Source organism: Sporolactobacillus sp. BBK16-2 (assembly GCF_059878335.1).
Genome location: NZ_CM187611.1, coordinates 1,667,885 through 1,898,570, shown reverse-complemented (window position 1 = coordinate 1,898,570; position 230,686 = coordinate 1,667,885). Strand labels below are relative to the sequence as shown.

General features: G+C 41.6%; 228 protein-coding genes, 1 other RNA gene, 2 pseudogenes and 3 riboswitches (2 of these 234 cut by a window edge). Of the genes and pseudogenes, 143 read left to right on the top strand and 88 right to left on the bottom strand.

The annotated features are described in order from the left end of the window. On the bottom strand, positions 1–968 hold the 5' portion of the coding sequence (locus AC6F33_RS09505) for an MFS transporter (protein WP_480947314.1). Its footprint begins 295 nt before the window's first position; 968 of the gene's 1,263 nt are visible here — the first part of the coding sequence; its start codon is at positions 966–968; the stop codon falls past the left edge of the window. A 248-nt stretch (positions 969–1,216) separates the two neighbouring features. Here AC6F33_RS09505 and AC6F33_RS09500 point away from each other — a divergent pair, with 248 nt between their 5' ends. The 6 genes from AC6F33_RS09500 (at position 1,217) to AC6F33_RS09475 (ending at position 5,361) form a co-directional block, all read left to right on the top strand. Continuing rightward, complete coding sequence (locus AC6F33_RS09500) at positions 1,217–1,753, top strand: NUDIX hydrolase (protein ID WP_480948238.1); 537 nt, start codon at positions 1,217–1,219, stop codon at positions 1,751–1,753. 110 nt (positions 1,754–1,863) lie between these two features. Next, on the top strand, positions 1,864–2,496 hold the full coding sequence (gene spoIIM, locus AC6F33_RS09495; protein ID WP_255748020.1) for a stage II sporulation protein M: 633 nt from the start codon (positions 1,864–1,866) through the stop codon (positions 2,494–2,496). Between the two features lie 221 nt (positions 2,497–2,717). Beyond that, on the top strand, positions 2,718–3,218 hold the full coding sequence (fur, locus tag AC6F33_RS09490; protein WP_255748022.1) for a ferric iron uptake transcriptional regulator: 501 nt from the start codon (positions 2,718–2,720) through the stop codon (positions 3,216–3,218). Between the two features lie 149 nt (positions 3,219–3,367). Then, complete coding sequence (locus tag AC6F33_RS09485) at positions 3,368–3,610, top strand: DUF4227 family protein (protein WP_255748023.1); 243 nt, start codon at positions 3,368–3,370, stop codon at positions 3,608–3,610. Positions 3,611–3,614: 4 nt separating this feature from the next. Then, the gene (locus tag AC6F33_RS09480) at positions 3,615–4,517 is read left to right on the top strand and encodes a tyrosine-type recombinase/integrase (RefSeq protein ID WP_255748024.1); all 903 of its coding nucleotides are present in this window, start codon (positions 3,615–3,617) and stop codon (positions 4,515–4,517) included. 34 nt (positions 4,518–4,551) lie between these two features. Then, positions 4,552–5,361: a purine-nucleoside phosphorylase gene (locus AC6F33_RS09475; protein ID WP_255748025.1), complete on the top strand. Its 810-nt coding sequence runs from the start codon at positions 4,552–4,554 to the stop codon at positions 5,359–5,361. Between the two features lie 101 nt (positions 5,362–5,462). On the opposite strand, the gene AC6F33_RS09470 is transcribed toward AC6F33_RS09475, so the two are convergent. From AC6F33_RS09470 to AC6F33_RS09460, 3 genes are read right to left on the bottom strand one after another with little or no spacing between them, the layout of a single operon-like run. Then, positions 5,463–6,167, bottom strand: coding sequence for an ABC transporter permease (locus AC6F33_RS09470; protein ID WP_500778153.1), 705 nt, complete (start codon positions 6,165–6,167; stop codon positions 5,463–5,465). Then, complete coding sequence (locus tag AC6F33_RS09465; protein WP_500777026.1) at positions 6,136–6,555, bottom strand: hypothetical protein; 420 nt, start codon at positions 6,553–6,555, stop codon at positions 6,136–6,138. The genes AC6F33_RS09470 and AC6F33_RS09465 overlap by 32 nt, the downstream gene beginning before the upstream one ends. After that, a complete protein-coding gene (locus AC6F33_RS09460) occupies positions 6,533–6,928 on the bottom strand; it encodes a DUF5937 family protein (protein ID WP_500778152.1) in 396 nt (131 codons plus the stop codon). Before AC6F33_RS09460 ends, AC6F33_RS09465 begins: the two co-directional genes overlap by 23 nt. Positions 6,929–7,170: 242 nt before the next feature. Between AC6F33_RS09460 and AC6F33_RS09455 the strand changes: the two genes are divergently transcribed. The 19 genes from AC6F33_RS09455 to AC6F33_RS09365 all read left to right on the top strand — a co-directional run bounded on the left by AC6F33_RS09455 (position 7,171) and on the right by AC6F33_RS09365 (position 23,721). Further along, positions 7,171–8,343, top strand: coding sequence for a D-alanyl-D-alanine carboxypeptidase family protein (locus tag AC6F33_RS09455; protein WP_500777025.1), 1,173 nt, complete (start codon positions 7,171–7,173; stop codon positions 8,341–8,343). Positions 8,344–8,541: 198 nt separating this feature from the next. Beyond that, positions 8,542–8,892, top strand: a complete 351-nt coding sequence (gene spoIIAA / locus AC6F33_RS09450; protein ID WP_253062812.1) for an anti-sigma F factor antagonist — start codon at positions 8,542–8,544, stop codon at positions 8,890–8,892. Then, positions 8,893–9,333 carry an anti-sigma F factor gene (gene spoIIAB / locus AC6F33_RS09445; RefSeq protein ID WP_255748032.1) on the top strand — a complete coding sequence of 147 codons (441 nt, stop codon included), beginning with the start codon at positions 8,893–8,895 and terminating at the stop codon, positions 9,331–9,333. Between the two features lie 12 nt (positions 9,334–9,345). Next, positions 9,346–10,104 (top strand): RNA polymerase sporulation sigma factor SigF, encoded by a 759-nt coding sequence (gene sigF / locus AC6F33_RS09440; protein ID WP_255748033.1) that lies wholly within the window; start codon positions 9,346–9,348, stop codon positions 10,102–10,104. Between the two features lie 262 nt (positions 10,105–10,366). Beyond that, positions 10,367–10,816: a stage V sporulation protein AC gene (spoVAC, locus tag AC6F33_RS09435; RefSeq protein WP_255748034.1), complete on the top strand. Its 450-nt coding sequence runs from the start codon at positions 10,367–10,369 to the stop codon at positions 10,814–10,816. Between the two features lie 14 nt (positions 10,817–10,830). After that, a complete protein-coding gene (gene spoVAD, locus AC6F33_RS09430) occupies positions 10,831–11,850 on the top strand; it encodes a stage V sporulation protein AD (protein ID WP_255748036.1) in 1,020 nt (339 codons plus the stop codon). Further along, the gene (spoVAE, locus tag AC6F33_RS09425; protein ID WP_255748038.1) at positions 11,847–12,197 is read left to right on the top strand and encodes a stage V sporulation protein AE; all 351 of its coding nucleotides are present in this window, start codon (positions 11,847–11,849) and stop codon (positions 12,195–12,197) included. Before spoVAD ends, spoVAE begins: the two co-directional genes overlap by 4 nt. A 29-nt stretch (positions 12,198–12,226) precedes the next feature. After that, positions 12,227–13,717: a spore germination protein gene (locus AC6F33_RS09420; RefSeq protein WP_500777024.1), complete on the top strand. Its 1,491-nt coding sequence runs from the start codon at positions 12,227–12,229 to the stop codon at positions 13,715–13,717. Positions 13,718–13,909: 192 nt separating this feature from the next. Next, positions 13,910–15,232 (top strand): diaminopimelate decarboxylase, encoded by a 1,323-nt coding sequence (gene lysA, locus AC6F33_RS09415; RefSeq protein ID WP_255748040.1) that lies wholly within the window; start codon positions 13,910–13,912, stop codon positions 15,230–15,232. Between the two features lie 165 nt (positions 15,233–15,397). After that, positions 15,398–15,775 carry a GNAT family N-acetyltransferase gene (locus tag AC6F33_RS09410; protein ID WP_255748042.1) on the top strand — a complete coding sequence of 126 codons (378 nt, stop codon included), beginning with the start codon at positions 15,398–15,400 and terminating at the stop codon, positions 15,773–15,775. A 173-nt stretch (positions 15,776–15,948) separates the two neighbouring features. Then, positions 15,949–16,737: a segregation/condensation protein A gene (locus AC6F33_RS09405; protein ID WP_255748044.1), complete on the top strand. Its 789-nt coding sequence runs from the start codon at positions 15,949–15,951 to the stop codon at positions 16,735–16,737. Further along, a complete protein-coding gene (gene scpB, locus AC6F33_RS09400; protein ID WP_255748046.1) occupies positions 16,700–17,302 on the top strand; it encodes an SMC-Scp complex subunit ScpB in 603 nt (200 codons plus the stop codon). Before AC6F33_RS09405 ends, scpB begins: the two co-directional genes overlap by 38 nt. Positions 17,303–17,362: 60 nt before the next feature. After that, positions 17,363–17,689 (top strand): hypothetical protein, encoded by a 327-nt coding sequence (locus AC6F33_RS09395; RefSeq protein WP_500777023.1) that lies wholly within the window; start codon positions 17,363–17,365, stop codon positions 17,687–17,689. 192 nt (positions 17,690–17,881) lie between these two features. Next, positions 17,882–19,012 carry a D-alanyl-D-alanine carboxypeptidase family protein gene (locus AC6F33_RS09390; protein WP_255748182.1) on the top strand — a complete coding sequence of 377 codons (1,131 nt, stop codon included), beginning with the start codon at positions 17,882–17,884 and terminating at the stop codon, positions 19,010–19,012. 4 nt (positions 19,013–19,016) lie between these two features. After that, the gene (locus AC6F33_RS09385; RefSeq protein ID WP_255748050.1) at positions 19,017–19,610 is read left to right on the top strand and encodes a nucleoside recognition domain-containing protein; all 594 of its coding nucleotides are present in this window, start codon (positions 19,017–19,019) and stop codon (positions 19,608–19,610) included. Further along, positions 19,610–20,140, top strand: coding sequence for a spore maturation protein (locus AC6F33_RS09380; protein ID WP_255748051.1), 531 nt, complete (start codon positions 19,610–19,612; stop codon positions 20,138–20,140). Before AC6F33_RS09385 ends, AC6F33_RS09380 begins: the two co-directional genes overlap by 1 nt. Positions 20,141–20,271: 131 nt before the next feature. Then, a complete protein-coding gene (locus AC6F33_RS09375; protein WP_255748052.1) occupies positions 20,272–20,994 on the top strand; it encodes a pseudouridine synthase in 723 nt (240 codons plus the stop codon). A 220-nt stretch (positions 20,995–21,214) separates the two neighbouring features. After that, positions 21,215–21,937: a response regulator transcription factor gene (locus AC6F33_RS09370; protein WP_255748053.1), complete on the top strand. Its 723-nt coding sequence runs from the start codon at positions 21,215–21,217 to the stop codon at positions 21,935–21,937. Further along, positions 21,934–23,721 (top strand): ATP-binding protein, encoded by a 1,788-nt coding sequence (locus tag AC6F33_RS09365; protein WP_255748054.1) that lies wholly within the window; start codon positions 21,934–21,936, stop codon positions 23,719–23,721. The genes AC6F33_RS09370 and AC6F33_RS09365 overlap by 4 nt, the downstream gene beginning before the upstream one ends. Before the next feature lie 113 nt (positions 23,722–23,834). Here the strand turns inward: AC6F33_RS09365 and AC6F33_RS09360 are convergent, their stop codons facing one another. After that, positions 23,835–24,092, bottom strand: coding sequence for a ferredoxin (locus AC6F33_RS09360; protein ID WP_255748055.1), 258 nt, complete (start codon positions 24,090–24,092; stop codon positions 23,835–23,837). 154 nt (positions 24,093–24,246) lie between these two features. Between AC6F33_RS09360 and AC6F33_RS09355 the strand changes: the two genes are divergently transcribed. The 4 genes from AC6F33_RS09355 (at position 24,247) to AC6F33_RS09340 (ending at position 28,001) form a co-directional block, all read left to right on the top strand. Next, positions 24,247–25,332, top strand: a complete 1,086-nt coding sequence (locus AC6F33_RS09355; protein ID WP_255748056.1) for a YpbB family protein — start codon at positions 24,247–24,249, stop codon at positions 25,330–25,332. A gap of 14 nt (positions 25,333–25,346) precedes the next feature. After that, positions 25,347–26,897 carry a RecQ family ATP-dependent DNA helicase gene (locus AC6F33_RS09350; protein ID WP_255748057.1) on the top strand — a complete coding sequence of 517 codons (1,551 nt, stop codon included), beginning with the start codon at positions 25,347–25,349 and terminating at the stop codon, positions 26,895–26,897. Then, positions 26,894–27,457, top strand: coding sequence for a CPBP family intramembrane glutamic endopeptidase (locus AC6F33_RS09345; RefSeq protein ID WP_255748058.1), 564 nt, complete (start codon positions 26,894–26,896; stop codon positions 27,455–27,457). Before AC6F33_RS09350 ends, AC6F33_RS09345 begins: the two co-directional genes overlap by 4 nt. A gap of 85 nt (positions 27,458–27,542) precedes the next feature. Beyond that, positions 27,543–28,001: a DUF2663 family protein gene (locus AC6F33_RS09340; RefSeq protein ID WP_255748059.1), complete on the top strand. Its 459-nt coding sequence runs from the start codon at positions 27,543–27,545 to the stop codon at positions 27,999–28,001. 63 nt (positions 28,002–28,064) lie between these two features. Here the strand turns inward: AC6F33_RS09340 and AC6F33_RS09335 are convergent, their stop codons facing one another. Genes AC6F33_RS09335 through AC6F33_RS09325 form a run of 3 tightly spaced genes read right to left on the bottom strand, consistent with a single transcriptional unit; the run spans position 28,065 to position 29,155 of the window. Next, the gene (locus tag AC6F33_RS09335; protein WP_255748061.1) at positions 28,065–28,631 is read right to left on the bottom strand and encodes a manganese catalase family protein; all 567 of its coding nucleotides are present in this window, start codon (positions 28,629–28,631) and stop codon (positions 28,065–28,067) included. A gap of 25 nt (positions 28,632–28,656) precedes the next feature. Next, on the bottom strand, positions 28,657–28,926 hold the full coding sequence (locus AC6F33_RS09330; protein ID WP_255748062.1) for a spore coat protein CotJB: 270 nt from the start codon (positions 28,924–28,926) through the stop codon (positions 28,657–28,659). Continuing rightward, complete coding sequence (locus AC6F33_RS09325) at positions 28,919–29,155, bottom strand: spore coat associated protein CotJA (protein ID WP_255748064.1); 237 nt, start codon at positions 29,153–29,155, stop codon at positions 28,919–28,921. The genes AC6F33_RS09330 and AC6F33_RS09325 overlap by 8 nt, the downstream gene beginning before the upstream one ends. 181 nt (positions 29,156–29,336) lie before the next feature. Between AC6F33_RS09325 and AC6F33_RS09320 the strand changes: the two genes are divergently transcribed. From AC6F33_RS09320 to AC6F33_RS09165, 32 genes are all read left to right on the top strand, one after another. Further along, positions 29,337–30,104 (top strand): metallophosphoesterase, encoded by a 768-nt coding sequence (locus tag AC6F33_RS09320; protein ID WP_255748065.1) that lies wholly within the window; start codon positions 29,337–29,339, stop codon positions 30,102–30,104. 221 nt (positions 30,105–30,325) lie between these two features. Beyond that, positions 30,326–30,946 (top strand): genetic competence negative regulator, encoded by a 621-nt coding sequence (locus AC6F33_RS09315; protein WP_255748067.1) that lies wholly within the window; start codon positions 30,326–30,328, stop codon positions 30,944–30,946. Between the two features lie 230 nt (positions 30,947–31,176). Further along, positions 31,177–32,382 (top strand): Glu/Leu/Phe/Val family dehydrogenase, encoded by a 1,206-nt coding sequence (locus AC6F33_RS09310; RefSeq protein ID WP_255748184.1) that lies wholly within the window; start codon positions 31,177–31,179, stop codon positions 32,380–32,382. 188 nt (positions 32,383–32,570) lie between these two features. Continuing rightward, positions 32,571–33,425, top strand: coding sequence for a spore cortex-lytic enzyme (sleB, locus tag AC6F33_RS09305; protein ID WP_500777022.1), 855 nt, complete (start codon positions 32,571–32,573; stop codon positions 33,423–33,425). 11 nt (positions 33,426–33,436) lie between these two features. Further along, on the top strand, positions 33,437–34,765 hold the full coding sequence (ypeB, locus tag AC6F33_RS09300; protein WP_255748071.1) for a germination protein YpeB: 1,329 nt from the start codon (positions 33,437–33,439) through the stop codon (positions 34,763–34,765). A gap of 144 nt (positions 34,766–34,909) precedes the next feature. Then, positions 34,910–35,596: a flagellar brake protein gene (locus tag AC6F33_RS09295; RefSeq protein ID WP_255748072.1), complete on the top strand. Its 687-nt coding sequence runs from the start codon at positions 34,910–34,912 to the stop codon at positions 35,594–35,596. A gap of 65 nt (positions 35,597–35,661) precedes the next feature. Next, on the top strand, positions 35,662–36,339 hold the full coding sequence (gene cmk, locus AC6F33_RS09290; protein ID WP_255748073.1) for a (d)CMP kinase: 678 nt from the start codon (positions 35,662–35,664) through the stop codon (positions 36,337–36,339). Next, on the top strand, positions 36,336–36,932 hold the full coding sequence (locus AC6F33_RS09285; protein ID WP_255748075.1) for a lysophospholipid acyltransferase family protein: 597 nt from the start codon (positions 36,336–36,338) through the stop codon (positions 36,930–36,932). Before cmk ends, AC6F33_RS09285 begins: the two co-directional genes overlap by 4 nt. Positions 36,933–37,005: 73 nt before the next feature. Next, positions 37,006–38,160, top strand: a complete 1,155-nt coding sequence (gene rpsA, locus AC6F33_RS09280) for a 30S ribosomal protein S1 (RefSeq protein WP_255748076.1) — start codon at positions 37,006–37,008, stop codon at positions 38,158–38,160. Between the two features lie 382 nt (positions 38,161–38,542). Next, a complete protein-coding gene (gene der, locus AC6F33_RS09275; protein WP_255748078.1) occupies positions 38,543–39,859 on the top strand; it encodes a ribosome biogenesis GTPase Der in 1,317 nt (438 codons plus the stop codon). Positions 39,860–39,876: 17 nt separating this feature from the next. Further along, positions 39,877–40,479 (top strand): glycerol-3-phosphate 1-O-acyltransferase PlsY, encoded by a 603-nt coding sequence (plsY, locus tag AC6F33_RS09270; protein WP_255748080.1) that lies wholly within the window; start codon positions 39,877–39,879, stop codon positions 40,477–40,479. A gap of 47 nt (positions 40,480–40,526) precedes the next feature. Continuing rightward, a complete protein-coding gene (locus tag AC6F33_RS09265; protein WP_255748082.1) occupies positions 40,527–41,573 on the top strand; it encodes an NAD(P)H-dependent glycerol-3-phosphate dehydrogenase in 1,047 nt (348 codons plus the stop codon). A gap of 61 nt (positions 41,574–41,634) precedes the next feature. Further along, positions 41,635–41,898, top strand: coding sequence for a stage VI sporulation protein F (locus tag AC6F33_RS09260; RefSeq protein ID WP_255748084.1), 264 nt, complete (start codon positions 41,635–41,637; stop codon positions 41,896–41,898). A 341-nt stretch (positions 41,899–42,239) separates the two neighbouring features. Next, positions 42,240–43,727, top strand: a complete 1,488-nt coding sequence (gene spoIVA / locus AC6F33_RS09255; protein WP_255748086.1) for a stage IV sporulation protein A — start codon at positions 42,240–42,242, stop codon at positions 43,725–43,727. Positions 43,728–44,017: 290 nt separating this feature from the next. Further along, on the top strand, positions 44,018–44,290 hold the full coding sequence (hbs, locus tag AC6F33_RS09250; protein ID WP_023510384.1) for a non-specific DNA-binding protein Hbs: 273 nt from the start codon (positions 44,018–44,020) through the stop codon (positions 44,288–44,290). A gap of 471 nt (positions 44,291–44,761) precedes the next feature. Beyond that, complete coding sequence (gene folE / locus AC6F33_RS09245; RefSeq protein ID WP_255748087.1) at positions 44,762–45,325, top strand: GTP cyclohydrolase I FolE; 564 nt, start codon at positions 44,762–44,764, stop codon at positions 45,323–45,325. A gap of 28 nt (positions 45,326–45,353) precedes the next feature. Further along, positions 45,354–45,584 carry a trp RNA-binding attenuation protein MtrB gene (gene mtrB, locus AC6F33_RS09240; protein ID WP_255748089.1) on the top strand — a complete coding sequence of 77 codons (231 nt, stop codon included), beginning with the start codon at positions 45,354–45,356 and terminating at the stop codon, positions 45,582–45,584. A gap of 54 nt (positions 45,585–45,638) precedes the next feature. Further along, positions 45,639–46,433: a heptaprenyl diphosphate synthase component 1 gene (locus AC6F33_RS09235; protein ID WP_255748090.1), complete on the top strand. Its 795-nt coding sequence runs from the start codon at positions 45,639–45,641 to the stop codon at positions 46,431–46,433. 5 nt (positions 46,434–46,438) lie between these two features. Continuing rightward, a complete protein-coding gene (locus AC6F33_RS09230; RefSeq protein WP_255748186.1) occupies positions 46,439–47,158 on the top strand; it encodes a demethylmenaquinone methyltransferase in 720 nt (239 codons plus the stop codon). Positions 47,159–47,215: 57 nt separating this feature from the next. Continuing rightward, positions 47,216–48,184, top strand: a complete 969-nt coding sequence (locus tag AC6F33_RS09225; protein ID WP_255748188.1) for a polyprenyl synthetase family protein — start codon at positions 47,216–47,218, stop codon at positions 48,182–48,184. A gap of 98 nt (positions 48,185–48,282) precedes the next feature. Then, positions 48,283–48,705, top strand: a complete 423-nt coding sequence (ndk, locus tag AC6F33_RS09220; protein ID WP_255748092.1) for a nucleoside-diphosphate kinase — start codon at positions 48,283–48,285, stop codon at positions 48,703–48,705. Positions 48,706–48,745: 40 nt separating this feature from the next. Beyond that, positions 48,746–49,537, top strand: a complete 792-nt coding sequence (locus AC6F33_RS09215; RefSeq protein WP_255748094.1) for a CheR family methyltransferase — start codon at positions 48,746–48,748, stop codon at positions 49,535–49,537. Between the two features lie 301 nt (positions 49,538–49,838). Further along, on the top strand, positions 49,839–50,864 hold the full coding sequence (trpD, locus tag AC6F33_RS09210; RefSeq protein WP_255748096.1) for an anthranilate phosphoribosyltransferase: 1,026 nt from the start codon (positions 49,839–49,841) through the stop codon (positions 50,862–50,864). 4 nt (positions 50,865–50,868) lie between these two features. Next, positions 50,869–51,654: an indole-3-glycerol phosphate synthase TrpC gene (trpC, locus tag AC6F33_RS09205; RefSeq protein WP_500778151.1), complete on the top strand. Its 786-nt coding sequence runs from the start codon at positions 50,869–50,871 to the stop codon at positions 51,652–51,654. Next, on the top strand, positions 51,635–52,285 hold the full coding sequence (locus tag AC6F33_RS09200) for a phosphoribosylanthranilate isomerase (protein WP_500777021.1): 651 nt from the start codon (positions 51,635–51,637) through the stop codon (positions 52,283–52,285). Before trpC ends, AC6F33_RS09200 begins: the two co-directional genes overlap by 20 nt. A 52-nt stretch (positions 52,286–52,337) precedes the next feature. Next, on the top strand, positions 52,338–53,507 hold the full coding sequence (gene trpB, locus AC6F33_RS09195; RefSeq protein WP_500778150.1) for a tryptophan synthase subunit beta: 1,170 nt from the start codon (positions 52,338–52,340) through the stop codon (positions 53,505–53,507). Next, positions 53,504–54,322, top strand: coding sequence for a tryptophan synthase subunit alpha (gene trpA / locus AC6F33_RS09190; protein WP_255748100.1), 819 nt, complete (start codon positions 53,504–53,506; stop codon positions 54,320–54,322). The genes trpB and trpA overlap by 4 nt, the downstream gene beginning before the upstream one ends. 190 nt (positions 54,323–54,512) lie before the next feature. After that, positions 54,513–55,769 carry a tetratricopeptide repeat protein gene (locus tag AC6F33_RS09185; RefSeq protein ID WP_500777020.1) on the top strand — a complete coding sequence of 419 codons (1,257 nt, stop codon included), beginning with the start codon at positions 54,513–54,515 and terminating at the stop codon, positions 55,767–55,769. A gap of 63 nt (positions 55,770–55,832) precedes the next feature. Beyond that, positions 55,833–56,378, top strand: a complete 546-nt coding sequence (locus AC6F33_RS09180) for a YpiB family protein (protein ID WP_255748103.1) — start codon at positions 55,833–55,835, stop codon at positions 56,376–56,378. Between the two features lie 102 nt (positions 56,379–56,480). Further along, positions 56,481–57,269, top strand: a complete 789-nt coding sequence (locus AC6F33_RS09175; RefSeq protein ID WP_480947322.1) for a sporulation protein YpjB — start codon at positions 56,481–56,483, stop codon at positions 57,267–57,269. A gap of 174 nt (positions 57,270–57,443) precedes the next feature. Next, positions 57,444–58,124 (top strand): zinc metallopeptidase, encoded by a 681-nt coding sequence (locus AC6F33_RS09170; RefSeq protein ID WP_255748106.1) that lies wholly within the window; start codon positions 57,444–57,446, stop codon positions 58,122–58,124. A gap of 135 nt (positions 58,125–58,259) precedes the next feature. Further along, a riboswitch (PreQ1 riboswitch) is annotated at positions 58,260–58,308 on the top strand. A 23-nt stretch (positions 58,309–58,331) separates the two neighbouring features. Continuing rightward, positions 58,332–58,805, top strand: coding sequence for a QueT transporter family protein (locus tag AC6F33_RS09165; RefSeq protein ID WP_255748194.1), 474 nt, complete (start codon positions 58,332–58,334; stop codon positions 58,803–58,805). Positions 58,806–58,978: 173 nt separating this feature from the next. Here the strand turns inward: AC6F33_RS09165 and AC6F33_RS09160 are convergent, their stop codons facing one another. Then, positions 58,979–59,836, bottom strand: a complete 858-nt coding sequence (locus tag AC6F33_RS09160; protein ID WP_255748107.1) for an alpha/beta fold hydrolase — start codon at positions 59,834–59,836, stop codon at positions 58,979–58,981. Between the two features lie 182 nt (positions 59,837–60,018). On the opposite strand from AC6F33_RS09160, the gene AC6F33_RS09155 reads away from it, so the two are divergent. From AC6F33_RS09155 to AC6F33_RS09120, 8 genes are all read left to right on the top strand, one after another. Continuing rightward, positions 60,019–60,903: a 5'-3' exonuclease gene (locus tag AC6F33_RS09155; protein WP_370646016.1), complete on the top strand. Its 885-nt coding sequence runs from the start codon at positions 60,019–60,021 to the stop codon at positions 60,901–60,903. Between the two features lie 352 nt (positions 60,904–61,255). Then, on the top strand, positions 61,256–63,202 hold the full coding sequence (glgB, locus tag AC6F33_RS09150) for a 1,4-alpha-glucan branching protein GlgB (RefSeq protein WP_255748110.1): 1,947 nt from the start codon (positions 61,256–61,258) through the stop codon (positions 63,200–63,202). A gap of 41 nt (positions 63,203–63,243) precedes the next feature. After that, positions 63,244–64,671, top strand: a complete 1,428-nt coding sequence (gene glgA / locus AC6F33_RS09145) for a glycogen synthase GlgA (RefSeq protein ID WP_255748112.1) — start codon at positions 63,244–63,246, stop codon at positions 64,669–64,671. Positions 64,672–65,019: 348 nt separating this feature from the next. After that, positions 65,020–66,168 (top strand): glucose-1-phosphate adenylyltransferase, encoded by a 1,149-nt coding sequence (locus tag AC6F33_RS09140; RefSeq protein ID WP_370646017.1) that lies wholly within the window; start codon positions 65,020–65,022, stop codon positions 66,166–66,168. Continuing rightward, on the top strand, positions 66,152–67,390 hold the full coding sequence (glgD, locus tag AC6F33_RS09135) for a glucose-1-phosphate adenylyltransferase subunit GlgD (RefSeq protein WP_500777019.1): 1,239 nt from the start codon (positions 66,152–66,154) through the stop codon (positions 67,388–67,390). Before AC6F33_RS09140 ends, glgD begins: the two co-directional genes overlap by 17 nt. Positions 67,391–67,705: 315 nt before the next feature. Beyond that, positions 67,706–70,117, top strand: coding sequence for a glycogen/starch/alpha-glucan phosphorylase (locus AC6F33_RS09130; RefSeq protein WP_500777018.1), 2,412 nt, complete (start codon positions 67,706–67,708; stop codon positions 70,115–70,117). 33 nt (positions 70,118–70,150) lie between these two features. Beyond that, positions 70,151–72,007 carry a glycoside hydrolase family 13 protein gene (locus AC6F33_RS09125; protein ID WP_480947330.1) on the top strand — a complete coding sequence of 619 codons (1,857 nt, stop codon included), beginning with the start codon at positions 70,151–70,153 and terminating at the stop codon, positions 72,005–72,007. Positions 72,008–72,254: 247 nt separating this feature from the next. Then, a complete protein-coding gene (locus AC6F33_RS09120) occupies positions 72,255–73,166 on the top strand; it encodes a branched-chain amino acid transaminase (RefSeq protein WP_480948241.1) in 912 nt (303 codons plus the stop codon). A gap of 97 nt (positions 73,167–73,263) precedes the next feature. On the opposite strand, the gene AC6F33_RS09115 is transcribed toward AC6F33_RS09120, so the two are convergent. Next, positions 73,264–73,689 carry a DUF2871 domain-containing protein gene (locus tag AC6F33_RS09115; protein ID WP_500777017.1) on the bottom strand — a complete coding sequence of 142 codons (426 nt, stop codon included), beginning with the start codon at positions 73,687–73,689 and terminating at the stop codon, positions 73,264–73,266. 154 nt (positions 73,690–73,843) lie between these two features. Here AC6F33_RS09115 and AC6F33_RS09110 point away from each other — a divergent pair, with 154 nt between their 5' ends. From AC6F33_RS09110 to plsX, 6 genes are all read left to right on the top strand, one after another. Beyond that, on the top strand, positions 73,844–74,743 hold the full coding sequence (locus AC6F33_RS09110; RefSeq protein ID WP_480947332.1) for an ABC transporter ATP-binding protein: 900 nt from the start codon (positions 73,844–73,846) through the stop codon (positions 74,741–74,743). Then, a complete protein-coding gene (locus tag AC6F33_RS09105) occupies positions 74,736–75,980 on the top strand; it encodes an ABC transporter permease (RefSeq protein ID WP_480947333.1) in 1,245 nt (414 codons plus the stop codon). Before AC6F33_RS09110 ends, AC6F33_RS09105 begins: the two co-directional genes overlap by 8 nt. Positions 75,981–76,220: 240 nt before the next feature. Further along, a complete protein-coding gene (locus tag AC6F33_RS09100; protein ID WP_255748127.1) occupies positions 76,221–76,520 on the top strand; it encodes a PadR family transcriptional regulator in 300 nt (99 codons plus the stop codon). After that, positions 76,520–76,942, top strand: a complete 423-nt coding sequence (locus AC6F33_RS09095; protein ID WP_500777016.1) for a permease prefix domain 1-containing protein — start codon at positions 76,520–76,522, stop codon at positions 76,940–76,942. The genes AC6F33_RS09100 and AC6F33_RS09095 overlap by 1 nt, the downstream gene beginning before the upstream one ends. Further along, complete coding sequence (locus AC6F33_RS09090) at positions 76,939–77,721, top strand: hypothetical protein (protein WP_500777015.1); 783 nt, start codon at positions 76,939–76,941, stop codon at positions 77,719–77,721. Before AC6F33_RS09095 ends, AC6F33_RS09090 begins: the two co-directional genes overlap by 4 nt. A 144-nt stretch (positions 77,722–77,865) precedes the next feature. Continuing rightward, positions 77,866–78,879: a phosphate acyltransferase PlsX gene (gene plsX / locus AC6F33_RS09085; protein WP_255748198.1), complete on the top strand. Its 1,014-nt coding sequence runs from the start codon at positions 77,866–77,868 to the stop codon at positions 78,877–78,879. A 197-nt stretch (positions 78,880–79,076) separates the two neighbouring features. Here the strand turns inward: plsX and metA are convergent, their stop codons facing one another. Beyond that, positions 79,077–79,985, bottom strand: coding sequence for a homoserine O-acetyltransferase MetA (metA, locus tag AC6F33_RS09080; protein WP_255748132.1), 909 nt, complete (start codon positions 79,983–79,985; stop codon positions 79,077–79,079). Positions 79,986–80,253: 268 nt separating this feature from the next. On the opposite strand from metA, the gene AC6F33_RS09075 reads away from it, so the two are divergent. The 7 genes from AC6F33_RS09075 (at position 80,254) to AC6F33_RS09045 (ending at position 89,598) form a co-directional block, all read left to right on the top strand. Continuing rightward, entirely contained in the window at positions 80,254–82,431 is a 2,178-nt protein-coding gene (locus AC6F33_RS09075) for a methyl-accepting chemotaxis protein (protein WP_500777014.1), read from the top strand. A 352-nt stretch (positions 82,432–82,783) separates the two neighbouring features. Further along, a complete protein-coding gene (locus AC6F33_RS09070; RefSeq protein WP_255748135.1) occupies positions 82,784–83,965 on the top strand; it encodes a branched-chain amino acid ABC transporter substrate-binding protein in 1,182 nt (393 codons plus the stop codon). Positions 83,966–84,158: 193 nt separating this feature from the next. Next, the gene (locus tag AC6F33_RS09065) at positions 84,159–85,151 is read left to right on the top strand and encodes a branched-chain amino acid ABC transporter permease (protein WP_255748137.1); all 993 of its coding nucleotides are present in this window, start codon (positions 84,159–84,161) and stop codon (positions 85,149–85,151) included. Further along, positions 85,152–86,447 (top strand): branched-chain amino acid ABC transporter permease, encoded by a 1,296-nt coding sequence (locus AC6F33_RS09060; protein ID WP_255748139.1) that lies wholly within the window; start codon positions 85,152–85,154, stop codon positions 86,445–86,447. Then, a complete protein-coding gene (locus AC6F33_RS09055; protein ID WP_255748141.1) occupies positions 86,444–87,220 on the top strand; it encodes an ABC transporter ATP-binding protein in 777 nt (258 codons plus the stop codon). Before AC6F33_RS09060 ends, AC6F33_RS09055 begins: the two co-directional genes overlap by 4 nt. After that, positions 87,213–87,938, top strand: coding sequence for an ABC transporter ATP-binding protein (locus tag AC6F33_RS09050; RefSeq protein ID WP_255748143.1), 726 nt, complete (start codon positions 87,213–87,215; stop codon positions 87,936–87,938). The genes AC6F33_RS09055 and AC6F33_RS09050 overlap by 8 nt, the downstream gene beginning before the upstream one ends. A gap of 379 nt (positions 87,939–88,317) precedes the next feature. Further along, positions 88,318–89,598, top strand: a complete 1,281-nt coding sequence (locus AC6F33_RS09045) for a condensation domain-containing protein (RefSeq protein ID WP_255748145.1) — start codon at positions 88,318–88,320, stop codon at positions 89,596–89,598. A gap of 41 nt (positions 89,599–89,639) precedes the next feature. Here the strand turns inward: AC6F33_RS09045 and AC6F33_RS09040 are convergent, their stop codons facing one another. The 3 genes from AC6F33_RS09040 to gpmA form a co-directional block, all read right to left on the bottom strand. Beyond that, positions 89,640–89,930 (bottom strand): hypothetical protein, encoded by a 291-nt coding sequence (locus tag AC6F33_RS09040; protein ID WP_255748147.1) that lies wholly within the window; start codon positions 89,928–89,930, stop codon positions 89,640–89,642. Positions 89,931–90,043: 113 nt separating this feature from the next. Continuing rightward, a complete protein-coding gene (locus AC6F33_RS09035) occupies positions 90,044–91,393 on the bottom strand; it encodes an MATE family efflux transporter (RefSeq protein WP_480947336.1) in 1,350 nt (449 codons plus the stop codon). 17 nt (positions 91,394–91,410) lie between these two features. Then, positions 91,411–92,136 (bottom strand): 2,3-diphosphoglycerate-dependent phosphoglycerate mutase, encoded by a 726-nt coding sequence (gpmA, locus tag AC6F33_RS09030; protein WP_480947337.1) that lies wholly within the window; start codon positions 92,134–92,136, stop codon positions 91,411–91,413. A 221-nt stretch (positions 92,137–92,357) separates the two neighbouring features. Here gpmA and AC6F33_RS09025 point away from each other — a divergent pair, with 221 nt between their 5' ends. From AC6F33_RS09025 to AC6F33_RS09015, 3 genes are read left to right on the top strand one after another with little or no spacing between them, the layout of a single operon-like run. Further along, positions 92,358–92,858, top strand: coding sequence for an Lrp/AsnC family transcriptional regulator (locus AC6F33_RS09025; protein ID WP_255748199.1), 501 nt, complete (start codon positions 92,358–92,360; stop codon positions 92,856–92,858). Then, positions 92,858–94,024: an aminotransferase gene (locus tag AC6F33_RS09020; protein WP_255748152.1), complete on the top strand. Its 1,167-nt coding sequence runs from the start codon at positions 92,858–92,860 to the stop codon at positions 94,022–94,024. The genes AC6F33_RS09025 and AC6F33_RS09020 overlap by 1 nt, the downstream gene beginning before the upstream one ends. A 54-nt stretch (positions 94,025–94,078) precedes the next feature. Further along, the gene (locus AC6F33_RS09015) at positions 94,079–94,612 is read left to right on the top strand and encodes a GNAT family N-acetyltransferase (RefSeq protein ID WP_255748154.1); all 534 of its coding nucleotides are present in this window, start codon (positions 94,079–94,081) and stop codon (positions 94,610–94,612) included. Positions 94,613–94,747: 135 nt separating this feature from the next. On the opposite strand, the gene AC6F33_RS09010 is transcribed toward AC6F33_RS09015, so the two are convergent. Beyond that, the gene (locus tag AC6F33_RS09010) at positions 94,748–95,398 is read right to left on the bottom strand and encodes a histidine phosphatase family protein (RefSeq protein ID WP_255748156.1); all 651 of its coding nucleotides are present in this window, start codon (positions 95,396–95,398) and stop codon (positions 94,748–94,750) included. A gap of 277 nt (positions 95,399–95,675) precedes the next feature. Here AC6F33_RS09010 and htpG point away from each other — a divergent pair, with 277 nt between their 5' ends. Next, positions 95,676–97,559 (top strand): molecular chaperone HtpG, encoded by a 1,884-nt coding sequence (htpG, locus tag AC6F33_RS09005; RefSeq protein WP_480947338.1) that lies wholly within the window; start codon positions 95,676–95,678, stop codon positions 97,557–97,559. 117 nt (positions 97,560–97,676) lie between these two features. On the opposite strand, the gene AC6F33_RS09000 is transcribed toward htpG, so the two are convergent. Together AC6F33_RS09000 and AC6F33_RS08995 are read right to left on the bottom strand one after the other, a co-directional pair. Continuing rightward, positions 97,677–98,150 carry a glutathione peroxidase gene (locus tag AC6F33_RS09000; protein ID WP_255748160.1) on the bottom strand — a complete coding sequence of 158 codons (474 nt, stop codon included), beginning with the start codon at positions 98,148–98,150 and terminating at the stop codon, positions 97,677–97,679. Positions 98,151–98,314: 164 nt separating this feature from the next. Further along, complete coding sequence (locus AC6F33_RS08995) at positions 98,315–99,217, bottom strand: methyl-accepting chemotaxis protein (protein ID WP_480947339.1); 903 nt, start codon at positions 99,215–99,217, stop codon at positions 98,315–98,317. Between the two features lie 259 nt (positions 99,218–99,476). Between AC6F33_RS08995 and AC6F33_RS08990 the strand changes: the two genes are divergently transcribed. The 6 genes from AC6F33_RS08990 to AC6F33_RS08965 all read left to right on the top strand — a co-directional run bounded on the left by AC6F33_RS08990 (position 99,477) and on the right by AC6F33_RS08965 (position 103,761). After that, on the top strand, positions 99,477–100,064 hold the full coding sequence (locus AC6F33_RS08990) for a TetR/AcrR family transcriptional regulator (protein ID WP_255748163.1): 588 nt from the start codon (positions 99,477–99,479) through the stop codon (positions 100,062–100,064). A 109-nt stretch (positions 100,065–100,173) separates the two neighbouring features. Then, a complete protein-coding gene (locus tag AC6F33_RS08985; protein ID WP_500777013.1) occupies positions 100,174–101,247 on the top strand; it encodes an ABC transporter permease in 1,074 nt (357 codons plus the stop codon). A 4-nt stretch (positions 101,248–101,251) separates the two neighbouring features. Next, positions 101,252–101,944, top strand: coding sequence for an ABC transporter ATP-binding protein (locus AC6F33_RS08980; protein WP_500777012.1), 693 nt, complete (start codon positions 101,252–101,254; stop codon positions 101,942–101,944). 295 nt (positions 101,945–102,239) lie between these two features. After that, entirely contained in the window at positions 102,240–102,578 is a 339-nt protein-coding gene (locus tag AC6F33_RS08975) for a DUF5412 family protein (protein ID WP_483315990.1), read from the top strand. 100 nt (positions 102,579–102,678) lie between these two features. After that, positions 102,679–103,482, top strand: a complete 804-nt coding sequence (locus tag AC6F33_RS08970; RefSeq protein WP_500777011.1) for an alpha/beta hydrolase — start codon at positions 102,679–102,681, stop codon at positions 103,480–103,482. 87 nt (positions 103,483–103,569) lie between these two features. After that, positions 103,570–103,761, top strand: coding sequence for a YwbE family protein (locus AC6F33_RS08965; RefSeq protein WP_255748169.1), 192 nt, complete (start codon positions 103,570–103,572; stop codon positions 103,759–103,761). Between the two features lie 230 nt (positions 103,762–103,991). On the opposite strand, the gene AC6F33_RS08960 is transcribed toward AC6F33_RS08965, so the two are convergent. Next, entirely contained in the window at positions 103,992–104,429 is a 438-nt protein-coding gene (locus AC6F33_RS08960; RefSeq protein ID WP_255748170.1) for a YrvL family regulatory protein, read from the bottom strand. A gap of 200 nt (positions 104,430–104,629) precedes the next feature. Then, positions 104,630–105,781 (bottom strand): glycosyltransferase family 4 protein, encoded by a 1,152-nt coding sequence (locus AC6F33_RS08955; protein ID WP_500777010.1) that lies wholly within the window; start codon positions 105,779–105,781, stop codon positions 104,630–104,632. A 256-nt stretch (positions 105,782–106,037) separates the two neighbouring features. Here AC6F33_RS08955 and AC6F33_RS08950 point away from each other — a divergent pair, with 256 nt between their 5' ends. Then, a complete protein-coding gene (locus AC6F33_RS08950) occupies positions 106,038–106,628 on the top strand; it encodes a GNAT family N-acetyltransferase (protein ID WP_500777009.1) in 591 nt (196 codons plus the stop codon). Positions 106,629–106,680: 52 nt separating this feature from the next. Here AC6F33_RS08950 and AC6F33_RS08945 read toward each other — a convergent pair whose 3' ends face one another. After that, positions 106,681–107,571 (bottom strand): SDR family oxidoreductase, encoded by an 891-nt coding sequence (locus AC6F33_RS08945; protein ID WP_500777008.1) that lies wholly within the window; start codon positions 107,569–107,571, stop codon positions 106,681–106,683. A 604-nt stretch (positions 107,572–108,175) separates the two neighbouring features. Between AC6F33_RS08945 and AC6F33_RS08940 the strand changes: the two genes are divergently transcribed. From AC6F33_RS08940 to AC6F33_RS08930, 3 genes are all read left to right on the top strand, one after another. Continuing rightward, on the top strand, positions 108,176–108,469 hold the full coding sequence (locus AC6F33_RS08940; protein WP_255746617.1) for a hypothetical protein: 294 nt from the start codon (positions 108,176–108,178) through the stop codon (positions 108,467–108,469). Positions 108,470–108,771: 302 nt separating this feature from the next. Then, positions 108,772–109,755, top strand: a complete 984-nt coding sequence (locus AC6F33_RS08935; RefSeq protein ID WP_255746615.1) for a YeiH family protein — start codon at positions 108,772–108,774, stop codon at positions 109,753–109,755. A gap of 117 nt (positions 109,756–109,872) precedes the next feature. After that, entirely contained in the window at positions 109,873–110,388 is a 516-nt protein-coding gene (locus tag AC6F33_RS08930; RefSeq protein ID WP_255746614.1) for a hypothetical protein, read from the top strand. An 82-nt stretch (positions 110,389–110,470) separates the two neighbouring features. Here AC6F33_RS08930 and AC6F33_RS08925 read toward each other — a convergent pair whose 3' ends face one another. Then, positions 110,471–110,734 (bottom strand): GNAT family N-acetyltransferase, encoded by a 264-nt coding sequence (locus AC6F33_RS08925; protein WP_500777007.1) that lies wholly within the window; start codon positions 110,732–110,734, stop codon positions 110,471–110,473. Here AC6F33_RS08925 and AC6F33_RS08920 point away from each other — a divergent pair. Genes AC6F33_RS08920 through AC6F33_RS08905 form a run of 4 tightly spaced genes read left to right on the top strand, consistent with a single transcriptional unit; the run spans position 110,727 to position 113,807 of the window. Then, the gene (locus AC6F33_RS08920) at positions 110,727–111,392 is read left to right on the top strand and encodes a DUF6431 domain-containing protein (protein WP_304654789.1); all 666 of its coding nucleotides are present in this window, start codon (positions 110,727–110,729) and stop codon (positions 111,390–111,392) included. The genes AC6F33_RS08925 and AC6F33_RS08920 overlap by 8 nt on opposite strands. Positions 111,393–111,440: 48 nt before the next feature. Continuing rightward, on the top strand, positions 111,441–112,796 hold the full coding sequence (locus AC6F33_RS08915) for a DDE-type integrase/transposase/recombinase (RefSeq protein ID WP_255747206.1): 1,356 nt from the start codon (positions 111,441–111,443) through the stop codon (positions 112,794–112,796). Beyond that, positions 112,789–113,589, top strand: coding sequence for an ExeA family protein (locus AC6F33_RS08910; RefSeq protein WP_480947566.1), 801 nt, complete (start codon positions 112,789–112,791; stop codon positions 113,587–113,589). Before AC6F33_RS08915 ends, AC6F33_RS08910 begins: the two co-directional genes overlap by 8 nt. Then, positions 113,586–113,807: a DUF5348 domain-containing protein gene (locus AC6F33_RS08905; protein WP_480947565.1), complete on the top strand. Its 222-nt coding sequence runs from the start codon at positions 113,586–113,588 to the stop codon at positions 113,805–113,807. The genes AC6F33_RS08910 and AC6F33_RS08905 overlap by 4 nt, the downstream gene beginning before the upstream one ends. A 25-nt stretch (positions 113,808–113,832) precedes the next feature. Here the strand turns inward: AC6F33_RS08905 and AC6F33_RS08900 are convergent, their stop codons facing one another. Beyond that, positions 113,833–114,024: a hypothetical protein gene (locus AC6F33_RS08900; protein ID WP_500777006.1), complete on the bottom strand. Its 192-nt coding sequence runs from the start codon at positions 114,022–114,024 to the stop codon at positions 113,833–113,835. 263 nt (positions 114,025–114,287) lie between these two features. On the opposite strand from AC6F33_RS08900, the gene AC6F33_RS08895 reads away from it, so the two are divergent. The 3 genes from AC6F33_RS08895 (at position 114,288) to AC6F33_RS08885 (ending at position 116,947) form a co-directional block, all read left to right on the top strand. Then, positions 114,288–114,641: a hypothetical protein gene (locus tag AC6F33_RS08895; protein WP_255746610.1), complete on the top strand. Its 354-nt coding sequence runs from the start codon at positions 114,288–114,290 to the stop codon at positions 114,639–114,641. A gap of 227 nt (positions 114,642–114,868) precedes the next feature. After that, positions 114,869–116,416 carry an amidase family protein gene (locus tag AC6F33_RS08890; RefSeq protein WP_500777005.1) on the top strand — a complete coding sequence of 516 codons (1,548 nt, stop codon included), beginning with the start codon at positions 114,869–114,871 and terminating at the stop codon, positions 116,414–116,416. Positions 116,417–116,527: 111 nt separating this feature from the next. Beyond that, positions 116,528–116,947, top strand: coding sequence for a ferritin-like domain-containing protein (locus AC6F33_RS08885; RefSeq protein ID WP_255746607.1), 420 nt, complete (start codon positions 116,528–116,530; stop codon positions 116,945–116,947). 83 nt (positions 116,948–117,030) lie between these two features. On the opposite strand, the gene rarD is transcribed toward AC6F33_RS08885, so the two are convergent. Both rarD and AC6F33_RS08875 read right to left on the bottom strand, forming a co-directional pair. Beyond that, positions 117,031–117,960: an EamA family transporter RarD gene (rarD, locus tag AC6F33_RS08880; RefSeq protein WP_255746605.1), complete on the bottom strand. Its 930-nt coding sequence runs from the start codon at positions 117,958–117,960 to the stop codon at positions 117,031–117,033. A gap of 168 nt (positions 117,961–118,128) precedes the next feature. Next, entirely contained in the window at positions 118,129–119,037 is a 909-nt protein-coding gene (locus AC6F33_RS08875; RefSeq protein WP_500778149.1) for a YitT family protein, read from the bottom strand. A 217-nt stretch (positions 119,038–119,254) separates the two neighbouring features. Between AC6F33_RS08875 and AC6F33_RS08870 the strand changes: the two genes are divergently transcribed. From AC6F33_RS08870 to AC6F33_RS08810, 13 genes are all read left to right on the top strand, one after another. Next, positions 119,255–119,605: a nucleotide pyrophosphohydrolase gene (locus AC6F33_RS08870; protein ID WP_500777004.1), complete on the top strand. Its 351-nt coding sequence runs from the start codon at positions 119,255–119,257 to the stop codon at positions 119,603–119,605. Next, positions 119,602–120,411: a 4-hydroxy-tetrahydrodipicolinate reductase gene (gene dapB, locus AC6F33_RS08865; RefSeq protein ID WP_500777003.1), complete on the top strand. Its 810-nt coding sequence runs from the start codon at positions 119,602–119,604 to the stop codon at positions 120,409–120,411. Before AC6F33_RS08870 ends, dapB begins: the two co-directional genes overlap by 4 nt. A gap of 35 nt (positions 120,412–120,446) precedes the next feature. Next, a complete protein-coding gene (gene mgsA, locus AC6F33_RS08860) occupies positions 120,447–120,860 on the top strand; it encodes a methylglyoxal synthase (protein WP_255746599.1) in 414 nt (137 codons plus the stop codon). 41 nt (positions 120,861–120,901) lie between these two features. After that, on the top strand, positions 120,902–122,116 hold the full coding sequence (locus tag AC6F33_RS08855) for a CCA tRNA nucleotidyltransferase (protein WP_500777002.1): 1,215 nt from the start codon (positions 120,902–120,904) through the stop codon (positions 122,114–122,116). After that, a complete protein-coding gene (locus AC6F33_RS08850; protein ID WP_500777001.1) occupies positions 122,074–123,069 on the top strand; it encodes a biotin--[acetyl-CoA-carboxylase] ligase in 996 nt (331 codons plus the stop codon). Before AC6F33_RS08855 ends, AC6F33_RS08850 begins: the two co-directional genes overlap by 43 nt. Before the next feature lie 251 nt (positions 123,070–123,320). After that, positions 123,321–124,193 carry a pantoate--beta-alanine ligase gene (gene panC, locus AC6F33_RS08845; RefSeq protein WP_500778148.1) on the top strand — a complete coding sequence of 291 codons (873 nt, stop codon included), beginning with the start codon at positions 123,321–123,323 and terminating at the stop codon, positions 124,191–124,193. Positions 124,194–124,197: 4 nt separating this feature from the next. Further along, positions 124,198–124,581, top strand: a complete 384-nt coding sequence (gene panD / locus AC6F33_RS08840; protein ID WP_500777000.1) for an aspartate 1-decarboxylase — start codon at positions 124,198–124,200, stop codon at positions 124,579–124,581. A 249-nt stretch (positions 124,582–124,830) separates the two neighbouring features. Continuing rightward, positions 124,831–125,322: a cell wall elongation regulator TseB-like domain-containing protein gene (locus tag AC6F33_RS08835; RefSeq protein ID WP_255746595.1), complete on the top strand. Its 492-nt coding sequence runs from the start codon at positions 124,831–124,833 to the stop codon at positions 125,320–125,322. Between the two features lie 46 nt (positions 125,323–125,368). Further along, entirely contained in the window at positions 125,369–126,553 is a 1,185-nt protein-coding gene (locus AC6F33_RS08830) for a pyridoxal phosphate-dependent aminotransferase (protein WP_255746594.1), read from the top strand. Positions 126,554–126,586: 33 nt separating this feature from the next. Further along, a complete protein-coding gene (gene asnS / locus AC6F33_RS08825; protein ID WP_500776999.1) occupies positions 126,587–127,879 on the top strand; it encodes an asparagine--tRNA ligase in 1,293 nt (430 codons plus the stop codon). Positions 127,880–128,039: 160 nt separating this feature from the next. Beyond that, entirely contained in the window at positions 128,040–128,738 is a 699-nt protein-coding gene (locus tag AC6F33_RS08820; protein WP_500776998.1) for a DnaD domain-containing protein, read from the top strand. Positions 128,739–128,748: 10 nt separating this feature from the next. Next, positions 128,749–129,429, top strand: a complete 681-nt coding sequence (nth, locus tag AC6F33_RS08815; RefSeq protein WP_500776997.1) for an endonuclease III — start codon at positions 128,749–128,751, stop codon at positions 129,427–129,429. After that, a complete protein-coding gene (locus AC6F33_RS08810; RefSeq protein ID WP_480947350.1) occupies positions 129,404–129,937 on the top strand; it encodes a YpoC family protein in 534 nt (177 codons plus the stop codon). Before nth ends, AC6F33_RS08810 begins: the two co-directional genes overlap by 26 nt. Before the next feature lie 77 nt (positions 129,938–130,014). On the opposite strand, the gene AC6F33_RS08805 is transcribed toward AC6F33_RS08810, so the two are convergent. Further along, on the bottom strand, positions 130,015–132,354 hold the full coding sequence (locus AC6F33_RS08805) for a transglycosylase domain-containing protein (protein WP_500776996.1): 2,340 nt from the start codon (positions 132,352–132,354) through the stop codon (positions 130,015–130,017). A gap of 82 nt (positions 132,355–132,436) precedes the next feature. Further along, positions 132,437–133,039 carry a Holliday junction resolvase RecU gene (recU, locus tag AC6F33_RS08800; protein ID WP_255746585.1) on the bottom strand — a complete coding sequence of 201 codons (603 nt, stop codon included), beginning with the start codon at positions 133,037–133,039 and terminating at the stop codon, positions 132,437–132,439. Between the two features lie 246 nt (positions 133,040–133,285). Here recU and AC6F33_RS08795 point away from each other — a divergent pair, with 246 nt between their 5' ends. Both AC6F33_RS08795 and AC6F33_RS08790 read left to right on the top strand, forming a co-directional pair. After that, the gene (locus tag AC6F33_RS08795; RefSeq protein WP_500776995.1) at positions 133,286–133,615 is read left to right on the top strand and encodes a hypothetical protein; all 330 of its coding nucleotides are present in this window, start codon (positions 133,286–133,288) and stop codon (positions 133,613–133,615) included. Positions 133,616–133,715: 100 nt separating this feature from the next. Then, positions 133,716–134,102, top strand: coding sequence for a YppE family protein (locus AC6F33_RS08790; protein ID WP_480947353.1), 387 nt, complete (start codon positions 133,716–133,718; stop codon positions 134,100–134,102). Here AC6F33_RS08790 and AC6F33_RS08785 read toward each other — a convergent pair. Together AC6F33_RS08785 and AC6F33_RS08780 are read right to left on the bottom strand one after the other, a co-directional pair. Further along, positions 134,099–134,302, bottom strand: a complete 204-nt coding sequence (locus AC6F33_RS08785) for a hypothetical protein (RefSeq protein WP_480947354.1) — start codon at positions 134,300–134,302, stop codon at positions 134,099–134,101. The genes AC6F33_RS08790 and AC6F33_RS08785 overlap by 4 nt on opposite strands. 94 nt (positions 134,303–134,396) lie before the next feature. After that, a complete protein-coding gene (locus AC6F33_RS08780; protein ID WP_255746576.1) occupies positions 134,397–134,948 on the bottom strand; it encodes a hypothetical protein in 552 nt (183 codons plus the stop codon). A 168-nt stretch (positions 134,949–135,116) separates the two neighbouring features. After that, a riboswitch (TPP riboswitch) is annotated at positions 135,117–135,212 on the top strand. A gap of 107 nt (positions 135,213–135,319) precedes the next feature. Between AC6F33_RS08780 and AC6F33_RS08775 the strand changes: the two genes are divergently transcribed. From AC6F33_RS08775 to AC6F33_RS08760, 4 genes are read left to right on the top strand one after another with little or no spacing between them, the layout of a single operon-like run. Further along, positions 135,320–135,916, top strand: coding sequence for an ECF transporter S component (locus tag AC6F33_RS08775; protein WP_255746574.1), 597 nt, complete (start codon positions 135,320–135,322; stop codon positions 135,914–135,916). Next, positions 135,903–137,378 (top strand): ABC transporter ATP-binding protein, encoded by a 1,476-nt coding sequence (locus AC6F33_RS08770; RefSeq protein ID WP_480947356.1) that lies wholly within the window; start codon positions 135,903–135,905, stop codon positions 137,376–137,378. Before AC6F33_RS08775 ends, AC6F33_RS08770 begins: the two co-directional genes overlap by 14 nt. Further along, a complete protein-coding gene (locus tag AC6F33_RS08765; protein WP_500776994.1) occupies positions 137,338–138,138 on the top strand; it encodes an energy-coupling factor transporter transmembrane component T family protein in 801 nt (266 codons plus the stop codon). Before AC6F33_RS08770 ends, AC6F33_RS08765 begins: the two co-directional genes overlap by 41 nt. A gap of 44 nt (positions 138,139–138,182) precedes the next feature. Continuing rightward, positions 138,183–138,953, top strand: a complete 771-nt coding sequence (locus tag AC6F33_RS08760; protein ID WP_500776993.1) for an SDR family NAD(P)-dependent oxidoreductase — start codon at positions 138,183–138,185, stop codon at positions 138,951–138,953. Between the two features lie 59 nt (positions 138,954–139,012). Here AC6F33_RS08760 and mbcS read toward each other — a convergent pair whose 3' ends face one another. Next, on the bottom strand, positions 139,013–140,605 hold the full coding sequence (mbcS, locus tag AC6F33_RS08755) for an acyl-CoA synthetase MbcS (protein WP_500778121.1): 1,593 nt from the start codon (positions 140,603–140,605) through the stop codon (positions 139,013–139,015). Positions 140,606–140,704: 99 nt separating this feature from the next. After that, positions 140,705–141,793 (bottom strand): stage II sporulation protein P, encoded by a 1,089-nt coding sequence (gene spoIIP / locus AC6F33_RS08750; protein WP_255746565.1) that lies wholly within the window; start codon positions 141,791–141,793, stop codon positions 140,705–140,707. Positions 141,794–142,016: 223 nt separating this feature from the next. On the opposite strand from spoIIP, the gene AC6F33_RS08745 reads away from it, so the two are divergent. Beyond that, a complete protein-coding gene (locus AC6F33_RS08745) occupies positions 142,017–143,753 on the top strand; it encodes a methyl-accepting chemotaxis protein (RefSeq protein ID WP_255746563.1) in 1,737 nt (578 codons plus the stop codon). 82 nt (positions 143,754–143,835) lie between these two features. Here AC6F33_RS08745 and pepF read toward each other — a convergent pair whose 3' ends face one another. Next, positions 143,836–145,638, bottom strand: coding sequence for an oligoendopeptidase F (gene pepF, locus AC6F33_RS08740; protein WP_500778120.1), 1,803 nt, complete (start codon positions 145,636–145,638; stop codon positions 143,836–143,838). Between the two features lie 226 nt (positions 145,639–145,864). Between pepF and AC6F33_RS08735 the strand changes: the two genes are divergently transcribed. Then, the gene (locus tag AC6F33_RS08735) at positions 145,865–146,713 is read left to right on the top strand and encodes a VOC family protein (RefSeq protein WP_255746560.1); all 849 of its coding nucleotides are present in this window, start codon (positions 145,865–145,867) and stop codon (positions 146,711–146,713) included. A 39-nt stretch (positions 146,714–146,752) separates the two neighbouring features. On the opposite strand, the gene AC6F33_RS08730 is transcribed toward AC6F33_RS08735, so the two are convergent. Next, the gene (locus AC6F33_RS08730) at positions 146,753–147,508 is read right to left on the bottom strand and encodes a DUF975 family protein (RefSeq protein WP_255746559.1); all 756 of its coding nucleotides are present in this window, start codon (positions 147,506–147,508) and stop codon (positions 146,753–146,755) included. Between the two features lie 215 nt (positions 147,509–147,723). Between AC6F33_RS08730 and AC6F33_RS08725 the strand changes: the two genes are divergently transcribed. Then, positions 147,724–148,191: a MarR family transcriptional regulator gene (locus AC6F33_RS08725; protein ID WP_255746558.1), complete on the top strand. Its 468-nt coding sequence runs from the start codon at positions 147,724–147,726 to the stop codon at positions 148,189–148,191. Positions 148,192–148,331: 140 nt separating this feature from the next. Continuing rightward, a pseudogene (locus tag AC6F33_RS08720) lies at positions 148,332–149,772 on the top strand (MDR family MFS transporter). 496 nt (positions 149,773–150,268) lie between these two features. Here the strand turns inward: AC6F33_RS08720 and AC6F33_RS08715 are convergent. Next, positions 150,269–150,898: a cyclodeaminase/cyclohydrolase family protein gene (locus AC6F33_RS08715; RefSeq protein WP_500778119.1), complete on the bottom strand. Its 630-nt coding sequence runs from the start codon at positions 150,896–150,898 to the stop codon at positions 150,269–150,271. Further along, entirely contained in the window at positions 150,885–151,763 is an 879-nt protein-coding gene (locus tag AC6F33_RS08710) for a bifunctional 5,10-methylenetetrahydrofolate dehydrogenase/5,10-methenyltetrahydrofolate cyclohydrolase (RefSeq protein ID WP_255746555.1), read from the bottom strand. Before AC6F33_RS08710 ends, AC6F33_RS08715 begins: the two co-directional genes overlap by 14 nt. Positions 151,764–151,825: 62 nt before the next feature. Further along, positions 151,826–151,910: riboswitch (ZMP/ZTP riboswitch) on the bottom strand. Between the two features lie 230 nt (positions 151,911–152,140). Here AC6F33_RS08710 and xerS point away from each other — a divergent pair. Beyond that, positions 152,141–153,238: a tyrosine recombinase XerS gene (gene xerS / locus AC6F33_RS08705; RefSeq protein ID WP_255746553.1), complete on the top strand. Its 1,098-nt coding sequence runs from the start codon at positions 152,141–152,143 to the stop codon at positions 153,236–153,238. 98 nt (positions 153,239–153,336) lie between these two features. On the opposite strand, the gene AC6F33_RS08700 is transcribed toward xerS, so the two are convergent. The 5 genes from AC6F33_RS08700 to AC6F33_RS08680 all read right to left on the bottom strand — a co-directional run bounded on the left by AC6F33_RS08700 (position 153,337) and on the right by AC6F33_RS08680 (position 157,882). Then, entirely contained in the window at positions 153,337–154,023 is a 687-nt protein-coding gene (locus AC6F33_RS08700; protein ID WP_480947376.1) for a YjjG family noncanonical pyrimidine nucleotidase, read from the bottom strand. Positions 154,024–154,043: 20 nt separating this feature from the next. After that, positions 154,044–154,619, bottom strand: coding sequence for a xanthine phosphoribosyltransferase (locus AC6F33_RS08695; protein WP_255746550.1), 576 nt, complete (start codon positions 154,617–154,619; stop codon positions 154,044–154,046). Between the two features lie 208 nt (positions 154,620–154,827). Continuing rightward, complete coding sequence (gene corA, locus AC6F33_RS08690; protein ID WP_255746549.1) at positions 154,828–155,784, bottom strand: magnesium/cobalt transporter CorA; 957 nt, start codon at positions 155,782–155,784, stop codon at positions 154,828–154,830. A 38-nt stretch (positions 155,785–155,822) separates the two neighbouring features. Beyond that, positions 155,823–156,365, bottom strand: coding sequence for an EXLDI protein (locus AC6F33_RS08685; protein WP_255746548.1), 543 nt, complete (start codon positions 156,363–156,365; stop codon positions 155,823–155,825). Positions 156,366–157,417: 1,052 nt separating this feature from the next. Continuing rightward, entirely contained in the window at positions 157,418–157,882 is a 465-nt protein-coding gene (locus AC6F33_RS08680) for a MarR family winged helix-turn-helix transcriptional regulator (RefSeq protein ID WP_255746547.1), read from the bottom strand. A gap of 337 nt (positions 157,883–158,219) precedes the next feature. Between AC6F33_RS08680 and AC6F33_RS08675 the strand changes: the two are divergent. Then, positions 158,220–159,593 (top strand): annotated as a pseudogene (locus AC6F33_RS08675) (sugar porter family MFS transporter); the annotation flags it as partial. Positions 159,594–159,694: 101 nt separating this feature from the next. Here AC6F33_RS08675 and ltrA read toward each other — a convergent pair. The 4 genes from ltrA to AC6F33_RS08655 form a co-directional block, all read right to left on the bottom strand. After that, a complete protein-coding gene (gene ltrA / locus AC6F33_RS08670) occupies positions 159,695–161,071 on the bottom strand; it encodes a group II intron reverse transcriptase/maturase (protein WP_480947509.1) in 1,377 nt (458 codons plus the stop codon). A 518-nt stretch (positions 161,072–161,589) separates the two neighbouring features. Beyond that, on the bottom strand, positions 161,590–162,804 hold the full coding sequence (locus AC6F33_RS08665) for a class I SAM-dependent methyltransferase (protein ID WP_255746546.1): 1,215 nt from the start codon (positions 162,802–162,804) through the stop codon (positions 161,590–161,592). Position 162,805: 1 nt separating this feature from the next. Further along, complete coding sequence (locus AC6F33_RS08660) at positions 162,806–163,681, bottom strand: GNAT family N-acetyltransferase (RefSeq protein WP_255746545.1); 876 nt, start codon at positions 163,679–163,681, stop codon at positions 162,806–162,808. Positions 163,682–163,795: 114 nt separating this feature from the next. Next, the gene (locus tag AC6F33_RS08655; protein ID WP_304654749.1) at positions 163,796–164,806 is read right to left on the bottom strand and encodes an NAD(P)/FAD-dependent oxidoreductase; all 1,011 of its coding nucleotides are present in this window, start codon (positions 164,804–164,806) and stop codon (positions 163,796–163,798) included. 234 nt (positions 164,807–165,040) lie between these two features. Between AC6F33_RS08655 and AC6F33_RS08650 the strand changes: the two genes are divergently transcribed. Together AC6F33_RS08650 and AC6F33_RS08645 are read left to right on the top strand one after the other, a co-directional pair. Then, positions 165,041–165,514 (top strand): hypothetical protein, encoded by a 474-nt coding sequence (locus AC6F33_RS08650; protein WP_500778118.1) that lies wholly within the window; start codon positions 165,041–165,043, stop codon positions 165,512–165,514. Between the two features lie 18 nt (positions 165,515–165,532). After that, entirely contained in the window at positions 165,533–166,051 is a 519-nt protein-coding gene (locus AC6F33_RS08645) for a hypothetical protein (protein WP_500778117.1), read from the top strand. A 70-nt stretch (positions 166,052–166,121) separates the two neighbouring features. On the opposite strand, the gene parC is transcribed toward AC6F33_RS08645, so the two are convergent. The 9 genes from parC to AC6F33_RS08600 all read right to left on the bottom strand — a co-directional run bounded on the left by parC (position 166,122) and on the right by AC6F33_RS08600 (position 178,751). Next, a complete protein-coding gene (parC, locus tag AC6F33_RS08640) occupies positions 166,122–168,569 on the bottom strand; it encodes a DNA topoisomerase IV subunit A (protein WP_255746534.1) in 2,448 nt (815 codons plus the stop codon). 2 nt (positions 168,570–168,571) lie between these two features. Continuing rightward, positions 168,572–170,551 carry a DNA topoisomerase IV subunit B gene (gene parE, locus AC6F33_RS08635; protein WP_370645914.1) on the bottom strand — a complete coding sequence of 660 codons (1,980 nt, stop codon included), beginning with the start codon at positions 170,549–170,551 and terminating at the stop codon, positions 168,572–168,574. A 75-nt stretch (positions 170,552–170,626) separates the two neighbouring features. Continuing rightward, a complete protein-coding gene (locus AC6F33_RS08630; RefSeq protein ID WP_500778116.1) occupies positions 170,627–172,138 on the bottom strand; it encodes a carboxypeptidase M32 in 1,512 nt (503 codons plus the stop codon). 143 nt (positions 172,139–172,281) lie between these two features. Then, complete coding sequence (locus AC6F33_RS08625; RefSeq protein WP_500778115.1) at positions 172,282–173,418, bottom strand: THUMP domain-containing class I SAM-dependent RNA methyltransferase; 1,137 nt, start codon at positions 173,416–173,418, stop codon at positions 172,282–172,284. A gap of 133 nt (positions 173,419–173,551) precedes the next feature. Continuing rightward, positions 173,552–173,940: RNase P RNA component class B (gene rnpB, locus AC6F33_RS08620), an RNA gene on the bottom strand. Positions 173,941–174,002: 62 nt separating this feature from the next. Then, positions 174,003–174,314 (bottom strand): cell division regulator GpsB, encoded by a 312-nt coding sequence (gene gpsB, locus AC6F33_RS08615; RefSeq protein ID WP_255746524.1) that lies wholly within the window; start codon positions 174,312–174,314, stop codon positions 174,003–174,005. A gap of 160 nt (positions 174,315–174,474) precedes the next feature. Continuing rightward, positions 174,475–175,104, bottom strand: coding sequence for an SLOG family protein (locus tag AC6F33_RS08610; protein ID WP_255746523.1), 630 nt, complete (start codon positions 175,102–175,104; stop codon positions 174,475–174,477). 108 nt (positions 175,105–175,212) lie between these two features. Continuing rightward, positions 175,213–176,490, bottom strand: a complete 1,278-nt coding sequence (locus AC6F33_RS08605; protein WP_255746521.1) for a ribonuclease H-like domain-containing protein — start codon at positions 176,488–176,490, stop codon at positions 175,213–175,215. Between the two features lie 2 nt (positions 176,491–176,492). Beyond that, on the bottom strand, positions 176,493–178,751 hold the full coding sequence (locus AC6F33_RS08600) for a DEAD/DEAH box helicase (RefSeq protein ID WP_500778114.1): 2,259 nt from the start codon (positions 178,749–178,751) through the stop codon (positions 176,493–176,495). 116 nt (positions 178,752–178,867) lie between these two features. On the opposite strand from AC6F33_RS08600, the gene AC6F33_RS08595 reads away from it, so the two are divergent. Then, positions 178,868–179,602 (top strand): SIR2 family NAD-dependent protein deacylase, encoded by a 735-nt coding sequence (locus AC6F33_RS08595; protein WP_255746520.1) that lies wholly within the window; start codon positions 178,868–178,870, stop codon positions 179,600–179,602. Here the strand turns inward: AC6F33_RS08595 and AC6F33_RS08590 are convergent. From AC6F33_RS08590 to AC6F33_RS08570, 5 genes are all read right to left on the bottom strand, one after another. Continuing rightward, a complete protein-coding gene (locus AC6F33_RS08590) occupies positions 179,599–180,249 on the bottom strand; it encodes an HAD family hydrolase (protein WP_255746519.1) in 651 nt (216 codons plus the stop codon). The two genes, AC6F33_RS08595 and AC6F33_RS08590, sit on opposite strands and share 4 nt — an antisense overlap. 107 nt (positions 180,250–180,356) lie before the next feature. Next, on the bottom strand, positions 180,357–181,475 hold the full coding sequence (gene menC / locus AC6F33_RS08585; protein ID WP_255746518.1) for an o-succinylbenzoate synthase: 1,119 nt from the start codon (positions 181,473–181,475) through the stop codon (positions 180,357–180,359). Beyond that, positions 181,472–182,311 carry a 2-succinyl-6-hydroxy-2,4-cyclohexadiene-1-carboxylate synthase gene (gene menH, locus AC6F33_RS08580; protein WP_500778113.1) on the bottom strand — a complete coding sequence of 280 codons (840 nt, stop codon included), beginning with the start codon at positions 182,309–182,311 and terminating at the stop codon, positions 181,472–181,474. The genes menC and menH overlap by 4 nt, the downstream gene beginning before the upstream one ends. Continuing rightward, positions 182,301–184,046, bottom strand: a complete 1,746-nt coding sequence (gene menD, locus AC6F33_RS08575; protein ID WP_500778112.1) for a 2-succinyl-5-enolpyruvyl-6-hydroxy-3-cyclohexene-1-carboxylic-acid synthase — start codon at positions 184,044–184,046, stop codon at positions 182,301–182,303. The genes menH and menD overlap by 11 nt, the downstream gene beginning before the upstream one ends. Continuing rightward, positions 184,043–185,401 (bottom strand): isochorismate synthase, encoded by a 1,359-nt coding sequence (locus tag AC6F33_RS08570; RefSeq protein WP_500778147.1) that lies wholly within the window; start codon positions 185,399–185,401, stop codon positions 184,043–184,045. The genes menD and AC6F33_RS08570 overlap by 4 nt, the downstream gene beginning before the upstream one ends. 241 nt (positions 185,402–185,642) lie before the next feature. Between AC6F33_RS08570 and AC6F33_RS08565 the strand changes: the two genes are divergently transcribed. After that, complete coding sequence (locus AC6F33_RS08565; RefSeq protein ID WP_500778111.1) at positions 185,643–186,350, top strand: DUF1361 domain-containing protein; 708 nt, start codon at positions 185,643–185,645, stop codon at positions 186,348–186,350. Positions 186,351–186,502: 152 nt separating this feature from the next. Here AC6F33_RS08565 and AC6F33_RS08560 read toward each other — a convergent pair whose 3' ends face one another. The 3 genes from AC6F33_RS08560 to AC6F33_RS08550 form a co-directional block, all read right to left on the bottom strand. Further along, a complete protein-coding gene (locus tag AC6F33_RS08560; RefSeq protein ID WP_480947386.1) occupies positions 186,503–188,350 on the bottom strand; it encodes an ABC transporter ATP-binding protein in 1,848 nt (615 codons plus the stop codon). Next, positions 188,343–190,082, bottom strand: a complete 1,740-nt coding sequence (locus AC6F33_RS08555) for an ABC transporter ATP-binding protein (protein ID WP_500778110.1) — start codon at positions 190,080–190,082, stop codon at positions 188,343–188,345. The genes AC6F33_RS08560 and AC6F33_RS08555 overlap by 8 nt, the downstream gene beginning before the upstream one ends. Before the next feature lie 101 nt (positions 190,083–190,183). Further along, positions 190,184–191,839 carry a PucR family transcriptional regulator gene (locus tag AC6F33_RS08550; protein WP_255746509.1) on the bottom strand — a complete coding sequence of 552 codons (1,656 nt, stop codon included), beginning with the start codon at positions 191,837–191,839 and terminating at the stop codon, positions 190,184–190,186. Positions 191,840–192,105: 266 nt separating this feature from the next. On the opposite strand from AC6F33_RS08550, the gene ald reads away from it, so the two are divergent. Then, a complete protein-coding gene (gene ald, locus AC6F33_RS08545) occupies positions 192,106–193,245 on the top strand; it encodes an alanine dehydrogenase (RefSeq protein WP_255746508.1) in 1,140 nt (379 codons plus the stop codon). Positions 193,246–193,306: 61 nt separating this feature from the next. Here the strand turns inward: ald and AC6F33_RS08540 are convergent, their stop codons facing one another. From AC6F33_RS08540 to AC6F33_RS08500, 9 genes are all read right to left on the bottom strand, one after another. Then, positions 193,307–193,792 carry an ASCH domain-containing protein gene (locus tag AC6F33_RS08540; RefSeq protein ID WP_480947388.1) on the bottom strand — a complete coding sequence of 162 codons (486 nt, stop codon included), beginning with the start codon at positions 193,790–193,792 and terminating at the stop codon, positions 193,307–193,309. A 15-nt stretch (positions 193,793–193,807) separates the two neighbouring features. Continuing rightward, a complete protein-coding gene (locus AC6F33_RS08535) occupies positions 193,808–194,800 on the bottom strand; it encodes a S66 family peptidase (protein ID WP_255746506.1) in 993 nt (330 codons plus the stop codon). A gap of 97 nt (positions 194,801–194,897) precedes the next feature. Beyond that, a complete protein-coding gene (locus tag AC6F33_RS08530; RefSeq protein WP_255746505.1) occupies positions 194,898–196,619 on the bottom strand; it encodes an ABC transporter ATP-binding protein in 1,722 nt (573 codons plus the stop codon). 24 nt (positions 196,620–196,643) lie between these two features. After that, positions 196,644–198,557: an NAD(+) synthase gene (locus tag AC6F33_RS08525; protein WP_255746631.1), complete on the bottom strand. Its 1,914-nt coding sequence runs from the start codon at positions 198,555–198,557 to the stop codon at positions 196,644–196,646. A gap of 229 nt (positions 198,558–198,786) precedes the next feature. Next, on the bottom strand, positions 198,787–199,590 hold the full coding sequence (locus AC6F33_RS08520) for a serine hydrolase (protein ID WP_255746504.1): 804 nt from the start codon (positions 199,588–199,590) through the stop codon (positions 198,787–198,789). A 50-nt stretch (positions 199,591–199,640) separates the two neighbouring features. Then, a complete protein-coding gene (locus AC6F33_RS08515; RefSeq protein ID WP_500778109.1) occupies positions 199,641–200,537 on the bottom strand; it encodes a C40 family peptidase in 897 nt (298 codons plus the stop codon). Between the two features lie 14 nt (positions 200,538–200,551). Then, the gene (locus tag AC6F33_RS08510) at positions 200,552–201,634 is read right to left on the bottom strand and encodes a mandelate racemase/muconate lactonizing enzyme family protein (RefSeq protein WP_255746502.1); all 1,083 of its coding nucleotides are present in this window, start codon (positions 201,632–201,634) and stop codon (positions 200,552–200,554) included. Between the two features lie 40 nt (positions 201,635–201,674). Continuing rightward, complete coding sequence (locus tag AC6F33_RS08505; protein ID WP_255746501.1) at positions 201,675–202,595, bottom strand: S66 peptidase family protein; 921 nt, start codon at positions 202,593–202,595, stop codon at positions 201,675–201,677. Next, positions 202,570–202,998 (bottom strand): DUF3870 domain-containing protein, encoded by a 429-nt coding sequence (locus tag AC6F33_RS08500; RefSeq protein WP_255746499.1) that lies wholly within the window; start codon positions 202,996–202,998, stop codon positions 202,570–202,572. Before AC6F33_RS08500 ends, AC6F33_RS08505 begins: the two co-directional genes overlap by 26 nt. Before the next feature lie 337 nt (positions 202,999–203,335). On the opposite strand from AC6F33_RS08500, the gene AC6F33_RS08495 reads away from it, so the two are divergent. Next, positions 203,336–204,091 (top strand): hypothetical protein, encoded by a 756-nt coding sequence (locus AC6F33_RS08495; protein ID WP_500778108.1) that lies wholly within the window; start codon positions 203,336–203,338, stop codon positions 204,089–204,091. A gap of 18 nt (positions 204,092–204,109) precedes the next feature. Continuing rightward, the gene (locus AC6F33_RS08490; protein ID WP_255746496.1) at positions 204,110–204,556 is read left to right on the top strand and encodes a hypothetical protein; all 447 of its coding nucleotides are present in this window, start codon (positions 204,110–204,112) and stop codon (positions 204,554–204,556) included. Here the strand turns inward: AC6F33_RS08490 and AC6F33_RS08485 are convergent. The 5 genes from AC6F33_RS08485 to AC6F33_RS08465 all read right to left on the bottom strand — a co-directional run bounded on the left by AC6F33_RS08485 (position 204,523) and on the right by AC6F33_RS08465 (position 208,216). Further along, positions 204,523–204,990, bottom strand: a complete 468-nt coding sequence (locus tag AC6F33_RS08485) for a Fur family transcriptional regulator (RefSeq protein WP_255746495.1) — start codon at positions 204,988–204,990, stop codon at positions 204,523–204,525. The genes AC6F33_RS08490 and AC6F33_RS08485 overlap by 34 nt on opposite strands. Positions 204,991–205,125: 135 nt before the next feature. After that, positions 205,126–205,380, bottom strand: coding sequence for a hypothetical protein (locus AC6F33_RS08480; RefSeq protein WP_255746494.1), 255 nt, complete (start codon positions 205,378–205,380; stop codon positions 205,126–205,128). A gap of 92 nt (positions 205,381–205,472) precedes the next feature. Beyond that, complete coding sequence (locus AC6F33_RS08475; protein WP_500778107.1) at positions 205,473–205,796, bottom strand: ArsR/SmtB family transcription factor; 324 nt, start codon at positions 205,794–205,796, stop codon at positions 205,473–205,475. A gap of 89 nt (positions 205,797–205,885) precedes the next feature. After that, positions 205,886–207,436: an ABC-F family ATP-binding cassette domain-containing protein gene (locus AC6F33_RS08470; RefSeq protein ID WP_255746492.1), complete on the bottom strand. Its 1,551-nt coding sequence runs from the start codon at positions 207,434–207,436 to the stop codon at positions 205,886–205,888. A gap of 306 nt (positions 207,437–207,742) precedes the next feature. Next, positions 207,743–208,216, bottom strand: coding sequence for a GNAT family N-acetyltransferase (locus AC6F33_RS08465; RefSeq protein WP_480952847.1), 474 nt, complete (start codon positions 208,214–208,216; stop codon positions 207,743–207,745). A gap of 180 nt (positions 208,217–208,396) precedes the next feature. Here AC6F33_RS08465 and AC6F33_RS08460 point away from each other — a divergent pair, with 180 nt between their 5' ends. Continuing rightward, a complete protein-coding gene (locus AC6F33_RS08460; RefSeq protein ID WP_255746490.1) occupies positions 208,397–208,777 on the top strand; it encodes a hypothetical protein in 381 nt (126 codons plus the stop codon). Between the two features lie 108 nt (positions 208,778–208,885). Here AC6F33_RS08460 and AC6F33_RS08455 read toward each other — a convergent pair whose 3' ends face one another. From AC6F33_RS08455 to AC6F33_RS08440, 4 genes are all read right to left on the bottom strand, one after another. Next, positions 208,886–210,337 (bottom strand): NADP-dependent glyceraldehyde-3-phosphate dehydrogenase, encoded by a 1,452-nt coding sequence (locus tag AC6F33_RS08455; RefSeq protein WP_255746489.1) that lies wholly within the window; start codon positions 210,335–210,337, stop codon positions 208,886–208,888. Between the two features lie 599 nt (positions 210,338–210,936). After that, positions 210,937–211,155, bottom strand: a complete 219-nt coding sequence (locus tag AC6F33_RS08450; RefSeq protein WP_255746488.1) for a hypothetical protein — start codon at positions 211,153–211,155, stop codon at positions 210,937–210,939. 83 nt (positions 211,156–211,238) lie between these two features. Beyond that, entirely contained in the window at positions 211,239–211,724 is a 486-nt protein-coding gene (locus tag AC6F33_RS08445; protein WP_255746487.1) for a dihydrofolate reductase, read from the bottom strand. Next, a complete protein-coding gene (locus AC6F33_RS08440; RefSeq protein WP_255746486.1) occupies positions 211,721–212,515 on the bottom strand; it encodes a thymidylate synthase in 795 nt (264 codons plus the stop codon). Before AC6F33_RS08440 ends, AC6F33_RS08445 begins: the two co-directional genes overlap by 4 nt. A 199-nt stretch (positions 212,516–212,714) precedes the next feature. Between AC6F33_RS08440 and AC6F33_RS08435 the strand changes: the two genes are divergently transcribed. Together AC6F33_RS08435 and tgl are read left to right on the top strand one after the other, a co-directional pair. Then, positions 212,715–213,698, top strand: a complete 984-nt coding sequence (locus tag AC6F33_RS08435; RefSeq protein ID WP_255746485.1) for a hypothetical protein — start codon at positions 212,715–212,717, stop codon at positions 213,696–213,698. Continuing rightward, positions 213,695–214,495, top strand: a complete 801-nt coding sequence (gene tgl, locus AC6F33_RS08430; RefSeq protein WP_255746484.1) for a spore coat transglutaminase TGL — start codon at positions 213,695–213,697, stop codon at positions 214,493–214,495. The genes AC6F33_RS08435 and tgl overlap by 4 nt, the downstream gene beginning before the upstream one ends. Here tgl and AC6F33_RS08425 read toward each other — a convergent pair. The 3 genes from AC6F33_RS08425 to trhO form a co-directional block, all read right to left on the bottom strand. Then, positions 214,483–215,964 carry an MDR family MFS transporter gene (locus AC6F33_RS08425; protein WP_500778106.1) on the bottom strand — a complete coding sequence of 494 codons (1,482 nt, stop codon included), beginning with the start codon at positions 215,962–215,964 and terminating at the stop codon, positions 214,483–214,485. The genes tgl and AC6F33_RS08425 overlap by 13 nt on opposite strands. A 153-nt stretch (positions 215,965–216,117) precedes the next feature. Then, positions 216,118–216,792, bottom strand: coding sequence for a type II toxin-antitoxin system HicB family antitoxin (locus tag AC6F33_RS08420; protein ID WP_255746482.1), 675 nt, complete (start codon positions 216,790–216,792; stop codon positions 216,118–216,120). 170 nt (positions 216,793–216,962) lie between these two features. Next, positions 216,963–217,901: an oxygen-dependent tRNA uridine(34) hydroxylase TrhO gene (trhO, locus tag AC6F33_RS08415; protein ID WP_255746481.1), complete on the bottom strand. Its 939-nt coding sequence runs from the start codon at positions 217,899–217,901 to the stop codon at positions 216,963–216,965. A gap of 257 nt (positions 217,902–218,158) precedes the next feature. On the opposite strand from trhO, the gene AC6F33_RS08410 reads away from it, so the two are divergent. Beyond that, complete coding sequence (locus tag AC6F33_RS08410; protein WP_255746480.1) at positions 218,159–219,424, top strand: BaiN/RdsA family NAD(P)/FAD-dependent oxidoreductase; 1,266 nt, start codon at positions 218,159–218,161, stop codon at positions 219,422–219,424. A 92-nt stretch (positions 219,425–219,516) separates the two neighbouring features. Here AC6F33_RS08410 and AC6F33_RS08405 read toward each other — a convergent pair whose 3' ends face one another. Continuing rightward, a complete protein-coding gene (locus tag AC6F33_RS08405) occupies positions 219,517–221,208 on the bottom strand; it encodes a formate--tetrahydrofolate ligase (RefSeq protein WP_255746478.1) in 1,692 nt (563 codons plus the stop codon). Between the two features lie 143 nt (positions 221,209–221,351). On the opposite strand from AC6F33_RS08405, the gene AC6F33_RS08400 reads away from it, so the two are divergent. Together AC6F33_RS08400 and AC6F33_RS08395 are read left to right on the top strand one after the other, a co-directional pair. Continuing rightward, complete coding sequence (locus AC6F33_RS08400; protein WP_255746628.1) at positions 221,352–221,777, top strand: reverse transcriptase-like protein; 426 nt, start codon at positions 221,352–221,354, stop codon at positions 221,775–221,777. Then, a complete protein-coding gene (locus AC6F33_RS08395; protein WP_255746476.1) occupies positions 221,774–222,691 on the top strand; it encodes a DMT family transporter in 918 nt (305 codons plus the stop codon). Before AC6F33_RS08400 ends, AC6F33_RS08395 begins: the two co-directional genes overlap by 4 nt. Before the next feature lie 175 nt (positions 222,692–222,866). Here the strand turns inward: AC6F33_RS08395 and AC6F33_RS08390 are convergent, their stop codons facing one another. Continuing rightward, on the bottom strand, positions 222,867–223,094 hold the full coding sequence (locus AC6F33_RS08390; protein ID WP_255746474.1) for an IDEAL domain-containing protein: 228 nt from the start codon (positions 223,092–223,094) through the stop codon (positions 222,867–222,869). A 190-nt stretch (positions 223,095–223,284) separates the two neighbouring features. Continuing rightward, complete coding sequence (cshA, locus tag AC6F33_RS08385; protein ID WP_255746473.1) at positions 223,285–224,730, bottom strand: degradosome RNA helicase CshA; 1,446 nt, start codon at positions 224,728–224,730, stop codon at positions 223,285–223,287. A gap of 351 nt (positions 224,731–225,081) precedes the next feature. Between cshA and zwf the strand changes: the two genes are divergently transcribed. Further along, entirely contained in the window at positions 225,082–226,554 is a 1,473-nt protein-coding gene (gene zwf, locus AC6F33_RS08380) for a glucose-6-phosphate dehydrogenase (RefSeq protein ID WP_255746472.1), read from the top strand. An 88-nt stretch (positions 226,555–226,642) separates the two neighbouring features. Here zwf and dat read toward each other — a convergent pair whose 3' ends face one another. The 4 genes from dat to AC6F33_RS08360 all read right to left on the bottom strand — a co-directional run bounded on the left by dat (position 226,643) and on the right by AC6F33_RS08360 (position 229,173). Continuing rightward, positions 226,643–227,500, bottom strand: a complete 858-nt coding sequence (gene dat / locus AC6F33_RS08375; protein ID WP_255746471.1) for a D-amino-acid transaminase — start codon at positions 227,498–227,500, stop codon at positions 226,643–226,645. A 97-nt stretch (positions 227,501–227,597) separates the two neighbouring features. Then, the gene (locus tag AC6F33_RS08370) at positions 227,598–228,374 is read right to left on the bottom strand and encodes an SGNH/GDSL hydrolase family protein (RefSeq protein ID WP_480947403.1); all 777 of its coding nucleotides are present in this window, start codon (positions 228,372–228,374) and stop codon (positions 227,598–227,600) included. Positions 228,375–228,389: 15 nt separating this feature from the next. After that, positions 228,390–228,917 carry a GrpB family protein gene (locus tag AC6F33_RS08365; RefSeq protein WP_480947404.1) on the bottom strand — a complete coding sequence of 176 codons (528 nt, stop codon included), beginning with the start codon at positions 228,915–228,917 and terminating at the stop codon, positions 228,390–228,392. A 136-nt stretch (positions 228,918–229,053) separates the two neighbouring features. Continuing rightward, positions 229,054–229,173, bottom strand: coding sequence for an FbpB family small basic protein (locus tag AC6F33_RS08360; protein WP_255746466.1), 120 nt, complete (start codon positions 229,171–229,173; stop codon positions 229,054–229,056). 199 nt (positions 229,174–229,372) lie between these two features. Here AC6F33_RS08360 and AC6F33_RS08355 point away from each other — a divergent pair, with 199 nt between their 5' ends. Continuing rightward, on the top strand, positions 229,373–230,686 hold the 5' portion of the coding sequence (locus AC6F33_RS08355) for a dipeptidase (RefSeq protein ID WP_480947406.1). Its footprint extends 60 nt past the window's final position; the window shows 1,314 of its 1,374 coding nt (coding positions 1–1,314); the start codon lies at positions 229,373–229,375; the stop codon falls past the right edge of the window.

The following is a 230,686-nucleotide window of genomic DNA, read 5'->3' as shown; positions in this document are numbered from 1 at the left end:
AATGGCATGGCAATGAACGCGAGTCCGCCGAGAGCAATCCCAAGATAGGCAATGATACCGCGATGATGCCATGTTTTGCGCATGCCGAAAATAAAGGCAGCCAATGCAGCTCCAATTGCCTGCCCTGACATAACAAGGCCGTAAACGTAGGAAGGAAAGTGATGATGCACATTCATCAGCCAAGGAATGATGATGACGGTAATCCCTGTTGTGCAGATATTGATAAAGCAAAAAGCCATGATGGTTACCCACAGCCATGTATTTTGCTTAATGATCTCGATGCCGCCGAAACAGTCGTGTATAAAGGAAGTTTTTTTCGCTTCTAAAGCTGCTTTTCTTATTTTTCCTTCTTTGGTCAAATAGAGCAGACAGGTAAAAGAGACAAGAAAAGTAACCCCATCAATACCAAATCCGATGGGTGCAGACCACACGGTGACGATTAATCCGCCTAATGCCGGTCCGAGCAATCGCATGCCTTGAATGCTTAATTGATTCAGGGCATTTGCAGAGGTGCGGATTTCAGGTGTGAAGACGGTAGCTCTCATTGCTGAAAAGGCGGGTTGAAAAAGTCCATCCATAATTCCAAGTATAATTGCAAACATTGACAATAGGTGAATGGTTAACGATCCGTTTAATCCCATACCCATGATTGTGAATGCCATCGAGCAGCGAACGATGTCAGTCAAACGCATCAGTTTTGCTCGATTCACTTTATCTACAATAATTCCGGCAAAGGGCAAGATAATGACATTGGGAAGCATATAGGCAGTCATAACAAATCCCATCGCAAGCGTTGACTGTGTCAGTGAATAAACGAGTATGGGAATAATAATGCCTGTAATCGATGAACCAAACACAGAGAGCGTATTTCCGATCCACAATGCTCTAAATGCCCGTGATTGATAAATTGGCAGAAAAAAATGCGGGACATTATGTTTGGTAGGCGTTGCAGTATGTTCAGGACTCATTGTTTTCACCTCAAAAAACAGCGCTTTTTAACAACCTTAATCACTATAAAGCAAAATTACTTATAAGTCATCAGCGAATGAGTCTTATTGTTAGGGATTAACCTGAAAAGAATGAAGCGGCGGTGAAAAAATGAACAACAGATCATTCAAGCAGAATGATCTGCTATGTTAAAATGAGATCGGAACAAGAATACTGCAACAATACCACTCTGCTGAGAAAGTATAAAATGATGAAGGATGTGTGTTTCATGGATGGTCTTACCGAAATAAAGAAAGACTCAAAAGAAATCTTCAAAGGAAGAATTGTTCATTTGTTTGTTGATCAAGTGGAACTGCCTAACGGGGAAACCTCAACGCGAGAGGTTGTAAAGCATCCCGGTGCAGTCGCTGTAATTGCTGTTAATAAAGAAGGAAAACTATTGCTCGTGCGACAATATCGTTATCCGTTGAACGGGATCATCTATGAAATTCCAGCGGGAAAACTAGAACCTGACGAGAACCCTGATGATTCGGCATTAAGGGAACTTGAAGAGGAAACCGGTTATCGTTGTAAAAAAATGGAGAAAATTGCTTCATTTTATTCATCGCCAGGATTCTCTGATGAGTTGCTTCATGTCTATTTTACTGATTCGCTTATCGAAGGAAAACAGCATCTTGATCAGGATGAATTTCTGGAAGTGTGTGCAGTAAATCTTGATGAGGCGGTTCAAATGGTTAAAGATCACCGTATTTATGATGCAAAATCAGTTTATGCCGTTCAATATATGCAGCTACATTTAAAATAAAATAATAGCCTAGAGTCGTAAAATCTCTCAATTCGATCATAGTTATCCGTTGTAATCATAGAATGAAATTATAGATTTCATATGATCGAAATGCCGGGAGGTTGACAAAAATGATTGCAGAACGTCTAAAAAAGGTGCTTCATCAGCATATTAGCGATTACTTATCACTTTATACCTTTGTTACAGGGCTGCTGCTCATGGGGATCATATTTGGGGCCATTGTGGTAAACTGCCTGCCCTATGAATCCAAAAACGATCTGCTCCACTATTTGCAGCAATTTTTCGGTGAACTAGCAAAGAATCAGGTTGCTGATCCGAGGGCACTTTTTAAAGACAGCCTATTTCACGATTTACAGTATCTTATTTTAATTTGGGTGCTTGGTCTTTCCGTGATCGGACTTCCGCTCATCTTTTTGCTCATTTTTGTCAAAGGAATTTTTCTCGGCTTTACTGTCGGCTTTTTAGTCAGTCAAATGGGAATGAAAGGACTGATGGCTATTCTTGTCAGCATTTTTCCGCAAAATTTGCTGATCATACCTAACTACTTGTTTATTGCCGTTCTGTCCGTTGCCTTTTCATTGAAAATGATTCGTCAACTCTTGATGAAAACGAGAAATCAGCCAATGCTGCCGCAATTTATCAATTATGGTCTTGTTTTAGCAAGTACAGTATTAATAGCAGCAATTGCCTCTGGATATGAAGCGTATGTGTCACCTGCTTTAATACGCCTTTTTATAGCGTGATCGATTGCTAGCAAAAGGTAATTATAAATAAAATAATTATAATTTAAAAGTTATTATATTTAATTGACACCATTCTCAATAAGGATTATAATTTTCCTGTAAAAACCAGTAGTTATTTGCGGGTCATTCCGCATTGGTGCGGGTAGCGGATCGGATCGACCGTCATTTCATAATGGCCGCTAATCTGTTTTATGCATCGTTCTTGCAAAGGGGGGGCTTGTATGGAAGGCAGAATTAATCGAATTAAGAAGCAGCTTCATGGGCAGAAGTATAAGCTGACGCCTCAGCGAGAAGCGACTGTAAGGGTCTTGTTGGAGAATGAACAAGATCACCTCAGCGCTGAAGATGTGTATCTCCTTGTGAAAGAGAAAGCACCAGAAATCGGACTTGCTACAGTATATCGAACTCTTGAATTGTTAGCAGAACTGAAAATCGTCGACAAAATTAATTTTGGTGATGGCGTTTCACGTTATGATTTGCGTAGAGAAGGTGCAAGCCATTTTCATCATCATCTTGTTTGTATCGAATGCGGATCTGTGGATGAAATACAAGAAGATTTGCTTGGGGAAGTTGAAAAAGTGGTTGAGCGAAAATGGCATTTCAAAGTTAAAGATCACCGCTTGACTTTCCATGGGATCTGCCATCGTTGCTTGGAAAAACGTGAAGAAGAAAATCGTTTAAATAAAGAAAAAGAATCAGAACAGGAACCGGAAAAGGTGTGACTGTTCTCAATTCGGCAGCCTGAAACTTTCAGACTGTTTTTTCATTTATTCGGAATTTATCTATTTTAAGTTTCTACTTTTGATATGATTTATCCGCCTGTTTCATAATAATAAGAGAGCAACTTTATATGGACAGGCGGGATGAACAAATGAGAGATATTTTCCATGTCGGAGTAAATTTTATAAAAATATGCTGTCTGTTTGTTTTATTAACCGCTGTTTTTTATTTCGGTATGATGTGGATGGACCATTTTTTGGGTCAAGTTCATCGGTATGATGAACCAGGGTCGGGTGCAGTAGCAGTGATTCGCCATGAGCAATCAGGGAATGTCAAAGTGACACATACTCTTGATTTTTCACGGTTTTTTGAGTTTTTGAGAGATGGTGAATAAACAATTGAGGAAACTGGTAGACCATTTTTTGGATTTACTTAATAAGGAACGCGGTTTGTCTTCAAATACAATCGAAGCCTATCGAGGCGATCTGACACAATATACTGATTATTTAATCTCTAAGAAGCAATGCAGCGTATGGCAGGATGTCACTGAGGTAATCGTGCTTAATTATATGTATTTCCTTAAAGATTCAGGCTGCGCGCCGTCGACAATTGCACGAAAAGCTGCAGCCATCCGCGGTCTGCATCGCTATCTGCTCATAAGTAAGCAAACGACTGCTGACCCCGCCTATTCTTTGGAATTGCCTAAGATTCAGCGAAATCCGCTGCCACCATTATTGACAACTAATCAAGTGAAACAACTTTTGGATGCACCGGACCTGCGAACGAAGATCGGAAAACGCGACCGGGCCTTACTTGAGGTTCTTTATGCTACAGGAATGCGTGTTTCCGAATGCATTCGTCTTGATGCCGCACACGTGAATCTTGATTTGGAATTTATTCGCTGTTTGGGTAAGAAAGGAAACGAACGGATATTGCCGCTTGATTCCCTGGCCATTTCTGCACTCCGTATGTACATAGAATCACTTATTCAAGATGGAGAAAAAATAGATTTAAACCAACCGCTTTTCATGAACCGCATGAATAAACGCTTAACACGGCAGGGAATCTGGAAGATTCTCAAACATTATGCTGATCAGGCAGACATCTCTGTGTCTATTTCACCGGAAACGTTGAGAAAGTCGCTTACAGCGCATCTGTTGCAAAATGGTGCACCACTCGAATTCATCGATGAATTGATGGGGCGTCAGCATACTTCTGCTACGATGCAATATCCGCGTCCAAATCGATTACCTTTAAAAAAAGTTTACGCAATGTATCATCCGCGTGTAAAATTAAAATAAGAAAACTCGTACATAACGACTGGAGCGATAAAATATGAAACCGATTGAAGAAGTAATGGAAAAACTCAGGAAGCAGACTGCACGAAGGCCGGAGATCGGATTAATTCTTGGATCCGGACTCGGTGATCTAGCCGACGAACTAACAAATGCAGTACAGATTCCTTATCGATCCCTCCCTCATTTTCCCGAGTCTACGGTTAAAGGGCATAAAGGCCAATTTGTCATCGGCGAGCTTGAGGGAAAGACGGTTGTTGCGATGCAAGGAAGGTATCATCATTATGAGGGCTATTCGCTTGTACAAGTCGCTTTTCCTGTTTATGTCATGCAGGCGATGGGTATTGAAAAGTTAATTGTGACCAATGCTTGCGGGGGAATCAATACGGATTTTGCTCCAGGGGATTTGATGTTGATCACCGATCATATCAACATGCTCGGCGATAGTCCGCTTATTGGACCAAATGATGACGAAATAGGACCACGTTTTCCCGACATGTCACACGCGTACAGCCCGGATCTCATTCAAAAGGCTGAGAGAGCAGCTGAAACACTCAGCATTCAAGTTCAAAAAGGCGTTTATTTGGCTACTCATGGGCCTCAATATGAAACACCTGCTGAGATACGAATGATGCGCGTAATGGGGGCGGACGCGGTAGGTATGTCAACGGTTCCTGAAGTGATTGCTGCCAGCCACCTACGGCTGGATGTGCTCGGCATTTCATGCATAACCAATATGGCGTGCGGTATACTGGATCAGCCGCTTTCTCATAAAGAAGTGATTGAGACGGCTGATCGAGTTAAATCAGATTTTACAGCTCTGATTAAGTCAATTATTCGTTCAATCTGAAATCAATTTCAATAAACAGAAAAAGAACCGGAAAAAATTCGGTTCTTTTTTTTATTTATTCGAACTTTAAGTTAGTCAATTGCCATATGAACACCATGCATTTAAAACATTGTCAGATTGCCGGTGTCCTTTGCGTGTTTTTCCGCGTAACGAACGAGAATAAATGAGGCAGCTGTCAGCACAATCAAGATGCTGGCTAATTCGATTAAGGGGTTACATATGCTGCCCAATGTCTTCCCTTCCATCACAATGGCACGAAGAATATTCAAGACAAAGGTTAATGGGAAAAGAAAGGAGATTACTTTTGCCCAAATTGGAAATGCCATGAGTGGCATGCGCACACCGGAGAAAAATTCCATTGGCGCCTCAAAAATAGTATCGAGAAAGCCAGCGTCGCGTGAAAAGAGAAAAATTGTATTTAAAAATCCACCCCAAACAATAGCCGATAGGAGAAGCACCATGACAGCGAACGGAAGGAGCCACCAATGTGCGACATGGAGTCCGCCCATAAACAGAATGGTAAGTATGGCAAAAATTGAAAACATCCATACAGCTTCTACTAAATTTGCGGCGGCACGGCTGAACATCACCAATGTTCGAGAGGCAGGGGTGAGCAGGATCAGTTCCAAAGTTCCTTGCTGACGTTCATAGCCCATCATCCATGCTGATTGTACGAGACTCCAGAAGAAGATATAGGCGAGGCAGCCGGTTATTAAAAAGAGTCCGAGCTTTTCAACTGGAACAAACCGAGAAAGCGGGCTGTTTTGTCCAAGATTAAACGGTTTGAATGCGAAGTAAGCATTGATGAACTGAATGACCGGCCATAGGAAGCTTTTCAGTCAAGTCTGTTGGGACGCCGTCCTCTATACCCGAAGAGGGAACAAGCAGCTGCTTTGCTATAAAAAGATCAGGCGTGTCAACGTCAATTAATAGATGCGGTGCGATAAATGTCGATGGAATAATTGTTATTGATTTCAAATCCTCATAATAGCGCGTGTATGTCCTCGCTTTGAGAAATTGGACCGATTGATCGCCGACAATAAATCGTGGATGAACCGAGTGTAATGCTCCGACCGGATCTTTTTGCACCTCTTCGTTAAACTGGTTCACCGAGCGAATCATCCAAGGTTCAATATGATAGAGCTCGCGCGCGAAAACCATCGTGTGATAGTCATGAAGAAAGTGATAGAACATTTTCTGATATTTTTTTCGGACGGCGAAGAATTTCGCGCTCTTCAGGGTTTAAATGAGCGTGATCAAGTTTGTGACGCGTACCTAAAATAAATGAAGTAAACGCCTCGCAATCAATATGGTTCCATTGTTCAATCGAATCTTCCACATAGCGATTTTCGAATCCAGACGCCTGTTCACAATCCATAATAAACATCCATTCATCCGTCACGTTTCCAAAAAATGATAGAGTATTAAGCATCTCGGCTGAAAGTGATTGCCGGGTGCGATTTGCCCATTCAAGGCGATCAAGATGGTGCTGCGGTTTGTTCAAGACATGCAGGCTGGTCAGTAATTCACGGTAGGGTGAATAAACAGCCTGAACATGTTTTCTGATCCATTATTCAAGGTGCGCGAACATGGCCATGCTCCCACTATGTTTGATTCGCTATTCGGCGAATCAAATAGTTAATTTTGCAAAATTATTAAGTATTATAGAGATCGCCTAGTAACCTGTCAATAAAAAATCAATGATTCATGTAGTAATCGCTCTCAAAATGCTTGGAATTTCTCTATTGATCCGTATAAAAGAATTGCTCGTGGACAGAATGATAAGGATCATAGTGAGGAGGTTTTTTCATGAAGGCATTTTCTATGTGGATGGCTTGTGCCACACTCCTTTTTGCGACTTTCGTTCCGTCGGCATCGGCATTTGCCAAAACGAAGGGAAACGCAGATACGGAGACTGGCAAACTTAAATCAGCAATCGTTATCGAGCAGGATACGGGGAAGATTCTATTTAAACAAAACGAAAATAAAGAGCTTCCGCCCGCGAGTATGACGAAGGTAATGACGCTTCTCCTAATTTTCAAGGCGCTGAAAAACCATCAAATTTCATTGAAAGATAAGGTGAATGTGAGTGAGCACGCGGCGTCTATGGGGGGATCTCAAGTTTTTCTTGAACCTGGTGAATCTATGACGGTGGACGAAATGCTGAGAGCAATTTGTATTGCCTCCGCAAATGATGCATCAGTTGCGATGGCAGAGCATATCTCAGGTTCTGAGAAAGCATTTGTGGCCCAAATGAACAAGGAAGCAAAGAAGCTTGGGATGACACACACACATTTTGTTAACCCTACCGGTCTTCCAACCGACAATCATTACACAACCGCTCATGATATGGCGGTGATGGCGCGGGCGCTTTTAATGTATCCTCAAGTGCTTCACTACACATCAAAATATGAAGATTACTTGAGAGAGAATACAGATAAGAAATTCTGGCTTGTAAATACGAATAAATTGATTAAAACGTATCCTGGTGCAGATGGCTTAAAAACCGGCTTCACGAATCAAGCAAAATATTGTCTGACGGCAACAGCAAAGCGGAACGGTATGCGTGTTGTAGCAGTGGTTATGGGCGCACCATCACCTAAGGAGCGAAATAAAGAAATTGCAGGTTTAATGGATCATGCCTTTGCTGCTTACGTAACGAAACCATTGTTAGATCAAAATAAAACGGTAGCGATGGCGAAAGTGAATAAAGGCGACCATGCACAAGTTCCGATCGTAACGCAGCATCCGGCTGTTCTGCTTTTGAAAAAAGGAGAAAGTACCAAAGGGCTGAAGAAATCAGTGAAAATAGATAAATCACTTCAGGCACCATTAAAATCAGGCACTGTTGTCGGACATTTTATTGTGAAAAAGAAGGGCAAAGTGATTTCCCAAACACCTCTAATGGTCAAGGACAATGTGAAGCGTGCATCGTGGTGGCAGTTATTTAAGAGAAGCGCCGGCACTATTATGACACATTGACGAAATGTAGCTTGATTCGTGACAATGATGATCTTGTTTTGTTGAATTTGCACTAGTTCTGTCGGCAGGCAGGAGTCAAAGAGAAAAAGAGAGAAAGTAGTATCATAAGTCATCAAGATTCGATGATGAGTCGATCGTAAAGGATCGGAATGAACTTGGAAAAGATACAATTTCCGTTCAGGGAGGGAGGAAGCAGCATTGAGTTTAAAAATGGATTTGGAAGTAAAGTACGGCGTGCTGTGTATCCGGCTTGAGGGTGAACTTGATCATCATACCGCAGATGAGTTGAGAGAAAAGGTAAACCATGTCATGGACGATGAACCGGTTCATCATATTTTGTTGAACCTTGGCAGACTCAGTTTTATGGATAGTTCAGGTCTTGGCGTGATTCTTGGCCGCTACAAGAGAATTTCCGGACTCGGGGGAGAAATGGTCGTTTGTTCCATTTCTCCAGCTGTACGACGCTTATTTGAGTTAAGTGGCATGTTTAAAATTATCCGTCTGGAAACGGATGAAGACTATGCGCTTCACACTCTGGGGGTGGCCTGAATGAGAAACGAGATGACATTAACGTTCTCAGCAGTCAGTGAAAATGAATCATTTGCTCGAGTGACGGTGGCTGCATTCGTTGCTCAATTGGATCCGACACTTGATGAATTGACAGAAATAAAAACGGTTGTCTCCGAAGCGGTAACGAATTGTATTATTCATGGCTATGAAAATAGTGGCGTGGGCAAGGTGATGATCAATGCTTCACTTGAAGATGGAGTTGTGACCGTAAACATTCATGATGACGGTGTGGGCATAAAAAATGTTGAACAGGCAAAGCAACCGCTTTTCACGACTAAACCTGAGCTTGAACGATCAGGGATGGGTTTCACAATCATGGAAAACTTTATGGATCACGTCACGATTGAAACGGAGGAAGGAAAGGGAACGACGATCATCATGACCAAGGAAATCGCCCGAAACCGAGCGGTATGCAAGTAGGGAGACATGCACATGGAGCTTGATCGCAAAACAGCGTCGAAAGAACCGTTGCTGGATGATGATGAAGTAAAGCGATTGATAAAGCAGAGTCAAGCAGGTGATCATGAAGCACGCGACCGCCTTGTTCAGAAGAACATGCGTCTTGTTTGGTCGGTAGTTCAGCGCTTTATTAATCGAGGATACGAACCAGATGACCTCTTCCAGATTGGCTGTATCGGATTGCTTAAATCTGTTGATAAATTCGACCTTTCCTATGATGTTCGGTTCTCTACCTATGCCGTGCCGATGATCATCGGCGAGATTCAGCGCTTTATACGCGATGACGGTGCGGTTAAAGTCAGCCGCTCATTGAAGGAAACAGGTATTAAAGTTCGGAAAAAAAAGGACATGTTATCAAAACAATTAGGCAGAAATCCGACAATTGGAGAACTCGCCGAAGCGATGGAGCTGTCGCCTGAAGACATTGTTCTGTCTCAAGAAGCGATTCGCGCACCGTCGTCAATTCATGAAACTGTTTTTGAAAACGATGGCGATCCAATCACTATTCTGGATCAAATTTCGGACAATGACAGTGGGAAGTGGTTTGACAAACTGGTTGTTCGAGAGGCAGTGGAACAGCTGAATGATCGTGAAAAACTGATTGTGTATCTGCGTTATTTTAAGGATCAAACGCAAACAGAGGTTGCGCAACGGCTTGGTATTTCACAGGTACAAGTGTCGCGACTTGAAAAGAAAATTCTTGAAGAGATCAAAAGCCAGATGGCCGAGTAAACGGTCATCTGGCTTTTTTGTACAATGATAAGCGGAATTCACCATAAACGGTCAGGCAAACGCGGCAGTTCCTTCATTTGCAACAAGACATGGAGAAAACAAATTTTCTTACATTGCTTGTCATTAATTAATTTTTAAGGCTTCGTTAAAGGATAGTGTTTTTCATCTCCATCACCAATTCAATTAAGCCTGCATTTAAGCATAATTTCCCGAACTTGGCAAATACTAACCTTCAGCACAAATTTGGAGGGAGTATCTTCTTATGTTGAATGATCCCAAGAACTATAAAGAAAACGTCAAGGCCTATCAGCCTAAAATACCGTATTTTATGAATTGTTTAAAGGCCTTTTTGGTTGGCGGAATTATTTGCATAATCGGTCAAGGAATACAAACCTTTTATATGTATTTTTTCCACTTCTCAAAACAGACAGCAGGAAACCCGACAGTGGCGACACTCATACTAATAGCGGCGCTTATGACCGGATTCGGGGTTTACGACAAGATTGCAAGGTTCGCAGGTGCGGGAACGATTGTACCTGTTACCGGTTTTGCCAATTCAATTACAAGTAGTGCATTGGAGCATAAAAGTGAAGGCGTGGTACTTGGAATTGCAACGAATCTGTTTCAACTTGCAGGAGAAGTTATTGTATTCGGTGTTGTGTCAGCAGCGGTGCTTGGCATCATTCGGTTGTTCATTGAACATGCGTTCTAAGGAGGAGTGGTGAAGTGAGTAAGGTAAAAAAACAGACATGGAGATTTAATCATCCGATTTATTTAGCAGCTACAGGAACAGCTGTAGGTCCCTTAGAGGCAAGGGGACCATTATCAGGGAACTTTGATAAGGAGTACGAACATTTGGATTGCGGTGAAAAAACATGGGCAAAGTCGGAACGAGCGCTCATGCGACGAGCAATTTCTTTTTGCTTGGCGAAGGCCGGAAAAGCAGAAGGTGATATCGATTTGTTTTTAGCAGGTGATCTAATGGATCAAAGTGTGACGTCAAATTTTATAGCCCGCGAGAACCGAATTCCCTTTCTCGGTATGTTTGGAGCTTGCTCCACGTCAATGGAAACGTTAGCGACAAGCGCACAACTTGTCGATAGTGGCTTCGCAGATCATGTTTTGTGCGCGGTCAGCAGCCATAATGCAACTGCGGAGCGGCAATTTCGTTATCCCACAGAATATGGCGGCCCGACAAAATTGACACAAACCTTTACTGTAACTGGCGCAGGTGCAGCGATTGTTACCAAAGAACCTGGAAAAGTAAGGGTCCGAGAAGCGACAATAGGAAGAGTAATTGACTGGGGCATTGACGACGCGAGCAATCTTGGTACTGCAATGGCACCGGCTGCTGCAGATACTATTTGGAATCATTTTCAGGACACAGGTCGCAGCCCTGAGGATTATGACATGATCGTTACCGGTGATCTTTCCAGTGTCGGGTCTCCGATTCTTGATGAGATTCTTCTTGAAAAGGGTTTGGATATCACGAATGTTCATCAAGATTGCGGAACGATGGTTTATACATCGGATCAACCGGTAAATGCCGGGGGAAGTGGTTGTGCTTGCTCTGCCGTGGTTACCTATGGTTATTTGTGCAATCGGCTTGCTGAGGGATCACTGAGGCGCGTTCTTGTTGTTGCAACAGGTGCACTGCTCAATAGTTCGACCCCGAAAGAGAAAGAAACGATTCCATGCATTGCACATGCAGTCTTGCTTGAATCAGCAAAGGAGGAACAACTGTGATTTTTGTGTATGCATTTCTAGTCGGCGGTGCTATTTGTGTCGTCGGACAAATCTTAATGGATGTCTTCAAATTGACACCGGCTCACGTTGTCGCAACTTTTGTCGTTTTAGGCGCATTGCTCGATGTATTCGGTATTTATGACCATTTAATTGAATTTGCTGGTGCAGGAGCTACAGTACCCATTACCAGTTTCGGTCATTCACTGCTGCACGGCGCCATGTCGGAGGGTCATGAACATGGCTATCTCGGTATTGCAATGGGGATTTTCAAGCTGACTTCGGCTGGTATAACATCGGCGATTTTATTTGGTTTTTTGATCGCTTTGTTTTTTAAACCAAAGGGTTGATCAGCAAGCATTATGGAGGAGTCATAATTATGGAAAATCAAAAAGAACAGTTGCCAATTGATGAGAAAATTTCTGAAAATGCGGATACCATGCAGAAAACTCTTGATTTCGGACCACATAATTTTGATATTGGTTTAAGAGAAATCAGGTTGCTTGGTCGTGAATGCCGAATATATTATACAAACAGCTTAGTGGATTCCAGCATTCTCGTTGTGATGATGCGCGAATTTATGCGTTTCTCCAATGAAAACACAAAAAATGTTGATGTGTTTAAGGAAATCAAGCAGCATCTTGTCCACCAGCAGGTCGAAGAAATCAATACAATTAATGATGCTGTAGACAAAATGCTGACCGGACGAATAGTTGTGTTTATTGATGGTGAAACAAAAGCATTATGTATTGATTTGCGTCACTACCCCGGAAGGCAGCCGCAAGAGCCTGACGTGGAAAAGGTTGTACGCGGTTCTAAGGATGGATTCACAGAAAATATTATTGAAAATTCCGGCTTGATCAGAAGACGTATCAGGGATCCTCGTTTTCGTTGTGAACTAACACAAATCGGTGTGCGCTCAAAAACTGATGTGTGCCTTTGCTATTTGAAAGACGTGGCGAATCCAGGATTGATTAAAACGATTAGAAAAGAGTTAAAAGCTATAAACGTAGATGGTATACCGATGGCAGATAACGCGCTTGAAGAATTTATTTTAAAACAAGGATGGAATCCGTTTCCTCTTGTTCGTTATACCGGTCGCCCAGATGTGGCTGCTGTACATTTGCTTGAAGGTCATGTGGTGATCATTACCGATACATCACCAAGTGTTATGATTTTGCCGACGACGCTCTTTCACCATGTGCAGCATGCGGAAGAATATCGCCAAGTCACCGCTTCAGGCGCATTGCTTCGCTGGTTCCGTTTTATGGCGATTTTGGCGTCTGTTTTTCTTGTTCCATTATGGCTTCTGCTTGTTGAGGACCATTTGCTGCCTGATTTTCTCAATTTTATTGGTCCAAATAATAAGGACTTCAATGTCCCGTTACTGCTTCAAATCTTAATTGCTGAAGTGGGTATTGAAACATTGCGTCTAGCTGCCATTCATACACCAACCTCGTTATCCACAGCGCTTGGACTCATTGCAGCTGTGCTGGTTGGGCAAATTGCAATCGAAGCCGGAATTTTTGTCAATGAGGTCATTCTCTACACATGTGTGGCCGCAATAGGCGGATTTGCAACACCTAGTTATGAACTTCAATTAGCAAATAAAATGGTTCGAATCTTCTTAATCTTGTCTGTAGGACTATTTCACATACCAGGGTTTATGATCGCTACGACGCTGATCATCATTTATTTGTCGCATGTCATAAATTTGAATACGCCGTATCTTTGGCCGTTTATTCCATTCAATCCAACGGGGCTATATAATATTATGATTCGCCGTGCACTCCCAACATCGGTTGTGCGTCCGAGCATTGTGCGTCCTCTTGATAAATATCGCCAACCAGCTAAAGGCAAGACGAAGTAATCTTGTCTTCTCAAGTAAATCATGATACACTAGCACTAAAATTTTGAACGTATTCTTTTTTTGAAACAGCGCTGATGAGTTGAATGTGGCACGTTGCAGCGCAGTCATAAACTTATTGTTATAGTTAAAACTGATAGATGGGGAATCTTCAGGCTGATCGAGGATTTGTCTTTCGATGGGGGAGGTAATTCAGTGTTCGGAACACAGGCGATTAATGGCCGGGGACATTTATGCATAGGCGGTATCGATACGACCGTGCTTGCCAAAGAATACGGTACACCGCTCTATGTCTATGATACGGCATTGATTAAAAATAAGATAAATGAATTTAAGCAAGCATTTGCACGGCATGCCGGCTTAAGTTGGCAGATTGCCTATGCCAGCAAGGCATTTTCATCGATCGCTATGATTCAACTGATTGATGAACAGGGTCTTTCTTTGGATGTCGTATCTGGCGGAGAACTGTTTACTGCATTGAAGGCAGGCATGAATCCGAAGAGGATTCACTTTCATGGAAACAACAAATCGTATGCGGAACTAACTATGGCTTTAGACGCAAAAATCGGTGCCGTTATTGTAGATAATTTTTTTGAATTAGATCTTCTTGAAAAAATGTGCGCAGATCGCAATCAAGAGATGGATATCTTGCTCCGCGTTACGCCGGGCGTAGAGGCACATACACATGAATTCATCATGACGGGTCAGGACGACTCAAAATTTGGATTTAATTTGGATAATGGAATGGCAGAGCGAGCGGTGAAACAAGCACTTCAATCGCCGCATCTTAATCTGATAGGCATCCATTCTCATATAGGTTCTCAGATTTTTGAAACGGACGGATTTGCTGGTGCGATCAAAATAATGATGCAGCATGTTAGTGAATGGACGAAAAATTTTGCCTTCCAGCTTCAGGTACTCAATGTCGGCGGCGGGTTTGGTATCCATTATACGGATGGCGATCGTCCTCTGCCCATTGAGCGCTATATCGATACCATTGTGACTACCGCGGAGAAAGAATGCGCTGAACATAATTTATCAATGCCGTCGCTATGGGTTGAGCCCGGACGTTCGATTGTCGGTGAAGCAGGTACCACGCTGTATACAGTGGGTTCATCGAAAGACATTCCCGGTATACGCAAGTATTTGGCTGTTGACGGAGGCATGTCGGACAATATTAGGCCATCACTCTATCAAGCACAGTATCATGCAATCTGTGCAAATAAAGCCTCTGAAGCTGCTCAAAGCCAGGTTGCCCTCGCAGGGAAATGCTGCGAGTCCGGTGACGTTCTGATTAAGGAGGCATTTTTGCCGGAGTCATGTACAAGCGGCGATCTCATTGCCGTGTTTTCAACAGGGGCATATGGTTATTCCATGGCCAGTCATTATAATCGTATTTCAAATCCTGCAGTTGTATTCGTCGAAGACGGGGAAGCTTCGCTGGTTGTACGCCGAGAAACGTATGAGGACTTAATTCGTCAGGATATTGCACTCAAAGATTTATCGCGAAACAAGTGACTGCGAATAAAAGAATGGAATCAGTGGCGTATTACACGCCTTTTTCTTGCTTGTTCCATCGAATTGATGCACAGGTCTATTCTTTTGGTTATAATATAAAAAGTGAACAAAGTTCCTAAAGATTTTGTGAAGATTTCGTTATCTCATAGTTATGAGGGGTTCAAAATGCTGATTCGCTATAAGAAGAGTTATGAAAAGATAGCCATGGGTCTGCTGTCTTTTGTCCCGTCTGAGAAAGAGATAAAGCTGCTGCTGCAAACCATTAAACGTTATGAAGATGAAGAGAGCTGGCAGTTGTTCTTATGGAAAGATGATGAAGACATACTGGGCGTGATTGGAATTCAGATGATTTCCGACCAAGAAGCAGTTGTTGAGCATATTAGTGTCAATCCATCTTACCGTGCAGAAGGCGTTGGCAAGAAAATGATCCTGGCGCTGGGTAAAATGATTGGTGAACACGTTCAATTGACCCCTTCTCAGGCCATCAAGTCATATTTTGACAAATGCTTTGAAGAAGGTAATGAAAAGGAAACCAATTCATAAACTGGTTTCTTTTTTTTGCCTGCAGCACTAATGTTATAAGCTTGGCTTTTCACGAATGAATGATTATCTAGTGACAGACAACACAATCGTTTAACAAAGCCAAAGAAGAATTCACGGAATACATGTTCTGTGCTATGATTATGGCATTAAGTTTGGGATCAGGGGGATAAGGCTTGGAATACAAGGTGAAAATCGATGCTTTCGAAGGCCCTCTTGATTTGCTTCTGCATCTGATTAAAAAACTCGAAATTGATATCTATGATATACCAGTCGCTGAGATCACGGATCAGTATTTGGATTTTATTCATCATATGCAAAAACTTGAATTGAATATTGCCAGTGAGTACTTGCTGATGGCAGCAACATTAATTGCAATGAAGAGCAGGATGCTGCTGCCAAAGCCCGAGCTGTCAAATGATGAAGATGGTGATTCCTATGAGGATCCGGAAATGACACGTGAAACACTTATGCAGCAGCTTCTCGATTATCGTCGCTTTAAGGAAGCTGCGGAAACTTTAAAAGATAGTGAGAAGGAACGTCTGCAGCTGTTTGCTAAACCGCCGTCTGACCTTACTCGCTATGAGAATAATGATTTAACGACAATACCGCTGACGGGAAGAGCAACGGTGCATGATATGCTTCGTGCGTTTCGACGTTTAATGCTGAAGAAAAAGCTGGAGCAGCCGCTGAACACAAAAATTGACCGTCAGGTATTGCCGATTGGTCAGCAGATGAATTTGGTTTTGCAGAAATTAAAAGCATCGGATCACGGTTTATCCTTCCAATCCATTTTCTCTTATCCAGATCGGACGCACCTTATCGTTACTTTTCTTGCTCTGCTTGAACTGATGAAGATGAACGCCGTTACGTGCATGCAGAGTGAGAATTTCGATGATATATTGATTAATCTCGGAGAAGGAGCAGATGACTTTGAAGCCAGCGAAAATCCGTTCGATTATTGAGGGACTTCTTTATCTGACAGGAGAAGAAGGGTGTTTGATCGAACAAATAAATAAGGTACTTCCAGAATGCACCATTCAAGAAATAATGAATCACGTAGAACAAATGAAAAAAGATTATGAAGCAAATGAAGCAAGCGGATTGATGATCATAGATCAGCCGAATGGCTATCGTCTGACGACAAAACCATTTATGGCGAACTATACGGAATTATTTGCAGCCATACCGAAAACTGCACCGCTTTCTCAGGCAGCACTTGAAACGGTCGCAATTGTTGCATACAAACAACCGGTATCGCGCATAGATATCGAAGAAATACGCGGTGTTAAATCCGAACGGGCACTGCAGACGTTGGTAGTCAAAGGACTTATCAAAGAAGTTGGAAGGGCAGAGGGCAGTGGCCGTGCGATTCTTTATGGTATTACTCCAGTTTTTCTCGATTATTTCGGCCTGCATGATTTAAGTGAACTTCCGCCTCTTTCTGAAATGATGAAGCACCAGAATGAGCAGATTGACGCCTATGATTTATTCTATGATCATTATAAAGAAACGATTAAAGAATTGTAAAAAAGCCCGGATTTTTAACACCCATGTTCTCAACAGTCGGCTTATTTAGGGAGGTCGTCAATGATGTATGGACGCTTAAAAAACTATTGGCATCCATTTGTTGAAGAAAATCGCGGACAGATTATCGTTTTCGCCTTGTTTGCACCGGTACTTGTTGCTGTTCCTGCATTGACAGCAGTGACTATGATCCACGGAAGTTTTTTATCACTTCTTTTTCATTCTCTGCTTGAAGTTTTATTTCTTTCACTTTTTGCAGTTCTTCCATTGTTCCTGCTTTTGATTTCCACTGCTTGGCCACGGAGGACCACAGTCTTTTGGTGTGTCTTTTCAGGTGCATGTCTCATCCTATGGTTTATCATTTTCCAGGTTGTGAAGTTTTATAGTTGAACGAATAAAAATTCATATTCTGCTTGTCCCGGCATAACTTGTTACCAAGGGTGTCCAAAAAAATCCGGGAACAAGTGATTAATACAACAATCAATCTGGCCAGGCTCTCTTTGCCTGATCTTCCCGGTTCGTTTTGCCCCTTTAATATGAGTCCGATTTGGATCAGGACAGGGGATGAAAATTGTGGGGATCATGTTAAAGAGAGTTTTATTTTATCTTTTTTGTTTCATTTTTATTTTTGCCTTCTTCCCGCATCAATCAAAGGCTGCGGAACCCAAAGTATCCGCACAATCTGCTGTGCTTATGGACCAAACGTCTGGACGCGTTTTATTTAAGTACAACAGCAATGAGAAATTACCCATTGCCAGCATTACCAAGGTAATGACGGCAATTCTAGCCATTGAATCCGGCAAAATGAATAAGACCTTTACAGTGAGTCAAGAGGCGCTTCGTACAGAAGGATCGTCGATTTATTTGAAAGCCGGAGAGAAAATGAAGCTTAAAGATATGGTGTACGGGCTCATGCTTCGTTCAGGAAACGATGCATCACGTGCGATTGCTGAAGCAGTAGGCGGAAGCGAATCTGGTTTTGTTCTAATGATGAACGAAAAGGCACATGTTTTGGGCATGACTAATTCCCATTTTACCAATCCTAACGGCCTTGAAAATCCGGATCATTATTCAACCGCATATGACATGGCACTGCTCATGCGCTATGCAATGGACAATGCTCAATTTCGCAAGGTCGTCGGAACAAGAATTCATCGGGTTCCAGCTACAAATAAGGAAGTTGCTCGCGCATGGAAAAATAAAAATAAAATGCTTCGCTTGTATAAATATTCGACCGGGGGAAAAACAGGATTCACCAAAAAAGCGAGAAGAACACTGATTTCAACAGCGTCAAAGAATCATCTTAATTTAATTGCGGTCACCTTAAATGATGGTGATGATTGGCAGGATCATCAAGGTATGTTCGAGTGGGCCTTTGCACGCTACAAAGCAATTCAAGTCATAAAAAAAGGAAAACTGAACGCACATGTCCACACTTTTTATCAAAATAAACTCTATGTTCAGCGCTCTGTAACAGTACCTTTGACGAACAATGAAAAAAAACAATTAAAAAAGAATTTATTACTTATAAAGCCAAAGAAAGATAAACATTGGAAGCCTGCATCGCCTGCAGGACGATTGAATCTGTATGTGGAACAGAAGAAATTGGCTTCGCTGCCTGTCTATTATCATTCAAATTATAAGGAGAAGAAGGGATTTTGGTCGCGTTTTAGTGGCTTTCTTCATGCAATTGTCACTGGGGATGGGCGATGAGCCTATGATCAATATAATTTGGGTTGCCCTGTTTCTCATCGGTATGGGTTATGCTGCCGTTAATGGAACAATGGATGATGTTAATAAAGCATTGTTCACTTCAGCAAGCGATGCTGTGCAGATTTGTTTCGGCCTGATCAGTGTTTTGATTTTTTGGCTTGGATTAATGAAAATAGCAGAGAAATCAGGATTATTGGATAAGCTGAGTCATTTATTCAAGCCGGTGATGAAAAAGATTTTTCCTGAGGTACCCCCGGACCATCCTGCGATGGGCTACATCCTGTCAAATACCATTGCAAATATGTTTGGACTCGGAAATGCGGCGACACCAATGGGGATTAAAGCAATGGAGGAGCTCAAGCAGCTTAATAGAGGGAAGAAGACGCCAAGCCGATCCATGATCACGCTCCTTGCATTAAACACATCGGGATTGACATTAATTCCGACGACGGTGATTGCGATCCGTATGAAGTATGGGGCAGAAGTACCGACTGATATTGTTGGTCCGACTTTAATTGCTACGTGTTGCACAACTGCAGCCGCTCTCTGTATTGACCGCTATTTCTATCATCGGAGGAAGCGAAAGGGGAGAAAATGATGGGGCTAATCACAACGTTTTCAACCTGGCTTGTTCCTTGTCTGATCGCGATTGTTTTGCTCTATGGGACGTTTAAGAAAGTTCCCTCATATGATGCTTTTGTTGAAGGAGGGAAAGAAGGCTTCTCCCTAGCCATATCGGTGATGCCATTTTTGGTTGGAATGCTGGTGGCCATCAGTGTGTTTCGTGCTTCTGGTGCTATGGAAGCGTTGATCCATCTTATTGCGCCACTGCTTTCGGCTGTCGGAATGCCGCCGCAAGTCCTTCCGCTTGCCTTGATGCGCCCTCTATCAGGAACAGGTGCTCTAGGACTAATGGCTGATCTTATTCATACTTATGGTGCTGATTCCTTTATCGGACGTCTGGCTTCTGTGATGCAAGGGAGTACGGATACGACTTTTTATGTCGTTACGGTTTATTTTGGCGCAGTGGGTATTCATCAAATAGGAGATGCACTTAAAGTCGGGCTGCTGGCGGATCTTGTCGGTGTCATTTGTGCTGTATGGATCGTAACTTTAATGTTTGGCTGAGATTATGAATGAGTGAGTGCGTTGAACTCCGACGGCTCTTTTCTTTTGTCTTGAATGTGAATGGAAAGTGAATAAATGATGAAACTTGAGAAAACATTTTCTTCGCGTTATGATGTTTCTGAGGTGGAAGGATGGAACGATTACAAAAAGTTATTGCCCAAGCAGGTGTCGCATCGCGGCGCAAAGCGGAACAACTGATAGTAGAAGGTAAAGTGCAAGTCAATGGAGATACCATTACGGAACTTGGCACAAAGGTATCGGTAAACGATAAGGTGACCGTTAATGGTGTACCGCTTGACAAGGAACGACTTGTCTATTTTTTATTTTACAAACCGACCGGTGTGATCACGACCGTAAAGGATGACCGCAATCGGACCACGGTTGTTGATTTTTTTAAACAGGTGCCTGAACGTATTTTTCCAGTAGGCAGATTGGATTATGATACATCAGGGGCTCTTTTAATGACGAATGACGGTGAGCTCGCAAACAAATTAATGCACCCAAGTTTTGAATTTGATAAGACGTACATAGCTCATGTCAATCCAATCCCGACTAATGATCAATTACGTCAACTCGCTTCAGGAATTCGCCTGGAGGACGGCATGACCGCGAAGGCTCGCGTTCAGTTGCTTGCTTCCGATAAAGAGAACGGGACAGCCTCGGTTCAGCTCACGATACATGAGGGGAGAAACCGTCAAATTCGCCGCATGTTCTCTGCACTGCATCTTCATGTTCGCAAATTGAAGCGTGAACGTTACGGATTTCTTGGATTGACTGGATTGCATCCGGGTGAAAGCCGCGCATTAAAACCGCATGAAGTGAAAACATTAATGCATATAACGCGACATTCATAAATAATACTGTATTTTTTAAAGAAATTGTTTAAAATAAGACATAGGATTGACACAAATACAACATAGTTAGCTTTTGTATTTTAAAAAAATTTTTTGAAATATTTATCGGACAACGTATTGTGTTGTTTATCTAGAGGGGTTGCCTCATAAATACCATTTCTGAGGTTAGCGAGCGATAAAGAAAAGAGATAAGGATTTGGGTGGAAAAGGGAGGATCTGAATGGAAGAGAAGGAAGCGGCGATTCTGCTTGTTGATGATGAAGAGAGAATCCGTAAGCTTTTAAAAATGTATCTTGAACGTGAGAACTATGTAATTGATGAAGCGGGAGACGGAGAAACAGCGCTTCAAAAAGCATTGGACAAAGACTATGATCTAATTCTTCTTGATCTCATGCTGCCAGGAATGGATGGCGAAGAGGTGTGCGAGAAACTGCGCGAATATAAAGCCACACCGGTGATTATGCTGACCGCAAAAGGCGAAGAAGCAAATCGAGTTCAAGGGTTTGAAGTCGGTACAGATGATTACATTGTCAAACCGTTTAGTCCGCGAGAGGTTGTACTTCGAGTAAAGGCCTTATTGCGTCGCTCCTCAAAAACGAAATTTTTGGAGACGGAAACGACAGCGACAAACGTGATTGTATTTCCTCACCTAATGATTGATCATGACGCGCATCGTGTAAAGGTTGATCAACATGAAGTGAATTTGACACCTAAGGAATACGAGCTTCTCTATTACCTTGCACAAAATCCAGATAAAGTTTTTTCAAGAGAACAGTTGCTTAAGGACGTTTGGAATTACGAGTTCTTCGGTGATCTTAGAACTGTGGATACGCATGTGAAGCGATTGCGAGAAAAACTGAATAAGGTTTCTGAAAAAGCAGCAGAAATGATTATAACTGTATGGGGTGTCGGCTATAAAATTGAGGTCGATTCTGCAACATGATTTGGCGTAGTATTATCGGCAAACTTTGGGCAACCATCATAGCGATTGTTACAATCGTACTTCTGTTCTTGACTTTGTTTTTATTACAATTCTTTGAAAACAGTAATATTCAGCAAGCGGAACAGCAAATGGAAAAAATCGGTGTAAAGTCAGCGCATTTACTCGCAAGTCCATCGGGCCTCTCTGTTAATGAGACACTCAAATCAATAGATGATATTGCGGATGTATATAATGCGGGCTATGTACTGATTATGAATGATCAGGTGCGCAGCGGTCCTAAGGGGAGCTCCAACCCTGATTTGACGCGCAGTTTTTTTGAAAAGGATGCAGTATTGAAGGCTGCCCTCAATGGAAAGAAAACAGTGAGCAAAGTTGGTTCTTTTCAGGTACAAAAGGGGAATAAAAAGGTAAGCCGACGTTTGCTGATTGTCGGTGTCCCGATACAAAAAGATGCGAGCGTTCATGGAGCTGTATATATTATTCAGCCTGTTCAGATTGCGCAAAGCGCACTGGATCAATCAAGAAAGCTGATTTTTATTTGTGCCGGATTTTCTATCCTGCTGACTACATTTTTTGCCTTTTTTCTCTCAACACGAATCGGCTCTCCGTTGCGAAAGATGAGGAAAGCGGCACTGCAAGTTGCGCTCGGAAATTTTGATATCAATGTTCCCGTGATCACGCGTGATGAAGTCGGCGATCTGGCTGTTGCTTTTAATAATATGAGAAAAAAACTGAAAATGAATTTGAATGCACTGAATCAGGAAAAAGAGCAGCTTTCCGGAATTTTGCAGAACATGGCAGATGGTGTTCTCTTAATGAACATGAATGCCCAAATAGCTGCCAGTAACCCGCCAGCAGATCATTTTATTTATTCTTGGAACTATGAACACAACATAGATCCAAATGAAAGGAATACCCCGGATCTTTTAAAGGTACTATTTCTCGATGTAGCTGAAGACGGTGCACAAAAAGTACGAGAACTAGGCGTCCAGGGACGTGTTTGGGTAGTGATTATGAAGCCCCTCTATGATAAAGAAAAAATACGAGGTGCTGTGGCTGTACTGCGCGATATGACCGAGGAAAGACATAATGATCAAATGATTAAAAGTTTTGTAGCCAATGTGAGTCATGAATTGAGAACACCGATCGCGATGATGCAGGGTTACAGTGAAGCGATCATTGATGATATTGCTGAAAGTGCTCAAGAAAAAAAAGATATGGCACAAATCATACTGGATGAATCGAAGCGAATGGGCCGTTTGGTTAATGAGTTGCTCGATTTAGCTAAGCTTGAGACTGGGCACTTTCAACTTGTTCGCCGTGAAATCTCGCTTGATGAATTTTTTCAACATATTATTGTGAAATTCAACAAAATAGCAAAAGACACAGGGATTCAAATGAAATCCGAATTATCAGAAGTCAACGGTCAATCATTTTTATTGGATCCTGATCGTGTGGAGCAGGTTATGACGAATCTCATTGACAATGCGGTGCGGCACACAAGAAAAGGCGGCACGGTATGTGTTGCAGCGCGTATCGAGAATGATTTACTTTATGTCTTTGTTCGTGATTCCGGAGTAGGTATTGCCAAAGAAGATATCCCATTCGTTTTTGAGCGCTTTTATAAAGCAGATAAAGCGAGAACAAGAGGAAAGGCCGGCACTGGACTGGGTCTGGCCATCGCAAAGCATATTGTTGAGGCGCATGGCGGAGAAATAAGCGTTAACAGCATAAAGGGAGAAGGAACCACATTTCAATTTACGCTGAGACGTGATCATGTTTAATTAGTTGATCTTAAGCAATGGCATGCTCTAATAACAATCAATGATAAAAAGAGGGTTGAAGCAGTTTGTTTGCTTCAACCCTCTTTTTATATGCATGAACATTGATCAGATGGTTAAATGCCGACAGCATGATCGGGCTTTCCGTTAAATGGAGCATCTGATATGCGGATAGACTCCGTCGGGCAACCTTCATAAGCATCGACCAGATCTTCAAGTAATTCTTCAGGAACAGCTGTGTTCCCCTTGTTGTCATCAAGAAGTGCAAAGGCAATTCCTTCATCATCGTAATCATACAGATCAGGCGCAGTTGCCGCACATGCGCCGCAAGCAATACATGTTTCTTTATCTACAATTGTATATTTTTCAGCCATCATCATTTTCCTTTCCATAACAATTTCAACGATTTACTATATCACTTTCATTTTAATGAAGCAGCTGAATCTTTTCAATAGAATTCATCGATTGAATTAATGAACATTTGTCGAAACATGTCTTGGAAAAGGGTAAAATAAAAGGAAACAAAACATGACAGAAAAAGTACGAATTGGGGATGATGCCCTCATGTTCAGCGAAACACTTCTTCTATTCCTGATCAAGCAGTTTAACGGGGAAAGGACCCTATCAGGAATATACCATTTATTAAAAGGCAAAAAATCGTCTCAAAGCATACAGGACAGTTTTCTGTTTCGGGTGGAGCCGTTTTATCATCTATGTGATGATCTGGAACGTCAATCGTTTCAAAAATTAATCGAGCATCTGGGCGATCATGAGTGGATAAAATATGTGAACTCAGAACAGACGCGCGTCATCCTCACTGAAAAGGGAATGGATAAGCTAAGCATGTTCAAAATTGAACGTATGATTCCGGATGGGTTGAGGATAACAAATTACGTCACGACTGAAAAGCAATTCTGGCTAAGACTGCAATTGCTCATTCAAACGCTATCGGCACTTCGTTATCAACAGACCGCTTTCTTGCCAATTACGAAGTTTCCGGCAGTGACAGAGGCAGTTCGCCGCATAATAATGGAAAGTTCACTAAGCCGCAATCAATTAGTTCATCAATTTTATCAAGAAATTCGCCGATTATTGACGAGTATCCCCATCCTCGAAGCGAATATATTTGCATCTCAGTTTTCCGGATATCATATGACAGGACTTACTTTGAGACAAATTTCCGATGAATCCGGGAAGGATCTGTTTGAATGCCGAACCTTTTTTAAGGCGGCGCTCAGAAGAATCATGCAGGAACTATCAAAAAATAAATCACGCTACCCTTTTACTGCTTTATTAATGAGCCCTGGAGTGAGCGGACTTTCAACTACTGCCGGAGTGTCACTTCGTTTCTTGAAATCTGGATTGTCAGCACAGGAAGCGGCTCATCGTAGAAATTTGTCCATCGGAACAATTGAAGATCACTTAGTAGAAATTGCATTGAAAGATCCAACATTTGACTTGTCCGAATATCTTACCGATGAGCTGGAGCATCGCATAATGGATCATGCAAACCGTTTAAACACACGTCAACTTAAAACGATTAAAAAAGCTCTTCAAGAAGGTGTTTCCTATTTCCAAATCCGCCTGGCTCTTGCAAAAAATACGGTTCGATAAAGGAGAGGAACATAATGGGTAGCCTGAATAATTTACGTGAAGAAGACTTGCTGCGCGAAGCTAAGATAATTTTAAAAGAAAAATTCGGCTATCATCAGTTTCGCTCCGGGCAGCAAAAAATCATACAAGATGTTTTAAATGGCAGGGATGTATTTGCGATGATGCCGACGGGAAGCGGTAAATCGCTGTGTTATCAAATTCCCGGTTACTTACTTAATGGCACCGTATTGATTGTTTCACCGCTTTTGTCGTTAATGGAAGATCAGATTAACGCATTGCGCGCCGCAGGTGAAAGGCATGCCCGAGCATTGAACGGAATGATGCACGCACAAGAACGCATCCGCGTGCTTCGTCATTTGGAAGAGCTGCGTTTTCTCTATATTTCCCCGGAGATGCTTTGCCGTTCTGACATACGTGAAGCTTTGGCAAAAATAACTATTTCGCTTTTTGTCGTTGATGAAGCACATTGTGTATCTCAATGGGGACATGAATTCAGACCGGACTATCTGCAGCTTGCCCGTATCAGAGAACAGCTTGGACATCCAGCCTGCCTCGCCGTGACTGCAACAGCGGATGAACGTGTGCGAGAAGATATCATTCGATCTTTGGAGTTGCATGAGGTTGCTCAGACGATCATGAGCGTTGACAGGACGAATATTGCACTTGTTGTTCGGAACGTTTCCAATGACGATGAAAAAATGGAACAATTGTGCAAGCTGCTCCGTACCACACGTCTTCCGGGAATTGTTTATTGTGCAAGCCGCGACTGGACTGAGAGACTGGCTGAACTGGTACGACGACAACTCGGACTTCGTGCAGCTTTTTATCATGGTGGAATGGAGTCAATAGATCGGAGAAAAATACAAAACCAATTTTTGGATAATCAATTAGATCTGCTTTGCTGTACCAATGCATTTGGTATGGGAATTAACAAACCAGACATTCGACTGGTCGTCCATTTTCATTTTCCGGCAACAATGAATGCATACCTTCAGGAAATCGGCCGTGCTTCGCGTGACGGACAGCAAGGTCTTGCCGTTCTTTATTATTCACCGCAAGATAATCAATATCCGGAAGGCTTTATAGACAGCAATTTTCCCGAGGATGCCTTTTTGCTCCATACGTTACATGAGTTAGATGAAGGAGTCCTCACAATAAAAAACAAAGATCAATTTTTGAACGATTTACAGGAGCGAGGATCAAGCGAAACCGCAGCTCGGTTCATTTATGAACGGATACGGGAAAAGCCTGCCTATCAATCCTTTCACTCGATTTTTAAACGAAGCAAGTCGATGATCGAGCAGCGCCGACGGGTATTATTGAACGATCTCTCTATCATGAAAAATTATTTAACGGCTACAGAATGCAGAAGAGCCTATTATTTAAAGGTTTATCATGAAGATTCACATGAGAAGCCCGTTTATTGCTGCGATCAATGCGGGATCAATCTTGCCGATTTTGATTCGGTGAACTTTGAAGATACAGTGATTAATCGAAAGCAGTTGATGAGTTGGGAAGAAAGGCTGTCCTATATTTTTAAAGAAAGCGAAAGGTCGAAACAATGAGCCGAACTGATCTTCATTTATCCGATTCTGAGATGCGTCGAGCTCTTTATTTCTCTCAAGGCCTGCTTTTGCTGCTTTCAATGACACTTATTAAACTGTTCAACTTGTCATTTCCTCTCGCGACTTGGTACAAAGTCAACGGGTTAGAACTTATGATCGGTTTTAGTTTCGGAGTGGGTATGGTTTCCATCCAAGCTATTGCCGAGCATGTCTTGCCAAATGCATGGTTTGATGACAAAGGAATAAATGAGCATCTGTTACGCGCATTTCCTCTGTCAGCGCTTGTACTCATTATGGCTGCTGTTTCGTTAATTGAAGAGACTCTATTCAGAGGTATTCTTCAGCACTTACTAGGATATGTTGCTGCCAGTCTTATTTTTGTCTTTTTACATATTCGTTATGTGACGAAGCCGGCGCTTTTAGGAATAACCCTTGTTCTAAGTTTTGGTCTCGGTTTTCTATTCGTTCAAACGGGTAGTTTGCTGACACCAATCACAGCACATTTCACAATTAATACGTTGCCTATTGCGCTTAATTATTTGAAAAAGGGTCGTCTATGATGTGCTTGATTAACGATTTGTAACCTGTGATTGTCCTAATTTCATGGTCACACTCATAGTTATGAATGTGAGAGAGGTGAAGGACATGTCGCTTCAAGAGTATCACGATAACGGTCGGATTTCTGGAATTACGTTAACTATTTTAACAGAGCTCATTAAAAGAAAAAAAGAAAAAGACAAATGGAAGCATAGAGAAGCAATCTTTGGTCTTTGTCTTACCTTATTTGCAGGTATTGGAATCGGCTATACTTTTTTCATTCATCCCGGTATGCTCGAATCAATGCGCGATTTACGTATGTTGATCAGCCGTCCGGCGAGCTGGATTTTCTTGATGATTTGCGCTGTGTTTCTGTTATTCTTTACTTATTGTCATGGTGAGCGCGAAGATGCTGAGGATGATTATGACGATTTACGGGAAGAGATCATTGATCGCACGGAAGAACTATGGATGAATGATCAGCCGGATCAGCTTGGAAATACGGCCCGTTACGGAATTCTTCGACATTTGAAGAAGGAATTTGATATCAATTTATTTTATAAATAATTACAAAAACGACCGCTTCTATTAGGCATGAGAAGCAGCCGTTAAATTGCCTGTTTTTATTCGTTAAAATACTCTTTTTTTTGATTGTTCCTCTTTTAGTAATTCAACTGCTTCACGAAATCTCTGTGAGTGAACGATTTCACGTTCGCGTAAAAAGCCTAAAGAATCATTAATTTGGGGGTCATCGGAGACATTAATGATCCATTGATAACTGGAACGCGCCTTTTCCTCTGCTGCAATGTCTTCATAAAGATCAGCGATTGGATCTCCTTTTGATTGGATGCCCATGTTAAAGTTTTGCCCGGCAGCATTATGATAATAGATTGATTTACCATGATCAACATAATGTTCACCTAAACCGGCTTCCTTTAACTGTTCAGGTGTCGCATCTTTAGTTAGTTTATACACCATAGTGGCGATCATTTCCAAATGGGCAAATTCCTCGGTTCCGATGTCATTGAGTAAGCCCATAACGCGGCTAGGTATTGTGTATCTCTGATTTAAATAGCGAAGGGCAGCGGCCAGTTCGCCGTCAGCGCCGCCGTATTGTTCAATCAGAAATTTTGCCATTCTTGGATTACAGATGCCGACACGCACCGGATACTGCAATTTTTTTTCGTAATACCACACAAATATCGGCCTCCTCGGTCATCGTTTATACTTGCCATGGCCAGGGTGTATCCTTCCATTGCCATGGATAAGCGGATAGACTGTGCCCAAATTGTCTTAATGGGCCGTACCGTGCTTCAAATCCGTCACGAAGTTCGGCACTTTTCTTAGCGGTTGAATTGAACTGCTTAAGTGCTTCAAGGTCATTAGGATGAGTGTCTAAATAAAGAGTCAGTTCAACAAGAGTAAAATCAACAGCTTGGAGTGCCTTCAGATCCGAGTAATAGCTGTCCGGTACTTGTATCGGTTCATCCATCTGTGTTCAGCTCCTCTCTTTTTGAGAGATATGGATTGGTATATGGTGTAAATAATCCCGGCCATAATGTGCCGTGTGTCAATGCTTCAAATGGTGAAAACTGCTCCATGCCCCGCGGCTGAAAACCTAGATAGAGCTGCACGGGTGTCTCATAAGAAATGGGTCCGAGCGGTGGACATGGATCATTTGGACTGACGTATGGAGTGTACCATTTTCTGGATGTAGACAAATCAGCGCCTCCCTTCTTGAAATCATTTTTCTATTCATCATTTCTTTATATGCTATCCCAGCTCGTACATAGACCCAATGATTTCATCGATTTTTTTAAACGAGAACGTATAAGCACACGTTCGTTCGAATCTTTTAACATTGGCACTATTCATATGCCTTATGATACGGAGTGATTTCCAATGACTGTTGATTTATTGGCTGTGGCAATAATCCTTTTTGTGATTTTAATTACTTACATGTTTTGTGAGGCGCATATGAATCGATTAATCTCCATCAATCTTGAGATTGATGATTTGCCCGAACCTTTTATTGGTGAGAAGTTATTTTTTATCTCGGATATTCATCGGCGCACGATTTCAAAAAAGTGGCTGGAGTCGTTTAAGGATTCCCCAGACTACATTCTTATTGGAGGAGACCTGACGGAAAAAGGAGTGCCTCTTTCGAGAGTGCGCACAAATATTCAATTGCTGTTGAATCTCGGCCCTGTTTTTTTCATTTGGGGAAATCATGATTGGGATTCCGGATATGATCGTTTAAAAAAACTGCTTGATGAAAGCGGCGTTTCGATTTTAAATAACACGACATATACTGTAACTAAAAGTGGTGCAGCACTCAATTTTTCGGGATTAAATGATTTGCTGCATCACCACGCAAATTTAAATAAAACACTTGCAGCGAGAAAAAGCGGAGTGCCGACGATTCTTTTCAGTCATAATCCAGATATTAAGAAAGCGCTGACACCACAGATGGGCATTGCTTACTGCATTTCAGGACATACGCACAGCGGACAAATTAACTTATTCGGATTTACTTTAAAAGAGAAGGCAGGGGTAAAAGAACTGCCGTTTGGAACACTAATAATCAGTAGCGGTTACGGGACCACTAAACTGCCTTTGCGTTTAGGTGCAAAGCCTGATGCATTAATGCTTACTTTCAAGCAGAGATGAATTGGAAATGTGTAAAAGCATGTACAATTATGTCTTTGCGTTGTATACTACACTCAAGTCTCTCGTTCGACTATTGGTCGGCGAATTTGTTCTTGTCTCTCGTCGTTTGGATGCATGTCCAGGCAAGAGACACCGAAATTCGTCAAGATCATATAACTATAGTATAAGTTTGCGACACTACACTAAAGAGATTAGGCTGGACGGCAAGGAGGACATTTGCGATGCGACTGGAACGTTTAAATGGCGACAGGATTAAAATATTCCTGACTTTTGACGATCTCAAAGAACGAGGCATTACAAAAGAAGATATGTGGCACGACTTGCCGAGAGTCGAGAAATTATTTCGGGATATGATGCTTGAGGCGGATGACGAATTGGGTTTCGAAGCATCCGGTCCCATCGACGTTGAAGTATTCTCCCTCCCGGCGCAAGGAATGGTTGTCATTGTGTCAAGAGGAAGAAAAGATCGTGATGATGAATCCGACGATGACTTTGAAGATGACGAAGATTTCATTCAAATGCAGGTGACATTGGATGAAAGTCAGGACGTACTTTACCAGTTTGAGCAATTTGATGATGTGATTTCACTATCGAAAACACTTCATGATTTAGGAATTCGAACAGGAAGCCTATTTCTATTTGAAAACAAATATTATATACATTTTAATGAACAGCATTTATCGGACGCATTCGATATCGAAACGCTTGTCGCTATCCTTGCGGAGTATGGAAATACATCAACCATTACCATTTACAGACTTGAGGAATATGGTAAATGTCTGATAAAAGATATTGCTGTATCCGAGTTATATCGCTATTTTATTAAAGCTCCGCATTCTTGATCACGCGGAGTTTTTCATTGCTTTTACTTTGTCATCGTTATGGAGAAGACGGGATGACTGGTTTATTAAACTTTATGCACCCGCACGCCGCTTGATGAATCAATTGTTGCGTCAAAGGAAAGAAGACAGAGACAATGGTGTGCAGAAAATAAGAAAGGAAGATTTTGGTGTCGGTTGATCAACGGGATCTTTTAACGAAGCACAAACGCGTCTTAGCATCGGCTCAAGCGATGATTAAAGAATCGCTTGCTGAACTTGGCTATTCGCAGGATGTATTTGAACTATTGAAAGAGCCGCAGCAAATCCTTGCTGTCCGGATACCTGTTAAAATGGATAACGGACAAGTTCGCGTTTTTTCAGGTTACAGGGTTCAACACAGCTTTTCAATTGGCCCCACCAAAGGCGGTGTCTTATTTCATCCTGAGGTTTCGGAGCCTTTAATGAAAGGCCTATCTTTGATGAACAGCCTTAAAAACGGTTTACTCAACATTCCTTTTGGCGGTGCAAAAGGCGGTGTCATCTGCGAACCGAGGGAACTGTCTTTTCATGAGCTTGAACTTCTAAGTAGAGGATACATACAAGCAATTCGTTCAGTTATCGGCCCTTATCAAGATATACCTGCGCCAGATATTTTTACCAATTCCCAAGTGATGGCCTGGATGATGGATGAGTACAGTAAATTATGCCCGGATCAGTCTGCCGGATTTATAACCGGTAAACCAATTGTTCTGGGAGGCTTGAAGAGCCGTGAACATTCGGCTGGTCGCGGTATCGTTTTATTCATTTCTGAAGCAGCGAAAAAGAAAGGCATTGATTTGCAGCATTCGACCGCGATTGTGCAAGGATTCGGGTCACTCGGAAGCTATGTTGCTAAATCGCTGGCCGACTCGGGAGTCACTATTACCGGACTTTCAGATGCCTATGGAGCGGTTTATCGTTCATCGGGATTAGACATGAATACATTGATTGAATGTCGGGACAGTTTCGGAACCATTACAAAACTTTATAAGCACACCTTGACAAGTCAGCAACTTGTTGAGAAGCCTTGTGATATTATGGTGCTTGCTGCGGTTGCAAATCAAATTACAGATAATAATGTTCTTAAAATCAAGAGTAAACTTGTGGTTGAGGCAGCGGATGGAGCAGTGACCGATGAGGCAGCCAATTGGATGACACAGAATGGAATCCTTTTTATCCCTGAAATTTTGACAAGCTCAGGTGATATGACCTCTTCTTATATTGAATGGGCTCAGAACAGACAAGGATTGATCTGGAGCAAAGAAGAGGGAGAACGTCGGGTTCGGCAAATTTTAGCTGATGCTTTTACTCGCGTACATAATATAGCTGAGGAACGCGGTATTTCATTGAAGGCAGCGTCTTGTTTTGCTGGGGTTTACACACTTGCAGAGTCTGCACGTGTGCGCGGTTGGATTTAAATGAATGGATGAGAAAGAAATAATGATAGCTTTAAACGGTTATGGTGTATCCATAATCGTTTTTTTTGTGCTGTTCCTCAATGCATAAAACCATCTTTTCTTGGAAACATAAAGCTGATTTCAGAGTTTCAAGGAAATCATATGAACTATTGAGTGGCTCTATGTACACTCCGGGGAGGATTAAGTCATTGAGAAAACGACTGATTCGAGGCATATGTGCTGCTATTCTTGCATCGCTCCTGTTGTCTCATACTTTTGAAGCCGATGCATTCTCAAATCGAGTCATTATGCGCGGTGATACGGGAGAAGATGTCGTCGAACTTCAGGCGCGTCTTCAGTACATTAGCTTCTATAAGGGAAAAATTGACGGTTCATTTGGCTATGGAACCTATTGGGCATTGCGTAATTTTCAGTCCCAATTTGGTTTGACCGTTGACGGTATGGTGGGAAGCACGACCAAGCAAAAATTAATAAAAGCTTCTCAATATGACCAAGCCTTTGTCAATCGCAACATAAGAGAAGGAAATGAATTCACTTATTATGGAGGAGTCCCGCTTAATCAGCAAGTGAAGAAGAGAAATACTCAGTCATCGGGTGGCAATTCAGGCAATGCGAACAATCAGTCCGGAGGTGGGAATACACCGCAGCAAGGCGGCAACTACACAATGGATAACTTGCCTCAAGGTTACTCTAAATCAGATGTGAATCTGATGGCAAATGCGGTTTATGGAGAATCACGTGGTGAGCCATATATAGGCCAAGTTGCTGTTTCTGCGGTGATTATCAACCGAGTGGCAGACCCACGCTTTCCCAATAATATATCCGATGTCATTTTTCAGCCGGGTGCATTTACAGCGGTCTCCGACGGACAAATATGGCTGACACCGAATGAGTCGGCTAAGAAAGCAGTAATGGATGCAATTAACGGGTGGGATCCTTCGAATGGGGCTCTCTACTATTTTAATCCGGACACAGCAACATCTGCGTGGATCTGGACTAGACCTCAGATTGGGAAAATTGGCAAACACATTTTTTGTAAATAGGGGGGACGCATATGAAACGCCGTTATTGGATTGCCGGTTTGTCTGTCATCGCGGTCGCTCTGCTGATCGGTCTTGGCGTTTGGGGCTATCAGGAGCACCAAATGAAGAAGACAGTGATGATAAACGCGGAAAATCACTACCAGCAAGCTTTTCATGAACTGACTTATTATGTTGATTCTTTAGAAGAATCTCTTGGGACGGCGCTTGCCATGCAGTCACGAGAATCAATGCGTCCGCAACTCGTGGAAACTTGGCGATTAAGTGCACTTGCTCATGCGGCAGCCAATGAACTTCCGCTTACCTTTTTGCCGTTCAACAGAACCAATGAATTTCTCGCGCATGTCGGTGAATTCACCTATAATACGGGTGTTAAAACGATTAATGATCGCCCATTAAGTAATAAAGAATCCAAAAATCTTGCAAAACTTTATACAGAATCCATGACAATACGAGACGAATTAAGAGATGTTCAATCGAAGGTAATGTCGCAGCACCTGCGTTGGATGGATGTTGAACAAGCTCTTAAAAGTAAAAAACAAAATCAGGATAATCAAGTCATTGATGGAATGAAGCGGGTGGACGGGCAAGCGACCGATTATACGCAAAGCTTCAGCCCTGAAAACCCGCGTAATGTTGTTCTTGAAAAAAAGAAGATTAATCCGATGAAAGGAGCACAGATAAAAAGCAGTCAAGCGGTTGATAATTTAAAGAAGTGGGTCAATAAACCGCACGCACAAACACGCAAAGTTACTCAGACTGGCAAAGGGTCAAATGTTCCTGCCTACGAAATTGCTATGAAGGATAAAGGAAGATCGTTGAACGCATCGGTAACAAAAAAAGGTGGCCATATTGCTTGGTTTCTTTTTGAACGTCCGGTTGAAAAAGAGACCATAAATCTATATGATGCCTCAAAAAGGTCAGAAACTTTTCTGAAACAGCGTCAAGTAAAGGATATGATTTTAACAAAACGTAACAAATATAATCATGTTGCCGTACTAACTTATGTGCTTCAGAAAAACGGTGTTCGTGTCTATCCCGCATCGATGAGAATAAAAGTTGCGCTTGATAATGGTGAAATACTTGCATTTGATCAAACAGACTATTTATTTAATAAGTATGACGATGTTCCGCTTCAGCCTAAACTCTCAGAGAGTGAAGCTCGGAAACAACTGAATCCCAATCTAAAGGTACAGGAATCGGATCTCGCTGTTTTTCAGAACGCGATGTTGAAAAATGTGCTTTGCTATGAATTTTTTGCGACGCGAGCAAATGATACCTATCGTGTCATGCTGAATGCTGAGAATGGAGATCAGGAAAAAATAGAACTTTTGAAGGAATAGCAGATGGATGCTGGTTAGATCTGTTTCCAAGGGGCTTGGCTGAACCGAGGATTCTACTGTATAATGAACACAAGGTGCAAGACTTTTGGAGTAATTTGGCAAAAGATGAATTCATGGTTGATTGAAAATGCGGAGGAGACGATCATGAAACTGAAGGTTGGCGGAACACTGGTCTTAGAACAAATGAACAATCATGCACAAAGTGTGCGCTATCGATGCAAGCTTGCCGAAGTTAAAGACAATGCATTGCTGATTGATTATCCGATTGAAGAAAAAACAGGAAAAACACCAGTGCTTCTGAATGGAACTGTATTTACGGCTATATATATTAATGACAGTCAAGTCTTTCGTTTTCCGACAACGTTTATTCAACGAATTTCTGGTCAGGTTCCTTTGATGCTCATGAGTTTTGACGGTGAGGACAGCATGGAAGAGATTCAGCGTCGAAACTATGTCCGTGTGGAAGCGAACTTGGATATTGCGATCCATTCAAGTGAGGGGGCATTTCGCCCATTTACAACGATGACCAGTGATATTGGCGGCGGTGGATCATTAATCAACTTGCCCGATGATTTTCCAATTGAAGAAGAAGATTCGATTGTATCCTGGATTGTTCTTCCAATGACTTCAGGTGCTGATCAATATATCAAGGTGCAATCGAGAGTCATTAGAATTTTTACTGATAAACACACAAATGGGAAAAGGGCGACCATTAAATTTTTGTTGCAGTCAGAGAGAGAACGCCAGCCGATTATACGCTTTTGCTTTGAAAAGCAGCTGGAAGCAAGGAAAAAACTGCTCGAAATGGAATCGCGCAGACATAAAGGCTGATAGACAGCAAAATGTTTTTAAATAGTCAAACAATCAGTCAAGACAGATGGGAGTAAGCAGGTATTATGGAGAATTTATTTCAAGTAGCAATTGACGGACCGGCAGCTGCAGGAAAAAGTACAGTTGCCAAAATTGCTGCAAAAACATTGGGGTTTGTTTATATTGATACAGGAGCGATGTATCGATCGCTCACGTATAAAGCACTTAAAGAGAAAGTCAATTTAAATAATGGGCAAGCGTTGAAAGAATTGTTGGATTCAACAGAAATTAAACTGGTACAAGGTGTCAGGGGACAGAAGGTGTACGTGGACGGAGACGATGTGACTGACCTTATTCGCTATCCTGAGGTCTCCGAACATGTCTCACTGGTTTCTTCTTACGAGGCTGTGCGAGCTGAGATGGTGGACCGTCAGCGCAAATTAGCACAATCGTGCAGTGTTGTCATGGACGGACGAGATATTGGAACACATGTTCTTCCGAATGCGCAGGTTAAAATATTTTTAATTGCTTCAGTTGAAGAACGAGCAGTTCGCAGATATCGGGAAGAACTGCAAAAAGGCAGACATCCGTCCATGGAAACACTGAAGGAATCCATTGCACTCAGAGACAAAAAGGATATGGAAAGAGATGTTTCCCCACTTGTTAAAGCAGCAGATGCAGTGGCACTTGACACCACTTCGCTTAGCATTGAGGAAGTGGTTGAGAAAATTCTGCATTTTGTAAAGGAGAAACAGCCATCTTGAATCTCTATTCTTTTGGAAAAACATTAGTTAAAGTGTTTTATAAACTAACTTTTAGAATCCAGGTTATAGGGCGGGAAAACGTTCCTGAGCAGGGCGGTACACTGATCTGCAGCAACCACCTTTCTAATTTTGATCCACCGATGATCGGTATCAGTCTTGCGAGACCATTAAGTTTTGTTGCTAAATCTGAGCTCTTCAATATCCCGGGCTTTGGTCGGCTGCTCAGCCACTTAAATGCTTTTCCAATAAAGCGCGGCACCGGAGATCGTGGCGCACTCAGAGTAGCAGTGAAGCTTATCCGAGAAGGACATGCATTGCTTATTTTTCCTGAAGGACACAGGAATCTGGAACATACGCCATTGAAGAAAGGCCTTTCAGGAGCAGGATTCTTTGCACTGCAGACGGATGCGGTTGTCGTTCCTTGTGCAATAATTGGCAACTATAAATTCAGAAGCAAGATGAAAATCATTTTTGGCAAACCGATTAACACGAAAGAAATGAAAGAATTAAAGATGAAATCTTCAGAGGCAAGCGCAATCATCATGAAACATATTCAGGCATTGCTTGATGAATACACAGAGCCAACTGCTTGACAAAAGCGTCTATTTGTAAGAAGTTATGAGTAGGATATTTTCTCGGTTGGTTAATTAAAGGAGGTCCCGGAGAATGGTTGAAGAAGTAAATCATGAAATGGCATCTTTTGATGCGATTGGTGTAGGCGATGTAGTTAATGGAAAAGTAACAAAAGTTGAAGAAAAACATGCGTTAGTTGATGTTGGATATAAAGTGGACGGCATTCTGCCAATCAGCGAGCTTTCAAGCCTTCACGTTGAAAAAGTCTCGGATATGCTTCATGAAGGTGACGAGATCAGTGTAAAGGTAACAAAGCTGGAAGATGATGAACTCGTCCTGTCGAAACGTGAAGTTGACGCAGACAGAGCATGGGGTGATCTCGAGGCTAAATTCAACGAAAAAACTACATTTTCCGTTGAAATTGCTGATGTTGTTAAAGGCGGTTTGGTTGTTGACTTAGGTGTTCGCGGGTTTATTCCAGCTTCTCTTGTTGAACGTCATTTTGTTGAAGATTTCAGTGACTATAAAGGCAAACCACTTGATGTTAAAATCGTCGAATTAGATCGTGAAAAGAGGAAAGTTATCCTTTCCCATCGTGCGGTTTTGGACGAAGAAGCGGATCAGAAAAAAATTGAGACGCTTCAAGGGATTAAAGAAGGTTCCGTCCTTGAAGGGACCGTTCAACGGCTGACTGATTTCGGCGCATTTGTAGATATTGGCGGAGTTGATGGACTTGTTCACATTTCTCAACTTGCTCATTATCATGTGGAAACTCCTTCAGAAGTCGTCTCCGAAGGGGATAAAGTCAAGGTCAAAGTTTTATCGGTAGATCCTGCTAATGAACGGATCTCACTGTCAATTAAAGCAACTCAGCCTGGACCTTGGGAAACGGCAAAATCGAAGATCAACGCCGGTGATGTTCTTGAAGGAACAGTGAAAAGACTAGTTCCATTCGGTGCATTTGTTGAATTGCTCCCAGGTGTTGAAGGCTTAGTTCATATCTCCGAAATTTCACATGATCATATTGGAACTCCTGAAGAAGTGCTTTCAGAGAACCAGCAAATCAAGGTGAAAGTTCTGGATGTGAATTTTGATGAACAACGTGTATCGTTGAGCATCAAAGCACTTGAAGAACCAAAAGCAGAAAATCATGCAGAACAGCCTGCTGAAACACCTGAGATTGAAGAAGCAACAACAGGTTTTTCCCTTGGTGACATGATTGGCGATCAGTTAAAAAAATATAAATAATTTAATGCGTGAACATGAAAGAGGCGGAAAATGTTTGGAAGCTTACCTGCTCCCTGCTTTTTCCGCTTTTTCAAGGCTGTGATGGAATCTTAATACTGATTTGCATAGGTTATTGCTGCATGGGCAATAAATGAGATATACAATTCGAGAACGTTTAATTTTTGGACCTCTCCTGTTAAAGGAAAGGTTTCTTTTATGATTAGCTTTGTTCATTAATATTTGATGAAGTGATCAGTGAAAGATGAAGAACCCTTGCTAGATCATCACTGATACGTAAGCATTATGATGAGTAACAAATTGATGATGATAGAACAGAGGAACCAGGGGGAAATTTGCCCCTAAGTAAACCTCGATCATGATCAGTTTTTGAAGGAGGAACATTATGTCTAAACCTACGATTGCTATAGTCGGCCGTCCTAATGTCGGAAAATCTACCCTGTTCAACCGTATTGTCGGTGGCCGCATGGCCATTGTTGAGGATAAACCGGGCGTTACAAGAGACAGGCTGTATGGAAACGGATCTTGGCTGACCAATGAATTCCATGTCATCGACACCGGTGGTATTGATCTTGGCGATGAGCCGCTGCTCGCGCAAATGCGAGCCCAAGCTGAAATTGCCGTTGATGAATCTGATGTGATCTTGTTTCTGGTCGATGGACGAACAGGATTAACGGATGCCGACGAAGCAGTTGCCCAATTATTAAGAAGATCCAAGAAGCCTGTTGTTCTTGGTGTAAATAAGTTAGATAATTTTAAGCAGAAAGAATTGATGTACGAGTTCTACTCTGTAGGACTTGGGGATCCTTATGCGATTTCATGCGCACATGGACAAGGCATAGGCGATTTGCTCGATGCAGTGATTGATAAATTTCCGAAATCTGAGCCTAACCCGGAAGAGGACGGCGCTATTCGCTTTGCTTTGATCGGCCGTCCTAATGTGGGCAAGTCGTCTCTCGTCAACACAATACTCGGCAAGGAACGTGTGATTGTTAGTGATATTGCGGGAACGACACGTGATGCGATCGACTCTCCATTTACACGCAACGGTCAAAATTTTGTTATTGTCGACACAGCAGGTATCCGCCGCCGGGGACGTGTCTATGAAAAGACGGAAAAATACAGCGTGCTTCGAGCGCAGCGTTCCATTGAAGAGTCCGATGTGGTTTTGGTTTTGATAAACGGAGAAGAAGGAATAATCGAACAGGACAAAAAAATTGCCGGTTACGCGCACGATGCAGGACGAGCGATTGTTATTGTAGTTAATAAATGGGATGCAGTTGAAAAAGACGGGAAGACCATGGACAAGTTCAAGAAGAAAATTCGTGAACAGTTTCAATTTATTGACTATGCACCGATCGTTTTCCTATCTGCGTTAACCGGAAGCCGTGTTGATCAAATTCTGCCGGTTATTGAGCAGGTAGCTGAAAACCATAGCCTGCGTGTGCAGACAAGTTTGTTGAATGATTGTATTATGGATACGGTAGCTATGACGCCGCCACCGTCAGATAAAGGTAAGCGATTGAAAATTTATTATGGTACTCAAGTAGCCGTTCGTCCGCCAGTATTCGTATTGTTTGTCAATGATCCGGAGCTTCTGCATTTTTCTTATGTGCGCCATATTGAAAACAGGCTTCGTGAGACTTTTGGATTCATTGGTACACCGATAAAAATATTATCAAGAAAAAAGAATGAGAAGTAAGAGGAGAGGTTTGAATCATGCTGATCGCGTTTTCTATAATTATTTCTTATCTTATCGGATCAATCAGCTTCAGCTACTTAATTACAAAGAAGATTAAAAAGATTGACATCCGCCAAACAGGCAGCGGCAACGCAGGCGCAACAAATACGATGCGTGTGCTGGGAACAGGACCTGCCGTTGGGGTATTGATTTTGGACGTTCTAAAAGGGGTTGTTTGCATTTTGATGGCCAATTTACTTGGCTTACCCGACTGGGCGGTGGCACTGTCCGGTTTAGCGGCAATAATCGGACATGATTTCCCTATTTATTACGGTTTTAAAGGCGGCAAGGGCGTTGCAACAACTATTGGCGTCTTTTTTATGATTATGCCGCTTTTTGCGTTAATTGCAGGTGTCATTACCATCTTGATTATCGCGGTCACACGTTTTGTTTCGCTAGGATCTTTGTTTTTCCTTTTGTTTACGCCAATATTGGGATGGATCATTCATGGCTATTCCGCAGGCGTCTTAGTTGTGGCCTTTTTAATTACGGTCCTGGCCTTTTATCAGCATCGGGCGAACATCGTTCGGTTAATTCAAGGTAAGGAAAATAAACTCGGCCACAAGAAAGCTCAGGCTTAAGAATTTTCTGTTGTTCGCTGTAAACTTTGAATCGAGGAGGCAGAGCAATGAAGAAAATAGCAGTTTTGGGAGCTGGAAGCTGGGGTACTGCGCTTTCGATGGTACTCGCGGATAATGGTTTCACAGTTTCGCTTTGGAGCCACAGAAAAGAGCAGGCAAACGAAATTTTGCACGAGCATACAAATCAAAAGTATCTGCCAGGGGTTGTGCTGTCTGATCTAATTAGCGGTACAAATAGTTTGAGTGAGGCTCTTAGTCATGCATCCGCTGTGCTTCTTGTTGTTCCAGCAAAGGCAATGCGTGATGTATTGAAGCAGATTCGTACCATTATTGAACAGCCAATCTTGTTCGTTCATGGTGTGAAAGGTATTGAACCGGGATCGTTTAAACGGATGTCTGAGGTTATTGAGGAAGAGATCCCTGCATCGCTTCGAACAGCAGTTGTGGTTCTTTCAGGACCCAGCCATGCTGAAGAGGTTGCCTTGAGACATCCTACAACGGTTGCCGTTGCATCGTCTAATATTAATGCTGCTCAAGAAGCACAGGATCTCTTTTTTAATCATTATTTTCGTGTGTATACCAATGAAGATACAGTAGGCGTAGAAATAGGCGGTGCATTAAAAAACATTATTGCACTTGGTGCAGGCTTGCTTGACGGACTCGGGTACGGAGATAATGCAAAGGCTGCGTTGATTACTCGTGGGCTCGCGGAGATATCCCGACTTGGGACGAAAATGGGTGCACATCCATTGACATTTATAGGGCTGACCGGCATGGGTGATTTAATCGTTACCTGTACGAGTGTGCACAGCAGAAACTGGCGAGCAGGAAATTTGCTTGGTAAAGGTGAGAAGCTTGATACTGTATTACAACAGATGGGGATGGTTGTAGAGGGTGTCCGGACAGCAGAAGCTGCTTATGCCTTAGCTAAAAAGATGAACATAGAAATGCCGATCACGACTGCAATCTATCAGGTATTATTTGAAGATAAGCATCCAAAAGAAGCGGTTGACGAATTGATGAATCGTGATAAGAAGGATGAAATTGAGCCGCTTTCTCAAAGCCTGGCTGAAAAAATAGCACGGGAACAATAGGTGGCACGTTACTCCCTCCTTGCATACTATGTAAAGAATGCAGGGTAAAGGAGGACGTTCATTGGATTCTAATAATCCTTTTTTTGATAACATTGAAAAGAAGACGAACGTGAAGAAAGAGGATATCCTGGAGATAGCCAACTCAGTTTCAAACGCTAATTTCAGCGATCCTAAGGTCGTCAGAGAACTCATTGCTCGCATTGGGAGTACAGCAGGCGTACCCGTTTCAAAGGAAAAGGAAGAGGCTATTGTGAAAGCCATTACTTCGGGTAATATGCCGAGCAATCTTACATCGCTGTCAAAAATTTTCGGCCCAAAACGATAAGTATTGGGCCGTCGCCAGCGGCAAACGAAGTAGGAATAGCATAATGTATAGGTGCGTCAATCATTCTGCAAGAGCGCAAAGGGCGTGGAAGGAATTAGTCATGTGGAGAGAAAACGGCAACGTTTTCTCTCCATTTTTTTATCCATAAATGGCATAAAAAAATTATTGGACAATAGTTTAGTATAGATAGGCAGCCGAAACACTTGCGCTGCCGGCCCATTTTTCAACAGATCGCTTCGGAAGATCAAATTTTTATTGGCATAATCAATGGACAAAGTCATATGTTTAGAACGATCACCGAGGTAGTTTATTGCAGAAGGAGGAGCGGGAGGGTGCCAACTTTGGAAAAACTTGAACGAGTAGACATTTTCAAAGACATTGCTGAACGTACCGGGGGAGACATTTATTTAGGTGTTGTCGGAGCCGTCCGAACAGGAAAATCTACATTTATTAAGAAATTTATGGAGCTCGTTGTTTTGCCGAATATTGAGGATGAGGCAGATCGCGTTCGTGCAAAAGATGAATTGCCTCAAAGTGCCGCAGGAAAGCAAATCATGACGACCGAGCCCAAATTTATTCCTAATCATGCAGTTAAAGTGAGTGTGGAAGACGGACTTGACGTCAACATTCGTGTGGTTGACTGCGTTGGCTACGCGGTTAAAGGAGCAAAGGGGTTCGAAGATGAAAACGGCCCACGCATGGTACACACACCATGGTATGATGAACCGATTCCATTTCAAGAGGCGGCAGAAATTGGGACGCGCAAAGTCATTCAGGAACATTCTACTTTGGGCGTTGTCGTTACAACTGACGGTTCAATCGGTGAAATCGGACGTGAGGATTATGTTGAATCTGAGGAACGTATTGTTGATGAATTGAAAGAAGTGGGTAAACCATTTATTCTCATCGTCAACTCAACGCACCCTTATCATCCGGAGACAGAAGCATTGCGCAAGGAACTTTCGGAGAAGTATGATATCCCCGTGCTTGCTCAAAGTGTTGAGAACATGACGGAACACGATATCAATAACATTTTGCGCGAAGCATTGTTTGAATTTCCAGTTCTGGAAGTCAACGTAAATCTGCCGAGCTGGGTTATGGTTCTGAATGATGAACACTGGCTGCGCAAGAGCTATGAGGACGCGGTTAAAGAAACCGTTAAAGATATTAAGCGTTTGCGCGACGTTGATCGTGTCGTTGGAACTTTCGGACAATATGATTTCATTGAGAACGCTCAGCTATCAGGGATTGAAATGGGGAAAGGAACCGCCGAGATTGATTTGTTTGCTCCGGATAATCTCTATGATCAGGTGCTGAAAGAGGTCGTTGGCGTCGAAATTCGTGGGAAAGATCACTTGCTTCAACTGATGCAGGATTTTGCCCATGCAAAACGAGAGTATGATCAAGTAGCCGATGCGTTGAAGATGGTGAAACAGACCGGTTACGGTATTGCGGCACCATCAATCAGCGATATGAGTCTTGATGAGCCTGAGATTATTAAACAGGGATCACGTTTTGGAGTTCGGCTCAAGGCGGTTGCGCCTTCAATTCATATGATCAAAGTCGATGTAGAGTCTGAATTTGCGCCGATTATTGGTACTGAAAAACAGAGTGAAGAATTGGTACGCTATCTCATGCAAGATTTTGAGGATGATCCGCTCTCGATTTGGAATTCCGATATTTTCGGCCGCTCATTGAATTCCATCGTCCGTGAAGGCATCTCAGCGAAGCTGGCATTGATGCCTGAGAATGCTCGATACAAATTAAAAGAAACGTTGGAACGCATCATTAACGAAGGATCCGGGGGCTTAATCGCCATCATTTTGTGAGATCCTTTCCGAAATGAGTGAAATTCTAGATCCCAAATGGGGTCTTTTTCTTTTTGTTTATTTACGGGCTGGAAGGCGCGAATCTATTGACTTTTGACGGATTTTATTTTCAATAAGCGAATAAGAAGCAAAAATGCTCTTTTTTCTTCAAGAAACGGTTAAAAACGCGTGAATATGGCAATATTTTTATAAAAGCTGTTGAATTCTTCCATCACATCGTATATTATAAGCGTTGTTGATGTTTCATCCAGCGCAAAAAGGAGTTATTCCTTTTTAAGGAGGTGAAAGTGTTGAATAAGACTGAATTGATTACTGCGGTTGCAGAATCTGCTGAATTATCCAAAAAAGATGCTACAAAAGCGGTTGATTCTGTCCTGTCAACGATTGCCGATGCTTTGAAAAGTGGAAGCAAGGTTCAATTAATCGGATTTGGCAACTTTGAGGTTCGCGAACGTTCTGCTCGCAAAGGCCGCAATCCTCAAACGGGCGAAGAGATCGAAATCAGTGCAAGCAAAGTTCCAGCATTTAAGCCTGGTAAAGCATTGAAAGAAGCCGTCCAATGATCTGAGACGATACATAGGACGTAAGTACGAAAGAGCCATCCGTTTTGGATGGCTCTTTTTGCTACACAAGATGCTAACTTTACATGATTCTGCAGAAGTTAACAGGACCTCTTCGTGTTGAAAGGGATAAAAAATGAATGGAGCCGCATAAAACATTCACGGTTAAATGAGAATAAATAAGATCAAGTAAGGACGACTTTCCTTTATTTTTATGTTTGCCTATGCTAAAATTTTTTACTAGGACAAGTGATTTATGTTTACTTAGGAATTCTGACACAGGCGAACATGAACAAAGGCAGAAGCGGATACACTACAGGAATGTTGAAGTTGATTATGCTGTGTCTCCACTGTTTCTTTTTTTGTAAACTTTACTAATACAAAACGGCTTTATGATTCTATGGTGAAAGCATCAAGAGGCGTTTAGTTTATGATTAGGTGCGACGGGCAGGATAGATTGGGAGGCAAATTTCAGTGAACGTGGATCATGAAAAAATAGAGAAGGCTGTGCGAATGATTCTTGAAGCAATTGGCGAGAATCCGGATCGGAGCGGTCTTATTGAGACGCCTCAACGAGTGGCGCGCATGTACGAAGAAATTTTTCAAGGATTGCAGCAGGATCCGAAAGAATACTTATCGAAAACATTTGATGAAGCTCATGAAGAACTCGTTTTAGTGAAGGATATTCCCTTCTATTCAATGTGCGAGCATCATTTGGTTCCTTTTTTCGGTAAGGCTCATGTGGGATACATACCAAGAGGCGGACGAGTGACCGGGCTGAGCAAGCTTGCCAGAGCAGTTGAAGCAGTTGCGAAACGCCCACAGCTTCAAGAGAGGCTGACAACAGAAGTAGCAAACAGTATCGTGGAAACGCTTCGTCCTTATGGCGTTATTGTTGTCATTGAAGCGGAACATATGTGCATGACGATGCGGGGAGTAAAAAAGCCTGGGGCACGAACGATTACTTCGGCTGTGCGCGGCGTTTTCCAAAAGGATTCAACCGCTCGAGCAGAAGCGATGTCATTAATTAACCATTAATTCCAAATGAAAAAGTGAGGAATGGATCATGGAACTAAGGAATGAAGAAGTATTGGGCGATTATTTTGTTATTAAAGCAGAAGCAGACGGTGTCAATGTCATTGGGCTGACTCGCGGTGCGGAAACACGGTTTTTTCATACGGAAAAGCTCGACAAAGGTGAAGTAATGATCGCACAATTTACAGAGCACACTTCGGCAATTAAAGTACACGGTAAAGCAACCATACAAACAAAGCACGGCACAATCACATCGGAATGATCAACAAGGTCATCACCATTTGGAGTGAGGACAAATCTTGTGGTGATTATTTGCATGGGGGGTACTGAATTGTCGCTAAATGAGGAGCTAGACCTAATCTATCATCAACTTCGAAACGAATTAAATCATGATTACGTAAAAACAATTTTACCGGAACCGATAATTGATCGGGATAAACTCATGATTTATTATTTGTTGTTTCGCCAACAAGAATCAACGCTGAACGCCGGTGCCCATGCTAAGAGCGTTATGGTAGCGGAAATTGGCTTGAACACCCATGAGACGATGACGATTGAAAAATGTTCTGACATAAAAGCAACAAAGAAGAGACAACTGACTGTACTATCCGGAGATTTTTACAGTGCACTATATTATTATTCACTTGCGCGCCAATCGAATATGGAGGTTGTCAAATGGGTGGCGCAGGCGATCCAAACGTTCAATATACATAAATGTGCGTTTTTTTATTCAAAAACACGTCTGAATTGGTCTGAAACATTGGAAGCTGTGATGAAAATTGAGAGCGCTCTTGTAGAGAAGATTGCCCGCCAACTCGGTCAAGCGCCTATTATTCCTTACTTAAATGCCTTTTTTTTAATAAAAAGGCTTGTCATTGAAAGAAAAGCGCATGGGAATTGCGAACGAACCAGCTATTTTTCGCAAGCCGTTCTAGGCAGTGTCGAGACACTGACCGTCAAGCTTGATCAAGAAATTAAGAATAAAGCGGCACATTTGATTCATGCTCTGGACAGGCAGGAAAATCATTCAGAATGGCTGATGCAGATCATTGATTATTTGCGCGATCAACTCAGCCGAATGGCTGAAGGTGTTGGAGAAGGGACTTATTAATGATGATGGAGCAGGAAGAGAAACATGAGAAGGTTCACCGTGTCTTTCAAAAGATCTATAAGAACTATGACGCGATGAATTCATTAATTAGTTTTAATCGTCATAAGGTGTGGCGGCAAAAAGCGGATCGGATTGTCGCAGCAAATGAAGGAGATCGAGTTATTGATGTTTGTTGTGGGACCGGCGACTGGGCGATCTCAATGGCAAAGATAGTGGGATCTCAAGGAAGCGTTGTCGGTCTTGATTTCAGCGATAATATGTTGCAAATTGCCGAGCATAAAAAAGAATCAAGTCAACTTGAGAACGTCAAACTTGTAAATGGCGATGCGATGGCTATCCCTTATGAAAATGCATCATTTGATCGAGCAACGATCGGATTCGGTCTCAGAAATGTTCCCGATTATTTGACTGTGTTAAAGGAGATCAATCGTGTTTTGCGTCCTGGCGGCAGTCTTGTCTGCCTCGAAACATCACAAACTAAAATACCGATATACAGGCAGCTGTACTTTTTTTATTTTCGATTTATTATGCCGCTTCTTGGAAAAATATTTGCCGGTAGCTATAAAGAATATGCGTGGCTAAATGAGTCTGCATCAAAATTCCCTGATCAGAAAACATTAACTGAACTCTTCCGAAAAGCCGGTTTTGAAAATATATCGGTATGCTCATTAATGGGTGGCATTGCTGCAATCCATAAGGGAACCAAACCACTGGATCACGAGTAATTGCTTTTTTTAGCAATAATTTGTTTGCATAATGAGCGGTAACGAAAGGTGAAAGAGATGACCCTGACCCGAATTTACAAGGAACAGAAAAGTAACTTAAAACAGATTGAAGGTCGATTGGAATCGGTGCTTATGGCACCTCATCCCATTCTGAACGAAGCTTCACTTGACTTGCTCAGAGCAGGGGGGAAGCGTATTCGCCCGTTACTGACACTGCTCTGCGCGCAATACGGCGATCCTTCACGTGAAGAAGTGATGAACTCGGCTGTCATGCTTGAATTGATTCATATGGCTTCTCTCGTTCATGATGATGTCGTTGATGATTCGGATCTTCGACGCGGAAAACCAACGGTTAAAGCACAATGGGATAATCGAGTGGCGATGTTTACCGGAGATTTTATTTTTGCTAAAGCGATTGAATTAATTTCTGATTTTGATAATCATGAAATTCATTTGAGTATATCGCGAGTCATTCGTGATTTAAGCCTTGGTGAAATCGATCAAATTAAAGAATTGTATAACTGGAAACAAAATTTGCGCATTTATCTCAGAAGAATCAAAAGAAAAACTGCTTTGCTGATGGCGCTCAGCTGCCAGTTAGGAGCCCTAGCTTCGGGATGCTCTTCGAAGGTAGGATTAAGCCTCTACTATTTTGGCTATTATTTAGGAATGAGCTACCAAATGACTGATGATATTCTTGATATCGTTGGGACTGAGAAACAATTGGGAAAACCGGCGGGCGGTGATTTGCGGAACGGGAATATCACATTGCCTACATTCTTTGCGTTGCATAAATATGGAATGCGAGACGCTATTTTGCATGTTCTGGAGAGAGAAAATCCGGAGCAGTCAGAATGGGATTCAGTCATATATTCCATTCGCAATTGCGGAGCGATACAAGATTCGGAGCATTTGAGTGATGCTTATTTAAGCAAAGCAAGAGCAATCTTGGAACAGTTGCCGCAATTGCGTGTGACTCACTCATTAAAAGAAATAGCGGATTATATTGGGACAAGAAACTATTAATCAAATAAGCTGCAAGTGAGTCTGCATTTGTAACATTTTGATGCACAACGGTTCATGCGATTGCGATGCTAATTCTAAGTTTAGGGAGCCTGATGATAATGGAACGCACATTTTTAATGATTAAACCAGATGCTGTTAGAAGAGGATTGATTGGAAATATTATTGCACGGTTTGAGGCAAAAGGCTTTAAAATGATTGCCGGCAAACTCATGGTTATATCCGACGAATTGGTCAAGAAGCATTATTATGAACATGAAGGAAGGCCGTATTACACAGACCTGACGACATTTATGACTTCCGGTCCGGTGTTTGCTATGGTTTGGCAAGGTGAGGACATTATTAAGCTCTCGCGATTCATGATGGGTTCCACTGATCCTGAAAAGGCAGCACCAGGAACAATTCGTGGAGATTATGCCACACGTATGAATCGAAATGTTATTCATGGATCAGATTCACCTGAAAATGCAGATCGAGAAATTAATCTCTTTTTTCAAGCGGATGAATTTGTAAGTCATGAATAAGTGGAAAAATGAATCAGGGTTTGATTGAGGAGATTAAACAATGAGCGAGGTAGTAGAGCAAGATTACGAGCAGTTTAAAAGCTTGTTTTTTCAGCTCACAGGTATCAATTTGTCTCTATATAAAGAAGAACAAATGAAACGCCGTCTGAATTCGCTTCGATTAAGAAGAGAGATTCCTTCCTTTGTGGCCTATGCACATCAATTGAGGGAGAATAAGCAACTGCTTGACGAGATACTGAGCCGGATGACGATCAATGTGACCGAATTTTTCAGAAACCGTTCTAGATGGGACATTCTCGAAAATAAAATTCGCAATCTAGCATCTGAAAAGAAACAACTGAGTGTTTGGAGTGCTGCATGTTCGACAGGAGAAGAGCCATATTCATTGGCGATTCTTTGCAGCAAATATATGTCTAAGAATACATTTTCAATTATTGCCACGGATATAGATCAGAAAGTTTTAAACACGGCGAGTCAAGGCACATATTTGGAGCAGGCAATTGAGGCCTTAACTGATGATGAACGACGGCATTTTTCAAAAAAAGGTCTGCTCTTTGAAGTGGAGGACGATCTGAAACAGACGGTGTCCTTTATGAAGCACGACCTGCTCTTAGACCCGAGCCCTGGTCAATTTGATATCATTGTTTGTCGAAATGTGCTCATTTATTTCACTGAAGAAGGTAAAAAGACGATCTATCAAAAGTTGAGCAACTCCTTAAAGCCAGATGGTACTCTGTTTGTTGGAAGTACAGAACAAATATTCAGCCCCGCTGCATATCATTTGCGTTCGACAGAAACCTTTTTTTATCAAAAAACAGCAAATGAACGTTGATTATTCAAATTTATTATTTATTTACAGTTGACAGTTACAAACAAGTTGACTATGATGAATTTACGTTATGAAGTTATTAATTTGTAAAGGTCGGATTGAGCCGGAGGGCGCGATCGGCCAAGGTTTTTGAGATGAGAAAAGAGAATGAGCACAGTTGAGAAGAGCTGAGGGTTTATAACTATTGCTGCCACACCCTACAGGGCTTCCTGTGGGGTTTATTGTTTTTCCTTGGATTTTTTTATATCCATTCCCCTCTAAGCAACTCACACCCGCTCATTCCTCAAAAAGAGGAGTGGAGCCCATGTTCAAAGAAACATTGAAGGATTTAGTAACAGGAAAGCAGCTTTCAGAACAGGAAGCCGCAGAAATGATGGATGAAATCATGGAAGGAAAGGCTTCTTCAAGCCAAATAGCCGCTTATTTATCCCTTCTCAGTATGAGAGGAGAGACCGTTGATGAATTGGCGGGTTCAGTGCGCAGCATGCGTGCCCATGCCAAACCGCTTCACTATAAGCAACCGCTCATTGACATCGTTGGAACAGGGGGAGACGGTTCCGCAACCTTTAATATTTCAACAGCGGCTGCACTCGTGCTTTCTTCTCTTGGTATCTATGTTGCCAAACATGGTAACCGATCTGTTTCCTCGACCAGCGGAGCTGCCGATGCATTGGAAGCGTTGGGGATTGATATCCGATCAACGCCAGAATACGCGTCTGAACTGCTTGATCAAACACATATGTGCTTTTTATTTGCACCGCTCTATCATGCATCAATGAAATATGCCATTGAACCTCGCAAGGCACTTGGTTTCCGAACCATTTTTAATCAACTCGGACCATTGACGAATCCGGCTGGCGCTGAATGTCAGCTTCTCGGGGTATATAGCGGAGACCTTGCCGAACGCTATGCCCAGACTATAGTGAAGCTAGGAACACAGCGGACGCTGGTAGTAACCGGCGAAGATGGGATGGATGAACTGACCATTGCCGGACGTACGAATGCGTTTCTTATTGAAAACGGAACGATTCGAACCTTTTCTTTGACGCCGGAAGATGTTGGTCTCTCTGCCGGAAGTGTTGCGGATATCCGAGTCAAAAATCCGAAAGAAAGTGCGGAATTAATTGAAACGATATTTGCAGGCAGCAGGAAAAATCAAACGGCAGCTGATGCTGTCTTGCTAAATGCCGGCGCAGGACTTTATGTCTCAGGCAAAACACGTTCAATTGCCGAAGGTGTTCATGAAGCTCAGGAAGCGATTAATTCTGGTGCAGCGCTCGATCAGCTGAATCTGATGCGTCAGCAAACGACGGAGGCAGCTCATGCCTGAATCTATTCTCGATAAAATAGTGAAGACAAAGACGGAAGAACTCGCCGTTTTTTCGATGCCGGAAAAAAATACAAATTCAGCCATTCATTATTCTCTGAAAACAGCTCTGACGCATCCAAATCACAAATTGGGGTTAATTGCTGAAGTGAAGCAGGCATCACCATCGAAAGGTGTTTTTGCGCGCCGTATTGTGGCAGAAGATGTTGCCGAAGTCTATGCTCACGCAGGTGCTGACGCGATCAGTGTACTCACTGACCATACCTATTTTCATGGCTCAATTGAGGACTTAAAAGCTGTAAAGGCGAAGGTTCAACTGCCGGTTCTACGTAAAGATTTTATCATAGATGAGAGGCAGATTGAGGAAGCCGCTCGCTGCGGCGCTGATGCCATTCTTTTGATTGCCGCTGCACTTGATCCCGTGAAACTCCATGAGTTTTATTTGGCGGCCGAAGAACGCGGCATGGAATCATTGGTGGAGGTGCACAGTATGAGCGAATTAGATCCTATTCTCAAAATATTTACTCCGGAGATCATCGGCATCAATAATCGGAATTTAAGGACATTTGAGACTAGGTTGTCTGTCACGAAAGAGGTAGCTGCTGCTGTTCCAAAGGGAGCGGTCATGATCAGCGAATCCGGAGTCCGTAGTGCGCAGGATGTTTGTTATCTTCTAGAGCAAGGTGCACATGCCGCACTCGTCGGTGAAGCACTGATCTGTTCTGATTCGCCGGAAGTGAAAATCAGGGAACTATTTGGTGAGGGTGTTTCGCATGACGCGTCCCTTACTTAAATTTTGTGGAAATCAATCTTTCGAAGATATGCAGGCAGCTGTTGAAAGCCAAGCAGATTTTATTGGATTTATTTTTACGGACAGGAGTAACAGAACAGTAAGTCCAAAATCGGTTGCGCATTGGATTAAACGGTTTGGACCTACGATCGGCAAGAAATTAGTCGGCGTTTTTGCTGATGATTCACTTGAAAAGATGAATTTGGTCCTGCAGGAAGTTCCACTAGATCTTATCCAGCTTCACGGGCAGGAATCGCCTGAACAAGTCGCTTCGATTAAAAGTGTAATAAAGCTGCCGATATGGATGGCCCTTCATCACGATAAAATGACAGGTTACATGATGCGATGCTACCAGAATATTGTCGATGGATTTGTTATTGATACGAAAGTAAAGGGGCAGCTTGGCGGCACCGGTTTATCGTTTGATTGGGCGAGCATACCGGAATATATGCGTGAAGCAGATCATCAGCATGTCCCATGCTTTGTCGCTGGGGGAGTTACCTCAGAAAATATTTCTGAACTGTTGACCTATCATCCAATTGGGATTGATATCGCATCAGGTATTGAACGTGAGCATCGTAAAGACAGAGCATTAATACGAAAAATTGAAGAGAAGGTGTGTTACGGTGATTAGACAGCCGCAGTTGGAGGAAAAATACAGAACTGATGAAAATGGGCGCTATGGAATGTTTGGCGGACGATATGTCCCAGAGACATTGATGCACGCAGTTTTGGAACTTGAACAAGGCTTTAAAGAAGCAATTGATGACCCCTCATTTTTAAACGATTACCATCGGATTCTCCATGAGTATTCCGGCAGACCGACACCCGTGACCTATTGTGAACGATTGAGCAATCTAATCGGTGGAGCTCGTATTTTTTTGAAACGGGAGGATTTGAATCACACCGGGGCTCATAAAATCAATAATGCTGTTGGGCAGGCATTACTCGCGCGCAGAATGGGGAAAAAGAAGATAATCGCAGAGACCGGTGCCGGTCAGCATGGGGTAGCCTCTGCTACGGTTGCCGCGTATTTCGGAATGCCCTGCACGGTTTTTATGGGTGCTGTCGATGTGGAACGTCAGGCGCTTAATGTATTCCGGATGAAACTGCTGGGTGCAGAAGTTGTTCCCGTTCATTCGGGAAATGGAACGTTGAAGGATGCGGTCAATGAAGTGCTTCGTTATTGGGCAGCAAACGTTGAGGACACAGCTTACATTGACGGATCGGTTGTCGGACCCCATCCTTATCCAATGATTGTCCGCGATTTTCAGAGAATAATCGGCGATGAAGCAAGGTCCCAGATGATCGATAAAATTGGCAAACTGCCTGACGCCGCTTTTGCCTGTGTCGGCGGAGGAAGCAATGCTATGGGATTATTCACCGCTTTTCTCAAAGATTCTGTTCAATTATTTGGTGCAGAGGCAGGAGGCAAGGGGATTAATACCGATGCCCATGCGGCTACACTGACTAAGGGAAGCATCGGTATTGTTCATGGCATGAAAACATATCTTCTTCAGGATCAAAATGGGCAGATTACCGAGCCCTATTCTATTTCGGCTGGATTGGACTACCCGGGTATTGGTCCTGAACACGCCTATCTATATCAATCAGGACGTGTGACCTATGAGGCGATCACAGATGACGAAGCGGTTGACGCACTCATTAAATTATCTAAATTCGAAGGCATTCTGCCCGCACTAGAAAGTGCACATGGGCTCGCTTTGGCAATGAAACGAGCAAAAGCAATGAAACACGATCAAAATGTACTTGTCTGTCTTTCCGGACGCGGAGATAAGGATGTGCAGACAATACTGCATGTGATGGATGAAGAAAACGGTGGTGACCACCAATGACAGCCAGGATGCGTGAGTATATAAAGAAAGATAAAGGCATGCTGTTCATTCCATTTATCACCGCCGGAGATCCTGATAATGAATCAACCGTTCAGATTGCGCTCATGCTTCAATCAATCGGAGCGAACGCACTTGAGCTTGGTATTCCTTACTCAGATCCCTTGGCGGATGGGCCTGTAATTCAGGAAGCCTCAAAACGCGCACTCAGCCACGGCGAAACACTGTTTGATGCAATGGCACTCGTTAAAATGATGCGCCGACAAGGACTAAAAATTCCGGTTATCATTTTCACCTATGCCAATGTACTCCTGCAATTCGGGGTTGATGTCTTTTTTCAACAGGCAAAAACTATTGGAGTTGACGGGCTGCTTGTTCCTGATCTCCCTTATGAGGAGAGCCGGCTGCTTGCGGATACATGCCGCAAGCAAGATATGAGCCTGATCTCGCTTGTCGCACCAACAACATCTGATCGCAGGCTGAGCATGATTTGTAATGAGGCGCAAGGCTTTATTTACTGCGTGTCATCACTCGGCGTTACCGGGATGAGAAAAAGCTTTCATCCGGATGTGTTTCCATTTCTCAAACGTGTGAAAAAGGTAAGCGAGCTGCCCATTGCTGTTGGTTTTGGTATTTCATCTTCTGAGCAGGTAGAAGAACTCAAAAATCATGCCGATGGTTTTATCGTAGGAAGCGCAATTGTAACGTTAATTGGGCGGTATACGATAGAATTAGCCGACTCAGGTACTCGTTCCAGTGCTGTTGATCAAATACGCAGGCTGCTTTGTGAGAAACTGTTTGTGCCTGTAAATAAATGATTTGAGGAAGAATTCAAGCCTTGACTGCATGAAGCTGTCAAGGTTTTTTTACTCTAATTATCCTTTCTTCCTCTGACCTTATATATATGAAAATGTGCAATCACAGTTAGTCCTTCTTGAAGTCGGCATGAAAGTTGATTATGATGGCTAAAGTAGGTTATTGTTCGGTTTTTTGGGGAGGAATTAAAGCATGCGTACTTTAGAAACAGCGACCGCATTATTAGATAGTGGACAAACTGAAGAAGGAATTAAGCTGCTTCATGATCTTGTTTTAAATGGAGACGATCGAACACAATTTGGTGCAGCGTCAGTTTTTCAGCAATACGGATTTTTGGATGATGCTCAGAAAACGTATGAGGGACTGCTTAAGCGCTATCCGAATGATAGCGAACTTATTTTGCAGCTTTCCGAACTCTTGATTGATAAAAATGACGAATCGACGGCCATTCAATATTTGCAGCGAATTCATCCATTAGATGAAAATTTTTTGAGTGCGCAGGTGATGCTTGCCGACCTTTATCAACTTGAAGGTCTTGATGAGGTTGCAGAACACAAGCTTCTCGGTGCGCTAAAATTTTCACCGCATCAGCCGATTCTGATTCTCGCTCTTGGTGAACTTTATTTATCGATTGGCGAGGCAAGCAAGGCAGTGGATTGCTTCATCGAGGTAAAGGATAATAAGGAGCTTTCGGATCAGAATGTTCATTTGAAACTTGCGGAAGCACTGAGTTTGAGCGGCAATTTTGAATCGTCCATACGGGAGTACGAGCTTGGGTTAAAGAAGGAGAAAACACTCGATGGTTTATTTGGGCTGGCCATTACAGCAATGCAGATTCACAAGCATCGTAAGGCCATCAAAGCACTGGAGACTTTAAAGACAATGGATCCGGGTTACAGTACACTTTATACGGTGCTGGCAGAGGCCTATGAGCATGAGGGACAGCTGGATAAGGCAATGGAGTCTATTGAGGCGGGCATTGAACAGGATGAATATAATGAAAGATTGTATGAATCCGCAGGAATATTAGCAGCTAAAATGCATGAAAAAGAAAAAGCGGCGGAATACTTCAGAAAGTGTCTGGAGCAGAATCCGGAAAATATGGACGCATTAACGCATCTGGCAGAATTAAATGTGCAGGCAGAGGATTATGATGCGGTTATCGATTTGCTTTCATCTGTTGAAAGTGATGATCCAACACTCATCTGGTTCCTTGCCACAGCATATAATCAAACCGATGACATAAAAAAAGCGGCTGATCTATACAAAAGGTGTCAAACAGCTTTTTCGAACAATCCCGAGTTTCTGCAGGAGTACGGCGAATTCTTAAGAGAGACAGGTAAGCAGCGGGAGGGTTTGGCTTTGTTAGAAAAGGCGTCACAGTTAAGTCCGGAAAACCAAGATCTCGCTTCATTTGTTGAGCGAATTAAGCAGGATGAATTAGGTTAAACAGCGAATATATCCATTATAAAGACTGATGAATGCGAAAGCGGGACAGGAGGGTACGGCAAAATGGAACAGACGGTATCAAATGGACAGAAGAAAACGTTTCTTCGTTGGATTTTAGATCGTCATTTGCTAACTAACCGAGAAATTATTTGGCTGCTTCATTATCTGATGAGCAACGATAAATTGCTTGGTTTGATCCATATTGTTGATGAAGTGGCGCGTGTCAGCCGCTCGATCACGATTGGATGTCCTGATAATGGACGCCCTATATTTCGTTATGTAAAAACAACTGTTGAAACCAATGATCCTGAGAAAGCGTTTCATGATTTGCGTATGAACCAAGAAGAAGATATTTACATGGAGCTGGACATTGAAACGGTACGCCGCTCTCCAATCTATTTTTCCGTTTTGGAAGAAAACCCGAATAACCCTGTAGATGTACATGAAAAATATGGGGAAATGGCAAATTGCGCGGCTGTTGAAGCGGAACGAAATTTTATTGCCGATCGGTTGAATAAGGCAATTAATGAGGCGCTTGATCAGGGGAACCAAGATCAATTTTATCTGTTGTCCAAACAATTAAACCAATTGCAAAAATATCAAAGGTAAGCAAATTGTCAAATGAAAAATTTGTTGGCAAGCAGCTTTAGCGGTCTACTCTTGTCCCAAGACTCATATAGTCATTACTAGGAGTTAAAAGGAGGACAAGCAATGAATGCGAAGCTGGTTGCCATATTTATTTCCTTCATTCTTTTTATCGGTTTTCCTGTACAAGGACGATCAGAAAATGACACAAAAGCTGCTAAAAATCATACAGAAGACTTAATCAATTTATCTGATCGCGTATTTCAGTATACAGATGCAAATCAAGATACTGCAGCGTACAGTTTGCTCAATGAATTAAGTAAGGAATGGAATCGTTCACCGCAGAACTATTCAGAAAAAGATCAGCGAGTTATAAACACAGCTATTGCCAAATTAAAGGTTCTGATGGCCAATTCAGGTGAAAATCAACGTGAAATTACCGATGCTGCAGTCTCACTTCGACTGGTTTTTGATGCTCTTGCGCCGGATGGAAAACCTTTATGGAAAAATTTGCATTCTGCAGTTACTGCACCGGTGTCTAAAATGAAATCCGCACTTAATAATAAGGATAATGAACGTTTTCAATATTATCTTAACGAATTTCTAGATAAATATGCGGTTGTTTATCCGGCGATGGTTATCAACGGCCAAACAGATGTGGTAAATCTAGTCAATAAGCAAATCAATTCATTCAGTGATCAACGGGAGAAAAGCTTAAAAACGAGCACTAGAATTCGACAATTGAATGGGATTGATCGCGAATTGAATAATGTATTTGATCAATCTTCGCAGAATCACGAGGAAAGTATGGTGGGATTAGCCACAATTATTGGCGGGATTATTGTTTGTGTGCTTGCCTATGCGTCATGGCGCCGTTATATGGGAGAACATTTGCGCCGGGAACATGTGAGGTAATAAGGTTTAATTTTTTGACAAACAATCAAAGTTTGACTAAAATTGACTATAAAGAAGTTTGTTCATCGAAATCGACAACGGCTTAATGATTGCGTTGAAAGGTTGATTGCGCATGTTTTGGTATGTTGTCTCGGTTCTGAACATTCTCAAATGATCAGTTTTGGAGGAATGAGCATGATTCAATACCTGATTTATTTAGGCGTGTTAATGCTGATCCCTATTTGGGCGCAGATGCGTGTCCGTTCGACGTACTCACGTTATTCTGAAGTCGGTAATTCAACCGGTATGACCGGAGCTGAAACGGCAAGACGCATTTTAGATGCCAATGGTCTTTACGATGTAACGGTAAGAGAGGTTGCCGGTTCCTTGACGGATCACTATGATCCGCGAGACAAGTCGGTTAATTTATCAACAGATATCTATCATGGTGCTTCAATAGCCGGAACGGCTGTGGCCGCCCATGAAGTGGGACACGCGATTCAAGATGCTAAGGACTATACATTTATGCGGGTTCGCAGTGCACTTGTTCCTGTTGCCAACTTAGGATCGAATTTGTCCTATATTCTTATCTTGGCAGGCGTATTCCTCGGTATGATGCAGCTGGCTTCGATCGGTGTTCTATTCTTTGCTGCTGCAGTTCTCTTCCAGTTGGTTACGCTTCCGGTTGAATTTGATGCATCCGGGCGGGCTTTGAAACAGATTGTTTCATTAGGCATCGTTCAAGAGGATGAACAAAAACAAGCGAAAAAAGTTCTTTCAGCAGCGGCTATGACTTATGTCGCCGCGGCACTGGTATCTTTGATGGAACTCATTCGTTTCATTCTGATGATTACAATGTCTAATCGCGAAGAGTAAATACATTAAGTAAACGAATAAATGATTGGCCGCCGCCTTTAATGAGGCCGCGGTTTTTTTGCGTTTTTCTAAAGTACGAGAAAATAAAATTGACAAAGGATTGTTTTATATTACAATAGAGTAGTTTGAGCGTATGCTCACGTGGTTCGAAACCATCCCACGTTTATCAAAAAACTAAGGAGGAGTTTTTGTTTGAAGACAATTAGAATGTTGGCAGTTAATGCCATTTTAGCAGCGTTGTATATCGTGCTTACTTTTTTTCTGCAGCCGATCAGTTTCTCTGCTGTTCAATTCAGAATCGCTGAGATGCTGAACCATTTCATCGTGTTTAACAAGAAGTACTTTTGGGGAATTATTTGCGGTGTATTCATCGGTAATTTATTTTTTTCTCCGCTGCTCCCATACGACTTGATCTTCGGCACGGGACAATCGATTTTAGCGCTTTTAATTACAATTGTCGTTTCCAAATTTGTAAAGAATATTTGGGCGCGAATGCTGGTCAATACGGGTGTGTTTACACTAACCATGTGCCTTATTGCATGGGAACTGTCAATCGTATTTCATTTGCCGTTTCTATGGACATGGCTTACGGTTGCAATTGGCGAGTGTGCCGTAATGTTAATTGGTGCTCCGATTATGTATGCGATCAGCCGCCGTATTCCATTTGAAAAATTGATTTGAATAAAAACAAAAAAAGCATCCGATAATCACTCGGATGTTTTTTTGCTAAGTAATTGGCGAACGACATAATCCTTGTCATAATGCTCTTGCGAAGAAAGCCGTTCATTTCAAGCCTAAATAGTGAAAAGCGTGGGATGTTCGCGCACCAGTACGACGGACCACAGTTGTTTTTCTTATTTCGGATGAATACTCCACAGAAATTTCGCAATCAATTGGTCAACCTGAGGATTTTCGTGGAGCATACTATGCTGTGCATTCGGACCATATACTGTTTTTTCTTGATAATGAGCCCGATTAAAAAAATACTGACCGAAAAAAGCGCTCTGACATGAAACAACGCCATCACCTTCCACAGCATTTCGCATCTCTCCGGCGATCGCCAATACATTCAGATTCTGCGGCAAGCGGCTGCGGTGCTGAAATAAATAACTTTCCCGTTTAAGTGCTTCAAGAGTATAGTCTTTGTCATTCAGTGGACCATTAATCCAATCAAACGGGGCAGCGATTGCTACATACTTCTTTATCGAGGGGTAGTCAGAAGGATCTTTTATCTGTTCAAGATAACAAGTAAAAGCTTTTCCTCCCATTGAATGAGATACGACATTTACTTGCTTAAGTCCATAATCACGTTTCAAAACTAAGAAGACATTCTTCAGCCAGTCAGCCTGCTGTTCCATGGATTCGTGATTGCTTGCAAAAATGACTTGGATCAAAGGGATTTTTTGATTCGTGATTTTTCCACTTGATTTAATAACACCGTTCGGTTCGACAGTTATTACAATTGCTCGTTCCGGTCCATCGTAATTCGTTTGTAAACGCTGAAACATCGTGCGAAACGATCGTTCCGAGCCTTTCCATCCGTGAATGAACACGGTAGGAATCTGCTGTTTATTTGTTTGAGTTGCGGATGTTTTTACCGATGAATCAGCGATTTTCAATTGATTCATGTCTGCTTTTCCGAAAAAGAAATAAAAGCTCACTGAGATTAATGCAACGGCGATGAAAAGGGAAATAACATGACTTACTTTCATAAAAAACACTCCAATTATCGATCCGTTTGTGGATCGCTTTTTATAGCTTATCGCAAATGGCAGATTTTTAAAACCGTCTTTTTGTTCCAGTTTCAGATAAAGTTCATGATATAATGAAGAAAGCTTAAATGAAGAGAGGCTTTTTTTTGGCAAATCAACCGCAATTATTACTTGTTGACGGAATGGCATTGCTTTTTCGGGCATTCTATGCAACGGCCCCTACGGGCCAATTTATGTTCAACGATCAAGGAATTCCAACTAATGGTGTTCAGGGGTTTTTACGCCATCTCTTGATGGCGATCCAAAGCAGAAAGCCAACGCATCTGGCGGTTTGTTGGGATATGGGATCAAAAACCTTTCGCAATGAATTATTCGACGGATATAAAGCAAACCGAGCCGCACCGCCTGTTGAAATGGTACCTCAATTTGATCTGGCAAAGGAAATGATTGATGCATTCGGCGTTCCTAATATCGGTGTGTCCGGATTTGAAGCAGACGATTGTATCGGCACTCTCGCCAAGAAAGCTCAAGATGAACTCGATGTTTCTATTGTTACAGGGGACAGAGATTTGCTGCAGCTTCTGGATCGGCGCATTCATGTAGATATTCTTCAAAAAGGCTACGGCAATTACCGTAGTTTTAATGAAGAAACCTTCTATGATCATTATGGTGTGACACCTCGTCAATTCATTGAAGTGAAAGCGCTAATGGGTGATTCAAGCGATGGTTATCCAGGTGTTCGCGGTATCGGCGAAAAAACTGCCATTAAGTTGATTAAACAGTTCGGAAGCATTGACTCAATAATCGATCATCTGGACATGCTGCCAAATGGACAGCAGAAGAAAATCAGCATGGATATAGATATGCTTCATCTCTCACGCCGATTGGCAGAAATTAATTGTCATGCACCGGTTTCGATAGACTTGGAGAGTGCCGGTTATTCAGGAGTCACTGATTCATTCATAGAGAAAGTAGATCAGCTCGGGATGCGGTTAGTAAAATATGACCTGGTGAAACAAAGATGGAATCAGGAAGGTCCGAATTCTGTATTTTTGGCTAATGAATAGCCTTCAAAAGCAGTACCTTTTATATTAACTCATGAATTATGAAATGAGATTGCGCTTGCATTTAGTAAGTAAATAGACCATAAAACAAATTGGATAATTAATTGAAATCTAAAATAGAGGAGATCAGAGAACTGATCTTGCTTTTTTTTATCGTAAATAATTTTACTATTTTCTCTATTTTGACAAAAAATAGTCGTCTATTGATGAAGGAATTTAACGATTTCCGTTGAATGTTTAACTATAAACTTTAAAAGAACAGTGATTGCAATGATTCTCTCGCATGAAAAGAAGCATGTTAAAAGAACACGAGAAAATCGTCCAATCCATAATAATAATAAAAGGGCGTGGATCAATGTTAACGATTGAAAATGAGCCGCAGTTATCCCCTAATGATGTTGATCTGTATCTCTTTCACGAAGGTACTTTGCATGAGGGATACAAAGTATTCGGTGCTCATTATATACAAATTGGCGGCAACGACGGTTTTCGGTTCACGGTGTGGGCTCCCAACGCACGCGCGGTCTCTATTGTCGGCGACTTTAATGATTGGGAAGTGGGCAGACACAAGATGAACCCGGTGAAACAATCGGGAGTTTGGACAACCTTTATTGAAGGCATTGGGGTTGTGGAACGTTATAAATACGCGGTTGAAACTCCTTCCGGATCAATTGTTTTGAAGGCAGATCCATATGCTTTCTATGCTGAGACAAGACCAAACACTGCTTCTTTGACTTGCCGTCTTGATCAGTTCGAATGGCATGATGCTAAATGGATGAGACAGAGGGACAAGGTTGATGATTACCATCGCCCAATGGAAATTTATGAATGCCATCTTGGTTCGTGGAGAAAAAAGGATAACAATCGACTGATGACGTACAAAGAACTTGCTGATGAGCTTGTTAACTATGTTCTTGAAAACGGTTTTACACATGTTGAACTCATGCCAATTATGGAACACCCTTACGACCGTTCTTGGGGATACCAGATTACCGGCTATTTTGCGCCGACAAGCCGCTTCGGCAGCCCAGATGATTTCATGTATTTTGTCGATGCTTGTCATCGCCGGGGCATAGGCGTGATCCTTGATTGGACGCCAGCACATTTTTGCCGCGATACTCATGGTCTCGGTAAATTTGATGGTACTCCACTTTATGAGCCATGTGATCCTAAATTAGCTGATCGCCCTCAATGGGGGACATATAACTTTGATTTCAGTAAAAATGAGGTAGTCAGCTTTCTGATCTCCAATGCACGCTTTTGGATGGATGTCTACCATGTCGAAGGCTTTCGCATTGATGCTGTATCGTCAATGATTTATTTAAACCATAATAACGATCTCCCCTTTGAATTGAAGAACAAATATGGCGGTCATGAAAATTTGGAAGCCATTGATTTTATTAAAAAACTAAATGAAGCTGTATACATTAAATTTCCTTCTGCATTAATGATTGCTGAAGAAGCAACTGATTATCCGATGGTCACCGGGCCGACCGATAAAGGCGGGCTTGGTTTTAATTTCAAATGGAATATGGGCTGGGTCCATGATATTTTGAAGTATATGACCTTTGATCCCAACGAGCGGCAGCATCATCACAACTTGATTACTTTTTCAATGCTTTATGCCTATTCGGAAAATTTTATTCTTTCTTTCTCACATGACGAACTCGTTTACGGAAAGCGGTCTTTATTGAACAAAATGCCAGGCGATGAATGGCAGCGATTTGCTAACTTACGTGTCTTATATGGCTATTTTATGACCCACCCGGGGAAGAAGCTACTATTCATGGGCAGTGAATTCGCTCAGTTTGATGAATGGAAGGACTTGGAGCAACTGGACTGGAATTTGCTTGATTTTCCGATGCATCGCGCTTTCCATCATTACACCGTTGCGTTGAATCATTTCTATCAAACAATGACCTGCCTGTGGCGGCTAGATCACGAGCAGGAAGGATTTGAATGGATTGATGCCGACAACGCTGATCAAAGTATGATCAGCTTTTTTAGAAAAGGAAAACGAAAAGGCGATTATTGCATTGTCATATGTAATTTTACACCAAACGTTTATCAACATTTTAAGCTTGGTGTGCCGGCAAGCGGCAAGTATCTAGAGATGTTTAATAGTGATTCAGAAACTTTCGGCGGATCCGGACAATGTAATCGCAAACCCATTGAATCGATAGACGAGCCGTTTCATAATCAGCCGCACCATGTTGAACTGACGATTCCTCCGTTAGGAATGAGTATTCTTATGAAGGAGACAAAAAAAAGAAAAACAATGATGACCTATGACCAAGCTTGAGAAAATGTAGGCTGTGTGCCAGTGAAAAAGGAGAGAGAAGGATGAATGTACTGTTTGCCGCATCTGAATGTGTTCCGTTCATTAAGACAGGGGGATTGGGGGATGTAGTCGGTGCATTGCCGAAAGCGTTAAAGAAAGAGGATGTCCAAGTCAGTGTTGTTCTTCCTAAATATCAAGATCTAAATCCTGTTTATCTGAAACAAATGACTTACATGAAATATATCTTTATTCCGGTTGGATGGAGAAATCAGTATTGCGGAATTTTCCACCTCGAACAATCAGGAATCCATTATTACTTTTTGGATAATGAGTATTATTTTGGACGTTCGGGCTGCTATGGATACGATGATGATGGAGAGCGTTTTGCTTTCTTCTCTCGTGCTGTTTTGGAAATTCTTCCGCATCTATTCGATAAACCGGATGTGATTCACTGTCATGATTGGCAAACAGGTCCAGTAAGTGTTTTATTAGATGCTCATTTTAGAAATCAAATGTTCTACAAGGATATTCGCACTGTGTTTACCATTCACAATCTGCGTTATCAAGGCGTATTTTCAAAATCGGTATTAAGTGATCTTCTCGATCTTGATTTTTCATATTTTCATAAAGACGGACTCGAATTTTATGATCATGTAAGCTACATGAAAGCAGGATTGGCTTATTCAGATTTTCTGACAACCGTCAGCCGTACGTATGCACGTGAAATTCAGATGCCATATTATGGAGAAAAACTCGATGGATTTCTTCGCTGGAGGAGCGGCAAGCTTCGGGGGATCGTGAATGGTATTGATCATGAGAGCTATAATCCTGAAACTGATAAACAGTTATTTGCTAACTACGATGAGGCTGAGGGAAAGCGAGCGAACAAAACAGAACTTCAAAAGCGGCTCAACCTCAATGTTGATTCGGAGATACCTATGATTGCGATGATCACGAGGCTGACTGGACAAAAGGGAATTGATCTTGTACTTCGTGTATTTCACGAAATCATGCAACTTGACGTTCAATTTGTTTTGCTTGGTACCGGAGAACGAGGAGATGAAGACGCATTCCGATGGTTAGCCGAACAATATCCGGATACAGTTTCTTCAAATATCTTTTTTGACGACGGACTGGCGCGTAAAATTTATGCAGGGTCTGATCTATTTCTGATGCCCTCAAACTTTGAACCATGCGGCATTGGTCAGCTGCTTGCTATGCGTTACGGCAGTCTTCCTATTGTAAGAGAAACAGGAGGTCTGAAAGATACGGTTCTTCCTTATAATGAATTCACTGGTGAGGGAAACGGCTTTAGTTTCACGAATTACAATGCACACGACATGTTGTATACGGTCGAACGTGCTGTTCGGCTTTTCAAAGATCAGCAACTAAAATTTCATCAATTGGTAAATCGAGCAATGCATTTAGATTTCGGGTGGTCGCAATCAGCAAAGGAATATATTCAGTTGTATCAAAAGCTCACAAAATAAAAATTGTTTTTAGATTCTGTAAAAATTCAGAACTTTATCAACAAATTAGATCTCAATTTCTTAAATCTGTTATATAATAGTTTTAGAAATACAATGCTACTGACTTCAGACACAATTTGCATTTTTCAGGTGTTTATTGAAAAAACTTCCAAAATTCTTACGGTTACGTTTCGCTGCAAAAAAACAAGTGTAAACGTTTACGCGATTGTGCCGGTCAAAGATCATTTTTTATTTCAAAATAACTTTCTGCATATGTTTTTAAGTTACCCTTCATATGATGTATTAATGGAACTTTAGTGAGTAAAGGAGGTGTGCGGAAGAGGGTGGTCTCGCCATTCTTTTTCCAGAATGATGAAAAATGAAATGATTGCAATGATTTTGGCAGGTGGTCAAGGATCCCGCTTAGGAAAACTTACACGAACCATTGCAAAACCAGCGGTGCCTTTTGGCGGTAAATATCGAATTATTGATTTTTCTTTAAGCAATTGTTCCAATTCAGGTATCCGAACGATTGGTGTTGTCACCCAGTATCAGCCGCTCGAACTAAACAGTCACATAGGCAACGGTTCGCATTGGGGCCTTGATCATAAGGACGGCGGTGTGACCATTTTGCAGCCCCATTCCAGCCTCGACGGTGAAAAATGGTTCGAGGGGACTGCTCACGCGATTTATCAAAACATTAGTTATATCGACAGCCATAATCCGACTTACTTATTGATCCTATCCGGAGATCATATATACAAAATGGATTATGAGCATATGCTTCATTTTCATAAACGGAAGAAAGCATCAGCAACCGTAGCTGTTATTCATGTACCACTTACTGATGCATCGCGATTTGGAATCATGAATACTGATAATACAGATCGAATTATAGATTTTGAAGAAAAACCGGCTAAGCCGAAAAGCAATTTGGCATCAATGGGTATTTATATTTTTACTTGGGAAGTCCTACGCCGCTACTTGGTAGAAAGTCATGCAACGGGTCAAAATATGGACGATTTTGGAAAAAATGTGATCCCTTCCTTTCTTGCCAATGGAGAGAACGTATTTGCTTATTCATTCAATGGATATTGGAAAGACGTTGGTACCATTGAAAGCCTATGGGAAGCGAACATGGCATTCATTAATCCTGATCACGAGTTAAACATTCGCGATAAAAGCTGGCGTATCTATTCAAAGAATCCGGTTGCCCCTCCGCATTATCTTGCATCCGGAGCAAAAGTTAAGGAATCACTGATCGTTGACGGCTGTTACATCAGTGGCGAAATTAATCACTCCATTATCTCACAAAATGTGAAAATAGGGGCTAATAGTGTCATTAAAGACTCTATTGTCATGGCAAATACAGTGATTGGAAAAAATGTGACCATTGATCATGCGATCGTCGGTGAGCATGCTGTATTTGCAAATAATGCTCAGATAGTCGGGGACCAGTCAATTGAAGTGGTTGGTTACAATGAAATTGTAGGGGGGCTTAATGATGAGGCGGAATAAAATGTGCGGGATTCTCAATTTGACAGAATCGAGGCTGGCGACGTATCCATTGACGCGTCATCGTCCGATTGCCAGCCTGCCTTTCTGCAGCAGATATAGGCTGATTGATTTACCCTTGACGAATTTAACCACAGCCGGTGTTGAGACCATCGGTGTTTTTACCCATGATAATTTGCGCTCAATTTACGATCATGTACGCAGTGGCAAGGAATGGGGACTAGATAGTTTGCACGGCGGGTTGTTTTTCTTTTCTGATCCAGGTGCGGATGGTGGCCGTAATGGAGTCAGTCATGAAGGAGATATCTTCAATTATTTTAATAATATAGCCTTCTTCGACAAATCCGAATCTGAATATACAGTTATTATGGGAACGCGAATGCTTTGCAATATTGATGTCAAAGCAGTATTGCGCCATCATATTGAACAAGGTGCGGAAATAACGGTGGTCTATAAGTCAACTGAGGTTCAGAATAATGAGGACAAAAATGAATCATGTCTGACAATAGACGAGGATGGTCATGTGCGCGGTCTCAGATCATGCAGTATGAGCGAAAATATGGGCCAATTATTTATTAATATGGATATCTATATTTTAAAAACAGAATTATTAACAAAGCTGATCCGCAATGCAGTTGCTGAAAGTGAACATTGTAATTTAAACGATGTTCTTCATCAAGCGATCGTTAATCTGCCATCCAACGGCTTTGAATACACCGGATATTTAAAAAATATAGATTCTGTTGAAGCTTATTATCAAGCAAATATGGATATGCTTGAGGATCGGAATATGACAGCACTGCTGAAGGGCAGTCAAAGTATTCATACAAAAGTGAAGAATGAGGCACCAACCTACTATTCCCGATCCTCCGACGTGGAAGATTCATTGATTGCTAATGGTTGCATGATTCATGGTGAAGTTTCGCATTCAGTGATCTTTCGCAATGTGACTATTGAGAAGAATACCGTTGTGAACAGCTCGATTATAATGCAAGGCAGTTCAATCGGCAGCGGGGCAGAACTGCACTATGTAATCTTAGATAAACAAGTTCGAATTGAGCCGAACACGAAATTGGTTGGAACGAAGAATAAACCCATTGTCATTGAAAAGAATTCAGTAATCAGCAGAATTGCCGAGGGGCTAACTACAGATACTGCACCGTTGAAAAATCAAGAGAACACGATTAATACACCAAATATTGAGACGCTTTTTTCACGCAAATAATAGGTTTCTTATGCACTTTCCTTCGTAAAAAATTGGCAGATTCAAATGCTTTATCAAATAAATTTTACAGCGGCTTTTAAAGTCTGTTGTTTCCGGGAATGATAGGTTAATAGCAGAAATAAAAAGCCGCGTCCGTCAGTCATCCAAGATAGTTGCATTCTGAAACAGCCGGACAGAATAAGCAGTTGTATGTAATAGAAATGATTGTTTGTTTACAATCAGTGCTGCTTGTTCAGGCAAATTCACGGCTGTTTTTGATTGCTTTTTTTCTAATGTAGCAGGTCTTACTAAAGATGAACTAAGGATGGTCAAGATATGGATCTATCAAAACGAAAATTTAAAGAAGATTTTAAAAAAATGCTGACTGAAGTTTATTCAATGGATATCAAGGAATCTGAATCAACAGAACAGTTTTTTACATTAGGAAACGTGCTGCGTTCGTATTTATCAAAGAATTGGAGCCGTACAAATCAGCAATACATTGAAAAGCAAAAGAAACAAGCCTATTACTTTTCGATGGAATTTCTCCTCGGACGTATGCTGAAAAGTAATCTACTCAATTTAGGCATTCTGGATACAGTTCGGAACGGTTTGCAAGATCTTGGGATTGATCTCGAGCATCTTATAACTGTTGAGCCTGATCCCGGACTTGGTAATGGAGGGCTTGGCCGCTTAGCCGCTTGTTTCATCGATTCGATGGCAACAAGCGAAATTCCCGCACATGGAAATGGCATTCGCTTTAAATATGGTTTATTTGAACAGAAATTTGTTAATGGTTATCAGGTTGAACTCCCGGAAAATTGGCTTCAAAACGGAAATGTTTGGGAAACACGAAAAATGCATGCTGCGGTAACCGTGCGTTTTTACGGGAAAGTATGGCTCGAACAAAATGCAGAAGGCGTTCTTGAACCGCATTATTCAGATACTCAAGAAGTCTTGGCTGTTCCTTATGACAGTGCGGTGATCGGATACAATAATAGTACTGTTAATACCTTGCGCCTTTGGTCGGCAGAGGTTCCTCCCAAGGATGATATCACCGATTATTGGTCGTATATTCATCAACGGGATCAAATCGAAAGCATCTCGGAAGTGCTTTACCCTGATGATTCGAACTATGAAGGACGTTTGCTTCGACTAAAACAAGAGTATTTTTTTGTTTCTGCAGGCATACAAAGTATCCTTCGTCATTATAAGAAAATGCATCTGCACATGAATCACCTTGCAGAAAAAGTAGCGATTCATATAAATGATACACATCCTGCGCTCTGCGTTCCTGAGTTGATGCGTCTTTTGCTTGATGAAGAGCACATGGACTGGGATCACGCCTGGAATGTGACGATCAATGTGATGAGCTACACAAATCATACAATTATGTCCGAAGCATTGGAAAAATGGCCGATCGATATGATGCGTTCACTTTTGCCTCGCATCGATCAAATTATTCAAGAAATTGATCGGCGATTCACCATGAAAATGAGTACATTATTTGAACCTGCTATTGTTGAAAGGACACGTATTATCGAAGGCGGAAATGTTAAGATGGCACATCTGGCGATCATTGGAAGTCACAGCATCAATGGTGTGGCACAGCTTCACACAACAATTCTTAAAGAGAAAGTGCTTCACGATTTCTTTTTGATCTATCCGTCCAAGTTTAACAACAAGACCAACGGGATCACGCAACGGCGCTGGTTAATGCTTGCGAATGAACCGCTTAGAGATCTGATTCGGCGAAAAATCGGCAATGAATGGGAAACAACACCTACTGAATTGAATATGTTAAAAGCATTTCGTGATGATAAGGGTACCTTACTTGAATTGGCACAAATCAAGCGATTGAATAAAGAACGCTTTGCTGAGTATGTCGATAAAGCAATGCATCTGAAAATAAATACGGATGCTATTTTTGACGTCCAGATTAAGAGATTACATGCATATAAAAGGCAATTGCTTAATTTACTGCATATTCTGAGCCTATATTTTAAAATCAAGGACGATCCGCAGGCTGACATTCAGCCGCGTGTTTTTATTTTTGGTGCAAAAGCAGCACCAAGTTATACGTACGCAAAACAAATCATCAAGCTTATTAATTCGGTTGCCGATCTTATTAATCAGGATCCCGAGATTGAGAACAAAATAAAAATTGTTTTTGTTGAGAATTATGGGGTCTCACTCGCTGAGAAAATTATACCTGCGGCAGATGTAAGTGAGCAGATCTCTCTAGCATCAAAGGAGGCTTCGGGAACAAGCAATATGAAGCTCATGTTGAACGGAGCCATCACACTGGCTACGCTTGACGGTGCCAATGTTGAAATCAGGGACCGCGTTGGTGATCAGAATATCGTGATTTTCGGATTGCGCGAGGAGGAAGTCTATCAGTATTATCAAGACGGCTCCTATCATTCGCGAAATTACTATGAACACAATCCAGTCCTTCACCGTATACTTGATGCACTCATTGACGGCACAATACCGGGGGCAGAGGCAGAAGGGCACTCAATCTTTGATTCGTTGGTTCAATATGGGGATGAATATTTCGTTTTAAGAGATTTTGACTCCTATGTTGCTGCGCAAGAACGAATTGATCGACTTTATCGTGACACGCTCAAATGGCAGAGAATGGCACTCATTAATATTGCCGGTGCCGGTATTTTCTCATCAGACTATACGGTACAGCAATATGCCAGCCAGATTTGGGATGTGTCGTCAAAGGTTCATCCAATCTAAGTCATGTAAGGAACGAGGAAGAAGGAGTTGCTTATGGGCATTCCAAATGTATATTTTAACTCATGGTCAGAGTCATTCAGAAGACCGTTCGGAGCGGTTAGAATCGGCAGTGCGATCTATTTCTCAATTCGCGCAATCGGCAGTAATATCACCAAAGTTGATTTAATGATTCAAAAAGACGGTGAGCAGACTCAAGTGCAGCATATGGCCAGATCTTCTGAAAATGATTCAATGTACTATTTAAAATTTACAACTGAAGGAAAAGCTGGACTCTATTTCTACCATTTTCAAATTTCTTATTTGGAGGATCAGCGTGAAATAACTGTGTTTTTTGGAAAAGAAGTTGATAATTATGGAGGAGAAGGTCGCGTCGTTACAGATCCTGCTCAAATTGAGCAGTACCAAATTACCTGTTTTGATCATCGTGACCCTGCACCAGACTGGTATGTTCACGGTGTCATCTATCATATTTTTGTCGATCGATTCTTTAATGGTGATCGGTACCAGCGCGTCTTGCATCCGAAAAAAAATACATTTATTTATGCAACAACAGAGGATTTGCCTTATTATATTCGCGATAAAAACGGTGACATTGTTCGGTGGGATTTTTACGGTGGAAATTTGATTGGAATTATAGATAAATTAAATGACTTGAAAAAATTAGGTGTAACAATTCTCTATCTCAGTCCGATTTTTGAGGCGAGCAGCAATCATAAATATGATACCGCAAACTATCTTCAGATCGATTCAATGTTCGGTGATCGAAAAACCTTTGATAAATTAATTGCTAAAGCACGGCGTATGGGTATTCGTATCATTCTCGACGGCGTATTTAATCATGTCGGTGCCGACAGCAACTATTTTAATCGCTTTGGTCACTATGGTAACAGTGGTGCTTATCAGGACCTGTCATCCAAGTATCATGATTGGTTCACTTTCCATGGGGATCACGATCACTATGAGTGTTGGTGGAATATAGCAGATCTGCCGACGGTGAACAAAGAGAAAAAATCCTATCAAGATTTTATTTTTGGTTCCGATAATAGTGTCGTTGACACATGGACTGCTGCCGGCATCGGGGGATGGCGGCTTGATGTGGCTGATGAGTTGAGCGACGAATTTATTGCAGGTATTCGCAAAGCAGTCGATCGACATGATGAAAAAGATAACGGCAAAGTATTAATTGGCGAGGTTTGGGAAGACGCATCAAATAAAATTTCTTATGGAAAGAGGCGGCATTATCTTAATGGCGGCATGCTTCATGGTGTCATGAACTATCCCTTCCGCACGTTGATTATTGACTTAATCAATAGAAAAATAAATGCACGACAAGCAGCCAGGATGAGTTTTACGATCAAATCTAATTATCCTCCGGATGCTTTACTTGCAAATATGAATAATATAGGTACTCACGATACAGAGCGTATTTTTACCCAGTTAAGTGAAAATGAAAGAAAAATGAGACTTGCAATTTGGCTGCTAATGGTGCTGCCTGGTGTTCCTTGCATTTACTATGGTGACGAGGCCGGTGTTATTGGAGGCACAGATCCGGATAATCGTCGCTTTTATCCTTGGGGCAGAGAAAATCAGAACATTTTAGCCATGTTTCGAGAAGCAATTAAGGTACGTCGTACGGATGTAAATCTTCAAATCGGAGATTTCTACTCTTTCTCAGTTGGATTGATCTTTGGTTGCTTGCGCATCCAATCAAAAGACAAATATACACTTCTCCTGGTAAATCCTACTTTAGAATCTATTGTTTTGAACCTCGATCAGTTGATTGACGAGACGAGAGGTGAGCTGATTCATCATTGTCTAAAAATGATCCTTCAAACAGAGAAAAAGGTAAATGCTCAATCGTTCTTGATTTATCAAAGGAATCAAAATTAATTTGAGTTCAATCTATTTATTCCGTTCAATTAAATATAGGACTGTACTGAATATTGACCATTCGCCATTTTTTTCTTTAAAATAGTTCATTTTAGAAAATATTTCTGACGATTTATGTTATTATATACGTACACAAATAAAGGCAGAAATTGAGTAGAACTAATATAAAACCTGGAACAGCCGACAAAAAGTCGACTGAAATTTCTGCTAATATCAGAAACACAAGGAGGAGTTTACATTGTCAGAAGTGTATGCGTATTATCAAGGTAAAATTGTTAAAGAGGACGATGTAAAGATCAGCGTCCGCAGTAAAGCATTTAATTATGGCTTAGGCGTCTTTGAAGGCATTCGCGCTTATTGGGATGACGATGCACAGCAGCTTTACGGGTTCAAACTTAAAGAACACTATGAAAGGCTCAAGGAATCTGCTAAGACGGTTAATTTGGATTTTGATCTGTCCGTTGATGATCTTATCAAAGGGACGGTTGAACTTCTGAAAGCGAATAACTGTCGGACCACTACATATCTTCGCCCGATTGTTTATAATGACGCGCTTGATATTGGACCAACGCTGGATGTAAAAGATGTAAAGGTTGTTATTTATACGCAACCGCTAAATAAATACGCCGGCAAGTCGGAACTGAGTGTCGGGGTCACTTCTTGGAAGAGAATCTCAAACAATCAGCTTCCGCCGCGTACGAAAGCAACTGCAGCCTATATGAACTCAGCACTGGCCGCACTGGAAACAAAACGTGCCGGTTTTGACGAAGCTATTTTTCTCACTGACGGCGATCATGTTTGTGAAGGCTCCGGCGAAAATATCTTTATGTTCCGTAAAGGTAAGCTGATTACTCCGCCGACTTCCGATAATATTCTCGAGGGCATCACTCGTGAACTCGTTATGAAACTCGCAAAAGAAGATTTGGGACTTGAAGTAGTAGAACGCAGCATCTCAAGATCTGAACTCTATGTTGCGGATGAAGTATTCTTCAGCGGGACTGCGATGGAAGTCACTCCTATTGTTGAAGTCGACCACCGTACAATCGGAACCGGACATGAAGGCGAAGTCTGTAAACAAATCAAGCAACTGTTTTTTGGTTTAACTGTTGGCAAGAATCCGAAATATGCCGAATCCTGCACACCAGTTTACGATAAATAATCAAATCATCTCTTGCGGATAGAAAGTAACGAAAAAGAGAGGAAATGAAAGAGACGATAAACTCAGGCATGAACAGTCTGAGTTTATCGTCTTAATCTTACCTCTTTTTTTTGAATCTTTTATTGGGAAAAAGAGCATCTTTGAGAATGATAAAAAATAGGATTAGACCGATCGTCAACACAATATGTCCCATTCCCGCCATTCCGGCGATAGCTGCACCGGACGGAGCACTGAGAACATCTCGTGTTCCATGAACAGCCATGACAGCGATGGTCCAAACAACGCCGACATTGTATGTCCAAAAAAACAATGAAAACCGTTTGTTATGGGTGATAGAAAACTGTTTATCCAAAGCAATAAGAATTAAAAAGAAAAACATGCCGAGAATGAGCAAATGGGTATGCAAAATTGAAAGCATAGAGTCCCCTTGAAAATGAAGGGCTTTCGTCAGTTCACGATAGTAAATACCTGAAACAAGCCCCATGATCATGTAAATAAGTGCTGCATTGTATAATTTTTTCATGAACAGAATCTCCCGTCTTATGTATCATTCTCTATTATTATATCGTGATCAAGAGAAATGGATAGAGATTTGCGCTGCTTGTACTGCTCTTGTTACAATTACATCGGGAAGCAAGTGAGGAATCGGAAAACTATCGAGAAAAGCGAGGGAAACGATGACTTTAACCATTGAACACTTGACGAAACGATTTCAAGATTTTCATGCTGTTGATAATCTTAATTTTGTCGCAGAGCAAGGTGAAATATTTGGCTTGATTGGTCAAAACGGTGCGGGGAAGACAACGACATTCCGCATGATTTTGAATTTACTAGCTCCTTCTTCTGGAACGATCAAGTGGGCTGATGCATCGGTTCACACATTGAATCGTGATATGATTGGCTATCTCCCGGAAGAACGCGGTTTGTATCCTAAAATGCCGGTCGAAGATCAGCTCATGTTTTTTGGTCGGTTGCGCGGATGCTCAAAGGCTGCATTGAAAGCGGAGATTGATGATTGGCTGGAACGTTTCTATTTGTCTGACAAAAGAAAGGTACTGACAGAAACACTTTCCAAGGGTAATCAACAAAAGGTGCAATTGATTGCGAGTTTGATTCACAAACCGCGGTTACTTATTCTAGATGAACCTTTTAGCGGACTTGATCCGGTTAACGCCGGTTTGCTTAAGGATGCTATTGTTTCGCTCAAGAAGCAGGGAACCGTGATCATTTTTTCCAGCCATAGAATGGATCATGTGGAAGAGCTATGCGATCACATCTGCCTGCTGAAAAGAGGAAAATCCTTGTTCACAGGAGCAATAATTGATTTAAAGAAACAGTTTGGCAAAATTAATTTAACCATTCGTGGACCGTTTGATGAGATGGAGCTTTCGAAAATTCCAGGAGTCGTTTCCGTTGCGAAAGACAAAGACATGTATCGGTTGCTTTTATCCCACGAAAACGACGCACGGCCGATCTTTCAGATGCTTACCACAGATGGGTTCATCGAGCGGTTCAGTTTAGACTATTTGTCACTTGAAGAGCTCTTTAAACGAAAGGTGGCGAGCACACTTGTCTAAATTTCTGCTGCTGTTTGAACAATCATACATTAGTAAATTGAAAACCAAGTCCTTTTACATCACGACACTAATTATGCTCTTAGGGATCACTGCCTTTTTTATGTGGCCGACAATTAGCGGGTGGTTTTCTTCAAACGAAAAACCAGTGACAATTACAGTCGCTGATCAGACAAAGGGCAGCGCAATTTCCTATTTTAAGAACAATAAAAAAATCATCTTTAAACCGGCAAAGCAAAGTGTAAAGCAAGAAGAACATCGAGTAGTGACGGGCAAAGTAGATGCACTGCTTATTTTATCGTTAAAATCAGGGAGCCAATTAGACGCTCAGCTTCGAACAAAGAAACCTTTCGAATTAAATACCCAGCAAATGCTTGAGGAACAGGTACGGTCTGCAGGTCAGCTGTTTACCATTCAACAACTTAAATTGACTGCGGATCAGGCACAGCGGATCATCGATCAAAAAACAAACCTGAATCAAAAAGTGATTTCTCCTACCGCGGATAAGGGGAAGAGCAGCCAGCAAAAAACGACTGCTACCATTGTTTCGTATGCAGTCGCGTTGATTATCTATTTATTTGTTCTCTCCTATCTGTCGATTATTTCATCTGAAATTGCTGCCGAAAAAGATTCAAGGATTATGGAAATCATTATTTCCAGTACGTCGCCTATTGTGCATTTGCTCTCTCGAGTCTGCGGGGTATTAGCCCTTGCAATGACTCAATTCACTGTTCTAATCGGAGCAGCTTTAATCATGGCCCGCGTCCTTCAATCCGGAAAGTACTGGCACCTGATTAGTGATTTATTTTCATCGCTCACCGCAGGCTATACTGTTTTCGCTATTCTCTTCTTTTTCTTTGCGTGCGTTCTTTACACGCTGTTAGGAGCTGTGCTCGGATCACTCGTTAACAAAGTACAGGATGTAGGTCAAGCGGTTATGCCGGTAACGATGGTGCTCATGGTCGGATTCTTTATTGCGATCAGCGGAATGAGCAATCCGGATACTTTGCTGATCAAAATTTTCTCTTTTATTCCTTTTACCGCATCAATGATTATGCCCATGCGTATTGGTGCAACAGACATGAGCTTATGGCAAGGTTTCCTTTCATTGGTGCTTCTTGGTTTAACCATTGTCGGACTCTTTATTTTCAGTTTGCGTTTCTATCGTGGGTCAGTGCTCACGTACACAAACGGTTCGTTCATCAAGAAAATCAAACAGGCAATTCAGCTTTCCAAATAAACAGCACAAAGAGACTGAAGGCAGATCGGAAGGAGTATGCTTTCGGTCTTTTTTCTTTGAGAATAGCAAACACATTTACCGAAAGTGGTTCAATACCATTAAGTCAATGGTTCATGTCAGTTTTTAAGCGGAAAATTACTTTGACAGATAGAGTAGTTGGCACTATTATTACTTTATCAGATGGAGTAATTCAGACTGAGATGAGGTGATACTATTCGAAGCGATATTCTAAGAGGACATTTGGATTCAATTATCCTTCGGTTGCTCAAGGATGAGGATTCATATGGTTACGAATTATCCAAGAAAATTAGTAAGAAAACAGATGGAAGATTTGAAATTAAGGAAGCCACGCTTTATGCCATCTTCCAAAGACTCGAAAAAAAACAGTTGATTGAGTCCTATTATGGAGAACGATCTCATGGAGGAAAACGAAAGTATTATCGCATTACAACATTGGGAAAGGCATATTTTCGTGAAATGGTTGATGAATGGCGCGAGGTTAAAGAAATTGTTAATTTATTTATGGAGGAGATTGATTGATGAAACGCTTGACTGCATACACGAATAAATTATTTGAAGACATGACGGAAGGAGTAGAAACAGAAAAAGTTAAAGAAGAAATTCTCTGCGACTTGGAAGAAAAAGTGTCGGATTTAATTGAGGACGGCAAAACCGAGGAAGATGCTATCAATAAAGTAATGGTCGAATTTGGTGATATTGAAGAAATTAAACGTGAAATGGATTTGCCACAAACTCCACAAAATCGTAAACAAGAATTAGCACGCCTAAATTTTGGTTTTTCCTTATGGGGAAGCTTTCTTATCATTGCATTGGTTGTTTTTGTAAATTTTTACTATACACCGCATATTATCTGGTTCATTTACCCTTCGTTTGGCATTGCCTGGTGGCCGCTGGCGATGTTTTATCATCTTCATCGCAAGAAACTGGAGAACAGACCATGAGGAAAGATTTGCAAGGATTCGTTGCCTCTGGTTGCATTATGACTGGTGTATTTTTACTTTTGGTCAATATCTTCACAGATGTGGGACATTTCTGGGCGATCTATCCATTGGCATCACTGTTTTGCCCGCTAATCTGGCTGTTCATTGAAAATAAAAAAATTGGAGCGTTTATTGTTTCCCTATTGTTCTTGGCTGCTTGCACGATCCAGAATTTAATTGAGACACCACAATATCTCTGGTATGTCTTTATCATTCCGCTGTCTGTGGCGTTTCCCATACTTGTTAGCTTAGGTCGGACAGCTTGGACAAGGACCGCATCTTATATCATCAGTTTTTCTGTTATTATTTTTTATGTGATGCTTAACCTATTCTTTGAACCAAGGTTTTTTTGGAGTATTTTTATAATTTTTGGGCTTGTCTGGTGGCCAATGAGCATGACTTTTGGGAAAAAAGTGCGCATATTCAGTGTCCTTGGTGCAGGTTGGATCATTTTATTTTTTTTCACATTGAATCTGATCACAACACTCGAAATTTTTTGGGCTATTCATCCAATTTTTGCTGTCCTTTGGTGGCCACTCAGTGTCTTTTTAGCCAAAAAGCCTTTTCAATATGCTGTTCTCGGCGCATCAATGACTATCATTTATTTTTCAGCCATCAACACACTTCTATCTCCAAATCAATTATGGGCTGTTTATCCCGCATTTGTTATTTTCTGGTGGCCGCTTTCTGTATATTATTTCGTGAAATGTCCGGCAAAAGGAAAACAGATTGAAACATAAACACTTTTTTTGAAACATAGTTTGGACAGAATACGTATTAAGTGATACAGTGAATCGAGAATCAAACAACGATAAGGATGAATTGAGAAACTTTCATGTACGGCTTGGCTTGGAAAGTTTTTTTTATAAAGGAGAGAATAAATGATGAAGTTGGCAATTGATGCTATGGGTGGAGATCATGCACCGGAAGCAATCGTTGAAGGGACGTTAAAGGCACTAAATGAATTCCCTGAACTGCAGATCACACTTGTAGGCGATCAGGATAAACTGGTTAATTTGGTAGGCAAACAGGATCGCATTGAGATTCTTCACACTACAGAGAAAATTGAAGGTACGGATGCACCCGTTCAAGCCGTTCGGCGAAAAAAACAAGCGTCGATGGTACTGGCTGTTCAAGAGGTTCGGGAAAAACGATGCGATGCAGCGATTTCTGCCGGAAATACCGGTGCTTTGATGGCTTCCGGTTTATTTGGTGTCGGCCGCATTAAAGGAATCGATCGTCCTGCACTTGCACCGACTTTACCCACCATTCATCAAAATAAAGGGTTTTTGTTCCTCGATGTGGGTGCCAATGCGGAGACAAAGCCTGAAAACATGTTGCAGTATGCAATTATGGGTGCAATCTACGCTGAGAAAGTAATGCATCGGCCCAATCCGAGAATTGGTTTGCTGAATATAGGCGAAGAACCGGGCAAGGGCAACGAATTAGTCAAAGAAGCGTACAAATTATTGAGCAATGCACCGATAAACTTTGTTGGCAACGTTGAATCGCGTGAATTGCTTGAAGGTCCGGCGGATGTAATTGTTGCCGATGGATTTTCCGGTAATATGGTACTCAAAAGCATTGAGGGAACGGCAATGTCATTGATGAAACTGCTTAAGGAAACACTAGGCGGTTCCTTATATACCAAAGTACTCACCGGTCTTATGTATGGTAAATTAAAATCGGTAAAGCAGCACATGGATACATCAGCATACGGTGGCGCTTTGCTCTTTGGCTTAGCAGCTCCAATCATTAAAGTGCATGGTGCGGCAAAGAGCGAAGCTGTCTATACTGCGATTAAGCAGGCACAGCTTTTGATTAAAGAAGATGTTGTCGGTACAATCGAACACACTTTTCATGACAAACAATATGACTGGATGAACAGCAAAGCATAATATAAGGAAACAAAAAAAGCTCGGGCATATGCCCGAGCTTTTTTGTACTATAAGTAAGTATACAAATTTTTAAGGAAAATAGTATAAATGATCCGGGATAACGCCATATCCTTTGGCGACGTGGATACTTGGTCATTCATAACCGTCGCAACTAAGTTTTCGTCAGAGGCTTGACGAAGTCAAGTTTTCTAATGTTACTAATCCCACTGATAAGGCGTTTCTTGGTAGACGTAATAGTTCAGCCAGTTTGAAAATAAAAGATGCGCATGAGACCGCCAATTATTTATCGGTTGTTTTTCAGAATTATCATTTGGAAAGTAGTGCTTTGGCAAATTTGGTGTCATGTTTTTATTTAAATCACGATGATATTCTTTTGCAAGTGTTCCCGTATCATATTCCAGATGACCTGTGATCATGATCTGTTTTCCTTTGTTTGCCATCATTATGAACGGCCCTGCTTCTTCGGAACGTGCAAGTACATGAATTTCCGGATGTTTCGCGAGTGCTAAGCGATCAACATCTGTGTAGCGCGAATGAGGTGCAAAAAAAACATCATCAAATCCACGCAGCAATTTTTCCTTAGGATCACAAAGAGAATGGCTGAATACGCCTGACAACTTTTCAAGATATGGCACTTTATTAATGCCAAAATGATAGTACAAAGCAGCTTGAGCTCCCCAACAAATATGCAGGGTTGAGGTGACGTGACTCTTCGACCAATGCATAATTTCTTTCAGTTCTGCCCAATAATCCACTTCAGTAAAAGGCAGCCGTTCTACAGGTGCACCGGTAATGATCATACCGTCGAATTTTTTTTCTCTTACTTCATCAAAAACAGTGTAAAACTGATCAAGGTGAAGATGACTTGTATTTTTTGATTGATGAGAAGCCGTTTTCATGAAAGAGATATTAACTTGAAGCGGCGTATTGCCAAGATGGCGAAGCAGCTGAGTTTCTTCCATTTCCTTTTCCGGCATTAAATTCAAAATTAATATATTAAGCGGACGGATGTCCTGAGTGGTTGCTCGATCTTCATCCATGACGAAGATGTTTTCATTTTCCAAAACCTCCCTCGCAGGAAGCAATTTAGGTATTTTTATTGGCATAACATCAGTTCTCCTCATGGTATACTTGGCATTATTATTATAATCTTTTTTAAATAATGCTTCTAGTTTGTTTGAGAAAATCTGTGCTAAAGAAAATGACGAAGAATGTCGAGAATAAAGATATAGTCCATTTGGCACAGAAATTGTGGAAGCGGGTGAATGATACAGAATTTAAGCTTCGCATGAAGTTAGAGTAAAGTTTCAATTTTATTATATTATCATAAATGATAGAAAAAAAGATATTATACTCGTCAGGGGAGGGTCTTTAATGCTGCAATTGCGTCTGATGCATGCGTTAAATAGAGAGATTGGTAACGAATCCGAAAAAGTGTTTGAAGGAATATCCAGAGGACGAAAAAAAGCGTTGGACGACTGGTTTCGTGACCGCTGGGTTGAATTGGAAAATGCTAATCAAATTGCTTACAGTTATGATGAACGTGGCAAGAAAGTTATCGACATAATGAAAAAACAAATAGCGCAAAGCAATGACTTTATTGAATTTATGCTCCTTGATGAGAACGGAAAGGTTATCGTAACAACCTGCGACAAGCATTTTGGAATGCAATTGGCTGAACTTCCGAATTACATACAAGCGATGGATCATCAAAAACTTATGTACGGACCCTATTCGGACGCACGTACATTGGATATTGACTTAAGTGATTATCATTTCGCGGACGAAGTGACCTTAATGTTTTCTTTGCCAGTTGCTAATGGCAAAGGTGTCCCAAGGGTATTTATGGGACGCGTTTTGAATGACCGAATGAGCAATGTTATTCAAGATGAGGATACTCATGTTTATAAAGATTCTGGAGACAACTATCTTTTTATGGTGAAAACCGATCGGGATATACTCCCGGGAACAGCGATTTCACGCAGTCGATTTGAAGATGATACGTTTACGCTTGGCGATAATTTGAAGGACGGCGTTCGCACAGCAAAATGGGGTAAAGTTCAAATAGAGAAACATACCGAATTCGAGATTCGCTTTACAGATCCTAAAACCAAAGAACTGCATCCTGGTGTTAAAAATACAATTGAAAATGGAAATAATTTAGATACATGGCCGGGATATCCGGATTATCGGCATATCATGGTTGGAGGGAAAGGAACGTTGATACGACCGCCGCACTCTAATGAGATCTGGGGGATGATGTGCGAAGGGGATATTTCGGAAATTTATGATTTTAAAAGTTTAAATTTCAGAATACCGCTTTATTTTTCAGTCGGAAGCGCACTTGCTCTAGCATTAAATGGTATCGGTTTTTATCTTTCATTCCAAATCGGAATCTGGTGTACGCTAGCCACTTGGATTGCACTTATTTTGTCGGTTCTTCTTTCAACGAGGCGTATGGTGACCTCTCCAATTAAAAAAACAGTAAACATTCTTCATGAAATTGCTGAAGGAGAAGGCGATTTAACGAAAAGGCTGGATAAAAATTCTTATGATGAAATTGGCGAATTATCTCGCTGGTTCAATAAATTTATCAATAGCCAAATGATGATGATTAAGCGTGTCGGTATATCAGCAAATTCATCGAAAAATGTCGTGACAACAGTCTCCAAGATGACAAAAAGTATTGCCGGAGGAATGGATCTTGTAGGCAGTACTGTAGATGAGCTGATTACAACTGCAAAGATGCAAAATAATGTGTTCCAGAACGCGCGGGATCATTTTAACGGTCTTTCTGCTTCCATACAAGAAATGGGATCGCTGATCCATGTAGTAAGCGCGAATACCGATGATACAAAGGAGCACACGATCAGAGCAAATAAGGCATCAACGTATGCACTTGAATTGGTAAATGATCTCGAACACGAAATGAGCGGAACAATGAAGCGCATTGATCAATTACATACGCACTCTGAAATGATTACCAAAGCAGTAATCGTAATTAAAGACATTAGTGAACAGACTCAGCTCCTTGCGCTGAACGCTGCAATCGAGGCCGCTCGTGCCGGTGAAGCCGGAAAGGGATTTGCAGTTGTCGCTAAAGAAGTGTCAAAACTGGCCGAACAAACTGAAGAAGCGACACAATCGGTTGGCAATCTCGTACGTAACATTCAAGATGAAACAAAACGAACCCTAATTGATATAAGGAATACGAACGATAAAGTAAATCAATCGACAGCGCAAATAAAATCGACCATCGAAACTTTTAATAATATTACAAATAATGTTGGCGACATTTCTAAAAAAACGGATCAATTGCTGGAAATAACAACAAAAGAGAGCAGGGATCTGGATGGAATCGTTCAGTCAATAAATCGCTCTGCAGACGAGATTAAAATGAAAACCGCACAAGATGCATCAAGCAGCGAGGCATCAATTGACAAGCTGCGCTCTGTAAATGAAGAGATTAGTCGCTTGAATCAAATCACAGATAATTTGGATTATACATCGAATCAGCTGCAAGAAATGGTAACCTCATTCAAAACTGTATAAGCTTTTTTTAATAAACCAGTCATTTTTTGATTGGTTTATTTTATTTATTGCATTTATCGAAAAAATGGTACTTTTTAATCAAATATTTTTAAGTTACTAGCAGCCTTAAAAGAAAGCGGTTAACGTATCGGTACAATCAGCTTTTTGAAATGCAAGAAAAAAGAGATTATTCAAATACATTGTCAGATATTATGACATAGATAATGACTATAGTCTTATAATAAATTATTATGTTTTTAAAGAGCCGCATTAAAAAAGAGAGAAACAGTAGAAATAAATTGCGGGGGTGAGTCCTACATAAAACTATCTGAGTTTTTAGAGTTGTTCCGTTTTTATAAAAAGGAGGGTTAAAATGAATTTTAGAAAAATTATCCCATTATTGGCTGCAGTAGTATTATTATTAGGAGTTATTGGCGGTTGCTCTTCAAAATCAGGTGGTTCTAATGGTAAGACTGTAATTGAAATCGGAAGTCAATCACCGCTTTCAGGCGGTAGTGCGACACTTGGCGATGCGATTCGTCTCGGTGCTGAATTAGCAATTGATGACCAACAAGCAGCATTTGCTAAGAAGGGTTTTACGATTAAGCTGAAGGATTTGGATGATCAGGGCGATCCTAAAAAAGGTGTTGCCAATGCCCAAATTCTTGCTTCTGACAAGAACGTACTCGCTCTTGTCGGTCACTTAAACTCAGGCGTTGCGATTCCTTCTTCGGAAGTTTATGAAAAGAATAACCTGGCTATGGTTTCTCCGGCTACAACAGCAACGGTTGTCACAGACCGTGGACTAAAAACTGTTAACCGTATCTGTGCGCGTGACGACTTCCAAGGCCCAGCCGGTGCGAACTATGCAGTTAAGACTTTGAAAGCTAAGAAAATTTTTATCATCCAAGATAAAACTGCTTACGGTTCTGGTCTTGCAGAACAATTCAGAGATCAAGCAAAGAAACTTGGTGCTGATATTGTCGGTTACGAAGGTATTACTGTAGGTGAAAAAGACTTCAATGGTGTTATCAGCCAGGCAATGACAAAGAAACCTGACCTTATCTATTTTGGCGGTGTTTATGCTGAAGGCGGCTTGATCATCAAACAAGCACGTCAAAAAGGATTTACCGGACCGATCATGGGCGGTGATGGTCTTGACTCCTCATCAACCGTACAAATCGCTGGAGACGCAGTTAAAGGTGTATACCTGACTTCTGTTGCCGGAGATGTTTCAAAAACGGAAAAAGGTCAGGCATTTGCCAAGAAATATAAAGAAAAGTTCGGCAAGAATGTTGAATCTTATTCAGCATACGGCTATGATGCTGCCGGCGTTATTCTTAAAGGACTTATGAACGCGATTAACGACAATGACGGCAAAAAGCCATCTCGTGAACAAGTTATGAAAGCGATCCGTGCAGTCCAAGACTATGACGGTGTAACAACGAAAGTAAGCTTTGATAATAAAGGCGACAACAAATTCGCTAAAGTTTACATCTACAACTTTGAACAAGCGAAATACCCGCCGGTACAAAAAGCTGAAATCAGCCAATAATAGCCTGCTCTCAAAGATTTGAGTGTCTTAATGACATTTATGAATAACTGATGTGGACTAAAAGGGTATGGAGCACTAAGGCTATACCCTTTTAGGATTTTTTTAGAAAGATATCACATAGTACAAGTCGGAAAATGATCTGCACTTTACAAATACATCCATATTAACAACTCGTAAGGAAAGTGGTGAGATAATGCTCGCACATATTCTTCAGAACTTGCCCCAAGTACTCATTGATGGTCTGACGCTAGGCGTTGTCTATGCAGTCGTCGCAATAGGCTATACAATGGTTTACGGGATTCTGGAATTGATTAACTTCGCTCATGGCGACGTATTCATGACAGGTGCTTTTATGGGAGCAGTTGTGCTCTTTATTATGATGGGGTTAGGTTTTTTATCGGCAATGCCTGCTCTAATCGTTTTCTTAATTGTGATTGTTATCGCGGCGATCGCAACAGGATTGCTCGGCGTTGGTATCGAGCGTGTTGCGTATCGACCTTTACGACGGAAAAACGCGCCGAAACTGATCGCGCTGATTACATCCATTGGCATCTCGTTTGTACTTGAGGATGCGGTTCGGTTTATCGCGGAACTCAAAACTGGAAACTATATTGTTACGGCTCCGTCAATGTTTAATCATAAGTTCAATATTGATATCCATCATGTGATTCCTTATTTTAATAATGCGACATTTCAGGGCTCATTCTTGGTTGTTCTGATTGTAACAATCGTTATGCTGGTTTCACTTGATTTGTTTGTAAACAAAACGAAATGGGGCATGGCAATGCGTGCCGTTGCCCAAGATCGTGATACTGCTTCATTGATGACAATCAACGTTAACCGTGTTATCTCGGTCACATTCTTTATAGGGTCTGCTCTCGGTGGTGCAACCGGTGTATTGTTTATGATTCAATATGGAACCATTGATCCTTATATCGGTTTCATTTTGGGAATAAAGGCATTTACGGCTGCTGTCCTTGGAGGAATTGGAAATATCCGCGGTGCAATGTTTGGTGGTGTTATGCTTGGACTGCTTGAAATGTTTGCAGCGGCTAATCTTTCAATTATTACTCATGGTGCAATGGGCGCCGAATACAAAGACGTGTTTGCTTTCATCATATTGATTCTGGTACTTATCTTTAAACCAGAAGGCTTGTTTGGCAAAGCCGTCGTAGAGAAAGTGTAGGTGACAAGTGTGAGTGCATTGTTTGAAAAATTAACGCAAAGCAAAAAGAATCAGATCATCTTGTTCATTGCGTACGTCTTCCTAACAGGAGCAGGGCTTTTCCTTCTTCCTGATTCAACGATCGCGTTCTTGCTGTTGCTTTTCTCGATTTTGATTTTGTATTACCTTAATTTCAATCTTAGAGCCAAATGGGTCACAGGAATTGTCATTCTGGCGGCTATTGTTCCTTTTATTGCAAGTCACAGTGATTCCTACCAAACATACATGGAAGTTGGTACACTCGTTGGTATTTATTGTGCGATGGCATTAGGACTAAACATCGTAGTCGGTTTTGCCGGATTGCTTGATCTTGGGTTCATTGCCTTTTTTGCAGTCGGTGCATATTCCTATGCAATATTTGCCAGCGGTCAGGCATCAAAGTTTATGCCTTTTGGTCACTACCCGCTTCCCGGGGGCACATTTTGGATCTTTATTATTGTAGGGGCGTGCGTTGCAGCAATTTTCGGTATTCTCCTTGGTATACCGGTATTGCGTGTTCGCGGTGACTATCTTGCTATTGTTACGCTAGGCTTCGGGGAAATTATTAGAATCTTGCTTAACAATATGGATCACCCGATCAATATTACAAACGGTTCGATGGGTATTGCTTCGATTACTCCACCAAACTTCTTTGGAATAAGTATCGGGAGCTCCAGTCAGTTTTACTATATTGCCTTCGGTATTTTTCTGGTGGTCATCTATGTAGTCCGCAAGTTAGAAAATTCAAAGCTGGGCAGATCATGGAAGGCAGTTCGTGACAATGAAATTGCTGCCCAAGCGATGGGTATTCCGCTTGTGAAAACAAAACTTGCTGCTTTTGCAATTGGCGCTTCCTTCTCAGGTATGATGGGTGTTGTCTTTGCAGCAAAGCAAATGTTTGTCGATGCAACCAGCTTTACATATCTGGAATCAACAATGGTTCTGGTTATGGTTATTCTCGGAGGCATGGGAAGTGTTCCAGGCGTCATTCTAGGTGCAGCGGTTGTTATTATCCTAAGAACTCAAGTGCTGACGAACATTTCGAACTGGTTATCATCAATGAGTACGGATTACGGCATTTCGATTCCGCCGGCACTTTCACCCGAGAAAATGCAGCTGCTTATTTTTGGCCTTTTGCTCATCATCTTCGCCTTATATCGTACACAGGGGTTGATACCGCACAAAAATAGGAAGGTAGACGTTGAACTACTGAAAAAAGAATCCGAAAAAGCGGCATTAGCTCGTGAAAAAGCAACATCAGGAGGTACCGAATCGTGAATATTTTGGAAGTGAAAAATCTTACCAAACAATTCGGGGGTTTGACGGCAACCTCTAATATTAATATGAATGTTGAAAAAAATTCAATTACTGCTGTTATCGGGCCAAACGGTGCCGGCAAAACGACTTTCTTCAACATGATTACCGCTGTTTATAAACCGACAGCAGGCGATATTCTGCTCAATGGGAAATCACTGGTTGGTCTGAAGCCTCACCAGGTATCACACTATGGAATTACACGAACCTTTCAGAACATCCGCTTATTTAATGATATGACGGTTCTGGAAAATGTGATGGTGGGGATGCATCAAAATCTTAAAGCTCATTGGGTAGGCACGCTGCTTCAATTACCACATATTCGGAAGATGGAAGAGAAGGCAAAAGTTGAAGCCTATGATATCTTGAAATATGTTGGGTTAGAGGATTATGTTAATGAAAACGCCGGTAATCTCGCATACGGTGCACAGCGTCGATTGGAGATCGGGCGTGCTATGGCTGCAAAACCGAAAGTACTGCTTTTGGATGAACCGGCAGCAGGAATGAATCCTAAAGAAACCGAACGTTTGACAAATTTGATCTACGATTTACGGTCCAAGCTTGATGTAACGATTATCCTTATTGAACACGACATGAAGCTGGTTATGAAAATATCCGACTTTATTTATGTGCTGGACCATGGTGAACTCATTGCCTCTGGGAAACCCGACGAGATCAGAAACAACAAGAGAGTTATTGAAGCATACCTCGGCAAGGGGGCGATCGCAAATGGCTGAAACACTTTCAAATCATTTTCTTGAAGTAAAAAAAATTGATAGTTTTTACAGTCAAATTCAAGCACTTAACGGCATTGACTTGTTTATAGATAAAGGAGAAATAGTGACCTTGATCGGGAGCAATGGTGCTGGGAAATCAACAACATTGAAATCCATTAGCGGGCAAGTCCGTCCTAAGAGCGGTTCAATTATTTTTGACGGCAAGGAAATAACGAAATATCAAGCGCATCAAACCGCATTGCTTGGCATTGCTCAGGTTCCTGAGGGACGTCGTATTTTCCCACGACTTTCCGTGCGGGAAAATCTGCAAATCGGTGCATTTTCTGTTAAAGATAAAAGCGTGATTACTGAACGAATGGAACGTGTTTTTACTTATTTTCCGCGATTAAAAGAACGATTAAACCAAAAAGGCGGAACAATGAGTGGCGGCGAGCAGCAGATGCTTGCGATCGGGCGTGCACTGATGATGAAGCCAAAGTTGTTAATGCTTGACGAACCGTCAATGGGGCTTGCACCAATCATAGTTGAACAAATTTTCGATATTATCCAAGAAATGAATAAAGAAGGAATGACCATCCTGCTTGTTGAACAAAATGCGTACCAAGCATTGCAAATTGCCGATAGAGGTTACGTTATCCAAACCGGGCAAATTGTGCTTCATGGCGAAGGGGACGAATTGATGAAAAACGAACAGGTTCGAGAAGCCTATCTTGCTTGAACGGATTTATGTTTTCACATCTATTTAACTTTAGACAGCTGGATTAACTTTTTGTTAATCCAGCTGTCTTTATATCTGTTTCTATAATTAAACCAGTGTCTAATATTTGATCAGTCGTTCTTGCAACACGTATAATAATAAATATCATCTATTGATTTAAAGGGGGCATTCATTCATGAATGGGCTGCGAAGAACGTTGTTCCATTCCTTGAAGAGACTGTTGTCTAGTAATAAATGTGCACTCTGCCATCAGCATGTTCCGGGAATGAGAAAATATGTAGATGATCATGGCAATCAAATAAATATTTGTCCTGCTTGCAGTACTTACGCGGAGCGAAGGGCTTATAGAAAAGTGAAGTAAAAGAAAGGGTGATCATGAATGGCCGTGCAACAAAAAACATACTCGGCTGAAAGTGCAGATATAAAGCACTTTGTTTCGGGAGAAAAGAAGAAGAACGATCACTATTTACATGCCGTTATTCATTTTGATGGAATGATTGATGAAAATGTTCTGATTCAAGCAATTCAGGCGACTTTGTCATCATTGCCCCTTCTTTCATGTCGCTATGTTGAACAGAATGATAAGGCGTATTGGGAAGAAACAGGTTGGAAAGCACAGACTATGGTGCATGTTGAAGAAACTGATGATCGGGAATCGGCAATTCAAAAAAATTTAACGGTGAAACTGAATGAAAAAAAAGGTCCGCAGTTGCGAATTTCTGTAATTAGAAAAAATAAAAAGGATTCGCTTGCGATTGTCTTGAATCATATGATTTGCGATGGTGGAGGATTCAAAGAGTATTTATATTTGTTGAGTTCCTGTTATTCGCGTATTGCAAGTGGCGAATCGTTATTGGACGATCCGTATCTTCCTGATCCAACAGCACGCAGTATTTATCAAATTTTTGACACGATGAATGATCAGCAATTAGATCAAATCAAGAACGCACAGTTAACAAATTATGTGCAAAGTGAAAAAGATCATCTTCCACTTAGCGGTGATGAAAATCAACCGTTTATTATTACTCATGAGACGAATGCAGCACGTTTTGACTCTATAAAGAATGATGCAAAAAGCAAGGGAGCAACCATTAATGACGCATTGTTTGCAGCTTATGTCTGTGCGTTATCCGATGTTGTACGGGCTGATCCTATTGTTTTGGATTGTCCGGTTAATTTGCGCGCCTATTTACCGCCAGAAACGCATCCAGGCTTTTGCAATTTAACCTCGAATATTACATGTGTCGTTCCAAGTCATGTTGGAACGACCTTTGAAGAGGCGCTGCTTAGCGTAAAGAAAGCTATGGATGCAGAGAAAAGCAGTCTTGAGCCGCTTCGTGTCTACTGGGACTTGGAAGAAGCCTATCAAACACATTCACTTTCAGAAGCAAAACGAATTTTTCCAAGCATTTATAGCATTCCTGTTAATGGCATGACAAATATAGGTATCATTGATGAAAACAAGTTGGCTTTTGCTGGTCTTGTCATACGTGATGTTTTTATATCCGGTTCGATTAAATACGCCCCTTATTTTCAAATTGCGGTGACCACATTTAGAAAAAAAATGACTTTTTGTACAAATTTTCATGGAACAGATCAGGACAGAACATTTCTTGAAAGATTTGTTAATCGAATGATCGAATTCTTGCCGCACCAGTAAGAAACAAAAAGGAAACCGCATCTTGGTTTCCTTTTTGTTTCTTAGACTATTTGTTTATAGAGCTGGTAGGCTTCTCGACTTATGGTTATTTGATCTGAAGAAGAGGTCATCTGTTCGTTCCGTACTTGTTGAATTTGTCGATCCAACCCGGTAATGCTGGTTTCAATTTTCGTCAGGTTATCTTTAGTCCCACTGGAATTAGATTGAAAATGGATCTGGTCAGCATGGTATTGCAGCGCTCTTTTTTCTTGCTCTAAGGCAGAGAGCTGATTAAATGTGTTTTTCATTGACTGCCCTGTCGTAATAACTGTCCGAACCTGAGGCACCTGCATCAGAATTCACTCCCGGATCATATAGTTTAAAACTAAGTATAGTCACTTATACACTATAGAAAAGTGACTACTGACCCTATTTTTTGTTGAATCTAAGGTGATTAGGTACATGGTCATGAGACAACCTTCTTGTTTAGTGAATGCTTAAACATTTTCCGGTAACAGAAGTAGAGAAAGAGTGCTTTAACCGTGAGATCAATGCCTTGTGCAATCCAAATTCCTGCAATCCCCATCGTTCCACGTACGCCAAGCAAATAGATAAAAACAACGCGAATGCCCCACATTCCGATTGCTGTACTATACATCGGTGTTTTTGTATCGCCTGCACCTTGAAGTGCTCCCGCAAGTACTAAACCGATCGCGAGGGGCGGCATAAAAAATGCATCAATTCTCATGGCGAGCGTTATCATTTCAGCAGTGCTGACCTGATCTGTAAACCATGCTGCAAAAAATGGAGTCATAAAGAACAGCAGAATGCCTGTAATACACATAATAACAACTGAAATGATTGCAGTCAGCAACCCGTAAGAATATGCTTCCTTGTATCTTTTTGCACCAAGCTCTTTTCCCACGAGCACGGTTGCTGCAACACTCAATCCCAGTCCGGGAAGATATGCGAACGTTTCAATATTTTCCGCAATTGTATTTGCTGCATATATTTCTGTTCCCATGTGGACGATTAAGCCAAGATAGACCACTTGACCGAGACGCATGATTAGTCGTTCCCCGGTAGCCGGAGTGGATAATCGGATAATTTCCCACATAAGACGCTTATTGCGATTTTTCCTTTGCCTTCTTAATGAAAAATGCACTGGAGAATGACGAATTGCTGCATGAAGCATGATAACGCCGATAATTCTTGTGAGTACAGTTGCTGCGGCAGCTCCGCCAACGCCAAAGCCGGTAAATTGGAAGATACCAAAGATCAGCACATAATCAAGCACAATATGAATTAAATTCATCCAAAAACTGATCATCATTGGAGAGACTGTATTTCCGGATGCGCGCAGAACATTTCCAAAATTAATCATTAATGAAATAACAAATGCTGGTGTGCCGACAATACGAAAATAAAGTGCTCCTTGACTGAGCACTTCATCACTGGCACCCATCATACGAAGAAGCTGTTCAGCAAAACATAGGGTAAGCAGACCAAAAAGAAGACCGGCAACCAGCGTAATCCACGTTGATTGTCGAGCCGCTTCTCGTGCTCCCTCTGAATCTCCTGCACCGATATGTTTTGCAATAATTGATGAAGTTCCAATACCAATGGCCATAAATACAGCAATATAGACGGCTAGTAATGTATTAGCAACACCGACTGCAGTTACTTCAGCTAATCCTAACCGTGCAACAAATAATGTGTCGACAAACCCAACAACGGTTTGCAGCAAACTCTCGACCATTGCGGGGATTGCTAAAGCAAGTACCTTGCTGGTTTTCTTCTTTAATACAGCATTCAAGTCGTTTTACACAACCTTTAGTTCATATCTGCATTGATCGTGCCCACAGTTGCCTGCCCAGTTAGTTCCTTTTTTGACACGATGTTCAAGTTTTTATCGAATTCATAGACAACCGGAATCCCGGTAGGAACATCAAAGTGAACAATTGCATCATCGGATATATGTTCAAGAAACTTAACAAGGGCGCGCAGCGTATTACGATGGCTGACGACAAGAACATTTTTTCCTTCTATTAATAAAGGCGCAATGTTGTCAGACCAGAAGGGCAGGACACGTTCCTGTGTTGTTTTCAGGCTTTCTCCGCCAGGTAGCAGCCGCGGATCGACATCATGATAACGCGGGTCGTGAATCGGATGCCTCGGATCAGACAAGTCAAGCATCGGGGGCAGTGCATCATAACTTTTCCGCCAACGGTTAACAAGTTCTTTGCCTTGCTTTTCTGCAGTTTCTGCTTTGTTCAGTCTCTGCAGTGCACCGTAACTCCGTTCATTAAGCCGCCATGTTTTTTGTACCGGCAGCCATTCCTGATTCATTTCTTGTAAAATATAATTTAGTGATCGAATGGATCGTTTCAATACTGATGTAAATGCATGGTCAAATATAATTTGTTGCTGAGCAAGCTTAGTCCCAGCTTTTTTTGCTTCTTCTATTCCTTTTGCTGTAAGATCTACATCTTCCCACCCAGAAAAGAGGTTGGATTCGTTAAATGCGCTTTCCCCATGTCGCACAATAACTAATTTCATCATGATACCTCCGTATGCGCACTGATTAAATAGTGTCATTTTTAGTATACTGTATTGAAAACATTTTTCCAATTGCGTCTTGAATCAACAATCAGCGTCGTATACTTGAATTGTAAAGAAGCAAGTATATGTTTCGACTTTTTACTTGAAAATAGTGGTTAGAGATCTTGTACCGTTATATAATGTCTGTAAGTTACAAATGCAAGAGGGGAATGATGAGTATGAAACTTACTGCAACAGAAATTGAAGTCGCAGAAATACTGGAAAAAGATGCGCGGCTTACGAATGATGAACTTGCAAAAATGATGAACTTAAGTGTAGATCAAATTCATCAAATGGTTAAAAAACTAGAAGATGAAAAAGTTATTGTCCGTTACGTTTCGCTTGTCGATTGGACGAAAATCGATGGTCATCAGGGAGTCACCGCGATGATTGATGTTAAAGTGACTCCGAAACGCGATGTAGGTTTCAATGATGTTGCTGAGCGAATCTACCGTCACAAGGAAGTCAAATCGGTCTATCTTATGTCCGGAACCTATGATCTTTCAGTGCAGGTCGAAGGTCAGTCAGTAAACGAAGTAGCACACTTTGTCAGTCAGAAATTGTCCACGATCGATGGAGTGATCTCGACGACAACCCATTTTGTTTTGAAAAAGTTTAAGCATGATGGGACTGTGTACGATTCGGATGATCGGGATAAACGAATTGTGGTGTCCCCGTGATGCCAATTAAAACTTCGTACTTAGCAAAGCATGTCCGGACATTGAAGCCTTCGGGAATTCGTAAGTTTTTTGACGCGACGGCGGGCATGACCGATGTGATTTCACTTGGTGTTGGTGAACCGGATTTTGTCACACCTTGGAATGTCCGCGAGGCTGCGATTCTTTCACTTGAAGACGGATATACATCGTATACAGCGAATGCTGGATTGCTTGAATTGCGCGAAGCGATTGCGAAATACGTGGATGACTATTACTGTGTCTCCTATGATCCGGAACATGAAGTCACAGTGACTGTCGGCGCCAGTGAAGCTATTGATATCGCGTTGCGCGCCATTCTTGATCCTGGGGACGAAGTTCTCGTTGTCGAGCCTTGTTTTGTATCCTATGCACCGCTCGTGACATTGGCTGGAGGAGTTCCAGTCATCGTTGAATCAAAAAAAGAAAATGATTTCAAAGTGCAACCGGAGCAACTTGAAACCGCGGTAACTGAACGAACAAAAGCAATAATGATCTGCTCGCCGAACAACCCGACCGGTTCCATGCTCAGCAAAATTGAAATGGAACGTATTGCAGAAGTTGCCAAAAAGCATGACTTGCTGATTCTTTCCGACGAGATCTATGCAGAGCTTGTTTACGATGAGCTATACACAAGCTTCGCCGCAATTGATGGGATGAAGGATCAAACTATTCTTGTCAGCGGCTTTTCAAAAGATCTGGCGATGACCGGTTGGCGTTTGGGATTTGTTTGCGCGCCACGGGATATTTCGCAGGGCATGCTAAAAATTCATCAGTACGCGATCATGTGCGCGTCGACCATGGCGCAGCATGCGGGACTGGAAGGGTTGCGTAACGGACGCTCGGATATGGCAGATATGCGTAAAAGCTATCGCCAAAGAAGAAACTACATTGTACAATCACTGAATGAGATGGGATTGCCGTGTTACAAACCAGAAGGCGCGTTCTATACATTCCCTAGCATTGAAGCGACCGGCATGAACTCCGAAACCTTTGCAACTCGCTTGTTGCAGGAGGAGCGCGTTGTCGTGGTTCCCGGCAATGCGTTCGGCGACAGTGGAGAGGGCCATGTGCGTTGTTCCTATGCCACTTCGATGAGCCAGCTTCAGGAAGCAATGAAGCGTATGCGCCGATTTGTGGATAAATTGTAAGTCAACCATTATAGTGGCTTATCTGTGAATAGTTTTCTACGAAGAGGTGAGCAAGTGGTCCCGTTACTTGAAACCGAAAGACTGATTTTAAGAGAAATCGTTTATGAAGATGCGCAAAGTATTTTTGATTGCTTTTCAAATGACAATGTGACACGTTATTATGGTCAGGATAATTTAACAAGTATTGAACAGGCACAGCAATTTGTTGCCTTTTTTTCTCGGAATTACAGTGAAAAGCGCGGCATCCGATGGAGTATTGAACGGAAAGAGCAGCCGGGACTTATCGGAACGATCGGGTTTAATGCATGGTCATCAAAACACAGAAGAGCTGAAATCGGCTACGAGCTTCATCCTCACTATTGGCATAAGGGATACGCCAAAGAAGCTGTTACGGAAGTTATATCCTATGGGTTTAGTGACCTTCACCTGACACGCATTGGCGCTGTCGTCTTTACTGAAAATACTGCATCAAACAGGTTGTTAATGAAATTAGGCTTCAAAAAAGAAGGCCTTTTAAGAAACTATATTTATCAAAATGGTGTTGCGCATGACACGATCACTTATGCATTTCTGCCAGATAATCAATAATCAAAAAAGAGGGGGTATCAAAAGTCACTTTTTGACAATGATACACCCTCTTTGATTATGCAAACTCTTAATTTATCGACCATGTTTAATCATGGAGTTGTTTGAGAATACCCTTTTGGGGCAACCTCTTTTTTTTTACAGTTCTTCTGTTCTGCCAATATAGTCAAGCTTGAAGTTTTGTCCGTCCAGTTGCAGTTTCGTTACACTGCAGTTGGGTACCTTGCCAATGGTTAAGTCTTCACCCACGAGTGCATAAAGCATGCAGCAAATGTATAGTGAGTGGGTAACAATCAGGATTGTCGAAGCATCCGACTTGAGCAGCTTTTCTTTCAATGCGAGAATGCGCGTTTTCAAGTCCTGATAATCTTCTGCATAATCGATCGTATCGAGCTGTTTGATACCGGTGAGTGCTTTGATTTTCAGATCAATCGGCGATTTACGGCTCATACCTGGTTCACCGACTGCTTTTCCGCCTTCTTCCCACATCACATCATTATCGGCACCTTCAAAAAGACCGAATGATGCTTCTCTTAATTCAAAAAGTTCTTTAATTGGTGTTTCACCATTTCCCGAATGATCGAGAATAACTTGGGCAGTTTGGCGTGCTCTTCCGGTATCACTCGAAAAAGCAGCGTCGAAAGTGAGAGATTGTTTTCTGAGTTTGTCTCCTAAATCAATTGCCTGTTGAACGCCTTTTTTGGTTAACGGTGAGTCCGCCCAGCCTTGAGAGCGATTAAGCAGATTAAGCAGTGTTTCTCCATGACGAACAATATAAATTGTTTTCATTTTTTCACCTGATCACTTTAATTTATACTATCAATTTCTTTCATCGTATCATGCACTGTAATTTATGTAAACGGTTAACTGTTTAAACTAGCACCATATATAGTTCAGTATTGATATCAGCGAAGGAAAGCTTATTCATGCCAATTATTGCTTGCTCATATTTGACAAATAACGCTGTATGAGCTATAAAAATAGTATTAGCACTCCGATTGGATGAGTGCTAATCGTTACGTAAACAACTGATTATTATAGAGATGCACGAGAAAGGGGATTACCGATGGCTACGAAAGAATTTAAGGCAGAATCCAAAAAATTGTTGGATATGATGATCCACTCGATTTATTCACAGAAGGAAATTTTTCTAAGAGAAATCATCTCCAACTCGAGTGATGCGATGGATAAAATCTACTATCGCGCGCTGACCGACGACAAGATTGATTTTGATAAGGACAACTACTACATTGAAATTACTCCGGACAAGGATAAGCGCACGTTGACGATTTCCGATACCGGAATCGGTATGACCGAGGAAGAGTTGGAAGATAACCTTGGAACGATTGCTCAGAGTGGTTCTCTCAAATTTAAATCGGAAAATGAATCCAAGGATAACCATGACATCATTGGTCAATTCGGTGTTGGTTTCTATTCTTCATTTATGGTTGCCGACAAGGTCACCGTCATTAGCAAGGCACTCGATAGTGACCAAGCGTACAAGTGGGAATCTGAGGGTGCGGACGGATACACGATAACTCCTGTTGAAAAGGATTCAGTAGGTACAGATATCATCCTGGAATTGAAAGAAGATACCGAGGATGAGAAGTACAGTGAGTATCTTGAGGAATATCGCTTGCGTCAGATCATCAAAAAGTATTCGGATTTCATCCGCTACCCAATTAAAATGGAAGTGACGGAAAGTCGTCCAAAGAAAGACAATGAGAAAGAATTTGAAGAAGTAAAAGAAGTTCAAACGATTAACAGCATGGTTCCTATTTGGCGCAAGAACAAGTCGGAGCTGAAGGATGAAGATTACGAAAACTTCTATATGGAGAAGCATTACGGATTTGACAAGCCGCTTCGCTATATCAATATTCAGGCCGACGGAATGATCCGCTACCACGCGATCCTCTACATCCCGGAAAGCATTCCGTTCGATTATTATTCCAAGGAATATGAAAAAGGTCTTGAGCTGTATTCGAACGGCGTCATGATTATGGAGAAATGTGCGGATTTGCTCCCGGATTATTTCAGCTTTGTTAAAGGCATGGTGGATTCCGAGGATCTGTCACTGAATATTTCGCGTGAAATTCTTCAGCAGGACAAGCAGCTTAAACTGATTGCTAAGAATATTAATCATAAAATCAGGAAAGAACTCGAAAAGCTGCTTAAGGAAGATCGCGAGAAATATGAAACATTCTATAAAGCCTTTGGACGTCAACTGAAATATGGCGTTTATTCGGATTACGGTCAGCACAAGGACGATCTTCAGGATCTTTTGATGTTCTATTCATCGAAAGAAAAGAAAATGGTCACGCTGGACGAATATGTTTCACGTATGCCTGAAGAACAGAAATACATCTATTATGCAGTCGGTGAAACGAATGACAAGCTTGATAAGCTCCCGCAAACCGAACTTGTCGCCGATAAAGGCTATGAGATTCTTTATTTCACCGAAGATATTGATGAATTCGCGATCAAGATGCTTCAGAAATATAAGGAAAAAGAATTCAAGTCTGTATCAAGCAGTGACCTTGGTATTGAGGACGAGAAGGACAAGAAGCAAGACGAAGCCGACGAAAAGGCGAACAAGGGCTTATTTGATAAAATGAAAGATGTGCTTTCAGACAAAGTAAAAGGCGTGCGTGCTTCCAAACGTCTGAAGTCCTACCCAGTTTGCTTCGCGACAGAAGGCGAAGTATCCATTGAGATGGAAAAAGTGCTCAATCAAATGCCGAACAATGAAAATGTCAAGGCAGACAAGATTCTCGAGATTAACACCAACCATAACGTGTTCAAAGCACTTAAAGCTGCCTTTGATCTCAACGACCAAACAAAAGTTGATCTTTATACGAACCTGCTTTACAATCAAGCCCTTCTTATCGAAGGTCTCCCGGTATCAGATCCGGTTGCGTTCTCGAATAATATTTGTGAATTAATGGGCTGATTCATCTTAGAAAAAAGCTGCTTATCTCCAAAACAACAGGAGATAAGCAGCTTTTATTTTATATAAATTCAAGGCCAATCTGTTGATTTATTGATTATGCAGCCATACAGAGGAACTTCACTTCTTTAGCAGCGCCTGAATTTCGCTTTCAATTGCTTCCGGTTTTGTTCGTGAGCCGTAATAGTGCACGACTTTGCCACCGCGATCAACGAGGAATTTGTTGAAATTCCAAGTGATTTTTTTCTCACCTGATTCTTCCAACAATTCATGGAAGAGCGGGTTCATTTCTTTACCTTTCATTTTTGATTTTTGAAAGAGAGGAAAGGTGACACCATAATTCAGCTTGCAGAACTCGGCGGTTTTTTCGCCGTCGGCAAATTCTTGATTCAAAAAACTGTCACTTGGAAAGCCGAGCACCGTAAAGCCTTGATCCTTGTATCCTTTATACAGTTTTTCCAATCCTTCATATTGAGGTGTGAAGCCGCATTTGCTCGCGGTATTGACAATAAGAAGCACTTGGTTTCGATAATGAGACAAAGGGACCGTCTCGCTTCCCGTAAGCTTCGAAAATGAATAATCATAGATCGTCATCAGTTATCCTTCTTTCTGAGTTCGTTTGTGTTATCTATAGTCTAGTTCGAGCTCGTATAATCTGCAAAGAAAGTGCGTCTAGAAAAATAAAAATAGCCGGCATCACCACAGTGCCAGCTTCCGGTATGCTGATTATTTATTAATTAGCGAATCTATGGCCTTAATTAGAGAATCTCCTGATATTGATTGGAATGTTTATCCAAGGCGTTCGCAGCATTGGCGATATCTTTAAAAGATTGAACTGCCGACGCAACATTTTCACGGCTCTCATGAACATTTTTCTGTACTGTTTGTGTTCCAAGTGTCATCTCGTTAACACTTGAAATTATTGAGGAAGCCTGTTTCTCTACTTCTTTAATCGAATGCTTCACTTGGTCTGAAAGTCTTTGTAATTCCTTTGCTACAACAACAAATCCCCGTCCGGAATCACCAGCATGTGCACCTTCAATGGCAGCATTAATTGCCAAAATGTTGGTCTGATCTGAAATTTGTTTGATGACATCAACAATGCCTCGAATTTGTTTTGCCTGTGTTTGAAGGGACGTCAATTTTTCGGCATTTTCATTCGAATAGGTTTCAATTTTGTCAATTTCATTTAATAATTCGTTGTTTTTACTATTGCCTTCTGTAGATTGCGCATTTAATTCAGCTGCCATCTCACTAAGTTCTCGTGTGAAGGTTCTGATTTGTTTCTCTCGCTCTGTTATATCGGTTGCGACCTTCAGGACCCCAATGACATTTTCATCGTTCGCATCATAAATAGGCATATAGGTTGCTTCAAGCCATATAGATTCACCCTGCTTACTCTTACGCTCAATTTTATCCTGATAACTTTTGCCGTTCAATAGGTCTTTCCAAAAGGTCAGATACTCTGGACTATTTGCAAAGGAAGGAAAGCACAGTGATGAATGATCCATTCCAATCATTTCATCCTGTGTGTAATTAAGTGTATGCGCAAAATTTGAATTGACATAAATCACTTTATGTTGTGTATTAAAGCTGATTATTGCTAAATTTTTATCTACTGCTCTACTAAGTAGATTAAGATTTTCTTGTGTTTGCGTCATAATCGACTGCTCCCTTGGTTATCTGCTGTAGGAATTATAGCACTCTTTAACAGGGAACAGCACTTTTTGTCACACTATGTTTAGAAACCATATGATTTAACGATTTATGCTGGTAAGTTTGAGCAAAATAACTTGCAATATTAATGTATTTATGTCCAACTAATGAGACAATAAAGTTGTTAAAAGCTTATGGGAATACGAACGAAGATCAACATCTTTAACTGAGTAGTTATTGAGAGTTAGAATGAGGGGGAAAAAGTTGACAAGGGCAGAAGAATACAAACGCACAAGACAAAAAATTATTCAGACCGCAAATAAACTGTTTATGGATAAAGGTTATAATGCTGTGTCCACACGTGAAATTGCAAAACAGTGCAGCTTGACTCAACCTGCACTCTATCACCATTTCCCAGACAAGGAAAGCATCTACTTAGCGGCACTTCGGTATGTTACAGCGGATATTCGACAAGAATTTAAAAATCTAAAAAGAGATACGGATCGTCCGGAGATTGCATTAAAGAAAATGCTGATGGTATTAATACAAAAACATCCGACAAATATAATGATGATGATTCAGGATATTGTAAATGAAATGAATCAGGAGAATCAGCACATGCTTTATGAACTCTGGCAGCAAACTTACCTAAATCCATTTAAAGAATTATTTGCGAAATGGGAAAAACAAGGAATACTTAGGGAACAGATAAATAGTGACGCAGCAGCACGTTTTTGTTTGTCTTCAATAGTCCCGCTGACCTCCACTCATGTTGAAAACGAAGCAGAACCTTCACTATCAGACCGACTGAGCGCAATCATTGATTTTTTACTCCATGGACTGTTAAACTAGTAAAGTATTTTGTATTAGGCAAAATTTTTTTTATGCAGTTTCGCTTATCGACTGATAAGTGGATTGTGATGTGAGGATTAGATGTCTAAACAAACGAGGAGTGGTCATTGTGTTCTTAGCCTGGAATGAAATGAAAAGCGCCAAGCTTCGTTTCTTATTAATCATCGGTGTTTTGACTCTAATGACTTATTTGGTTTTTCTTTTATCTGGTCTAGCAAACGGACTCGCGGAAATGAATCGGGAGGCGGTCGATCAATGGAAGGCAGATGCCATTGTTTTAACCGATGAATCTGATATGAATCTTTCTCAATCCAGTATGACCCTTCATGAGGATCAACGTATCTCAGCGGAACATAAGGCTGAAATCGCACAAATTCTCGCCGTAGCAAGAAAAAGCGGAACAAAAATTAAAGAAAGTGTGGCCATCACAGGTATCCACAAGGACCAATTTCTCATGCCAAAGGTGTCGGAAGGTCGTTCCTTTAGAGGTGATAATGAAGTCATTGCCGATGATTCGTTAAAGGCTGATGGATTAAAGCTTGGGGATCATCTGACGATTTCAACATCCGAACAAAAATTGGTCATTGTTGGGTTTACTAAAAAAGCAAAATTCAATGCCGCTCCTGTTCTCTACACAACCATTGCAACCGTACAAAAAATAAAATACGGCAAGGCGGATACGAGTGACATAGGCTTAATTAATGGAGTAGTCATACGCGATCCTCATTTCACTAAGATCAAAGTACCTTCTAGGCTTAAGCTGACAACAATTGAGCCGTTTATTGAGCATATGCCTGGATACACACCACAAAAAATCAGCTTGGATTTCATGATTTATTTCTTATTTGTCATTGTATCGGTAACGATCGGTATTTTTCTCTATGTGCTGACCATACAGAAAGTCAGTATTTTCGGAGTGATGAAGGCACAGGGGATTTCATCGCTCTTTCTGATTCGTTCTGTAATCGCGCAAACATTTCTGTTAGCACTTTTTGGTGTTTGTGCCGGATTTATCTTAACAGTAGTCACAGGTGCTTTCTTACCGTCTGCTGTTCCGATCCAATTAGACATTCCGGCACTTATTGGCTACGGAGCAATTTTTATTTTCGTCGCTGCCCTTGGCAGTTTGTTTTCCGTTCAAACGATTGTGAAAATTGATCCTGTTCAAGCGATCGGAGGTTAAACCAATGAGCATCTTAAACATTCAAAACGCATCAAAGACTTATGGCAGTGGACATACACAAGTAACCGCTTTAAAAACCACTCAATTCTCGGCTGAAAAAGGTGAACTGATTGCTGTTATTGGTCCTTCGGGATCCGGGAAAAGTACCTTTTTGACCATTGCAGGCGGATTGCAAAACCCAACAAAAGGATCTGTCTTGATAAATGGGCAAGAGGTCACAAAGCTAGGTGAGAGAAAACGGTCAATGATTCGCCTTAAGGAAGTTGGCTTTATCCTGCAAGCTTCTAATCTGGTCCCTTATTTGAGTGTTGACAACCAGTTTCGTTTGCTTGATAAAGTGAAAAAAGGCAATATGAATCAACAGGAAAAAGCACAACTCTTAAAACAGTTAGGCATTGAAGACTTAACAAAGAAATATCCTGCTGATCTCTCAGGCGGTGAAAAGCAAAGGGTAGCAATTGCCAAAGCGCTGTACACTAATCCCAGCCTTATATTGGCAGATGAGCCGACGGCATCTCTGGACTCGAATCGAGCATTCGAAGTAATCAAGATGCTGGCTCAAGAAACTAAAGAAAAAAACAAAGCGACCATTATGGTAACACATGATAACCGCTTAACAAAATACTGTGACAAAGTGTATACGATCGTTGACGGCGGTCTCAGTCTGGTCTCGGACAACTTGCAAATCCGTCCTTAATACTGATTTTTTTAGACTTGGCAATTTTGAATTACAAAACAAATCATTTTTAAATAGTAATTTTAATTTAAAATCAACTCTTTCAAAAAGATGAAATAGAAGAAGCACAGGTAATCAATAGTACTTACGAAATTGACTTTTTTAATGACATTGGAGTGAGGGGAATCTGAATTCTAATCTTTATTATCTTTTATTAGTGCTCGCATGTATTCTGACTGTGGTCCTAATCGTTAACTTAATCATATTTATTGTTCGACTATTTGCATGGCGTAACATACAAAAAAGCAAACATCTATTGATCTCTACATTAATTATTATTGGCTTTCTTTCCATATACGGATATAATTGGGAATTTAATTTGAACATGATTCCTCATGGAGAGTTTCATGACCATTACGCATCACCAAATAAGCAATATACAGCGATCGTGTATTTCAATTCTAATGGACTTGCAGAAGATGAAGTTCTTGGTGTAATAAGAGATAACGTAACGAACAAAGAGCGGGCTATGTATTATGTCCTAAGACAGAACCCCCAGGTTAAATGGATCAATAATACAACAGTTGCCATAGGTAATCACGAATTCAATGTGAAGGATGAAAGCCAAAAATATGATTATCGACATGATAAGTAACCACTGTCTTCCTCTGCATGGCCAAAGTGTTCTTGTAAGAATGTGTTGACTAGTGAACAAATTGTATTAATGTTAACCTAAAGGTAGTAAGGAGGTTCTTATGAAAATTAATGGCATACCTGTACAAAAGACTTTAGTTGATCATATACCGGTGATCTATATCAAACCGGAGGAAACCCTCAGTAAAAGAAAATTAGCGATCTTTTTAAGCGGCTTAGGCGGCACTAAGGAAGACCTTGTACCTTATTTATCTGACATTGCGCGTAAAGGATTTATTGGATTAGCTTTTGACAATTACCAACATGGTGAACGGGGGACAGAGAGCGGGTCAGAGATAACAGAACGTGTATTTTCCAATATGCGTCGATTTGGCTGGCCAATTCTAGGGCAGACGGCTTTAGATACAGAAAAAGTAATCGATTGGGCGATCGCAAATCTGGATGTAGTGCCGCAAATCTATATGGGTGGAATCTCGATGGGCGGGGATATATCAGTTGCTGCGGCAGGAATTGATTCGCGCATTGTTCGCGTGGCACCTGTAGTCACTACGCCGGACTGGCTACGTCCGGGTATGCACAACTTATTCAATCCCAAGCAATTACTTGATCCTGGGAAGCCCGACAGTTACGCTCAATTCTTTTACGATCAATTGAATCCGATAACGCATTTGAGCCGATATATCAACTGTCCTCCGATGAAAATGATCCTTGGTGAGAAGGATAATCATATCCCACCGGAAAATGCGGAGCGATTTCGCAAGCAGTTATTTGAGTTATCTCCTCAGGCTGCAAAACGTATTGAACTAACCTACATACATGGATCATCATCTAATCATGTAGATACAATTAAAAGAAGCTCGGAATGGTGGCCGCTCCTTAATGAATGGTGGTTGGGCCTTGAATAGTGCTGAAAGCTCACTCCAAGCCTAGATTGGCGGGTTGAGTGAAATAAAGGTAAAGTAGCAATGGGAACAGAAAAGAGGACGATTAAAATGGACGGTACAAGACGTGCGGATATTCAAATTGGAGCAACGGTGATGGTAGTGCAAAAGCAGGATCAGAGGACGGGCAAGTTAACTGAAGGTATTGTAAAACGTATTTTGACGAATTCAGCCGTACATCATCGCGGCATTAAGGTCATGTTAGAAAGTGGCATTGTTGGCCGAGTGCAGGAGATAAAATAATCTTCGGGAAGACTTTCTACCGTGTTGATTAACTTTTATGAATGTAACTTCCATGAAAAGAAACAGTCCTGACCGATTAATGGATGAATTGAACTCCTAAAGTTGGACAATAAAAATCCAACTTTGGAGGTTCACATCAGGAATCACTGCTTCTTTTTTTTGCGTACGACTTGAATTGAATTTCTGTCTGGGTACCAACACAATCAATAATAAAAGCACGGGGGCTGATTCTAGCGAATTCGTTCAGAATTAACAACAAGGTCAAGTGCTGCCAGAAATGCTGAAGCAACAATTTTTGTCCGAGGACCAATAAAAATGCCAGTCATTTGATCATCCAGAAAAGAAATTAAAATGAAGTTAATCGACAGAGCAATAAGAAAAAGAATGCCCCACTTGGCTTGCCCTAGATGAGTCTTATAAAAGTTCACCATGAAAATACAGCCTTTGAAAGGGACATTGCTGAACAGAGCTAAAGCACAATAAAAAATTGTAAATGCGAATAAAGTGCTAAAATTATCGTAGAAGATACCAAGTAAATTGAACATGCCGATAAAACCGAAAAAGATTGCACCAAGAGAAATCAGCAGTGCCCCAATGATAATCGATCCAATTAATATTCCGACAACTATTTTAATGCCGATAGGCAATCGTTTTTCATCATCTTTCATATCAAAAACTCACTTCCGGTAATCCTTTATTTCTTGAAAAAACTTAACATATTATAAAATTATAACACAGATAAATCCGGTGAAAAGTTTGTCTTGGTCGTTTAATGGTAAAAATCATAAATGTAAACTCCATCAAAGAATGTAGCCATATGAAGCAGTTTATTATTGCATGCATAACGCCAATGTTCATCATGTTCGATCTACATATCTACTCGCAATAGGTTTGAAGAGCTATGATCAAACAGCTCGGTATAGTCATTGAGGAGTTGTGCGAAAATGCGGTCCCATCTTTGTGACAAGGCATAGGATCTGGCGCTTTGGCTCATTTCATGACGTATGGTTGAATCCTTAAGCAAAGTGAAAAGTGCATCTGCAAATTCACGAGTACATTTTGGAGTACATAGTTTGCCGTTTAGATTATCAGTGATAATATTTTTCACTCCGCCGGCATTTGCGCCGATTACAGGTGTTCCACATGCCATTGATTCCAATACAACATTACCGAAGGTTTCAGTTGATGAAGGAAATACCATCAAATCAGAAGCGGCATAAACCTCTGCTAATTGGTCTGGTGTTAAGTATCCGGTAAATTGAACATTTTTGGCGGCACTGGACTTCATGTCCTTCGCAAGCGGACCATCGCCCGCAATCAGCCACTGGATACTGGTTCCATACTTATCATTTACCATGCCTATAATTGATTGCAGCGTGTCAATATCTTTTTCTGGAGCTAATCGTCCTGCAAAACAGATCAAGTGTTTTGCAGTAATTGAATATTTTCTTCGAATGTCGTTTGGATGCTCAACTGGATGAAACAAGTCACAGTCTACACCTCTGCTCCAAATGCTTAGATGCTGAAACTGTCTTTTCTCCAACTGCTTAAGTGTTTCATGAGACGGTACAAAGTTTTTTTGCAGTGAATTGTGAAACCAGCGAAGGTAATTCCATAATATTGGGGAGAGAAATTCCATCTTATAATAGGTTAAGTAAGCGTCGAAGTCAGTGTGATAGGAACCCACAAGCGGAATGTTAAACTTGTTCGCGTAATATTTTCCGAGCAGACCCATTGTAAAAGGCGTTGCTACATGAATGAGATCCGGCTGGAAATGCAGCAGTTTTTTCTTAATAAGATGATGATTTGGCACAGCAAGGCGGCATTCCGGATAAACCGCAAATGGAATACTTTTTAATTTTTGTACATAATTATTTGTATTTTCGTCATTTACATTTATCGGTGCGAATACCGTATAACTTATTCGCTTACGATCAAAATAGCTTGTTAGGCGATCCAGAGTTTTCGCAACGCCGTTAATCTGTGGAGTATAGGTATCTGTAAAAATAGCAATTTTCATCGATGAGCCTCCCCATTTTATCGGACGGTCAATGGCCAAGAGCATTTTCGTTTCGTGAAAAGAAATTCATGATCACTCTTTTAGTTTAATTAGAGATCGTTAAGTTTGTTCTGTATGTTGTAAATCTGGTACAAAATAAATGTAAAAAAAATACAATGATGCCGAGACAGCTTAGACATAATGAGCTATATTAAAAAGAAAAAATCATTCTATATGACTTAAACTGTTTTCAATATAATTAGAAAGAGGTGAGACCTTGCTCGTCTATGAAAATAAATCAAAAAAAATAAAGGCTTATGCATTGGATTGCGAACATTGGGATGATTTCACTGTGCTATTCGGCGAACGAGGAGCATGCGGGGGATGCTGGTGTATGAACTGGCGTTTGAAAAAAGCAGACTTTGAAGCACAAAAAGGGGAGAAAAATAAGCAGGCGATGTATCAACTCGTTGAAAATGACGAATCTGTTGGCATATTGCTTTACATAAACGATCAGCCAGCAGGATGGTGCGCCGCATCGCCCCGCAATCAATATGGTCGTTTAGAACGCTCACGGGTCTTCAAGCGAGTTGATGATCTGCCCGTATGGTCGATCACCTGCTTTTTTATTGCCAAACCGTTTCGAAGGCAAGGGCTATCAGCAGAATTGATCCAGGCTGCTGTTAATTTTTGCATACAAAATGGAGCGGCAGTCATTGAAGCCTACCCAGAGATTCCTTATAATTTTAATGAGCCAGCAGCTTTTTTATGGAAAGGGATTCCTTCTGTTTTTGAGAAAGCCGGTTTTAGAGAAACAGTGAGGCGTTCGAAATGGAAACGAATGATGCGGTATTATGTTCAAAAATAATAAAACAGTTCTCTGTGTTACAAGAGCTGTTTCATCAAATCTATTGGCTTAATCAGGCAATCGGCAATCCGCCGGTAACGCCGTAAATTTGTCCGGTTATATAGCTGGATTCATCGGATGCGAGCAGGACATAAACTCCGGCAAGTTCTGCAGGCTGTCCGGCACGTTTATATAGAGAAGACTGTCCAAACTTTGGAATGTCGCTTTGAATTTGTCCCCCGCATACTTGAAGCGGTGTCCATATCGGCCCAGGCGCGACAGAATTGACGCGAATTCCTTTTGAAATCAATTGCTTTGCAAGTCCTTTAGTAAATGTGGCAATCGCACTTTTTGTCGGCGAGTAACTCAGCAGTTCCGGACTTGGATTATATGCTTGAACGGAACTTGTAGTAATGATTGAAGAGCCTTTTGGTAGATGAGGCAAGGCTGCTTTTACGATCCAATAAAGTGAAAAAACATTTGTTTCAAAGGATTTGCGCAAAACATCTGTTGGAATTTCGGTAATATTTTTATAAGCTTGCTGCATGCCAGCAACGAGGGTGAGCGTGTCTAGACCGCCAAGTTCTTGGAATGCTTTATCAACCATTTGCTTGCAGAATGCTTCGTTGGTTAAATCACCGGGAATCAGCACTGCTTTTTTCCCCGCATCCTCAACCAACTTTTTGACATCTTCAGCGTCCGATTGCTCATAAGGCAAATAATTGATTGCGACATCTGCGCCTTCCCGTGCGTAGGCAATTGCAGCTGCTCGGGCAATTCCCGAATCTCCACCTGTAATGAGCGCTTTTCTTCCTTGTAACCTGCCGGCTCCCTTGTAGGTTTTCTCACCACAGTCTGGCACTGGATTCATTCGCGACTGCAGTCCGGGGGCAGGCTGTTCTTGCTTAGGATAAGTGCTCGACGTGTATTCTTTCGTAGGATCTTCAACGACTGTTTGAACCATAAATTCTCCCTCTTTTTCTGAGATTTTAATCATTTTTTCATTCATAGCATGCACTAAATCATCTGTTTTATTTTTCGTTAAATAAATGAAACTTTATTTATAACTGCATTTTTGTGCCACTTAAAGTACTATAATTAATTTAATTCGGGAGGCATTTATATGCTAAAAAAAAGGGCACAAGGATTGAAGAAAGTACTTGATTCATTGATAATCCTCTTTTTCTCTATTTTTTTATTCTATTTTGTAAGAATGCTCCATACGAGACCACCTATGCTTTATATACATATACGTACCAAAGCGGGGGCTTTTTTGCTGCTCTTTGCCACGTTGCTGTTTACAAAAGATTACATTATTAACCGATTCTCAAAAAGGCAAATAAGAAAATAAGTATAATTTTAAAACCGACATAAAGGTTAGGTAATAGTTTGAATAAAGATTAATAAAATGAAACAAGCCGAAAGATGCAGACTGGCGGGAGAAGGCGACTCCATTTAGGACCCTGCGTGTATTGCGTATTCACAGGCGTTTAGATTGGCTTACTCTATCCGTAAAACAAATCGAAAGTTGAATTAAATATTCAACTTGATAAAAGAGGATGAGGTACATGATAAGAGGCCCTTTAGAATTATTCCGTGTTCTTCTGCTCGTTGCTATTTTCGGTTCACTGGTTTCGTCCGGCATCGTCTTGATTTATCATTTGATGCATTTATCGGTTGGCGGTTGGGGCTATCTGCTCGTATTCTTGGCGACATTAATGTTTATCTTTGTCCTGTATCGAAATAGGCTTCAATTCAATGGATTTTTCCTTGGCAGGCAGCGTCGCAGTCTTCCAGAGTGGCAAACACGTACTTTGATTATTATTGCAATTTTTTTGATCGTTATTGCACCGATCGTTTGATAATTTAACAAAATACTTTATTTCTTTGATATTTTTCAGTTAAGAAACAATAACATTTTGTGCTTATGATTAATGAAATAAAGTAAGTCATTGTAATGTGATGTAAGAAGTTTACAGATCGCATGGAAAAATGTAAAATAATGAAATTGTTCTCTTGCTTAGATAAAGTAGATGATACTTGCAGCAAAAAAACAGAAATAAATTTATGTAAACTTAATGCTGATTATCTGCTCAATCGTGCAAGTCGGATGTTCTACATAAAGATTATTTAATGTGAAGCAGAAACATGAGGAGGAACTGTTTTGAATTCATTTACATCCAAATTGCCGGGAATTGCACTCGCGGCAATTCTTGCTCTCCCAGCTTGGCTGGTCGGTCTTTATCTGCCCATTATCGGGAGTCCGGTACTGGGTATTTTGCTCGGAATCATTCTTTCATTTTGGAAAAAACCTGTCTTATTAAATACAGGTGTTGCATTTACGGGCAAGAAAGTTCTACAATATTCGATCATTTTGATGGGCTTTGGTCTGAATCTCTTCAATATTATCAGAGCAGGCGGACAAACGCTGCTCTTAATGATTTTTACTTTAACAGCGGCTTTTTTAACGGCATATATCGCCGGAAAATTGTTGAAAACGGAGAGTAGAACAACAACATTGATCGGCGTCGGAACAGCGATATGTGGCGGTTCCGCGATCGCTGCAACTGCTCCGGTTATTCACGCAAAAGACGAAGAAGTTGCACACTCGATTTCGACGATCTTTTTATTCAATGTAATTGCTGCGTTTCTATTTCCATTTCTGGGTCATTTGTTTGGAATGAGTGATCATCAATTTGGTCTTTGGGCGGGTACGGCCATCAATGATACATCATCTGTCGTTGCCGCCGGATACACATTCAGTCATGAAGCAGGAAATCTCGCGGTCATTGTTAAGTTGACACGCACATTGATGATTATACCTGTAACATTGGCACTTGCTTTTATCTTTGCACGCAATGGAAAGGGGCAATCAGGTACCTATCGATTTTCAAAAATTTTCCCATGGTTTGTTATTTGGTTTGCTGTTGCTTCAGTAATCAGCACGTTTATACCATTTCCGCAGGCATTGTTTCATTTGCTTGTAAACGTGGGTAAATACATGATCGTTATGGCCATGGTATGTATCGGGTTAAATACAAATTTGGTGAAACTGCTTAAAAATGGAATCCGCCCTATTCTACTGGGTCTGATTTGCTGGTTTGTGCTTGCTGTGGTCTCGATTTTTGTCCAATATTGGCTTCTATAAGTAAAAGTCGTCGATAAGTATTTGATCGAAATTTTTTTATTAAGTAGGAATCTGCCCTATGAATGTGTAAGGTATGTATAAGTAGCTTATACTTACAAAGATTCGGAGGGACTTCCCATGCGTGCGGACGAAGACTCAATCGGTTATTTTACAAAGCTAGCCTCTGAGAAATTGGAGATTACGAAGAACAAACTCAGACATTTGACAATGGCTCTGGAGAAATATGGATATTTATTCACGAGAAATAAAAGTAATCAAAGAATCTATTTTCAAGAGGATCTAGGTACGATAAAACAATTGCTGGAACAGGTGAAAAATGGTCTTACGATTGATGATGCAGCTCAAACGATTTGCGGTAAAAAAGATTTGTCCCATCTTCCTGCTAATGTTGCGCATGATCTCGTTTCGGAACATGATGTAGTTACCTTAGCTTCTGACGAGATGCATGCAATGATCGAAGAAGTCGCAGCTTCTGCAGCAAAACAAGCTGCTGATCGAGTTATAGAAAATTTCGGTAGTGAGTTTGAGAGAAGGATAGAACTTCGAGATAAACAACTGATGATGCGATTGAGGGAAGCTACTGAAGCAAAGAGACATAAAAAGGGTTTGGTAGCGAAACTGCTCGGCTATTAATTGAAAAAGGCAGATGTGCAACATGCACATCTGCCTTTTTATACACGTCATTAAATGAGGAATTTCACCTATTTTTGATTTATTAAGGCCTATATTGAATTTTTTGGTACTCTGGATTTCGCTCAAATGAAGCCTTAGCATACGAACAAATTGGCAAAATCAATTTGTGTTCAGAAACTGCCCGATCGACAACGGCTTGGATCAACTGTTTCGCAATGTGTTGTCCTCTGTATTTCGGGTTAACAAACGTATGGTTAATGCTTAGAACGGAAGTGTTATTGCTGCCTGAAAATAGCCGAAAGTTGACGGGATTGCCTGTCCAGTAGGTGCCAGCTATAATGTCCATAGGACTTTATAGCTGGCACTTATTTTACGAAAGGAAAAAGGTATCCCTTTACCGTGTAATCCTACTTACACGAGGGATACCCTTAAAACCAACAATATGGTTATTATATCAGACTATCGGCTTGTTGATAACCCATCCACAGGTGTTTTCTGTTAAGGGTGCGGAAAAGGTGCCTTGTCCTTGTTGTGGAGGAGAACTTAAAGTCATTGGAAGCCGTTTGAGAAAATACATAAAGGATTCAGGAACGTGCGTTTCACTGCGCATTCGTCGTTTGTGTTGTGGCACGTGTTCAAAAGTTCATCATGAACTCCCTGATCTGCTTATTCCTTATAAACGTTATGAGTCACGTTGCTTTGAAAAAGTTGTTTCCCAGCCTCACAAAAATGATGTCGCTGCGGACAATTCGACTCTATATCGTTGGAACCGTTGGTTCCTTGAGTATATCGATTACTGGCTGGCCTGTCTTCATTCGATCGTTCTCCGCTTTCAACAAATCAATTTAGCCCCAGTGGATCCTTCGTCCGTGGAATCACTGACCGCACTCGAAAAAATTGGACGGCTATTTGGCGATGCACCAGGTTGGCTGGCTAGAATGGCCAGACCGATTGTTAATGTTCATCTTTGGGTACAGACCCGTTCTGCATTTTTGTCCGGCTGACTCCCGTTTAAACTTCATGATGAAGGCTAAAACGAGGAGAGATGTGTGATGAGAAATTCTAAAAAGCTGGAAGAAATTGCGTCTCAACGTTTTCAACTGATCGCCCCATTGTTATCTGGCGATTTGGACACCGCCAGAGCGACTGAAGTGAAAAAACAGATCTGTGAAACAAGTGGACTCTCAGAAAGAACGATCCGACGTTATCTGGGCAGCTATCGAGAGCTCGGACTCGAGGGGCTCAAGCCCATGCGTAAACAGGCAGGCTTGATAAAAGGCGCGTTAAGAAATGAATTATTGGAAGAAGCAATCCTGCTCAGAAGAGAAGCACCCCAACGAAGTGTCCGGCAGATTATCCAAATATTGGAGTGGGAGGGACGAGCAAAACCGGGTGAAATTAAGCGATCAACACTGCAGGAAAGACTTACGGAACGAGGTTATAGCTCACGGCAAATGCGGCTCTACCAGTCAACAGCAGGAGCCGCTCGACGCTTCCAACAATCTCATCGAAATAAGCTCTGGCAGTCGGATATCAAATTTGGACCATTCCTCCCCATTGGTCAAGGCGGTATCAAGAAACAAGCCTATCTTGTTTTATTCATCGATGACGCCACTCGTTTTGTCCTTCATGGTGCTTTTTATCCCACTCTAGATCAGCGGATCGTTGAAGATGCTTTCCGCCAATCTGTTCAGAAGTATGGGAGACCGGAAGCTGTATTTTTTGATAACGGGAAGCAGTATCGCACGAAATGGATGGCTCGGACCTGTTCCAAACTGGGGACAAAGCTCCTCTATGCCCGACCGTACTCGCCTAGCTCAAAAGGCAAGGTAGAACGTCTAAACCGTGTTGTGGATGCTTTTTTGGGAGAAATCGCATTAGAAAAGCCCAAGTCACTTGATCAACTGAATGACCTCTTCAAAGTCTGGCTCAGTGAATGTTATCTGAACAAGCCTCACTCGGCCCTGGGCGAGCATGTCACACCGGAGATGGCTTACCGGAGCGATAAAAAGGTCTTACACTTTCTGGATGCGGAAACCATCCGCTTGGCTTTTCTTCATGCGGAAAAAAGAAAGGTAGATAAATCCGGATGTATCAGTTTTCAGAACCAACTGTATGAAGTGGGTACTCCATTTATCGGCACTACCGTGGATGTTATCTATGATCCATCAGATCTGTCACAAATTACTATTGAAAAAGAAGGTTATACTCCCTGGCAAGCTAAGAAACTTGAGATTGGCACACATGTCGGAAAACGACCAGAATTACCTGAAAACCTTCAACCCAAACAAACGGATGCGTCACGGCTCTTGCGTGCAGCAACTCAAAAGCACGAGGAACGGCAAGACGTGCAGAAACCGGCGGTTTCTTACAGCAAGGTGATGAGAGAAGGTGAGCACCTTGTTTGAGCCATTTTACCAGATGAAGCAGGCACCCTTCTCCCGATCAATTCCTTCAAGCAATCTCTATCACTCACAATCTATGGATGAGATTTTGGGGCGCCTGATACACGCAGCGGAACGTCAGCTCTTCGCTGTCTTAACAGGTGACTGTGGCACAGGTAAAACGACAATTGTCCGACGCTTTACACAAGAATTAGATCCAAGTCATTATAGTGTTCTCTATTTGTCCGATTCAAAGCTAACGCCACGTCATTTCTACAAGGGACTCCTGGAACAGTTGGGCTGTGAGGCTAAATTTTATCGGGGGGATGCGAAAAGACAACTGCATCATGAAATCGAACTCATGCGTGGGATTCATGGTATCCAGCCTGTCTGCGTTGTCGATGAAGCTCATCTGCTCAGTCGTGAAATGTTGGAGGAAGTTCGGTTCCTTTTGAACTTTAAAATGGATTCACAAAGTCCAATGGCTCTCATCATGGTCGGTCAAAGTGAGCTTTGGGACCGTCTGAAACTTCAAAGTTTCGCCGCTATTCGTCAGCGCATCGATCTTCAGTGCAAGATCGGTCATTATGATCGCTCAGAAACCAGTGCCTATATTGAGTGTCAACTCAAGTTTTCTGGTTGCGACCGTCCGGTATTTACAGAGGATGCCATTGAAGAAATCTACCGATTCTCTAGTGGTACACCGCGGCTGATCAATAAGGTGTGCACGCATTGCCTAATATATGGTGCTCAAAATGGTCATCCCATCATTGATGATCGGATGGTTAAGCGAGTGATTGAGGGGGAACTTTCATGAACCCACCCTATGAAATGTTCTATGATCGTGAACAGGATCGTTGGGCTGTACTATTTGAAGGTCAGTCCTACGGACTGCACTGTGGGGAAGGATTTAATCTGATTCTGGGTTACTACTACCTAAACTGCACCCTAGAATTCTGCAATTGTTGGTATATTATCACCGAAGGTGTTCGCTTCAACCTAAACGAAAAAGAAAGATATCAGGTTATTCTATAAATATCCGGTTAATTGACTGTCTTCTTTAAGATGGTCTTATTTTTTGGCGATCATTGGACAGCGTCCTCGTCAAACTGCGGTCAATAGCCACCGTCATTTTCTGGACATAAATGAGTATCAATAACACGGAAGGATAATCCTCAGTAAAAGTCACTTCACCAATTTCGTCATTGCTGTCAACCATGTAAAAGCGATTTTTTCCCTCTTTTAATTCCATAATCATTCCTCGATTCTATTTCTATTGTGATCACTTCACAAGTCATCCTAACTGCATGTAATCTAAATGATCCTCTTTTTCATTTAAACACAAATGTAAACGGTTTATCAAATGGAACGGATGCAGAATCTAACTCTTTATTTTTGACCATCCATTCATTAGAAAAATGTACACATGAACCGGATACTCTGTCCATGACCATAAGAGCTCTATTTCATACGCTATTCATGTAAGCTCAATAAACAATCAAGGAGGAGTTATTGATGGGTTGGAACAATTTTGTTTATGGTCAGCAATCCAGTTGCGGTTGTAGTAATGGAAGCAACAACTCTGGCAATCAGTATGACAGAGGGTGCAATGGTCAAGATTTGCTGGAAGGTGTCTCTAAAAATGACTTTATCAAGGTGTTTTTGAAGAGCTCTCGTCCAGTAGAAGGTTTCTTTGCAGGTGTTTCAAAAAATGTTCTGACGCTATTTGATTGTGGGAAACATAAGATTTCCACAATAGATATTTGTCTGGACGACGTTGTCGCAGTTAAATCATTTGGTCCACGTTTTGATTTTGATGACAACGATGATGACAATGACAGCTGCGGATGTGGAAATCGCCCAGTTTGATCAGAGTAATGTTTATAATGTTTCATGGCGAGCTTAAGATTTTCTTAAGTTCGTTTTTTTTTGTTTGAAAAACAATTGACGCTATTACATGATTACTATGTTAAAAACGCGTTATTAGATGAACCATTAAGCTATTTGCATGTTTCTTTTCTAAACGGTAAGATTAGATTAAATTTGTCGCCACAATTTGCATCATTGCAACGAATTTGATCAATGGAGTGAATCTAATGTCTAAAAAAAAGAAATTTGCATTTGCCGCCGCACTGACAGGAGCTGCCGCCGCTGCAGTTACTGCAGGTATGTACTTGCGGCAGGAAGCAGCGAAGCGTAAGCCATTTGAAATTGAAGAAATGACTTTAACAGGAATGCAAAAAGCGTTGAAACTGGGACAAGTTACTTCTAAGGATCTTGTCCAAATGTATCTTGACCGCATTGATCTGTTTGATAAGAAAGGGCCGATGCTTAATTCAGTATTAGAATTGAATTCGGACGCCTTGCACGAAGCTGAGGCATGCGACGTCAAAAGAACGGTAACTCCTGACGTCGGACCATTATTTGGAATCCCGGTCATCGTTAAGGACAATGTGAGTACTTCAGGGAAAATGCACACAACGGCAGGTTCTGTTGCGCTTAAAACAAATCATGCTTCAGAGGATGCCTTTGTTATTAAACAGTTGAAAAAAGCTGGTGCCATTATTCTCGGAAAGGCAAATTTGACTGAGTTTGCTAACTTCATTACTGAAGGCATGCCTAACGGCTACAGCTCTTTAGGTGGACAAGTCCGAAATCCTTATGGTGCTGCTTTTGATGTAGGAGGTTCGAGCAGCGGGACAGCCTCGGCAGTTGCCGCAAATTTGGCAGCAGTCGGTATAGGTACAGAGACATCAGGTTCAATTATTTGTCCTGCCGCCTATAATTCGGTGGTCGGAATTAAACCAACGATTGGTCTTGTCAGTCGCAGCGGAATTGTGCCGATCTCTCACAGTCAGGATACGGCCGGTCCCATAGCAAGGACCGTTCAAGATGCTGTACTTCTCCTAAATGTCATTACAGGCATCGATGAAGAAGATGAGGAAACAATCTGGAGTCAAGGTGATGTTGCGAAGGATTATTCAGTATTCTTGAAACGAGGTGAATTGAAGAATGCTCGATTAGGGATTGATCGACGTTATTTGGATTCGGTTAGCGACGAAAAGGCAGAAATTATAAATAATGCCCTTGACTTAATGCGTGAAAAAGGAGCAGTAATTGTTGATCCGGCGATTATTCCAGCAACAGACACACTAGAAGAACGCAAATCTTCAGTCATGATTCGAGAATTCGCCTATGACATGAATCAATATCTTGAGAAGCTTGCCGATGACGTACCCGTTCATAGCATCTCTGAACTCATTGCATATAATAATGAACATTCAGATGAGGCATTGAAGTATGGGCAAACAATACTTGAAAGAGCAGACGAACTCAGTGGTGATTTAGGAGAACGTCAGTATCTGTCTGATCGTGCGGAGGATTTGCGCCTTTCACGCAAGGAAGGCATTGATGCAGTGGTTAAAACACGGAAATTGGACGCACTGATTTTTGCTGATTATCAAGGATCGGATATTGCAGCAAAAGCCGGTTACCCATCCATCACGGTCCCAGCGGGCTATACAGCAAAAGGCGAACCGATAGGTATTACCTTTGTCGGTATGGCGTATAGTGAACCGAGATTAATTGAACTCGCTTTTTCATTTGAACAGGCAACGCAACATCGCGTGAAACCAACGTTATAATTGGCAGGCAAAACCTTTGAAATTTATGTCCGCACAGGTGCTCGATTTTTATTGGGCACCTTTTTTTTATTCGCGAATATACATAAGTGGGCTGGATGAGGAGGTTATGTTATGTCAAAGGGAGAAGGCATGCAAACGATGAATCAGGTGCGTTCAGCAGTTCAACGCGCTCATTTTATGGGTTCTTGCATTAAAGTGCTTTTGGACGAGGCGAAAACAAAACGAGAGCGCCAGGAACTGCTCACGCTTCAAAATGATGAAGTGAGAATCGAAGAAGGATTTTGTACAATCTATGAATTATTGAGCGGTGAAAAGCCGCAGATTGAATGGGGTACCGGAGATCGGCAGCCAACTACTTATCTTGAAGGATTGCGTCATTGTATTGAACAAGAATTGAATAATGCTGAATTCTATAGAAAAGCAGGCGATACAATCTCAGATGCAGATCTGCGCACACGTTTTTACAGTGCTGCACTTGATGAACAACGACATGCAGCCTGGCTTCAATATTTTTACCTTCTCTATAAGTAGTCGCGGATCCAAAGAAAATAAATTAGTAGATGAAAAAAATATCGCCATGAGATTGAGCGGCGATGTTTTTTGATTCTCCGAATTTATCTTTTTGCTGAAGATGTTTGCAGAAGTACAGGTGATCTCCGAGCATGGAGTGTTGCTGATACTGTAAAAACAAGTAATCCGAGCCAAATGAATGAAAACGATAGAAACTGAATAAAATGAAATGACTCTTTATACACTACGACACCAATAATTAATTGCATCGTTGGTGTAATGTATTGAAAGAATCCTACCATGGTTAATGATATTCGCTGAGCGCCTTCTGCAAAGAAAAGAAGCGGTACGGCTGTTACAATACCGGTTCCAATTAGAAGAGCAGTCGTCAGCCATGTTCCAGTGCCAAAGGCAGCCGATCCGGATTGTTGAAGATAAACAAGATAGATGAGTGCTGCCGGAACGATGAACAGGGTTTCGAACGTCAATTCCAATGATGGTGCAATATGAATCATTTTTTTTGCGAGTCCATAAAAACCGAATGATAAAGCCAGTGTTAAGGCAATCCAAGGAACTTGGCCAAAATTTGCTGTCTGAATCACCACACCTGCAGCAGCGAGTAAAAAAGCGACTAATTGCCATATAGTCAGTCTTTCTTTAAGGAAAATAATACCGAGAAGGATGCTGATCAATGGATTAATGTAATACCCCATGCTGGATTCAATGACATGACCATTATTTACAGCCCATATATAGACAAGCCAATTAATCGTAATCAACACAGAAGCGACAAAAACAAAGAGCAATAGTTTAGGATTTACGGATAGCTTCCTAAGTTGTATCTTAAAACGTCCAAATGAATGTGTAACAGCGAGCAATAAGAGCATGAAGATCAAAGACCAGAAAATGCGGTGTGCTAAAATTTCTAAAGCAGGTATTTGGTGGATGGGTATCCAATACAAAGGAAACAGCCCCCACATGAAATATGCCGATAACGTGTAAATGGCGCCTATCTTAGTTTCTCGATTATTCATAAAATTGTTGAGCAGAAAGCCGAAGCTATTGCTGAACCCTCACTTCCCTTCTAAAATAATTCAGATCATCATGCACACCTAACAAAGCATCTTTATATTTTATCGACTTTTTTCGTTGTTGACTAGAGGTCTGCTCAAATGAGAAATAGATAACCCTAACCTAATTACTTATGGATTGTCTATCTTATCTTCTATCGGCAGTTTCTCTGTGAATTTTGCCGGTCCAACATCATTTTGCGCGAATCCTTCGCCAAACACTTCGTGGACATCGTTAACTGTAACAAATGCATCCGGGTCGAACTCATGTATCAAGCTCTTAAGGCGGAAGACCTCATTCCGACTGACAACGCAGTAGAGCACGTTCATTTTTCTTCCGGTATAGCCGCCTTTTCCATCCATAAGGGTTACACTTCGGTCAAGCAATTTGATAATTTGGCTGGCCAGAAGATCGCTCTTCTTAGAAAAAATCATGATTGCTTTCGCTGAATAAGCCCCCTTTTGAATCATATCAATCATTTTTGCTCCAACGAAAACGCCGACTAAGGTGTACATCATTTGCCTGTAATCTAAATAGCAAAGTGAAAGTACGATTACTGCTGCATCGATGACGAGCATTGTCTTACTCATTGCCCATCCAAATTTTTTATGCGTAATACGTGCAACAATATCGGAACCTCCGGTTGTTCCTCCATACCTAAAAATAATACCGAGTCCTCCGCCGATAAAAGCACCAGCAAAGAGTGCGGCAAGAAATAAATCGTGACGCAACGAGAAGTCAAACGTTATCCAATGCTGAAATACCAAAAGAAAGAATGAGAGCGAGAATGTACCTATCAGCGTATAGATGAATTCGTTACGCCTGAAGAATCGCCAACCCGCGAAGAACAACGGAATATTTAATACAATATTGCTAATTGCCGGATCGATGGACATCAAATTATATAATATAAGGGTCAGACCAGTAACGCCGCCTTCAGCCAGCATATTTTTCATATTAAAGTTGACAAGCCCAAAAGCATAGATGGCTGCGCCAAGTAAAATAAATAATATATTCTTTGTTTTAAGATTCAGTTTCATCATGCACACAACCTTTCTGTATTACATCGCAATCTATATCATACGGTTTACTTGGTGATACTTCAATATGTCTCCGTGTACAAAACAGTGAACATCATATGCTCCCCATTTTCTCAACAGGAAAACAATGGTATAATCCAACTGAAATTCGTTTTAGATTTTGGCTTCTTGCCGAAATTCCGTTAAAATAGGAAAAGAGAAGCAGGGGTGAATACATTTGAGCGAACAAAAGACTTTGGAAAACTTACAAAAAGAAGTTGATGCGTATATTGGGCAATTCAAAGAAGGCTATTTTTCTCCGCTTGCATTAACGGCACGTCTCACTGAGGAATTGGGTGAGCTGGCAAGAGAAGTCAATCATTATTATGGTGAGAAAAAGAAAAAACCGACCGAAGCAGAAAAGACGGTGGAAGAGGAACTTGGTGATCTTCTGTTTGTTGTGATCTGCATGGCGAACAGCTTACATATTGATTTAGGACAGGCTTTAACAACTGTATTGGATAAATTTCAAACCAGGGATAAAGACCGGTGGACGAGAAAAACGGACGAAGGGATGAATGAACAGTGACAGAAAAAAAAGAAATTCGAGTGGCTGTTGCCGGACCGAGAGGCCGCATGGGTTCGGAAACGATTCGTATGATTGTTCAGGCTTCAGAACTTAAATTGGTGGCTGCTGTTGACCACGGCCATGATGGAGAGCAAGTTGCAGATGTAACAGGAATTGTCGGATTGGAGGGCCGTGTGTATACGGATATTGATGCATGTTTCTCTAATGAGAATATTGATGTACTGATCGACTTTACGAATCCGGAATCGGGCAAACATAATTTGCAAAAAGCAATCGACTATGGCGTTCGTCCGGTGATCGGCACTTCTGGATTTACAAATGATGAGGTAGAAAGCTATCGAAGACAGATGGATGAGAAAAAACTTGGCGGCATCATAGCACCTAATTTTGCCATTGGTGCTGTTCTGGTCATGAAATTTAGCCAAATGGCGGCAAAATATTTTCCAGATGCAGAGATTATTGAACTGCATCACGACAAGAAAAAAGACGCGCCTTCAGGTACCGCAATTAAAACAGCCGAATTAATGACAAAGACGCGTACGGCTAAGAAACAGGGTGCACCAGATGAGAAAGAAACACTTCCCGGCGCACGCGGTGCGGACTATGAAGGCATGCGCATCCACAGTGTACGACTGCCCGGATTAATTGCACATCAAGAAGTACTTTTCGGAGGAAAGGGAGAATTATTGACATTACGCCATGATTCTATGGATCGAGCATCGTTTATGACTGGTGTGCATTACGCCGCAACAACGGTCATGGATCTCGAAACGCTTGTCTATGGACTCGAAAATATTCTCGACTAAACCAACCATGAAACGGTTAAGGAGTGAGCAGAATCATGAACATTGCATTAATTGCACATGACAAAAAGAAGCCCGAAATGGTGGAATTTACAACTGCTTATTCGTTTTTGCTTGGACAGCATCAATTGTATGCTACGGGAACAACCGGATTAAAGATTATGGAAGCCACTGGATTAAAGGTACATCGCTTCCAGTCTGGCCCGCTAGGCGGAGACCAACAGATCGGCGCAATGATTGCCGCCAATAATATGGACATGGTCATTTTTCTGCGTGATCCCCTGACTGCCCAGCCGCATGAACCTGATGTGAACGCACTCTTGAGGCTGAGTGATGTTTATCGAATTCCTTTAGCAACTAATCTTGCTTCAGCTGAACTGCTTATGCATGCGCTTAAGCGCGGAGAAATGCATTGGCGTGAATTAATCCATCAGCAACAGGATGACAAATAATTCTAGTTTGCTGATTCTACTAATTAAATGGGGTGTCCCCTTTGACTTTTCCTTTTAATGATGCAGCTTTTATTCTTGATCGCTTACAAGATCATGGATTTGAAGCTTATGTTGTCGGCGGCGCAGTGCGTGATTACCTGCTCAACCGTCCTATTCATGATGTTGATGTAGCAACGTCGGCGCATCCCGCTGACGTTGTCTCTTTATTTAAACGAACGGTTCCAATTGGTATCGACCACGGGACGGTCGCAGTTTTGCACAATGGTCGCAGTTACGAGGTGACAACTTTTCGCTCGGAGTCCGATTATGATGATTATCGTCACCCGAATCAAGTTGATTTTGTTCTTTCTCTTGAAAAAGATCTTATGCGGCGTGATTTTACGATTAATGCTTTGGCAATGGATCAAAATGGTGAAATCATTGATCTTTTCGAAGGAAAGAAAGATATCGAATTGAAACGGATTCGAACTGTTGGACGTGCGGAGGAACGGATTACTGAGGATCCGCTCCGTATGATGCGCGGCATACGATTTGCTTCTGAACTCAGTTTTACGCTTGGCCAAACAGAACGTCAAGCTTTTCGTGAAAAAGCAGATCTCTTGAAGAAAATCTCAATTGAACGGATCAATCAAGAAATGGCGCGATTGCTTGCGGGCAAAGGCGTCATACAGGCACTTGGGCTCCTTTTCGAAACAGATTGTATTTACGTGCTGCCCATGCTTCATCATGCTGACGAAGAAAAAGCTACACGTGTCCATTATTTGGCGCTTCAAACAAATGAGGAGCGTTGGGCAGCATTTTTGATCAGCCAAGGTATTGAGGATGTTCCGGCATTTTCTAAATATTGGAAGTGGTCAAATGATGAAAGACGTCATGTTTTTCAATTGATCAAATGGACAAAACATCGGATGCATAAGGAATGGAATGAAGAATCCATTTATTTTGCAGGTATCCGTGATGCAAGGGCAGTCAATCGTATAATGGTCGCATTGGGTGAGGTTGATGAGCAAGAACTCGACAATCAACAGTGTAAGGCAGAAACACTGTGGCAGAATTGTCCCATTCATTCACGTGCAGGCCTTGCAGCAACGGGCAATCATTTCATAGACTGGTCAGGAGCGAAACCAGGACCATGGCTTGCCAAAACAATCCAAGATCTGGAGCGAGATGTCGTAAACGGCCGCATTAATAACGAGTTGGAGGCGATTCGATCTTGGTTCGACAACCGACAAATCACTCAAAAAAAGCAATCTTGACTCTATTATATGAACACCAGGAGGAGTTTTTATCCGGTCAAAAGATATCAGAATTGATCGGTTGTTCCCGAACTGCGGTATGGAAGCATATTCAATCACTTCTCGAAGAGGGCTTTCTCATTGAATCCGTACAAAAAAAGGGATACAAGCTCATGCAATCTCCGGATGGACTGAATGAGGCTGAGGTCGCCGCGGGTCTTAAAACGAATCGGCTCGGCCGAACGATCTGTTTTTATGAATCCATAGGATCGACACAGAAGGAAGCACTGCGGCTTGCCGACGAAGGCGCTGAAGATGGAACGGTCGTTTTGACTAATGAACAAACGAACGGGCGCGGACGACTTGGCCATACTTGGCAATCTCAGCGTAATACAAACATTGCAATGAGCATGATTCTGAGACCTGGGCTTCCCATTGAAGAAACACCTCAGTTAACATTGCTCACCGCTGTTGCTGCAGCCGATGTGATTGAAAAGGTGACTGGGCTCGCTTGCGGTATTAAATGGCCGAACGATATTCTTTATGATGGAAAAAAGCTTGTGGGCATTTTAACGGAGCTGCAGGCAGAAGCAACCTATGTAAAAGCGGTCGTCATTGGGATTGGCATCAATGTAAACGGCGATCCGTCAAGCCTTCCGGAACCATTGCAGCATGTTGCCGGATCACTCCAATCAATTACGGGAAAAAGGTATGAACTTGCTCCACTCATTCAAAATTTTTTTGAGTCCTTTGAAACGCTGTATACTACTTACCTTCAGAATGGGTTTCAAAGTATTCGCCCGCTCTGGGAGCAGCGTGCTTTGAATTTGGGAAAATTAATTAAAGTGCGTCAACCTGGAGGACGCATATTAGAGGGAATAGCGAGCGGAATAAATAATGAGGGTGTACTGCTTCTGCGGAAAAAGGATGGAACCTTAGCAAAAGTATACTCTGCGGACATTGAATGGGAATGAGTAAAACAGAACCGATCGGCGAAAGTCGATCAGTTTTTTGCTATAATGATAGAGCCGGACGGTTGGATCTTATTCTGGCTGCATTTCTTAGAAAGCAGCACGTAGATCATGGCTGTTCGAGTATCGATTAATTACGTCTGCCATGATCCAATTAAGGACATGGACGGAGGTGCGGGTTTACCTTTTTCAATTCCGTACCCAAGCCTCCTCAAGGACAAGAGGAGGAAACGAAAATGAATGTAGCACATTCAATGCTGCAGCTCGCCGATTCTGCGGCATTAAGAGAATTTGTGAGGAATCAGAAGAAGCTGGGAAAAACGATCGGATTTGTCCCGACGATGGGGTATCTGCATGAAGGACATGCTTCACTTTTTAAAAAAGCGGCAGAGACATCGGATGTTGTGATTGCAAGCTCGTTTGTCAACCCCACACAATTCGGCGAGAACGATGACTACGATAACTATCCAAAGGACAATAAAAGAGACGTGCGGCTTGCTGAATCCTGCGGGGTGAATGTGCTTTTTCTCCCAGAAGTGGAGACCATTTATCCCAATGAACAGCAAGTTACGGTTAAAGTCAATGACAAAACGGATGTTCTATGTGGCAAAAGCAGACCCGGTCATTTTGATGGAGTTGCCACCGTGCTTACGAAGCTATTTACAATCGTTGAGCCGAATTATGTTTATTTCGGCATGAAGGATGCACAACAAGTAGCCATTGTCCACAGTCTCATCAAATCCTTTCATTTTCCAATAAAATTAATAGCCTGCCCGATCATTCGCGAAACGGATGGACTCGCAAAAAGTTCGCGTAATGTGCGGCTGCTCCCTAATGAGCGCAGAGAAGCACCTGAATTATATAAGGGACTTCAGGTTGGGTCAGAAAAAATTCGTAACGGCGAAAGAAATTTCGACCAAATCATTGCTTCTGTCCGCAGATACTATGAATTACATGTGCAATTAGGAGTAATCGATTATATTGAGGTTCTGAATTATCCTGAGTTGACACGTGTTAAGGATAAAATGTATGGCAGAATCATTATTGCTATCGCTGTGCGCTACTCGAATGCTCGATTAATTGATAACGTAACCATCGACTGCGGTCATGATGAAAGCGAGGCGTAAAGTGATGATGCGTCCTTTTTTACGCTGCAAATTACATCGTGCCACAGTCACAGATGCAAATCTAAATTATGTAGGCAGCATTACCATTGATGAGACACTTCTTCAGTCAGTTGACTTGCTTCCTTATGAAAAAGTTCAGGTTGTGAATAATAATAACGGTGCCCGTCTTGAAACCTACGTCATTCCCGGTCCGAGAAATTCAGGCATCATTTGCTTGAACGGAGCAGCGGCGCGGCATGCACAAAAAGGCGATGTTTTGATTATTATGGCTTATGCATATATGAATGACGCTGAAATGAAAAGGCTCAAGCCGATCGTTGCTGTGCTTGATAAAAAAAATCGAATTGAAAGAATATTAAATGAAGAAAAATCGATGGAAGTTTTATAAAATAAAGCATTAAGCAAGATAAATTTGCTTGCATTTCATTGGAAGAATAGATACGATTAATTTGCTGTGAAAACAGTTGAAAAGTCCTTTAAAACTGTTTTTTCAAAAAGATATGCATGTAGCTAAATGAGGAGTATATTTCTCCCTTTAATTTGATAAGAGAGAACAGTATATTCCTGGCGTTATACTAAAGCGGAGACTACACATATGCAGGCTCCGCCTGATACATAAACTGATTCAGGTGATGTTTTGAGAACGGTAAAAACTGTATTGATAACTGTATTAATTGCGATTCTGATCATCGTCGGCATTGGTGCCTGGAAACTTTATTCAAGCAATACCGTCTATCAAAATCAAGCGGCTGCAACCGCATTAAAAAAAGCAAAGCAGTCGTACATTTTTGACCATGTTAAATCGGTAACGTCATTTAACGGTACCGATGCCTATCAAGTCATTCAGGCAAAAAGAAATGGAAATAAGATGTATATTTGGGTACCCGATCATCCGAAAAAAGCTCCGTTCATCGAGCGAGCGGCCAGCTCGGGGATAACTGAAAAACAAGCGATGCAGAAATTGGCCGATCAGCGACTCGATGTAAAGAAAATCATTTCAGTACGTCTCGGTGCGATTAAAGGCAATCCTGTTTGGGAAATTACCTTCCTAAATTCAAAGAATAGCTATAATTATGTATCTTTTTATTTTGATAACGGCAAAGAAGCGCAACGAATTTTGAGTCTGTAAAAGGGCATTCATAAATTTGTGAGCAGTCAAGGGAGGAACAACGAAGATGCAGCTTGCAAAGCGAGTAGAAACGATTACCCCATCAAGCACCTTAGCCATCACAGCAAAGGCAGGGGAACTTAAGGCTCAAGGGTATGATGTGATTGGCCTGGGGGCAGGACAACCTGATTTTAATACTCCGGAATTTATTATTGATGCGGCAATGGAGGCAGCAAAGGCTGGACATACAAAATATACGCCGACGGGCGGCCTACCTGCGCTAAAAGAAGCAATTATCGGCAAGTTAAAACGTGATCAAGACTTTGATTACAACCCATCACAAATTATCGTCGGAAATGGTGCGAAGCATGTCCTTTACTTGCTATTCCAAGCATTGCTCAATCCAGGAGATGAAGTGATTATTCCTGCTCCTTATTGGGTAAGTTATCCGGAACAAGTAAAACTTGCCGGAGGGGTTCCGGTAGCCATTGCGACTACAGAAGAAAAACATTTTAAAATTACAGCGGAAGATTTGGATAAAGCAGCAACAGCAAAAACCAAAGCTTTGATTTTAAATACGCCTAGTAATCCAACAGGTATGATCTACTCGAAAGAAGAACTAAAACCAATTGCAGACTATTGTCTGGAGCATGACATTTTAATTGTTTCGGATGAAATCTATGAAAAGCTTGTTTATAACGGCAATACATTTTATTCAATCGCGCAGTTGTCTGACGCGGTAAAAAGTAACACTGTTATCATCAATGGTGTTTCTAAATCTCATTCCATGACCGGTTGGCGAATCGGCTATGCTGCAGCAGATGCAAAATTAATTAAAGCCATGACAAATGTTGCTAGCCACAGTACGTCTAATCCGACTTCAATATCACAATATGCTGCGATCGCTGCGTATAATGGACCGCAGGAAAGCATTGAGACCATGCGCCAAGCATTTGAAAAACGCTTGAACATTGTGTATCCGCGGCTTGCGGCACTTCCCGGGGTATCCTGCGTCAAGCCTCAGGGGGCATTCTACTTGTTTGCAAATATTCGTAAAACAAGTGATGCGTGCGGATTCGCAAGTGTTAGTGATTGGTCTGCGGCGCTTTTGGATGAACAAAAGGTGGCCGTTGTACCCGGTGCGGGTTTCGGAATGCCGGACTACATCCGCCTTTCCTACGCGACTTCATTAGAGAATCTTGAAAATGCGCTTAAACGCATTGAACTATTTATAAAAAAACATACAAAGTAATCGTGCAGAGTTGAACGGGGGTCACGAGAGAAAATGAAAGCAACAATTTCTGAAGTGAAAAATTATATTGGTAAAGAAGTGACGATTGGATCCTGGCTTGCTAATAAGCGTTCCAGTGGCAAAATCCAATTTCTGGAACTTCGTGACGGAACTGGATTTATTCAAGGCGTTGTCTTAAAGAATGAGGTTAGTGACGAAGACTGGGAACAAGCAAAAGAACTGACTCAAGAAAGTTCCCTTTATGTCACTGGTACAGTACGTGAAGACAAACGTGCACCAAGCGGTTTTGAGCTCACAGTCACTTCCCTAGAGACCATCCAAATTGCTCAAGAGTATCCAATCACGCCAAAGGAACATGGCGTAGAGTTTTTAATGGACCATCGTCATCTATGGCTGCGTTCAAGTCGGCAGCATGCAATTTTACGCATTCGCGATGAAGTTATTAAAGCGACATATGATTTTTTCCATGATCATGGGTTTATTAAAGTGGATCCGCCGATTTTAACGGGTAGCTCTGCTGAAGGAACTACGGATTTATTCCATACTAAATACTTTGATCGTGATGCTTATCTCTCACAAAGCGGTCAGTTATATATGGAAGCAGCTGCAATGGCTTTCGGTAAAGTATTTTCATTCGGTCCTGCATTTCGAGCAGAGAAATCGAAGACAAGACGGCATCTCATTGAATTTTGGATGATTGAACCGGAAATGGCGTTCTGTGACCACGAAGAAAACTTGAAAGTTCAAGAAAACTATGTCGCTTATCTTGTTCAAGAAGTATTAAAAAATTGCCAGTCGGAATTAAAGGCAATTGGCCGTGATACGACCAAGCTTGAAAAAATTAAAGCTCCATTTCCACGGATTTCCTATGATGATGCCATTGATTTTCTAAAAAAAGAGGGTTTCGAAGATATTGAATGGGGCGACGATTTCGGATCACCTCATGAAACAGCCATTGCCGAACACTTTGATGTGCCCGTATTCGTTACTGAATATCCAACCAAAGTTAAAGCCTTTTATATGAAGCCAGATCCGAACCGCGATGACGTGGTTCTCTGTGCGGATCTGCTTGCACCGGAAGGATATGGAGAGATTATCGGGGGAAGCCAGCGTATCGATGATCTGGAGTTAATGAAAAAGCGCTATGAAGATTTCCATCTGACAGATCCATCATACAAATGGTATCTGGAACTGCGTCAATATGGTTCTGTGCCGCATTCTGGTTTTGGTTTAGGTCTTGAACGAGCAATCGCATGGATTTGCGGACTGGATCATATTCGTGAAACGATTCCGTTCCCAAGGTTACTAAACCGGATTTATCCTTGATTCAATGGTGAATAAATTATTTATTTGTTAAGAGGCTTGGAGATCCATTTCCTGGCCTTTTTTGCTGTCTTTGGCATTGAATGCAAACATTTCATTGATCAATGACGTGATTCATCAATCAATACTGATCCATGCTATAATGAACCATGAGGTGTCGCTAATGGATATGGAATTCATGCTGAAACTAGTCGAAACCGGGAGTGTTAATGTACCATCCTTGCTGATTGAACATTATCATGACATAGGTTTAAACGAACAAGAATGTATGATGCTGATTCAAGTGCATTCTTTTATTTCTAAAGGTGATGATTTCCCTACCTTTGATGATTTGTCGAGGCGTATGACGTTAAATGAAACAGCCTGTGCTGATTTGCTCAGAAGTCTCATCCAAGGGGGCTTCTTATCTATTGTACAAAAAAATGATCAGCAGCTGTATGCAGAGGCCTATTCGCTTCACCCACTATGGGAGAAGCTGCTGCGGTCTGCCTATGGAAAGACAATTGATTCTCCGACAAAAAACGGCGAAGATACATTGTATACTTTGTTTGAATCAGAATTCGGACGACCTTTATCGCCGATTGAGTGTGAGACACTTGCGATGTGGATGGATCAAGATCGCCATTCACCTGCGTTGATTAAAGGAGCGCTGCGGGAAGCCGTTGTTTCGGGAAAGCTGAATTTCCGATATATCGATCGAATTTTATTTGATTGGAAAAAGAACGGAATTAAAACACTTGATCAAGCAAAAGCACACGGCGACAAGATACGTAGTCATCAGCAGCATTCGACGAATACTGCACGCAATATTAATGATGTGCCGAAAATGCCAACCTATAATTGGCTGGAAAAACGCGAGTAAGGAGGGACCTGTGCTGAATCAGACTCAATTTGACTTCATCATGAAGACGATTGCGGACATGTTCCCCAACGCGCATTGTGAATTGAATCACAGCAATTCTTTTGAACTTGCCATTGCGGTCATGCTGTCCGCACAGTGCACTGATGCACTGGTCAATCGTGTAACCCCATCACTGTTTCAAAAATACCATGAGCCTGAAGATTATCTCGCTGTTTCAGTTGAAGAACTTCAACACGATATTCGTTCAATTGGTCTCTACCGAAATAAAGCAAAGCATCTCCGACAAATGTGCCAAATGCTCATTGAAGATTACGGTGGTGTTTTGCCGAGGACTCGTGATGAACTCATAAAACTGCCCGGTATCGGGAGAAAGACCGCGAATGTGATTGTGTCAGTCGCTTTTGGAGAGCCAGCACTCGCCGTCGATACGCATGTTGAAAGAGTGACGAAACGGCTTGGTATTTGTCGCTGGAAAGACAGTGTTCTTGAAGTGGAAAAAACGTTAATGCGCCGCTTGCCTCGAGAAAAATGGTCGGAAACGCATCATCGGCTTATTTTTTTTGGCAGATACCACTGCAAAGCACAGCATCCTAATTGTCCTGAATGTCCATTATTAGATGTATGCCGTGAAGGAAGGAAAAGGATGAAAAGAGGAGAGGGAGACTTTGGAAAAATCACTACAGAAACTTGAAATCCCGGAGCCTTTTCGTGTATCACCTTTTTATAAGAATCAGCAGCTGATTGAGTCCGCTTTTATAGAAGAAGAGGTTACGTTTCAAATACCGTTCCTGTATGATCTTTGTTATTATGCAAATCCGCAAATTCTTCCAGTTTGGCCATGGAATAAAGAAGAAAATTACTTTCATGAGTATTGGATGAAGCAAAGAGAATCTATTCGAGAGCTGTTTCATATTCGAGAGCAGAAAAAGGCAAAAGATCCCATGCTGCTATCTATCTCTGCCTTTATTGACCAATTGTTCTGGTCAACTGGACATTCAGTTAATACATTGAACAGTCAGCAGTTGTTTCTGGGCATTCAGTTGCTGCCTTTCGCGCCATTAAACATTGAGGAGAGACTTAGCTATCTGCTTAGTCAACCGGATCGATATCTTTCGTTTGTCCAACTCGATGAATTGGAACAGGAATTTACAAAGAAGCGTTCTTCTTATTTAAGACGGCATGAATCAAATCAATCGTGATTAAGATTAAAATTTTGATAAGTCAATTAAAAAAAGTTAAAAAAAGGACCCATCGATTTTTTCGATGGATCCTTTTTTTACGGTGTTGTGCTTGGTGCTGTGCTTACTGCAGAACTTTCCGGAGCTGATGAAGCAGGCTGTTCAGAAGACGATTCCGGAGGTGCTGATGATTCAGGCATCGATGATGAACTGCTTTCACTGCTGCTTTCAGGCGGTACACTTGAACTGCTGCTCTCAGGAAGTACGGATGAACTGCTTTCACTACTGCTTGATGAATCAGGGCTGCTGGCATCTTCTGGTTTACTTTCCGCTTTATTATAGTGATTCGTAATTGTCGAATTCTTAACAGCCAGTTCTCCATTACTAAGATTGGTAACCGAATTCGGTCTAGTGAAGTCCGGAGCACCAACCATGTATTGAGTCATAATCGCCTTAAAGATACTCTTGGCATAGCCCTGTTCATTCGGTCCTAAATATGATCCGTAGTTTTTGTCGCCTATTTTGGTTTTGTCCGCGTTATAACCTGTCCATACGGCCGTAGTCAATCGTGTATTATAGCCGACAAACCAGGAATCCAAAGCACCTCTTGATCGTCCATTACCATTGATTTTAAACTGATCAGCATAGTCGCTCGGAATATTTGTTGTCCCTGTTTTCCCGGCAAGGTTTGCTCCGGGAATATTGGCACTGATACCGGTGCCTTTTGTCATCGTATCTTTGAGCATGTCGGAAATCATAAATGCTGTGTAATCATGCATCGCAACATGGCGCTTATGATCAAGTTGAATGACTTCACCGTCAGGTTTGACAATTTTTCGAACCGCATAAGGCTGATTGTAAATACCGTTATTTCCATATGCTGCATAAGCAGCAGACATTTGTAACGGATTAGAAGTGAAAGATCCGCCGCCAATTGAGTAGCTTTCACCCAAATCTTTAAGTACACTGTTGGTAAATCCAAGCTTTTCAGCAAATGTACGGATACTTTTTGTACCTCCAAGAGCTTGATCCACTTCCTGAAAGGTTTGCAGAGCCGGAATATTTCGAGACAGATACAGCGCTTTGCGAATGGTCATTTTCCCAAGTGTTTTTCCGTCCCAATCGTTAATTTCCTTGCCCCAACTATATTTAATATCCTTTGAGTCATTGACCTCATAGTCAGTCGGCCACTTTAAATACTCAATAGCAGGGCCGTAATCCATGATCGGTTTCGCTGTTGATCCAATATTTCTTTTTCCTTTATAGGACCAGTTTGTATATAAATATTTATAATTTCTTCCGCCGCCAAGTGCGCGAATTGCGCCAGTTTGCGTATCAATTACTGAAACACTGGCATTGAAATTGTTCTGTACATTTGGATAGTTTTGTTTGTTATTCAGTACATCTTGTGTCTGAGTTTGAATTTCAGGATCCAGCGTTGTGTAGATTTTCAGGCCGCCGGAGTTGAATTCTTGCTCAGTGATCACTTTCTTAACATCAACGAGTTCATGACGCACATAATCAAGAAATGCACCGTATTTTCTGTTGCTCACTGGAACAGTGCGGTGGCCTTTGGTCATTTGCTTCATGCTCACAGCCTTAGCTTTCGCTGCTTCATCTGCTGTAATTGCTTTATTTTGAACCATCAAATCTAAAACTAAATCGCGTCGTTCTTTAGCTTGTTCCGGATGTTTAATCGGATCGTAATAACCGGGATTTCGGGTCATTGCAGCCAGCATTGCAGCCTGTTCCAGTGTCACATTTTTAATGTTCTTGCCAAAATAGCGTTCGGAGGCTGCGGCAACGCCATAAGTAGGGCCGCTTCCTAAATAAATCTGATTTAAATACATTTCCAGTATTTGTTTTTTTGTATATTTTTTCTCCAGTTGAATGGCAAGATACATTTCCTGAATCTTACGCGTAAAGGTCTTGTTTTGAGTCAGCATCGCATTGCGAACCACCTGCTGTGTGATCGTGCTGGCGCCTTCTGATTTATATCCTTTCGTAAACTGAGCGATGCCGGCACCAAAGATTCGGATCGGATCAATTCCAATATGCTTGTAAAAACGTACGTCTTCTGTAGAAATATAAGCGTCTTGCACCGTCAAAGGAATTGAATCAATACTCGCATATGTTTTATGCTGCCCCGAGTCGACAGTAGTCGCCTTTTTCCCATTTTGATCATACATAACAGACGATATTGAATTATGCAGTGCATTTTCATTTAACTTTGGCGCATCTTTAATAACTGCGAGAACAAAGATTATTCCAGCAAGAATTAAAAATAAAAATGTGAGAAGAAGGATGATAAAAATCCGTTTTACCCAGTGCTTTTTACCGCCGCTTTTCTTTTTATTCTTCGGAGCTTTGTTATTGCTTTTTTGTTTCTCTTGTTCGGCTGCACGCCGTTTTTCCATTCGTGTATGGTATTCAACCATGATTGATCCTACCTTTCCAAAAAAACCTGTCCCATGGTTTACGTTTCATAGTATTCGATTGTTCCCATAGATTATGACCAGCTCAAAAATATACCTTTTTCACGACCCGAAGGTAATCAATTCGAGGAAGATAGTTTTGGGGAATCAGGTGACCATGATCCTGAAATAACAGTTTTGGAATTGACTTTCTGCCGCCGATTAAGGAGGCATCCCAATAGGCTGCCAGAAAATCGGCATCGAGCAGGAATGTCTCTGAACTCTGCGTAAATTTAACGATAATAAAACCGATTCCTCCATGGCGCTTAATTCGTTTCATATGCTCAACTTGATGGGCATGAAAATTCTTTAAAGGAATGTAGTGGGCGTGTGTGGTTTCCTTAGCTTCAAAATCTATGTATTTTCCTCTATATATACCATTGTAGTCAGTGGTCGATGCTCGGCGAAAATAGGCTTCGGTAATCTTCGCAGCGCTTCGTTTTGGATAGTCCACATGAACAATTTGAATCGGCGTTGGTTTTTTGTAAATCACTGCCTGGTCGGTCTCGATATAATAGCGGTTCGTAACATTCAGATCTTCTTCCAAAGTCATGCCGCGATGTCCATAAGCGACTTCGGAATCCGTCTTTTTATCAAATGATCGTTCTTGGCCTCTATAAGGTTGTCCATTCGGATAAAAGACGGTCATGAGCTGGAAACGCTCCCTTCTGGTATTTTCGTAGATTAGCTGGTTTATGACAGTTAAGTTCTTAGAACAGTATACCAAAGTCCGCATGAAAGAGGTTAGTTTTCTCGTTTTTTACGCGAGTCTGCACAACAAAACGCACTATTTCACTAGTTTTGCAGGATTGGTTCTAGTTTTGTCGATCATGCAGGGAATCTGAATGACACAGGGAAATCCTTCTCATGACACTCATTGAGAGAAGGAATCCTTATGGACGAACAGAAGGGAATTTCAATTAAGAAAATGGACTTTACAGTTGATTATTTAACGATGCAGCTCGATCAGATTGAAAACAAGATCATCCGCAAAAATGAAGCGATCATTGGCGGACATCTCGATTTTTGCAGAGAAAAACTCGCAAAATCTGAGAAGAAAATACGCAAAGTCGATCAATTATTAACTAAGGCTGCCAGAGGCACAGGTATCTATTACTCGCTCCAACTGGAAAATGTTCTATTTGGGACAGCGACGGAGAAGAAGCCGTCAGCTAACGAAAGCAGCAAGCCGTGGCAAGCGCAAACAAAACGATTGCTGGGTTAATACCTTTCTGCCACAACATGCATCATGAGCAGTGGCGAGAGCGTCTCCGTTCAATCATGGTACACTAGTGGTAGAAATGAATTAATGGAGTGAGTGAACTTTGCACGAACGAGCAGAAAAAAAATTAATAGATACAACAAGTCAATTACAGGTATTAAATCAAAATGCCTATCGACAATTTTCAGAACGAACACAAACTGAGCGTTATCAGCCGGATTTTTATGGTGAAGTAAAACCATTTGCAGATATAATGCAGCACGTGCTTGATGCTTGGCGGCCGCTAGCCGATACATGGGTGAGAACTGCCAAGCCAAGGTATGTGTTTCCAATCCAGATTAAGGATACCTATGATAATCTCTCTATTATTTGTGTCACTGCTTTTCAAAAGGACACGAGAAGAAGAAGATTTTATGAAACGATTAAATCAATTGACTATGTGCTCACCAATATATTGGATCAGTTGGATCAGGAACGATCGGAGCATTAACTTGCCATCCGAATAAATGAAACAAGAACGTAGAGAAAATAGGGGATGCCTAAAAATAAAATGGCACGGTACATGACCTTTGTAATCCAATCAAGACATTCTTCAGCAGAAAACTGATCGACTTTCTTAGAAAGTTGTTGCATCCGATCTGAGAATTGTGTTTGCTTTTTTAGGAATGATGCTGTGCTTGTTTTTTCCACTGCCGGTTCCCCCTAATCAATTGCTTTTGATAGACTATATGGCTTGTCCGGTCAAATTATTCCTTGAATCGGAGATCGGCAAAAAATAGTTGAATTAATGGGATGAAAGCCATTGCTCTAATTCAGAAACTGTCATTCCGGAGAATTGTTTAAATCCTTCATCCAGTGCGATGATTTTCCCGGAGACAATCGGATAAACAGCACAGAAACCACCGCTCAAAATGAAACGCTGTGAATTGTGAAAACGTTTGAGAAATAAAACGTAATCTCCGTCTGCAAGCGCTCCTGTATATTGCTCATTGATCGGATCGTGCGGGCCAGGCAGGGGATCAATGCCAGTGGTCAGCAGCAAAGCTGGTGAAGGTGCCTGACCTTTTAATACATCATGGATTTGGAGTGTTTGTTCTGCATTGATAAAGCGTGCACCAGAAGACAATCGACGACCGGTGTCCCATTTTCTCACGTTTTGATCCAGATGCGTGAAAATAATCAGATCTGATTCCTGCTTCATTAATGTGCTACTCGTAAAAGGTTCAGCTTTTATGAGCTGGTTGATATTGGCGGCATGGGTTGCCACTGGGTGAAGAAAAAAGAGCAGCAGAACAATAATCAGAGTTGTTAAATGTTGATGTGTCATCCGAAGCATGTGCAGAACTCCAATACTTTTACTTTTTTCTTAGCTTGACAAGGTAAATCGAATTCTATTCATTTCGGGATAATGCTTTTGACTATCCAAATGAAATCAGCAGCCTTATTTCTTGATGAATACTTAAGGATGTAGTATTGTTAATTTGCAAATTAAATAATTGAATAGTTCGTCCACTAGGGGTGCTTTTGCTGAGAGGGATTCGTCCTGACCCTTGGACCTGATCTGGGTAATACCAGCGTAGGAAAGTGGTTCATGATGAATTTAGATCCGCTTTCACTATCGATGAAAGCGGTTTTTTGCGTTTTCATCGACCTTTTCTTTAGGGAATGGATGAACCAAAAAAATGATTAATGAGGGGGAAACGTACCATGAGTAAGGGAAAAAACACTAATTTAAGGCTTAATTTATCTGACATTCTTGTAACCATTGTTATCGCATTAGTTTTCGGTTTGGTTTTTCGACTGCTGGGACCGGTTTATGACTTGGTAAAACCATTCGGTTTGCACTTAGACGCACTGCTTTACGGTATTTGGTTTATCGCCGCGCCATTTGCAGCGCTGCTCATTCGCAAGCCTGGTGTTGCATTTCTTGCTGAAACAGCAGCAGCACTTGCTGAAATGCTTTTTGCCGGGAGCGGAGGTGTCATCAATCTTTATTATGGTTTACTCCAAGGTGCATTTTCAGAAGCGGTTTTTGCTGCTTGGCGTTATAAGAAATTCTCGCTTGGCATCGCTTCTTTATCCGCATTTGCAGCGCTGATCGCGTCAATCATCTTGGATGCAGGTTATGCCTATCTTCCACTTCTTGCAGGATGGAACTTAATTCTGTACTTGGTATTTCGTGTCATTGGATCCGTACTTTTTTCCGGATTATTTCCATACGCATTGGTGAAAGGTCTGGAAAAAACTGGTGTTACTCAATCGCTTCGGCCGGTGACCAAGGAAGATTACAATGTCCTTAAATGATCGGGAAAGCTGGGGCGTCACAAATCTTCGTCTCGCATTTCCGAAAAAGAAATCGATGCTTTTTAAAGACCTTTCCTTGGATTATCAAAAAGGTGAAAAGATTCTATTGCTTGGTCCTTCCGGTTGCGGAAAATCAACACTCTTGCAGGTGCTTTCTGGTCTTGTTCCTGACAGTGTTGAATTGCCCATGCGTGCTGACCGGCATGCAGTACCGGATAATTGGGGATTTATCTTTCAAGATCCGGATACGCAATTTTGCATGCCTTATGTCGATGAAGAAATTGCATTTGTACTTGAAAATCGAAGCATTTCACGTAACCGGATGTCTCAATTAATCCATCACTATTTGGATATGGTCGATCTTAAATTAGAGAACAGCCATCAATTGATTCGAACGCTTTCGGGCGGTATGAAACAGCGTCTAGCAATTGCCAGTGTGCTGGCACTTGAACCTGATGTACTCTTTCTAGATGAGCCTACTGCTCTGCTCGATCCGAGGGGTACGGTGCAGCTTTGGCAAACGGTTCGGCGTATTGGAAACGACCGCACATTAATTATAGTCGAGCATAAAATCGATCATGTACTTGATTTTATTGATCGTGTTGTCTTGTTCAATCACAAAGGTGAAATTTTTGCGGATGGTCCGAAAGTAACAACTTTGGCACGCTATCGTGAAAAGCTCGATGATTTCGGTATTTGGCATCCAGGCGTTTGGAAGGGATATGAAGAGAAACAACTCGACAAGAGTGACGACACATTTGGAGAGCTTATTCTTGAGTTGAATCATTTTGAGGTTCTGCATCAGAAGCGTGTGAAACTCTTTATTGAAGAGCTCATGATCCATCGAGGCGAATGGATCGCAATCATTGGTGAAAACGGCGCAGGCAAGAGTACCATGATTGAAGGAATAATGGGACTTCTGCATACTAAAGGAAAACTGAGTTGGACATTTCCGCATCCCGAAGATCATGTACAGTTTGTTTTTCAAAATCCTGAGTATCAGTTTGTTACGGATAGTGTCGAGGATGAGCTCGCTTTTAGTCTCCGTATTAAAAAAATGAATGAGGATGAAATCGCGCGAAGAGTGGATCAGTCTCTGGAACGCTATGCACTTAAAGAACAGCGGTTGCAGCATCCGTTTCAACTTTCTATCGGTCAAAAACGAAGGCTCAGTGTCGCCTCCGCGATGATTAATCATCCGGACGTTCTGATTTTGGACGAACCGACGTTTGGTCAAGACGCGCGAAATACATTTGCACTACTGGACCTGTTTCAACAATTGAGGCAGGAGGGGACAACGATCATCATGGTGACCCATGAAATGGAGATTGTCAGCCGTTTTGCGACACGTACGCTCACTATTGACCAAGGAAGGCTGGTTAAAGATACGCTAAATGAAAGCAGCAAGGAGGAGAAACGTTTTGGATACGGTTTTGACGAACACGAACACGTTATTTTTTAAAATCAATCCCAGTCTGAAGTTTATTCTCATTTCTTCGCTGTTCATTGTGTATCTGTTTGTTCAAAATTTAAATACGATGATTTGGGCATCCCTGTTCTTTTTAATTCTCTATTATTTTGTCAGTGGGCTTTCAGGAAAATGGTCGTTTTGGTTTGTACTGATTACATTAATTGTTTCGCTTTTCAGTGCGTCGGCAATGATTTTATTTGGCAAAGGAAGCCACATTATCTATCATCAATCACTTATTCTGATCACACAGGAAAGCTTGGCTCGAGGGGTACTGCTTGGTCTCAGAACGTTCACGTTCAGTTTAATTGGAATGATTTTCGCAACAACAACACTTCCGGTTCCTTTTTTCTACTCACTAATGCAGCAATTGAAAGTCCCTGTACGCTATGCCTACGGATGCTTAGCTGCATTTCGAATGATTCCGATTATGGCAGAAGAATTCATGCATATTCGTCAGGCGATGCGTGTTCGAGGTATGACGCGTCAAAAAGGGGTCAAGGCATTTTGTGAGCGAATGACCCGTTATACGATCACAATGCTTGCTCAGTCTATTCGCCGTGCTCAGCGGACAGCTATTGCCATGGAAGCCAAGCGGTTTACAATGACTGGAAAGCGAACGTATTTTTATGAAATCGGATGGAGCAGAGATGATGTTTACTTTGTTATCATCCTGTTATTTACCGTTTCTTTGGGATTTGTTTTTTCTTCCTATTTTCCACTTACTCCGTATACGAATGTGCTTGATCAATAGGGAATCAAAGCGCATCATAAAGGTTAGATTGGAGTGAGGTGCTAATGAATAAAACTGCCTTAGTGACCGGTGCGTCGAGTGGAATTGGATACGCCTTGGCCGAACGGTTAGCAGCTGACCATTATGATTTAATTCTTATCGCGCGAAGCAAAGAGAAGCTGGATGCAATGAAAGCAGCCTGGCCCGATCTTTCAGTTAAAGTAATCACGAAAGATTTAAGTAAACAAGGTGCTGCAAAAGAGGTGTACGATGAGGTAAAACGGGCCGGTTTAGTCGTTGATCTGCTCATCAACAATGCTGGTTTTGGTCTCGTCGGTGCTTTTCAATCGTTGCCGATTGAACAACAAAGCAACATGATTCAATTGAATTGCACAGCACTGACTGAACTGACGTCCTATTTTCTGCCTGATCTTCGAAGTAGATCAGGTAAAATCATGAACGTGGCAAGTACTGCTGCTTATCAGCCAGGTCCGTTTATGGCCGTTTACTTTGCGAGTAAGGCCTATGTTCTGTCATTTTCTGAAGCGCTCTCTGAAGAACTGAACGGAAGCGGAGTTACAGTTACTGCGCTTTGCCCGGGTCCGACGCATACACAGTTCGGAGCGGTAGCCCATGCTGAGAACATCAAAATGTTCAGTCGCACGATGAATGTCTCTGATGTCGCATCAGCCGCCTATCGAGCACTGATGAAAGGGAAACGAGTGATCATCACCGGTCGCCTTAATTATGTCGGTGCACTTGCTGCAAAGCTGCTTCCGAGAGCCTGGGGAGCAAAAACCGTACGAATGGTCACCGGATCGAAAAAAACTAAATAAGAAAACCCCCGAAAGGATCAGGAATCTCTGACCTTTCGGGGGTTTTACTATCTGTAGGGTTAATTATTTTGTTTTTCAGCTGCACGACGTACTTCAAGATCACGAAGGGTCGAGCGCATGATTTTACCAGAAACAGTCTTAGGCAATTCGGATACAAATTCGATTGCTCTTGGATATTTGTATGGCGCAGTCAGCTTTTTCACGAACTTTTGCAGCTGTGGAATCAATGTCTGATCTTCAGCGTAACCGTCTTTCAAAACAACAAAGGCTTTAACAATGTTGCCTCGAATCGTATCTGGGCTTGCGACAACCGCACAGTCTTTAACAGATTCGTGTTTTAATAAAGCATCTTCAACCTCGGCAGGTCCAATCGTATATCCGGAGCTGATGATTACATCATCCCGCCTGCCTTGGAACCAGAAGTAATTATCTTTATCACGTGATGCTCGATCCCCAGTCAGAAAATAGTCTCCAATGACTGCTGCTTGATAGCGGTCAGGCTGTTGATAGTAGGTTTTAAAGAGGGCAGGGAAGTCACGGCGAACCGCGATGTTGCCGACAACGCCTGCTGGCACTTGATTACCTTCTTCATCAATAATAGTAATAAATTCTTCGAGAATCGGCTGACCCATAGATCCGATTCGCACTTCTTTGCCTACTAGAGTACCAATAAGTAACGTGCTCTCTGTTTGACCATAGCCGTCTTTCAGCTGAATATCAAAGGTTTCCTTGAAGATATCAATAACTCCTCGATTCAATGCCTCGCCTGCAGAGCATGCTGTATGAAGCCGCGATAGATCATAGTCAGCCAAATGATCCACTTTTGACATTAGACGATACTCGGTAGGCGTGCAGCAAAGCACATTGACTTTATAATCCTGAAGCAGCTTCAGTTGCTTTTCCGGATGGAAGCGGCCGAAATAGACCAAACCAGTGACACCTTTTCCAAGTATCGAAAGAAAAGGTGTCCAAATCCATTTTTGCCATCCTGGGCCTGCAGTTGCCCATACGGTATCGCCATCCTTGATGTTGAGCCAGCGCTTCGGCGCAATTCTTAGATGTGCATAAGCCCACGCATGTGTATGAACAACACCTTTTGGTGTGCCTGATGTCCCAGAGGTATAGGTAAGAAATGCCATATCATCTTTATCCGTATCAACCGTTACATATGAATCAGGTACTTCGTCCATCAGACTGTCCATTGAGAGCCATCCGTCTGTTTCACCGGCAACAGAAATTTTATACTTCAGAGAAGGCATTGTTTCCTGAATATTATCTACTTGCTCTGTGAAGTCTTTATACGTAATGATCGCCTTTGCCTCGCCTTGATTAATCCGGAAGCTAATATCCCCGGAGCGCAACATTTCGGAACCAGGGATGACAGCAATTCCAGCTCTAAGAGCACCTAAATAAATGACATAGGCATCAATAATTCTCGGCACAATAGTCATGACTTTGTCGCCTTTTTTAATCCCTAATTTGTTCAGTGCATTTGCAAAACGTTTGCCTTTTTGAATCAGTTCATGATAGGTGACTGATCGTTTTTCGCCGGTTTCGCTTTCCCAAAGCAGCGCAATTCGGTCGGAATCAAACCGGTCAATCTCACTGATTAAATTATATTTCTGCGGTGCAATAAGATCTGTCAATTCCATATGCGATCACTCAACTCTCTGAATTTTATCTCTTGAGAGAACTCAAGATCAATTTTATACCTTAATATTAATACCAGGTGCTAAATATTACAACTATTTTCATTGATTCTTTTTTATAATTTGAGCAAGTGCTTCGCCGAAAGCTTTTGAACTGCGTGTGATTTCCTGCAAATTATTATCAACACCGCCGATTTCCACAAGAATTGCGTTCTTGGACAGATCCTGATTGTAAACGCCATTTCCGGTTAATTTTGTTTTTCCGACAATGCCCCTGACCAGATCCGGATAATTCTTGTCCAGTTCATTCTTAATTTTTTTCGCCAAATAAAGATTAGCCGAGTAGTTTGGATTTGCTTCGCCGATAATGATACTTATTCGTGCATAGGATGTATCTTTTATTTTCATCGTTGTTAAATTGCGGCCCGAAGAATCACGGTGAATGTCGATCAAGTAGTTAAGGCTCGGTGTTTTCTTCAAGGCTTTCTGAACCATCGCTCTGGAGCTTTGATAAGCCACATTATAACCCCATCCTTGTTTGATCAGATGCACGGAGCCAATGCCATTTTGATTCAAAATCTTTTCTATTTCGTTACCGTCAAGCGCAACACTTTTATCCGGATTCGTTGTCGTTACTTGTCCGTTGTTAATCGGATTATATGATTCCCATGGATGAGTGTGGTAGATCAACACGGTCTTTTTGAGTTTTTCATTTGACTTATTTGTGTTATCTGGCTCGGATTCCTTCGACGAAGGTGTCTTAATATTAATTTCCGGTGGAGGCGGATTATCTTTAGGCAGATTCGTATAATTCAAGCCTTTTCCAGCCACGAAAATACGTGTGTTATAAATAGTGAATCCTGGAAGCTCTGAACCAAAAAGACTGCGATTATCGTCAAAATGAAGTTCGGTCATTGCCTCAAATAAGAGATGATAGACCGTTTTTGGACGATCTTGTTCCTTAATTGCATGATTATAGACTATATTTTCACTTCCAAATGTTTCTGTGAGTAAAACTTGCGCCGGCCAGTCTGCCTTTTGCATCGCGTCTTCTATAAAACTAATCTTGATTTGACTTAAGCCGACAATAACGGCAAGACTGTAAATCAGGATCAGGACAAAAAAATAATGGTAAACGTAGTTAGTAGCGATTGATTGATGCATCATATTGGGCTGATTGAGTTTTTTCAATGGTGTCCCTCCCCATCTTCTATTTCATCCAAGCTGCTCTATTAATCTATGAAAGATGGGGGAAAAGATAGACGTATTTTTTCTTTTTTTATGTAAATAGTGCTTTATAGAGTGTTTGTAAATTGATTTTTACATTAAATTTACAATAAAAGGCTTTTTCCAAAGGGCAATTCCATAAATACTAATATAGTAGAGAGAAAGATGCGAAGGTGGAGGGATTGATTTGAAGAACTTCTTTAAAATAAATAAACTGACATGGTTTCGGTTTCAACTGACCATCGGCATGAAATTTTCAATCGGTTTATGGATTGTATTGATACTCATGCTTAGTTCAGCGGTAGTGTCTGGGTTTCAGCTTTATCAAACCATGCAAAAGGCAGAGGATGCCCAAAGAGCAAGTGAGCGAGCAGCACAAATTACGGAAATTGGTTCACTGTTTCGCGCGAAAGATGCCAGAGTTGTTGATTATGTACTGAACCCGGGTGATGCAGCGGTAAAACTCTATTCTCAGGATCAGATGAAACTTACAAAGGCGGAAAAAAAGCTTGAGCCGTACATGAACACTGATGAACAGAAGCACTGGTTCTCACAAATTATGAGTGCGGATGCGCGTACCTTTAATTTATTTCAAAGTGAATTTGTTCCGGCAGTCCTAATGAACGATCAGCAAAAAACGGCACAGGTTCACAAAGAACAAACCAAGATTCAGAGTCAGATTATCAGTAATGTCAATAAATTGCGTGAATCTGTGCTGACAGAAGAAGAAGTCGCAATGGAAAATATCCGAAAACAAGTGATCGGATCAATGATTTTTCTTGTAATTAGTGTACTTTTTACTATAATTCTTAGTTTAGCAGTTACTTGGTGGATCAGCAGACAAACAAAAGCATCATTTACACGCGTCATTGCATCAACGAATAAAATAGCCTCAGGCGATTTACGAGAGAATCAGGAAGCAAACATACATAACCATAAAGATGAACTTGGTCTAATCGCAGACTCTATTGAAAAGATGAAACACAACTTACTTGATATGATTCAAACAATTAGTGAAGCAGCGCTCAATACAAAAAACAGCGGCAAGACATTGATTATTTCGACGAAATCGGTGTCTGAGGAAAGCAGAGAGATGGCAGACGCAACGAATGAAATTTCGGCAGGATTGGAAAGTCAAGCAACGAATACGAGTAATATTGCTCAATTCACCGAAGAATTCATAAATAAACTCGATCAAGAAGTCGGCACGCTGTCAATGGTTTTGAATAAAGCACTTAATGCCTCTAAGTTGACTGAAGAAGGAACAAAGCTTATTAATCGATCTCAAGAACAAATGAAACAAATTGAGTCAAGTGTCCTTAAGGCAAGGGATGAAATGGTTCATTTTAAAATTCAGCTTAAAGACTTAAATCACTTAGTTGAAATGATTGAACAGATTGCTGGTCAAACCAATCTGCTGGCCCTGAATGCAACGATTGAATCAGCACGGGCAGGTGAATACGGAAAGGGATTTACAGTCATCGCCGATTCAATCCGGAAACTCTCGATCCAGACGACGGAGTCTGCAAAAGGTATGGGCAATATGTTGCAAGGTATTCATAATGGTTCAGAGGCCGTTGAACAGTCACTGGTCATCAGTGGGGAACAGGCACGATCAGGAGTAGAACAGATCACAAGTACCGGAAAAGCTCTGATGTCTATTAATTCGGAGGCACAGAATATAGGGGATAGTATGGATAAGTTAACAATTAGACTCAATGAAGTAAATCAAATTGGCTATCAAATGAAACAATCAATTGATGCGGTTGCCGCTGTTTCACAAGAATCATCCGCACGAGTTGCCAATGTTAATCAATCAATGAACCGGATTGAGAAAACAATGCGTGCTGTAGCAAGCGAGTCCAATAAGTTAGCAGAAACAGCGGACCATTTTGATCAATTGATGAAACGCTTTAAAATTTGAGGCAAGGTTAATGTCCTCAACTAAAAAAAATAGTCAAAAAGAGCGGAACCGAATGGATTCGCTCTTTTTGACTATAAGAATTTTATTTAACAGGTGCTGTTTGAAGATCGTCGATTAATGATCCGACATAGGCAACGGCTTGGCGGATTGTATCAGGATTTAGAATATCCACATGCGCTTTCTCAATTAGTTGCTGCGCTGTGAGACGTCCACCTTCCTTGAGCACCGACAGCCAGCGATCGACCGCCGGCTTGCCTTCATTTTCGATTTGCCCGGCGACCGCAGTGGCGACAGTCAGTCCCGCAGAATACGTATACGAGTATAAACCTGAATAGTAGTGAGGCTGGCGCATCCAAGTTAATCCGTCCCGTTCATCAAGTTCAACAGAATTCCCCCAAAACCCTTGCAGTGTTTCATAGAACAATTCAGTTAATTTTGAAGCAGTGAGCGCTTCACCGGTTTCGGCAAGACGGAATACTTTGCGTTGATATACACCTTCCAGTAAGTGTGTTACAAAGTTGTGGTAGTAAGTACTCAACAGGCGTTCGGTCACCGAGCGTTTCATTTGTTTTGATTCTGCATTCTTCTTCAGATATTGTGCAAGAATCAACTCGTTCATTGTAGACGGTGCTTCAATAAAAAAGAGTGATGGACGGTAATTGGCCAATTTTTGATATTTTTGTGCCAGCATAAAATGACCTGCATGACCAAATTCATGCGCAAGTGTCAAAATGTTGCGTATATCTCCGGTCCAAGTCATTAAAATATAAGAATGGACGCCATATGGCGACGCACAGAACCCTCCTGTTGATTTACCGATATTATCACCATAGTCGACCCATCGATTGTTAAACCCTTCTTTTATGATGTTATGATATTCCGGGCCCATGATTTTCAATGCTTCAAGAATTGATTGTTTGCTTTCTTCAAAAGTTGTCTGCGGGCTCGATTGATCAATTGGCGCAAGAAGGTCGGCATACTTCATTTGCTTTAATCCAAGGGATTGCTTTTTCAATTCTGCATAGCGCTGCATATGCGGTGCAAGCTCTTTAAAAATAATGTCCAATTGATTGTTGTACATCGTTTCGCTGACCAATTGACGCTGGAGCAAATAGTCAGTAGCTGAGTCATATCCGCGCAGTTTCGCAATAGCAACGGTCTTCGCTACTTCAGCAGCGTAGACAGAGGCGAATGTATTCTTATATGCGTCCAATGATTGCGTGAATGATTCATACGCATTTCTTCTCAGCTCAGTATCTCTTGTCGATGCATATCTGTTTTCATATAAAGTGAAGGACATAGGCACTGTTGTTCCATTGCCATCCGTAACAGATCTGAACTGCATATCTGCGAGCTTGCTGCGTGTGTAGATGGTATAAGGGGCTTCCAAAATCTCAGATAATGATTTAATCGTTCTTTCCGCCTCAGGATGAAGACGGTATGATTTTCGAGCGAACAGTTTTTGAAAATATGGCTGGTATTCTTGAAGAGCGGATTCTTCATTTACCAAAAGGTTCCATTGCTTGTCATCTAAATCCATTAATTCATCTTCAAAGAAAGATAAGGTCGTCTCGATTTGCGCATTTAGTGCATCGACGCGCGACGCGTCTGCTTGATTTTCAGGATCGGTACTGTCTGCGGATTGCTTCAGACTTACGTAAGCCGATAGCCGCCATAATCGTGCGGAGAAGTCAAAGTATTGATTGAGAGCGTGCAGGAGGGAAGGGCCATTTGTTGCGAGGTTGCCCTTCAACTTTGCTAATTCATCTGACTCCTTAAGCAGTGTATCTCGTTCATATTGAAAAGCTTGATGTGTGGGAAAGAGATCGGCCAAATTCCATGTTTCTTCGATCGGTACCTGATTTCTTAATAAACGCTGATCCATATTCATCCCCCAATTCACTTTAATGTTTCTTATTTTACCATAGGCGGCCAACGCAAACTGATAAAGTATGTTCACGAAACACAAACCCAGCCTGCAGAGCTATTCGATCATCTGAGAATAGAGAAAGATCAATGGACATCTAAAACTAATTATTTTATACTAACTTACATAAAGTAATTAATTTATTCTTGATATAGAAACATAGATAACAATCGGAGGGGTTTACATGAATTTTCACAGAGCACCGAATACGTATGTAGATCAAGTTAATTTGTATGTAAAGAATACAGAACGCTCAAAAGACTTTTATTCCGGCGTACTTGGGTTAAGTGTGTTAAGAGAGGCAAAAAACATGGTCACATTTTCAGCGAATGGATCTGATCCACTTATAACCGTGGAACAGCCAGTCGATGTGCTTCCTCAGATCAGAAGAAGTGCAGGACTTTATCATTTTGCGTTGCTTGTACCGACTCGAAAGGATTTAGCAGCTGTAACCGCTCATCTAATGAAGGAAGAATATCCGCTCGTCGGAGGCGCAGATCATGCGGTTAGTGAAGCTCTTTATCTGGAGGACCCGGATGGCAACGGGATTGAAATTTACCGTGACCGTCCATCTGAAGAGTGGGAGTGGGAAAATGGTCGAGTATTCATGCCAACCGAAGCCATGGATGAACATTTACTTGATGAATTAGAAGGTGAGCCTTGGAGCGGACTTTCAAAAGAAACGATTATGGGGCATCTTCATTTGCAGGTTGCTAATCTTAAAGAAACAGAGCAATTTTATCTCGATGGGCTCGGTTTTAACCTTGTTGCTGCATATGGACCTTATGCAGACTTCATATCAACCGGCGGCTACCATCATCATATTGGACTGAATGTATGGAACAGCAGAGGTGTACCTGTTCAAGAGGGCACACATGTTGGTTTGAATTATTATCGGCTTGTCTTTCCCGGAGACCAGGTACGTGCAGAAGTCATCGAACGGATTACGAAACTAGGTGCTTCAATTGATAAGGTGGGTGATCGACTATTCACTAAAGATCCATCAGGAATCAAGTTTGAGCTCGCGGTGTAACTAAAACAAAGAATCGCCTATTTATAGGCGATTCTTTGTTTATTCCTTTATCTCAGAAGGTTGATGAATAAGCAGACGCTCGTAAAACATGGCCAGAGAAGTATAAAAGTAGGGAAGCAGCCAAAGATACATCCAGGCGCTGCCGAGTATTCCGATAGCAATCAGCAAGTAAGAAACAACGTCATTGATCAACAAGCTAATGGCTCCTGCTGCTATTATTCCGACAATTAATGGTATGATTGATAAAATCCACCAACCGATAAAGCTTAGATTGAGCAGAAAGAATTTCCATTTAAAGCCGATCATTAAATGCTTGCTTTCTTTAACCGCTTTACTGGCTGAATAGTCAGGGTGATCTTTTAGGACAAAGTAGACCTGAGAGTAGGATAATGCCTTTATGATCCCGGGGATAACGAACAAGATGGACCATAGAACAAGGAAAATACCCATAAAAATATTAGTCCAAATGAGCTTAAATACTAGCTTTCCATGTTCATAAACCTTAAATAAGAATGAGAAATTCAGATCCTGTTCTCGAATCAGATTCATGAAGTACCAGTAAACAGCAACTTGCATCGGAATACTTAAAATGTAATAGAGCAGTTGAATTAGATAGGACAGTGGTGGAGAGTGCAATTGATTTGTCCAGTTATCAAAACCACCGGACAGTATGATATCGATGATTGTCGGCGGGAGCTCAGCGATTAAGAAATAGAGCAGGATAAACAGTCCACTTGAAACGGAATGACCTTGCAACGCTGTCCGCGCGTCTTCTTTAATTCTGGATATCCACATTTAATGGAATCCCTCCTTAAAATTTACTATTATTTAGTTTACCATTTATTAATCATAAGATGTCTTGTGTACTTGAATTTTTAATCTTCTTGAAACAGCTGTTTATCCTAAATATATCGTTGTTTTAGTGTTCGTGGTAGTTGATCTATATTGTTGCAATGGAAACAAAAAATGAATATACTCTTGTTAGTGCACCAAAGGAAGGAGGACCGACGATGAATAAGGAAGAACTAGTTGTAATAAATTTTAGAAAATTATTTAATAAAATGGCTTGGCTAAATAAAAATAAGATGGAAGAAAATCTAAAGGGATTTAAGTCTGCTGAAGTTCATTGTATTGAATGCATTGGAAAAAATGTTGATCCTAACGTGACAAAACTTGCGGAGTCCTTATATATGACTAGAGGTGCCATAAGTAAATTAACGAAAAAACTTATAAAGAAAGATCTTATTGAAAGCTATCAGAAACGGGATAATAAGAAAGAAATATATTTTAGGCTTACTAATCAAGGGAAAGTTGTTTATAAAATCCATGAGGAACTGCATAAGGAATTCCAAGAGCGGGATAAAGTTGTATTTGAACAGGTAACTGAAGAACAATTTGACAGTATGATTAGCTTCATGGAAAAGTACAGTAAGCATTTGGATGCAGAAATAAAAAAACAGGGGATTGAGATTCATTAAGTTGGATAAAAACTATGGGGAGGCCCGATTCTATTGTGAACGGGCTGTTTTTTATTCATTTATAATTGTTGACAAGGAAACAAAACGGTGATATTGTTTCCTTGTCAACAATATGGCTGCTATTTAAGGGAGAGAATCATATGACTAGAGATAAAACAAAAAAATCAGGGTTCCCAAAAGAAACTCTTACTGCTTCCTGGGCTATAGCACTTGGAGCAATTGCTCCAATGCTTGATTCAACCATGGTAAATATTGCGATCAATGAACTTACTAAGGATTTCAACACAACATTGGACACCATTCAATGGGCCATTACAGGTTACGTTTTAGCCCTTGCGATTGCAGTTCCGGTATCCGGTATCCGGATGGTTTATGAACAAATTTAATGGAAAGAAAATTTTTATCGGTGCAGTTATCGCCTTTGGCGTCATTTCTGTTTTTGCTGGAATGAGTTGGAACATTTCCAGTTTCATCTTTTTCCGTTTGCTTCAAGGATTCAGCGCGGGGATTATTACTCCGCTTATGTCAACACTCTTAGTTAAAACAGCTGGTCCAGAAAATATAGGTAAAGTTATGGCAATCGTCAGCACACCTATGATCTTTGGTCCAATTTTAGGTCCCGTCATTGGAGGCTTAATCGTTCAAGGCGCATCCTGGCACTGGATTTTCTTCATCAACGTGTTCATCGTTTTAATTGCCGCACCGCTTATGATGAAAACTATTCCAGATTTTGAACCATTCAACAAAAAGAGTAAGCTCGATGCTTTTGGAATAATAGATTTATCCTTAATGAGTGCTGCAATGATTTATGGTATTACAAAGGCGGCGGATCATGCAGCATTTAACAATAGTGAAACAATCCTCTGGGGGGGCATTGGCCTCACCTTAGGCATAATATATCTCGTTTATAATCGAATTAGAAAGAATCAAACCGTGCTTCCGATGAATTTGTTTGCACACAAGAGCTTCTTGGCATCAAGCATTGGTTTGTTCTTAGCAAACGTTTCTATCATGGGTCCAATGTTGATTCTTCCTCTATTTTTCCAAAACTTTCGTCAGTTCACGGCAATTGAAGCAGCACTAGCGTTAATCCCTCAAGGTATTGGGATGCTCATTACTCGACCTATAATTGGTAAAATGATTGATAAAATCGGGGCAAAATATGTGGTGATGGTCAGTCTTGTTCTTTCACTGATCGGATCCATTCCGCTGATCTTTATTACTGACAGAACAAGTATGATTTGGATCTCCTTTGCATTATTCATCCGAGGTACGAGTTTTGGAGGAATTATGCTCCCATTGACGAGTGATGCTTATACCGGACTTGACAGTAAACAACTTCCGGAAGCAGGTGTCGGTATTAATATCATTGAAAATCTTGGTTCCAGCTTCGGTTCGGCTGTTATTGCAACTGTTGTTGCGACTGTTGTACAAGGATTACAGCCTACGATCGCCAATGGCTTAAAGGGTTACCATGCAGGGTTCTTCGTTTCTGTAATTGTTCTTGCTATAATCTTCATCCCAAATTTATTTTTAACTCATAAGAGCGCTAAACAATTGGTCACTTATAAAAACAAATGAGGGAAGCATTAAAATGATGAAAAAATATTGGTAGGCTGCACTATTTTTGAAAATTGCGGTAAGGGTTAGATTGAAACTCTCGTTGTTTTGTCAGAACAACGAGGCAGAGGTTGATCAAATGGATTTGAAAGGGCATAACTTGTTGTGTCGCCAACTTATAAAACGAACAGTAAAACATGATCAATCATTTAGCTTTCGTGAAGTGAAAAAAAGCATGATGTTTTTATTGAGCACACGCTAATCAAACAGTACAAAATTAATTAACAATAAATTTTTGTAGTTTGCATAAGAAAGAATAAAGAATATTGATGGAGTGCATAAGTTGTTTGCCAAGTATATAGGAGAAATGTTTCCAAAAATTGAAAGGAAGGAGCGATGATTTTATTACCAGTGAGCAAATAAATCTTAAGAGTAGAGTAGAATTTATTACTTTTACATTACTACGTAAAATATAATTTTGACGAAGTAATGTAAAAATACATTTATGAAATTACCTTTATGGGCTGATTTTTGCCAGCACCGTATCCATGACTTTCTGTTTGAGTTTTTGCGAATCACTCAATAGTTTTTTCCCTTGTTCCTGATAGTCCTGTTTAACCGCTTCATTTTTAATGGTGGCCAAATTAATTTTTACTGTCAGCCATGCGGATTGAATGGCTGCATCCAATGAAATGACTGCAACACCGAGATCCGAGATCACGTTTTTATTGAATTGATCCGAAGCATTCTCTAAAATACTCATTACATCACGACAGCTTTTCATTAATTGAAGCGGAACATCCGCTGCCTGAACTGCAGCGTTTTGCAGCTGAGTCGTACGTTCACGACGTTCATCAGCAGTTTCTTTTGGCAATCTCAGCGCAATCATAAATCGGTTAAACGAATCCATATCTTGCTGGGCAAAGTATTCAAAGCCGTCTATTACTTTTTGAAGATCTGCAGCCATTTCATGCATTCTTGTTTGTACATGGGCAAATTTTGGTCCCGTTGACAAATTTGCAACCATAGAGCCCATGGATGCGCCTAATGCAGCACATAGTGCAGCAATACTGCCTCCCCCGGGTGTTGGTGCAGAAGAACTGGCTGATTCAATAAACTGGCTGATCTTCTGATCAAAGACTTTCACGTTGTCGTACCTCCTCTTGGCTTTTGGTTATTTGAAGACGAACCGCTTTTAAGAGATTTTCAAATAAAATCATTGTTGTTACCTTACCTACTCCGCCTGGTACCGGGGTTGCCGCCTGGACGATTTCTAAAACTTCGGGCTGAACATCACCAACAATACCGCCTTTTAATTCATTAATGCCTGCATCAACGATCACCAGATCACGGTGAACCATGTCTGTTGTCACTAAATTAGCTTTCCCCACCGCAGAGATTAAAATATCTGCTTTCTCAATTTGCTTTTGCAGATTATTGGTATATTCATGACAGATTGTCAGTGTTGCGTTCGCGCGTAACAAGAGATGAACAAGCGGTTTACCAACCGTTTCACCACAGCCGATCAATACAACGTTTTTTCCTTTTAAGGGATAACCGAAATAATCAAGAATTCGGATACACGATTGCGGTGTGGCTGGATACAATCCGTCATCGCCAGTAAAACATGCTAATTTATTTGCCGGAGATAGACCATCAACGTCTTTTTCAGGAGCAATGGCAGAAACCATTTTTTTGGCGTCAAGATGTTTTGGTAGCGGCAATTCAAGAATAATGCCGTGAATCGATGGACAGCGATTCAACCATTTAATTTTGGCCAGCAGTTCAGTTTCAGTAATTTGAGGGTGTACAGATGTAAGCAAATAACGAATGCCGAGTTTTCGAGCGATTCTTTGTTTTGCTTTGGCGTAACATTCAGATGCGGGGTCTCCTTGAACGATGAGCACAGCGATTGTAGGATCAATTCCCTTTTCTTTCATACGTTTAACTTCTAAGACTAAGTGTTCAGAGATCTGTTTTGCCATGCCTTTTGTTTGCAGTAGTTTTCCCATTGGTTATACCTCCGTAAGCAAATAAAAAAAGCATCTGGATATCGACCGAAAATGGTTTCCAAATACTTTGCCCAGGCGTACGGCTTGTTCAGATCCTCATGTGCTCCCTCATGGTTTTCCCATGCTACGCCAGTTACACACGATTTATTCAATTTAATAACGGACATCTCATCTTTAACAATATAACATGAATGATATAAAAATAAAATATATTTCATAGATAAATGATATATGTCATAGACATGGTGGGATGCTTTCTTCAAGTCAATGTGTCTTTCATCTCTTTCGTCTTGTTTACTTCGTAAAATATTGTTATTTGTCTCGCTCTGTGTTACACTTAAATTGTAAAATAATACCATTTGATTGGAGTTTTCTTTATGGCTGATGAACGAACAACACATCTTTATGACCGGATTGATGAGAAAACAGCACAGCTCCCATGGTACGTTCGTGAATATGTAGATAAGAAAATGCGAGTGATGTCCCCTCGTTCATTACTAAATTATTGTCATGATTATTTGATTTTTTTCGACTGGCTGATTTCCGAAGGCTTTTATCAAGGAAATCGTAGTGATATTTCACTAGATTGTCTTGAAAAGTTAACGCCTCAGTCGATTGAAAATTTTCTTTCCTATCTCCAATTTCGCCTACGTAATGACAAGTTCACCATTAATCGCAAGCTGTCTTCATTGAAGTCCCTCTTCAATTATTTACAAAATGTTGCTGAGACTGATGATCTCAAGCCTTATCTCGTACGCAATGTAATGGCGAAAATCGCATTCAATAAAATAAAAGAAGATCAAGAGACCGTTGCACAGAAAATGGCGGGGAAAATCCTTTGGAATGATGAATATGAGGCCTTTCGCCAATTTGTTGCTCAAGATTACCGTGAAATGGTGAAGGATAATAAGAAGCTGCTCAATTTCCACTCACTAAATGCAGAACGTGATACTGCCATTATCTCATTGATTCTCGGCTCCGGACTTCGTTTATCAGAAGTAGTCGGATTGGATCTGCACGATGTTGATTTTCAAAAACGAATGGTGCGCGTCATTCGAAAAGGAAATAAAGAACAATATGTCTTCTTTAGTGAACAAGCAGGACTCGATCTTGAAGATTATATTACCGTACGTACAAAAAGGTACAATCTGCCGCGTACGAATCAAGCGCTTTTCGTCTCTGCAACTATGGGGCCGAAAGGTACAACGCGCAGGCTTAGTGCCCGATCCATTGAAAATCTTGTAAAAAAATATGCCATCGCATTCGGAAAACCATCACTGTCTGTTCATAAACTGCGCCATTCGTTTGCAACGCGTTATCAAGCAGAAAATAACGATATTCCAAAACTGCGTCGTCAACTTGGTCATTCGGCGATCCAAACAACAATGATTTATACTCATCTGTCAAACGACGAATTGAAGCGTGCGGTGGATCATATGGACGATCACTTTGATGAATCACAGGATCACGAATGAATCGTCAGCCAATTAGTTTACATAAATATTATTCAGTCATTTATGAGAGCCTCATGTCCTGAATCGTGCTGCGGTCAATGAGGCTCTTAATTGTCTATTCAAAGTAAAATAGTGCAAAGCTCGTCAAGATTATGTATCTCGTAATTCGGTTTCACATTAAGATCAATGTTTAAATGTTTGGCATTGAACCAGCATGTTTCAAGCCCCGCTCGACTGCCGCCCTGGATATCAGAAATTAAAGAGTCGCCAATGATTAGGCCTTGATCTGCTTTAAAATAAGGAATGTGTTCAAACGCATAATCAAAAAATCGTTTGTCAGGCTTATGGTATCCTGTATCCTCCGAAACAAAAATCTGCTTAAAAAAAGGAGTCAACCCGGAATCTCTCAGCCTTTTGCGCTGCGTTTCAGCGACACCATTTGTTACAATATATAAATCAAAACGCTCTTTTAAACGTAGCAATAATTGACTCGCACCATTGACAAGCTGGTGACCTTCGCGCAGAAAGCGACGATAGTTTTGCTCCATTGCAACACCATCGACATCCTTACCGAAGGCTTTAAACAATTTGGAAAATCGCGTGTTTACTAATTCATCACGCTTAATTTTTCCGTTTTCGAAATCCCTCCATAATCCCTTATTCATCACTTTATAGTAGTTTTTTATTTCAGGTGTCAAGATAATTTGTTGGTCATCGAATAGCTTGTGAAGTGCCGACTCTTCTGCAGCACCGAAATCAAGCAGCGTATCATCGACATCAAAAAATAGAGATGTATAGTGTGACATTAGTATCCTCTCATTCTTAATTAGTCATCAAGAAAAGTTATTTTATTGTTGGCAAGCGATGAAATTCGAGCAAGTGAATAAACCGGATAACCGGCATGATCAAGCCGAGATCTGCCTAATTGGAATGATTTTTCAATGACAATACATACTCCTGCAACAGTTGCTCCAGCCATTTCGACTAAACGTGTCAATCCGAGCGAAGCTTCACCATTAGCGAGAAAATCATCAACAATTAGAATTCGATCATCTGCCGAAAGCATTATTTTCTCAAGATAAACCAAATTATTTGTGCTTTTCGTATAAGATTGAATGTTCGTAACTAACGAATCTTCGTTAAGCGTTGACGGCTTTTTTTTGCGTGCAAAAAGAACCGGGACATTCAATGCCAGTCCAGTCATTAATGCCGGCGCTATTCCTGAAGACTCAATCGTCAAAACTTTTGAAACACCCGTATCCGCAAAAGTATGGGCAAATCGCTCACCGATCTTTTTCATCAACCCTGGATCGATCTGATGATTCAAGAATCGGTCAACCTTTAAAATGTTGGAATCGATCACAATTCCTTCCTCACGAATGCGTTGTTTTAATTCTTCCATTGTGAATGGGATCTTCCTTTCCTCTATCATTAAATCAATGCAGAGCATCTTTTTACAAAGTATACACTGGATTCGCCGCCTGCACTAGCCCGAAGCAATTCTTTCACTTTGTTCTGTGATATCTATTCCTGTAGAGAATATTGAATGATTTTCTGCTTGTTTATTTAAATACACGCATGGTGAATAATCACATAGAGTGACCCCTTGTTTACTTGTCAAACCAGCCTTTCTTTCGGAACCAATAATACATAATGATCGCGATCAGCCCCATGAGTCCGAGAACGAAGAAATAACCGTATTTCCAGTTAAGCTCAGGCATATATGCGAAATTCATTCCGTAAATACCGACGATAAAAGTCAATGGCATAAAAATAGTAGTAATGACGGTCAATGTTTGCATGACTCGATTCATGCGATATGTAGTCAGCGACAGGTAACTGTCGCGGATGTCAGACGTTATTTCCAAATTCGATTCAATCATGTGTGTGATTCTGCTTAAATTATCATTTAAATTACGCAGAAAAAATTCATGCTCTTCGCTTTTCTCAATAGACGATGAGCCGATCATCCGATTCGTAATATCCATGAGTGGTGCGATGACACGGCGAAAACTAAGCAATTCACTGCGTAACTGAAAGACACGGCGATTCATCTTATTGATTGATTCGCGCTTTGCATTCAAATCCAAATCATCAATTTTATCTTCGAGATCATTTGCAGCCATAATATATTGTTCAATCAATCGGCTCATCAGTCGTCGCAGAATTTCATCCGGAATATCCTCTTTGAAAAAATGCTCATCTGATCTGCAGCCATGCCACACATCATTCACTGCCTTTAAGTTGCTCGTGTGAAAGGTGACGAGTGAATTTTTCCCAACATATAGATAGAGTTCATGTGTTTTCAAAGTGTTCGGACTAATCACTTGAAGGGAAACAAAATAATAATTCTTAAACAGCTTTAACTGCGGTCTGCTTGAATGGTGTTCGTTTTCTTTTGCGAGACGATGAAAAGAAGGAAGAAAATCTTTTAACTGTTTTCGTTCGTCATCGTCAGGTGCACTCAAATCTAACCAATAATGATTAAGTGCTTGAGCGTCTAATTGGGTAAAATCTAACTGTGATGTGATTTGATCATTTTTGTCTTGAGCGAGAATACGTATCATTAATCAAGAAGCTCCTTTTTCATGGTTGTGATGTCGAGTTATATATCGAGAAATTCGCCGTCCTTAATTTCGTGCAAGGATCGATATAAATCCGAAGGTACATGACCGACCAAGTCGTCAATGGAATTGAAAACTTCCAGTTTTCGTAAATCCGGAGCCTCATCCTCCGATTCCTTTTGAAAAGGAACTTTGTTCATGTTTTCCCCTGCAAATTTTTCCATGATTCGTTTCTTTAACTCATTCTCAATCGACTGCTCCAGAGGTATTCTCTTCTGTTCACGAATAAACACTGCATAGCGGCCATGTGTTGTTTCGTAGACAACATAGGTCGTCAGCAACGAGTGATCCTCGTCATGAACGCTTGCGGAAGCCAACTCTCTGCCAATAAATCGTTTTCTCTTATAAAATCCATTTTCACCTTCAGAAATTTCAATATGCTCGAATCCTTTTCCTTCACCAATTTTTGTGTAAAATCTGAGTGCTTGCACAATCGTAGCAGATAAGTTTTTACCGGAGACTTCTTGAGCTTGATCAAACACTTCTAAATCAGCATCTGGAACATAAATGGTTTTATTCGGCATAATGATCTCCTTCGATAATTAATCTATTTACTTTATACATATAAATATACACGTTTATACGTAGATAATAAAGCATATTCTACATATTTTCTACATATAAATTGTTTGATACATACGCATAATATATTTATATCAAATGCTATTTGTAATAAATTTTTATTAAACAACACCTTTATGTGCTTCAATTTCTAAACTAAATAAAATGATAACGAATGGATGCCATCAGGTTAGATAGCTTTTAGAATTAAAAATCCGTATCTTATGAAACGAAAGAGTTTATTGCTATTTACTTAACAACTCTGTGCTTTTTACAAAATGAAATGGCACGATCTTTTAAGAGTCATGCCTATGTCTTCAAACGTCCCCTTCTCATTTAGTAATGCAAAACATACGAACTTTAGATTCCTTCATCTCAAGTTGAATCACATTAATCTCTTGTTGATTACGATTCATGCAGATGCTAGGCACTCTTTATAAGATCTTTGTTTTGCAAATATTGGATATAATTTGGGAAGATTATTAGCTATCAGGGAGTCACTCTATATGGGGATTGAGTGATCTTTTTGGTAGTCATATTCAACTCTCCTTTTCAAGAGTTCGAGTACCATTATCGACGATATAGTTTGTAGTAACGATAAAAATTCCGTAAAAGGTGTGGACCGCTTTCAGCCCTATTTTTTACAGATGTGAAAAGTATGGATGGTTATCATAAAAGTGGTCACGTGGTCTATGATATAAAGTACCATGTGGAATGGGTGACAAAATATTACTATAGAGTGATGAGGGGTTAGGTTGTTTTCCGGTTGCAGAAACTGATTCGCAGGGTTGTGACACCAGAGGAATCACGATTCTGCAAAGAGCTAAGAAAAGGACTTTTAGTAGATTTCATCTTAGGTGACGAAATGAATTCGTAGTCATTTATATCTGAACCCTGCTGCATTAGCCGGTGGTCATTTAGCAAAGGAAGTACGAATTATTAATCACAGGTACAAACATAATAATTAATTAAACGTATGTTTAATATCTCTGTTCTCTCATCTTTGCATGTAATGTTATTTATTATCCGCCTCAATCTGTGCTTCATTTAATTTTTTGATTAGCTTAATGAATTGTTTTTGTTCTTTTGATGTTAGCCCCTGAACTTGCTGAGCGAAATACTTCTTTCGTTCCGGAAGAACTTGATTAAGTAGTTCATTTCCTTTTTCAGTCAATAAAATGTATTTCGTTTTCCACTCTTGCTCCCGAGAAATGAAGCCCTCCTTTTCCATTTTAATAATTAATTGTGTGATGTTCCCTTTAGTAAGAAACATCTTCTCAGCCAATTCTTTTTGAGACATTCTTCCGCTTTCCCCAATTTTCTCAAGTACTTCATATTGTGAGATAGTCAACGTCCATGTCTTTAAAAATTGGCTGTAGCGCTTAAGTTGGATGTGATAGGCCCTCGAAAGGTAAAACCACAAAAGAATGCTTTTTTCAATCGGCATATCTGATAAATTATCTATTGTGCTTATTTTCAATTATTTTCACCTTTTTTGACTAATTGTCAGTTTAATGCTAAACTAATAATAAGTTGATTGAATCTTGGTTTTAGATGCTCTCAATAGGGTATTTAATTGATAACAATTTGACTCATTTCATACTGTCAACTTTAGCAGGTTATCCTCGATTTACATAGGATTATTTTCCTTGTACTATTTTTAACACTATTTTCATTTCAATCAGCACACATCTTCTAGACTTAGATTTATGTATTTTCCATTTTATAGGAGGAGATTCACTATCAGTATTAACAAACCTTTAGAATCGATGTAGGATGCAGCACTTTCTGATGATGGCGCCCATAAACGAAGCCCCAAAAAGTTTTTAAAATTAATTACACTCGTATCAACCTTCGGAGGCCTTCTTTTTGGTTACGACACAGGTGTAATAAATGGCGCACTTCCGTTTATGGCAAGACCGGACCAGTTAAATCTTACTTCATTTACCGAAGGTTTAGTTGCTAGTTCTTTGCTTTTAGGCGCAGCATTTGGAGCAGTATTCAGCGGACGATTGGCCGACCATAAAGGACGCAAGACGGTCATTATGTATCTCTCCATCGTCTTCTTGATCACCACTCTTGGGTGTGCATTTGCACCTAATGCTGCAATTATGATTTTCTTCCGTATTCTGTTAGGGCTGGCTGTAGGTGGCGCTTCTGTCACTGTGCCAACATTCCTAGCTGAAATATCACCGTCTGAGACTCGAGGTCAGGTGGTAACGCAAAATGAATTAATGATTGTCAGTGGCCAACTGCTCGCTTATGTATTTAATGCAGTCATTGCGAATTACTCTGGCGGTTCAACCCATGTATGGCGTTATATGCTCGTTATTGCAACACTTCCGGCAATCTTGCTCTGGATCGGTATGTTCTTCGTACCTGAAAGTCCAAGATGGTATGCGTCTAAAGGAAAATTAAAAAGTGCATTGCGCGTGCTTCATTTGATTCGCCATCCAAAACGCGCCAGGCTGGAATTAGTATCCATTAAAAAGGCAGTCCAAAAGGAACGGACGAGCGAAAAAGCGACTTTTCGTGATCTTCAAACGCCATGGATCAGAAGAATCGTCTTTTTGGGAATCGGCATTGCTGTTGTCCAGCAAATCACCGGTGTTAATTCAATCATGTACTATGGAACACATATTCTTCAAGATGCCGGATTCAATACAGATGTCGCTCTCGTTGCAAATATAGCAAACGGAATTATATCAGTAGCAGCGACTTTCTTCGGCATGTGGCTGCTTGGAAGAGCAAAACACAAACCGATGCTGCTCATTGGATTAACAGGTACCTCAATTTCCTTATTGTTGACCGGCATTTTTTCAATGACTCTGCATGGAACACCCTTTCTTCCCTTTCTAGTTCTCAGCATGACTGTAATGTTTCTTGCATTTCAGCAAGCAACGATTTCGCCGGTAACCTGGCTGATGCTTTCTGAAATCTTTCCCCAGAAATTGCGTGGGTTAGGTATGGGGGTCACTGTATTTTGTCTTTGGACGACGAACTTTCTCGTCAGCTTCCTATTTCCAGTCTTACTTTCCTGGATCGGTCTGGGATTGACCTACTTCATCTTCTTTTTCTGCGGAATAGCTGCATTCACATTTGTGAAGTTCTTCTTACCTGAGACTAAGGGGAAATCACTTGAAGAACTGGAGTTGTTTTTTCGCAAGGCAGGACTAAAGAAAAAAGTTTGATCCAACATGATATAGTCGAGTAGGACAGCGATTCACATCTTCTGTCCCCTCACGGAACCGTGCGTGCGCTATTTACGCACACGGCTCTTCTTGTTCATGGTTCACAGAATGTAGCTCAGCTCCGACCGAAGTTGATAAATATTGACCTTGATTCGCGGTTGCGGCAGAGGGAAGCGTTTGAGAAATTGATTAAATTTTTCCCATGTGAACGATCGTTTCTGGCTCCTTCTGTTTAACCATTTATACAACAACCGAATCACCTGCAATCGAAAAGCGCTCACGCTTAGACTGTTATCGGTGATACAATAGTAGTTGTAATAGCCGGTCAATGACCTCTTGAGCCGATCCATGATGAAGTCAATCTCTTGGGTCCGATGGCCTTTCAGCCACTGCGAATAGGCTTTGAGTTTGGCACCCACTTTCTTTCGGCTGCTTTTCCTCTTGACTCGAAAATGTCCGCTTTTACTTTGCCCACAATAGTGGGTGAATCCCAGGAAGTCAAAAGTCTTTGGCTTCCTGTTTCCATTTCTCTTGGCATTTTCCTGAGCGAATCGTCCGAAAGGGATGATCCTCGCTTTCTCCTCCGCAAGCGCCAAGTTAAATTTTTCTAGGCGCCGCTTCAGATCGCAATAGAATCGTTGGGCTTCCTGTTTATACTGAAAACAACAGACAAAGTCATCGGCATAGCGCACCAGATAAGCCTGTCCCTGGCACTGTTTCTTCACCGCTTTCGTAAACCATAGGTCAATCACATAGTGCAGATAGACGTTAGCTAGGATCGGCGAGATCAGTCCGCCTTGCGGCGTCCCTTGTTCGCTTGCGTGCCAAGTTTCCTTCTCCATGTAACCCGCTTTTAGAAAACGGGCAATGAGCCTCAGAAAGCTTGGATCCTTGATCCGTAGCTTGAGAAAACGCATCATCCATTGATGGTCGACATGATCGAAAAAGCCCCTGATGTCCACATCAACAATGTAGTTCGTGTACTTCTTTTCAATGAAGACATTCAGGACTTTAAGTGCATCATGGCAGTTCCTATTTGGGCGGAAACCGAAGGAACAGTTAAGAAAGTCTTGCTCATAGATGGCATTAAGGATCTTCGCCAGACCCCGCTGAACAATTTTATCCTCATAGGCAGGGATGCCCAGTGGGCGTTTCTTCTTTGTTCCCGGTTTATCAATATATGTCCGCCGGACAGGGAGCGGCCGATAGCTTTTCTGCTTCAGGCGCTTATCCAGATCGGCAAGGTGTTCATCAAGATGTTCTTGATAGCTTGCCTTCGTCATCTGATCGATGCCCGCTGCTTTGTTTCCCTGCAGTTCCCGGTGACAGACCCTCAATTCCTCTACGCTCAATAAATGAGCCAGAGAGGTGAAGGCCATCTTCGGATTTTCCTTCGCTAGCTCTGCTATTCTTACCTGTTTTGTAGTCATCTCTACTGTCACCTCTGTGTGTGCCGATGTGTCCCAGATAAGATTCATAAACAAGGGAAAACACCTTCCCTCAACCGGCATTACCCGATATCATGGGTACTATGTGCTTCCTCCGACTTCCCAGCAGACATTTAACGTCCTTACATTTGATTGCTTGGTTCGCTATACTTTCTTTCGAAAGACCCGCTGGGATCTCCCGAGTTGCCGTACCTTATTGATGCTCAGCGTGCCATGGTCTCTGACCCCGGGGAACCCCCAGACCTCTTGCCTTAACGATGTCTGGCGTGTTGCCTTCTGGAAGTATAACGCCATCGGCATTCCCATTTCATAAGTTTTCGAGGCTCAATCCCTTCAACCACTTGGCTTACGGCCCACTGGCTCGCTGTCTACGCTTAAAAACCAAAGTTGCCTTTCGTTCTCCAAGACTCGCTACGGATGAGTGGCTAGCTCTTTTCCGACGGGCTTCCCACCCGCTATAAGGCACGACCTTGCTCGGTCGCTCTATACAATCTTATATGAAATAAAATAAGAGCAGCCACGGCTGCTCTTATTTCTTTAGAAAACATTTATGGTTTTAAACAAACAAGAGTAAATAACTTAGGCAAACCGATGTCGTTAATTTTCATATTCGGTGCTTCATCCAAACGCTGCACAACGAGACCTGCTTGAGCAAATGCGGTCACGATCTCCCCAAGCGTCCACTCTCTTAAGAATACAGTGCGTGGTGCTTCATTTTCATTTTCCCGATGAGAAAGGTGTTTAGAAAAAGCCACTTGACGTGTGTGCAATGATTGATCGAAATAGTTGCCGAAGACAATTTGTCTTTTTCCTCGTGTAGTAACCAATTTCGTTGACACGGGGTGAAATTCCTGAATAAGAAATTGACCGCCCGGTTTTAAAATCGAAAATACAAGTTCAGCAAGCGGTTCGAGATCAATAAAATAATGCAAGATCCCAAGCTCCATAAGTACCTTATCATACTTTTCCTTATGTTGATCAATAGGTAATTGCAGAACATCAGAAATTATATAATTTAGCGGTACGTTGAGAGCTGCTGCTACATTCTTGGCATAAGCAGCATTTTCAGAGGAAATGTCGACCACAGTTATTTGGGCTCCCATCAACGCCAGTGCGAGTGCCTTACTCCCATGAGAGCCGAGTAGATTGATAACCGTTTTACCCTGAATATCGTTTAGGTAGGGAGCAAGAGAACCCAGCTTAGCTATGGGGTTTTCTTTAATTTTCTCAGCTGCTTGTTCAGGCGTTCCGAAACGATTAACCCATGCTTGATAGGCCTCACTATTCCAGGCATGACCATTTTGATCAGCGTCTGAATTTTGGAGACTCCTTAAACATTTTTTAACCCTATCACGTAGCGGATCAGATTTTGGCAATGTACGCAAAAAATAACCGAACGATTTAACTGCTACTTGATAGGATTCAATAGCAATAAGTATTCGATCGGGGTCAGTACGAACTACCGTTCCTAAATGTCCATCGATACGAATAGAATACCCGTTTAACTGAAAGGTAAAGAAACAGCAATTGTTTTCTTTTTTAAGTCCGCTCGCTGAACAGTCTTTCACTGTTTGATAAAATTGCTCCAGCGCATCCCATTGTATGGAAATGGTGATGGAAAAATCATCATGTATCGTGCAACCTTGTAATTTCAATGCAGCTGTTCCCTCTACAGTCGCAGAAATTCCTTCAGCCGCAATTAAACGCCAGGCTTCTAAAAGCGTTGATCGCCAATATTGTTCTTTTTTTTGTTGTGTGTTCATGTTAGGCTCCTAGCAGATTCTTAATTGGCACACGATAATAATCAACCGTGTTATCAGATACAAATCCTGTTTTTGTATATAAATGCATTGCGTGAACGTTTCGAGATTCAACTTCCAATTTCACTTTCGTAACCGTTCCTGAAAACAATTCGCTTAGAATCCGATTAAGAAAAGAGCCGCCAAATCCCTTGCCCTGGTACTCAGTTTGTATTCCTAATCCAAATAAAAATGCTTCTGAACCCTCAAATCGTGCAAAACAGATACCAATAATTTGATCATCGAAAACAGCCATATAACCTTGTCGATTTGCAGACATCAATGCCATTTCAATTAAGCGTCGTGCCTCCTCACGGCTATCATGAAAGCTGTTTACGCTGACTTCGATTAATTGCTCCATATGCTCAATTCTTTGATAAGTCAACGACAATGGCTGTTCTGGAATCTGTATCATGTGGTTTTTTCGCTCAAGCGACATAACATGCTCTGAGAACTCATAACAAGCACCGAAATGATCAATCACTTGATTATTTGGGTAGGACGACTGGGACACAAAAAGCACATCGGCAATTTGAAATGCGTTCAGTTCTTCTATTGTTCGAAGCAGCAAGGCAGTAAAATAACCCTTTTCTCGGCAGTCTGGCGAAGTCAGCCCCGAAATTTCTGCTTCTGAACGCATCGGTGCAAACACATGCAGAAAAGCGATGAGTTTATGATTCTCATAGCAAAGAAATGTGTACTTCATTTCTTTATGGAAATTAAGAGTACCGTCTAAATTGGTCTCATATTGAACACCGTCAACCTGTGAACAAAACTGTTCCAATTGGCGAATTTCCTTTTTAATTTCTGCATTGAGTCGGCAGATGGATTTAATGATCATTTTAGGGCTCCAATCATTTTATCTTATTTCGAATAACAGGACATTAGCCTATTTGTTTTTCTAATTTATGTAAAGAAGCCTGAACATCTCAGGCTTCAAGAAAATTTATGTGTATCACTTTTCAAAGAGTTCCCCCGCGCTTGAACTGTGTACAGGTTGTGTGCGCGATTTCGGATCAATATAATGTTTGGCATTATTGACAGCAGTCGGTGCTTCTCCCAGTCCCGTTGCTATTAGTTTTATTTTGCCGGGATATGATGCAATATCGCCCGCAGCATAAACGCCTGGAATATTGGTTTCCATTTTGCTGTTCACGAGAATTGAATTCTTTTCCAGTTCAATGCCCCAGTCCTTAATCGGTCCTAATGCGGATACAAAACCATAGTTCACAATCAAATCGTCCAATGGCAATGTTTCCTCTGTTTCACCTTTCACCATTTGTATCGTTAATTGTTCAATATGATCTTTAGTACCTGAAACAGATTTCGCAATAAAGGGTGTTTTAACTTGTACAGACGCTTTTTTCATCGCTTCAACACTTGTTTCATGTGCCCTGAATTGGTCTCGGCGATGAATAATGGTCACACTTCTTGCAATTGAAGCCAATGTGTTTGCCCAATCAACCGCTGAATCTCCGCCGCCTAAAATGACGACTCGTTTGTCTTTAAAGATCGTTATATCCTGAACATAATAATGTATATTCGTAAAGTTTTCCACACTCTGATCGACCTTTAATGGGCGAGGTGCAAACGCTCCTACTCCGGCAGTAATCACAACTGTTTTCGTGCGATGAACGCAACCGGATGCTCCGATCAGTTCAATAACTCCATCATCATGCCTTACCAAAGAACTAATCGCTTCATCAAGAACGACTTCAGGATGAAACTGCTCGGCTTGTACAATCAGATTTTTAACTAAATCCTTTGCTTTGATCTTTGGAAATCCAGCAACATCGAAGATTTCCTTTTCAGGATAAAGGGTGCTGAGCTGTCCGCCTAGTTGCGGAAGACTCTCAATAATTTTCACTTTCATTTGCCGCATGCCGGCATAAAAAGCGGTGAAAAGTCCCGTTGGACCGCCGCCTATTATCGTTATATCAAAAAGTTCTTGTTCTTCTTCAGTCAATACAATCCCTCCAAATACCATAAAAAATGATTCGTTTTTCATCATATTTTATTCTAAGTGATTTTTCTGATCAATGCTATTAGAACGCTTAGTGTAAACAATCGAATGATAAATATAAAGATATGCAAGGATCAGAATGAATTTCCGAATAAACGCTCAAAATAATGGATGGTACTATCGGCCTAATTTGAAATCAGCACCTTGATCTCTTACCGCCAAAAAGGAGGGAAAAAAATGGTTCTAGCCGTCACTCTATGTCTCATTTGGATCATCGTGAATCTCTTCATTCTTTTGCCTAAGCGGCTTTCGCGTGAAGAAAATCTATTTCTATTTCTCACTTGCTCAATCACCATTATGCTTTCACTCTTATTGCCTGCGAAGCGCATGTATTTTGGTGATCCAGGATTTAACTACAGTATTGATGGTACGCTGGCATTTCTTTTTAATCGGAACATTATTTTCCCAGTGCTCACACTAATCTCCATCAATTTAGTACAAGACAAAGGTTTATGGAAAAAACTAATCACGTTTTCAGCGAGCTTTTGTGTATTTATACTTTTTTGCAAACTTGAAGAAAAACATACTATTGTCTCTTCAATCAACACGGTTACACTGTTTATCTACTTTATTTGTTTTTACACACTCATGCTGGTCCTTCTAAAAGGATTTCAGCTCCTGAGCCAAAAACAACAGTCAAGCGACCAATAAATCAAAAAGGAGATTCACATGATACCTAAAGGTACAGTTTTCAATTCAAATGAACTTTTCATTTTGATCACCGGAGTAACTGCTTATACGGCTATGCTTCTTCTTCCCAAGCGGTTCAACCGTCAGCAGACAATCACCATGCTTTTAATCGGTGCTTTTATCAGCACCTTTTTTGATAATACAGTGTGTATCAACCCGTTCAATTACTATAATGTAAATGATACACCCTTCACTGATTTTTGGGACATGCTCTCGTTTGTTATGTTTGGTCCGTTCGCCTATTTTTTTATTTACTTTTATGTCGTGATTAGAAAAAATCGAACAACCTATTTTTTCTATATTACGATTTGGGCACTGATTTCGATGATAGCTGAAGCATTGGCATGGCATGTCGGCGTGTACCATTATAAAAACGGATATCAATTGTTCTTCTCGTTACCGATCTATCTGATTGTACTCACAGCGACCATGGTTTATTATCACTATTTTATACAAAAGGAATGTATAAAAATTAAAGATCAGCGGTATCTAGTATAAGAAAAGCTAAGGCTCCGCCGGCGTCAAGGACTTGGCCTCGCCAAGCTTTTCTTTATCCGAAGATAGCCATTCAGCCTTCGTCCTTTTTGAGTTGAATGGTATCGGACCAAATTTCGCTGACCGTTCCGTCCTCATCCTGATCTAAAAAGAATGAACCATTGCTGTACCGATCAGATACTCGAATATCCTCTGATTGCAGCGTAAACACTTTGCCCTTATCTGAGCTTATATTGATTCGATCATTATTGTCGACAAGTGTCAATCCGACAATATGATGCGGTCGTGTCTTTAATTCACGCAACAGCTGTACGCCGCGTCTCGGTCGACCGGTTTGTTCGATTTGTCCTTCTATTTTCATTTTCTTGACTGCACCACGATCAGTAACAATTAGTAAGCGGGTATCTGATTGTTTTGTAAATGCAACGGCACCTGCCACTGTATCACCATTTTTTAACTGAACCGCTTTTACACCTGCTGCGCGCTGACCGACTTCTCCAGCCTCTTGTTCAGCGAAACGTAATCCGTAGCCCATATAAGTCGCAAGGATCAAATCTGAAGAACCATCGGTTGCCATTGCCACAATACATGAGTCATCCTTTTTCAATTTTAAAGCGGTCAAAGGCTTTGAACGTCGCTGTGCTTTATACTCAAGCAATTTTGTTCGTTTGACCATGCCAAGTTTGGTAAAGAAAGTCATATACAATTCTGTGTGTTCAAAATCATTCACAGGAACAGCAGAGATAATAACTTCATCCGGATCAATCGGAACAATGCTGGCAATATGCTGGCCAAGTTCTTTCCAGCGACGATCCTGGATTTCATGGACAGGCAAATAAACATATCGGCCTTTGTCCGTAAACACAAGTAAAGTATCGGTTGTGTTCATCTGTTGTTGGAATAGTGGATGATCCGTTTCCTTCATCGCCACTGCATCATCGCCGCTTGCAGTATACGAACGAAGACTTGAACGCTTTACGTAGCCATGTTTTGTAAGGGAGACCATAACCTCTTCGGAAGCAACCATGACTTCAAGATCAATCTTGATTTCTTCAATTTCCGCTTCAATAGTCGTTCTTCTTGCGTCCGCATATTTTTTTCGAACGTCCATTAATTCCTTTTTAATAACCCCTATCAGTTTTTTACTCGAATTAAGGATCCCCTGTAATCGGGCAATCGTTATATCCAGCTGATGTTCTTCTTCTTGAAGTGTAACAATATCCGTATTCGTTAAACGATACAATTGTAAGTTCACAATTGCTTCTGCTTGGATTTCAGTAAAACCAAATGAATCACAAAGATTCTGCTTTGCGCTCTTTTTATCTTTAGAACTTCGGATCACACGAATAACTTCGTCAAGTATTGAGATTGCCTTGATTAATCCACGAACGATGTGTTGGCGGTCAATACTTTTTTGAAGTTCATATTGTGATCGACGAGTAACTACTTCTTTTTGGTGTTCAATATAGGCTTCGAGGATTTCCTTAATCCCTAGCTGTCTTGGAGCTTTATGATCAATCGCTACCATATTAAAGTTATAAGAAATCTGCAGATCGGTATTTTTAAAATAGAAATTTAAAATGCCGTTTGGATCTGCATCCTTCTTTAACTCAATAATGACACGCATGCCGCTGCGGTCTGTCTCGTCACGTACTTCTGAAACGCCTTCAACCTTGTGATCAAGGCGAAGTTCGTCCATCTTTTTCACGAGCATCGCCTTATTAACCTCATAGGGCAGCTCAGTAATGATAATCTGCTTTCTTCCTGTACGTAAGGTGTCAATTTCCGTACGGGCGCGCAACACAATTCTGCCTTTTCCGGTTTTGTATGCTTTCTTAATTCCGTCCAATCCTTGAACAATTCCACCCGATGGAAAATCCGGACCCTTAACATAGGTCATTAAATCATCGACTGTGGCTTTTGGATTTTCCATCAGCATAATCGTTGCGTCGATGATTTCAGACAAGCAATGTGGTGGAATTTCTGTTGCATAGCCCGCTGAAATTCCCGTTGAACCGTTAACCAGCAAATTTGGGAATTTCGATGGAAAAACAGTTGGTTCCTCCGTTGTGTCATCAAAATTAAGCACGTAGTCGACAGTCTTCGCGTCAATATCACGAAGCAGTTCAGCAGATATCTTCGACAATCGAGCTTCAGTGTAACGCATCGCTGCCGGCGGATCACCGTCAAGACTACCGTTGTTCCCGTGCATTTCAATAAGCGGCATCCGCACTTTCCAATCCTGACTCATTCGTACCATTGCTTCATAGACCGAGGAATCACCATGCGGATGGTAGTTGCCGATTACGTTGCCGACCGTTTTTGCCGACTTGCGGAACGGTTTGTCGTTCGTATTCCCGTCACGAAGCATCGCATAGAGGATTCGGCGCTGCACCGGCTTCAATCCGTCCCGAACATCGGGGAGTGCACGCTCCTGAATAATATATTTGCTATAAATGCCAAATCGGTCGCCCATCACTTCTTCGAGCGTCCGATTCACTAATTTTTCTCTATTTACCACACTTAGTCAGCACCTTTCACAGCGGTCAATCCTTCACTTGCTTCTTCTTCTAGACCAAATGCCACATGAGATTCAATCCATTTGCGCCGCGGTTCCACTTTATCACCCATAAGTGTACTCACTCTACGCTCGGCATAGGCTTTATCTTCGATATGAACCTTAATTAAGGTTCTCGATTCAGGATTCATCGTTGTTTCCCAAAGCTGATCGGCATTCATTTCACCCAAGCCTTTGTAACGTTGAATGGTATAGCCTTTACCAATTGTTTTAATCGCTTCTTTAAGTCCATTATCATCCCAGGCATACTCAAGTGTTTCTTTTTTCCCGATCCCTTTGCTGACTTTATAAAGAGGGGGCAGCGCTATATACACTTTACCCGCCTCAATTAGTGGCCGCATGTATCGATAAAAGAAGGTAAGCAGAAGCACTTGAATGTGTGCACCATCGTTATCGGCATCTGTCATGATAATAATTTTATCGTAATTACTGTCTTTAATAGAAAAATCCGAACCTACCCCTGCGCCAATTGCATAAATAATCGTGTTGATTTCTTCGTTTTTCATAATTTCTTCGAGCCGGGCTTTTTGGGTATTAATGACCTTGCCTCGAAGCGGCAAAACAGCTTGAAATTTACGATCACGCCCTTGCTTTGCTGAACCACCTGCCGAATCACCTTCGACAAGGTACAGCTCGTTGCGTTCTGCATTTTTAGAAGATGCCGGAGTCAGCTTACCGCTCAGCATCGTTTCCTTACGTTTCGACTTTTTCCCGTTTCTGGCATCTTCTCTGGCTTTTCGTGCCGCGATACGTGCTTGCCGTGCACGTGTCGCTTTTCGTATTAATTTTTCACTCGTCTGGGGATTCTCTTCAAGAAAATAAGCAAGCTGTTCCGATACAACTGTATCTACGGCTGATCGCGCTTCACTTGTTCCCAGCTTTTCCTTGGTCTGTCCTTCAAATTGCAGCAAATGCTCTGGAACACGAATTGAGACAATTCCCATGAACCCTTCACGAATATCCGTACCGTCCAGATTTTTCTCTTTTTCCTTCAAAATACCGCTCTTTCGCGCGTAGTCGTTGAATACACGCGTCAGCGCAGTACGAAATCCAGATTCATGCGTGCCGCCATCCTTGGTACGCACATGATTTACGAAAGAGATTAAATTTTCCGAATAGCCGTCATTATATTGAAACGCAACTTCAACCTCCATCTCATTGGCTGTACCCTCAAAGGCAACAACAGGATGAAGGACGTCCTTGTCTTCATTCAAATAAGCGACAAATTCTTTAATTCCCTCTTCATAGTGATAAACGTCTTCACGGTCGCTTCGTTCATCAGTAAGTACAATTTTCATTCCTTTTTGAAGAAATGCTGATTCGCGGAGCCGTTCACTTAAGATGTCAAACTGGTAAGCAGTTGTACTGAAAATCGTCGCATCCGGTTTAAAATGGATCAATGATCCGGTCTCACGCGTTGTGCCGATCTCCTCAAGTGTTGTCGCCGGATGACCGCCGTGTTCAAAGCGCTGCTTGAAAATCTTTCCGTCACGCCAAATGGTTACTTCCAGCCATTCTGAGAGCGCATTGACGACAGAAGAGCCGACGCCATGCAATCCACCGCTCGTTTTATAACCGCCGCTTTGTCCGAATTTGCCTCCCGCATGCAAAATGGTAAAGATGACTTCGACTGTCGGTTTCCCCGTTCGATGCATTCCGGTTGGCATCCCGCGTCCAAAGTCACGAACACTCACGCTTCCGTCTTTATGAATGCGAACAAGAATTTCATTTCCATAGCCGGCGAGCGCTTCGTCTACTGCATTATCAACAATTTCATAAACAAGGTGATGCAGCCCTCTTGAATCTGTAGAACCAATATACATGCCCGGGCGTTTTCGTACAGCTTCCAAGCCTTCGAGTATTTGTATCGTGTCATCATCATAAGCTGATACTTGTCTTGCCAAATAAAGAACCCCTTTCTCCATCATCCTATTCAACAAGGAACAGGATGCAATCTGATCTATCTCTGACGTTCAGGTTGTTACTTTGAATCATATGGATTAAAGACGATAGATGTCACTGTATTTTTTCGACAGTTCATTCAATAAATAATCTGGATTGGGTCCTTCTCCAGTCGTATCATTAAGAATTTCAAGTGGCTTTTTTAAGCGGCCAAACTGATGAATATGTTTGCTGAGCCACTCTGTGACCACTTCTAGATCACCGGAGCTGACGCGCGCATCGAAATCAGGTACATCTTTAATCATCGTGTTCTTAAATTGAGCAGCATAAACATAGCCTAGCGCATAAGATGGAAAGTAGCCGAAATCGCCGCCTGGCCAGTGAATATCTTGAAGCACTCCCTCACGGTCATTTGTGGGAGTGATACCAAGATATTCGTTCATTTTTTCGTTCCATACACTTGGAAGGTCCTTCACACTCAAATCACCATTAAACAATCCTTTTTCAATATCATAGCGTACCATAATATGAAGCGGATAGGTTAATTCATCAGCCAAGGTACGAATAAAGGATGGGCGGGAAACGTTGATGGCTCGATAGAAATCATCGAGAGATACATCGTCAAACTGGCCGTTTGCATACTTTTTCAACTCTTCATAATGACAAGACCAGAACGCTTTGCTTCTACCGATAAAATTTTCAAAGAAAAGCGATTGTGACTCATGAATCCCCATGGAGGTCCCTTCACATAGCGGCGTTCCGACTAATTCACGAGATATACGCTGTTCGTACAAAGCATGACCGCCTTCGTGAATCGTTCCTAGAACCGTTGATATAAAATCATTCTCCTGGTAATTCGTTGTCACACGCACATCGCCGGGATTGAGGGTGATTTCAAAGGGATGTTCTGTTTCATCAAGACGTCCGGCGTCAAAATCATATCCGATTTCTTTAAGTAAATGGAGACAGAGCGCCTTTTGCTTTTCAACAGGAAATGAAGCGGTTAGAAAAGCGTTTTGGGGTTGGTCTTTGGATGCTGTAACTGCTTCAACTAATGGAATTAGCCCCTTGCGAAGTTTGCCAAACACATGATCAATGGTTTCAACAGTCAATCCAGGTTCATACAGATCGAGCAATGCATCATATTTATTTGTTTTAACGCCCCAGTACTCAATAAACTTCCGCTTAAACGCAACCATTTTTTCCAAATAAGGTTGGAGCATCTCGAAATCACTGTTTTTCTTTGCTTCTTTCCATACGCTCTGTGCTTCGGATTGGAGAATCACATAGGCTTTATTTTCTTCAGATGGAATATTGATGAAGCGTTCATATGTTTTTTGCGATTCTTCAACCATTCTTCTCGTAACCAAGTCTAATTGATCATGAACCGCTGGATCGGTTAATGCATCTATGTATCCTTTCATTTCGTCAGAAGTCGACCGTTTAAAAACTTCATCAGAGAGCGTTCCAACGACCTCTGAACGCTGCTTAATTCCTTTTATCGGCGCACCAGTCCGCATATCCCATTCTGCAAGTGCAATGGCCTCGTTAAAGTCCATAATTTTTTTCACATATTTATTATAAGAATCCACAATTTCAGTAATCGCCATTGATTACGCCCCTTTTACGATAGTAAATGCAGGAAGTTCTTATTTCATTCTTTTCTCTGTATTCAATGTAATGTCCTTCTTTCTCTAAGAAGAATCATTCGCTTGATGAGCTCGTGAAGCGGTCCGATTTGCCTGTTTTTTCGTTAATCCGAATACTTTTTGCCAAAATATTGATAAAAGTCGGTCCGAATCCGTCCATTATACAGTTTTCTTTTTTTGCTTGCCGAACGTCCAAAATAATTTTCGAATTTTTCAAAAGATGAGATGAAGTAAAAGGACCATGATTTATAAGTTTTGAACAGTTCTCCAAGGTCACTGCAAATCGTTTGAATCTGCTCCTGGTCGCCCATTCGTTCTCCATATGGCGGATTTCCTATCATGCATCCGTTCTCATCCTTCGTTGTAAAATCAGCGACCTGCATTTGCTTAAAGGTAATGAGTCCCCCAAAGCCGGCTTCGAGTGCATTATGCTCGGACAGTTCAATCATTTTGTGATCAATGTCGCTGCCCATAATCATTAAGGGCTGGTCATAGTTTGCCTTATTTTCTACTTCCTCACGCGCTCGATCCCAATATTTTTTCGCAATGAGTGGCCATGATTCAGAGATAAAATCCCGATTGAATCCAGGAGCAATATTTTGGCCAATCATGGCAGCTTCAATCGGCAGTGTTCCTGATCCGCAGAAAGGATCCACAAACGGTTGATCGGGCTTCCAGCGACTGAGCAAGATTAACGCGCTGGCTAAGGTTTCCTTGAGAGGAGCCAGGTTGTGCAGCTGTCTGTAGCCTCTTTTATGAAGTCCTTCCCCCGATGTATCGAGCGCAAGGGTCACCCAGTCTTTTTCAAGAGCAACCTGAATTTTAAACATAGGACCGTCTTCTTGAAACCATTCCTGGTGGTAATGCTGCTTCATGGATTCAACGATTGCTTTTTTAACGATTGCCTGGCAGTCCGGTACACTGTGCAGTGTTGATTTGTGAGATTTCCCGATTACCGGGAAAAGCGCGTTTGCCGGCAGAAAGTCCGTCCAAGGAAGCGCTTTTGTCTGTTCAAAGAGACTGTCAAAAGTATCTGCCCGGAACGCTCCGATTTGAAGTCTGATGCGATCTGCGGTACGGAGCCAAAGATTGCATCGGCAAATATCTAAAGGCCCTCCGGTGAACAGGATTCTTCCGTTTTCCACTTTTAAATCGTCATAACCTAAATCCTTTAGTTCTCTCGCCGCAACTGATTCGAGCCCCATCGCTGTTGTAGCAATCAATGTCCACTTTTCACTCATGTCCATGTTCCCTTCTCAGGAATTCTTGGTTCTATAGCTGATTGACACATTTATCAAAATAAACCGTAATCACAAGATTGCAACAAAAAAAGCCCTTAACGGGCTTTTTCTTCATTAAAATGCATTATTCATGTTCTGTAAGCCATGTTCTGTACCTTCGCACTCAAACGGAGCTGCACGCTCCTCGTACGAAAGCGGCAATCATCTATCTACAGAATCATCTGTCCCTTTTTCCGTTTGATTCCTTCCAAAGGGTTCCTCTACCAAGTTTGAGTTTCCCGCTCGAGGGGTTTACCGCGTTCCACTTCTTTTGTTTCCAAAAGACATCGTCACTATGGCACTTTATGGGATGGCAAACCATATTCCCGAAGGAACACAGGTTTCTCTCCCGCCGTTAGCTCAGATTGCTCCGAACTACCCTGGCTTATGACTTCGCCAGGCACGAACACTACGGTCATCACAGACCGTGCGAGCATGGACTTTCCTCTATATCCGCAAGGGATACAGCGATCACCCGAACACGAACAATGTCACAGCTACACATTATAATCCAATTTAATTAAAGAAGCAACCCTTTTTCGTTATTATTCACCGAGCCTGCTGCCGAAAACATGCTTTTCAAGATTAGACAGCCGTTTTAAAATGTCATAGTTTGTCAACCCTTGATTTTCAACCGGTGTAGCAGTCCGCTGTCCTTCTTCATCTGTCAGTTGACCTTTAAGCCGTTTGTTTTCTTCGCGCAGGCGCAGGATCTCTGCGTTGAAAATATCGTAATCACTGATCACGATATCTAAAAATTGATCAACCTCGTCCTGCTGATAGCCATGAAAGCCCGTTTTAAATTCTTTATGGAGAATTTCATTTTTTGTTAATCTGATCGTCTTCTGGTCTGCCATTTCCATTCACTCCAAGCTAAGTATCTCGTCTTATTTTTTCAAATTTAGTCTATTGTGTCAATCGCTTATTCATTACGGTTTTCTTTATTTTTTTATTATGCGCATTGTTTGGTTAATAAGCTAATCAAAAGATACATTTTAATAACCTGTATTTTACTTGTTAAGCATCATTATTTGTCCAGTAATCAGGATTTTGCTGCAATAGATCTTCAGCAGCAAAATCTAAGTCAAAACGATTTATGGCTTGAATCGGGTAAGCCGTGCTTCGTGCTTTTCTTTTCGCGACACTCAGGGAATAATTTGGAGAGCCGGGCGATTCCTCATCATAAATAATCAACATTGCATCCGTTTTTGCAACCAGAAATTCATTTTTCTGCCTCAGCTGAACCGGACTTTCATAGGGGCGTTTGCTTATATATCCCGTGTAATCTGCCCCCTCAAGAATCTGGGCATAAATTTCCTGCTGCCACTCCTTATAGTGCTCTTCTTGATTAAGAAAAGGCATCAAAACCGCAAGATTTACATTCAATTGATCGGAATCGCGTAATTCAAGACATGCCTGCCCAGCCCATAATTCAACCCCCGTCTGGCCGCTTATGACAAACCATTGTGCTCCGTCCTCAACGTATTCACGCATCTTTTTCTTTAACGCGTAACGAATGACTTGAATACCTGGATGATCCCTCGAAAAAATGCCAAGTTCATGAGCTTTGTATCCGGTAACTAAAATGGCCGATCCGTTTTCACGCATCATCCCGCCTCCAGTCAATTCATTTAAAGTATGCATCATTCACATCAACACCTAATTTGTCGAAAAGTTTCAAACTCATTGAAAATGCAGGTGATTTGTGACGATTTAAGGCACTATTTGCGCTTGCCCGGGTAATACTCATTTCCTTCATGAATTATTTCCAATCCGCTGGTCAAGACGATTTAAACGTTTCAAATATTCAACTTCTTTTTTTCTTACTGAATCTAAATCGTTTGGATGCCTTTGATAAAAATATTCAAGTGCTTGCTTTGTATAATAAAGCGCATGGGTATAGTCTTTAAACTGATGCTCAAGTAATTTCGCAGTTTCAATGCATAATGGCACTTGATCATCACCTGAATCACAGAGAGCAGATTTAAATAAATCTAACGAAGTCAAGTACTCCCCTTCTCGCTTATATAATTCCGCAAGCCGCCATTTGGCCTTACTTTGATAGGGTGATTTTTTTGGAATGAGTTCTTTCCATAGCTTCTGAGCATGTTCCCGATCGCCAATCTGTTCATCCCAACGAGCAATCTCATATTGTTCCTCGGGATCCGCTTCGACTCTGTTCAAGATTTTATTCGAGAGATGAATATACAAGCTGATCAAAGTAAGAACATCCTCTCGATTATGTTCCATAATCCCTTTCACTAAATCCGCATCCGGATGTTTCAGGAACTGAAAATAAAGAAACGGCGCCATTTTCCCTGGAACATCTGCTTTTCTGCCCATAGAAAGAATTTCATTTTCTACTGTTTGAAGACGTACGGATTCCAGTCTTTTTTTCCATAGTCTCCTTGAAGCATGAAGCAGATCGAAATGTCCGAATGAAGGGAGCTTCGGAACCTGATCACGAACAAATTGATGACGGGTCTTTACTCGTGGCCAGTCAAACGCCTTCCCGTTAAATGTGACTAAATTTTTCAATGAACGGCAGTCAGTCAGGAATGCATCATAGAACGCTGCTTCATGACCAGGACCAGGCAGGAGGTATTGACTCAATTCCAGTCCGTTACGTGTCAATCGTGCCATGCCGATTAAAAAGATCATTTGACCAGTGCCCGAGCCAAGACCAGTTGTTTCCGTGTCAAAAAAAAGCAGATCCTCTGCGTGCAACCCCTTTGCTGACAGAGGGTGCTTTTCACAAGCTGACTGCCAGGCATTCACCAATGGAAAAAGGTCACGTATTAAATATGGCCCTATTTTCAAATTGATCGGCAGCAGCTCTGAATGAACAAGGACGTATTGATCTTCAAAACGGCATAGTTCAGCACCGAGTTGTTTTGCAGCTTTTTGTATTTCTTGATCTGTCTCTGACTCGTGTTCGGCTGAGTTTAGATGTTGAGCTGCTTGCTGTCTAGAAGCAGCATTTTGATCATGCAGCTGTTTTCTGTATAATTGCAGTTTTTTCGTTAATGACACAATCATCGTTCCTTTAATAAACGGCGCAATGCCGTCTTCGCTGCCTTGCCCTCATTAACAAAGCCGATACAAGATGGGCAGCCGGATTCACAGCTGCAATTATTAATCATTTCACTCGCTTTATCAAGCAAAAGAGGCAGCTCCTGATACAATTTCTCGCTTAATCCGATTCCGCCGGGATACTTATCATACAAAAATACTGAAGGCTTCTCATTATGCGGTGCTTTTATTTTCGGTACCACAGAAAGATCCGACTGGTCACACATAACAAAAAGCGGCGCAGCATGGCGCAACAAGTGGCTCAGTCCGACAAGTGCCCCTTGAAAGACATCTTTTCCAAATACATCAAATAATGCCGGTTCGAAGCTGATCCAAGCCGCATTCGTATGCATTTCCAATTCCGGAAGATGAATCTTTCCCCATCCGATGTTTTCATAGGTTTCGAAGCGAATTTTCTTAAAAACCGTCGGTAATGCTCGTACAGACACGTCGCCATAACCTTTCTCGATTTTACCGCCATCGAAATCGGCATGTTTGTCTTCCTCAAGAACGTCAAGTTGAACAGCCAGATCTGAATCGGTGTAATAGTTGACATTGACTTTGCGTACGTATGCCTTCCGCTCCTCCAGATCCAGGTCATCAACGTGATATTGAATGCCCTGATGAATATAAATGGCATCCTCATACAACATTGTCATCGCTCCGAAGCGATCCATTTCCCCAATCACTTTTGCATGTCCACGATCGGTAATGTCCACTATGGCAAATGAATCCTGCGCGGCTGATCTCAGATTGACATTGTTTGCCGGAAAACCGTCGCTCATCCAATACCATTTTCCTCGTTGAAAGTGGAGCACATCCTCATCAGTAAGATACTCGCATAGCTCGTCCACATTTTCGCCGCCAAAAAGCTCTCCTCTTTGAAAGGGAAGCTCATATGCGGAGCATTTAATATGCTCCATCAGAATCATGATATTATCAGGATTAATGCGCACATCCTCAGGCTGCCGAGCGAAAAAATAATCTGCATGACCGGCCATATATTGATCGAGCGGATTGGATGATGCCACCATGATAATGACTGCATCCTCTTGTCTTCTTCCTGCTCTGCCCGCCTGCTGCCAAACACTTGCCATATTCCCAGGGTATCCGGTCAAAATACATACCTGAAGTTGCCCGATGTCCACGCCTAATTCAAGAGCATTCGTGCTGACCACGCCGATAATCTCACCGCTGCGAAGTCCCTTTTCTATCCTGCGCCGTTCGAGAGGAAGATAGCCGCCTCGATAGGCACAAATTGCAGCACGATCCTGACGTCCGCTGTTTATTTTTTGCAGCTGACTCACCAGAAGCTCAACTTTCAGCTTGCTTCTTGCAAAGACAATGGTTTGAATTTTATTTTTCAAAAAATTAGTGGCCAATCTCGTAACAGCATAACTTTCGTCTTCACGTACATTCAGCTGCTTATTTGTTACCGGCGGATTGTAAATCAGAAAATGTTTTCGTACACTCGGTGCGCCGTTACGATCAATTAAGAACATTTTTCGCCCCGTTAATGCATCGGCGTGTTCTCGCGGGTTGGCGATTGTCGCCGAAGTACAAATAAATTGCGGACTGCTGCCATAGTAACGGCAAATTCTCTTTAACCGCCGAATGACGTTCGCTACATGACTGCCGAATACGCCTCGATAAGTATGCAATTCATCGATAACAACGAATTGAAGATTCTCAAACAGTGAGACCCACTTCGTGTGATGAGGTAAAATGGAAGCATGGAGCATATCGGGATTAGTCATTACAATCTGACCTGCCTGACGAATTTTTTGACGTATGGATCCTGCAGTATCTCCGTCATATGTATGGCTCTTAATAGGGACACCAATTGTATTAATGAGTTCAGCCATCTCGTTTTTTTGATCTTGGGCAAGTGCTTTCGTCGGAAAAAAATAGAGTGCTCGTTTTTCAGGATGCTCAATCATGGTTTCAAGTACCGGAAGATTGTAGCAAAGTGTTTTCCCAGATGCAGTCGGAGTCACTAAAACCACATCTTTTCCATCCATAACCGCATGATAAGCATCTGCTTGATGCGTGTAGAGCGAACCAACACCGCGGTTAATAAGTGCCGTTTTTATTCGCTCGTCCAGCGTTTGCGGAAAAGGTGCGTAATGAGCCTCTTTCTTGGGAATAGTATGCCAGTGTACGACATTTGGATCGCTCTTCAGCTGGCTTAGAAGGTCGTCGATTGTTTTACGTCCAATCATTTATGCCACCTCAAATTCATCAGTCATCATATGGCAACATTCAGTTTCATTTGTTCATCATTATAGCATAACGAATGAATGTTCGCTATTCATTTAAAAATCATGGAGGGTTATCTATGTCAACACTCAATGAATGGATTCAAAACGATCATAAAATTGCCGTTTTAACCGGAGCAGGAATCAGTGTACCTTCGGGTATCCCTCCGTTTCGCGGCAAAAACGGCCTGTATCAAAATAAAGATGTAGAACGGTGCTTAACTTTGCAATACTTCCAGGCGCATCCCGATGAATTTTGGGCCTTCTACTGGTCATTGTTTGATGCTCCGTTATTACTCAACGCCAAGCCGAATTCCGTCCATCTTTGGCTGAAAAATCTTGAGCAGACATGTGAAGTCACAATTATTACGCAAAATATTGACGGTTTGCATGCGAAAGCAGCAAGCTCAAAGATTATTGAAGTCCATGGAGCATTCAATCGTTGCATTTGCCCGAAATGCGGGACACTTTATCCAACTCAATCGCTGCTGAATCAAAAAATTCCGCATTGTTCTGCCCTTTCTAAGGATGGCAAAACATGCGGAACTGTATTGAAGCCGGACATTGTACTGTTCGGCGAAGCCGTGCGTGACCTTCGTGCCGTGGAGCAGGCAGTCAATCATGCAGATCGTCTGCTGGTACTTGGAACCTCACTAGGAGTCGCTCCGATCAATTTTCTTCCGGAATACGCAGAAGAATTCGGTGTGCCGACACTTCTTATCAACGATCGACCCGCTCTGCACATGGATGCAATTGATCAGTTTTGTAAGGTTAATTTTGCGAATTTTGATGCAGATTCCACGATCATAGATTAATTACTGCTTTTCAGAAGGTTGACAAATTGGCTTACTTTTGTCCAATAAAATTCTGGATTTGCCGGGTAAGTGTCCGATTGCGACATTTCAAGCCATTGTACAGCTGCAGTATGAATGCCAGCTGCCTTTCCAGCTAAAGTATCTCCGTTCGCATCGCCAATATAGATGGATTTAGCGGGATCGGCTTCAAATTTAATCAGCGTCTGTTTGATTCCTTCAGGGTCCGGTTTCGGATTCATGACGTCATCACCTGTAATGACACTGTCAAATATGCCTTTAAATCCAAGCTTTTCTTCAGAAATTATATAGGAACGACGTGCCTTGCCTGTGATCAATCCGATCCTTATTCCCTTGTCTTTCAGAAGATGCAGCATATCAAAAATTTCGGCATTCTTTTTAACATAGTTTTCATGTTCTTTCTCATACAAATTAAAGTAAAGCTCAATCGCTTCTGCAGCAGCCGATTGGTTCTTGAGGTTTTTCTTAATCATTCCCTCTTCCGGCGGACCAAACATAGCTACAATTTCATGAGCGTCGTATGACTGTCCGTCATAGTTCTTAAACACCTTTTGCATCGCGTAAACCGTCAGCGGCAAGGTGTTTGCAAGCGTTCCGTCAAAATCAAAGAGCACGTTTCGCAGTTCCATTGTGTTCCTCCCCCAGCTTCCTAATCACTTAATACAACCATATACTAGTATCCTATTTATCTATTTAGTTTGTCAAAGACATTTGAGCCATTTTAACATTACTTTCATTATTTTACTTTTTTGCAATAAACTTCGTGATGATCAGTCAAAGCATCAAGTGCCGGACGATCAACGACAAAGCCAATCCCCGGTTCATTGGGAACCATGACCATACCTTGATCAATGGCAATCGCTGGGGTGACAATATCCTGCTTCCAGTAATGATGGGAAGCAAATAAATCTCCTGGCAGTGAAAAACCGTCCAATGAAGCGAGCGCTATATTATGCGCCTTAGCAATACCGAATTCAATCATTCCCCCGCACCAAACAGGAATCGAATGAGTCACACACAGGTTGAGAATGCGCACGGCCTGAGACCAGCCGCCGACACGTCCCATTTTAATGGTGACTACTTGTCCGCTTTGAAGTTGAATTGCATTGGCAGCATCCTGATAAGAACCGATGCTTTCATCCAGGCATATGGGTGTTTTAATTATCTTTTGAAGAATTGCATGATCCGTTAAATCATTATAAGCAAGCGGCTGTTCAAGCATCATTAAGTGAAATTGATCCAAATGACACAGATGATCTGCATCCGCAAGACTATAATCAGAATTTGCATCTGCCATTAAAGGGAGGTCGGGAAAATGATGTCGTATTTTCGTCAATAATTCAAAATCATTTTTACGTGAAATCTTTATTTTGTAGCGTTTGTAATGACCCGTTTTTTCAAGGGTTTCGATTTGATCAACTGCACGCTCCGGATCATTTGCAGCGATGACCGCGCCAGCTTCAACAGTCGACTTTGTTGAACCAAACAGTTTTCCTAGATACACACCTTGTTGTTTTGCGTACAGATCCCAAATTGCTTGGCTGAGTCCAGATTTAGCCATATGATTGCCGCGGACCCCTGCCCAAATTTGGTCCAATTTTTCAGGTTGAAGCGAACGATTAGCAAGTAGAATAGGAATCAAAAACTCTTTAAGCATAAGCCTGCATGTTTGAATGGTCTCTTCCGAATACCAGGGACTCGAAAAGGGATCCGCTTCACCATAACCGACACGCCCATCCGTATCCATCACTTCAATGATCAATGCCTCTCTGCGCGTCACTCGCTGAAGATGTGTCATAAACGGCGCATTCAAAGTGGATGAAATCACACGTACGGTAATGGAATGAAGGTTCATTTTCTTCCCCCTCTCTTAAAGTCCGATGTATGATTCTGCACAAAGATATGTACATATTGACTAAAAAGGAACGGCTGTTCTAGATGAACGGCATGACCGGCGTTTGGAACAACCTGCCATTCAGCATTCGGCATGCGATCATGCATCTCAGATGCGATCATACAAAATTTATTGTCAATGGATCCGGTAATCAATAAAATGGGAAAACGCAATGAAGACAAATGTCCCCACCACGAGGGCTGCGCTCCCGTGCCCATACCAATGAGGCTGTTCGAAAGTCCGATTGGTTGATTCGATAGTCTCTGAGCACGGAGTACAGCACGTTTTCGTTGTGAAAGCTTTCTTTGCGAATCAAACAGAGCAAGCTGTTCCCAACGACTGACGAATGCGGGAATGCCATGCTTACGGATGGAATCTGCCAATTCCTTATCATGCAAACGCCGCTCACGCCGTTCTACCTCCGTTTTCAGTCCCGGTGAAGAGCTTTCCAAAATTAAACTTGAGATACGTTCAGGGAAAAGACATGCGAAACTGAGTGCAAGTCGCCCGCCCATAGAATAACCGAGAACATGTACACGTTCAAATTCCAGCAGTTCAAGCAATGCATTCATGTCTTTGGCAGTCTCAGTAATTGAATATCGTTGCGCATCCTTAGGACAACCAGTTTGTCCGTGACCGATAATATCGACAAGAATCAGTTGATAATCCTTAAGCATCACATCTTCTAGGAAACGCCACGTCTCCACGCTTCCGGTAAAGCCATGCAGCAGAAGCAGCGGTACCCCGCTTCCCTTTAGTTCATAATGATACACTACACCACGAAGTTCAGCTTTCATAAGCTGTTTCTCGCCTTAATTGTTCATCTAGACACTTTTGCAGTGAGTGATGCTTCTCAACATTCTCAGCTCGTTTTGTCGGGATCTCAATAATGTTCAACCCTTCTGCGTCTTCAGATGCAGTCAGCAGCTGATCAAGCATTTCCCAATTGCTGATTTTCGTATAATGCGCACCGTATAACTGTGCAGCGTGTGAAAAATCCAACCCATGCGGGGTACCGAAGAGGGTTTCAAAGTGTGTTTTATCAGATGCCTGAGGAAGAAACGAGAAAATACCTCCGCCATCATTATTGATCAGAATGATCGTCAAGTTCGCGTGATATTGTTTGGCAGCCAGCAAACCGTTCATATCATGGAAAAAGCTGAGATCACCAATCACGAGAATTGCACGATGTTTGGCCAAAGCAACACCGACTGCAGTCGACACCACACCATCGATCCCGTTCGCGCCGCGATTGGCAAATATGTGGGCGGACTGCGGACGATTGAACAGAAAGCTGTCTAATTCTCTAATCGGCATGCTGTTTCCGACAAACAGATTTGCTTGCTCCGGAAGCCACTCAGCCAGTTTCAAGAAAATTTTCTCCTCACTCAGTGTCTGTTCGTCATGTATACTCAGGAGTACTGATTTCGTTTTATTATTAATTGTCTGCCAAAAGCCAAGCCATTTGCATTCGCCCTTTTTTTGGATTAGCGGACTCAAATCCTCACAAAAACGCTGTTCATTACAATAAATCATCTCTGTAGCCTTGCCCGACGGATCTCTCCACTCCATTCCACTGTCAATAACAAAATAAGTACAAACTTGACGTTCCATCCACAATTTGAGTGCCTTAGAGACCGGCGGAGCACCAAAACGAATAATTAGATCCGGTTTGAATACGGATGCAATCTGTTCATTGCGAAGAAAAGTGTCATAGGTCTCAATAACGGCATCCATAGAATGGGATCCTCGGCGCAGCTGAGAAAGCGGATCCGCAAGAATTGGAAAACCTGATCGTTCAGCGAATTCCGTGATCACGGGTAGTGACAGATCAGATCCCATATCTCCGCAGATAATTACGCCTTGTTTTGAATGATTAATACGTTCCGATAGATCCGCAAGCTGCAACGTGTCAAGCGCAAGCACTCCTCTTTTCACTGGTATTGCAGAACGAGCATTTATGTTCAGTTTTGACGTTTCACTCAGACTGCATGGGACGAGTGGCTCTCTGAGAGGGACATTTAGGTGTACTGGTCCTTTTGGGAGACCGTTCGCAATAGCGACGGCCCGACTCGTCAGAGCCTGGTTATAGGAAAGCAAGCCCAGATCAAGCTCAGAAAGTTCAAGTTGAAAATACTGTTTCACATGACTACCATACATTCCCTGCTGATCCACTGTTTGCGGTGCTGCAACATGCTGTAGCTCATATGGCCTGTCCGAAGTAATAACAAGCAGCGGCACATGTGAAAAATAAGCCTCAATGATTGCCGGGTAGTAATTTGCGGCTGCAGTTCCGGATGTGCAGATTAATACGACAGGATGTTTCGATGCTTTTGCTAATCCGAGTGCCAAAAAGCCTGCTGAACGTTCATCAATGTCCAGGTAGGTTCGAATCGCCGGATGCTCCTCAAAGAGAATAGCAAGAGGTGTTGATCGAGAACCCGGGCTGATTACAGCTGTATTTACATGCTGCCGTGATAATGTATGAACAAATGAAGAAAGATAGTGCGTCACTAACTCTTGATGATTCATAAGTGCCTCCTTGAAAGCGCATTGAGCATTGGACGAAACTTAATGGCTGTTTCTTTATATTCCTGGTCTGGTATTGAGTCCTTCAGCACACCGCATCCGGCGAATAAAACCGCTTCATCTTCATGAATCAGTGCTGAACGTATTCCGACATGAAATTCTCCGTTATTGCGCGCGTCGCACCAGCCGATTGGTGCGGCATAATAACCGCGATCAATTGGCTCATGCTTGCTGATCCAAGATAGGGCTTGTGCTCGTGGAAATCCGCCAAGCGCAGGTGTCGGATGCAAGCACTCAATGAAGTCAAAAAGTGAAGCCGATTCATTGCAGTACCCCTTAACCGGTGTATACAGGTGCTGAATATTCTTGTTCTTCATAAGTCTAGGCTGCTCCGGAATCGTCAGCTGTTCACATAGTTCATTGAGAGAGTGCCGGACCGTAGAGACGACATATTGATGTTCAAGACGGTTTTTACGATCATTCAGCAACCATTTCCCAAGGCTTGCATCTTCTTCATCTGTACTTCCACGTGCTGCAGATCCAGCAAGGCATGCAGAATAAATGGTTCTGCCCTGTTTCTTGATCAATCGTTCCGGAGTCGCTCCAACAAAAGCCGAAGAGCCTTTCTCAAGACAAAACACACAGGTTTGGTCTTGTTGCGTGCGCAAAGCATGAATCAATAATTCACTCGAAAGCTTGTGCTGGTATTTCAGCCTTCGGGAGCGCGCAAGTACGACCTTTTTTAATTCAGTCCCTCCCATGGTTCGAATCGCTTCTCCCACAAGATGATTCCAAGCTTTTATATCCTGATCGATTTGTTTAACCAGCGAGTTCAACACGTTAAGATCAGAGAAATCAGCATTTAGAAGACTGAATAACTCTTTTTCTTCATGCACAAGTTGCTGAGTTAATTGATCAGCATCATCATGGGACGTGCAGACAACCGACCGTGTCAGGTAGCAGCAGCCCTTTTGAATCGTTAGTAAAAATGCAGGCAGAAAGAAGTAGCCTGAGCCAAAAGGTTTCCAGTCCTCCGAAGGCTGCTTTTCAGCTTCGAAAGCAAATCCGCCCACCAAAAGAGGGCCAGTTGCCTCTGCTCCGCAGGAACCCAGGACATGCGCCCTTTTTAACAAATCATCGCAATTTTTTCGTATCATCTCGTAATTCTCGCGACGTTCTGTGGTGATTGAAGCAGCAATACCTGCTCCGATTAAGATCGTTCCGTCCGTCTGGTTCTCCCAAAAAAAGCGTTTCCCGCAAAATTGTTTTTCAGCGGCATGATAAAATCGGATGGGATCTATTGATTCAATTTCTTTTATTTCACTGACCACATGTTTCCCACCTAGTGTTTTAGCCATATCAATTGCAGAGCAAATTGCATGATATATATTCATCTGATTTGTTCGCGTCACTTTATCACCTGATGTCTGATCTCGTTACCAATGTGAACAATTTATGTCTTTTTTAAAGATAACCCTTCTCAATTATTCATGTCAATTTCAAAGTAATGGCACTTAACAAGAGGAACATGAGTAAAACTTGTCCGAGCTTAATATAATCCTAAGAACCGGCAACCTTCATTGAAAGGATTTCGATCATATGTTCCGTAAAAGACGCCATACGCCAAACCCAATCATCTATTGTGTTGTTTTCTATATTCTTATCAGCTTGCTTTTATATGCGCTCACCAAACGGACAATAAATGTCATGATGCTCTGGAACCTGTTCTTGTCACTTCTTCCGTTGTTCTTCGCAATCTGCATGTGTCTTGCCGATGATGTGCATGACTGGCTCCGAACATGGCTGCTAGGTTTGTTGTGGCTCATTTTCTTTCCCAATGCACCCTATCTGGTTACAGACTTCATTCATCTGCAACGCATTTCATTCTATGCTTCGGCACAACAAGCGATCATTTATTCAACTGATTTCTTATCCTGGCTAAGTCTTATTCAGATCGGTGCCGGTATTTTTACCGGCACATGTGCAGGTATGCTTTCACTATGGATCATCGATCATCGATTTCTAAGAAAATACGTATACCCGATTTCCAATTTTATAATGTTGTCCATTTTCATCTTAAGCGGATTTGCGATGTACATCGGGCGTTTTCTGCGTCTCAATTCCTGGGATGTCTTTTACCCGAAACGATTCGTCGCCTATCTATCCGGTCATTTCACCTCATTCTCAATCGGTTTTTCTTTACTTTCCGCATGCTATATCTTTATTGTTTACTGTTTCTTTACTCTTATTTTTAACGTAATCACTCATTTAGACTTTGATACAAACATAAAAAAGCAACGATGGTAAAAGAGATCCATCGTTGCTTGCCTATTCGCTCTCACCATTAATTTTAACGGTGCGGACAGTTCATCTCACCAATTTAACCGTAATGAACAACAACCCAGTTTTACACGTTTTGACGCAATATAACCAAACCACTACCGCAAGATTGATTGCAATTAGACAGAAAACTGGTCGCTGTACATCGAAAAATAGATTCCTTTCTTCTTCAATAATTCTTCATGACTCCCCTGTTCGGCAATCATCCCATCCTCAACAACAAGAATTATATCCGCATGACGAATGGTAGAAAGTCGATGCGCAATGATTACGCTTGTCCTTCCGTGCATCAGCCGCAACATGCCTTCTTGAATTTCATGTTCGGTTTGTGTGTCGACATGGCTCGTTGCTTCATCCATAATCAAAATCGCCGGATCAGAGAGCAAAGCACGAGCAATCGTAAGCAGCTGCTTCTGTCCTTCACTCAGATTTTCTCCATTGCCTTGAAGAATCGTATCATACCCATGTTCTGTCGCCATAATGAATGAATCCGCATGTGCCGCAATGGCGGCGTTTTTGATTTCTTCATCCGTTGCGTCAAGTCGTCCGTAACGCAAATTGTCTGTAAAACTGCCGTGAAAAAGATAGGTATCCTGAAGCACCATGCCAAATAAGCTTCTGTAATCCGCGCGTCGATAATCGGTGATCGGAACGCCGTCGACACGAATACTGCCGCCATTCGGCTCATAAAAGCGCGTCAGCAGGTTTACAAGCGTCGTCTTGCCTGCACCTGTTGGCCCAACCAGCGCAATGGTTTCACCGGCATGCGCATGAAATGAAACCTGCTTCACAATCATTCTGCTCGGATTGTAACCAAATGAGACATTATGAAAATCAATGTCACCCTTGCAGTTTTTGCTGCTTATTGGTCGAGCATTGATATGGTCCGGAACTTCCTCTTTTTGATCCATGATATCGAAAACACGTTCTGCACCGGCAATTGCAGATAACAATGTGTTGAAAATGCTGGCGACATCATTTAACGGCCTTGAAAATTGCCGCGAATACGTAAGAAAGCTCGCAATCATGCCAATGGTGATCATATTTTTAACAGCTAAAAAGCCGCCAACCGACGCGACCGCGGCAAAGCCAAGATTATTGATGACGTTCATAAGCGGCATTAAATACCCGGACCAAATTTGTGCGTGCATGCCGACATCGGTCAGTCGTTGATTCATTTGTGTAAAACGGTCGATCTCCTTCCGTTCATGGCTGAATGCTTTAATGACTGATAGTCCGGATATAGATTCCTCAATATGCCCGTTCAAAGTTCCCAATTCCTTCTGCTGCTCCACAAACAACTTAGAAGTGCGAACAGCAATTGTTTTTGTCAGGATAATAACAAGTGGGACCATAATCAGACTAGCAAGGGTTAATGACGGGCTGATCCAGATCATCATTACAAGTGAACCGACAATCATGATCACATCATTCATTAATTGCACCGTAGACTGAGAAATCGTTACATCAATATTTTCAATGTCATTGGTCAGCCTGCTCATGATTTCGCCATGATTATGCCGATCAAAAAATGAGATAGGAAGCTTCTGCAATTTTCCAAAAAGACTTTGTCGAAGTGCGACAACCATACGTTGCCCTGCCGAGGCCATGAGCCATCCCTGAATGAAAGTCAATATGCCATCAGACAAATAAAAGACAGCCAAAACAAGCAATAGCTTAATCAGCATTGAAAAATGAACAGAACCTGTGTGAACACCGATTTGATTAATAGCCACTCCGATAAAGTAGGGAATCAGCAAGGTGACAATTGAATCGAGAAGGACTAAACCAAACACGATACACAATGCACGCCTCTCCTGAGCAAAATAAATGCCTAAACGATGCAGCGTCTCTCGCATTTGCTTTGGTTTTTCAACTGGAGCAAACCGAGCCGGGCCTCTTTTTCTGCCGCCTCTTCCCGGAATTGCAGTATTCGCTCGACTCGCACCGGATTTTTTGTCATCCATGCTGGACTCCTCCTTCGCTCAGCTGAGTCGTGTAAACCTCTCGATAAAATGATGAACGTGATAATAAATCATCGTGTTTTCCAATGGCCTCAATGCGGCCTTCATTAAGAACCACGATTTGATCAGCGTCTTTTATTGAAGACACTTTTTGCGAGATAATAATACAGGTCAGGTTTCTTAATGACTGTCTTAATTGACTGCGAATTGTTTTATCCGTATGCGCATCGACAGCACTTGTTGCATCATCCAATATAAGAAGATCTGGTTTACGGACGAGTGCACGTGCAATAGAAATGCGCTGTTTCTGTCCGCCGGATAAATTAACGCCTCCCTGGCCAATCAATGATTCATAGCCGTGCGGGAATCGGCGAATAAAGCGATCTGCATCCGCAATCTTTGCGGCTTGATAGACCGATTCATTGCTCGCCTGATCGTCCCCCCAGCGAATATTTTCAATGACTGAACCGCTGAAAAGCAATGGCTGCTGAGGCACAATGGCTATTTTCTTCCGCAGTTCTTCTTCCGTATATTTTTTGATATCATGTCCGTTAAAAAGAATTTCCCCTTGATCGGGATCATAAAAGCGAAGAATCAATTGAGCAAGCGTCGACTTTCCTGATGCGATCGGGCCAATAATTCCGAGTGTTTCTCCTGGTTTGACCTGAAAATGAATATCTTTTAATACAGGTCCTTGATTTTTATGAAATGAGAAAGTTACATGTTGAAAATGAAGGGCTCCTCTATTTTCCTGGCCCAATTTCTGATTTGTATTTTTGGGAAACCGCTCATCCGACTTGTGATTCATAACATCGCCGATGCGTTCCGCTGAAGCTCTTGCACGCACAAGCATATTAAAGGCGTTGTTCACCATCATAATTGCGAACAGGAGCTGCATCATATAATTAGTAAAGGCAATGATTGAACCGACCTGCATTGTTCCATGATCCACACCGATTCCTCCAAACCATAGAATGGCTAGAATCCCCGTGTTTACAGTCAGATTGATCATGGGACTGAATACACTTCCTACCTTTGAAGCAGAAGAAGAAAGATGACCGAGTTTTTGATTATTTATTTGAAACCGTTTCTGTTCATAAGCAGAACGATTAAAAACTTTTATTACACGGATACCAGATAAGTAATCCTGCATTGATCGATTGACCCGGTCAAGCGCAAGTTGCACATTTCGAAAAAACGGATAACTGATCTTCATATTTAAAACAATCAGCAGTGCAATAATCGGTGCAATCCCAAGCAAAACCAGTGAGAGTTTTGCATTCAGATGAACAGCCATGATCAGACTGCCGATACCGACAAGAGGCGCTTTGACCATAATACGCATGAGACCATTGGCAAAAGTTTGAACCCGAGTTACATCGTTTGTAAGCCGAGTAATCAACGAAGCACCGCCAAATTGATCAATTCCGGATTGCGGCAGATTTTGGATTTTTATGTACAAATCTTGACGCAAATCTTGGGCAAATCGTTGGGATACAATACCCGAAAGTATGTTGCGCATACTCGCACAAACTGCTCCGATTGCTGTAATCAAAAGCATCAGAAGTCCGTATCGTTCAATCTGAGGCATGTCCATCTGTGCAATGCCTTGATCGACAATTTGCGCCATCAATGCCGGCTGCAGCAAATCTGCCAGAGCTTCGAGCGACAGAAATAAAATTGCAAATAAGAACCTGATTCTGTATCTTCTCCAGTAAATAGTCAGATAGCCCATGAAAAACCCTCTTTCTGTCTCAGCCAAAGGTGAATACTTTCAGTATAGCAGTAAAAAAACGTCCTTGTAATTAGGACGCCACTGAACATTGTACAATTCAATTATTGCTCTTCAATAGCCTGCAGAGGATAGCCAAGCAGCGCCATTTCCAGACAGTGGCGTCGCTCTGGTTCAAAGAAGTCATCACCTAGAATGTCTCGAATTTTTTCCAGACGATTGTATAAGGTCTGCCGGTGAATAAACAGTTTCTTCGCTGTCTCTCCTTTTGATCCCATACATTTAAAGTACATGGACAGCGTCTCTACTAAATTAAGATGATGCTTTTGATCATAATCAATGATTTGCCCGAGTTGATCGTGAATAAACTCATTCAGTATAGGCTCAGGAACAGCATTAAGCAGCTGATAAACGCCAAGATTTCCATAAAAATTACATTTTCCCATTGCAGGAACTGTTTGAGAAATCTCGATTACCTGATAGGCTTCTTTAAAGCTCATCCACACTTCCGATAATCGTGTTCGCGATTTTCCAATACCGACATGGAATTTCAAACTGGGCAGCGCTTGATTTATATATTTATCCAATCCGTTAATCAAACCTTGTATATTTTTATACAATCCTGCGAGTGACTCCGAGGTCACGCGTTCCTTAGCGCAAATGAAATAGACTTGATTATTTTTCATCATCAGCAGGTGATGCATTTGGTATCGTTTTAATAAGGATCGAGTGAGAACCAGAATATCTTGGTTGCGGGCTTCCATGCGCTCAGGTCCGTCCTCAATCACATTATGTTCAAATTCAATAATGCCGCCGACAAAGATATATTTTTCACCGTTTGGTGATGGAAGTCCCATTCTCATCTGTGCTTGGTCTTCATTTTCGATCCGTTTGCTGAGAATATCCTGAATAAGTTCATTCTGATTGCTCAATATTTTTTCTTCAAGAAATTGAGTACGCAGCAATACCGTCGCCACTGCTTTTGCAGTATAATCGATCAGCAGCTTCATATACTCAGTTGGATGTGCTTGATGAAGGAGCATACCGACGCAGGAGAACACTTGACCGAAGCAGACGACCGGCTGAATGAGTAAAAAACGTGTTTCGTCCATTTTCCAAATTTCCGTCTCCTGAATTCGGTCAAAATTTTTCTTTTTCTCATTGCAAAACGTGTTAATGGTATGGGCGGTTTCCTCCGATACAGTTGGGTAAAATTTATTGGATTCAATAGTCGATAAGTAGACAATTTGCCGATCAGAGTAACTCTGTAAAAGGCGCAGAATTGCGGGAATGTCCGTACTCTGCAAAATCAGCTGTTGCTGTTTTTGAGAAAATTGCTCCAAATTTTTCAACAGACCAAAGTGTTGGTTGATTAAAAACGAATGGATGTCCTGTGTGATTTCTTCAAAGCGAATCGGTTGACGAAACAGTATGAGTGGAAAATCATGATCATCGCATAGGGCAATGATCTTATCCGGTATTTCATCAATCGTCGTTCCAAACTCAATACAAAGTCCGGAGGTGCCGTGATCAATAATCTGACGCATATACTCCAATCCTGATTTTGCGGAACGTTTTAACCACAGACCGGTTGTAAGAATCAAGTCATGCTTACTGACATAAGGGGCAGCATGCGTAATTTCAAGTATATGTACCCAACGGACTTCTCGAAACAAGCCATGAGCACCTGCAATCAATGCCGCTCTTTGAAAAAGTGGGCGTTCAAGCACATCATTCACACAAAAAGGCATTTCATCCATTTGCCTCAGCCCTCCATATATGTTGTGTTATAGTTCATTTTAATGTCATAATATCTGACACAGACGCTAAATGTCAAGTTTTATACCAAAAGACTAGACAAAACGTATGATGAAATGACTCCTTATTGTTTGTAACATTCTAGGTAAGGAATAACACAGACTGTATGAACCGCCATGATTAGTTGAAAAATGGTTGTGGTGCTCAGATTACGGTGTCTGATTATTCAATCTTTTGAAAAGACATAATAACTGGGAGGAATTCATTCATGATTATCGGTATTCCGAAAGAATTGAAGAACAACGAACGTCGTGTCGCCATCACCCCTGCAGGTACGTACCATTTGGTTCAAGAAGGCAATGTTGTTTATGTTGAAACTCTGTCGGGTGCAGGTGCAGGATTCTCCGATCAACAGTATGAAGAAGCTGGCGCGGTTATTACATCTGCTGAAAAAGCATGGTCAGCTGAAATGGTGATCAAGGTAAAGGAACCGGAACCAGAAGAATATCATTTCTTCCATGAAGGATTGATTCTCTTTACCTATCTTCACCTCGCTCCTGCAGTCGGTGCTGAATTGACAAAAGCGCTTGTTGCAAACAAGGTTGTATCCATCGCTTATGAAACGGTTCAACGTGCAGATCGCGTATTGCCTCTCCTCCAGCCAATGAGTGAAGTTGCCGGAAGAATGGCCGTTCAAATCGGGGCTCAATATCTTGAAAAATTCAGCGACGAAGCCGGAAAAGGTATCTTGCTCGGCGGAGTACCAGGTGTCTCACGTGGCAAAGTAACCATTATCGGCGGTGGTATTGTTGGTACGAATGCTGCGAAAATTGCAGTTGGACTCGGAGCCGATGTCACAATTCTTGACATAAGTGCTGACAGATTACGTGACCTTGATGATATTTTCGGCAATTCACTGAATACAGTCATGTCGAATCCTTACAACATTGCTGAATCAGTTAAAGAGGCTGACCTTGTTGTCGGTGCCGTACTGATTCCCGGCGCAAAAGCTCCTAAACTAGTTACTGAAGAAATGGTTGCGAACATGAAGGAAAATTCTGTGATCGTAGACGTTGCTATCGATCAAGGCGGCGTTGTTGAAACATCCGATCACAGCACAACTCATGATGATCCAACGTATACGAAGCACGGTGTCATCCATTATGCGGTAGCAAACATGCCTGGTGCTGTTCCAAATACATCGACTCTTGCACTAACTAATGTTACAATTCCTTACGCTGCGAAAATCGCCAGCAAAGGCTATGCCAAAGCATGTCTCGAAGATGAAGCACTGCTCAAAGGATTGAACACTTTAGACGGCTTCGTAACATTTAAAGCAGTTGCCGATGCACATGGCTTGGAATACAAGTGTGCTAAGGAATTGCTTAAAGCAGCAGCTGAAGTCTGATTTTCAGAATTGTAATGGCATTGCTTAACCCTTAATTCATTTAGTAATTTTGCGGCTCTTATTATAAATCATTTACCTCTCTACTCAGAGAGGTACTTTTTTGCGTTCGCACATCGACCAATGTAAATCGTTCACAAACAAGAGGCATGTCTTTTCTAAATGATTGCCCCAGTGATGCAAGTTCTCGCGTGAAAAATTCCTGATGCACCGTCCACCAGTATTGATAAGTGCAATCCCCTTCCCCTTCTGCCTGAGCGTGCTCCTCAGACACTTCATCCATCGGAATAATTGCCACTTCATTGGTTCTTGTGATACAAACTGGCTCGTCATGACTATTAAGAATAATGTTGTATTCACCCTTCTGGGGTAATTTTTCATGTTCTAATTCATAGAACACATAAGCTGAACAGGTTGCCGTTTTTATGCCTCTTGCGACCAGATCAGCCAATTTGTCAGAGTCACTTCCGAATTTCCATGCTGTAACTGAATTTTCTTCTTTTTTATCTCGCAAAAAATGATTCCAATAGCTTTTGCAAATCTTATTCACTTCGTGCCGTCTCCTTTATAAACGCTTATTGATCTGCACCGATGGATGTCTTTCACACGCATCAATCGTAACCTCCGCGCCGATTGGCATTGTCATCATCGGATGTGTATGACAGCAGTCAAAATCAGCGATGATCGGCAATTTCTTACCATTTAAGACTTCCAAAAGCAGATCCATCGGACTCCGTCCTGAACCTTCATCATCAAATCGTTCATGTTTGCCAAGCAAAATACCGCCGATCCGTTCAAAGACGCCATTAACTTTAAGTAATGAAAAATTCTTCTCTACCTGTGACGCATTTTTCATCGAATCCTCAATGAGCAGGATATCGCCTTTTTCTACTTCAGGCATATAGGGACTTCCCCAAAATCCATTCATGGTATTTAGGTTACCGCCAATGAGCCGCCCGGAAGCCTTAGCACCATTAATCCCGATCCAACGATTTCTGTACTTTACCTTTTCCTTGGTCTTTACCTCCCAATTCACCGCTTCGTCAGTCCAATAGTCCGGAGAAGTGAGTTGGAGCGGATAATCATTTGTCTTTTCAGCTATTTGTTCAAAATACTTGTATGTTTGATCCACAAAAGGCGGAAATTCACCAAAAGAAGAGACTAGAGCCGGCCCATATAAAACAGAACAGCCCGTTTGCGCGTAGATGGCAAGAAGAATAGCGGTCGTATCGGAATAGCCTATCATTATTTTTGGATTTCTTTTAAATGCTTGATAATCGATATAGGGCAGCAAAGAATTTGAATTTGTTCCACCAATAGTTGACATAATCATTTTTATGTTTTCATCATGAATTAGTGCATTCAATTCTTCTGCTCGCTCAAGAATCGTACCGGAGCGATAAAAATCTTGCTTTCCCGTTAAGCATCCTTCAACAATTTGAAATCCCTTTGATTCAAGGAACCGTTTTGCACGTGCAAAACGCAAAGGCGAAGTTGCCGTTATTGGGGATGATGGTGAAAAAATGCCTATTTTGTCTCCTTTTTCTAAAGTTAACATAAATCAGCCTCCATTCAACTGCACTTTAAAAGAAGTTAATAAAAAACCGGCAAAGTTTTTGCCGGAAGTCCTGTCAACGATTAATTGCCTTAAACCATTACATTGTCAATGAGAACTGTGATTCGTACAAGCGACGATAAACACCGTCTTGACTGATCAGTTGATCATGAGTGCCTTGCTCAGTAATTCCGTCACTAGTAACGACAATAATTCGATCTGCATTTTTGATTGTTGCCAGACGGTGAGCAATAATCAGCGTTGTGCGTCCTTTGGACAATAATTCAAGCGACTGCTGAATTGCGACCTCTGTCTCAGTATCCAACGCGGAAGTCGCTTCGTCAAGAATTAAAATTGACGGATCCTTAAGGAACATACGTGCGATCGAAAGGCGTTGTTTTTGGCCGCCGGATAATTTGACACCTCGTTCACCAATAACCGTGTCTAAACCGTTGGGCATATTCGCCACTGTATCTTCTAATTGCGCGAGCCGGATTACACGCCAAATATCATCATCGGTTGCATCTAGTTTCCCGTACGCTACATTTTCACGTAGCGTTCCAGAAAAAAGGAAGACATCTTGTTGTACTAAACCGATGTGATGGCGCAATGAGGAAAGTTTAAAGTCATGAATATCAATACCGTCAATCATAATCCTGCCTTCGGTCACATCGTAAAATCGAGGAAGCAGACTGCACAGAGTCGTCTTGCCAGCACCTGTCGGACCGACAAATGCAACTGTTTCTCCGGCATGAATGTGCAAATCAATGTGATTCAGCACCTGTTTCTTTCCTTCGTACCCAAAGCTGACATCGCAGTAGTCAATCCCGCCTTTCACGGAATCCACTTCAAGTGCACCCTCTTTATCTACGATTTCCGGTGCAAGACTTTTTAGGTTCATAAATCGTTTGAAACCGGCAATCCCTTTAGGATACAGTTCAATAATCGCATTAAATTTTTCAATCGGCTGAACAAAAATATTGGAAAGCAACAAAAAGGCAACAAATTGTCCGCTGCTTAATTCACCGTGAATGACAAACCAGGAGCCACTGATTAATGTAAATAGAGTGATCAGCCTCATGAAAAAGTAGTTGGTTGTCACACTTGTAGCCATAATCTTATAGGAAAATAGTTTCGCTCTCTGATATAATTTATTATTTTCTCGGAACTGTTTTCGTTCGTAGTTTTCATTCGAAAATGCTTGTACCACACGAATTCCGCCAACCGCATTCTCAACATTGGCGTTAAATACGGCAATATCCTGATAAATTTGGTCAGTTGCTCGAGTCATTTTCATGTTGAACACAATGATAAACGTTCCAAGAATCGGGACAAGAATAAACGTGATGCACGCCAATTTCCAATTAATCGTCAGCATTAAGAAAAATGCTCCGAACAAAGACATCAAGGCAATAAATATATCTTCCGGTCCGTGATGCGCGGTCTCGCCAATATCAAAAAGATCGGTAGTGAGACGCGACATCATATGTCCTGTTTTGTTATTATCGAAAAAATGAAACGATTGCCTTTGAATATGTTCGAACAGTTCCTGGCGAATATCCGTTTCAATCTTGATTCCCAGCATATGCCCCCAATAGGTCACAACATAATGAGTGACTGTATTAATCACATAAAAAAGGAGCAGACCAGCTGAAGCAAGCATAATAATAGACCAATCCTTTCCAGGTAGCAGTCGATCGATGACTTGATTAACTGCTACAGGGAAAACAAGTTCGAGCAAGGCAAGCAGTACTGCACAGAAAAAGTCGAGGAAAAATAGTTTTTTATAGGGTTTATAATAAGCGAAAAATGAGCGGATCACATGCTCGCCTCACTTTCGTTTGATTTATAGTTCATTCAGCCAAAGATCACGGCTGGCATCAGAAGGCATTCGCCAGTCACCTCTCGGCGACAAGCTGACTGTCCCGACTTTTGGCCCATCCGGAATTGCCGAACGTTTGAACTGCATTGAGAAAAAGCGTCGAATAAAAACAGTCAGCCATTTTCGAATGGTCGCATCATCATAAGAGCCTGCAAATGCTGATTTTGCCAAAAAGAGTATTTTTGCTGGAGTAAATGCACTGCGAACAAAATAGTATAGGAAAAAATCATGTAATTCATAAGGACCTACAATATCTTCGGTTTTCTGTGCAATTTTCCCTTCACCGTCTTTCGGCAGCAATTCAGGGGTCACCGGAGTATCAAGAACGTCAAGAAGAATAGTACTGATCTCTTTGCTTGTCTCTTCTTCGGCAACATAACGGACAAGATAACGGACAAGGGTTTTCGGAACAGAACAATTGACAGCGTACATCGACATATGATCGCCATTATAGGTACTCCAACCAAGCGCGAGCTCAGACAAATCACCGGTTCCAATAACAAGCCCGCCTTCTTTATTGGCAATGTCCATCAAGATCTGCGTACGTTCACGTGCTTGAACATTTTCATAAGTTACATCATGAATTGCCGGATCATGCCCGATATCTTTAAAGTGCTGCAGGCACGCCGCTACAATATTAACTTCTCGAAAATCAGTTTCAAGTTTCTTGCACAGAGATACGGCATTTTGATACGTGCGATCAGTCGTACCGAAACCAGGAAGCGTTACAGTGATGATATCTTTCCGATCGTAATTAAGTAGGTCATAAGTCTTTGCAATAACGAGCAATGCCAAGGTGGAATCAAGTCCACCGGAAATACCGATGACCGCTTTTTTTAATCCAGTATGTTCCATTCGTTTGGCTAGTGCTGCAGCCTGAATATTGAAAATTTCGCTACAACGTTGTTCTCTTTGCTTTGCATCAGAAGGAACAAACGGATGTTTGTCAATTGCTCGATCAAAGATTCCAAATTCCGTGTTTTTAAAGGAGAAAGGAATTTTTCTCGCCTTCCAAGGAACCGTTGATGATGCTTCTCTAAAGCTAATGTTTTTGATTCGTTGCAGATTCAGCCGATCAATGTCAACAATTGATGTAACGACTTGGTTCTCCCTTTGAAAACGTTTATTCTTAGTCAGCATATTTCCGTTTTCAGCAATTAATAGTTCTCCTCCAAAAACAACATCGGTGGATGATTCACCCGTACCTGCACCGGCGTATATGTAAGAAGCCATGCATTTTGCACTTTGCGCGGCAACAAGCGCTTTTCTGTAGTCAGCTTTGCTGACCACTTCATTTGATGCGGACAGATTTCCGATCAACTGCGCGCCAGCAAGGCTCAAATAACTGCTTGGTGGCACAACGCTCCACAAATCCTCGCAAATTTCAAATCCAATTTGAAACGGCCCGCTTTGGAAGAGAAGATCAATGCCAAATGGTATTGATTTTTGAAAAGATAAATCAACCGTATGACCGATAATTTCTCTTCCTGATGAGAACCAGCGTCTTTCGTAGAACTCTTCATAATTCGGTATGTAACTCTTAGGAACAATGCCCAGCACGTTTCCATCAAATAAAATATACGCACAATTATAGACCACTGTCTCTGCATAGAGTGGGGCACCAACAGCAATCAGTATATCTTTTCCGGCACTGTAGGCACATAATTCCTTTACGCCCAAAGCTGCTTGATCAAGTAATTGTTTCTGCAGGAACAAATCGGCACATGTGTAGGATGTTACGCACAATTCCGGAAAAACAACGAGTTTTGCATGTTCTCCAACAGCTTGATCAACACATTTTTTAATGTTTCTTACATTCGAATCAACATTCGCGACTTGAGTTACCGGACAAGCAGCAGCCAAGCGGATAAAATTCATTGAATTCAATACTTAAACCTCCGATCAGGCAGACTTAAAAATGCCTACGATATACATTATCCCTAAAACCGGAACCAACAATGCACCGTTAAACAAAAAGCCTCCCAGTTCCGGAGAGGCATAAGCAACAGCATCATTGTTTTATTAACTTACAATCTTGCACTGCATAAATCAAATTAACTTTATTCTAATGCCGCTTCAAAAAAATGTCAATGTATGGATATTAACGTCAACCAACTGATTGAGCAATTTCAACTAAATAATCAGCAATCCGTTGACCAATATTTTGTATCGCAGCCAAGGCAGACTGGCGGTTTTCAAAATCACTTGTCAGTACACTCACGGCAACGGAATGTCCGCCGCAAACAAAAAAGGCGGCATCATGATCAATTTCGTTCATTTCACCGGTTTTATTGTAAACCGTCACCGGCTGATCTTTTTCATTAAACAGTCCTGGCAGCTTGTCTCTAAATTGTTGGTGAAGCATCCATGATTTTGCCTCATCTGGCAACGGATCATGCTCGGAAAATATTCGTCTAATCATCCAATTCGCATCATGAGCACTTATCCAGTTGGTGCGCCCTTCCTGCTGCGCACGTTCGTCCATCATCCTTCGCTCAATTCTTGTCTCTGCCAGACCCTGTTCTTCCACCCATGACTGAATGTTGTCGATACCTAAGAAATCCATAAGCACATTCGTCGCAGTGTTATCCGATACATTAATCATCAAAGCGAGCAAGTCTTTGATCGTCCAATCGCGACGAGATAAGACCTGTAGAACACCGGACCCACTGACGATTTGCTTTTCATCCAAATGAATCATTTTTTCAAGAATAGTGGATCTGATCGTTAATTGTTCATATGTATACAGTAAAATCGGAAGCTTAATCAAGCTTGCAGCCACCATTGGAATATTTGCTTGATAAGATAAGAAAAAGCCATCTGATCCCGCTGCTTCAATCTCAATTTTCTCACCAAGAGGAAGTACGATTGCCTTAATATCATTGTACAATTTCTTATTTAAATCAACCAATCTTCTCACCTCGTTCATCATCTATATCTTAATTTAAAACTGAACCCGATTCATTCCTTCCAGTAACGACGAATCGTGCACAATTCTTCTTCATACTTTGATTCTTTAAGTTCTGTAATACTGATAATTGCACCAGGCGTTGGAGAGTGGATCATTTTACCGTTTCCAACATAAATGCCGACATGGTGGACATAACCCTTCCCTCTCTCATAAGCAAAAAAAAGCAAGTCTCCCGGTAGCGCATTCTCAAATGAAACAGCCTTGCCTAGAATCGATTGATCATCTGCATCCCGTGGAATTAAATAACCGCCTGCATAAAACATCGAATAACTGAATCCGGAACAATCATAACCATATGCACTCATTCCGGACCATAGGTAAGGAAGGTTCAAAAATCGTTCAGCATTTCTTACTATTTCAGAGCCGGAAAGAAGATGCTGCTGTTCAGGAAGAAGAACATCCTTTTTGTGGATAAAGCCTGGGCCGATAGGGCTGTCTACCATAAGATCGATGTCCCCTGTTTCGAGAACAGGCAAAAATGTTCCGAAACTTAAATCAAACACCGGTTCTTTTTGAGTCGTAAAGAATGTTGCCATTTTACTCTGAACCATGACCAACGCGCAATTTGTACTCATGTCAGTTTCAATAGAATGACGGATCGGCATCCAACCCGGATATCCACGTTTATCTTTAGTCGACGGTTGGCTGGGAACGTGAACTTTTGCCCATGCCCCCTTTATTTCGTCAATAATTAGTTCATTACCGAACAGTACTTGAGTTTGGAGCCTTTTTTCCTTGCACAATGCAATGGTTTCATCACGCGTCATTGACCGTAACCATGCAGCCATGTCAGGTCGGTCATTAACAACGGCCGCATCAATAGTCCGAACTGATTCCGGATTTGTCCAGATCGTCGCCACTGGAACAGATACTCTCCTTCTTTTCAATTGAATCTTCTCCCTCAATTGATTTGAACCCGTTGGATACCTAATCCAGGTGTATCAGGCAGTGAGATGCAACTATAGTTGTAAATGGCACCGCCAATGACCGGATTGGATGCAAACATGAGTGGTGTATCAAGATCACAGCGCGTCACATTTGCTTTTGCAGCAGCAAAGTGACAAGCTGCCGTAACCGCAACATTTGACTCAACCATACAGCCGACCATGCATTCAACGCCATACGCTTCCGCAAGGTTATTGATTTTCTCAGCACCATAAATGCCGCCTGCCTTCATCAATTTAATATTCACAATGTCGCATCCATGCATTGCCAGAAGCCTCGCTGCGTCCGCAGGACTAAAAATGCTTTCGTCAGCCATAATTAATGTGTCTACATGTTCCGTAACATATCTCATTCCTTCAAAATCCCATGCAGGTACAGGCTGTTCAATTAACTCAATATTTAAATCCATATCCTCCATTTTATGAATAATGGCAACGGCAGATTTGGCGTTCCACCCCTGGTTCGCATCGAGTCTTAATTTTATATGAGAACCTACAGCCCGTCTGAGACCTTGAACGCGTTCAAGATCTTCTTTTACTGTCGAATTGCCTACTTTTATTTTCAGTGTTGTAAATCCTTTTTTAACGTAGCCAATTGCATCTTGAATCATTTCATCTACAGGATTAACACTTACAGTGAAATCCGTTTCAAGTTTATTGTCATTGCCTCCGAGCAGCTGATAAAGCGGAAGCCCTGATCTTTTTGCCAAGCAATCATACACAGCAATATCGATAGCCGCTTTTGCACTTGAATTATGCAAAATCGCTTGATCTACCGCATGATTAATCCGTTCTTTTTGTTCAATTTCAAGTCCGATAATTTTCGGACGAATAACTTCCATTACAGCGTATTCAATACTTGCAAGACTTTCACCGGTAATCACATGTGTCGGAGGAGCCTCACCAATTCCTGTTGTTCCATCATCACAGGTGATAAACACGACTGTACTTTCAGCTGTATTCACCGTTCGAAGTGCGGTTTTAAATGGTTTGACCAGTGGTATCGCCAGTCTTTTTGTTTGTACATCAACGATTTTCATCCTATTCGCCCTTTCAGGATTTCATTAAGTCAAAAATCGGTTACATCACGCCCGGCTGAATCCACAGCTGTTTCCGATCGGCATCGAGCATGGCGTCAACGCCGAGTGGAACGGAAAAATTCGGAGCACAATGTCCAATGAAAAAGCCGCTGACCACAGGCTTTCCCAGAGATCCTAAATAAGTCCGGATAACTTCTTGGTATGTGAGCGTATCCTTTTTATCGTCCGGTAGATTTTGGTGAATATCGCCGATGATAAATCCGGCTGCTTGATCTAATTTTCCTGTTAGTCTCAATTGATTAAGCATACTGTCAATCCGATAGGGTGCTTCTCCGATATCTTCAATTAAGACCAGTTTATTTTTCATGTTAATCTCAAATGGTGTACCAATTGAGCTGACTAAAAGTGATAAATTGCCACCGACTAGCTTTCCTTCAGCAGTACCGCCATGTAACGTGGAGAGCGGAGACAAATGTTCATCATAGCGCAATGACATGGGTTGAAATAGCTGGGAAAACAACTGTTTTGAGAGCAGCGGAACATCGGGAGCACTGAGATCCGAAGCAAGCATAGGTCCGTGAAAGGTTATCAAATCGGTTTGCTGCCTAATTGCCGTATGTAAATAAGTAATATCGCTATATCCCCAGAAAACTTTCGGATGCTTTCGGATCAAGTCAAAATCAATTCGATCTGCGAATCGTGCAGTACCATAACCGCCTCTTGAACAAATAATCGCACGTACCGTATCATCAGCAAACATCTCATGGAAATCAGCCAACCGTTCTTCATCGGATCCAGCCAAATAACCGTATTTCTTATCTATATTTTTGCCCAAACGAACCCGGAAACCAAGCTGTTTTAACCATTCACATCCCTTCTCAAGTCGCTGCATGTCCGGGGAACCGGCAGGGCTGATCACACCTATTGTATCTCCCTCATATAATCGCCTTGGAATAATCATTGACGTTTCTCCTTTCATGCCCAAACACCACAAAATCCAGTTCAAAATCATTTTGAACTGGATTTTTTCGAGGACGATATAGACAAAGCCTATAGGCTTCTTTTTTGCGTTTGTTTTCCTTGAGCGCATCACTAAAAGCCGCCATTAACGCTTTTTGGCAAGAACCAATATATCTTTGCTGAATATCAAGAACAATTAGAAGATTATTTATCAGTACTCCCAATAAAACAGAGCAAACACATTGCATAGTCAACTGAATCGTCACAAAATAATCAACACTTCTGCCATTTGCTTCACACACCACAATACCCCAAAAAAATGAGTTGAATTGTAAAGCGATCTGATTGATCCGTGTCGGCTTTTCATTGAAAAATAAATAATTCGAATTGTTATAATGAGTCATTACCTTAGTGTCCTTCCTCAGCCACAATCAAGTACCACAAAAGACTAACGGCAGGAATACCGCAGATGACTAAAATCATGAAAATTTATAGGAACAAAATAAGTATATTAGGACTCATTTACTTTGTCAATATTTTAAAAATTGTGCTAAGAACCGACGATGGGATGAATTGGGAAAGTACTTATTAATGAGAACAAAAGTGATCTTTGATCATAATAATTGAGTCGCCAATTTGTCATGTATGAATTACATGCTTAGAGGAAAACTAACAAGAAAAATGCTTAATGATGTAGTGTACATCCACCATCAATCCTAATGTTTAGATTGGAGTTTAAAAATGGTAAGAAGAAAGAGAGCAATTTTAGACTGCTTCGGATCCGCAAGTTTGTCCCATCATCGTCCGGCGGTGGTCGCTTGGTGGTCAGCAGCATTTCCAGGTTTTGGTCATATGCTTTTGGATATGCATATTAAAGGGAATGTCTTATTTCTTTTTGAGATCATTATCAACTTCAATTCAAAATTAAACTTAGCAATGGTTTATTCCTTCGTAGGTGATTACGAACATGCAACAAATGTTCTCAATACGCAATGGGTACTCATCTACATTCCTTTTTATTTTTATTGTATTTGGGACAGCTATCGTACGGCTACAAAATTGAATCTCTTATATACATTAGTTAAAAACCAGCCAGTAGAAATGGACGTGCTTGATTTACGTTCAATAGAAACTTGTTTTTTAGATAAGCGTCTGCCCTGGGCAGCTTCTATTTGGTCACTTTTACTTCCCGGATTGGGACAACTTTATACACGTCGTCTTATTCCCGCAATTTCACTTTTGGCGTGGTCGGTGGCTATTTATGTTAATTGCCATGAACTTCAGAGCATTCAACTGTTCATTATTGACCATGCAGAATTCAACGAGTCGATTCAGTTACTTGATGCTGAATGGTTTCTTTTTATTCCTTCGCTTATTTGGGGCAGTGCTTACGACGCATATTCGAAAACAAGTGAAAGTAATCGCCTTTTCGAGGAAGAACTCAGCACCTATTTACGTCGAGAGTGGGGAGCAAATCGATCACGACTGAATATCTGAGAAAGGGGGCAAAGATCAATGAGCAACATCATCTGCCTATTTCATCCATCACTTTCAGTTGAACTATTATTGACCGAACTTCAAAGAAATAAAATTAAAAAAAGCGATATTTCCTGCTTTGTTTTGAAAGCGCCAACTCAATCAAAACCAAAATCAGGTTATAAAGATCCTACTGAAACAACAAGTTTGGCAGATTTGGGATTTATTTTCGCAACTATTTTCGGAGTCATTGGCGCAAGTGTAGGTTTTCTACTGCCGCTTGGTCCGATCATCTGGGGAATTGCCTCAAGCGTCTTCGGTTTTTTACTCGGTTTTATTATTGATTGCTGTTATACAAAAGTATTGAAACAAAAGCCGCATACCTACATACTCGTTTCGATTGACTGCACCAGCGAGAAGGAATCTTTAATAAAAAAAATAGCGGAAACCCATCAAGTCATTGGGCTTACCGTTATTGAATCATGAGTTGATTTTTCATCTTTTTCTATTTTTTCGCGGCAATTTTTACAATATCCGTAAATTTCAAATTTATGTCCGGTCACTTGAAATTCGGGATCAATTTGTGACAAGTCCTGCATTGGGCACACATCAATGGTTCTCGTTTTACCGCAACGAAGACAAATAAGATGGTGATGATGATGCTCCTTACAATGGAACTGATACATTTTTTCACCGTCAAGCTCCGTTTCTTCAAGAATCATTAAATCTTGAAACAGCGATAAATTACGATAAATTGTATCGAAGCTGATCCCCGGATAATCATCTTTTAACGCAATCTGAATGTCCTTTGCTGAAAGATATCCACCTTTGCGATCAAATAAATCCAATATATCCTCTCGTTTATCTGTATGTTTGTACCCTTTGTTTTTTAATAAAACCATGGCTTCTCGTTTATTCAATGAGAATCACCTCTTTTGTAGCAAATCATTCTTGATCCTTTACAACACAGCATACCATTTTTCACTAAAAAAGCATAATATTCGTTTCCCACGAAAAAAGAGCTTCCCACTTGGAGAAACTCCCTATCCATTTCTTCACCAAAAAAATCCAATTGCCAAAATAGCTGCGATTGATGCTAGTGCGATTGGATATCCCCATCCTCCGCTTCCCCAGAGGAACAAACCAGGACTGTTTGATAAAACACTTCCAGCAGGTTGCAAATATGCAGTCCGTTCGTCAACACGTGTCAGCATGCCTCGATGGACTGAGCCATCATGGCAACGGATTTCAACCGGCTGATTCACTAGACCACAGCACTGAGAATAAATCGATTGATTGGGCACTTTCATTCCCTCCCATTCACTGGTTATTCTCTAATACTGTATGTCTAAGAAGCGCTTGGAGCGGCGGCATTCATCATCATTCCCCCGCCCGTTCTCACCTATTTCTTGATGTACCGGTGCCTCGTATGGTCAATCGTCTGTGCAAGCAGATTCATGACGTGTTCGTCTTCCTCGGAGTAAAAAATGACTTTTCCCTCGCGACGTGATTTAACCAGATGCAGTTGTTTTAAAAAACTAAGCTGATGAGAAACAGTTGATTGCTGCAGAGCTAAAAGATCGGAAATCTCCGAAACAGAACACTCGCGCTGCGAAAGCAAATAGAGAATCCGAACACGCGTCGGTTCAGACACTGCTTTAAAAATTTGGGCCACTGTAGCCAATGTTTTATTATCTAAATCAACCGGTGTTTTATCACTCATCATGATCATCCTAATCGAAACATTTCATGTGACTACCTTAGCAGATTCTGAACAGATCTGTCTATTGATCCATTTCATTGCACAATCATGGCTTACTTTTTCTTCTTTTTTGACCATTGTTCAATGTCCCAAACCCTTGTGATCCATTTTTCATAGAACGAAGGTTCATGGCTTACTACTAAAACAGTGCCGTCATAAACCTCAAGCGCCTTACTCAATGCTTCCTTTGCGAATACATCAAGGTGGTTTGTCGGTTCATCAAAAATCAGGACATTGCTTTTCTGCAGCATCAGTCTTCCAATTCGGACCTTTGTTTCCTCACCGCCGCTCAATGTATCCATCGGTTGCCGCATATGTTCGGCAAATACTCCGCATTGAGCCAGATGCTGACGCAGAACTTTTTCAGGAGTCTCCGGAAATTGTTCCATCATCCATTCCAGTGGCGTTAAATGAGGCGGCGCCGAGAGTTGTGAAAAGTAGCCGGGCATCACACGCTCCCCTTGTTCGGCACATCCTGATATCGGCTTCAACTCGCCAAGCAGCGTTCGGAGAAGCGTGGTCTTTCCAATGCCATTATGTCCGATAATAGCAATCTTCTCGCCGCGCATAATTTTTTCATTAACGCGTGGAAATAAGGGGCGATCATAGCCGACATCAAGATTCTCCGCTGCGAAAATCATTCGTACCGGCTGACGATCCACTTTAAAATGGAAATGCGGCTTTCGCAACTGTGAAGGTGGATCAAGTCGCTCAATTTTGTCTAACTGTTTTTCCCTGCTCTTCGCTTGCTTTGCCGTAGCCGTACGCACCTTGTTTTTCTGAATATAGGTTTCCAGTTTTTTAATTTCTCGTTGTTGCTGACGGAACGCAATCTCTTGCTGTTCCTGCCGCGCTTCATGCTGCTTAAGATAGGATTGATAATTGCCAACATAACGAATCAATTGCTGGTTTTCCAAGTGATAGACATATTGGGCAATTTGATTCAGAAATTGCGTGTCGTGGGAAATCACAATGAAAGCATGTGAATAGGCGTTGAGATAATTTGTCAGCCAATTAATATGAACAACATCGAGATAGTTCGTCGGTTCGTCAAGCAGCAGTACATCCGGGTTTTCAAGCAGTAACTTTGCAAGACACAATTTGGTCAACTGACCTCCGCTCAATTGTGTTACGTCTTTTTCAAGTCCGATTGCCGATAATCCTAACCCATCAGCCATCTCATGAATCTTTGCGTCGATAGTGTAAAAATCGTTTGCCAGTAAAAGCTCCTGTAGCTGGCCGTATTCGTCAATATAGGAAGGATCCGCATTAGGTTCCTGCATTTTGACAGCAAGTTCATTCATCGTGCGTTCTGCGTCAAACAGTTCTTTAAACGCATCTTGCAGGCTTTCATAAATGCTCTTTCCTTTGCCAAAATTTAGATGTTGCTCAATAACACCGATTTTTAAGTCCTTCCTCTTGCTGATGCCTCCATTATCCGGCAATAATTCACCAAGCAGCAATTTAAGAAAGGTAGATTTTCCGGCACCATTATGACCGACCAGTGCGATATGTTCGCCCTCCATCAGCCTGAAATTCATATCTTGATAAATCAATTTGTCTCCATAAGAAAAAGCGACATCCTTCGCTTCAATAAGTAACATAAGTTCACTCCTCTGATTTGCGGCCGATCAAGAAGCGAGCAGATAGACAGGATATTTTTCGATCCGCATAAAAAGGAGCGAAGCATTGACGCTTCGCCCCTTTTAGTTCGACTTTCAACCGTCAGAAACAGAAACATCCCTTATCTATTGTCACAACCAATTGGCCTTTTTAACATTCGATGAGCACAGACCTCACCCGTATCAAGCCAATTTAAGTTGCAGACAATCAGATAAAATCATTGATATTTCCACTCCCCTTGTAAATACTTTTTCATTTTATACCTAATTTTGATGAAAAGCAATTCGTCACTGACGCAAAACAAGTTCAATCTCATGTTCAATGGGAATACCCTCTTCGTTTGCAGCAGGAATTGACGGCTTCAATATTCTTGCTTTAGACACCGCACCCAGATGAAGTGATGACAGTGTGAATCCCATCTTTTGATAAAAAAACAACGCATGTATATTATCGTTCGTTGTTGTCACCCTAAGCGAACATTCGTTTTTGGTTAACTGCACCATCTCATTGATCAGCGCTGAACCAATACCTTGATTCTCAATAAAACTGTTCAAAGAGATGATTTCTATTCCTTTCGCATCTTGTCTGTATGTCAGCATACCTGCGACTTGGTCGTTGGCAAAAGCCAATAGGCCCGGCAATGTCAGCATATCAATTAATTCACCGTGAATGGCCATCGCGGGCCCATTCCAATATTTTGCGAGAAGATTTTTAACTTCTGTTCTGTCCTTTTTTTCAATCTTTCTTATTTGAATGTACAAGTCTTCATCTCCTTGACTTTCCAATAGTACTGACTCAAAAAAATTGATCATGTGCCCATTTTAAGGCATTTGCCTACCCATTTTCACGGTATCTGCATAGTTTAGATATAGGCCATTGTTTTACTATACTTTGCGCGGAATTACTTTGCCGGCAAGGAATTGATTATAGGAGGAACGAACATGTCATATCCAAGCTATTGGGAAAATCTGGTCAATCAACCTGTAGAAATACAGTGCAATGACGGATCAGTTCACGTTGGAATTATTGAATCGTTTGACCAGGACAATGTATATTTAAAGCCCCTGACCAATGATCAGCAGACGCCAAATGAACGACCTGACGAAACGCGAAACGGTGATGAAAGGTTCTTCGGTTTTGGCCCTCAGGCGTTTCTGGGAGGCTTTGCCGGCGGATTGCTCGGTGTCGGGCTCAGTTCAATTATCGGTGTTCGGCCTTGCCCTTACTGCCCTCCAAGACCATTTTATGGACCGGGACCAGGTCCTCGTCCCCCATATGGCGGCGGATTCTATGGACCGGGACCAGGACCGTTTTTCTATTAATCACTGCCCTATCCAGTTTCGCACACCCAATTGGCGGTGTGCTTTTTCTTTGAAAACAAACAAAAAGAGAATCGGCTGATGCCGATTCCCATCTTACTATTGCATAAATTACTTCAAGTTTAAAACAGTGACACGTTCACGAGACATAGACAAGAGACTGTGGTGGATTCCCTGAACACCCATGCCGGATGCCTTTACTCCAAGGAATGGGAAGTGATCCGGGCCACGTTCCGTACGTCCATTAATCTGAACCGTTCCAGCTTCAACTTGCCGAGCCACTGCAAGAGCACGGTCGATATCCTGTGAAAAAATACTTGCTTGTAGACCAAATTCCGATTTGTTTGCAATTTCAATTGCTTCCTCATCAGATTTTACACGAATAATCGGTAATACAGGACCAAAAGGTTCGATCCAAGCGATATCCATATCTTCGGTGACGTTATCCAAAAGTGTAGGATAAATCAGATTTTCCTTGCGCTCATTGCCGATTACGAGAGTGGCTTTTTTTGCGAGCGCATCATCGATCAGACCTTGAACGAAGTCTGCAGACTTGTCATCGATCAGCGGAACGATCGTGCTGTCTTTTTCCGGAGAACCGACAGTCAGCTTTTCAATTTCCGCTTTCAGCCGCGAAACAAGTTCATCGGCAACTTTTTCGTTTACGAGCACGCGCTTGATTGCCGTGCATCGTTGACCTGAGTACGAAAAAGCACCATTCATAATGCTTTTGACAGCTACATCCATATCTGCGTCATCACAAACAAGTGCCGGGTCCTTTCCGCCAAGTTCAAGTACAAGCGGAATCATTGCTGTTTGTTTTGACAGATGGCGGCCGGTTGCTGAACCGCCTGTAAAACTGATCATGTTAATTCCTTTATGTTCAACTAAATAATCGCCAATAACCGATCCACGGCCGGTCGTCAAGCTAAGGAGTCCTTTTGGAAGGCCCGTTTTATCTAGTGCCTCAATCATCTTAATACCGCTGATTGAGCCTTGAGTAGCCGGTTTAAAAATAACAGCATTACCGGTCATTAATGCTGGAGCAATTTTGGAGGCTGCAAGGTTAACGGGATAGTTAAACGGAGCGATGGCCAGCACTACACCTAATGGCGCTCTTTCAACGATTCCGATTTTCTTTTGATCGCCGCCTGGGAATCCATCGCCCTTCAAGCTTTCACCATGCATGTGCAATGCTTCCTGTACAGTGTAACGGATCAAGTCTGCTGTACGTACAACTTCTTTCTGAGCATCCTTAAATCCCTTACCTACTTCCTGCATTACTGCTTTGGCAATTTCTTCACTATTCTTTACCAACTCATCGGCCCATTGGTCAAGGTAAGCACCGCGTTCACTCTGCGTCAGCTTCGCCCAGTCTTTTTGTGCAGCATGTGCTGCAGTTATTGCTTCATCCACTTCATCCTGTGTGACCGCTTGAACATAACCGATCGTTTCTCTCAGGTAAGGGGATTGAATGGCAATCGTCTCGCCGGATGAACTTTTTTTCCATTCACCATTGAGGTACGCCATGTAGGTGGTCAATTCTGATACATTAGAAGCCATACCTGTTCATTCTCCTTTTTTTGTCAACTTTTTTCTTTATCGCCATTGTCATATATGCCGTAAAAAAATTACGTCAAAACAAGTGCTCAAATTGACAATTATTTTCGTTCACCCATTACAGCAAAACAATAAGATTTTCAATGAGTACTCATCTTTTAACAGTTTCATTTTCGCATGAAAAGTTCATAATTTCCAATCTTCTGCTCACTGTCGGTATGATCCGTTCATTCAAAAAACATGCATTAGATTTATCTTACATGTTTATTATAAGTATTTAAAGCAATTTCATATATTTGTCAAGAAAATAAATTTACTTGAACGCACAAAACAATCTTATTTATGCAATTCTTCATTAAATTTGCAGGTCGAATTTCAATGGGCCATTTACAAAAATATCTTTTCAAAATCAGAAAACGAATATGATTAACAAATAGTTTGAACTGCTTTGCCATGAATATGTAACAAGATCCAATCTGAATAGAGAATAGCATCACGAACTCAGAACTCTGTTGGGCTGATTGCCAAGCTATGTTTTTTCTTAATGACTGTTCAGAATACAAATAAGTAAAACAGGAGGCTCCTCCATTAGGAGCCTCCCTTCAGCAGTCACTGCCTTGCAGGAAACGATATCGGTTTGCCAGCGGGGCACAAATTAATGCCAGAACAATAATTGGAAGCCATGCGATCAAAAAAATAAAAAAGGCGGCAAAATGTTTGATTTGCCACGCACGCCAGAACGGGAGCAGGCCAAGCAGGGAACCCATGATCAATCCGATTAATCCATAAGAAAGCAAAAGATGCAGCCATGAAATGATCATTTTTATCAACTCCGTCACTCTTTTTAACAGTTTATGCATACTGAAAAAAGAAGTGAAAGCTGATAATTACATGAACTTCTTAATCACGCGCGTTCATAGATACAGAACGTGTGGGGAAATCGATTGTTACGATCCATAACCCCTTCCGTACTTCGTAATAACCGCCAATTTTGCTTTTGAAAACCAGAAAAATATGTGTCGCCCTCAAATTCTGCGTCAATATGAGTGATATAAAGGCGATCTGCATAAGGCAAGAAAGCTTTAAAAATACCCGCACCGCCAATAATAAAGCATTCACGCCCAAATGCCGTACCGCTTTTTAAAAAGCTCTCTACCGACGAAAAGCACTTAACTTGATTCTGATTAAACTCCGGATTGTGCGTTAAAACGATATTCTCCCGTCCGGGAAGCGGTTTCCCTATGGAATCATACGTCTTCCTTCCCATGATGATCGGGTGACCCATCGTCGTCTGCTTAAAATAGCGCAGATCGTCCGGCAGATGCCACGGCAACTGATTCTCTCTTCCGATCAGCTGATTTTGATCCATAGCAACTAAAAAGGAAATCATACTGACACCTTGCCTTTAATTGCAGGATATGGATCATAGCCGAGAAACTGGAAATCATCATAGTCGAAATCAAAAATAGATGAAACTTTACGGTTGATTGCTAGCTTAGGAAGCGCTCTTGGCTTACGTTCAAGCTGTGTTTTTACTTGATCGAGATGATTAAGATAAATATGAGCATCCCCAAAAGTATGTACGAACTCGCCAACCTCTAGCCCTGTAACATGAGCAATCATATGCGTTAACAATGCATAGGAAGCAATGTTAAACGGCACACCAAGGAACAGATCCGCACTGCGCTGATAAAGCTGACAGCTCAGCCGTCCGTCATTAACATAGAATTGAAACAAGCAATGGCAAGGCGGCAGCGCCATATTAGGTATGTCTAAAGGATTCCATGCCGTGACAATCAATCGACGGGAATCCGGGTTTTTTTTAATTTCATTGATTACATTTGTTATCTGATCAATGGTTTCGCCATTTTTTCCTGGCCAAGATCGCCACTGATGACCGTAAACCGGGCCGAGATCGCCATGTTCATCTGCCCATTCATTCCATATCCGAACGCCGTGTTCCTGAAGATACTTGATATTCGTATCTCCCTTTAGAAACCACAGTAGTTCATAAATGATTGATTTATAGTGCAGTTTCTTTGTCGTCATTAATGGAAATCCGTCCTGCAGATTGAAACGCATCTGATAGCCAAAGATGCTGATTGTTCCGGTGCCGGTCCGATCACTTTTTTCATGACCTTCAGACAGTATTTTACGGCAAAGATTTAAATATTGTTCCACAGATGATCCCCCGCTTTTCGATTACTAATTCTCAGTTTAACATAATCATTTCTTTTCAGAAATAACAGTGAATGTTTTTCTTGTTCCTATTGTCGAATCATTAGACGGATCTGAATGGAATGCCCGTTGAGACGCACGAATAATTCATTGATACGCACATAAGCTTGATACAAGGTTTACTACATTGGAGGTAATTGCGATGAGCGCTGAAAAGCAGCAGAACAATCCATTAAACCAGTTGAGGCGTCAGCAGCCTGACGCCCTCATCGATGAATGGAATCACATCTGCCAAACCGATCAAGAGCAGGCATTCACCATGATTAATGATCCCGGATTGGAGTTTCCGGTTCTTTTTATGCTTAGAGACCAAGTAGAAACGCGCGGTAATGCGTTAACCCCTCGTGCTCGTATCGCTTTGGCGCAAATACGTAATGTGCTCCATGGTGCAGATTTAGGAAACAACCATCCTGCCTCATTTGCAGACCAGCATGATGAAGTAGTCGAATCCATGTACTGGATACTGAATACCGGATGGAAAAACATTGTGTCGACCGACTACACACAAGTTATTGACCAAACGGCAATTAATCTTTTGCATACGTATCATGAAAATTGGCTAAAGGGAATGGTTGATCTGGTCATTTATCGTTATAAAAATAAAAGCCAGCGCCATTATTTAATCAGTGCCATGTGGGAGACGGCAAATCCTCTATGTCTTGTCTATCTATCAAACTACTTCTTATCCGATCAATCCGTTGAAAGCAATTACGCGCGTAAAATGCTTGCCTTTATTCCGGAAGTCCGTCATTCCCTTGATAATCAATCGGCACTGCTCGCCTTTGAAACCTGGTATGAAGAAAACGCCCACTATTTAGTTTATACGGGTGAAACAAATGATGCTGTTCCCGGAGGACGTCCATACAGGATCCATTATAGTGCAAAATATCTTGGAAAATCAGTTTCCTCCCGCAGTGGTGAACCTATTCAGGCACTTTTGCCTAACGAAAAAAAGAACTATTTCGACTTTCTTAAATTACAGCCCCGCCTGCAAACGAGTTTGTCAGCCTATTCCATACGTTTAAGAAAACAGCAGCCGAAAATTTGGCGATCCTGGGTGGTTCAACCGCTGAAAGATCAGCTTCAATCCATCAACACTGCTGCACATGGGGGGTATTATCTATGATCATTGCGGCAAACCAGCAACTCTCAGCCGACGATTATGGAAGTTTCGCCTCAAACGGCCGATTCGCACCAGTCATATTCAGAGCCATGGCGGAATCGCATGAGTGGTTTGCTTATCCGTCACGTCATGAACTGAATTTTGAAATCAAACTCAGAAATGAGACCATTGAAGCCGCGCATGCCCTCCTTGCAAGCCGCGCATCCTTTGCGACTTTCTATTACTCGGAGTGCAATGATTACTACTGGACATTAACAGGAGACGGCGGATTTGAATTGAAGCCTGGAGTACCGGCATCACAAGCTGTTAATGACATTTTTGTTAACGGTGAAGCCTATGCATTCGAATGTGCAACAGCAATGATGATTATTTTTTATAAAGCATTAATCGATACAATTCCAGCCGAGCGATTCAACGAGGTCTTTCAACACCTCTATTTATGGGATTGGCAAAATCATCCCTTCTTCCCACTAAGAAACATACCGCGTGTCGGAGGAGGGATTCCGGGTGATGTACGCTATTTTAAAAATCCAGATGTCAGTCCGCAAACACCTCAATGGCAAGGTGAAAATGTCGTTGATCTATCAGATGAAATGTATTTCGGTCATGGGGTTGGTATCTTGCCGGCAAGTCAAATGATTGCCGAATTAAATCAATATCGGCGTCCCGGTGCTGTTACCTCTGCATTTCTTATGAGCAATGCGACACGACCTAACTATTTATCATTGTCCGCACTCGCAGATGGCACGCAGATGGATGGAATTCGAATTGCTGCCGGAACTTCGTTTTACTCCTTTTGATGAGTGTACAGCTGCCTTGGCAGCAGTAATGTAATACAAAGCACGATCAATGCCAAGACCATGAACACCATAAACAGATGATGGATGCCAAGCATGAGAATTTCACGAAGCACGTGCAGCACAGTTAATTGCAGCTGTTCGTGACCCTGAGGATGGACAAGTTGATTTAATTGATCAACCGAATACTCAGATTCGCCTTTTTCAGAAATTGCACGAGCTGCCTGGGCATTAAAATACATGCCAAAAAAAGCAGCACCGATTGTTTGCCCAATACTGCGAAAAAATTGATTCGATGCCGTAACCGCACCGCGCATCTTTTTTCCTGCGGCAGACTGTGCGGCAATCGTTGTCAGTGTTAAAGTGATGCCAAAACCTAACCCAAGTATCGCAGTAATTATATAGAGTACAAACGGCTCGCTTCCAAAACGAAGCGTTGTCAGCCAAACAGTGCCGATGAGAAGAAATAGAGCACCGACACTCACGCTTTTCCGCAGTCCGAATTTTGGCATCAGCCGACCGCATAAAAAGGATCCGGACATCCAAGCAAGGGACATAGGTGTCAATACAAATCCGGATGCTGTTGCACTATATCCAAGTAATCCTTGAAGCCACATTGGCATATAGATATCGTTGCCAATAAGGATTGCGCTTGCAATCAGTGCAATTAGATTGGTAAAGAACACGACCGGCATTCTTAAAAGTGTGAGTGGAATCATTGGATCTTCTGCATGCTTTTCAATAAACAAGAACAATCCAATCAGCACAACCGATAAGCAGATAAACATAATATTTATGAAATCATTTAGACCGTTCTCTCCGATGCGCTGCAGCGCAATAAGCAGCAGGATCATGCTCATTGCGAACACCCCCGCCCCGACAAAGTCAACCGACTTGCGTTCGTGATTCCAATCTTCGTGAAGACCGAATTGCACAAGAAGAATTGTTAATGCGCCGAAAGGCAGATTAATAAAGAAAATCCAATGCCAGGATAAAATGTCGACGAAGAATCCGCCTACGAGAGGACCCAAGATTCCTGCCACACCCCAGATCATCCCCATCATTCCGAACATTTTTGCTCGTTTTTCTACAGGATATATATCTCCGATTATGGTCGTGCTGAGTGTCATTACAGCACCGGCGCCAATGCCTTGAATTCCGCGGAAGACAATTAATCCTTGCATGTTCCAAGCAAATCCGCACAGGACAGAGCCAATTAAGAAAAGAAGCGTACCAATGAAAAAAATCTTCTTTCTGCCGAAAAGATCTGACAACTTCCCAAATAGCGGCACAGTAACTGCAGATGTGAGCATGAAAATGGAAAAGACCCAATCCATAAAGCGTATTCCTTGTAAATCACCAATTATTTTGGGCATCGCCGTGCTGACTATTGTTCCCTCAATGGCTGTCAGAAGGGTACCGATCATTAATCCGGCAAGTACCACATTTTTATTTGTTTCCCTCTTGCCCATAACGTCCTCCTTTGAATCTCCTTACTGAGAATCAGATCATTCCATTGTAAAATATGAGAGCAAATAGCGCAATTTAAGATTTCCAAATAAACATTTCTTTTCTAAGACAAAAAAAGAACCTATACAGGCTCTTTTCAACTGAGTAAAAATACTTCACCTATTTAATTTTTCTAGAATTCGATTTATCTTTTCGTTTAATCGCTGATATTCTTCAGAACTCTTCAAACGATCGGCAGCTTCATTCAATTCTTGTTTCACATGCTCAATTTCCTTCTTAACCGTTTCTGTGACAGGCTCCTCATTGGTCTGCTCATCATCGTTTGCCATATTGACATGCACACGTATTTTTGATAAATCTTTCAAACTCTTCTTCACTTTCTTTAATTGCCTATTTAATTTATCTTGAACGGAAAATGAATGATCACTCTCATCCAAGTTTAGCTCTTCTTTTAAAGCATCTTGCAAAATTCGTGAATAATTCAGATCCGCTTCCTTCGCAGCATCGTCCAGCCATTTAGGTATCGTCAGCGTCTTTTTCACTGCTTGGTTTTCCATCTTTTTTCGAAATGGCGGCATCCATGTTTCAATAAGCGTTACAAGTTGACCTTGGCCGCTGTGAATAGCGGCAACCTCTGAGGGAACAGGAGGTTGCTCCCCTTTTTCCTCAAGTGCATAAATAAATAACGCAAGTGCTTCTTTTCCGTTCGCAAATCCTTCTTCGACACTCTTTGCTTCTGCCGAGCAGCCGGGTAAATCCGGAAAAGTTATTGTCAACTGTTCTCCGTTATTTGTAAATACCGCCGGATAAATATATTGATCTTTACTCACATTGATCACCTCAAATAAATTATAACACGTATTTCGCACGTGTAAAATACATAGTCAATACGTATTATTTTTGGGAAGTGATTTCACATCGGCGAACTGCATAATCTTTAAAGAAAGATTTTATTAAAAAAACCGGGCAGTTTGTCCGGTTTTTTATGCAATCATTCATCTTATATTATCGTTGCTGGATGCGGTTCATGCGTATGTTGAACAGTATAGCGATTTCTCGGATGGTGATCGCAAGCATCGCTGCACGAACGATGATGCGTCTTCTCGCATTCCTCGCAGCAGATAAACTGTTTGTTACATTCCGGATTGGCACAATTGACAATTCGATCACAGGACTTGCCGCAATGTGCGCAATGACCGACGATTACGTCCTCATCGGTTCGATTAACGGGGACAGAAATACGCTGGTCAAATACATAGCATTTCCCGTCATAGCTCTTCCCTTGAACTTCAGGGTCCTTTCCGTATTCGACAATGCCGCCATCCAGCTGACTGACATCTGTGAACCCGGCACGCAGCAAATAGCCACTGAATTTTTCACAACGGATACCGCCGGTGCAATAGGTCAGCACTTTTTTATCTTTATAATCTGATAAGTTTTTTTCAATCCAATTAGGAAGATCCCTGAAGTTGCGAATATTCGGCAATATTGCATCATGAAAATGGCCGATTTGCGTTTCATAATCATTCCGTGCATCAATAAGGAGCACATCTTCATTTTGCATTTCTTTGTAAAATTCTTTTGGCTTTAAGTGTTTTCCAGTCATCTTATGCGGGTCTATATCATCATCTAACTTCAACGCAACAATTTCTTTGCGTGGCCGCACGTGCATTTTTTTAAACACATGTCCATCTGTCTCATCAATTTTAAAGGGCATATCTTTAAAACGCGGATCCTGATGAAGCGTATCCATATATGTTTGTGTTTGCTCTACTGTTCCGGACACTGTCCCATTCAGGCCCTCCTTGCCGACTAGGATACGCCCTTTCAACCCAAGCTCTTTGCAAAAATGTAAATGTTCCTCTGCAAACAATTTCGGATCTTCAATTGTGACATAGTGGTAATAGAGCAGTACACGATATGGTCTTCTTTCAGTCAATTGGTTCACCTCATTTATAATCAACGGCTTTTTACCATTCAAAGCCAAGTTTTTCTTTGTATATCCTATCAGATTTAATTAACTGTGACAATTATCACACCACTAATAATTCCCGGACTCACACAAAATTCACCTGTTGATCGCCATCATAGCGGCATACAGTCCCAAAAAACACGGGCAGTATTATTTTGAAGGTGAAATGTTATGTGTATTCTGTTAAGGTTACGATAGGAAAAAGTAAAGGTGAGGAAATAGTAATGGATTATGATGTGATTGTTGTTGGCGGCGGGCCATCAGGATTAATGGCGGCAATTACCGCTGCAGAGCACGGTGCCCGTGTCATGCTGCTCGATAAAGGAGACAAGTTAGGAAGAAAGTTGGCGATTTCTGGCGGCGGCCGCTGCAATGTAACAAACGCTATGCCCATAGATGAATTGATTAAGCATATTCCCGGCAATGGCCGATTTTTGTACAGTGCCTTCTCGTCATTTGATAATCAGGATATTATCCGTTTTTTTGAACAGCTTGGCGTTGGACTGAAGGAGGAAGACCATGGACGCATGTTTCCAATTTCCAATAACGCGAAATCAGTCGTCGATGCGCTCTTAAAACGCATGGACGATTTGAAGATCACGCTAAACATACACACGCCGATTCAAGCCGTTCTTTATTCCGACCATGTCGAAGGTGTTAAAACATTGGACGGCAAAAAGTACTCATCGGATTCGGTCATTGTTGCTGTCGGAGGAAAGTCAGTGCCTCAAACCGGTAGTACTGGAGATGGCTATGCTTGGGCAAAAGCGGCCGGACATACGATTACTGAACTCTATCCTACTGAGGTACCGCTTACCTCGAACGAACCGTTTATTCAACAAAAAACACTTCAGGGTCTATCTTTAACTGATGTTGCCGTGACTTTAGTTAACCCCAAGGGAAAGGCCATACAAACTCACCGTTGGGATATGATTTTTACTCATTTTGGTCTGTCAGGACCAGCAATTTTGCGACTAAGCCAATTTGTTGTTAAAGCATTAAAAAAGTTTAAGACACCGGATGTTATCGTTACCATTGACAGCAAACCTGATCTGAACAGCGACATGTTACGCAGCCTGCTGCTGAACCTAACTGAATCCAATCCGAAAAAAGCGCTTAAAAATGTTTGGAAAGGTATCATCCCTGAACGCTACTTGATGTTTCTTTTTGAACAGATTCATCTATCACCGGATTTGAATTTTCACGAGCTAGCTAAAGAAGATATTCGAAAAATGGCAGAAGCATTAAAACAATTTCCTATCCATATTTCAGGTACTTTATCCATTGAGAAAGCATTTATTACGGGTGGCGGTGTCTCGCTTAAAGAAGTCAACCCCAAAACTATGGAATCAAAAAAAATGCCCGGTTTGTATTTTTGCGGGGAGATTCTCGATATTCATGGCTATACTGGCGGTTATAATATTACCTCTGCATTTGTCACCGGTCATGCAGCTGGGACAGCTGCAGCAGAACGCGTTTCTGAACTTTAATGATATCTTGTTAATAGAATTCACCAAATCAAACAAACCAGTGCCTATTTTGGCACTGGTTTGTTTAAATTTCTTATTGATCGTCAATCCAATTAGAATAAACCGATTACTTTTCCATTTTGATCAATATCCATATTTAGAGCTGCGGGCTGTTTTGGCAAACCAGGCATGGTCAATACATTTCCTGTCATGACAACAATAAATCCTGCACCGACTGACACTTTAAGTTCACGAACATGGATGGTGAAATCTTTTGGCCTTCCAAGTAATTTCGGATTATCAGATAGTGAATATTGTGTTTTTGCTATGCAGACAGGAAATTGATCCCAGCCGTTTTTAATGAATGCTTTTATTTGTTTCTTTGCTTTCGAGGAAAATTCAACATCTTTTCCGCCATACACCTTCGTAACAACCGTTTGAATTTTTTTCTCAATAGAGTCCGTTAAATTGTACAGCGGTTTAAAATGGTTTTCTTGGTTTTCAATAGTATTGACAACCAATTGTGCAAGCTCTTTACCGCCTTCTCCGCCACATTCCCAAACATTCGCCAAGGCAACAGGATGGTTATTTGTACGGCACCAATTTTCAACATAAGCAACTTCGCGATCCGTATCAAAAATGAAGTGATTGATTGCCACAACATAGGGCAAACCAAATGATTTAATCGTGTCAATATGGCAAGCGAGATTTTCCATTCCGCGTGCAAGTGCATCGACATCCTCGTGCTTCAATTCGTCCTTGGTCAATCCGCCATGCATCTTTAGCGCGCGAATCGTCGCCACAATAACAACAGTGCTCGGCTTGAAATGTCCTGCACGTGTCGTAATGTCCAGAAACTTTTCTGCACCTAAATCTGCACCAAATCCAGCTTCTGTAACCACATAATCGCCAAGTTTTGCACCCATTTTCGTAGCGAGTACACTGTTACAACCATGAGCGATATTGGCAAATGGACCGCCATGAACGAATGCCGGTGTATTTTCCAAGGTTTGGACGAGGTTTGGATGAATAGCATCTTTAAGCAGTAATGTCAATGCACCCTCAACTTTTAAGTCTCTGACAAATACTGGTTTTCTTTCGTAAGTGTAGGCGATCAGCATGCTGCCGAGCCTTTTTTTCAAATCTTCAAGATTCACTGATAGGCAGAGAATTGCCATGATTTCGGAAGCAACTGTTATGTCAAAGCCGTCCTCGCGCGGTACACCATTTGTAACGCCGCCAAGCCCAACGATCACATGTCTGAGTGCACGATCATTTAAGTCAAGTACACGTTTCCAAACGATTCGGCGCGTATCAATATTGAGCGCATTCCCTTGATGAATATGATTATCCAGAAAAGCCGCTAAGGCATTGTGAGCCGTAGTAATTGCATGAAAATCACCAGTAAAATGAAGATTTATATCTTCCATTGGCACGACCTGTGCATAACCTCCGCCAGCTGCCCCGCCTTTCACACCCATTGTCGGACCAAGCGATGGTTCACGTAGTGCAATTACCGTCTTTCGACCGATTTTATTCAATGCTTGTCCCAGTCCAACTGTAACTGTGGATTTTCCTTCTCCGGCTGGCGTCGGATTGATAGAGGTTACTAAAATAACTTTTCCTTCAGGATAACCACTCATTTTATTCAGCGTATCCGCGGATACCTTTGCCTTGTAGCGTCCGTAAGGTTCCCAGTCACTCTCATCCAAGCCCAGCTGATCAGCAATGTCTCCAATCGGTTTAAGCATTGCATTTTGGGCTATCTCAATATCTGATTTCACCGTTTTTGACGTTTCTGACATTCTTTTTATCACCCATCCAATAATAAAATTGTCCAGCCATTTTTTCCTTTATTATGATAACATAATGTGAGCGAAGCTAAAACGACAGGTTACGATTTCACGTGACAAAATTAAGTTTGTACGAAGTAGAGGACGTGACTGATGTGATTGAAATCTCATTTGATGGTGCTGCGATCAGCAATCCTGGCCTTGCAGGAGGCGGGATCTATATAAATGAAGGAAACGGAAAGGAAATTCGTCGTTCGCTGCCATTCGGCGTACTTACTAGCAATCATGAGGCGGAGTTCGCCGCTTGTGTCGCTGCGATGCATTATGCCCTTGAAATGGGTTATAGAACAGTCTCGTTTCGTACCGATTCGCAACTCGTCAACGAAGCCATAGAAAAACGCCATGTTAAAAACGAGCAGTTTATTCCTTATCTTAATGAAGCGTTGCCCTTAGTTGATCGCTTCGACCTGTTCTTCTGCAAATGGATTCCCGATAAACAAAATAAAAATGCTGATGCGCTCGCTCGACTCGCAATCCAAAAACAAATGCGTGCAAAACAAAAAAAGGAGGCTGATTCATGACTCTTAAACGTGTACTCTTCGCCGATTCTGCTTTACTTGGAATTACATTTGTATGGGGCACAACATTCATTATTGTGCAAAATATTCTTAACCAACTAACACCGTTGACCTTCAATGCCTGGAGATTTTTTTTCGCTGCCCTTTTCCTTATCTCATGGCAATTTTTCACTTCTAAGAAACGTAAGTCTGCGAATGTCCTCTACAGTTGGAAATTAATTGGTTCTGGAGCGCTTCTTGGCGGTTTTTTGTTTGCAGGTTATGTGTGCCAAACGATTGGTCTTCTTTATACATCCGCATCCAATGCCGCATTCATTACCGGATTAAGTGTCGTACTTGTCCCCATTTTTTCAGCAATTTTATTACGAAACGCACCGCATAAAGCAGCGGTCATTGGTGTGATTTTCGCCGCTGTCGGACTGTTCTTTTTAACCACAAGAGGTCAGTTTTCTCTCAACAAAGGTGATGTCATCGTCTTGGTCAGTGCTGTCACATTTGCTCTGCATATTATTTTCACAGCAAAAGTTACCGAACAATTCAACAGCCTATCATTAACCATCGTTCAACTTGCTTTTGTTGCCCTATTCGCTTTTATTACAGGTTATATTTTCGAAGGCGGAGAGGCATTTAATTTACATATCTTATTCCAGGGTGATGTGATTATCGTCGTTCTATTTATGGCACTCTTTGCAACGGCATTTGCCTTTCTTCTTCAGACAGCTCTGCAAAAGGAAACGCCTGCAACCCATGTCGGGATCATTTATATTATGGAACCTGTATTTGCTGCATGGACTTCTGTTCTGTTCCAAAATGCTCGTTTTGGTCCAAGCGAATTAACCGGATCGCTGCTTATTCTGCTCGGTATGCTCCTTGCTGAATGGCCTACTGGCGGACAAACGATTGAAAAGCAGCACTAGGGCTTAACAAATCAACTGGTTGGAGCATATAAAAAACGGACTCGCATTAATCGAGTCCGTTTTTTAATAACCTGTGAAAACAAATGAATGACGTGGGGAAAAAAGATGAATCGTTCACCCTTGACTGACAACCACCATTCGTTTCCTTCTATTAAACCCGCGCATATATAGAGTATCAGCGGGTTAATGCCGTATATTCCGTAGTGAGCTTCATAAAAAGTGCTTCGTTCCTTGAATCCAAACTTTCATCAATCTTCTCTCGTAAATTCTTCACTTTTTGATTGAATTCCATTTCATCAAGGATCATCTGGGCATACATTTCGACAACTGAGACCTTCGCCTGCTGTTCTTTGTATACAACAAGCGCCTTCGTATTATCCTGGAAAGAGTGATCATTGTTCATCTTTATTGCCCCCTTTGCACTTTTTATTATTCTACACTACTTTTCTGAAAGTTACAACCATTTAGATTAATTTTCTTTCTTTTTTTCTAATTATTTTGATTAATTTGGTTATATTTAACAGTTAAAACAAAATCAAACAATAAAAAAGAAGAAGCCTATACGGCTTCTTCAGAATGATCAACATTATTGATTAATAACGTTGCGATTTTTGTTTACTTCTTCCCCTATTATTATTACCTTGGCGGTGATCACGTTCCCGTGAATGGTAAGAATTTCTTCCTTTTCCGCCTCGTTGTTGACGACCAGAAGAACGCTTTACCATCAACGGTTGCTCACGTGTCAGACGCACTGGAGTCGTATCTGGTTCTTTGGTAATAAGCTTTAACGCAGCAGCTACAAGATCAGCCGCATCAAAATCGTCAAGCAGTCCTTGCGCTTTTGAGGCGTAAGCATGATAATTTCCGGATTCGAGTGTCTCCTTTAAATTATCAATTGCCAATTTTTGTTGACCGGCTAGTGCTTCTTCATAGCTCGGTGCATTAATTTGCTTCATCGGTTGCTTTGTCAAGCGTTCGATGGAACGAAGATGTGGAAATTCGCTCGGTGTAATAAACGTAAGTGCCATACCGGTTTTGCCGGCACGTCCGGTACGTCCGATTCTGTGTACATAGCTTTCCGGATCTTGTGGAAGATCAAAATTGTAGACATGTGTCACATTGCTGATGTCCAGACCGCGAGCAGCGACATCTGTTGCAATCAGAAGTTTGACTTCATTTTGTTTAAAACGGCGAAGCACAAGGTCACGCTTTGATTGTGTTAAATCACCGTGGATTCCTTCCGCTTCATAACCGCGTTTTTGCAATGCTCTCATTAATTCATCAACCCGACGTTTTGTGCGTCCAAAGACGATTGCACGTTCAGGTGTTTGAATGTCCAGGAAGCGAGTCAGAGCATCAAACTTTTCTGCTTCTCTAACCTTTACATAATTTTGTTCAATTAATGATACTGTCAGCGTTTTTGCTTTAACTTGAACCTTTTGCGGTTCGTGCATAAACTTTTCTGCAAGCAGCTGAATTGGTCTCGGCATTGTTGCTGAGAACAGAAGCGTCTGACGATTTTGCGGAGTGCTTTCCAAAATTTCATGGATATCTTCAATAAAACCCATGTTCAGCATTTCATCTGCTTCATCAAGAACAATCATCTTAATTTGATCTAAACGGATTGTCCTTCTTTTAATATGGTCGAGTAAACGGCCTGGTGTTGCGGAAATGATGCTCGGACGCCTTTTTAAATCGCGGATCTGTCTTTGAATATCCTGTCCACCGTAAATTGCGACTGTTCTAACCTTTTTATAAAAGCCTAGAGCACTAAGCTCCTGAGCATTCTGAATCGCAAGTTCACGCGTAGGTGTAATCACCACGCCTTGAATATCCGTATCCTGAGGATCCGCCGCCTCGATCATTGGAATACCGAAAGCAGTTGTTTTTCCTGTGCCGGTTTGTGCTTGACCAATTAAATCTACACCTGTTTCAGCAACCGGAATCGCCTGCTCTTGAATAGGAGTCATATCTGTAAATCCCATTCTTTCGGTCGCCTTTTTGATTTCTTCACTAATTTTAAGTTCTGCAAATTTCATTAAGCTATACTATCTCCTTTTATCCTGTTTAGTTTTATCAAACAAATGATTAGGCATTCCCCGCGGCGGACGGAAAATGCCTACTAAACATTGAACGAGATTTCATCATTGTTTTCAAAAGTAAACCTCTTCCATCCCTATGATTACCTAAACACATAAATTCACCTTAACATGTACAGACATGAAATGCAATGGACGCAACTTTTAAAAACAGATTGAAACCTTTATATTCCGTCAATAATGGTCATTGTTCACATTCATTTCATACGAATTAGGAATAAAGTGTAACACATTAGCTAAAAAGTGTGATAACATTTAAGCATAATGAACGAGGAACGAGGGAAATCAATAATGATCGAAACGTCAAAAGAGCCAGTATTAATTTTTCTTTTTGGAGCAACAGGCGATTTAGCCAGAAGAAAACTTTATTCAGCTCTTTATCGACTTTATACCAGGGATCAAGAATTTGCAGTAATCGGCTTAGCTCGCCGTGCACACACTGATGAATCATTTCGGGATTTGATTAACGACTCGCTGCCTTCAGAAGCTGGGCCGCGCAAGCATTTTCTATCACGTTTTTATTATCGTCGACTTGATATCACACGTCCGGAAAATTTTGTTGCATTAAAAAGTTTTTGTGATGAACTTGACGAACGCTACCAACTGCATGGAAATCGGATATTCTACCTTTCCCTTGCTCCGTGCTATTTTGCACAGGCCGCACAAAATTTGAAAAAATCCGGATTATCAACGACTCCGGGATGGAAACGTTTAATTATTGAGAAACCATTTGGACATAACTTTGATTCATCAAAAGAATTAAATGAAAGTCTGCTTCATGCATTTAATGAAAAAGAGATCTACCGAATTGATCACTATCTCGGCAAAGAGATGGTTCAAAATATTGAAGTATTGCGGTTTGCAAATCCTATTTTTGAGGCAATATGGAATCGCCGTTATATCTCAAACGTTCAAATAACGCTCAGTGAAACTCTTGGTGTCGGAGATCGTGCTAATTATTACGATCAAACCGGCGCGTTACTAGACATGGTTCAAAATCATATTATGCAGCTTTTGACACTCATCGCAATGGAACCGCCTGCCCGATTCGAAACAAATGATGTGCGTTACGAAAAGGTCAAGGTTTTAAAAGCAATACGTCCTATGCATATTAACAACGTTGTCGAACAAATCGTTCGCGGACAGTATTCCAGAGGGATAACGCCAGATCGAAAAAAATTAAGAGCCTATTTGGATGAAGACAATATTAGAAGCGATTCGGATACCGAAACCTTTGTTGCTGCTAAGTTTTTAATTGATAATTATCGTTGGCAAGGGGTACCCTTTTATATCCGTACAGGTAAATGTCTGGCTGAAAAGTCTACTCAAATTGTTATTCAGTTTAAGAAATTGCCAAAGAACCCTTACTTCCATAATGTCAATCACGTGGGTCCAAATTTGCTCGTGATTTATATCTCACCAGATGAAGGTCTTTCGCTTAAGTTAAATGTAAAAGAAACTGGGGAAACAGGTAATACGATTCCCATTTCGCTCAAATTTCGTAACAATGAACTCGCGATGGAAAATATGCAAGACGCCTATGAGAGGCTCATGGCTGATTGCATTAAAGGCGATTCTACAAATTTCACGCGATGGGACGAAGTTGCCTATTCGTGGGAAATTATTGATTCAATCGTTGATTCTTGGAAAAAACGCCGAGTTCCCGTTGACTATTATGAAGCTGGATCCATGGGACCGGCTTCTGCGGATGAGTTGCTTGAAAAGAATGGACATCATTGGTGGCCAATCATGCATATGGAATGAAGGGCAAATAAAAAGCGCGTCTCGCTAAATGCGAAACGCGCTTTTTATTTTGACATCTTATTCTATTAACGCCCCTGATACAAATGATTTATGCGAGCGGAACGGCTCGAATCCTCTCTACCTCTGCATCGTAGGCATCAATCAGTTTCTTTTCGATTGGGCCCTGTTCCCCGCCATTGATCAAGTGATCATCAATCTGAAGCACCGGATTCACCTCGTTGCTTGTACTTGTAATGAATACTTCATCGGCGTCAAGCAGTTCATCAACGGTGAACTCTCGCTGAACAAGCGGTATATTCAACTTTTTTGCGAGATCAAATACAAAGAGCCGTGTAATTCCATTCAGAATAAGATGATCGGCGGGATGTGTTATTAGTGTTCCATCTTTAATGATAAACACATTGCTTGAGGAACCTTCAGTAACTGTTGAGCCGCGATGCAGAATGGCTTCACCTGCACCTGACACATGCGCTTTCTGCTTTGCAAGCACGTTGCCCAGCAAATTGAGTGTTTTAATATCACAGCGCAGCCAGCGAATATCATCAGCGAGAACCGCTTTAATTCCCTGAGGTCTTTTAGAAACATCACGTATCTTGCTTGAGACCGAGCCGGTAATGACTGTGGGTGTATTGTCTGGGAAAAAATGCTGGCGAGGAGCCGCACCTCGTGTGATTTGAAAATAAACGACGCCGTCATCAAGATGATTCAGTTCAACTAATTTTTTTATATTATCAACAATATGATCGGCACTGTATGGTAATGTTAAGTTGAGTTCGCGTGCGCTGCGCTCAAGACGCTTCATATGAGGATCTAATAAAAAAATACGACCGCTGTAAACCATCATCGCTTCGTAAATGCCGTCTCCAAACTGATAGCCTCTGTCTTCAATGTCAACTTTTGCCTTGCTGCGATCAATAAACTGATCCTGATATAATACAATTGCCACTGACGGTTCCCCCTCAATCCTTTATAGTCTGATTATATGCCCCTACCGTAAAACCGACAATCCCTGATTCGATGCATTCTCCACAGAAACAGATCGGTCAGTGTTGTTTATTCACGTTACTGTTTTTAATATACTGAAGCAGACGATGAGACATTTTTGCATAGCCTTCTTTATTGGGATGAAAATGATCATCATAGAGCAAACTGTCGGTTTTCCCCTGGAACAGATCACTGGTCGGCACAAAAGAGATAGGAGCATAGCTTTCACTGATTCTTTTGCTGTTTGTATTCCACTCATTCAGGATCGGGACAAAATCTTTATTCGCTTTACCCAAATAATCCTCGAACGGATTATACAGACCAAAAAAATAGATATGTGCTTTCGGATTCAACCCGCGTATTTCAGACAATATTTTGTTTAAATTCGATGAAAAAACCTTTCGGCGCTTTGTAAAATCACTTTGATGCAGATCGAGAAAATGTTGGTGTAAAACAGCAACAATATCATTACCGCCGATCGTCAGGAATACCGTATTTGATTCCTTTATCGATTCAATAAATTTAGGCTGCTGTAATTTCTTTAACAGATCTGAGGATGTATCGCCCCGATGTCCCAAATCCCGTATGGATACATTCTTAACATTTTTCTTTACCTTGAGTGCTTTATACGTTGCTCCCACATAGCCTTGATTTTCAAGATCTCCTACCCCTTCTGTCAATGAATCGCCAAGTGCAACAATTTTATAGTTCAATAGTTTCGGTTCTTTTTTTGGTGCGGCACTTTTCCCAAAGTGCAGAAATATAAGAATGGATACCGCAATGACCGCTAGTAGTGCAATAGCACTGTAAATAACTTTCTTTTTAATAACTCGCACCCCTCTTACCTTGCGTTATGCCTCATACCACCATTGTAATGCAATTTCTTCAATTCGCTTGCAAGCTTCATTTTTACCTGCTGAATAGTCCTCACGATCATCAGGAAATTGCTCTGCCAATTGGATCTTCAATTGGCTGTAAAAAGCCGCATCATCATCATGTGTTCGCAAATAATCGCGAAATGCCAAATGCCTGATGACATTCTCTGAATCTGCTTCAAAGATATGAAGATGAATCAAGTGATTTCCCAATCCGTCTTTTTTTACAAAATAACGGCGTCCGTGAATACCGTGCTCGCCAAATGATTCATAACCTAATTTTGAAAATTCAGCTTGAATGAGATCAGTATCCTCCAAGCTTTGTACTTCAGCAAGAATATCAATTGTCGGTTTGGCAGCTAATCCTGGAATTGCCGTACTTCCAATATGATGAATTGCCTGCAAATTTGTTCCCATAATATGTGCGATACGTGCAGCTTCTCTTTTATATTCGTTAATCCAATCCTCATTATAGGGAACAACTTCAATTTCTTTTTGTGCCATTTTTATTCACCTCTGAACTGCATACAAAGAACTGTAATCAGTTTAACATATGTATACTAAGTAAAAACCAAAAAACAGCGATGAACGCTGTTTTTTAGTTGCCGCTATCTTGAATCCGTTATCATTTTCTCGCGATTTATTTTACTGCATGCCTATCGTCGATTTTAACTTCGATTTTTTCCAAAAGCTTCTCATCTCTGAGAATTTCTGACTTGTTTTTTTGAATCAATTCTTTAATACTGTCACGTTTTCTCATTACAAGACCACCTTTCTGCTTATCCACCATTTTAATTAGTTTACCTGTTTTTTTTGAATAAGCGTAAATTATGTGAATTTTTCGTTATATACGTAGTATTACCCGCAACTTCTTTTTTCAAACCTCAGATCACCACTTTGTCTTACGCTAAATCAATCTGTTACAATAGAGAGGTTATTTTAATACAGGAGGCTTTTCCATGGATAATCAAATCAACAACATACTTGAAAAAAATCGTGATCGATATTTAAAACAAATGATTGAATTTCTTTCTATTCCGAGCATCAGTTCCGATTCTACGCACAAAGCAGACGTAAGAAAGGCTGCACAATGGCTTGCCGATGATTTAGCAAACGGAGGACTGGAGCATGTGCAGATTTTGGAAACGGCGGGACATCCTGTCATCTATGCAGATTATCTTAAAGCCGCAGGCAAGCCGACTGTTCTATGCTACGGCCATTATGACGTACAACCGGTGGATCCGATCGACAAATGGAACACCGATCCATTTAAACCGGTTATTAAGGACAATATTATATACGGCCGGGGAACCAGTGATGATAAAGGGCAGGTATTTATGCTGGCAAAAATGGCAGAGGTAATTCTTGAGGCAACCGGTGAACTGCCGGTTAACATTAAATTTTGTTTCGAAGGCGAGGAAGAGATCGGCAGTGCACATCTGGACGATTTTGTTGATGATCATCTTGATCTGCTTAAAGCGGATGTACTGCTTGTATCAGATACGACCATGCTGAGTATGGATCAGCCGGCTGTAAGCTATGCACTTCGAGGACTCTGCGGGCTTGAGGTTCGTCTTCAGGGTCCAAAGGGCGATCTGCATTCAGGCGTCTACGGCGGTGCTGTGCAAAATACCCTCCATGCAATGGTTGAGTTGCTGGCAACCTTGCATGATAAAAAAGGACATGTTACGGTGGACGGCTTTTACGACCAAGTGATACCACTTACCGATGAGGAGCGGATCACGTGCACGAAATTGTCTAATGACGAAGCATTGAAAAAGGAACTTGATGTTTCTTCATTATATGGTGAAGAAGGTTATTCTACTGTCGCACGTATATGGTCGCGGCCGACATTAGAAATAAACGGCCTCTTTGGCGGATTTCAAGGGGAAGGTTTAAAAACAGTTATTCCTTCGACAGCAACAGCAAAAATTACATGCCGACTCGTTCCTGATCAGGATCCTGCACTCATTGGTGCACTTCTTAAAAAACATCTTAGAGAACAACTTCCTGCCGGTGTGAAGCTGGACGTTGAGCTGATGGATCATGCGGAACCATTCAGCATGCCCGTGGATCATCCGGCTCTCAAAGCTGCACATAATGCCCTCGAAGAAGCGTTTCACACGAAGGCGATTCTTTCTCGTCAGGGCGGATCGGTTCCAATCGTTAATACATTTCATGACAAGCTTGGTCTTGCTCCCATACTTATGGGATTTGGGCTGGACAGTGAAAACTTTCATGCGCCGAATGAGCACTTTCATCTGCAGAATTTT

Bases quoted from the DNA above. Each gene is read 5' to 3' on its own strand.
- AC6F33_RS09500 (WP_480948238.1), top strand. From the start codon at position 1,217: ATGGATGGTCTTACCGAAATAAAGAAAGACTCAAAAGAAATCTTCAAA.
- spoIIM (WP_255748020.1), top strand. From the start codon at position 1,864: ATGATTGCAGAACGTCTAAAAAAGGTGCTTCATCAGCATATTAGCGAT.
- fur (WP_255748022.1), top strand. From the start codon at position 2,718: ATGGAAGGCAGAATTAATCGAATTAAGAAGCAGCTTCATGGGCAGAAG.
- AC6F33_RS09485 (WP_255748023.1), top strand. From the start codon at position 3,368: ATGAGAGATATTTTCCATGTCGGAGTAAATTTTATAAAAATATGCTGT.
- AC6F33_RS09475 (WP_255748025.1), top strand. From the start codon at position 4,552: ATGAAACCGATTGAAGAAGTAATGGAAAAACTCAGGAAGCAGACTGCA.
- AC6F33_RS09465 (WP_500777026.1), bottom strand. From the start codon at position 6,555: ATGTTCTATCACTTTCTTCATGACTATCACACGATGGTTTTCGCGCGC.
- AC6F33_RS09455 (WP_500777025.1), top strand. From the start codon at position 7,171: ATGAAGGCATTTTCTATGTGGATGGCTTGTGCCACACTCCTTTTTGCG.
- spoIIAB (WP_255748032.1), top strand. From the start codon at position 8,893: ATGAGAAACGAGATGACATTAACGTTCTCAGCAGTCAGTGAAAATGAA.
- sigF (WP_255748033.1), top strand. From the start codon at position 9,346: ATGGAGCTTGATCGCAAAACAGCGTCGAAAGAACCGTTGCTGGATGAT.
- spoVAC (WP_255748034.1), top strand. From the start codon at position 10,367: ATGTTGAATGATCCCAAGAACTATAAAGAAAACGTCAAGGCCTATCAG.
- AC6F33_RS09420 (WP_500777024.1), top strand. From the start codon at position 12,227: ATGGAAAATCAAAAAGAACAGTTGCCAATTGATGAGAAAATTTCTGAA.
- AC6F33_RS09410 (WP_255748042.1), top strand. From the start codon at position 15,398: ATGCTGATTCGCTATAAGAAGAGTTATGAAAAGATAGCCATGGGTCTG.
- scpB (WP_255748046.1), top strand. From the start codon at position 16,700: ATGACTTTGAAGCCAGCGAAAATCCGTTCGATTATTGAGGGACTTCTT.
- AC6F33_RS09395 (WP_500777023.1), top strand. From the start codon at position 17,363: ATGATGTATGGACGCTTAAAAAACTATTGGCATCCATTTGTTGAAGAA.
- AC6F33_RS09390 (WP_255748182.1), top strand. From the start codon at position 17,882: ATGTTAAAGAGAGTTTTATTTTATCTTTTTTGTTTCATTTTTATTTTT.
- AC6F33_RS09385 (WP_255748050.1), top strand. From the start codon at position 19,017: ATGATCAATATAATTTGGGTTGCCCTGTTTCTCATCGGTATGGGTTAT.
- AC6F33_RS09380 (WP_255748051.1), top strand. From the start codon at position 19,610: ATGGGGCTAATCACAACGTTTTCAACCTGGCTTGTTCCTTGTCTGATC.
- AC6F33_RS09375 (WP_255748052.1), top strand. From the start codon at position 20,272: ATGGAACGATTACAAAAAGTTATTGCCCAAGCAGGTGTCGCATCGCGG.
- AC6F33_RS09370 (WP_255748053.1), top strand. From the start codon at position 21,215: ATGGAAGAGAAGGAAGCGGCGATTCTGCTTGTTGATGATGAAGAGAGA.
- AC6F33_RS09365 (WP_255748054.1), top strand. From the start codon at position 21,934: ATGATTTGGCGTAGTATTATCGGCAAACTTTGGGCAACCATCATAGCG.
- AC6F33_RS09360 (WP_255748055.1), bottom strand. From the start codon at position 24,092: ATGGCTGAAAAATATACAATTGTAGATAAAGAAACATGTATTGCTTGC.
- AC6F33_RS09355 (WP_255748056.1), top strand. From the start codon at position 24,247: ATGACAGAAAAAGTACGAATTGGGGATGATGCCCTCATGTTCAGCGAA.
- AC6F33_RS09350 (WP_255748057.1), top strand. From the start codon at position 25,347: ATGGGTAGCCTGAATAATTTACGTGAAGAAGACTTGCTGCGCGAAGCT.
- AC6F33_RS09345 (WP_255748058.1), top strand. From the start codon at position 26,894: ATGAGCCGAACTGATCTTCATTTATCCGATTCTGAGATGCGTCGAGCT.
- AC6F33_RS09340 (WP_255748059.1), top strand. From the start codon at position 27,543: ATGTCGCTTCAAGAGTATCACGATAACGGTCGGATTTCTGGAATTACG.
- AC6F33_RS09330 (WP_255748062.1), bottom strand. From the start codon at position 28,926: ATGGATGAACCGATACAAGTACCGGACAGCTATTACTCGGATCTGAAG.
- AC6F33_RS09320 (WP_255748065.1), top strand. From the start codon at position 29,337: ATGACTGTTGATTTATTGGCTGTGGCAATAATCCTTTTTGTGATTTTA.
- AC6F33_RS09315 (WP_255748067.1), top strand. From the start codon at position 30,326: ATGCGACTGGAACGTTTAAATGGCGACAGGATTAAAATATTCCTGACT.
- AC6F33_RS09310 (WP_255748184.1), top strand. From the start codon at position 31,177: ATGATTAAAGAATCGCTTGCTGAACTTGGCTATTCGCAGGATGTATTT.
- ypeB (WP_255748071.1), top strand. From the start codon at position 33,437: ATGAAACGCCGTTATTGGATTGCCGGTTTGTCTGTCATCGCGGTCGCT.
- AC6F33_RS09295 (WP_255748072.1), top strand. From the start codon at position 34,910: ATGAAACTGAAGGTTGGCGGAACACTGGTCTTAGAACAAATGAACAAT.
- cmk (WP_255748073.1), top strand. From the start codon at position 35,662: ATGGAGAATTTATTTCAAGTAGCAATTGACGGACCGGCAGCTGCAGGA.
- rpsA (WP_255748076.1), top strand. From the start codon at position 37,006: ATGGTTGAAGAAGTAAATCATGAAATGGCATCTTTTGATGCGATTGGT.
- der (WP_255748078.1), top strand. From the start codon at position 38,543: ATGTCTAAACCTACGATTGCTATAGTCGGCCGTCCTAATGTCGGAAAA.
- plsY (WP_255748080.1), top strand. From the start codon at position 39,877: ATGCTGATCGCGTTTTCTATAATTATTTCTTATCTTATCGGATCAATC.
- AC6F33_RS09265 (WP_255748082.1), top strand. From the start codon at position 40,527: ATGAAGAAAATAGCAGTTTTGGGAGCTGGAAGCTGGGGTACTGCGCTT.
- mtrB (WP_255748089.1), top strand. From the start codon at position 45,354: ATGGAACTAAGGAATGAAGAAGTATTGGGCGATTATTTTGTTATTAAA.
- AC6F33_RS09235 (WP_255748090.1), top strand. From the start codon at position 45,639: ATGGGGGGTACTGAATTGTCGCTAAATGAGGAGCTAGACCTAATCTAT.
- AC6F33_RS09230 (WP_255748186.1), top strand. From the start codon at position 46,439: ATGGAGCAGGAAGAGAAACATGAGAAGGTTCACCGTGTCTTTCAAAAG.
- AC6F33_RS09225 (WP_255748188.1), top strand. From the start codon at position 47,216: ATGACCCTGACCCGAATTTACAAGGAACAGAAAAGTAACTTAAAACAG.
- ndk (WP_255748092.1), top strand. From the start codon at position 48,283: ATGGAACGCACATTTTTAATGATTAAACCAGATGCTGTTAGAAGAGGA.
- AC6F33_RS09215 (WP_255748094.1), top strand. From the start codon at position 48,746: ATGAGCGAGGTAGTAGAGCAAGATTACGAGCAGTTTAAAAGCTTGTTT.
- trpD (WP_255748096.1), top strand. From the start codon at position 49,839: ATGTTCAAAGAAACATTGAAGGATTTAGTAACAGGAAAGCAGCTTTCA.
- AC6F33_RS09200 (WP_500777021.1), top strand. From the start codon at position 51,635: ATGACGCGTCCCTTACTTAAATTTTGTGGAAATCAATCTTTCGAAGAT.
- trpB (WP_500778150.1), top strand. From the start codon at position 52,338: ATGTTTGGCGGACGATATGTCCCAGAGACATTGATGCACGCAGTTTTG.
- trpA (WP_255748100.1), top strand. From the start codon at position 53,504: ATGACAGCCAGGATGCGTGAGTATATAAAGAAAGATAAAGGCATGCTG.
- AC6F33_RS09185 (WP_500777020.1), top strand. From the start codon at position 54,513: ATGCGTACTTTAGAAACAGCGACCGCATTATTAGATAGTGGACAAACT.
- AC6F33_RS09180 (WP_255748103.1), top strand. From the start codon at position 55,833: ATGGAACAGACGGTATCAAATGGACAGAAGAAAACGTTTCTTCGTTGG.
- AC6F33_RS09175 (WP_480947322.1), top strand. From the start codon at position 56,481: ATGAATGCGAAGCTGGTTGCCATATTTATTTCCTTCATTCTTTTTATC.
- AC6F33_RS09170 (WP_255748106.1), top strand. From the start codon at position 57,444: ATGATTCAATACCTGATTTATTTAGGCGTGTTAATGCTGATCCCTATT.
- AC6F33_RS09165 (WP_255748194.1), top strand. From the start codon at position 58,332: ATGTTGGCAGTTAATGCCATTTTAGCAGCGTTGTATATCGTGCTTACT.
- AC6F33_RS09160 (WP_255748107.1), bottom strand. From the start codon at position 59,836: ATGAAAGTAAGTCATGTTATTTCCCTTTTCATCGCCGTTGCATTAATC.
- AC6F33_RS09155 (WP_370646016.1), top strand. From the start codon at position 60,019: ATGGCATTGCTTTTTCGGGCATTCTATGCAACGGCCCCTACGGGCCAA.
- glgB (WP_255748110.1), top strand. From the start codon at position 61,256: ATGTTAACGATTGAAAATGAGCCGCAGTTATCCCCTAATGATGTTGAT.
- glgA (WP_255748112.1), top strand. From the start codon at position 63,244: ATGAATGTACTGTTTGCCGCATCTGAATGTGTTCCGTTCATTAAGACA.
- AC6F33_RS09140 (WP_370646017.1), top strand. From the start codon at position 65,020: ATGATGAAAAATGAAATGATTGCAATGATTTTGGCAGGTGGTCAAGGA.
- glgD (WP_500777019.1), top strand. From the start codon at position 66,152: ATGATGAGGCGGAATAAAATGTGCGGGATTCTCAATTTGACAGAATCG.
- AC6F33_RS09130 (WP_500777018.1), top strand. From the start codon at position 67,706: ATGGATCTATCAAAACGAAAATTTAAAGAAGATTTTAAAAAAATGCTG.
- AC6F33_RS09125 (WP_480947330.1), top strand. From the start codon at position 70,151: ATGGGCATTCCAAATGTATATTTTAACTCATGGTCAGAGTCATTCAGA.
- AC6F33_RS09115 (WP_500777017.1), bottom strand. From the start codon at position 73,689: ATGAAAAAATTATACAATGCAGCACTTATTTACATGATCATGGGGCTT.
- AC6F33_RS09110 (WP_480947332.1), top strand. From the start codon at position 73,844: ATGACTTTAACCATTGAACACTTGACGAAACGATTTCAAGATTTTCAT.
- AC6F33_RS09095 (WP_500777016.1), top strand. From the start codon at position 76,520: ATGAAACGCTTGACTGCATACACGAATAAATTATTTGAAGACATGACG.
- AC6F33_RS09090 (WP_500777015.1), top strand. From the start codon at position 76,939: ATGAGGAAAGATTTGCAAGGATTCGTTGCCTCTGGTTGCATTATGACT.
- plsX (WP_255748198.1), top strand. From the start codon at position 77,866: ATGAAGTTGGCAATTGATGCTATGGGTGGAGATCATGCACCGGAAGCA.
- metA (WP_255748132.1), bottom strand. From the start codon at position 79,985: ATGCCAATAAAAATACCTAAATTGCTTCCTGCGAGGGAGGTTTTGGAA.
- AC6F33_RS09075 (WP_500777014.1), top strand. From the start codon at position 80,254: ATGCTGCAATTGCGTCTGATGCATGCGTTAAATAGAGAGATTGGTAAC.
- AC6F33_RS09070 (WP_255748135.1), top strand. From the start codon at position 82,784: ATGAATTTTAGAAAAATTATCCCATTATTGGCTGCAGTAGTATTATTA.
- AC6F33_RS09065 (WP_255748137.1), top strand. From the start codon at position 84,159: ATGCTCGCACATATTCTTCAGAACTTGCCCCAAGTACTCATTGATGGT.
- AC6F33_RS09050 (WP_255748143.1), top strand. From the start codon at position 87,213: ATGGCTGAAACACTTTCAAATCATTTTCTTGAAGTAAAAAAAATTGAT.
- AC6F33_RS09045 (WP_255748145.1), top strand. From the start codon at position 88,318: ATGGCCGTGCAACAAAAAACATACTCGGCTGAAAGTGCAGATATAAAG.
- AC6F33_RS09040 (WP_255748147.1), bottom strand. From the start codon at position 89,930: ATGCAGGTGCCTCAGGTTCGGACAGTTATTACGACAGGGCAGTCAATG.
- gpmA (WP_480947337.1), bottom strand. From the start codon at position 92,136: ATGAAATTAGTTATTGTGCGACATGGGGAAAGCGCATTTAACGAATCC.
- AC6F33_RS09025 (WP_255748199.1), top strand. From the start codon at position 92,358: ATGAAACTTACTGCAACAGAAATTGAAGTCGCAGAAATACTGGAAAAA.
- AC6F33_RS09020 (WP_255748152.1), top strand. From the start codon at position 92,858: ATGCCAATTAAAACTTCGTACTTAGCAAAGCATGTCCGGACATTGAAG.
- AC6F33_RS09010 (WP_255748156.1), bottom strand. From the start codon at position 95,398: ATGAAAACAATTTATATTGTTCGTCATGGAGAAACACTGCTTAATCTG.
- htpG (WP_480947338.1), top strand. From the start codon at position 95,676: ATGGCTACGAAAGAATTTAAGGCAGAATCCAAAAAATTGTTGGATATG.
- AC6F33_RS09000 (WP_255748160.1), bottom strand. From the start codon at position 98,150: ATGACGATCTATGATTATTCATTTTCGAAGCTTACGGGAAGCGAGACG.
- AC6F33_RS08995 (WP_480947339.1), bottom strand. From the start codon at position 99,217: ATGACGCAAACACAAGAAAATCTTAATCTACTTAGTAGAGCAGTAGAT.
- AC6F33_RS08980 (WP_500777012.1), top strand. From the start codon at position 101,252: ATGAGCATCTTAAACATTCAAAACGCATCAAAGACTTATGGCAGTGGA.
- AC6F33_RS08970 (WP_500777011.1), top strand. From the start codon at position 102,679: ATGAAAATTAATGGCATACCTGTACAAAAGACTTTAGTTGATCATATA.
- AC6F33_RS08965 (WP_255748169.1), top strand. From the start codon at position 103,570: ATGGACGGTACAAGACGTGCGGATATTCAAATTGGAGCAACGGTGATG.
- AC6F33_RS08960 (WP_255748170.1), bottom strand. From the start codon at position 104,429: ATGAAAGATGATGAAAAACGATTGCCTATCGGCATTAAAATAGTTGTC.
- AC6F33_RS08955 (WP_500777010.1), bottom strand. From the start codon at position 105,781: ATGAAAATTGCTATTTTTACAGATACCTATACTCCACAGATTAACGGC.
- AC6F33_RS08945 (WP_500777008.1), bottom strand. From the start codon at position 107,571: ATGGTTCAAACAGTCGTTGAAGATCCTACGAAAGAATACACGTCGAGC.
- AC6F33_RS08940 (WP_255746617.1), top strand. From the start codon at position 108,176: ATGATAAGAGGCCCTTTAGAATTATTCCGTGTTCTTCTGCTCGTTGCT.
- AC6F33_RS08930 (WP_255746614.1), top strand. From the start codon at position 109,873: ATGCGTGCGGACGAAGACTCAATCGGTTATTTTACAAAGCTAGCCTCT.
- AC6F33_RS08920 (WP_304654789.1), top strand. From the start codon at position 110,727: ATGTCCATAGGACTTTATAGCTGGCACTTATTTTACGAAAGGAAAAAG.
- AC6F33_RS08925 (WP_500777007.1), bottom strand. From the start codon at position 110,734: ATGGACATTATAGCTGGCACCTACTGGACAGGCAATCCCGTCAACTTT.
- AC6F33_RS08915 (WP_255747206.1), top strand. From the start codon at position 111,441: ATGAGAAATTCTAAAAAGCTGGAAGAAATTGCGTCTCAACGTTTTCAA.
- AC6F33_RS08905 (WP_480947565.1), top strand. From the start codon at position 113,586: ATGAACCCACCCTATGAAATGTTCTATGATCGTGAACAGGATCGTTGG.
- AC6F33_RS08900 (WP_500777006.1), bottom strand. From the start codon at position 114,024: ATGGAATTAAAAGAGGGAAAAAATCGCTTTTACATGGTTGACAGCAAT.
- AC6F33_RS08895 (WP_255746610.1), top strand. From the start codon at position 114,288: ATGGGTTGGAACAATTTTGTTTATGGTCAGCAATCCAGTTGCGGTTGT.
- AC6F33_RS08890 (WP_500777005.1), top strand. From the start codon at position 114,869: ATGTCTAAAAAAAAGAAATTTGCATTTGCCGCCGCACTGACAGGAGCT.
- AC6F33_RS08885 (WP_255746607.1), top strand. From the start codon at position 116,528: ATGTCAAAGGGAGAAGGCATGCAAACGATGAATCAGGTGCGTTCAGCA.
- rarD (WP_255746605.1), bottom strand. From the start codon at position 117,960: ATGAATAATCGAGAAACTAAGATAGGCGCCATTTACACGTTATCGGCA.
- AC6F33_RS08875 (WP_500778149.1), bottom strand. From the start codon at position 119,037: ATGAAACTGAATCTTAAAACAAAGAATATATTATTTATTTTACTTGGC.
- mgsA (WP_255746599.1), top strand. From the start codon at position 120,447: ATGAACATTGCATTAATTGCACATGACAAAAAGAAGCCCGAAATGGTG.
- panC (WP_500778148.1), top strand. From the start codon at position 123,321: ATGCTGCAGCTCGCCGATTCTGCGGCATTAAGAGAATTTGTGAGGAAT.
- panD (WP_500777000.1), top strand. From the start codon at position 124,198: ATGATGCGTCCTTTTTTACGCTGCAAATTACATCGTGCCACAGTCACA.
- AC6F33_RS08830 (WP_255746594.1), top strand. From the start codon at position 125,369: ATGCAGCTTGCAAAGCGAGTAGAAACGATTACCCCATCAAGCACCTTA.
- asnS (WP_500776999.1), top strand. From the start codon at position 126,587: ATGAAAGCAACAATTTCTGAAGTGAAAAATTATATTGGTAAAGAAGTG.
- AC6F33_RS08820 (WP_500776998.1), top strand. From the start codon at position 128,040: ATGGATATGGAATTCATGCTGAAACTAGTCGAAACCGGGAGTGTTAAT.
- AC6F33_RS08805 (WP_500776996.1), bottom strand. From the start codon at position 132,354: ATGGTTGAATACCATACACGAATGGAAAAACGGCGTGCAGCCGAACAA.
- recU (WP_255746585.1), bottom strand. From the start codon at position 133,039: ATGACCGTCTTTTATCCGAATGGACAACCTTATAGAGGCCAAGAACGA.
- AC6F33_RS08795 (WP_500776995.1), top strand. From the start codon at position 133,286: ATGGACGAACAGAAGGGAATTTCAATTAAGAAAATGGACTTTACAGTT.
- AC6F33_RS08780 (WP_255746576.1), bottom strand. From the start codon at position 134,948: ATGCTTCGGATGACACATCAACATTTAACAACTCTGATTATTGTTCTG.
- AC6F33_RS08775 (WP_255746574.1), top strand. From the start codon at position 135,320: ATGAGTAAGGGAAAAAACACTAATTTAAGGCTTAATTTATCTGACATT.
- AC6F33_RS08770 (WP_480947356.1), top strand. From the start codon at position 135,903: ATGTCCTTAAATGATCGGGAAAGCTGGGGCGTCACAAATCTTCGTCTC.
- AC6F33_RS08760 (WP_500776993.1), top strand. From the start codon at position 138,183: ATGAATAAAACTGCCTTAGTGACCGGTGCGTCGAGTGGAATTGGATAC.
- mbcS (WP_500778121.1), bottom strand. From the start codon at position 140,605: ATGGAATTGACAGATCTTATTGCACCGCAGAAATATAATTTAATCAGT.
- pepF (WP_500778120.1), bottom strand. From the start codon at position 145,638: ATGGATCAGCGTTTATTAAGAAATCAGGTACCGATCGAAGAAACATGG.
- AC6F33_RS08735 (WP_255746560.1), top strand. From the start codon at position 145,865: ATGAATTTTCACAGAGCACCGAATACGTATGTAGATCAAGTTAATTTG.
- AC6F33_RS08730 (WP_255746559.1), bottom strand. From the start codon at position 147,508: ATGTGGATATCCAGAATTAAAGAAGACGCGCGGACAGCGTTGCAAGGT.
- AC6F33_RS08725 (WP_255746558.1), top strand. From the start codon at position 147,724: ATGAATAAGGAAGAACTAGTTGTAATAAATTTTAGAAAATTATTTAAT.
- AC6F33_RS08710 (WP_255746555.1), bottom strand. From the start codon at position 151,763: ATGGGAAAACTACTGCAAACAAAAGGCATGGCAAAACAGATCTCTGAA.
- xerS (WP_255746553.1), top strand. From the start codon at position 152,141: ATGGCTGATGAACGAACAACACATCTTTATGACCGGATTGATGAGAAA.
- AC6F33_RS08700 (WP_480947376.1), bottom strand. From the start codon at position 154,023: ATGTCACACTATACATCTCTATTTTTTGATGTCGATGATACGCTGCTT.
- AC6F33_RS08695 (WP_255746550.1), bottom strand. From the start codon at position 154,619: ATGGAAGAATTAAAACAACGCATTCGTGAGGAAGGAATTGTGATCGAT.
- corA (WP_255746549.1), bottom strand. From the start codon at position 155,784: ATGATACGTATTCTCGCTCAAGACAAAAATGATCAAATCACATCACAG.
- AC6F33_RS08685 (WP_255746548.1), bottom strand. From the start codon at position 156,365: ATGCCGAATAAAACCATTTATGTTCCAGATGCTGATTTAGAAGTGTTT.
- ltrA (WP_480947509.1), bottom strand. From the start codon at position 161,071: ATGAATCTTATCTGGGACACATCGGCACACACAGAGGTGACAGTAGAG.
- AC6F33_RS08665 (WP_255746546.1), bottom strand. From the start codon at position 162,804: ATGAACACACAACAAAAAAAAGAACAATATTGGCGATCAACGCTTTTA.
- AC6F33_RS08660 (WP_255746545.1), bottom strand. From the start codon at position 163,681: ATGATCATTAAATCCATCTGCCGACTCAATGCAGAAATTAAAAAGGAA.
- AC6F33_RS08650 (WP_500778118.1), top strand. From the start codon at position 165,041: ATGGTTCTAGCCGTCACTCTATGTCTCATTTGGATCATCGTGAATCTC.
- AC6F33_RS08645 (WP_500778117.1), top strand. From the start codon at position 165,533: ATGATACCTAAAGGTACAGTTTTCAATTCAAATGAACTTTTCATTTTG.
- parE (WP_370645914.1), bottom strand. From the start codon at position 170,551: ATGGAGAAAGGGGTTCTTTATTTGGCAAGACAAGTATCAGCTTATGAT.
- AC6F33_RS08630 (WP_500778116.1), bottom strand. From the start codon at position 172,138: ATGGCGATTACTGAAATTGTGGATTCTTATAATAAATATGTGAAAAAA.
- AC6F33_RS08625 (WP_500778115.1), bottom strand. From the start codon at position 173,418: ATGAGTGAAAAGTGGACATTGATTGCTACAACAGCGATGGGGCTCGAA.
- gpsB (WP_255746524.1), bottom strand. From the start codon at position 174,314: ATGGCAGACCAGAAGACGATCAGATTAACAAAAAATGAAATTCTCCAT.
- AC6F33_RS08610 (WP_255746523.1), bottom strand. From the start codon at position 175,104: ATGATGCATACTTTAAATGAATTGACTGGAGGCGGGATGATGCGTGAA.
- AC6F33_RS08600 (WP_500778114.1), bottom strand. From the start codon at position 178,751: ATGATTGGACGTAAAACAATCGACGACCTTCTAAGCCAGCTGAAGAGC.
- AC6F33_RS08595 (WP_255746520.1), top strand. From the start codon at position 178,868: ATGTCAACACTCAATGAATGGATTCAAAACGATCATAAAATTGCCGTT.
- AC6F33_RS08590 (WP_255746519.1), bottom strand. From the start codon at position 180,249: ATGGAACTGCGAAACGTGCTCTTTGATTTTGACGGAACGCTTGCAAAC.
- menC (WP_255746518.1), bottom strand. From the start codon at position 181,475: ATGAACCTTCATTCCATTACCGTACGTGTGATTTCATCCACTTTGAAT.
- menH (WP_500778113.1), bottom strand. From the start codon at position 182,311: ATGAAAGCTGAACTTCGTGGTGTAGTGTATCATTATGAACTAAAGGGA.
- menD (WP_500778112.1), bottom strand. From the start codon at position 184,046: ATGAATCATCAAGAGTTAGTGACGCACTATCTTTCTTCATTTGTTCAT.
- AC6F33_RS08570 (WP_500778147.1), bottom strand. From the start codon at position 185,401: ATGGCTAAAACACTAGGTGGGAAACATGTGGTCAGTGAAATAAAAGAA.
- AC6F33_RS08565 (WP_500778111.1), top strand. From the start codon at position 185,643: ATGTTCCGTAAAAGACGCCATACGCCAAACCCAATCATCTATTGTGTT.
- AC6F33_RS08560 (WP_480947386.1), bottom strand. From the start codon at position 188,350: ATGGATGACAAAAAATCCGGTGCGAGTCGAGCGAATACTGCAATTCCG.
- AC6F33_RS08555 (WP_500778110.1), bottom strand. From the start codon at position 190,082: ATGGGCTATCTGACTATTTACTGGAGAAGATACAGAATCAGGTTCTTA.
- AC6F33_RS08550 (WP_255746509.1), bottom strand. From the start codon at position 191,839: ATGGATGAAATGCCTTTTTGTGTGAATGATGTGCTTGAACGCCCACTT.
- ald (WP_255746508.1), top strand. From the start codon at position 192,106: ATGATTATCGGTATTCCGAAAGAATTGAAGAACAACGAACGTCGTGTC.
- AC6F33_RS08535 (WP_255746506.1), bottom strand. From the start codon at position 194,800: ATGTTAACTTTAGAAAAAGGAGACAAAATAGGCATTTTTTCACCATCA.
- AC6F33_RS08525 (WP_255746631.1), bottom strand. From the start codon at position 198,557: ATGAATTTTATCCGCTTGGCTGCTGCTTGTCCGGTAACTCAAGTCGCG.
- AC6F33_RS08510 (WP_255746502.1), bottom strand. From the start codon at position 201,634: ATGAAAATCGTTGATGTACAAACAAAAAGACTGGCGATACCACTGGTC.
- AC6F33_RS08505 (WP_255746501.1), bottom strand. From the start codon at position 202,595: ATGATTATTCCAAGGCGATTATATGAGGGAGATACAATAGGTGTGATC.
- AC6F33_RS08500 (WP_255746499.1), bottom strand. From the start codon at position 202,998: ATGACTCATTATAACAATTCGAATTATTTATTTTTCAATGAAAAGCCG.
- AC6F33_RS08495 (WP_500778108.1), top strand. From the start codon at position 203,336: ATGGTAAGAAGAAAGAGAGCAATTTTAGACTGCTTCGGATCCGCAAGT.
- AC6F33_RS08490 (WP_255746496.1), top strand. From the start codon at position 204,110: ATGAGCAACATCATCTGCCTATTTCATCCATCACTTTCAGTTGAACTA.
- AC6F33_RS08480 (WP_255746494.1), bottom strand. From the start codon at position 205,380: ATGAAAGTGCCCAATCAATCGATTTATTCTCAGTGCTGTGGTCTAGTG.
- AC6F33_RS08475 (WP_500778107.1), bottom strand. From the start codon at position 205,796: ATGATGAGTGATAAAACACCGGTTGATTTAGATAATAAAACATTGGCT.
- AC6F33_RS08470 (WP_255746492.1), bottom strand. From the start codon at position 207,436: ATGTTACTTATTGAAGCGAAGGATGTCGCTTTTTCTTATGGAGACAAA.
- AC6F33_RS08460 (WP_255746490.1), top strand. From the start codon at position 208,397: ATGTCATATCCAAGCTATTGGGAAAATCTGGTCAATCAACCTGTAGAA.
- AC6F33_RS08455 (WP_255746489.1), bottom strand. From the start codon at position 210,337: ATGGCTTCTAATGTATCAGAATTGACCACCTACATGGCGTACCTCAAT.
- AC6F33_RS08450 (WP_255746488.1), bottom strand. From the start codon at position 211,155: ATGATCATTTCATGGCTGCATCTTTTGCTTTCTTATGGATTAATCGGA.
- AC6F33_RS08445 (WP_255746487.1), bottom strand. From the start codon at position 211,724: ATGATTTCCTTTTTAGTTGCTATGGATCAAAATCAGCTGATCGGAAGA.
- AC6F33_RS08435 (WP_255746485.1), top strand. From the start codon at position 212,715: ATGAGCGCTGAAAAGCAGCAGAACAATCCATTAAACCAGTTGAGGCGT.
- tgl (WP_255746484.1), top strand. From the start codon at position 213,695: ATGATCATTGCGGCAAACCAGCAACTCTCAGCCGACGATTATGGAAGT.
- AC6F33_RS08425 (WP_500778106.1), bottom strand. From the start codon at position 215,964: ATGGGCAAGAGGGAAACAAATAAAAATGTGGTACTTGCCGGATTAATG.
- AC6F33_RS08410 (WP_255746480.1), top strand. From the start codon at position 218,159: ATGGATTATGATGTGATTGTTGTTGGCGGCGGGCCATCAGGATTAATG.
- AC6F33_RS08405 (WP_255746478.1), bottom strand. From the start codon at position 221,208: ATGTCAGAAACGTCAAAAACGGTGAAATCAGATATTGAGATAGCCCAA.
- AC6F33_RS08395 (WP_255746476.1), top strand. From the start codon at position 221,774: ATGACTCTTAAACGTGTACTCTTCGCCGATTCTGCTTTACTTGGAATT.
- AC6F33_RS08390 (WP_255746474.1), bottom strand. From the start codon at position 223,094: ATGAACAATGATCACTCTTTCCAGGATAATACGAAGGCGCTTGTTGTA.
- cshA (WP_255746473.1), bottom strand. From the start codon at position 224,730: ATGAAATTTGCAGAACTTAAAATTAGTGAAGAAATCAAAAAGGCGACC.
- zwf (WP_255746472.1), top strand. From the start codon at position 225,082: ATGATCGAAACGTCAAAAGAGCCAGTATTAATTTTTCTTTTTGGAGCA.
- AC6F33_RS08365 (WP_480947404.1), bottom strand. From the start codon at position 228,917: ATGGCACAAAAAGAAATTGAAGTTGTTCCCTATAATGAGGATTGGATT.
- AC6F33_RS08360 (WP_255746466.1), bottom strand. From the start codon at position 229,173: ATGAGAAAACGTGACAGTATTAAAGAATTGATTCAAAAAAACAAGTCA.